Raw genomic sequence first — 230,686 nt, 5'->3', positions numbered from 1 at the left:
TAGATCACCAGTGGTTTTTTACCCAAAAGAGTATTTATCGAAAAAACAGCACCATTAGCGTCTGTCGTTTCAAATTCCGGAATACGGTCGCCCACTTTTATGCGCATCTTATTTTCCGTTATAGGTTACAAAATTTCGTGGTGTTTCATAAAGCACCACTTCTAAATCCTTATTGGTTGCTATTTCTTTTCGGAGCTTATCCCATATCACAACAGCGATATGCTCGGCAGTGGGATTCAGGTTTTCAAATTCCGGCACATCAAGATTCAGGTTTTTATGATCCAATCGTTCTTCCACTTCCCGTTGAATAATAGCAGCCAATTCGCCAAGATCCATAACATAACCGGTTTCCGGATCGATTTCACCGGTAACACTTACAATAAGTTCATAGTTATGCCCGTGGTAATTGGGATTGTTGCATTTTCCAAAAACGGCCTGGTTTTTTTCGAAGGTCCAATCTTTACGATACAATCGGTGGGCGGCATTAAAATGGGCTTTACGGCTAACAGTTACTCTCATGTTTCTATTTTAAACTTTATGTGCTTCCAGGTAATGGTAAAACTTATCGAAGATGATTTTAAACCAAACCGTATAGATTTCCGGATGTAATTCCATATCTTCTTTAACCGCCTCAATGGTCATCCATTTCCAGTTTTCCACTTCGTCCGGGTTAATTTGCGGTACTTCATTATAATACCCAATCATCACGTGATCCAGTTCGTGTTCTGTCAATCCATTATCAAAAGGCGCTTTATAGATAAAGGAAAAAAGCTCTTTTAACTCGGTTGTAAACCCCATTTCTTCCTGTAATCGACGCGATCCGGCCTGGACATTATTTTCCCCTTCCCGTTGATGACTGCAACAGGTATTGGTCCATAATAACGGCGAATGGTATTTATGATGCGCTCTTTGCTGCAACATGATTTCGTTTTTATCGTTCAGCACAAAAACCGAAAAGGCACGATGCAACAACGCTTTTTCATGCGCTTCCATTTTCGGCATCAATCCTATGGGTTCGTCTTTTTCGTTTACTAATATTACTTTCTCTTCTGTCATAGCTTCGGATTACCTGCCAAAAATACAAAAAAGAAACGGTTTATATCGCTTTCAATCACCGTTGCCGGTACTAAAAAAAGAGTTGTATTTTCCGATAATTTAACAGTATTTTTGAGTACCTTCATTATACAACGTCAAATTAAAAACAAATGAATATTCAGATCCGTCGTTATCAGGATAGCGATAAACCACAACTTATAGCCCTTTTAAAGCGAAACATTCCCGATTATTTTGCACCGAGCGAAGAAGCCGATTTTGCAGAATATCTGGACCGGCATCTGGAATACTATTTTGTAGTTGAAGTTGATAGCATTGTATTGGGTTCCGGTGGCGTTAACTTGACCGAAGACCGCAAAACAGCCAAAATATCCTGGGATCTTTTTCATCCCGATAGTCAGGGCAAAGGATTGGGATCGGCTTTAACCCGATTCCGAATTCAGCAAATCCAGGCCATCGACGGAATCGAACTGATATCTGTACGCACCTCACAACTGGTCTATCCATTTTACCAGAAATTTGGTTTTAAAACCAAAGCTGTCGTAAAAGACTATTGGGATATCGGTTTTGATCTGGTTCAAATGGAACGCCCGTTACACCATCCCATCGACAACCCGCAACAATCTGAATAAAGCGTTAAAGCCTGTTATTCCCGATACGAGTTATAGTATCTTTACCGATAATTAAAAATCCTGTCATGCGGTCGTTATTTATTTTAGTACTTATTGCCACATTATTTTCCGGTTGCCGGGAGAAAGAACAAAGCATTTCTCCGGAAGCAAAAAACTATCTGAATGAAGTGATCACGTTACTGGAAAACAAATCCGTCAATCGGAAACACATCGACTGGACAAAATTCAGAACCGATGTACTGGCGCATGCCGGAAAAGCAACAACCGTACAGGAAGCCCATCTATCGGTTATGTATGCCTTGCAATTATTAAAAGATCGTCATAGTTCCTTTAATACACCGCAACCGGAAAATGCCGATAATGAAATAATCCCGAAAATACCATCGGGCACAATCCCAAAAGACATTGGTTATTTATATCTCGGCAATTGCCCGAAAGACGAAGATGAGATTGAAATGTACCGTCAGCAAATAATCCAACAGATTATAGAACAGGACAAACGCCCGACAAAAGGCTGGATTATAGATATAAGAGGAAACAACAGCGGATCAATCAGTCCGATGCTCGCTGCAATTGCACCTATATTAGGCAACGGAACCGTTGGTTATTTTATAAACGACACCAATGAAGAGCCATGGATTAGTGAAAACGGAAAAATATTTTACGGGAATACGCTTGTAGAAGATCTTCACGAATTTTATAAATTAAAGAACAACACGCCTCCAGTAGCTATACTAACCGACGATACTACCCGAAATTCAGGCGAGGCAATTGCCGTTGCATTTAAAGGACGACCAAAAACCAGAAGTTTTGGAACCACAACCTATAGCGCTTCCACCCTTAACGAAACCTATATACTTTCGGATGGCGCTACGATTTCAATCACGACGGGTTATTTTGCCGATCGCAACAAAACGCTATATAAAAACGGCATCACTCCCGATGCGGAAGCTTCATCCGATCAGGTCGTTTCAAAAGCCTTACTATGGCTTAAAAAGCAGTAAAAATTATCGCGCTATACTTTCTGCTACCTTCAAGGCGCATTTTTCACCATCGATGGCTGCAGAAATAATTCCACCGGCATATCCGGCTCCTTCGCCACAAGGATAAAGTCCTTTAATTTGTAAATGTTCTAAACTTTCGTTATCACGCGGAATACGAACCGGTGAAGAAGTACGACTTTCCGGTGCATGTAAAATCGCCTCATTTGTCAGATAGCCTTTCATCGATTTTCCAAAGTCAACAAAACCTTCGCGCATAATCTGCGTTAAAAATCCCGGAAATACCTGACCTAATTCCACAGAAGTCGTTCCCGGAACATAAGATGTTTTTGGAATAGACGTTGATACTTTATGTTGTGTAAAATCGACCATACGTTGTGCCGGCACTTTTTGAGTTTCTCCGGCCAGATGCCATGCTTTTTGTTCGATTGCCTTTTGGAATTCCATTCCCGCCAGAGCACCAAATTTAGCAAACGGCTTAAAATCTTCCAGTTTTAATTCGACTACAATACCGGAATTTGCGGTTTCCTGATCCCTTTTCGAAGGCGACCATCCATTGGTCACCACTTCGCCGGGACTGGTAGCACAAGGCGCGATAACACCACCCGGACACATACAAAAAGAATACATGCCACGGCCATTTACCTGCTTTACGATCGAATATGGCGCCGGCGGCAAAAATTCACCTCTAAAATCACAGGAATACTGAATACTATCAATTAAGGATTGCGGATGCTCTGCACGAACGCCCAACGCAAACGGTTTGGCTTCGATCAGGATTTTTTTCCGATCCAGTAATTCAAAAATATCACGAGCCGAATGTCCGGTAGCCAAGATGATCTTCTGCGCCAACAGTTGTTCTCCGGTATGAATTTCCACACCGTACACTTCATTATTCTTAACCAGGATATCGGTAACACGGGTTTCGAACAAGACTTTCCCACCACATTCAATGATCTTTTCCCGTATGTCCTGAATAATTTTCGGCAATTTATTGGTTCCGATATGCGGATGCGCTTCCACCAATATATCCGGCGAGGCACCGTAGGCCACCAATAATTCCAGAATACGGTTTACATCCCCTCTTTTTTTCGAACGGGTATACAACTTTCCATCGGAATAGGTTCCGGCACCACCTTCTCCAAAACAATAATTGGAATCTTCATCTACAACATGATCCCGGTTGATTGCTTTTAAATCCCTGCGCCTACCGCGAACATCTTTTCCTCTTTCAATAAGAACCGGACACAATCCCAGTTCGATTAATTGCAAAGCCGCAAAAAGTCCGGCAGGACCTGCGCCAATCACAATTACCTCCTGAGTATTGGTTACATTTTTATAATCCGGCAAATCGATTTTGATTTCCGTAAATTTTTCATCCGTAAAATACACCGCTACTTTCAGGTTGATTTTTACCGAACGCTGACGCGCATCGATAGAACGTTTCAGTATCGAAACATGCTGAATATCCGAAACATTGCTCTGTACCAACCTGGCAATATGTTGCTGCAATAATTCCTGATTTGCTGCTACATCCGGAGCAACCTGTATTTGTAATTCTCTTGGCATTTTATGGATTTGATTTTAAATCAGACTGCAAAAATAGTGATTTGGAACCGAAATGATTCCTCCCGATCCATTTTTCAGTTTTACAGCTAAATTATCCTTTGTAATTTTGTTGTTTAAATATAAAAAACAATGTCCAGACAAATAAAACTGATTTGGGATTTTCGCGGACCGGCTGCAGCCAAAACGGCCGAACACCACGAGATTCATTTAAAAGAATATATCGCAATGGAAAAACTACCATTATCCATTACCGGGTTTGAAATACTTAACGAAATGTATGCCATTGCCTATATGGTCGTAACCGACGAAAACATGATTCCGGTTCGCGATGCACTAAAACCACACCGCGGCGAATTGTATTCCGAATAAAGACAAAAACACTTTCCCATAAAAAAACACCTGACAGGTTTTGGAAACCTGTCAGGTGTACTATCTAAAAATATTCTTTTTTAATTGGCTACCTCGCTGATAAACTTAATTCGCATCAGTCGCAACTCTTCAGTATCATAATCGCCGTCGAATTCTTTTAAGGCATCCTTAATATTATCGGATTCGGATTCCATAAAATAATCGTGAATCTCTTCTTGTTGATCATCATCTAAAATATCGTCGATCCAATATTTGATATTCAATTTGGTTCCGGAATATACGATCTGCTCCATTTCCTTTAACAATGCATCCATATCCAGCCCTTTTGATGCGGCAATATCATTTAGCGACAATTTCCTGTCGATATTCTGAATAATATACAGTTTTAAGGCCGAATTGGCTCCCGTTGATTTTACAACAAGATCATCCGGACGAACGATATCATTGTCTTCCACATAACGGGCGATCAGTTCCACGAATTCTTTTCCGTATTTTTTAGCTTTCCCTTCACCAACACCGTGAACATTACTCAGTTCATCCAGGTTGATCGGATATTTTAAAGACATATCTTCCAGCGAAGGATCCTGAAATACCACAAATGGCGGTACTCCTATTTTTTTAGCTACTTTTTTACGCAGGTCTTTCAGCATTCCCATCAGGGTTTCATCTGCCGTTCCCGAAGATTTGGAAGCAGTCACTACGGTTTCATCATCCGACTCGTTGTATTCATGGTCTTCCGACATCAAAAACGAACTTGGATTTTGAATAAAATCCTCCCCTTTTGACGTTAGTTTTAAAACACCGTAGGTTTCAATATCTTTCGACAAAAGACCGTCGACCAAAACCTGACGAATAAGTGCCATCCAGTATTTTTCTTCAAAGTCTTTACCTTTTCCGAAAAACAACTGTGCATCCGTCTTATGCGCTTTAATTATTGCATTAATCTTACCGATCAGCGTAAATATGATTTCTTTGGATTTGTACAACTGTTTGGTATCGCGAACGATTTCCAGTAGTGTCACCACCTGATCCTGTGCTTCGATTTTCTTTTTCGGATTGCGAACATTGTCGTCCATATCGGCACCTTCTCCGTTTACTTCGTCGAATTCTTCTCCGAAATAATGCAACAGGAATTTACGACGCGACATCGACGTTTCGGCGTAGGCCACAACTTCCTGTAACAACGCAAAACCAATTTCCTGTTCGGCTACGGGTTTTCCCGACATGAATTTTTCGAGTTTCTCAATATCTTTATACGAGTAATACGCAACACAATGCCCTTCACCACCGTCACGTCCGGCTCTACCGGTTTCCTGATAGTAACTCTCAAGCGACTTTGGAATATCGTGATGGATCACATAGCGCACATCCGGCTTATCGATTCCCATACCGAAAGCAATGGTTGCCACCACGACTTCCACGTCCTCCATCAGGAACATATCCTGATGTTTGGCTCTGGTTTTGGCATCCAGTCCGGCATGATACGGTACAGCGCTGACACCGTTTACCTGTAATACCTGAGCAATTTCCTCAACCTTTTTACGGCTAAGACAGTAGATAACCCCGGATTTTCCTTTATGTTGTTTGATAAAACGAATGATATCGGATTCGACATTTTTCGTTTTGGTACGCACTTCATAAAACAGATTCGGACGGTTAAAAGATGCTTTAAAAGTATTTGCATCAGTCATGTCCAGGTTTTTTAGAATATCTTCCTGAACTTTAGGAGTTGCCGTAGCGGTTAAACCGATCACCGGCACATCGCCCAGTTGTTTGATAATATTGCGAAGATTGCGGTATTCCGGTCGGAAATCATGTCCCCATTCGGAAATACAGTGGGCTTCATCAATAGCTACAAACGACAAGGGCACTTCCCGTAAAAAGTGGACATATTCTTCTTTGGTCAACGATTCGGGGGCCACATACAGCAGCTTCGTCAATCCGGAAGTAATGTCTTTTTTTACCTGATTAATTTCTGTTTTTGTCAGTGAAGAATTCAAAACGTGGGCAACACCCGCTTCAGAAGACAAGCTTCGAATAGCATCGACCTGATTCTTCATTAAGGCAATCAACGGTGAAACGACGATTGCAGTTCCTTCTAACACCAATGCCGGCAACTGGTAACATAGGGATTTTCCACCACCGGTAGGCATGATAACAAAAGTGTTATTACCTGTAATAATACTTCGAACAACGTCCTCCTGTAAACCTTTGAATTGGTTAAAACCAAAATACTTTTTTAACTCTTTGTGCAAGTCAATTTCGGTTAGTTTCATTATTTATTATACAGTATTTTACATAAATTTGCAGAATATAAAGATACAAAAATCTTTCATACACACAAATTTTATAAAACTTCTGATTTGAGCACTATCGAAAGCATTTTGGCTACAGCCAGAAAAACCATACAATCTGAAAGTGAGAGCATTGCAAATCTGATCAACTACCTGGACGACGATTTTGCAAAAGCCGTAAACCTGATCTACAATAGCAGCGGACGCCTGGTAATAACCGGCATCGGAAAAAGCGCGATTATCGCAACCAAAATAGTGGCAACACTAAACTCCACCGGCACCCCATCGATGTTCCTGCATGCCGCCGAAGCGATACATGGCGATTTAGGAATGGTACAACCCGGCGATGTAGTGATTTGCATTTCCAAAAGCGGAAACAGCCCGGAAATAAAAGTTCTGGTTCCGTTGTTAAAACGCTTCGGAAATCCTTTGATCGGAATGACCGCCAGTACGTCATCTTTTCTGGCAAAAGAATCCGATTATGTTTTAAACGCCTATGTAGAAGCAGAAGCGTGCCCGAATAATCTGGCACCGACCAACAGTACGACCGCACAGTTGGTTTTAGGTGATGCGCTGGCCGTATGCCTGATGGAACTCCGCAATTTTAAAAGCGAGGATTTTGCCAAATACCATCCCGGTGGCGCCTTGGGTAAAAAATTACTGCTTCGCGTAAGCGATATGCTGGATGCTACGCACAAACCGGTAGTTCGTCCGGATGCCGGCATCAAAACCGTGATTATGGAAATTTCCGAAAAACGATTGGGGGTAACTGCTGTAGTCGAAAACGGTAAAATCCTGGGTATTATCACCGATGGTGACATCCGAAGAATGCTAAATAACAGGGATTCTTTTGGCGATCTGACCGCAAAAGACATTATGACTCAAAACCCGAAAATGGTCAAAACTACCGATATGGTTGTTGATGCTTTTAACATCATGGAAAACAATTCCATCACGCAACTGGTTGTTGCAAACGAAGGACACTATATCGGCATCATACATATTCACGACATTTTAAAAGAAGGGATTATCTAATGGGAAAGAAAAAAAGCATGAAAGAAATGTCGTTTCTGGATCATTTGGAAGAACTCCGCTGGCTCCTGATACGAAGTACAATTGCCATTTTAGCGGGTGGATGCGTAGCCTATTATTACAGTGATTTTATTTTCGACTCCGTTATATTTGGCCCGAAAGACGGTAATTTTGTAACCTACCGTTTTTTCTGTGAACTGGCTCAGAAATACGACCTGGATCAAAGTTTTTGTATGACCGAACTTCCGTTTGAACTGCAAAACCGTACGATGGAAGGTCAGTTTGCGATGTTGATCTGGACTTCGATAACCGTTGGATTTATCCTTGCCTTCCCGTTTATCTTATGGGAACTATGGAAATTTATCAGCCCGGCTTTATACGAAAAAGAAAAACGCAACGCCCGATACTTTATTTTTGTATCGTCGCTGCTTTTCTTCCTCGGAGTGATGTTCGGTTATTTTGTGATCACACCACTGTCGATTAACTTCCTGGCCAATCTGACCATTAGTAAATTCGTTGTAAACTCAATCGACATTCAGTCCTATATTGGATTGGTAAAATCCACATCCCTATCGACCGGACTGGTTTTCGAATTACCGATCGTCATTTATTTCCTTTCCCGATTGGGCATTGTCTCTCCGAGCTTTTTAAGAACCTACCGAAAATATGCCTACGTAATAATTTTGATCATTGCTGCCATTGTAACACCTCCGGACGTCATCAGCCAGATGATCGTTACCATTCCGCTGGTAATCCTATACGAACTAAGTATTTTCATTTCTAAGTTTGTAGTGAAGAAACAAGAACTCAAAAACACATAGCCATGGCCAATTTAGTACAGGAATTCAACGATTACCGTTCTAAAATGAACGAAAAGTTATTAAACGACAACAACAAGATCATCAAACGCATCTTCAACCTGGATACCAATGCCTATATGGAAGGTGCTTTGGATGTGAAAACAAAAGAATTATTGGGATTGGTAGCATCGGCCGTACTGCGTTGTGACGACTGTATCAAATACCATCTGGAGACGGCCTATAAAAACGGAATCACCCGTGAAGAAATGATGGAAGCGATGGGAATCGCTACTTTGGTTGGCGGAACGATTGTTATTCCGCATTTGCGACGCGCATACGAATTCTGGGAAGCTTTAGAAAATAATTAATTGTTAATTTATTCCGCATTTACGCCTTTATTTGTTTATTTGCAAGGCGTTTATAAGGCATAACACACGACCTTACGCAATTTTATACGACTATAAGAATGAAATTAAGAGCTGAAAACCTAATCAAAACCTACAAGAAAAGAAGCGTTGTAAAGGGCATTTCCGTAGAAGTGAACCAAGGAGAAATCGTAGGATTATTAGGTCCGAACGGTGCCGGAAAAACCACCTCCTTCTACATGATTGTAGGACTGGTAAAACCGAATAGCGGCAATATTTACCTGGACGACATGGACATTACCGACTTCCCGATGTACAAACGGGCACAAAACGGCATTGGTTATCTGGCGCAGGAAGCTTCCGTTTTCAGAAAGTTAAGTATCGAAGACAACATTATGAGCGTACTGCAACTGACTAAATTATCCAAAAAGGAACAGGAAGCCAAAATGGAATCACTAATCGATGAATTCAGCTTACAACACATTCGTACCAACCGTGGGGATTTACTTTCCGGAGGAGAACGACGTCGTACTGAAATCGCACGGGCGTTGGCCACCGATCCGAAATTTATTCTGTTGGACGAACCTTTTGCTGGTGTCGACCCGGTAGCGGTAGAAGACATTCAGCGTATTGTAGCGCAGCTAAAAAATAAAAACATCGGAATCCTGATTACCGATCACAACGTACAGGAAACCCTTGCCATTACCGACAAAACCTACCTGATGTTTGAAGGTGGGATTCTAAAAGCCGGTGTACCGGAAGAATTAGCCGAAGATGAAATGGTACGAAAAGTATACCTCGGACAAAACTTCGAATTACGTCGTAAGAAATTAGAATTTTAAATAAAAATAAAGGGGTGTCATTTGATACCCCTTATTTTTTTATCGTAATAGCCCGAAGATCTTCGCCGTTTCCATTAAAAACATTGATATCCACCAAACCTTTTACACCGTCGACTTCGGCTTGTTCGGTAAACTGCCACAACAGCCATTCGTCTTTTATATTTTCGACAAAAAAGTTATAATTGGCAATCCAGAATTGATAGCCTTTAAACTCGTCTTTTAAAAAATCTTTATAATAGCTTTCGCCGGAATAGATAATCGGTTTTACTTTATAATGGCGTTCCACCCGTTTTAACCAACGTTTTAAACCTACTTTCAGGCTATCCATCGATTGCCCATCCGGAAGTTTTTCAATATCCAAGACCGGAGGAAAATCGCCTTTTTGCAGTTTTACCGTTTTGATAAACAACTCCGCTTGTTCCAGTGAGTTTTCATTGGGTCGGTAATAGTGGTATGCACCGCGGACAAAATGATGCTTTTTAGCTGCTGCCCAGTTTTCTTCAAACCGACCGTCGACATAGTTATTTCCGGCCGTGGAACGAATAAAGACAAAACTAAGCGGAAACTCTCCTTCCATTTTATCGATCGCGCCCCAATCGATTTTATCCTGATATTCGGACACATCAAAACCGACCAGTTTCGTATCATGCCGACTAAGGATTTCAAAAATACGGACATCGGCTATTTTACGTTCCTCGGCACTTAACTTTCCGGCTACTTTATCGGTTTTAAACCCCAGATAATACAGAAAACCATTGCGATACTGGTAAACCGTCGCAACCAAAGTAATTGCCAGCGCTATCGCCGCAACATATAAAATGATTTTCCCGGTTGAAAAGCGCTTTTTGGATTTTGCTTTTGAACTCCGGGAAGCAGTTGGTCTTTTTCGAGGAGTAGTACGCTTTTTCATGGGGTTTAAGCGGCTTTGACTCCTTGGTTTCGTTTATTGATGATTACCGAAAGTAACACATAAAACAAAATGATCATCGGAATTCCCAAATACTGGAAGAAGATCAGGAACAAGGCCGAAACGATCATAAACAGTATTTGTGTTTTATTATTCTCCCAACTAAAGTATTTCACTTTTAATGAAAACAAAGGAATTTCAGCATTTAAAATATAAGCACTAAACAAGCTGATTCCTACTAAAACATATGGATTACTCAACAAGTTGGAAAGCGCTTCAAACTGATTATCGAATAAAATCATCGGGATACTCATGATCAATAAGGCATTGGCAGGTGTTGGCAATCCGATAAATGAATCGGTCTGACGCGTATCGATATTAAACTTCGCCAATCGGTAGCACGATCCTAACGTGATTAAAAACCCAAGGTAGGGTACAATCCCCATATAGAAGGTTTCCGGTGTCAGGTTATAATCCGGTTGATTTTCCTGAATATCGGCCAGCATTTTATACATCACCACACCCGGAACGACACCACTGGTCACCATATCGGCCAAAGAATCCAATTGCACGCCAAGCGGACTTTGCACTTTTAGCAACCGGGCAAAAAAGCCATCCCAAAAATCAAAAAATATACCCACACAAACACAGGAAAAGGCTTCGTTATAATTTCCGTTAAAAGCATGAATCAAAGCAAAGATTCCGGCAGAAAGATTTAAAAGCGTAATAACATTAGGAATGTGTTTCTTTACAGACATATAGATTTCGTTTTTTAGGAGGTCTTGAAACTCTCGTCACAAGAGACCAAATTACAAATTTTATGACAAAGGTAATACAATAAGTTAATACAAAATAGAGTTTAGTATTTGAGATTTTTATTTCATATTTGTATAAAATAAACGGCTTTGAAAAAAACCTTATTACTATTATTTCTTTTATTTCAGTTTCTTTCTTACAGTCAGTCCATTAGAAAGTATTCCAACGAATTTATGAATATTGGTGTGGATGCTGCTGCTTTGGGTATGGCCAATGCGGTTGTAGCCCATAGTGCCGATGTCAATTCCGGATATTGGAATCCCGCCGGACTACTAAAAGTAGAAGGAAAACAGATTGGTTTGATGCACGCCAGTTATTTTGCCAACATCGCCCAATATGACTATGCCGGTTTTGCGATGAAAATTGACGATCGCAGCGCTTTGGGCGTATCCCTGATTCGTTTTGGGGTTGACGACATCCTGAATACCACCCAATTAATCGACAGTCAGGGGAATATTGATTACAACCGGATCAGCTTGTTTTCGGCGGCCGATTACGGTTTAACTTTTTCCTATGCCCGTGCTTTGCCGTTAGACGGATTTAATTATGGTGTAAATGCTAAGATTATCCGTCGTATTATCGGAGATTTTGCCAGTTCGTGGGGATTTGGTTTTGATCTGGGAATCCAATACGAAAAAAACGATTGGAAAGTGGGTTTGATGGTTCGCGATATTACTACTACATATAACGTATGGACCATCGACGAAGATGCCTACAACAAAATAAAGGATGCCGTACCGGGCGAGAATCAGGAGGCTCCGGAAACCACTGAGATTACCCTTCCGAAAGTACAACTTGGTCTTTCCAAAAAATTTATCATCCGCTACGATTACAGCATTCTGGCAGCCACGCAACTTAACATGCGCTTTGCCCGGACCAACGATATTATTTCGACCAATGCAGTAAGTATCGATCCGGCAGCCGGTTTTGAATTTGGTTATACCGATCTGGTTTTTTTACGCGCCGGTGTGGGTAATTTCCAGAATGTAAAACAAATAGACAATTCCGAAAAGCTGAATTTCCAGCCGAATCTTGGCCTTGGTTTTAAATACAAAGGCATTCAGGTTGATTATGCATTAACCGACATTGGCGATCAGAGTGTGGCTTTGTATTCCAATATTTTTTCCTTAAAAGTTGATTTAGGCATTTTCAGCAGATAACTTAACACCGTCAAAACCATGCGTTCCTTTACTCTTTCGATTCTGACTTTATTTTTACTGTTCACGACTACTAGCTCCGCACAAACCAATTTATTAGTATCCGAACAAACAGAAGTCAGCTTGTTAACCTGTGGTTCCGGAAATCAGTTGCATTCCCTTTTCGGGCATACGGCACTACGGATTCACAACATACAAAATGGAGTGGATGTGGTTTTTAATTATGGCGCCTTCGATTTTAGCACACCTAATTTTTATATGAAGTTTGTAAAAGGCGATATGCAATACTTTGTCGCCACTGGTTCGTATGACGAATTTATTCAGAACTACCAATATGAAAATCGTACGGTTTACGAGCAAAAACTAAATTTAACACCGGAACAGAAACAACAGTTGATCAATGATTTGGTAGCCGTACTTTCATCCGATCAGAAATTTTATACTTATAAATTTATCGACCGTAACTGTACCACTATGGTAGCCGAACGGATCAACAGCCTTCTAAAAACAGCTATCAGCACCGACATTCCGGATACCCAAAAAGACTACCGTACGACATTAAATTCCTATCTGGCGAATAGTTTTTATGAAAAACTGGGAATCAATCTTATTTTTGGTGCTAAAGTCGACAAACAGTCGGATAAACTATTCTTACCTTTGGAATTGATGGAAGGCGTTTCCAAAACCAAATCGGGTGCGATACCTTTGGCTTCTGAAACCGTTACCGTATACCAGCAACAACCAACGGATACTTCCGGTTCACTTTGGAATAACAGCTATACCTTTATAGCGGCTTTGGCGTTATTTGTGGCGTTTGCTCATAAAAAGCCCGTTGCGATTGGCTACTTGGCAATTATGGGGTTAATGGGCTTGTTTTTCGCATTGGTTGGCTCTTATTCCTTCCACGAAGAAGTTTCGGCCAACTACAACACTTTGGTGATCAGCCCAATATTCCTGATCTCTTTATTCTTTTTAATTGCTAAAAACAAAAAGGGATTCCGAATCAGTGCCTATGCTTGTTTTGTTTCGATGCTAGTATTTATCGGTTATGCTTTTAACAAAGACCATTTCCTGTTAATGCTTCCGATTATCCTGGCAAACACTGCGCTATTAGTCCGCTTGCTTCGGAAAGAAAAGCTATAATTATTGTCCTCTGTAAAATAAAACGGTACTCAGCGTTTTAATGATAATATTCACATCGAGAAAAACACTTCGATGTTTAATATAGTATAAGTCGTATTGCAGTTTTACCATACTGTCTTCGATACTTTCCCCATAGGAATAATTCACCTGAGCCCAACCGGTAAGCCCCGGTTTTATAATATGTCGGATCTGATAAAACGGCATTTTTTGAGAAATTGCATCGACAAAAAAAGGACGTTCCGGACGTGGGCCAATCACGGCCATATCACCTTTTAACACATTAATAAACTGTGGAAATTCATCGATACGGGAGCGCCGCAGGAATTTCCCGAAAGGCGTTATCCGAACATCATTCGCTTTTGCAAAAACAGCACCATGCTGTTCGGCGTTGGTTATCATAGAACGGAATTTATAAATCCGAAACGGAATGCCGTTTTTTCCAACCCTTTCCTGTGTATAAAACAATGGCCCTTTATTACTAATTGCATTTCCGATACAAACAACCGGCAGTAACAGACAACCAAATAACAGCCCCAAAACAGAAAACAGAATTTCAAAACCACGCATTACAATCAGATACAAACGATTGTGATTACTACGGCTAAAGGGAAACAACCTGTAAAAATCCTTTTCGGCATATAATATTGGTAACCGTTGCGTAGCGTGTTCGTACACCTGCATATATTCCCGTATCACCACCCCTTTTTCGAGCAGATTCAGTAACTGTTGGTATACATCGGGAGCGATCGGTTTCGTCCCTTTTAGAGCAATAACCACCTCGGCAACCGAATGTTTTTTCACAAAAAACTCCAATTCAGCAAAATCGATTTCCTGGAAACCGTCGGTATTTTCATTTTCAACAACCTGACTTTCAGAAGAAACAAATCCGGCAATTTCATAATGTGGATCGGCTTTCCCCAATTCCAGTGCCAATTGCGCAATGGTATCGCGACTGCACACAAAAACCACTCTTTTCACAAAACGATGGGAGGCCAGAAAATGCAGGTAAAAAAACCGCCAGGCAAACAGGCTCAGCAATATTGCAAAAAAGAAGTAAATGATCTGCAAACGGTTAGATGGTAATATCGGCGTAAAAACAGGAGTCAGCAAATAGCAAAACACCGTCATACAAGCCGTTAATATGGTACTTTTAACAATTTGAAACTGATTACTGGCCACCTGTAGGTTATACATTTCGAAAATGGTTCCGAACAGGTTAATGTAAAGCCCCAGAAAAAGTATGGAACCGAGCGATGATTCTTTAAATGAAAAATAATGAAATTTAAACGTAACCGTCAAAAAATATAAGGCAGCAAAAACAGCGAAAACATCTATTAAACGCAAAAGCACTTTCCTTTCAGAAATTTCAAAATGTATTTTTTTGCTGCTCATGTGGGGGAAATGTATTTCTACAAAAAAACAAGCTTTTATATAATTAAAATAGCTTACAGTTGTTTTTTTTAGAATTAATCTTTATTTAATAGAACAAACATACAATAATATTACTAATACTCAAACAATCGCTTCCATTGCTTTTTGATTTCTTTCCAGTCAAAACTTTCGACTTTACGGTACGCTTTTTCGATTTGTTTTTGAGCTATATCCGGATTTTCGATTAACTTCTGAATAGCGTTAACCATCGCATCAATATCTCCATCGGCGACCAGTTGCGCCTCACCATCTTTATCCAACAAAAACGGAATTCCACCAACGTTTGTAGCCACTATCGGTAATCCCAAAGCCATCGCTTCCATTACGCTAACCGGCATATTGTCGAAATGAGACGTTGCTAAAAAAATGTCATAATCAGCAGCCAGGTTTGTCCATTCGGCTTTTGATAATCTCCCGGTAAACGCAACAGCGACACCTTTAAGATCGGCATAGGCTTTTACCGCATCCAGACTTCCGTCTTTGTCCGGGCCAACCATACATAAAGTCGTTTCCGGGTATCTTTTTTGCAGTTTTTCGGTTACAGCAATGGCCATTTTTGGATTATAAATTTCCGATAATGCCCTAACCCAAAACAAACGAGGTCGTATAATTGTTCTTTTTTTAAAGGTATACTGCTCCAAATCAAGCAGATTTGGAATCTGTAGTAAACCAGGCACATTCTTTTGTCGGAACTGTTCGATCAGATAGGCCGACGGTGCAACGTTTTTATAGGCATGATCAAAAATCATCCGGCATAATCTCGGGTTTTGCTGCAAGCGTTTCGGCAAATCGCCACCATGCAGATAGGGAATGTATTGTAAGCGAACTATTCTGCAAACCTGACTCACGATAAAGGCATACCAGAAATTGAAAGTACTGTAGGTATCTATGATCACAAAATCGGCCGAGCGCGCATTTTTCAGGACCGTTAGTACCATATCGACTATTCGCAGTATTTTATTTTTTTGGGACGAAGCCGTGACCATGTGATACCCCTCTTTGGCAAATAAAACCGAAAGCGTATCAATAGTTGTAGGATTCTGACCATGAACGGCCAGTTTATTCCCAATGTAAAGGATCTTTTTCGTCATCGGGGTATACTTTTAATAAGGTTAAGGCATAAATAAAAGCCGGTGCCGCGAGTCGCATGGCCGCGTGGTTAATCGTGAACAGCCAAAAAGCTAAAAAACAAAACAAAAAGATATGATTCCGGTTTCCCAGACTCAGCAGCAATGGCACAATAAAAAGGATTAACAGGTTGATCACTCCGAGTATTCCGTGTTCTGCCAGCATTCGTGTAATTTCATTATGTGTTGCCAAATCAATTCCGGTTAACTCCTGTCGGTATTCTTTATTTTTTCCAACACCAATTCCCAAAAACGGATGATCGACAAACATTTGGATTTCCGTTTTAATCAATTCTTCCCTACCCGATAATTTACTTTCTTTTTCTCTTCCCAAAGCATCCTGGTTAGCGTACCGTTTATCAATTAATCCGCTTGTTTGATAGGAACTGTAAATCCAGACACTAAGACTCGCCAATATGGTAAAAATAAACACCACTAACATCTTACTTCGCCCTTCTTTGTTCAGTTTAAGATACGCCATGATCACCAATAACAGGATCATGATACATCCGGTTATCATCCCTCCACGGGAAAAGGTAATAATTCCACGATAGGCCGTCATTAATGTCAGCGCAATATTGATCAATTGTAATCTTCGCGTTGGCGAATTCAATAAAAACTGACTAAAAAAGACAAAGGTTCCAAAGCCTAACATGGTTGATACCTGATTGGGACCGAAACCACCGGATGTTTCAAAATTGGATTGTGTTCCGGTTACCACATCCCGTACACTGGGCGTATACAAGAACAGATAGGTCACTACGGTAACTATGGGCATTGCAAAAGTCGTTAACAGGTTCCGCAATTCCCTTATGGTTATTTTTCTGTCAAAACAATATATAGCCGCCATTCCAAGACAAACCGGTCCGGATATATTAAATGCGATAGCTTTACGCATATTGGTTTCATACGACAGGGTGGCTGTAGAAACGATGATACCCGGAACCAAAAAAACGAGGAATATCCAGTAGGGCCATGCATTCCGGGAGAAACCGGTATAAAACATCCCGATAAGCAGGAATATCATCACCGTATACTTTCCGAATTCGTTAAAAATCATACCGTTTGTCATTCGCAGAAACACCTCGATTCCCACGACATAGGCCGACAAATACAGGGCTTCGTTATTTTTATTTCTGGTTTTAAGTAAGATTATCAAACCGGAAACAAACGTCAGCATGGTTAGTAATACCGATAAAAGCGGCACTACATAAATAACACCACCTATCACAATATGCAATAGTAATAAAGCGATATAAGTCGTTTGTTTTTTAGTTCCCATTACTGATAAAATTCAGATAATCCTGTACTACGGATTCTTTTATATAATGCTGTTTGATATCCTTTTGCAGTGCCGTTCCGATTTCTGTACGCTTTACCGGATCTGCAATCAGTTGCAGCAACGCTTCGGTAAAGGATCCGGCTTCGCCTTCCGGTATTAAAATGCCGTTTGCTCCGTTAATTACCGTTGGAATTTCTCCTACAGCTGTTGCGACCACCGGCAAACCAAAATAGCCATATTCCAGTAACGAAACCGGTAGTCCTTCGGAAATGGAGGTTAGTATTCCAATTTCCGCCTGTTGGATTACCACATCCACTTCTGCTACACTCCCGTATAGGAAAACCGTATGTTGCAATTCAGAAGCATGAATCTGCTTCTGCAATTGCTCCGAATAAGCATCTTTAAAATCTTTACCAACCAGATGGAATGTCCAATCGGGATGGCTATTTTTTATATTTTTAGCCACCTCTAAAAGCAGCAAATGATTTTTTTGCGGTCTTAAATTCGCCAGACATAGAATTCGTTTTCCTTCCGTTCCTTTTAGCGCTATTCCGGATTCGTTATGTACTACGGATACAAAATTAGGAAGGTATTTTACCTTTTTACAATGCAATTCCTTTTGTGACCAGTTTTTTAGTTTTTCGTTGACAGCGATGATTCGGTAAAAAAAGAACGATGCCCATTGCAACAACCTTTTATTTTTTCGTTCCGACACAAAATCGCTATACCCATAATGATCGTGCCAAACAATTTTTAAAGAAGGACAGATCATTTTAAGCAACACCGCAAAGAAAAAAGAACTACTATGGGCATGTGCTATTGAAACATCATGCTCTTTAAGAAATGCCCGGGTTCGCCACAAAGCTTTAAAATCTAAAACAGATGTTCGATTGGCAAACAAATAAGGTACACCTGACGCAATTTCCTTTTGTAAAACCCCTTCTTTCCGGGTTGCGATGAGTCCCGAATACGGGATTTCCGCTGATAAAGCATTGGCATAACTTACTGCCATTTTTTCGGCACCTCCTGTTTCGAGGCTGTCAATTAATTGAACAATCCGCATTGTTGGTAAATCCAGTTTTTAAAATCGATATAATTCCATTTTAACGGCCCTGTAATATTCAATTTTCGTTCGTTTGTTTTTAAACGATTACCATCGTAAACATAATAGTATTTTCCATCGATCAGCTGTACATCGATCTGATGCATTCCGGCATTAAATTCTTTGACAGTTTCACTTTTTTTAAGGAAAAACGGATATTCTCTTTGGGTCGTATAGGTTCCGTTGTCAAAATTAAAACGGTATAAGGACAGCCCAAAGCCATAACCTTCGGTTGAATTTTGCACCGGCAGCCACAACCCATTTTTATCGGCAAAAAAACGGCCTCCGGCTCTTGCTTCGGTTCCCATAAGTGCGATTTCCTTTTTGTGTGCTTTCCATTTTCCAAAGAGAGAGTCCGCTTCAAACAAATACATATTCAGATAATCATCTGACGCCACTAACACATTAAGACTATCCGACAGATAAATCGACGGGTCCTTTAGCGCTCTGTTTTTAATCAGCGTATCGCACACTTTCCAGCCGTACGGAAATCGTGTTGCTTTATACAACAATACATGCCCGGCTTTTTTGGTTTCCGGCAACATGTAAAACTCATTTTTATATTTAAAAACCTGAGGATATGACAGATGAAACTTCTCCGTTAGTACCACTCCTTTGTAATTGTAATTTACCCCATCGGTTGATGTTAATAGTGCAATATCAGCGTTGGGTTTTCTTTTTTTATGTTCTACAAAAAGATAAAAGATCCCTTTTTCCTTTACAAAAAAAGGATCGGCCAGGAACATTGTACTGTCTTCTTGTTTTTTTAGCTCTTCAAAAGTGTACAATTCATTTTTTTCGAGCGGAATTTTATGTGGAAATACGGTTGACTCTCCAAATCCAACAGACCACGGACCACCTTCCGGTTGCATAAAAGGTGTTCTGTTATTAATTACCAGCAATAGCAGTACTATGCTTATCATCCCGGATATAACGATTTTTTTGAGCATCACTGTTTTTTTATCATTTTTTCTATTTCCCTTTCAAAATAGTCCAGTGTAAACTGTCGGGACCATTCCATTCCTTGTCTGGCTTTTTCCCGGTAATCGGAATGGTTATTGATACATTGTTCTACGAAAGCCCTGTCTTCTGGGATGGATAACGACAACAAGACACCTCTTTTTCCGTTATCCAACATTGACGGCACACAGGAAACTTTTGTTGCAAGAGGTACACATCCCCAAAACATAGCTTCGGCAACCACCTTAGGCCAGCCTTCACTTTGCGAAGGTAATATTAAAAAATGACTCTTCCGGTAGGCATCTTCAACGATTTCCGCTTCCCGGTTTCCGTGTAATACAATATATTGTTGCAGTCTGTTTTCCCGAATATAATTTTCAAGATTTTCCCGTTCCGTTCCTTCGCCAAACAATTCCAGACGAACATCATAGCCCGACTGCAGCAACGCTTCGGTCAGCTGTACAGCATACAAAGGTCGTTTTCCTTTGGACAAAGTTCCTACAAAAAGTACGTTTATAGTGGTATCGGGTGTTCGCAACAGCACTTCTTTTTTATCACTATCGTGGTAGGTCGCCGTAAAAAAAGGAACAATATTCGAGCTGGCATTTTCCCATTCACCATATACCAATACCTTCATATTTCGGGTCAGCCAGGTATTGCTTAAAATCCACTTTTGCAAGCGATAACTCCAGGGTTGTTTGCTTTTGGCATCCCAATTTCCGGCATACTTTGCCGTTTTATTTTTCTTCGGAAACAAGATTTGCACCCAACAGGCAACCAGTCCCATATTTCCGGGACAACGCAAATGAATATGATCCGCCTCCCGCATAGCCTTGTAAATCTCACGGACAATTCGCGGCAAGTGTATTATTGTTTTACATCTTTCCTTCACAGACAAAAGCGAAAAAGCCGGAACCACCCGAAAGTCGATTTCCGAGTGTTGACAGGGCAAATCGATAGCCGAAATGGCCCCCTCCTGAACCGGAGCGACCAGTAACACCGTATCGACATATTGAAACCACAGGTTCATTTCCTTTACATAAGGGCCATAAGCATAATACCGGTTTTCCCGGATAATATGCGGCACATGTGTAATAAGAGCTATTTTCATCTTTTAAAATTTTCCGGAATTACACCTTTACCTTTGGTTGATTAAACAACAGACTGATCCATCCGGAGAAACGCCCCAACGACTCGGTAAAAGCTGCTTTTTTGTTGGACGTTGTAAAGATATTACTAATTCGGATCAAAAGTAGCAGGCAGATAATTGCATGCCATTTTAAGGTAGCCTTCCAATCCGTATTGGGATAGGCAACTTTCCAGACATACCACCCGTTGCGAACCACCATTCGGCCATAGTGATACTGATTCGGCCGCCCGGAAGCATCGTGATGATGTTCCAGTCGGGCGTTGGTATTGACATATAATTTTTCTATTTTCGAAACCCGAAGACAGAAATCGGCATCTTCATACAAACCATAGCCCTCGAAATAGTCCGAAAAACGGAAGTTTTGAAAAATTTCTTTTTTAAAAGACGAAACACCCCCCATGAGTTGTTCCACAGGATACGTTTTTCCGGAAGGCGGTAAAAAACTAACACTTCGTCCGTGTGAAAACGTCGGCAAAAACCCGGGTGGTCTATCGGCATCCAGTCCCAGCTTTTTTCGCAACACAAAACGACTACCGTCTTTACGTACCCATCCGTCGTATTCGAATTCATTTTTCGAAATCGTATAGCCCGGTGCGATCGGTTTCCATTTTACCTCGTTGGTAATATAACCTCCCACGCCTTTGGCATCGGGATATAACGTATACGTTTTAAGCAATGCTTCAAAATAGTCTTTTTCCAGAATGGTATCATCGTCTAAAAAACAGATGATATCACAATCCGCCGGAACAAGATTGATCCCAACATTGCGTTGTTTGGTAAGCCCTCTGTTTTCCGGCGTAACTTTATGGTATTTTAAATTTTGAAAGGGATTTTCCTGTAAAATGATTTTTGTTTCATTGTCTGGCGAACCATCGACAATAAGAATCGCATCCGGATAACAGGTTTGCACCGCCACCGATTGCAACAATCGCAATACCGATTGCGCTCTTTTATAAGTACAGATGATCAATGCGTTTTTCATGATCGTTCTTTTAAAACATTTGCCCAATAGGTACTTCGGTTCCAGGCTTTACGGAACTTTTTATAATAGCGTATCGGATTTTTGTCCGATTGAATTGTATAAAACTTGATACAAAGTGTGGTCTTGTATCCTAATAGTTGTTGTTTGGTATAATGTAGCAGTCGGAACAGCATCACTGTAGGCGATGGTTTGGGTTGTACCTCATCGTTTTGCCATTCCAAAACGGGACGGGTTCTAAAACCTCCAACAGGTGCTTTCAGATGTAGTATTTCAGGTTGTGGTAAATATAAGATATCATATCCCTTATTGCGGAGTTGCATTCCAAAATCGGTATCTTCTCCAAAACCGTTTTCAAACCGCATGTCAAATTTAAGTCCTTGCAAGGCATCGCGATGTACAATACTACAACCTGAGCCAAAATTTTCCCACTGCAGGCGGTTGGTATATTTCGGGATATCGTCTTTTTGCAGACAACTTAGCGTAAAGGCCTTTCCTCCAGTTTTGTCAATTTCGCGGCTTGCTTGTTCTAAAAAATCCGACTGAAACCGAATATCGTCATCCGCCAGAAATACCCATTCACTTTGTACCAACGACAAAGCTATATTCCGCGCATTACAAGCTCCGGTTTGATGTATAAAACGGTGTATGATTTCAAAAGGCCATGATTCCTTTGTTAGATAATCCAATTCGCTACTACTATCTGCCACCGGATTTTGTTCTATCAGGATTACTCGTTTCGGTTTTAATGTCTGAGCCGACAAGTCCCGTAAGACATCATATAAAAACATTTTTCGACCGATGGTCGGAATGATAACGTCAAACGCAAAAGGTTTTATATCGGTTATTGGTTCAGTGCTATTGTTGAGTGCTACACCGGAGAGTATTCTTCGTTTATACAATAAAGCTGACATCAAAGGAAATAGCGTTACTTTTCGTTCGTACAAGAACAGATTTAACAACAACATCAAAATCCAACGACTGCGATACTGTTGTTTTACAAATTGGAACAATAATTGATTCGATGCTTTCGGTCCGGTTTTAATTTTGGGATCCAATTGCTTTCGAAGTAGTGATGGTTCCGAGCAACATTCTAATCCGGTAACCATTCCACATTTCGCCAGAGAACATAAAAAATAGGCAAAATTCCGGTCGGCTTTTATGCCTTTTAATGCGTTTAAAGTTTCGGCATATATTCCGCCTACCGTGACATGCATTTGCCAGGTTGGGAATGTTACGTTTCGATTGGGATTGGCAAACAAACTCTCGTCTACATAACCAATAGCATCCGGTATAAAATTTCCGATTCCATAGGATAGCATTCTTTTTTTATGCGAAAATAGTTTCGCTATTTTTTCCAAATGAAGCTCCTCACGATAATTCGTATCGCACCAAAGTAACAACCGATCCGGATTGTTCGTTGCCAGGCGTAGCAAACTACGGGCTATATTCCCGGAATCCGGAACCGCGATTGCCGAACCATTTTCGAGGTCCAAAACAGTCGCGACGGTATTTTGATGATGGTACACTACAATCATGTTCCGATTATCTTTTTGTAAAAGGCTATATTCTGTTCAACCGTTTTCGCGATATTAAATTTCTCGTGCGTTCTTGCTTCGGCTTTTTTCTCCATATTTTCCCGTAATTCCGAATCGTTTAACAAACGCACAATACGGTCGGCATAGGCTTTATGATCCGTTGGATGTACCAGAAAACCGCTTTCTCCGTCCACAATCAGTTCGTTAGCCCAACCGATATTACTATTCACAACCGGCTTTCGCATGGCCATCGATTCGATTGTTACCATTCCCAGGGTTTCCGCAAAAGTAGGAAAAACACAAACCTGCGCTTTTTCGATATACGTCCGTACTTTTTCATACGGTATTTTCCCTTTGTATTCTATTTTATCTTTTAGCGAATCATCAAGACCATCTGACAGTAATTCCCAGGTAGACGATGCTCCGGTTGTAATATCGGACGAATCATTCCCGATGAGAATTAAACGCGCTTCCGGATTTTGTTCCATCACGTGTTTCATGATTCCGGGTAATTCCAGTACACCTTTCTTCCGGATAATCGTCCCGATATAAAGCAATAGTCCGTTTTCTTCCTGATGCGTTCCATTATCGCGGAATTGCTCCAGATTTAATCCATAATGAATCGTTACAATTTCTTTATCCCGGATATTAAAAATATCTTTTGTTAGCGCACCGGCAAAGGTTGTCGGAGCAATATAGGCTTTTGCCTTTTGGATACCCCATTTTTCAAAATAGAAATTTTTCCGTTTCTGCGGTCTGTTTTCCAGGTGACAGAAATAGGCATCGCTACCATGAAAACGGATGATCAACGGTACTTTTAATGTCATAAAAGCCGTTATGCCTGTCCAATCCGGCGCTTCGACCAGTGTAATTTTTTCGGAAACAATCAGATCATTCAGATAGGATTCCAGGTATTTCCGATAAAAATACCAGGTTGCCCATTTGTATTTTCGTTTTTTGACCGAATAAATCGTGACACCGTTTTCTTCAAAGACACAATCTTCCGTTTGTCCGTAAACCACTACCGATACCGTCACCCCTTTTTGCACTAATGCTACGGCCAGATTTTTAATACTGGTTCCGATGCCGGCACTGTTCAGTACCTTTTCGTGCGGGTATTCCGGTGTTAAAAAAGCAATGTGCATCATGACAACAGGGTATTAATCGCGTTCCATATATTTTTTGAAGCCATTTCGGGCGGAATCGCATTGATAATCCGGAACCACGCTTCGGCTTTTGTCGTATCGCTGTTTCCGTGAACGACCACTTCCCGAATCGCAGCGTCGATCGTATTTTTATCGTTCAACCAGATCACCGCTGTCGGATCGGGCATCGAACGGAAATGCAAATAGTTGTAAATCTTTTTCACCGACCAGTCGGCTATTTTTTTATTTTCAACATCATAATTGATATAGGCGCACGGTTTGTGATGTGCGGCATAATCAAAAACCATCGACGATCCCAGGTTGATCACCATTTCAGTATGAGCAATTGTATTCATTTGCAAATCCAAATCATCCGGAGTAGGTAGAATCGTATTCCACATCCCTCCTTTTTTTTCCCATTTGGGATTTACCGGTACGATAAGGTGTTTGTATTTTTGTAGTACCGAATCGAAACGATCCGAAAAATCCACCGGACATCTACGGAACAAAATTCCCAATGCTTGCCCTTCCCGATTGAGTGTTTCGATAGCCTCCGCTACATTTTCCAGGTAATCCGGATCATCGGGACAGGTGGTGATATCGTCTCCGGAATAACAGATATATTTTTTATCCGGATCCAATCCATTGGCTTGAAAAAAGGCTTCTCTCGAAAGCAATCGTTCTTTTTCAAAATGCGATTCGAATTGCGGTGTTCCCGTTACAAAAACGGATTCTGCTTTAATATACGGATAAAACTTTAAAAGTTCCGCTTTCATAAAATCGCTCCAGACAAAATAATAGTCGGTTTCGACCACCATTGTAGCTTTGGGCAGGTTATCCCATGAAAAAATAAACGTTACCGTGGGAATTCCCAGTTCCTGCGCGGCCAAAAGTGGCGCAATAGCGGTCATTGGTCGTTGATTGGTACAGAATACCATCGCCGGTTTTTCCGTTTCCAACACTTTTTTACACTCCCGGAAATAGGCCGTTTGTTTTTCGAGTTCGCGGATATTTCGTCGGATTTTAAAGATTCCGCTATCGGATGTATAGCGCCAAGCCAACCATTGGGTCGCCATACTTTTAAGTGCTGTTTTTATATTTCTATACGAATACGGAAACCGATAGGTATCGTAAACCGCATCATTAAATTGTCTTTTATTCCGGTTTAATTCAATTTGTTTCCGGGCATTTTTATAGACTTCGGTACGTTTGTTACTTTTCGCTTCGCGGATTACAATTTCCTGAAACCCTAAATCGGTTAGCTGAAAAGGGGTGTTATTCCAGAAAACCACATCGTAGCCTTGTTCGACTCCCAATTCGTGGAAACGGGAATACGCAAAATTGCGAAGCCCAATTCCGTCCGGAAGCAAAATAAAAATCTTGTTTTTTGACATCTTTTTAAATATCCCTAAATTGTTTTTGGTGGTTCAATTGCCAAAGATTCGCTTCTTTAAGAGAACTGACAAATAATTCGGCACTATTTCCGCTACCATAATCACCGGTTATTTTTTGAACCGTATGTGCACCGATAACCTTTAACGCTTCCTGAATAGCCGCTTTATCGTAGGTAACATTTAAAATATCACCATTTACAGAACGATTTTGCTGACGACTGCCGATGTTAATGATCGGCAAACCATAATACGGTGCCTCTCTGATTCCGGCACTACTGTTCCCGATAATAAAACGGGCATTTTTGAGCAAAGTCAGAAAGTATTCAAACCGCAATGACGGAAAAACCCGAAAGCGATCATTCCCTTTTAATTTTTCGTATGCTTTCAGTATAGCTGAATTCCCCAAATCATTATTCGGATAAATGACCACATACGGGTGATCATCTTCTAATAATGCGCCAACAAAATTATCGGCATAGTGTTGCATGTTCTGAAATTCGGTTGTCACCGGATGGAACATGGCCACCGCATAATGATCAAAATCTATTTCATAGTATTCTTTTACGGTTTGCAGGTCGGGAAGTGTGTTGGAAAACATAATATCCAAATCCGGAGAGCCGATAACCGATACCGACGTTTCCAATTCCCCCATCTGTATCAATCGCTTTTTGGCCGTATCATTCGACACAAAATGAACGTGACTCATCTTACTGGTTGCATGTCGGATCAATTCGTCTATCGTTCCGGAAATTTCACCACCTTCAATATGCGCTACCAGGATATTGTTGAGCGATCCTACAATAGCGCCCGCCAACGCTTCTACCCTGTCGCCGTGAATGATAATCATATCCGGTTGGATCTCTTTACAGTAAGCCGACAACCCTTCGATGGTTTTGGCCAGTGTCAGATCCATTGTTGTTTCGTGGGTATGATTTTCAAACGCATGCAGATTCGTAAATCCACAGCGTTCAATCTCAATCCACGTATACCCGTATTCCTGTTGCAAGTGCATACCGGTCACAAAAAGATACGGAATAAAATCCGGTTGCTTTTCCAAAGCCTGGATCAGCGATTTGATTTTCCCGAAATCGGCACGGGTACCGGTTAGAAATACAATTTTTTTCATCGTGCGATTATACTATATCATCCCAGCTTAGCTGTTCGTCGTTAGCAATATCCCGTCCGGCGGTTTTACCCAATACGGATTCGAAATGTTCGGCCAGTATTTTTCCGGTTCCGGGACGTTTTACCCAGATATTTTCTTTTGTAAAAAGGGCTCCTTTTTTGATATTCTGAATCGTACACAAAGTTGCAAATGCAAAATCGATGGTGACCTGTTCCTCTTTTGCCGGTTGTTTGGTTCCGCCTCGCATTAGTGCAATCTCCGCCGCATTGCGGATCAGATCGGCACAATTTTGTTCGTCCATACTGCAAACAATATCCGGTCCGGTGCGTTCCATATGATCGGTAAAATGACGTTCCAAAATGGACGCTCCCAAGGCTACCGCTCCAAGACAAGCGTTGTTATTTAATGTATGATCACTTAATCCAAAAACCTTATTTGGGAAGGCATTGTGCATTTCGGTCATCGCTCCAAAACGAACCAAATGGATTGGTGTAGGATACAAATTCGTGGTATGCAACAGTGCTACCGGCACCTTGTGTTTATCAAAAATAGCCACGGCTTTACGGATACTTTCAATGGTATTCATCCCGGTACTTAGAATTACCGGTTTTCCAAAAGATGCGATATGCTCCAGTAACGGATAATTGTTGCATTCGCCCGAACCAATCTTATAGGCCGGGATATCGAATTTTCGCAATCGTTCGGCTGCCGCTCTCGAAAACGGTGTCGAAATAAAAATCATGCCTTTGCTTTCCACATAATTTTTCAATTCTAATTCTTCGGCTTCATTTAACGCACATCGTTCCATAATTTCATAGATCGACACATCGGCATTACCGGGTATTACCTTTTTGGCGGCACCACTCATTTCATCGGCTACAATATGGGTCTGATGTTTCACCACTTCCACACCGGCTCGAAAAGCCGCATCGACCATTTCTTTGGCCGTTTGCAGGGAACCTTCGTGATTAATTCCGATTTCGGCAATTACCAATGGCGGATAATCCGGTCCGATTTTTCTTCCGGCTATTTCAATATAAGGATTCATTTATTTGGTGTTTTATGGTTGTGATACAGATAGGATGCATATTCAAAATCGGCTTCCGTATCGATATCCAGTTCGGCAAACGGATGCTCCACAATCCAGGGAATAGCCTGTTCGCTAATAATTTTTTGTTCTTCTAAAATAAGTTTGGATTTACTGATGTATAACAATCCGTTTTCAAAATATAAAGGTTCCATATCCTGACTTCGTTGTCCGATTTCATAATTAAACGGAACGTATCGGGATTGGGTTATTTTTCCTAATTTACGGATTATGGGGGTTACCGAAAACAAACTATCGGCTCCGGTCGCGCTATATTTTTCAAAACTGTCCCGAAGTAATGCTACCGGTCGTAACGGATTTGTCGCCTGTAATAAAACGACATTTTCCGGTTTTTCCGTTAGCGATTCCAACACATGTTTTAAAGCGGTCACCGTTGGTTCCAAATCGCCCGCAAGCGCAGCAGGTCTGTCGATTACAATCGTTCCGTAATCCAGGGCTATTTTTTTGATTTCCGGATCATCGGTACTTACTACTATAGCATCGATTATATCCGCATTAGCTTTGGCATATTCGATGGAATGCACGATAAGCGGTATCCCTCCGAGTGGTTTTATATTTTTCCCGGGAAGTCGTTTCGAGCCTCCTCGAGCCGGTATTACAGCTATCGTTTTCATTGGGCCATTTTCTTTTGAGCAGATGCAATAATCGTATTCATTCCTGTATTCCAGTTTTCGGTGGTATACAAAGACCTATCAAAGACAAATGTTTGTTCGGAATTTTCGGCAAAATCCAACATGGCTTTTTCCCATTCGGAGACAAAATGCGGACTTTCGATTAGTTTTCCAAACTTTCCGTATTGCAATACTTCGGGAACTCCTCCTAAAGCGGATGCGATGCAATAATTGCCACAATGCAAGGCTTCGATAAGGCTTAAGCCAAAACCTTCGTGACACAGCGTTGAAAACAAATAGCAATCGGCTGCCTGCAAGTATTTTGGCAATTCATCATTTGGGATTTTTCCAAAATAACGAACGCCTTCCATCGCTTCTTTGGGTTCAGTTCCGATAATCCACAATACACAATCGTTTCTTTTTTCGATCACGCTTTTCCAGGCATCCAAAACAATATGCAATCCTTTTTTAGGACGATCCTGTGCACACCAGACAAAAACTTTTTTATTGATCACGCCATATTCTTCTTTTAGAAGTTGTCTGGCATCTGTTGCAATCGGGTAAAACTTTTTAGTATCCACGCCATTATGAAGTACCGAAAACCGGGTTGGCAAAATGGTGTAATAGTTTTTATGGGCTTTATACGAATCGTGCGTAAGTACTATCATCTCGTCGATCGCTTCAAAAAACCAACGTCCGGCAAAATTTTCGTAGAAAGGTGGAAAGCCATGGTAGCAGAATTGCAAATAGCAATGCTGACGAAAGCCACTTTCCGAAAGGAATTTTAGCAGAGGTTTTACGATTCCATAGTTATCGACAATCTGAATGATGTATTTCTGATCCTGCTGTAACAATTCTTCCAACGCATTCAAATATCCCATATAGCGGTTTTTCTTCCATTTTCGGATGATTTTTGCCTGTAAGGTATTTTCAACCAACGTATAAATTACGGATTCGAATCTTTTTTCCGGTTGTTCACAGATAATATAATCGATCTGGTGATTACTTTCTAAGTAATTCTTATACAAGGTTGTCCAGCTCCCTATTTTCGGATAAGGCAGTGGCAGTTGCGAAATAAGGATTACCTTGGGGAAATTTGCTACCATTTGGTAAAAATATAAAAAATATAGCTTCTATTTTTTTATTTTAAACTCGATACCGCTAAGGTTTTCGCTTATTTTGTAGGTATATGGCAAATGAGCATATTGTGTAACGATGTGGCGTAACAACAGGTCGTTACACTCTTTTAGCGTATAGTAATCCGGCACCTTTTTGCCCAGCAATTTTTTGAGTTTGTATTTTAAACTGTTATACAACGGCTCTTCTTGGATACAAACACTAAGCGTTTCGCCGTCTTTCAATTGTGGCAGTTGACCGAATACCAAATGATCGATAACACTTTTACGGTTTGTTATTTTTTGAACCGGAAGCTCCTGTAGGAAATTATAGTCTTTTTCGTCCATAACGATACCCCAGTTTTCGGAGTTAACCGTTGTGAATTGTCGTTGCTGATTGAACCGAAAATGTTCCTGATTTAATTCGGCCACACCCGAAAGTTGCAATTCCTGTTTTAACAGAGCGCTTTCCGTTTGCCGGAAGTTAGGATGCCATTGGTGCAACAGGCGTATTTTATCGTCGCAAAATCGAATCGGACAGCCCGATTGTTTTAGGCGATTGTGAATATCGTTGTCTTCCGATCCCCAGAAATGAAAAAATTGGTCGTATCCCTGGATCTGATGTAATTTTGCCGTAGGAAACAACGACATTCCTGCGGCTTCGCTATTACTACTAAACTTTGGTATATATTGATCAAATGATTTTTTTTTACTGCTTTCCGCTTCCGATAGAAATCCTACCGGGAAATACAAGCCTTCGTCCAATCGGGCATGCTGATTGGCAAATGCCATAAAATCCGGAGCAAAAATCATATCGATATCGGCCATAAAACAAAAGTCGGTATCGGCCTTTCGGATCGCATAATTTAAGGCGATACTCCTGCTCCAGGGCTGATTTGTTGTAAAAAGGTACTGGTATTCGACAAAAGCATACTGCTTTGCCAACTCCTGAACGGCCTGCGCTGTTATCCGATCCGATCCATAATCGACCAATACGACTTTAAATCGGCTATCAGTCTGGATCTGTAAGGAATCCAGGGAACGTCGCACGCGTTCCAAATCCCGGTTTCTATAGGGATAGATTACGGTTATCATGGGTATAAACAGTTATTATGTCTTTTTTCGGTTTGTTTTTATTCCCTATTAATTCTTTAAATACGATTGTACCACATTGGCTGGCAAACCTTTACATCTAAAAAACAAGGGTAGTATATTTTTATTAAACAGCAATCGGGAAAAAAGCTTTGTTTTGATCCAATATCCGATTTTTGTCGCACTGTTTGCTACTAAAACGGGTTGTTTTATCGGACTCACAGCGCTTTTTGTTATGGTTTGTAATATCTCCTCCATCCAGGGTTCGGTTACATTTCCAAGATGATAGGCAAAATTATCTTCTGTTGCCAATCGGTAATAACCCGATTTGACCACCGGAATATCCAATATATCCCGTTCACTGGTCCCTCCTAAACGATACTTCGTATGTTTAGGCAATCTATTTTTAAAAATTTCGCTGCGATAGGTTGCCAGATAATGTCCCGCACCTATTACCGCTTTGGTATTTCCCTGCGTAAGTGTCAGGTATTTTTCCAATTGGTACCGGTTGTAAAAATTTTCATTCCCCACACTATGCCCAAACGCTTTTAATCCCTCCGGGTTTTTGACGGCTGTAAAATGCAATTTCCGGGACCAGAAATAGTCCCACAACACATTTGCAGTATAGGTTTTATACGATCGCGAGGATGGTGTTGGACAAACCGCACCGGCTTTAGGAAAATTCTCAAACACTGCATAGGTCGCCATTTGCCAGTCGGGCAAAAACATCACATCGGAATCCGCAATAGTGACCAAAGGAAAGTTATTACCAGACAAACCTTTTAAAACGGCATTCATTTTTCCGATATTTGAGGTATGTAGCAATTCGTGAATTTTCTGAGCTGCCAATAATTCATTCAGATAGTTAACGACGGTTTCACAACTGCCATTATTGACAATCGTGATATAGGTTTTGGCATGAACCGTTCGCCATAAGGACTCAATACAATATTTCAGTATCGCAAAACTGTCTTTAAAATAACCTTCAAAAGACGGAATATAGACCGGCAGGATTACCTGATGAAAGTAATCGTCCGCTTGTTGTATTTGATCTTTATGTGGATTAAATCCTACCCGCATAGTCTTTGAATAAATTGCTTTTTTGTTATGCTTAATGCTTCTTTTTCATTTTCTGGCGTAAAACACCGATTCCTAAAAACGCCAGGAATCCTTTACCCCAAATTCCCAACGTCATTTTTTGTTGGATCACCGATTTGCTCGAATAACTAAACATCTCAAAAATTACTACATTTTTAAGTAATTTCAATGCATTAGTATAGTTATCTGCAATAAAAGCCATATTGATCAATCCTCTATTGGTATTACAAACTGCATCCGACAACCAGACTTTTGCCAGGTTATGGCGTTCTACGAATTCTTTTCGGCATAAATACGAATCTTTAAGCGCAAAAATATATTTGTCAATATTTTTGGGATGACTGGCACTTCCCACTACAATCCGATATACAGTTGTCACTTCCTTTAAAAAGAAAATATCCGACAGATAGGCCGTTTCCAAAAGAATCCGGGTATCGCCGATCACGCCTTTTAGCAATGACGGCTGACTTACTGCAATTGCGTCATCGAGTACCTTTTTCCGAAACATAGTCGTAGGAAACTCGATGAATTTATTTTTTAACATTACCCGGAGAACATCGGCTTTTCCGACTTCCAATCCGGCTGGTTTTTCAATAAACCTTTCTGTTTGTTGATCATAATGTTTCACATCCGTATACACCAATCCAATAGTAGGATTCGCTTCCAAAATATCGGTTTGCTTTTGGAGTTTATCTTTGGTAATCCAATAATCGTCACCTTCGCACATCGCCACATACTCGCCTTTACATTGCGCCATAGCAAATAGAAAATTAGGCATCATACCCTTGTTTTCAGAATGCGAAAAATAGTGTATTTGAGGTGCCTTCGGATGTGTTTTGAGGATATCCTTTATAATTTCGTCGGTAGCATCGGGGGAATAATCGTTGGCAATAACCAATTCATAATCAAAATTGCATTCCTGCATCAGGACGCCTTCTATCGCCTGACGTATGAACTTTTCGTGTCCATAAGTTATCATGCATACACTAACTTTCATTATTCCCTGTTTATTGGTTATGGTAAATTCCCGACAAAGTCCTGTTTTGACCTTCCGTAACGGTTTTATTTAATTTTCGATCGCTTCATTGATGTCTATCTTCGCACTTTTCAAAAAATTATACCCTTTATTTGAAATCGTGATCAGTATAAAACCGATATAGATCCGGATCTTATCCTTTAGCGGATAGGTCGTATTGGCAATATTCTTCAGGATTTGACTGCTGTATCCTTTTATTGTTTTTCCGGAATTTATCTTGATCTGGTAAAACGAACTCAACTGTCGGTATAATAAATACTGTTTGAGCGTATTTTGATTTTTTGTTGCCGTTGTTGCTACAACTTTAAATGCTTTTGTAAAAAATTTAAGTCGGGAAATATGTGACGAAAGTTCATTGGCTTTGTCCTGCGTGATACTTTGATGGCCTCTTCTGATTCCAAACAGCACATCATCTTTGTATACATATTTTAAATGGTTGGCCAGCATTCTGAAATGGAAATCCGTTTCGTGACTATTGGCTAATTCTTCATCAAATAAAGCTTTGTCCTGTAATATTGTACGTCTCCACAACGGTGAACCGGTAAAAAAATAATGATTCTTTGTAAGATAGGCCGTTAAGACATCCTCCTTAGGAGTTCGGTTGGCTCTAAAAACCGTTTTATGAGTTGATCCTTCTGTAAAATCTTCTGCCAGACAGGCACAAAAATCCAGTTCCGGATCTTCTTCCAATACCCGAACCTGTTTTTCCAGGAAATCGGGATACAGAATATCATCACTATCGAACCACTTTATATAAGTACCCTTGCTCTTTTCAAAGCCATAATTCCGACACGCATTGGCGCCTTTCGTTCGATTATCGGGTCTTTTATAATAGTAAAACCGGCTATCCTTATTACTATAGGCCGACAGGATTTCTTCGGTGTTATCTGTCGAACCATCGTCCACTACAATACATTCCCAATCCGGATAGGTTTGGGCTAGCATACTATCCAGCGTCGCTCCAATCAGATCGGCTCGGTTAAAGGTTGGAATAATTACGGATACTAACGCTTTCATTTTTTAAAGGTACTGATAAAAAAACGTCGGATAAGTTTTAAAAAAGATAGCGGGGTAAAATTACGGGCATAGTGTTTTCCCAACTGTAGCCATTCTTTGAAAACTAACTTTCGTTGGTCTTTAATCGCGACTTCATAGGTTAACAGCAATGCGAGTCGTTCTTTTTTTGGAAATAGTGCCAATTTGCTCAGGATAAAATCTCCGAAAAATTGCTCTTTGGCTTTCTTTTTTAAAACGGTATTGTCTTGTCTGCCCGAGATATTCATTTCTGAAAATCGGATAAAGACAAAACTTTCGTTAATCGTATAGATGTCTTTCTGTTCGGAGAAATCGATCCATGCGCGGTCGTCGCTATACCATGCCAGCGGATAATCGTAAAAACCGTAGGTATCATAGGCTTTTTTGGTAAAAATATACTCCGACAGCGAACTTCTCGTAAGTGCTTTTGTTTTTTTAAAAAAAGATTCCGTTGCCTTTTCCCAAACCGGATGTTGAAAAGGATCGGAAATTCGGGCTGTTTCCTGAAAAATTATTTTTGAGGCAAACTTAACCACATTCGTTTTGTCCTTAAACTGTTCGTAATTGTGATACCAGGATGCTATGGTGTTTTCCGACAAGACATCATCGTCACCTAAAATCATCAGCCATTCTTCATCGTTGATCAAATCGGTGCAACGATCCCATTGCCGAACCAGGGAAGTTCCTCCCATATTGGTTTCAAAACGATGATACTGCCACGAAAACTGATCGCTGAACTGCTGTAATAATTCCGTGGGATCATCGGGACTGGCATCGTCTCCGATATATACTGTAAACCGCTTGTCGGTCTGATTGGCGAGTGAACGCAATGTTTCTTCAAAAAACGGAATCTTGTAATATGGAATTACGATCGCCAGCATTATTTAAAGGCTTTTTTTAGGAACTTAAACGGCATTAATATTCTATGTCCTACTTTATAGGAATTGGAATTATAGATTTTTGCCATTTTTTGTTGGTATTCTATTTCCATGATGCTGCTTCCGTCGAAAACCGAAAGTCCCTGTCGGTCAAACGCTTCATCTGAAGCGATGGCAACCAGATACAAAGCGGGTATATCCGTTTGCTGTACAGCTTTATAATCGCCAGTTATAATCACTGGTTGTTCCGTACTTGCGATATCGGTAAGCACAGAATTTCCGTTACAATAGCGTTGCGCCAACAATTGTTGCTTTGCAAAATATCCCGACAATAAGGTTTCGAATTCCTGCTGATAGAGTTCTTTAATATGGAACTCATTTTTAAAATTCCGCTGATCGGAATAATACAATTTATCCGGAGTGGAAATGATCACAATTCCTCCCGGTTTTAAAACGCGTTTGATCTCGCGCATCATTTCATCGTGCTGATCGTGATGCTCGATGGTTTCAAAACTAACGACCACATCCACACTTTGGTTTTCCAACGGGATGCTACTGGTACTTCCCTGTTGGAAACGGATATTATTTTTGTGGTATTTGCGTGTTGCCGCAGCTACGGTCGTTTCGTCGATATCGACACCGTATACAAATGCCGCATTTTCACTTAAAAGATTGGTTCCGTATCCTTCGCCACTGGCAATATCGAGAACCGTTTTTCCGGTTACATACTGTTGTGCTATGGCATAGCGATGCAAATGATCGATCGCATCTCTGTTATATATAAATGTTTCGAGGCGTTCGCCTGTCCATCCTTTTTTCATATTTTTTCCCATTTTAACAACGGACGTACCAATCCCGGGAATCGTCCTGAATAATTGCCACGGGCTGTATTATCGCCCATTTCATCAATGATATTAAATCCAACCACTTCCATTTCGTGGAATTCCACATGAAACGGACTATACCGCATAATCGCGAAACTACAGGTATAGCCACCTTCCGCTAATAGATTACCCGGAATCGTGATGGTTTTGGTATATATTCCTTTGGATACCGGTACCTGAAGGGTCTCCGATTTGGTGTCGTGCGAACTCAGAATATGAATCCCCTGGTTATTAAATAAGTTGAATCCATGTGTGAACTGTTGTTCGTCTTTTAGTACTTCATACGTAAAACGAACCATCACAGGACTGGATATCATATGATTTAAAGATGTTTCCTGACTCTGATTAAGAACTTCCGCTTTATGCAAACGAAAAAATTCCGATCCGGGATGATCATTTTCCCATTCCCGTGTGGCACTTTGCTGGGACTCTCTCAGATATTCGTCAATACAATCGTCGACATTACCTTCAAAAACCACTCGTCCGTGTTCCATTACGATTCCTTTAGTACAAAGACTTTTCACGGCCGCCATATTATGACTTACAAATAGCACCGTTCGTCCTTCGCCTTTGGCGATATCCTGCATTTTCCCGATGGCTTTTTTCTGGAATTCTGCATCCCCAACCGCCAGTACTTCATCGACAACCAGGATTTCCGGTTCGAGGTGTGCCGCAACAGCAAAAGCCAATCGAACGGTCATTCCGCTACTATAGCGTTTTACCGGTGTATCGATATAACGTTCACAACCGCTAAAAGCAATAATCTCGTCTATTTTGGAGGTGATTTCATTTTTGGTCATTCCCAGGATGGAACCGTTTAGGTAGATATTTTCTCTACCGGTCATTTCCGGATGAAAACCTGTTCCAACTTCCAATAACGAGGCAATACGCCCCCGGGTTTTGATACTCCCGGTTGTAGGCGCCGTTACCCGGGATAAAATTTTTAACAGGGTGGATTTCCCCGCTCCGTTTTTCCCGATTATTCCCAGTACTTCTCCCCGCTCAACTTCAAAACTAATATCGTGTAAAGCCCAGACATAATCACTGTTTCCTTTTTTTGAACGGTCGTTTACATCACCGATTTTCAAGTACGGATCTTCTTTACCGCGCACTCTGTGCCACCATCTGTTTAAATCATGGCTTATGGTTCCCGTACCGACCGTTCCCAAACGGTATTGTTTGGAAATATGTTCGGCCTTTAGAATTACATCTTTCACCGGTTAGTATTGATAGTTTTAATGTTAATAGTTTACAAACTTATCTATAATTTTAGACGGAGTCAAATTTAACGAAATAAAGTCCCGAAACAATATTTTCTTTTGTTATAAGATTCCTTTTCTCTCAGCCGGTTACAGTTTATTTTTGCATACTCAAATTGGCTATCTTTGCAGCATGTTATCATTTTTAAAATCCAAACCCCTTTTAAAGGAACTTATACCGCAGGACTATACCGATATTCATTCTCATCTTCTTTTTGGGATTGACGATGGCGCTCAAACACAGAACGATACGGCTTATTTATTAGATTCGTGCCGCGAATTTGGTTTTGCCCGTATGGTAACGACACCGCATACCTGTAGTTCGGTTTGGGAAAATACCCGTGAAGGTATTGAAAATAAGCTTCAAGAAGTACACGGTCTTTTACCGGAACTTTCCGGTGCTTTACACCTAAAAGCGGCTTCGGAATATATGCTGGATGATACTTTTGTAAAATTATTTCAAGAGGAAAAACTACTGACTTTAAAAGACAATTACGTTCTGGTGGAAATGTCTTATATCAATCCGCCGATTCAGTTGTTTGATATTTTATTTGAGTTACAGGTGGCAGGATATCAGCCCGTACTGGCGCATCCGGAACGTTATAATTTTTACCACAACAATTTCGAAGCGTATAAAAAACTCAAAAAAGCCGGATGTCTGTTTCAGGCCAATCTGCTTTCGGCGGTTGGTTATTATGGTGAACATGTTACCAAAGCGGTTGAAAAACTCTTTAAAAACGACATGATCGATTTTACCGGTTCCGATATTCATCATAAAAACCATATTGCTTCTTTTTCAAAAAAAATAAAAATCGATGAGCTATTACTTGTCGCCGCGATGAAACGAAACACACTGTTTAAATAAACTAAAAAAGTCCTTATTAAATAAGGACTTTTTTTATAAACCGGATCGTGTTTTAGCGGTTAAAAAGTTTTTGCCACCACGGTCGTTCGTCTTCCAGATCGGCACCATAACCATAGCCATAACCATAGCCTTTGGTCGTATCTGTATCGTTTAACAACAAACACATATTGGGTAATTTTTTCTCTCTATAAATCGTTTGTGGTACACTTAGCATACGTTTATCTAAATAATTCGCACGAACCACATAGATAAACACATCCGCGAGATGTGCCACCAACATGGTATCGGTTACCAAACTTACCGGAGCCGTATCGACCACGATATAATCATATTCTTTTTTCAATTGTTCAAAAAGCGTATTTACTTTTTTGCTCATCAATAATTCGGCCGGATTCGGAGGAATTACTCCCGAAGGCAACACGTAGAACTCTTCGAAACCACTGTGTTTAATTATATAGCTATTGATATCATCATCTTTAGACGACAGGTAGTTGGTCAGACCTTTAGATGGAATCGGGATATAATCATCCAATCTTGGATTACGGATATCCAAACCGATCAACAACACTTTTTTACCCGACAAAGCGATTGTAGCGGCAATATTGGCTGTGACAAAGGTTTTTCCTTCCTTCGGGAACGTTGATGTCAGAAAAATAGTTTTCGCCTGTCCATCCGGAACATGGTTTAACATAAACTCCAGATTTGTTTTAGCGATACGCAATGCCTCTGCAGCACTACTGCGACTGGTAGTCGTGATCAATTCATTAGCCGAAAGTGATTGCGGTATATCGCCCAGGAATGGTGCTTTGATTTTGGCTTCTATATCCTGGCGTGATTTTACTTTGGTGTCTAACAGATCTCTCAGATAAACTATTCCAAAAGGAATAAGCAGTCCCATAAACAATGCCCCTAAATAAATCAGATTTTTTTTAGGTGAAACCGGAATATCAGACGCTTTAGCGGCATCGATCACTTTGGCATTTGGTGCCGTTACCGCCAGGGAAATAGCTGTTTCTTCGCGTTTCTGTAGCAGGTACAGGTATAATGATTCTTTGATTTGTTGTTGGCGTTGCAACACTCGGAACTCGCGTTCCTGTGTTGGGATTCGGGAAATGCGTCCGCCCAATAAACCTTCCTGACGATCTAAATCGCGTTTTTTAATCGTCAATGCCGATTGCATACGGTTCAGACTTTCGTTAACACCGATTTTCAAAGCTTCAATTTTTTCATCCAAAGCAATGATCACCGGGTTACTGGGCGTAGAGCTTTTCAGGATACGGTTACGCTCCAAAACCATTTTATTAAATTCGTCTATTGATCCAGAAGCACTGGCATCTGAAGAAAGATTACTCGGAAGCAAGTCTCCTTTTTTGCTATTCTTTAAAAACTCCTTCATCGCCACCACCACTTTCATCTGGGTTTCGGTTTCGATGACGTTCTTTTCGTACTGACTGGCATTTTCCAGGAACAATCCCGCTTCGGAAGCAATGTCTGTAATTTTGTTTTCCTTCTTATAGCCTTCCACATTTTTCTCGACACCGTCCAGTTCCTGAGTGATCAGTTCCAAACGTTGCGAAATAAAACGCGAGGTATTTTCGGAGATAAAGTTTTTATCGGCGATCGCATCTTCATTGTACATTCGAACCAGCGTGTTCAAAAAATCTTCCGACTTTTCTTTTACCGGATCAATCAATGCCAATTCAATCACACTGGTATTTTTACTCAGCGCATTCACCGTTAAACGGGTTTTAAGACTTTCGGTAACTTTTGTCAACGGAGCGATCTTTACCTGAATCGAAAAGGATTTTACCGAATTATCCTTATTTTGTTCAAAATAGGTATTATTCTTTTTTACAATAAAATCACCGGCTTCCGATTTTACTGTTGCTCCAAACGCATATTCACCCAGTTTCTTTTCTTCGTTCCAAACCACAAACTTATTTTCGGAATGACTTTCAATTACAAAATTGTACTCCTTTTTATAGAAATCGGCATTTTTAGTCAGGAATTCTACTTCAATCGGTGCCTGTTTATAAAGATATGAGGATTTTACCCGTCCTTCGGCGATATAAAAAATATTCAAATCCAGCCTTTTCACTACGTTTTCGACTAGTGTTCTGGATTTTAAAATTTCCACTTCATTATCGACATTACTTTTAACCCCTGTTAGCATTCCGATATCGGAAAAAGCAGCGAGCTCGGAGGCAATACCTCCTTTTTTATCATCTTTTACCAGGATGGTTGAAACCGATCGGTAATTTGGTGTCGTATAATACCGCAGGTACAAAAAAGCAATCACTAATGCCACTATAGCTCCGGTTGCAAACCAATGCCAATAAATCAGATATTTATCGATTTGTTCCCTGATGGAAAAACTGTTGTCATGCTGTTCGTCAATCGTATTAAATTCCTGGTTCATCTATAAATTATCTTGTCGTTAGGGCAACGATGGTTATTAATAAAGAAATGGCTGAAATGGCTACTGTGATGTTGGGTCCGATCACCGATGAATTAACTTTGGTTTTATTAGGTTCGACGTATACCACATCATTTTGTTTAAGGTAGTAATACTGGGAATTGAAAAACTCCGGTTTGGTCAGATCGATACGAGTGGTTGTTACCTTACCTTCTGTTTCGCGGATTATCAGAATATTGCTTCGTTTTCCGTAAACGGTAAGATCACCGGCCAAACTCAATGCCTCCGGTAATGTAATCCGTTCGGATTGTACCGGGTAGGTTCCCGGTCGGTTAACCTCTCCCTGAACCGTTACTTTATAGTTTAAAATCCGCATGTTAACCGTTGGATTTTTGATATAAGCGCTTAACAACCCTTTTAATTTGGCCATGGCCTCACTACGGGTTAATCCGCCTAATTTGATCGACCCGATCACCGGAAAAGCAATTTCCCCATTGGAATCGATCAGGTAAGTTTGCAAACGCGGCTGACTCGCTGCTGATTCGGTACTACTTTGTATGGTAACCGCATATAGGTTGAACGGTGCGGCAACTTCCGGATTTTCTGCCGAAACAACAATCATTAACAAATCGTCCGGTTGTAATTTTGGTTCGAATGTAACAGAAGATCCCTCTCTTGAAAACTGATCAATGTTTTGATAATAAACAATATCCTTTTTTTGTGCACAGGAAGACAAGATTAAGAAAGCTCCCAGGGCCAAAAAACAGAAAAAGCGAGAAATTACCTCCATAAATAATAAATTTTGCGCAAAGATACGCTTTTGATTTTTAATTAATATCCAAGGTCGAGAACGACGAATTCATACTTCTAAACTCTGGTACAATTGATTTCATCTGCATGACAATATCGGACAACTCCTGTCCTTCTTCCGTAATATTGATCAACAAATCCACTGCCTCAGAAATCATTTCAAACGTATCGGAGACTTCAATTGCAATCATAATTTTTTCGTGATGCGTAGGCAACGTTTTGGAAGAATCGTTTAACAATTCTTCGTATAATTTCTCTCCCGGTCGCAATCCGACAAATTCGATCTTAATATCTTTATCGGGTTGTAATCCCGCCATACGGATCATTTTACGGGCCAGATCGATAATTTTTACCGGTTTCCCCATATCAAAAATATAGATCTCACCGCCACTTCCCATTGCTCCGGCTTCCAATACCAACTGACAAGCTTCCGGAATGGTCATAAAATAGCGGATAATTTTTGGATGTGTAATCGTTATCGGACCACCGTTGGCAATTTGCTGTTTAAACAACGGTACCACCGAACCATTGGACCCCAATACATTTCCGAAACGGGTAGTAATAAACTTGGTGTGTTTTACACCATTATCGTGCAAATGATAGTTTAGCGTTTGCACATATTTTTCGGCGATCCGCTTGCTGGCTCCCATTACATTACTTGGATTTACGGCTTTATCGGTAGAGATCATTACAAATTTTTCCACTTTATAGGCTACGGATAAATCAGCCAGATTGCGGGTTCCCATGACATTGGTAAAAACCGCCTGTATCGGATGATCTTCCATCATCGGTACATGTTTATAGGCCGCTGCGTGGAATACAATATCCGGTTTGTATTTGGAGAAGATCGACTCGATCTCTTTTTTATTTCGTATATCGGCTACAAAAGAATGAATCGTGGCTACCGATTTCTTTTTACTCAGCTCTAACGTTAAATGGTATAAGGGTGTTTCCGCCTGATCAATCAACACCACTCGTTTAGGAGCAAAGGCAATGACCTGATTTACAATTTCTCCTCCGATGGAACCGGCCGCTCCGGTAATCACTACCGTTTTCCCGTTTATTTCTCTTTGAATGGCTGTGTTGTCTAATTTGATTGGCTTCCGCTCCAGTAAGTCTTCAATCTGAATCGACTTTACTTTTTTAGAAATATCCTTAACATCCGACCAATCGGCTACTACCGGTACGGTATATACTTTAAATCCGTATTCCAGACATTCATCGATCAGTTCGATTTTCCGGTCTTCCTGTAAATCGTTTGAGGCCAGAATTAACGTATTGGCACCTAAGGAACGTAGTAAAACCGGCACTTTCTTTCGGCTGGTATAAATGGGCATATCCAAAATCCTTTTTGTGGTATTGGATGCATCATAATCGACAAAGCCTAATAATTTAAATCGCTGTGGTCGTTCGGTACGCAACGCATTAGCCAAAGCCGTCGCGTTAAAACCGGTACCATAGATCAGTGCTCTTTCGAGCTTTATTTTTTTAGATTCGGTAAGGTAATGCTCAAAAATCTGTTTTACCACAATACGATACAGGAATAATCCCATAAAGGAAATAATAATATTGAGCAGCAAACGGGTATTCAGAAACAGTTTATCGCCAATAGCCTGTTCGAAGTAGACATTTATAAAAAACATCACCAAAAAGGTAGATGACTGTGCGAAAAACAAACGAATACCGTCGATAAACGTCGAATGTCGGATAATCCCGGAATAGGTTCGGAATAACCAGAAAAAGAAAACGGTTACCGAAAGATATACACTAACAACATAGATAAATTTGTCTTTATCTAATGCCAGTCGGAACTGAATTCCCAAACCATCGAGCAAGAAATAACTGATCACAGAAGCGATCATCACGACGGAAATGTCTATAAATAACACAATCCATCGGGGCAAATAGCGCAAACTTTGTAAAGAAAAATCTTCTCTAAAAGTTGATGAAGCCTGCTGTAAATTAGAATACAGGCCTTGAAGTACACTATTTTTCAAGTTCAACAGTATTATTGTTCATGAATTATTACTATAATTTAAGGTGAATTAAAACGTTTCCGAAAGTTTTAATTTAAAAAACATATCAAGAACTATTCCAATTCGTTCCATTTCAGCATCGGTCATGTTCGAACCGGAAGGCAGGCATAATCCGTTTTTAAACAGTTTTTCTGCGGTAGTTCCCCCGTAATAAGGTGCCTTTTCGAATACCGGTTGCAAGTGCATTGGTTTCCAAAGTGGTCTGCTTTCAATATTATTGGCATCCAGCATTAGTCGCAATTCCTCGGCCGCCGTTACACCATACACAACCGGATCGATATAAATCGCTGTTAACCAGTGATTCGAAAAATAATCGGTTGTTGGCTCTTGTAATACGGTTATTCCTTCTATATTTTTAAAATAGTTATTATAATATTGGTTTACTTTTCGACGCAAGGCCACATGATCGTCCAACACTTCCATTTGACCTCTTCCGATTCCGGCACAGATGTTACTCATCCGGTAATTATAACCGATAACACTATGCTGGTAATGGGGTGCTTCGTCTCTTGCCTGAGTCGATAAAAATATTATTTTCTTTTTCAGTTCCGAATCTTTAACAACCAAAGCACCACCACCCGATGTTGTGATGATTTTATTTCCGTTAAATGACAAAATTCCGAATTGGCCAAAAGTACCGCAGGATTGCCCTTTATAGGTACTTCCCAATGCTTCGGCACTGTCTTCGATTACCGGAATAGCATAGGCTGCTGCAATTCGGTTAATTTCGTCTACTTTATAAGGCATCCCGTACAAGTGTACCGCGATAATCGCTTTTGGTTTTTTTCCTAAGGCGATACGATCTTTGATGGCATTTTCCAGCGCTACAGGACACATATTCCAGGTATCGGATTCACTGTCGATAAAAACAGGGGTTGCCCCTTGATAGGCAATTGGATTGGCAGACGCCGAGAATGTCATGGATTGACAGATCACCTCATCGCCCGCTTGTACACCCAACATAATTAAGGATAAATGCAGTGCTGCTGTACCCGAGCTTAAAGCCGCTACTTCGACTGCACCTCCCAGGTAGGATTGCAATGCATTTTCAAAACCGGTAACATTCGGTCCTAATGGAGCGATCCAATTACTTTCGAAAGCTTCGTTAATATATTTTTGCTCGGTTCCTCCCATATGGGGTGAAGAAAGCCAAATCTTAGCAGAACTCATTTTTTTCCATATTTATTAAAAAAAAGAACAATCCTTTTTGCAAAAATAATTATTCTTTTTTCATTGTTAACAAAATATCTGTTTATATCAAGCCGGTTAATCTAAATAATATATAAAAAACTACTTAAAAAATGTTTTATTTTCAACAAAAACGAAACGCTGTGTTAAATATAATTTTAAGATCTCCTACAAAACTGCGATTATAATAATAATGCAGGTTCATTTTAACTTTATCGGGAAAGATAACCTCATCGTTATATTTTGCGGGATTTTCCATCGTACTTAAAACATATTCCTCGTCCGAGTATTTGATACTGGCCTCACAGGTTAGCCCTGGTTTAAGTTCCAGTATCTTACGGTCGTCTCCTTCCAATTTATCATAATAACCGGGAATATCTGGTCTTGGTCCAACAAAACTCATTTGTCCGACCAATATATTGAACAACTGTGGCAATTCGTCCAATTTGTATTTGCGAAAAAAAGCAGCTGTCGGGGGGATTACAGTACTATTTTCACCATCGCCGGCAGATACTAAACGCATGGTTTTGAATTTTATTATCGTAAACGGCTTTCCGTATTGTCCAATTCTTTTTTGGAGAAAAAGACCGTTTGATTTTGTAGCTATTGCTGAAAGAATCCATATTACAATTAACGCCCAAAAGAGCGTACCGAAAAGGACTAATGCAAAGCTGAAATCAAATACTCTTTTTAACATACGGTCTAAAATTACTAACTCCTATAAAGTGGAAAAAAGTTACTTCGCACTACTTTTCGATTTCCTACTAATTCATCATATTTTTCCGGATCAACAATAAATTGCCAAACCTTATACATACATCTATAATCTGAAAAACCCGATTTGAATTTAAAAAGTGAATCCTGATCACTACCTCCAACGCCACCACCAAGATGTAAAAACTCCATTTTTAAATCATTGCCCAACAATCGTGCTTCGTCAAGAATCAACTTCATTGGTGTTTCTTTAATAAAAGCTTCATCGGTTCCTGCCAAATGATATTGCATAATTTTATTGGTAATGGTAAATATCGCTCCAGCGGCAATTTCATTATCTTTTTTTGCCAGCAACAACCAGTTTTGAAAACATTTATTATCCAAAAACGCATAAAAATAATCGTGATCAAAAAAATAACTATCCGAAGCATTTACTCTTTTCATCGTTTCGTGATAAATAGCAATAAAGGCGTCTATTTCGCTTTTAGTCGTCGCTTTTACCACTTCAAAACCTTTTCTTTTTAATTGATTTAACTCCGATTTTGTGGATTTCCGATATTGTTTTCGCTGTTCTTCCGGCGTTATATTGAGTTCGATCGCAACAGTTTTATTAATATCTTTAATGATACCAAAATTAGCAAACATTTTTTCTCCGGAGATCAAAGGGTGCAATCTTGAAAAAGCACTAATGATATTATTTGCTTTAAAAAAATGAAGTAATTGTTCCTGAAAATAGTTGATCACAGCATCCGGAATAGTCTCAAAATCCATAGTACTCACCGGTCCGCAGTAACCGTATACCGATGTACAATCAAAAAGATCCGTATTTGGTATTTTTCGTACAATTAACGGAAGCGCAACAAAATTGTCGTCAAAATAAACAACACATAAAACCCGACGATTTTCCTTTTCTAACCGATGATAGGATTGTGTATGATAAAAATCATACTGTTTACTTTTGGCAATAACCTCCGACCAGCTGTTGTCATTTGCTTCAATGATTGAGAAATTATACATCGGTTAAATTTTTTATCACGTTTTTTAAAAGTTCTTTCATTCTATAGGAATTATCCAGCAATACTGTTTGAAAACCATCGGCATTTTGATTGGTAATTACAGTATCAAAATCAGCAAGTGCTATTTGTTTGGCATAATCCATCTTATGGATCACTAAATTTTTATCATTCACAACTGTTGCGATTTTGATCGCATCCGCATAAACACTTTTAAATCCGTTTTCATCGTTTTTTAAATACGTGTCGGAAGTAAATTGTGTTTCCTGTGAATGTAGAATCTGAGTCCATTTTGTTTCTGAGATAATTTTCAGCCCTAATTTTTCATACCATTGTAATGCTTTTACATTTTTAGAAAACACATCAAGTATAAAATTTTTCATTTCCGAATCTTTATAATAATTGAGACTTTCTTTTAAAAAATATTTTCCCAATCCACTTCCCTGCTTCCCGCTATCGATGCAAATATTATTCAGAAACAGCGTATCTTCTATTATTTTAAAATGTATAAATCCCGCTATTTTATCATCGATCTTTAAAACTGTCAGCGCATTGTGTTTGCTATCGAGAATGACATTTTTAAAAAACACTTCAAAATGAGCATCAAAATAAATCAATTTATTATCCAATGCCGTATTCTTAAAGATTAGTTTGTGTAATCTTATAATTTCATCATAATCGGAATCGCTATTTTCATATTTACATACCTGAACCTTTTCTTTCATCATCTAAGTTTTTCATTATTGAAGTAGGATCAACCGTTACACCTTTGGATAATAAAACAGCTTTTACCGATTGCATGATGATGGAAACATCGTTTAAAAAAGTTATGTTTTCCACATAGGCAACATCGAAAGCCAGTCGTTCATCCCAGGCAACGGTATTTCGACCATTAACCTGCGCCAAACCAGTAATACCCGGTCGGACAGTATGTCTGCGTCTTTCTTTTTCGGTATAAAACGGCAAATATTTCGGCAATAACGGCCGCGGTCCGATTAAGCTCATATCACCTTTAATGACATTTAGCAACTGCGGAATTTCATCCAGCGATGTTTTTCGAACAAAACTACCCACTTTAGTCAAGCGTTCCGAATCCGGTAATAAGTTTCCGTTTTCATCGCGTTTATCGTTCATGGTTTTAAACTTGATGATTTTAAAAAGGCGCTCGTTTTTGCCAGGTCTCACCTGAAAGAAAAAAGGCTTTCCATCATTTGCGATAAACAGTGCGATCATCGCAATTATAAATATCGGACTCAGCAGTAACAATCCTGAAAAAGCCAATATAAAATCAAAAAGAGGTTTCAATACAGTTCTATACATACGTTACTTTATCATTAATCAATTGATAGGAATGGGCTACCTGATATTCCTTTTGCAATAAATCCCATCCATTTTCACACATCTTTGTATAACGGTCGGGCGTACACGAATGCAGTTTTTCGACCGCTTCTTTCATTTCGTCGAGATCTCCGGATTGTACCCAATAACCGCATCCAGCATTTTCGATCACCGTGCCGATATCGGTATTCAGATCGGTTGCCGCAATGATGGGCAACTTCATTTCCAGATAAGACAACAATCGGGACGGGAAATTCGGGATCGTAAAATCTTTATGTAAAAAGATCAAACCAACATCGCAGGCGCGTAATAAAACATCGTAATCATTTTTAGGCAATCCGTTAAGCAATTTGGCATTGGCGGGTTGCTTTTCGGCAAACCATTGCGCGATTCGCTCGTATTCGGTACCCGAACCCACCACTAAAAAATAAACGCCTTTCGTTTGCACGGCTTCTATCGTATCCAACAGGAAATCGATTCCCTGCGGTATTCCCAGATTACCACCATAAACAAATATTTTTTTATCGGATGGCAATCCGTATTTTGCTCGTATGGATTCTTTTTCCCGAACATCAATTGACACCTCCAAAGGCTCGATCGAATTTGGATTTACTTCCACTTTCGATGCGGCTATTTTAGGGTTATGTTCGATTACATAGGCTTTATTCGCTTCGGACATACATCCGATAGCATCCGACAACTGGTATAATCGGGCTTCTTTCTTCAGAAAAAAACGATGCAAGAATCCGTCTTTTTGCAACATTTTCATATCCACGGCATTTTGCGGAAAAATATCCTTTAACAACAGATATGAATAGGCATTGTCTCTTTTCTTTACAAAGTGAATCACCTTCGAAAACGTTATCGGTGGGGTAGAATATAAAACCAGATCGAACTTCTCGTGGGCAAAATATTTTTTGATCGCATTCAGATACTGATATTCAATAGCCAGCGTACCCACTCCTTTTTCGATCAGGTTTGTTTTTTGCAGATTAAACGTCCGCACATTTAAAATCGTCGCTCCCGATTCGGTACTACAATGTGTTTTCTTTTTATCGCGACGTTCTGTCGGACTAACAACAAACACACGATGCCCTTCGTCTCTGAACTTCCGGAGCAAGTCTGTGTAAATACCTCTTTCGTCAAGAGTTTTTATTTTCGCTAATGTCAGAAAAAGTATTTTCATCTATTATTTGGTATTCTATAGATCCGGTTTCAGATCCTTTTTATTACTATTCTCCCCAAACCACCCGTTTGATATACGTGGTATAACTCAGGATGATACGCACCATTTTTTCCGATACATTCGGCATCGAATAATCGGCTACCGGACGGAAGTTGCGTTCTTTTCCGATTTTCTGATATTGCAACTGCGTTAATCCCTGCATGATTCGCTCCGGATCCAGTCCCACCATCATTACCGATGCTTCTTCCATTGCTTCCGGACGTTCGTGTGCCTCCCGGATATTCAACGCTCTGAAATTCAGAATGGATGATTCTTCCGAGATCGTCCCACTATCGGATAAAACGGCAAACGACTTCATCTGAAGCGCGTTATAATCGTTAAAGCCCAACGGTTTCAGGAATTGCACTTCCGGACGCATGGTGATATTTTTCTTTTCGATCATGTTTCGCGTACGGGGATGCGTACTTACAATAATCGGATATTGGTATTTTTCGGCGATACGGTTTAGAGATTCCATCAAACCGCTAAAGTTTTTCTCGCTGTTGATATTTTCTTCCCGGTGAGCCGACACCACAAAGAATTTACGTTCTTCCAATTCCAAACGTTCCAACACATCCGATTGCTCGATCGACGGCAAATAATGCGTCAACACTTCATACATAGGCGATCCGGTTTTGATAATCCGATCGGCAGGCAACCCTTCGCGCAACAAATATTCGCGTGCAATATCGCTATACGTCAGATTGATATCCGACACGTGATCTACGATTTTACGATTGGTTTCTTCCGGAACTCTTTGATCAAAACAACGGTTTCCGGCTTCCATATGGAAAATCGGAATATGTCTTTTTTTCGCCGGAATGGCACAAAGACAACTATTCGTATCGCCCAGCACTAAAAAAGCATCCGGTTTTTCACTTTCCAGTAGCGGATCGATTTTGATCAGAATCTGACCAACGGTTTCGGTAGCCGTAGCTCCGGCCGCATTTAAAAAGTGGTCCGGTTTACGAATACCCAAATCATCGAAAAAAATCTGATTCAGTTCATAATCATAATTCTGACCGGTATGAACAATAATATGGTCGATTGCCTCCGAATGGTCCAATGCGGCCATTACTCGGGATAATCGTATGATTTCCGGGCGCGTTCCCACGACCGTCATTACTTTTAACTTTGTCATCTTGTGTTATTTTTCCAAATCAAATTTATACGTTTTCGAAATACGTATCGGCATCTTCCGGATTATACGGTTCGTTAATCCAGAAGTTGGTATACAATACGTCTTCTCCTATATTTTTTATATTGTGCGTATACCAAATTGGCATATCCACATAAGCCGGCTGATCACCATCGAGGTAAAAATCCAACACCTCATCCGTTCCGATTTTACGAAGCTGAATCAGTGCTTTTCCTTTGATCACGGCAAATCGCTCTATTTTACGGGTATGATAATGATTCCCTCTCGTAATTCCGGGCACGGTAGTCGAAAATGACACCTGACCGCCAATACCCAGTCGAATCACTTCCACAAAAGAACCGCGCGGATCGGTATGCTGCGTGAACAATACCGGGAAATGATTTTTGATATCCATATAACAACGGTAGGTATTGAACAGATTTAACTCAAACGTATTCTGTATTTCCGGAATTTCGCCGTTGTCCTGGTATTGCGTTTTATAGTTTTGCAATAGCCCCAATATTTCCGAAACTTTGGCTTCGGCCGTATGCGCTACAGTATAAAGCGGTTCATTTTTGGCCTCCCGGATTTTTTGTACGATCTCCTGAACCAGCTCGCCTACATAAATCAGTTTTAAATCACCATCGACCTGAATCTGCGGTGTTTCACCATTGGCAATCTGGTGTGAAAAGGTAGCCACAACCGAATTGTAAAACGGTTGCCCAAACGGACCGAATACATTAGGAATGACCATACCGGTAAACGTTGCGCCGGATTCCTGCGCCCACTGACTTAATAGTTCGCGGCCTTCTTTTTTGGATTTTCCGTATAAATTATCGCGTTCCTCCTGAGACGATGACGATAGTAATACGTGTGCCTTACTATGGGTGCGCTTTAACGAAGCTACGAGTTTTTGTACCAGATTGACATTGGTCGTATAGATCACCTCCGGATCTTCGTGTCGATTCATCGCCGCCAGATGTACAATCACATCGCATTGCGCTACAAAAGCATCTAGTGTTGCTTCGGTATCAAAAAAATGTTTTTGGAATTCGATACGCTCAAATTCCGTAGAGAATAGTCCTAGTGTATTATAAAGATGTGTTCCCACAAATCCTTTTTGTCCTGTAATTCCGACTTTAAGCATTTTAGTTGTTTTTTGTCGTTTATGATGTAAAATAATCGTCTTCAAATCGGTATTCGTCTTCTATCTCTCCGAAGCGATAATCGGCCAAAACCAATAATCTGGAATGGGGTTCCTTAGCGCAAATCCCGGTGATATAACCCGGCGGTACCTGCAAAAGATCCAAGGCACCGGCTTCGAGTTCGTACGATACCGGAACCAGATTGGGAGACGGTTTTGTCCAGTCGTCCACTTCAATCAGTTGAATTTCGAATTTTCCGGAAACCGCAGCAAACCATCGTCGTTCGATCTGATGTCCGCGCCAGCCACGAAGGTCTTCCGTTTTGGCGTTTTCGATTACATAGATCCGCTTAATAACAGTTGCATCAAATTCGTTATTAAACGAAAGTCCGCCTCTTTCATCCGAAAAAAAACCGCCTTTGATAATTGTTGGCTTCATGTTTTTTATACGATTTCTTCCCCGAAAACTTCTTTCCGGATCAGTGGTAATTTTGACAATAATTGTTTCATTCCTTCCACATCCTGTTGTTCGGTATTGTGGGAATGGTAATCTTCAATTTGCGATACATCCTGTTCGCCTTCGGAGAAATATTTGGCATAATTCAGATCGCGGTTATCGGCCGGAATTCTGTAGAAATCACCCATATCCTCTGCTTTCACCATTTCTTCGCGCGTACACAGGGTTTCGTATAATTTTTCGCCGTGACGGGTTCCGATGATTTTAATCTCGTTATCGGCCTTGCACATTTCTTTTAAAGCCTGCGCCAGATCGCCAATGGTTCCGGCCGGTGCTTTGTTGACAAACAAATCGCCCGGGTTTCCGTTTTCGAAAGCAAACAGCACCAATTCTACCGCTTCTTCCAACGACATCAGAAAACGTGTCATATTCGGATCGGTAATCGTGATCGGCTGACCGTCTTTAATTTGCTTTAGGAACAATGGAATTACCGAACCGCGAGATGCCATCACATTCCCATATCGGGTAAGGCAAACTGTGGTATCTTTTAAATCTCTTGACGCAGCGATGGCTACTTTTTCCATCAGCGCTTTGGAAATTCCCATCGCATTAATTGGATACGCCGCTTTATCGGTACTCAAACAGATTACTTTACTTACTTTATTATTGGCAGCTGCATCGATCACGTTTTGGGTTCCAAACACATTGGTTTTGGTCGCCTCAATTGGGAAAAACTCGCAGGATGGCACTTGTTTTAGTGCTGCCGCATGAAATACATAATCCACACCGCGCATGGCACGCTCCACACTGTTATAATCCCGTACATCGCCGATATAAAAGCGGAGTTTATCATTTTTTAACTGATTTCGCATATCGTCCTGCTTTTTCTCGTCGCGCGAAAAAATGCGGATCTCTTTAAAGTGATCGGTATGCAAAAAGCGATTCAGAACGGCATTTCCAAAAGATCCGGTTCCGCCGGTTATCAAAAGTGTTTTATTTTTTATCTCCATTTTCTATCGTTGCAGTTATAAATTTAAATGTATTTTGAGCGCATACCGTCCAGGAATATTGTTGTGATAATTCATAGGCTTTTTCCATAACGGTTTGGCGCAATATTTTGTCTTCCATGAGTTTTATCAGTGCTTTTTCTATAGTTCCCACATCGAGTGCATTAAAATATACTCCCGCCTCTTGTAGAAATTCGGGCATTGGCATTTTTTCAGAACTTGCTATCGGTAAACCGGCACTCATCGCTTCGATTACAATATTCGGCATATTTTCGCAAGTAGATGCAAAAACAAACATATCCGTAGTATGATATACACGTTCCATTTCTTCGAATGGAATTTTTCGCAAATATTCGATACATTCTTTATTTTCGTTCAGTACCGCTTTAAACTTAGGATAACCTCCAGCTTCCCCTCCAACTACCGTGAGTGTTACCGGGTATCCTTGATGGTAAAGGTTGGCTACAGCCTGTGCGACTTTGTCGTGATGTTTATAGACATCTAATACGGATACATAAACTATTCGGAATGGTTTTTCATTGGAATAGCTGGCAATGTCGACCACTACCCGCGGTAATTGTCGAAATCTATCCGAAACACCGTGCGGGATAACCACTTGATTATTTGGCCTCTTAATTCCGGGTAAACTTCCGATATATTTTTTAGCATATTCCGAAATAAAAATCACGCCGGCTGCATTGTTAATTGATTGGGTTTGCAGCACATTCAGAATACGGAATCGCAGTTGTAATGTAAAAGGGAATCGCTTTGCCTCCTCTTTTTCAAAGACCAACATATTTTGCGAAACCGTGATATATTTATATTTCTTGCTAAAAAAAGAACCTCCCGGATTAAAAACGATATTACAATTTGTTCCGGCAATAATCCGATCCAGATTTTTAAATTTCCAAATCAGTCGTTTTAACAGGGAACCTTCAAGATTTCCCATAGGAATTTTGTGTAAATAATCGCGATCCTGGATTTTATCCAAAACCGGATTAACTGCGATAATATGAATTTCTTTTATTTTAGACACACGAATAATCTCATCCGATACGTTATTGAGCAACTCCGCAAGATGTGTCAGCCCACCACCGGTAATGATATTTGTAGCATCTATGGTAATTATATAGCTCATTCTTAATGGTTACAAAATGTAAAAAACATATTTGAAATATTTTCCAACGATAATCTTTCGTTGATCTTTTTTGCTTCGCTCCCCATTTTCATTCTCAATCCTTCATCGTTCATCAAGAGAGTCAGCTTTTCGGCAAAGCATCGGGTATCTTTAAGCGGAACCAGAAAACCATTTTCCTCATTATTGATAATATCTGCAGGTCCGGAATCACAGTCGAACGACACACAAGCCAAGCCTGCTCCCATAGCTTCAATCAATGCATTTGGAAAGCCTTCCGAAACAGACGAAAAAGCAAAAACGGATGCTTTATTCAACCAATAATCCACATCCTTAGTTTGTCCGTTCAACACTACCTTTCCGGTCAGGTTTAAGGTTTCTATAAGCATTTCCAATTTTTGACGTTCCGGTCCTTCGCCCAACAATACTAATTTCCAATCGTCGTTACAGGTCGTTTGTACAAATGCTTCCAATAAATAGGTCTGCCCTTTTTCCCAAACCAATCTCCCCACATTTAAAATAATTTTCTCTCGAACAATTTCAGGATGCTGATGTATCTTTTTGATCGGATTTTCGATAACGGTGATATTTTTATTGAACACCTGTTTTTTTATAATCCTACTTGCCGTATGTGTTTGTGCAATAATTCCGTCGGCAAAAGAATAGCTTATCATTCTGAGAATATTTTGCAGAAACGGTAATTTAGTATTCGCCGAACTTCTGTCCGACACATATGTCCGCGTTTTTGTAAACCCGGATGCAAAAATGGACAAAATGTTATACTTGGTCATAAAACTTAGCAAAAAGTCCGGTTTTTTTTCGATAATCAATTTTCTTAATTTAAAGAAAATCTTTACCTGATTCAAAACATAATCCATACGATTGGTATAGACAAATTCAAGAGGAATTATATTAACGCGCTCATCAATTTTATAAAAAATATCACGATCACTGTTTAGTAATATCAGGTTTACTTCACAATTCTTATACACCCAGTCGTTCGCTAGTTCTGACATTACTCGTTCTGCACCTCCCTGTCGTAATGTAGGGATTATCAGAAATACTTTTTTCATGGCAATGCTATAATTAATTCTTTTTAATTTCAATTTTTTTCAACAAGAACCGATCAATAACCAAGGCATATACAATCATTTTAAGCGGATCGAGAAAATTGGATCTATTGATATAAATTGCACCGGTTATCAGCAACAGATAAACCAGAGTTATCGTATGCTTTTCACCAAAATTGGCATTAAAAGTAACAAACCCTATAAAATACCCGAAAAACAACATTAGTACAATTGAGCCCCAAAAGCCTAGATTAATATACAAATCGGCTATAATTTCCGATCCTTCTCCATAAGTAAAGAAATTCCCCTGCCCCAAGACGGTAAAAAAATAGGATGATGTACTGTACATTATTGGTAACCCCGTTGCTCCCATATATATACTACTTCCAAAAGGAATCACACCAATCGCATCCGAAATCATAGTCGTACCAAACAAATATGGATGATAATTCGGTACCGCATCTAGTGCCCGGTATAAAATCCTAACACTTGTTGCTAACTCTCCTGTAGGATTAAATGTCTGCTCACTACTAGCTAGAGTTTCGTAACCCGATTGTAATATATTTCCTTTTCGGGAAGCGACATCGTTACTTCTTCCGTAACTTAGAATCGTGAATATGGTTGCCCCCACGAGTGTCATAACAAAAAAGACATGGAAAGGAATTTTTTTCTGATAAATGGAATAGGCTGCCAATATAAGTACGGCCACCCCCATTATTGGACCTCTGTCGCCGGCAAACAAAAATAGCAACAGATATACCCCCAGAATCATCACAAAGATTTTATTTTTAAATAATATGTTTCCAAGATTGTACTTCGTAATTTTTACATTTCTATAACTAATAAAAAAATAAATGATTTTCAGATAAATTGAAATATTTAGCAATATAAAAGCATATCCCGAACCGGAGCCCCAACTGTCCCATCCGATATAACCACCTCCCAAAAAATCTTTCCCCACCAATACAACAAACAGACAAAAAGAGAGGATCAACAATATATCTACTTTACGTGTGTCAATCCGATATTTCGGTTGTTGCTTCACAACTCTTTTTTTTCCTGAATACCATAAAAAGCCTAACATCCAAAGCAATACGGCAATTGTACTAAACCAAGTGGCATAGTTAACCACATTTTTATTGATCCATATAAACGTCGGATCATCCGGTTCGATACCAAAGCTGGCCAATAACGGTATCTGAAAATGCACAATAAGGAATCCCAACAGGAACAAAGTATCGTATCGCACCCAAGACGTAAAAAAACGTTGTGTTGTTCGCCAAAAAACAATGACATTTACCAAGCTGATAATTGAGAGCGTAAAATTCGAACTACTATCGAAAACCTCAATCTTATCGGGCATCAGCAACAAACTGATGATTAATGATACTATTAATACGATGTAATTAAATGCAAGCATATACTGTTTTTATTTCTTGATGAATTTCTCATCTGGTTGTGACAACAAAAAAAGTTTTTTTTCTTGTGGTGACATCTTTTTTGTTTGCATATCGAACGGCAAAATTTTAGTTTCTAATTCGCTAATTTTACCTATTTCTCTGGCTGGATTACCGGCATAAATGCTATTATCGGGAATACTTTTCGTGACAACAGTACCGGCTCCAACTATCACATTACTTCCTATAGTCACGCCAGGCATAATCAATACGCAATTCCCTATATACACATTATTACCAATTTTAATTTTTCCAAACGTGTCCATTAGTGGGTACTTCTCTCGGAAAACCCAACCTCCTCCATGATTAAAGAATCTTACATCGTTAGTAATCTGAACGTGATCTCCAATCTCTATCAGATAGGGTTCCGAGCCAAAATACTTCGTGGCAATACTACAATTCTTTCCAATTTTTACTCCCAAAAAGCGAGCATATTTCTCGGCAGGCCACCGATGTCTTCTCCATATAGCTACCAATCTATCAATCATTATGCTCTGCTTTTTATTAAATTCTTTATTTCATTTACTATATCTAATATTCCAAATGCCTTTAACCCTAACAAATAGATTATTAGTAGGAATGGCAATAGTAAAAATTTCCAATGTCCATCAATCCCAAATGTTGCCGCTATATAACCAGCTATAAATGTTAGGGCTAAAGAAAACACTACTATTTTTAGCTTCCGGTTTGTCACAACCTGCATCTGATCTTCCAAAACTTTTCGGGAATAATGATAATTAATCCAATAGCTGATAATATTGGTAATCACAAAACCTACAATTAAATAGTTTAAATTTAAAAAATAAACACCAACTACAATACTAACCAATTGAACACTCTTTTTACCAATCTCAAGAAATAAAATCTGTTTGGTTTGGTTGAATATCTTAAAAATAATTCTGTTAACTAATTCTAAAAAATAAAAAAAGGAGGCTATCACCAATAGCTTCATATAAAAGATTGCTCCCAACCATTTATCTCCTAGCAATAATGCAATAATATTTTCAGCATATAAATACATTAATACTGTCATAAGTGCCAATACCGCAGCAAAAACAACAACAATTTTACCATATATTCTCAAGAATTCTTCTTTTTGTTCCTGCAATTTGGCCAAGGAAGAAAAAACAACTCCCTGCGTTAACATATTGATGATTCCGCCGGGAACATCCTGTATTTTTTTAGCCTGATAAAATAATCCCACCTGTGCGATCGAAAAATATTTCCCCAGAATTAACTGGTAAATATTATCAAATGCTGTATTCAACAAAGAAGCTAGCGTTGTATTTACTCCAAATACATACAATTCTTTAAAAGATTGCCTGGAGAATCGCAAACTGAAAAACGTTCCTTCAAATCCCCATAAAAGCAATGTTGAAACAATTGAAGTCAACAATTGCATTACAATAAGTGACCAGACACCCGCACCTTGATAGGCCATTATGATTCCTACTATTGAGGATATAATTACCGCTACCAATCGATAAACCGACTTCTGTTTGAATTTCAGATCACACATGAGTTTAATATTCTGTATTAGCTGAAATGCATTAATAATTAGTACTAAACTAGCTACTATTATTAACATTTTTAGCGATGCATCGTTATAAAAATCAGCAATAAACCCCGAAGCCATTATCAAACTCAGACAACAAAATACACTTACTGTCAGATTAAAAACAAAGACCGTAGCAAAATCTTGCTTACTGGGATTTATTTTCCGGATTAACGCTCCTCCTAAACCTCCCTCTGTAAACACATCCGCCAGAACAATAAAAAACATAATAATTCCAACTTGCCCAAATTCTTTAGGCGAAAGCAAACGCGCCATCCAAATATTGGTAATCAATACCACTAATAGAGATGCCAGTTGACCTCCAACTGACCACATTGTCCCCAATATAAGGGTCTTTTTTAATGGATTCATATAGGCTTATTATAACTTCCCATCAACCTTTTCTGTCAGTATTCCTTTTACATCATAAAGGATACTGTTTTCGGCCTGTAACGTTTTATAATCCAAAGTCAAAAATTCCTTATGGCTAACGCCTAATACCACCGCATCAAACTTTTGATTTGGCAATTCGTTTTCCATTTCAATTCCGTATTCGTGTTTTACCTCATCGGCATCCGCCCAACAATCATAAACCGTTACGGTGATCCCATATTCTTCCAGTGACTGAATAACATCTACGATTTTGGTATTGCGAACATCCGGACAGTTTTCTTTAAACGTAATTCCCATCATCAACAACTGGGCACCGTTAACCGAAATTCCTTTTTTAATCATCAGTTTTACCACCTGCGAAGCCACATACTCGCCCATACTGTCGTTTAAACGACGACCGGCCAAAATGATTTCCGGATGGTATCCTTTTTCCTGTGCTTTCTGAGCCAGATAATACGGATCGACACCAATACAGTGACCGCCAACCAATCCCGGTCGGAACGGCAAAAAGTTCCATTTGGTTCCGGCAGCTTCCAAAACCGCCTGGGTATCAATTTCCAGAATATTAAAAATCTTAGCCAACTCATTGACAAAGGCAATATTGATGTCGCGCTGTGAATTTTCGATCACTTTAGCGGCTTCCGCTACTTTTATCGTGGGCGCCAGATGCGTTCCGGCTACAATAACACTTTTATATAATTCGTCTACTTTCTGACCGATTTCGGGAGTGGAACCGGAAGTAATCTTTAAGATCTTTTCGACAGTATGCTGCTTGTCGCCCGGGTTGATTCGCTCGGGAGAATAGCCCGCAAAAAAATCTTCGTTAAACCTTAAACCCGATATTTTTTCCAGTACCGGTACGCATTCCTCTTCGGTTACGCCCGGATATACAGTGGATTCATAAATCACAATATCGTCTTTTTTCAGCACTTTACCAACCGTTTCACTGGCTTTATAAAGCGGCGTCAAATCCGGACGATTGTGTTTGTCTACCGGTGTTGGCACCGTAACAACATAATAATTACACTCCTGGATGTCTTTCAGATCAGCGGAACAATACAATCCCTTTCCGGATATATTTTCCCGATCGACCAACACCGATTTTAAAGTCGCCTCGTCTACTTCGAGCGTTACGTCTTTTCCGGAATTTAATTCATCGATTCGCTGTTGGTTGATATCAAAACCAATAACAGCATATTTTGTAGCGAACAATCTTGCCAATGGCAAGCCTACATATCCTAAACCTATAACGGCAATTTTAGTAGTCATGGAATGCTTTTTACGTTATTTTAAGTTTTCCCAGTACCAGGAAACGGCTTCTTTTAATCCTTCTTTAATTGAAAATTGCGGATCATATCCGAGCAATGTTCGTGCTTTGTCGATACTGGCCAGCGAATGCGGAATGTCGCCGGCACGATTTGGCCCGTGTATAATCGCTACATTGGCTATTTCCGGATCGTACTCCGATAAAAACTCTTTCAGATACTCAACCAACTGCTTTAAAGTCGTTCTGTCACCATAAGCCGTATTGTATACCGTATTAATCGCTTCCGGTGATTTTGTGGTCATTGCCAGCTCATTCATCTGGATCACATTATCGATATAGGTAAAATCTCTGGAATATTGCCCATCGCCATTAATTACCGGGCTTTCATGTTCCATAAACTGCATGACGAATTTCGGGATTACGGCCGCATAGGCACCATTTGGATTTTGTCGTCGTCCGAAAACGTTAAAATAACGCAATCCGATGGTTTCCATTGCGTAGGTTTTACTAAAAACATCAGCGTATAATTCATTTACATATTTTGTAATGGCATAAGGCGATAACGGTTTTCCTATTTTATCTTCGACTTTTGGCAATGCTTCCGAATCGCCATAGGTTGACGAACTCGCCGCATATACAAATCGTTTTACACCGGCATCTCTGGCAGCAACCAGCATATTCAGAAAGCCGGATACATTTACCTCGTTACTGGTAATCGGATCGTTAATAGACCGCGGCACCGATCCTAATGCGGCCTGATGTAAAACATAATCGGCTCCTTCGACTGCTTTTCTACAGGTTTCCAAATCGCGGATATCGCCTTCGATTAAGGTAAAGTCCGGATTATTCAGAAACGGTTCGATATTGTGACGATAACCCGTTGAAAAATTATCCAGGCAAACGATGCTGTGTTTTTTATTCAGAAAGTATTCTATAAGATTCGATCCGATAAATCCAGCACCACCGGTAATCAAAAGTTTACTCATTTTCTATATTTTTTATTAGGATAAATATTTTTTATTACTAAAGAATTCCCAAACGGTTGGTCTTTGATTCGCGAATTAATTGCTACCTCCAAAAAGCAACAGTCCTTTTTTATCAAAATCATCCGTTAGGATAAACTTTACTTTTCGCTTGATTTCTTCTTCAATTTTGTAAGCCAGCTGTTCCACATATTCCGCATTGAGCTCTTTTCCTACCAATACGACTTCTATGGTACCGGTATCCCTCCCTTCGGCATAATCGCCAATGAGGTATACTTTTTTTACTTCACCCATTCGTTCCAATATGGTTGCTACTATCGTATCCAGACCTATTGTTCGTCGAACCACACTTTGCAACAACGAAAAAAGAGGATGATTGGTATTGGCCCGATAGGAAATCGTATTGCGTATGGCTTCTTTTTCAAGATAACCGGCTTCCGAAAGATTGTTTAATTCTTTACGTATCGCATTGGTCGATTCGCTGAATTCTTCGGCTAAACCTCTCAAATGACCATGATTGGCTGCGTTGATAAAAAACTTAACCAATAGCCGTAGTCGGGTTTTAGATGTTATTAAAGATTCTAACATGCCTATAATTATGAGCAACAAAAGTACTCGTTATTTTGTAACAAAAATATTTTTTTACAGAAATTTTAAAAAGTCACAAAATTCATTATTTTTTAAAGAAAAATGCCTTTCTCATTTACATAAGAAAGGCATTTTTGATAGTCTATTTTTGATGCTTATGAACCGATACCCTGGTATACAAATCCTATTTTTTGAAGGGCTTCTTTATCCAACAGATTTCTACCATCGAAAACAAAAGCCGGTTTTAGCATATTGTCATAAATTCGTTGCCAGTCGTAGGTTTTAAATTCGTCCCATTCGGTTAATACTGCAATGGCATGTGCTTTATCTGTGGCTTCATACGGATCGTTGGTCACCGTTAATCCATTTCTGTTTTCTTCTGAAGAACGGGTTTCCAGATAATCCAGATCATAAAAAATCTGGTCTTCCTGTACTTTCGGATCATATACTGCAATTTCCGCACGTTCGCTCAACAAGTCATCAGCTACATAAATAGCCGCTGATTCGCGGGTATCATTGGTATCTTTTTTAAATGCCCATCCCATAAAAGCGATTTTCTTTCCGGAAACCGTGTTGTATAACGTCTGGATAATATTTTTACCAAAACGGCGCTTCTGGTGGTCGTTCATAATGATCACTTGCTCCCAATAATCGGCTACTTCATTTAATCCATAGGATTTAGCAATATAAACCAGATTTAAAATATCTTTTTGGAAACAGGATCCTCCAAAACCAACAGACGATTTTAAGAATTTTGATCCGATACGACTATCCATACCAATTGCTTTGGCCACCTCATTTACATCGGCACCCGTTTTTTCACATAATTCCGACAGGGCATTGATAGATGATACGCGTTGCGCCAGGAAAGCATTTGCCGTTAATTTTGACAATTCCGAAGACCATACATTGGTTGTAAGGATACGTTCTTTCGGAACCCAGTTGGCATAAATGTCCACCAGTTTCTGAATGGCATTTTGCCCTTCTTCGGTTGTATCGCCACCAATCAGTACGCGATCCGGCATTAATAAATCAGCTACAGCAGTTCCTTCTGCCAGGAACTCCGGATTGGATAAAATCTGGAATTGTACTCCGTTACCGGTATTGTCCAGAATATCTTTAATAGCACTGGCAGTACGTACCGGTAGTGTTGATTTTTCAACAACAATCTTATCATTTTTAGCAACACGGGCAATTTGTCTGGCACACAACTCAATATACTTTAAATCGGCCGCCATTCCTTTCCCAACCCCATACGTTTTGGTAGGCGTATTCACCGAGATAAAAATCATATCGGCTTCATCGATCGCTTTATCCACTTCGGTTGAGAAAAAAAGATTACGTCCACGGCAGGAAGCCACGATATCGCTTAGTCCGGGTTCGTAAATCGGGATATTTTCAACATTTTCATCATTCCAGGCAGCAATACGTTTTTCGTTTAAATCGACTACTGTTACCTTTATGTCCGGGGATTTCTGTGCAATAACGGCCATCGTTGGACCTCCAACATATCCAGCACCGATACAGCATATTTTCTTTATATTCATGTAAATGTTCTGATTATTAGTTTTAAAATCGCAACGGATTGCGAGGTTTATTCATGCTTTCTACAGTTTTCAAAACCGGCTACAAATATAAGTGTTATTACCGGAGCTTTATACCTGGACTGTCGATTTTATATGGTATCGATAAAGCTTCTTTCCGTACGATTAAAAATAACCAATCCTAACAGAAAAATAACAATCGTACTTCCAACAGAATACAACAGTCCTAACATTGTAAAGGTTCCTTTGCCCAGAAAAGAATATTTAAAAAACTCAAAAATACTCGTCAACGGGTTAATATAGACAAGCCAGGAATAACCTTCCGGCAATTCTTTAATTACCTGTGACACCGGATAAATAACCGGCGTAACATACATATATAACGAAACTCCAAAAGAAACCACAAACGTGAGATCCCGATATTTAGTTGTCATGGAAGATATGATCATTCCGAGCCCCAATGAAATTAAAGCCATCACGAGCAGTAAAAACGGGGTAAGAATAATAGTCCATTTGGGTTCAATTGGAGAACCCTGCCACATATAATAGCCCATTACTGTGAGGAACAAGAGAAACTGGATTCCGAATTTCACCAGATTCGACACGGTTAAAGCCAGTGGCATAATGATTCTGGGAAAATAGACTTTCCCAAAAATATTCTGATTGGTTCTAAAGGTTTCGGAAGTGGTTTTAAAGCATTCGGAAAAGTAGAACCAAAGTGTGTTTCCGGCCAGAGCAAACAGGAAATACGGTATCCCATCCGATTGTAGTTTGGCAATTTTAAAAAAAACGATAAACTGGATTACAGACGTGATCAGCGGTTGGATTAAAAACCAAAGCGGTCCCAGAATTGTTTGCTTATAATAGGTTACAATATCGCGTTTTACAAACATCAGTAATAAATCGCGATACTTCCATATCTCTCCAAATTCGAATGAAAACAATTTTGCTTTAGGTGTAATTTCATACAACCATTTTTCCTTATCGGCTGCTTCAGTGCTCATTATTTTCGTTTAAAAATTTTCGATTTTATTTTTTCCCAGATCGTTTGATCTTTCATTTCTTCTTCGATATAACCGTTAACATAGGTTCCGTAACCGTAACCGTATCCATAACCGTATCCATAGCCATAACCATACTGCGACTTGTTTTCAAAACCATTCAATACGATACTGATGTTATGAAGTTCTCCTCTTTTGTGTTTTTCATTGACGATTGCCAGCATTCCTTTTTTGGTAACGCCCTGACGAACCACATATAAAGTTGCATCACAATATTGTGCTAACTCCAATGCATCCGAAACCAACCCAACCGGGGACGTATCCAGAATGATGTAATCATATAATTCTTTTAATTCGTCGATCATGGCTGTCATCGCCTGACTAATCAATAATTCTGATGGATTGGGCGGAATCGGCCCCGCTGTAATGACATCCAGAAAAGGTACGTGCGTATGTTGCACAATTTCCTGTATGCTCTTTTGTCCGATCAGGTAGTTCACTACCCCGATATTGTTTTCGATGTTAAAGTCGCCAAAAATTCTCGGTTTTCGTAAATCCAGACCGACAATAACCGTTCGCTTTTCACTTAATGCAAAAACGGTAGCCATGTTGATCGAACAGAATGTTTTTCCTTCGCCACCGACAGATGACGTGAGCATTAAAATTTTAGTACCGTCGAGTTTTTGCTTTTTATATAAAAACTGAAGGGACGATCGTATGGATCGGAACGATTCGGCCAAAGGCGATTTTGGTTTTTCATAAACCGACATATTCGATTCGGTATGTTTTTTTCCTACAATCCCGATAATCGGAATCGCAGTAAGTCGTTCGATATCTTCCGTTCCGTGGATGGAATTGTCCAACAGTGTAATCGTAAACACCACAATCAGCGGAATTAAAATTCCCAACAGTAAGGCCAAAATATAATTCACACCTGTTTTGGGCCCCAACAATCCGCCGCCTACATCTTTGGCGGTATCGATAAATTCAATATCCGACACATTGGATGCTTTAACGATATCGGCTTCACTTCTTTTCTGAAGAAATGTACTGTAAATATTATCGTTCAGATCGTATTTCCGGGTGATCTTCATCAGTTCCTGCTGTTCTTCCGGCAACTGCCGGATGGTACTTTCGGCCTGACCAATTCTTTTATTGATGATACCCAGGTCGATCGTAATGGCATTTTTAGCGGAATTGATATTTTCCAGCAATACTCTTTTAGTGGCATTCATCTGGTTATCGAACTCATCAAAAAGTTTCTGACTTTTAACCGAGTAGGCCATTTCCGAACGTTCTCTTGAAAGCTGGATCAGCTTCGCGACATTGGTCACAATATTTGGATCTTCAATCCCGGCAACCGTAGGCGCTGGTAATTTCGAATAATCGGTACTTTTTTGCAGGTAATTGCTCAGGGAATTATAGTAATTGATTTTACGTGTAATCCCGTCTTTTTCGATATCAAAATTTGATAATTGCTCTGTGATTTTTTCACCACCGCCCTGAAGTTCGAATACATTTTTATCTTTCCGGAAATTTTTCAATTCTTTTTCGGAATCTTTTAAATGTTCTTCCATTGCAATGAGCGTGCTATCGATAAAAGCGATCGTATTTTTAGCAAACTGATTTTTACTGTCCAGTTGTTTTTTTCGCAATACATTAACCGTCGTATTCAGATAATCGACCAAACGTTTTTTATTGGTTCCCTGTAACGAAAGGCGTACAATCGATCCGGCCTTGGTATCGATCTCTACATTCAGTCCTTTATAAGCGGCTACCGTACCGTCAAAATTATTAAAGCGGATGTAGTATTCGTTTCCGCTATAAAAACCCGGATTAGCATTAATCAGTACTTTAAGATTCAGGAAAGGCAATTGTACCGGTTCGCCTACGGCAAACTTTTTTTCGAACGTTCCAGCCGATACATTTACGTTTTCGGTAGTTCCCTGTAAATAATTATAGGTTTTTACCGATGTATTTTCATCAAACGGAATCGATACAACATATTCCTTTTCGTTTATAAAGCGTATCAGCACCGGAGTATCCGCAAGCTGATTTTTATTTTTATCGATCTGAATATAAAAAGGCGTTTCACCGTAAACATCCTGAAAATTGTATTTGCCTTTTTTCAGGTAATCAATATAGAACTCCAGTTTATCCACCACATATTCGTTATGCGTACGCGATTTAAGAGTATTGATTACGGTTTGCACCTTATCGGAAGTTCCGCCCCAGTTAAAAACCAAACTGGTATTGGACGTGAAGAACGGATTGTTTTCGTCTTTTATCACAATAGAGGCATCCATTCCATAAATTTTTTCTTTTCGGATGTTAACCTGATAGGCGATAAAAAAAGTAACAATAAGACAGGCTAAGAACCATTTCCAATAACTGACAATTTTTAAAAGCAAGCCTTTAAAATCGAAATTATTTTGATTTTCAAACAAGGAAAAGTCTTTAGTACTTAGCATACACTATAAGTTTTTAAAGAGTAAAAACGTTGTCGTAACCAATGACATCGCTGTTATGATTGTCGCCACCGTTTGTGTTCCGGTAGTTCCCGTTCCCCACGATTTTTGTTTGAGCGGCTTGACATAAATATAATCGTTGGGTTGTATATAATAATACGGAGACTGCATTGCTTTGGCATCGGTAAGGTTGATGGTGTGCATTTCGGTACCGTGTGGATACTGCCTGATGATCATTACTTCTTTCCGATTTCCGGTCATCGTAATATCGCCGGAATTGGCGATCGCCTGCATAATCGTAACCTTATCCTGATAGAGTACTTTTGTTCCGGGAACCGTTATTTCACCATTAATCGTATAACGGAAACCAGCCAGACGGACATCAACAAAAATATTGGCTTCTTTTTTAAAGTATTCTTCCAACAATTGTTTTTCAATCCGAACCCGTACTTCATCAAGCGTATAGCCCAGTACATTTATTTCGCCCAGAACCGGAATACGGATGTTTCCGTGATCGTTTACCGAAAATCCGTTAAAATACAGACTTTGTTCCGTTTCACCATTGGCACTACTACCTGCGGCAGCGGCAGGGTTAAACATAGCAACCAGTTTCTGGTCCAGTGCTTTTATTTTAATGCTCACTACATCGTTGGTTTGTATACGGTAGGGTTTAAACAGTACGGGATTTACCGCCACAGCCAGCGTATCTTTACTATAGTTCTGCAAATACAATAATTCTTTATTGGACACACACGAAACCGAAAAGATTCCGACCAATAGTAACATTAAAAATGTTTTTATCATTCTGATGACTTTTTGAGCAACAAATATAGTTTATCAAAGGCTATTTTCCGTACGGCACTATAGCTTTACAAAGAAACGTTAATTTTTTAAAGTTTTAAGAATTTTTAATGGCATTTTCAAAAGGAATTCGATGCAAAATACTACGTCCCAGCGTTACCTCATCGGCATATTCGAGCTCGTCGCCAATGGCAATACCGCGCGCAATAGCCGAAACGATTACATCACAGTCTTTGATTTGCCTGTAAATATAGAAATTGGTCGTATCGCCTTCCATGGTCGAACTCAGTGCAAAAATAATTTCCTTTATCGCTCCGGATTTTACTTTTTCCACCAGCGATGGAATATTTAACTGACTTGGCCCTACACCGTCGATTGGCGAAATCTTTCCTCCCAATACATGATACAAACCTTTGTATAATCCTGTATTTTCGAGTGCCATCACGTCACGGATATCTTCGACCACACAAACAACCGATTGTTCCCGTGTAGGATTGGAACAGATATGGCAGATTTCTTCATCGGAAATATTATGGCAACGGGTACAAAACCGGATGCCTTCCCGAAGTTGGGTTAAAGCATTTGCCAATAGCTGTGTTTGCTCTGTCGGTTGCTTTAGCAAATGAAGCACCAGTCGTAACGCCGTGCGCTTTCCGATTCCCGGTAACTGCGCCATTTCATTAACAGCCTTTTCCAATAATTTAGACGAAAATTCCATAGGGACAAAATTACTGTTTTTAATTGAATTTTATCTCACCTCTATCCGCTGAAAAAGTGATCTCAAATTAACATTTTTTTGTATTTTGGCTCCACCTAAAATATCAAAAATGACACCTTTTACCATATTGACCATCATTGTTATTTACTTTGGCCTTTTAATCCTGATATCCAATGTTATCAGTAAAAAAGACCATAGTAATGATGCCTTTTTTAAGGCTAATAAAAACTCCAAATGGTATCTGGTGGCTTTCGGGATGATCGGAACGGCACTTTCGGGTGTTACGTTTATTTCCGTTCCGGGTGAAGTTGGCTCTCCTAACGGGGAACAATTCAAATATTTTCAGTTTGTACTCGGAAACGCAATTGGCTTTATCATTGTTGCCACTGTATTGCTACCGTTGTATTACCGAATGAACCTGACATCGATTTACGAGTATATGGAAAAACGGCTGGGCCACTACAGTTATAAAGCCGCCGCATCTATTTTCCTATTGAGCCGTACCATCGGATCGGCCTTTCGTTTGTATCTGGTTGTGATTGTTTTACAACGCTATGTATTTGATTATTACAACGTGCCTTTTTCCTTTACTGTACTGATATCACTCGGTTTGATTTTTGCTTATACCTATAAAGGCGGTCTCAAAACGATTATTATTACCGATACCTTACAAACCTTATTTCTGGTATCGTCGGTATTTTTTACGATTTATTTTATCTGCGACAGCCTTGACTATAACGCCATACAGGCTTTTGAAGCTATAAAAGAGAGTAATTATTCCAAAATATTCTTCTTTGACGATTTTATCGGAAGCCGTTACCATTTTGTAAAACAGGTATTGGGCGGTATTTTTGTGACCATTGCAATGGTTGGACTGGATCAGGATTTGATGCAAAAAAACCTAAGCTGTAAAAATATTGGAGAAGCCCAAAAGAATATGTTTTCATTTACAGCCATTTTTGTGGTGATCAATTTATTTTTTCTAAGTGTAGGTGCTTTATTGTATTTGTATGCCGGCAAAAACGGAATCGAAGTGCCTTTGGATACCATAACCGGTAAACCGCGTACGGATTTATTATTCCCGGAAATTGCCTTTCACCATTTAACACTCATTCCTTCAATTGTATTCCTGTTAGGACTAACGGCCGCTACTTTTGCGACAACCGATTCGGCATTAACCGCGCTAACCACTTCTTTTTGTGTGGATTTCTTAGGGATGGACAAAGCCGAAAATGCCAACAAACCGAATATTGTAAGAACCCGCCACCTGGTTCATATTTCCTTTTCCTTATTGATGTTTCTGGTGATCATCATTTTTAACGAAATCAACGATGCTTCAGTAGTTAGTATGATCTTTAAAATCGCTTCGTATACCTATGGTCCGTTATTGGGATTATACGCATTCGGATTATTTGTCAAAAGCCGCGATGTTCGCGACAAATTAGTTCCTTTTATCTGCGTATTAGCCCCGGCACTGACCTTCTATTTAAGTCAGCATTCAAAAGTGTTTTTTGGCAATTATGTGTTCGATAGCGAGTTGATCATTATCAACGGATTTATCACATTTTTGCTTTTACTGGCGATTAGTCAAAAAAGAAAAACGGCTTAAAACTGGTTGGTCGTTAACAATACCAACGTACAGGCAATTTCACAATCGATACCGTTTGCTTGCAACAGGCGGTAGAATCCCGGATTTTCCGTTCCGGGATTAAAAATCACGCGTTGTGGTTTCAGATTGATAATATAGTCATAATACTCCTGTTGGCGAACCGGATTCAGGTATAACGTAACCGTATGCACACCGGTAAATGGTATTTTTTCCGTTTCGATGGTAACGCCTTCCACCACTTCTTTTTTAAGTCCAATTGCCACGACTTCGTGTTGGTGTTTTAACAGACTTTTCAATGCCATATTCGCATAACGCTCCGGATTTGACGAAGCTCCGATAACCAATGTCTTCATATTCGTATATTTACGTATAAAATTACGTATTTATCGCTTATTTTCTTACATTTCAAATCAATTATAACATTGTTTTATCATAACTTTGAAATAACACTCCCCTAAAGTCGAAAGGAATATTAACCTTTTATTTTGCAAAAAAAACTATGGAACTATTTATTTACATTTTCGCCGCTCTTTTTTCCGTTTTAAACCCTTTGGGTGTTATCCCGATCTTTGTTGGATTGACACATCACGAAAGCAGCGCGGAACGATCGAGAATCTCGTTATGGACCGCTGTAAACGTTTTTATTATTCTGGTTATTTCGTTTTTTATCGGCGAATATGTATTGAAGTTTTTCGGTATCAGTATCGATGCGTTACGTATTGCCGGAGGATTAGTCATCGTAAATTCGGGATTTGCATTACTATCCGGGAAATTCAACAAAACAAGAGGTGTGAATAAAAAAGTGGCGCACGATGCTCAGAAACGAAGTGATATTGCGTTAACGCCACTAGCAATCCCGATGTTGGCCGGACCGGGTTCCATTTCCTTATTGATTGCGTTTTATCAGGATTTTACCGAGGTGACCGAAAAAGCGATTGTCTGCTCGGCAATTTTAGCGGTAGCGCTTACTATTTTCATCATTCTAAAAAGTGCGCATTACCTTTCCCGTATTCTTGGTGCTTCGGGAATTGTAGCGATTTCGAGAATTATCGGTTTTATCGTTATCGCCATCGGAATACAATATATCAGCAGTGCGGTGGTGAACATCTTAAAAACCGTATCGCCCTAAAAAGAAGAAAGAGATTCCAATACTGAAATCTCTTTCTAAAACAAAAACAAACATTTAAACTAACTACTCAATTGGAAAGCATTACTTTAGGATTACTTTTTTAGTAATCGTACTACTTCCCGACTCAAGATTCAGTATATAGATACCGGTTCCTAAAGCAGATAAATCCAATTCTCTGTTGTAGAATCCCTGAGCAGTTTCGATAGCGGTTTCGAAAACTTTCGCACCGGTCATCGAATAGATACTCACTTTACTATTGGCATCCATATTTTCTTTACTATCGTAGATCAAATTGATTTTTTTATCTAAAGACGGATTCGGGTAAATTCCGAAAGCGATTTTATCTTCAAATGATACGGTACCCAAAGCATTGGTTACATCCTGGTAGTTGAATGTAATCACTCCGGTTGAACTTCCAACAAATGATGTGAATACCACACGGTAAACAGTACCATTAGCTTGTTTTACATAGTATGCTTTCGATCCGTCGATAGTATAAGTCGATCCGTTAAACGTTTTCCAGTCGTATCCGATAGTATTGATAGCCGAAGCAAAAGTAAGGTTAGCCGTATTCATTACACCTCCTGGCTCTACATTTTTAGCCACTTTAACATCCGGGTGGTGTAAAGCACCTGTTACCTGATATTTCGTTGTAGTTCCTCCCATTGGGTAATCGGTTGTAAACTTAGTAAAGATCAAATCCCAATCGGCAGAGGCCGGCTCAGCTGTAACCGCTGCGTCCGTTTCCAAAGAGAAATAATTAAAGATATTGTTCGGGTTCGTCGAATTCGCTACCACTTTTGTCTGATCGGCGCTCCAAGTACTTGTTCCGGCATTCCAGGTTGCATAGGTAAAGGTATATCCTCCGAAGAAGTCATCAATTTTGAATTTTTTATAGGTCCCGTTTGGATATTTCAATACAAAAATGATTGATCCGGTTACGTGGTGGTTTGCCATATTATATTCACCCCAACCGTAGGTAGCCGTACCATAATCGAAAGCTCCTTTAGTCCACTCGATATCACTGTTGTATAGACGTGTCCAGTTTGCCACCTGACTTACATCGATAGAAGCCCAGTTACTTACTGTATTAGAAGCCTGGTATACTTCGATACCTTTTGCATCGTTAATACGGGTTGCAAAAGCCATCGCACTTTTTCTGTAGAAAGCAACATCCCAGGAACTGTGTGGATACGCATTGGTTACTCCCGGAGTTGCGAATTTAAAATACACCTGGTTCGCGTAACTTGGTCCCATAGTTACCGTTCCTTGCTGAACGGTCTGAGCGCCCGCAAATGAACCAACCAGCATTGCTGCTAAAAGTAGTATTTGTTTTTTCATAGTAGTACTAGATTTAATTATATATTTATTGTATCAGTTTATATTCAAATTTTGGATATCCCCGTACGCCACCTTCATTTAAGAATTCCAGCATTCGCACTTTATAGTAGTTCCCATCGGCGTCTTTGATCACATAGAAACGATCAGTATAGGCACTACCGGTAAATACATCACGCCATTCGGCACCAATCACACGCTGATCGTCTATAAAATTGCTTTCCACTACGTTTGTCATCGCGAAATTGCCAAAATTCACAGCCGAAGTTACCGCTACCCGATATCCTTTTACACCTGCTTTCAGGTTATTCAATACGAAATCGGAATAACCATAAGAGCCAGAACCCTGGATTTCGTTGGTGAATACCGTAAAGCAGAGATCCCATAAATTCTTTTGCGGTTCTACATTCACCACATTTTGTGTCGCCAGACTAAAGAACGTAAAGTTGTAATCCGGTTTTTTAGGGATCGAAACCTGTTGGTGTGTCGTACTGTTCAAATCGGCATATTGCAACATATAGTTGTCACCGTCGCGTAAGATTCTTATTTTTTTCCATCCACGGGCATCACCTGCAATGGCTACAGTTCCCGCCGGAGGTGTTGTATTACCGATGGTATATCCCATATTTACCAGATAGACATTGTTTTCGGCGTCGTTTGCCGAAATTTCAGCGATTGCCGTTTGATTGATCAAACCATTTGGTGCATCGATATAATTGGTATTCGAAGGATCGAAAGTACCAACGGCAACCTGCGGGAAAAAGGCATTTACACTGGCTTCGTTTACCGCATCGATATTCGTAGCGTCTAATTTTTTAACTGCCATATATAACGAACCATTGATGGTTACACGGAACTGGTTTCCGGAATAAAACCCAAGATCCCAAATATCTCTACGCGAACTCGTCATGGTTTCTTTACTCAAGTCTACAAAAATCTGATTCCCCTGGTTTGGTCCTCCGATTTCCGGCAATAAGGTCGCTCCCAATGATCGTTGGAATGAAACCAATGAACTGGTATAACCCTGAATGGATGCTTCACCGGCATAGTTAATCGCCACTACTTCCATCAAAATGGATTTTTCGTCGTTATCAAATGGATAAATCAGGTTTTTAAATGTAAAGGTCAATTCACTTTGTCCTTTTGCAAACGGCAGTTCTAAAACACCACCCTGTGCTTCCGGAAGCGTACTAAAGTCGACACCATAGCTGGCATGGGTTCCGGATAATTTGATGCTGATTTTTCCATCGGTTTTTGCCGGTTCCGAAAAAATAAGCTTCATTTCCCTTTGATCCGGAATCGTTGAAAAATCGATCGATTGTCTTTCGAAAGCAATCACAAAAGGATTCTGTTCAACAGTATAATCTTTTTCGCAGGATGCTGTTACGAACAGGATCAGGAATAATGCTAGTTGTAGTATTTTAGATTTCATGTTGATTACATATTTAACTTATACAATAATTTTACGAAGTAGGATCTTCCGTAACCCATCAGGATATTTGTTCCGGCTGCCGAATGCGCTCCGGCTTCTGTAGCCGTGGTATTAATCGTCGTGATGTCCAAAAGGTTTCTCGCTCCGATAGTTGCTTCCAGTTTTTTATCCAGAAATGTTTTCTTGATTGTCGCATCCAACCAGGTAAATGGATTTTGTTTTCCTCTTTCCAATGCGCCGTTTCTTTCTACAAACTGATATTGCGGTCCGTTATATTTTACATAGGCCGAGAAAACAGTCCCCCATTTTGGTATGGTATACGACGTATTCGCATTTAATTGGAAGGCATACAGATAATCGTCATTTGACAATACACCGCTGTCTAACACTTTAGATATTCCGGAGAAGGTAACCCCGAAATTACCGGTAAAGTTTTTGTATTGTGCCGTATTGGTTAGCGACAATCCCCATGTTTTATACACATCAATATTGTTATATTGGTATACTAAAGGCGATTGTTGGATAATGATCATTTCGATTCTGTCTTTCACATCCATAAACCAACCCGAAAGTTTGTTTTGCATGCTAAAAGCCTCGTTGAATTTGGTATCTTTTTTCAGGTGTAGGAAAATTGATTTTCCTTGTTCCGGATTCAAATTCGGATTCCCCTGAATGTTATGGTTTACATCGACCATATAGGTATACAACTCATCGAAGTTTGGTAGTCGTGGTGCCGTACCTATAATCGCACGCAATTCGTATCCGCTGTCGAAAGCATATTTCGCACTAAGTGAAAGCGCCGCCTGTGTATCGAATTTGGATGACAACAACATACGTACACCCGGGCGAATGGAGAAGCGTTTATTAAAATTGATTTCAGAAGAGGTGTATACATCGTACGAGTTTAATTCTCTTTCGATATTTTCACCGTTAAACAATCCGGCTAAGCTGGTAATATATCCTTTCACGCTGTTTACTTCGTATCCCGCCTGAAGATTAAAGGTTTCGTTTTTCAGGAAATTGGAGAAAAAACCTTTGGAATAATATACTTTTCGGGATTCGTATTCTAATTTTTCGGTTCCAAAATGCTCCTGCTGACGGATTCTGTAGTTGTATTTCTCAAGATCACGGGTTTGCTCCTGATAGGAAAACGACACATCGTAATTCATTCCGTTATCTCCAAATTTTCCGGAAGCGTTTAAATGATGATAATAACGTGTAGAACTGTAGATTTCATCTTTTGCTATCGGGTTATCTGTTGCGGTAACCGGATCAAAATTTTGCTGTACATCGGCACTAAAACGATCGGTTGTTTCTTGAAAGAACTCAAACTTATAGAACAAACGGTAGTTTTTTGTAGTGTACGCTAATAATGATTTGGCGTTTAACTGTACTTTCGGCAACCATTCGTAACCTCTAAGTCCGTCGTTGTTTACATAATTTTCACCCATTTTATCGTTCCAGAATCCTTTAAAGTCGTTACGGGTAAACATTGCGTTAGCATAGAACTTATCGGAGAAATTATGTCCGATTTTGATCGACTGAATATGACGCCCTTTGTCGGCAAAATTATATTCTTTTCCAACCGTCTCTTCCTGAATATAAGGTGTCACTTCCCATTTATACTGAGACGATTTTTTGGTGATGATATTGATAATTCCGGAAACGGCATTCGCACCGTAGTCTACTCCCATGGAACCTTCCACGATTTCGATTTGCTGAATATCATCCAGGTTAATTTGTGTCAGGTCGGTATTATTTCCCAGACCTTCGTCGTTTACAACCGGAATATTATCGACTAATATTTTAAAATACTGCGCATCCAATCCAAACAACTGCACACCCGATTTTCCGGTAGAAGCATTTGGTATAATATTAATATTTAAGGTCTGATTTAGGATGTCCGCCAGGTTATTTCCGGCTTGTCTGTCGATATCGGCTCTGGTGATTACTTTTACTTCGAAAACCGATTTTTTAACCGATTGCGGATTGTATTGTCCGGTTACGACTACTTCATCCAATTTGTTAACTTTAGGGACGATGCTGTCATTTTCTTGTGCAAAACCGGAAAAAGCTCCCAGTAGAAATAACCCGCTGCAAATTTTTATTTTGAAACCCATGCGTTTTTTTGTACGTTTTTTTGAGTTTAATAATTGTTGATCAACCAAATAGGAATTTGAAACAACATTTTATTATATTAATTTAGACTTATTATTAATAATTTCCTGCAAATGTAAGTGATAATTTTTATTCATTCTAAATAAATTTAATATTTTTGCACAGGAAATTTTTTAATTAATACATCATAATGAAAAATCTAAAACAAAAACTAACTGTTGCTTTATTGTTCGCAGCCTTTTTAGGTCATGCGCAAGGCAATAAGAAAAAACAAGACATCGACGCGATCAAATCTATGTGTGGATGTTATGAGGTAGAGTTTAATTTCGCAGAGACTTTTAAAACTACAAAAGACGAGAATTACAAACCATCCCCTACAAAATATGACAAAGGATTAGAGTGGGTAGAATTGGTTGAAGACAAACCCAACAAAATCGTAATGCAGCATTTGCTAATTGTAGGAGACACTATGATTGTAAAACACTGGAGACAGGATTGGGAATTTGAAAACACCCGTTTATACGATTTCTTTAAAGACACGTCATGGAAATACAAAACGCTTTCTAAAGCCGATGTAAAAGGGCAATGGACACAACGGGTATTCCAGGTAGACGATAGTCCGCGTTATGAAGGAACCGCGACATGGGTTCACGTTGACGGAACTTCATACTGGAGAAACTATACTGATGCGCCACTTCCACGAAGAGAACACACCATCCGTAACGATTACAACGTTTTAAACAGAAGAAACGAGCATGAAATCACGAAATTCGGATGGATCCACAACCAGGATAACAAAAAAATCAAACGTGACGACGCTGGTAAAGATGTGGTATTAGCACAGGAAAAAGGAATCGACATCTATACAAAAGTAGCCGATTCTAAATGTGTTGCCGCTCAAAAATACTGGAAAGAAAACAAAGCGATGTGGAAAAACGTTCGCGACAAATGGCAAACTATTTTCGACCGAAATAAAGATTTAAACTTAGAAGAAAAAGTAAATCGTAAATCGTTATTCGGCTATTTATTCGACTTAAAAGGAGATACTCCAAAAGCAGAAACGGATAAAATTATCGATAGCTTTGTAAAGAACTAATACTTTATACAAAACAAAAAGAGGCAGTTCAAAAGTGTGAACTGCCCCTTTTTTTTATAGCTGAGTCTTAACTACTCTCCTTCCGGCAAAAATACTTCCGCCATCATACAACGGGCACTTCCACCACCACAGGCTTCAATCGTATCCAGACTGGAGCTTAAAATCTCGCAGTGTTTTTCGATTTTTGCGATCTGATCTTTTGTCAGACTCTGATGCGCCGAAGCACTCATCACCAAATAACGCTTGTCATTAGCACCGCGTACCTGCAGCATATTTCCAGCGAAATTATTTACCTGATCTTCCGTGATCAATATAATTTCTTTTCCATCTGATTTCAGACAATCCAACACCATTTTACGTTCTTTGGTATCATCGATACAATCGGCACAGATTACTGCAAATGTTTCCGCCAAACACATCATCACATTGGTATGATAGATATGCTTGCGCTCTCCGTTTACCGTTTGATACGCTTCAAAGATTACCGGGTTTAACTCAAAATCTTCGCAAAACTCAATCATCAGTTCTTCATCTGCTCGTGGCGACAAAGCGCAATAGGCTTTTCCGTTTTCACGATCCAACAATAAACTTCCGGTTCCTTCCAAAAAGATATTATCTTCTTCTGCGGAGGTATAATCCACAATATTCTCGATTTGAAAACCTTTTTCTTCCAAAATATCCAATATATCCTCACGACGTTCTAAACGACGGTTTTCGGCAAACATTGGATACAAAGCCACATCGCCGTTTTCGTGGAACGAAATCCAGTTGTTCGGAAAAATACTGTCCGGCGTGTCCGGCGTAACGGTATCTTCCACAACGATAACGTTTACACCCACGTTTTTTAGTTTTTCAACAAAAGCATCAAACTCTTCCTGTGCTTTGGCATTTACCGTAGCCGGCAACAGGTTGTCCAATACTTTTTGGTAATAATTATTTACAGCCGTTTGTTCGTTCATCCGGAACGCCACCGGGCGGATCATCAAAATGGTATTTGTTGTTTGTTTCATAACACTATTTTCTTAAAATTATTAATCCCGGATCAACGGTAAAGTGGAACATCGCAACAATCCTTCCTGTTTTGCGATTTCGGCATACGGAATTTCCTCTACAGTAATTCCTTTACTACGCAACCAGTTATTTAGTCTTGTAAAATTGCGTTCCGATACCACCACATCCGGCGCAATTGAAAACACATTCGAATTCATCTGATACATCTCCTCTCTTTCGATATGGAACAGGTTTTCCATTCCAAAAAGATTCACCAGGTACATATAATCGGCTTCTTCGCGGAAACCACTTTTATAGATAATTCCTTTATCAGTTCCCACCGGTTGAAAACAGCAATCCAGGTGTAAGGCATTATCTCTCGGTTCAATTTTCGATTTTACCAGATCAAATTCTTTTACGATTTTATGTGGGAAAAGTTTTTTGATATAGGCCACACCTTCCATATTAGTACGCGCTGTGATATAATCTTTGTAATCACTTCCTTTATACGTTCCGATAAAAATATGATCATTCCACACCATTACATCACCACCTTCAATATGTACTTCTTCAGGCGGACGAACCACCTTTTGCGGGTCCATCTGATCGATTATATATTGGATCGCATCCAATTCTCTTTCGCGATCCGGTAATATATTGGCTTTCACAAATGTATCATCAATCACAAAACCGATATCACGGGAAAAGATTTGGTTATAGCTTTCTATAATTTCCGGACGAAACACTTTAACATCGTATTTTTTGAAAACGGCATTAAAGGCGTCCATTTCTTTGATCATATCTGATTCTACAGGATAAGTTCCCGCTTTAATATGTTCTAATGATTTCGGATCATAGGCCTCTTCAATTGTGGGCGTAGGTCCATTATTTACTGCAGTACCTAAAACGACGGCTCTAAGCCGCGACGTTTCATTTTTCACATTTAGACTTAACATAGCTTTTGGCTTTTGGCAAATATAAACAAAGGGGTTTGATTAATAAAAAAGTCCCGATCAAATATCCGTCAGATTATGAATTATTCTTTCGAATTATAATAACTTAAAAATAAAGCAATTATAAGCTAACAAAAAGTAATTTTTTAATACATTTACTTAAAAAACTACAAAACATGGGATTATCAAGCTTTTTTAGTTCGCTTTTCGGAAAGGCCAAACAGACTACCGAAAATGTTGGCGATGCCTTACATAATACGTCTGAAGCGGCATCAGACAAAATCGAATCTTTTTCCAAAGAGGTAGCTGATACCGTTACTGATATCGGTGATACGGTTTCTAACAAACTGGAAGAAATGGGCGTATCGGAAACGGTAACCCACTTTGCCGACAAGGCCAAAGACACCATAACCGATGCCGGCGAATGGTTAGAAGAAAAAGCCGCCGATGCAAAAGAGTCGGTTTCCGATTGGATTAATAAGGCCGAAGATAAAGTAGATGATGTATCCGACGATACGGAAGCAGAAAAAACTACAGAATAAAAAAAATCCCGAAGTTGTGCTTCGGGATTTTTTATTTATGATAACAACTATTATCTTTCGTTCATTGGTTTAAAAGAACGCAATGCATAACCCGTATACACCTGACGTGGACGTCCGATTGGTTCTTTGTTCACCCGCATTTCTTTCCATTGTGCAATCCATCCCGGAAGACGTCCGATTGCGAACAATACGGTAAACATATCCGTTGGAATTCCTAAAGCGCGGTAAATAATTCCGGAATAGAAATCTACGTTTGGATATAAGTTTCTCGATTTGAAATACTCATCCTGTAAAGCCGATTCTTCTAATTGTTTCGCGATGTTCAAGATTGGATCGTTAACTCCTAAAGTAGCCAATACTTCATCAGCTGCTTTTTTGATGATTTTCGCACGTGGGTCGAAGTTTTTATAAACACGGTGTCCGAATCCCATTAAACGGAAAGGATCGTTTTTATCTTTTGCTTTCGCCAAATATTTCTCTGCATCACCTCCATCTTTCTGGATTTCTTCCAACATTTCCAATACCGCCTGATTTGCACCTCCGTGTAATGGTCCCCATAGAGCAGAAACACCGGCAGAGATTGAAGCAAATAAACCAGCATGAGACGAACCTACCATACGTACTGTTGACGTAGAACAGTTTTGTTCGTGATCAGCATGAAGGATGAATAATTTATCCAATGCATCTACGATAACCGGATTGATTGTATACGGTCCAGTTGGTAATTCGAACATCAAACGAAGGAAGTTTTCCACATATCCTTTCGTATTGTCGTAGTAGTTTAACGGGAAACCAGAAGTTTTACGGAAAGTCCAGGTAGCCAATACCAGGAATTTACCCATTGTTTTACAAACAGCGGTGTACATTTCCTCTTCGTTTTCAACATTGACAACTTTCGGATTAAACGCTGTAAGCGCACTTGTTAGTGAAGACAGAACGCCCATTGGGTGTGCGGTTTTAGGAAAACCATCGATGATGTTTTTCATTTCTTCATTAACCAACGTGTATTTACGGATATCGTTTTCGAATTTTTCTAATTGAGCTACTGTTGGCAACTCGCCAAAAATAACCAGATACGATACTTCTAAAAAGTTTGCTTTTTCGGCCAGGTCTTCAATGGCATATCCTCTGTAACGAAGAATACCTTGTTCCCCGTCAAGGAAAGTGATATCACTTTTACAAGATCCTGAATTTTTATACCCCGGGTCAAGCGTAATCGCGCCAGTTGCAGCACGTAATTTTTCTATATCGATAGCAACTTCGTTCTCGCTTCCTACTATTACCGGGAATTCATATTTGTTGCCATCAATTTCTAATATTGCAGTTTTTGACATGTTTGTATTAGGAATTAAATGTAAAATATTTTTGTTATCTGCGAATTTAAGCAATTCCAACCGAAATGGAAAGAAAATCAAGCAAGGAAATCGTTAATTATTCCGTAAAAATTAAGCGTAAAAATTACATTTTTCACATTTTTTACCGCACAAAAAAACACCCTGTAAAGTCGTGTTTTCACAAGTTAAATTACGTTACTAAAAATTGCCGGGATGTTACATAAAACACACTTTTTTACCGCTATTTTTCATCATGAGACACCGGACAGGTTTTCCAAACCTGTCCGGTGTAATGCAACAAAAAAGGCCATCCTTATCGGACAGCCTTTTCCTATACTTAAAGTATTCTTATTTCACTTTAAATGCTCTTTCCTTCGGAAAGTAGGCCACTTCGCCCAATTCCTCTTCAATTCGGAGCAATTGGTTGTATTTTGCCATACGGTCGGAACGGGAAGCCGATCCGGTTTTAATTTGTCCGCAGTTTAATGCTACAGCCAGGTCGGCAATAGTATTATCTTCCGTTTCACCGGAGCGGTGTGACATCACAGATGTATAACCTGCATTATGCGCCATGTTTACTGCTGCAATCGTTTCGGTTAATGTTCCGATCTGGTTTACCTTGATCAGGATGGAATTGGCGATATTTTCGTTAATTCCTCTTGACAAACGCTGTACATTGGTTACAAATAAATCATCACCTACCAACTGTACTTTATCACCGATTTTTTCGGTTAATAATTTCCATCCGTTCCAATCGTCTTCATACATTCCGTCTTCAATGGAAATGATCGGATATTTTGCAGTCAAGTCGGCTAAATATTGTGCTTGCTCTTCAGACGTTCTTACTTTACCGGTAGCGCCTTCAAATTTGGTATAATCGTATTGACCGTCGATATAAAATTCGGATGCTGCACAATCCAAAGCGATCATAACATCATCACCAAATGTATATCCGGCATTTTCTACTGCCAATTTGATTGAATCCAAGGCATCTTCGGTACCACCGGCCAGATTTGGAGCAAAACCTCCTTCATCTCCAACAGCAGTACTTAAATTTCTATCGTGTAATACTTTTTTCAGGTTATGGAAAATTTCCGTTCCCATTTGCATCGCATGGGTAAAGTTTTGCGCTTTTACCGGCATGATCATAAACTCCTGAAACGCGATAGGCGCATCGGAATGCGATCCACCGTTGATAATATTCATCATTGGGACCGGAAGTGTGTTTGCTGAAACACCACCTACATAACGGTATAATGGCATTCCCAGTTCGTTTGCTGCCGCTTTTGCCACAGCCAGAGAAACTCCAAGAATTGCGTTTGCCCCTAAATTGGATTTATTTGGTGTTCCATCCAATTCGATCATTACTTTATCGATCGCATTTTGTTCGAAAACCGACATACCCACGATTTCGGATGCGATCGTTATATTTACATTTTCCACCGCTTTTAAAACACCTTTCCCCATGTAGGCTTTTCCGCCGTCGCGTAATTCGACCGCTTCGTGCTCTCCGGTTGAAGCTCCCGACGGAACAGCAGCTCTTCCCATGATACCGTTTTCGGTAAATACATCTACTTCTACTGTTGGATTACCTCTGGAGTCTAATATTTGTCTTGCGTGAACTTTAATAATCATGCTCATAATGGATACTTTTTGATTGCCTTTAAAAAAGGCCGGATTAATTTTTAGCTAATTTAATGTTTTCGACGAATTGGTCAAATAAATAACGGGCATCGTGCGGTCCGGGACTTGCTTCCGGATGGTATTGTACCGAAAAACAGCTTTTGTTTTTCATTCGCATACCGGCAACGGTACCGTCATTTAGGTGGACATGGGTAATTTCAAAATCAGGGTGTTTTTCCAATTCTTCACGAACTACGGCAAAACCGTGGTTCTGAGACGTGATCTCCCCTCTGTTTGTGATTACATTCATCACCGGGTGATTGATTCCACGGTGACCGTTAAACATTTTATAGGTCGAAATTCCATTCGCTAAAGCAATAATCTGATGTCCGAGGCAGATTCCGAAAACCGGAACATCGGTAGCCAGGATCTGACGTGCCACTTCCTGTACCTCTTTTAACGGATCCGGATCACCAGGTCCGTTGGATAGGAAATACCCATCCGGGTTAAACGCTTTTAAATCTTCAAAGGAAGTATTGTATGGGAATACTTTGATATAGCAATCTCTTTCGGCCAGGCATCTCAGGATATTCGTTTTGATTCCTAAATCGAGCGCTGCGATACGATAAGTTGCCTTTTCATCACCAAAAAAGTACGGCTCTTTTGTCGACACCGTTGAAGCCAATTCCAAACCTTTCATATCCGGAACGGCGGCCAATTGTTTTTTCAATTCTTCCAACGGTGTTCCATCGGTACAAATTACGGCATTCATAGCGCCATTATCGCGGATATAACTCACCAAAGCACGGGTATCCACATCGGAGATTGCCACCAGGTTTACTTTTTCGAAGTATTCGAATAAGCCTTCGGAAGCATCGGGTCTGGAATAATTAAAGCTAAAGTTTTTACAAACCAGTCCGGCAATTTTGATTCCATCGGAATCTACTTCATCTTCATGAACACCGTAATTTCCGATGTGCGCATTGGTTGCCACCATGATTTGTCCAAAATACGACGGATCGGTAAAAATTTCCTGATATCCGGTCATTCCGGTGTTAAAACAAACCTCTCCAAAAGTGGTTCCTTCAATTCCTATGGATTTTCCATGGAAAACAGTTCCGTCACTTAGTAAAAGGATGGCTTGATTTCGATTTGAATATTTCATTGTGTGTTGTGTTGTAAAATTTTGCAAATTTAATCTAAATTCTTCTTTCTGGAAACTATTCGGACAAAACCGCTGTTCTTTTTTCATTTTGGTGATTGGGAACCGAAAAAAAAGGCAAAAAAAAAGGACAAACTTAAAAAGTTCATCCTTAATTTTTATTGAAGAATCAATTGTTTCATGATTATTCAGTAGCTTCTGTATTTTCAGTAGTTTCAGCAGCCGGAGCTTCGGTAGCAGGAGCAGCTTCAGTCTTTTTAGCTCTACCACGACGAGTAGTTGCTTTTTTAACTTCTTTCTTACCTCCGTTGTACAATTCGTTGAAATCTACAAGTTCGATCATTGCCATATCAGCGTTATCTCCAAGACGGTTACCCAATTTAATAATACGAGTATATCCACCTGGACGATCACCAACTTTAGCAGCTACTTCTCTAAATAATTCCGTTACCGCGTATTTGTTACGTAAGTAAGCGAAAACAACACGACGGTTGTGAGTAGTATCTTCTTTTGATTTTGTTACCAATGGCTCTACAAATTGCTTTAAAGCTTTCGCTTTAGCAACAGTAGTATTGATACGCTTGTGCTCGATAAGTGAGCAAGCCATATTAGCCAACATAGATTTTCTATGTCCAGCCTGTCTGCTTAAATGATTTATTTTTTTTCCGTGTCTCATTGCTATACAATTTAATCGCGCTTTTAGGGCGGACTAGATTATTCTTTATCTAATTTATATTTAGTCAGATCCATTCCGAAAGTAAGCCCTTTAACAGCGACTAATTCGTCAAGTTCTGTTAATGATTTCTTACCGAAGTTACGGAACTTCATCAGATCATTTTTATTAAATGATACTAAATCGCCTAGTGTATCAACTTCAGCCGCTTTTAAACAATTTAGTGCTCTAACAGAAAGATCCATATCGACAAGTTTGGTTTTAAGCAATTGTCTCATATGTAATGATTCTTCGTCGTACGACTCTGTCTGAGCAATTTCATCAGCCTCAAGTGTAATTCTTTCATCAGAGAACAACATAAAGTGATGAATCAACGTTTTAGCTGCTTCTGTTAAGGCATCTTTAGGGTGAATAGAACCATCAGTAATGATCTCAAAAACTAATTTTTCATAGTCAGTTTTTTGCTCCACACGGAAGTTTTCTATTGAATATTTTACATTCTTTACTGGAGTGTAAATAGAATCTGTAAAAATAGTTCCTATAGGTGCATTAGGTTTTTTGTTTTCTTCAGCAGGAACATAACCACGCCCTTTTTCGATAGATAATTCCATGTTAATGGTAATTTTGCTATCAAGGTTGCAGATAATCAAATCCGGGTTAAGCACTTGGAAGCCAGAGATAAATTTTTGAAAATCACCGGCCGTAAGTTGCTCTTTACCAGAAAATGAGATAGAAACAGATTCATTATCGATATCTTCGATTTGACGCTTGAAACGTACTTGTTTCAAGTTCAGGATGATTTCTGTAACATCTTCAACCACACCGGAGATAGTAGAGAATTCGTGATCCACGCCTTCAATACGAACCGAAGTGATTGCATATCCTTCCAAAGAAGAAAGCAAAACACGTCTTAATGCGTTACCAACAGTCAATCCATATCCCGGTTCTAAAGGTCTGAATTCAAATTTACCTTCAAAATCGGTTGAATCGATCATGATAACTTTATCGGGCTTTTGAAAATTAAATATTGCCATATTTATTTCGACTGATGTCTAATTATTATTTGTTGTACAACTCTACGATTAACTGTTCCTTAATGTTTTCTGGAACTTGGATTCTTGCCGGTACAGAAACGAAAGTACCTTCTTTAGTATCATTATTCCAAGTAATCCATTCGTAAACAGTGCTAGAATTAGATAACGAGCGTTCGATAGCCTCAAGAGATTTTGATTTTTCACGAACAGCAACTTTGTCACCTGGTTTAAGGTGATAAGAAGGGATATTTACCACTTCACCATTTACAGTGATGTGACGGTGTGAAACGATTTGACGAGCAGCACGACGAGAAGGAGCGATACCCATTCTGTATACTACGTTATCTAATCTTGCTTCACATAATTGGATTAACACCTCACCCGTTACTCCTCTAGAAGCAGCTGCTTTTTCGAATAAGTTACGGAACTGACGCTCTAAAATTCCATATGTGTACTTTGCTTTTTGTTTCTCCATTAACTGGATAGCGTACTCGGATTTTTTACCTCTTTTTTTCGCTAAACCGTGTTGCCCTGGAGGGTAATTTCTTTTTTCGAAAGATTTGTCATCTCCGAAGATCGCTTCACCAAATTTACGAGCGATTTTAGTTTGTGGACCAGTATATCTTGCCATTGCTAAAAATTAAAAAAGGTAGGGATTATGAATTCAGGTCTTTCCTCCGATAATCTTGTTCCTACCTTAGGTTATACTATAAATAATTAAACTCTTCTTCTTTTTGGAGGGCGACATCCGTTGTGTGGCATTGGAGTTACGTCGATGATTTCGGTAACTTCAATTCCTCCATTGTGAAGAGATCTGATAGCAGATTCTCTACCATTTCCAGGACCTTTAACGTAAACTTTTACTTTTTTAAGTCCTGCTTCTAAAGCAACTTTGCTACAATCTTCTGCTGCCATTTGAGCTGCATAAGGAGTATTCTTTTTAGAACCTCTAAAGCCCATTTTTCCAGCTGAAGACCAAGAAATAACTTCACCTTTCTTGTTAGTTAAAGAAATGATGATGTTGTTAAAAGTTGCACTAATATGAGCCTCGCCTGTTGATTCAACGATAACTTTACGCTTTTTTGTATTTGCCTTAGCCATACTACTACTTATTATTTAGTTGCTTTTTTCTTGTTAGCAACAGTTTTTCTTTTACCTTTTCTTGTTCTAGAGTTGTTTTTAGTTCTTTGACCTCTTAATGGAAGTCCAGCTCTATGACGAATTCCTCTGTAACATCCGATATCCATTAAACGTTTGATGTTTAATGAAATTTCAGAACGTAATTCTCCTTCAATTTTGAAATAAGAAACAGCTTCACGGATTGCTCCGATTTCGTCGTCATTCCAATCTTGAACTTTTTTATCTTCGCTTACGTTAGCTTTAGCTAAAATCTCTTTCGCTCTGCTGTCCCCAATTCCGAAGATATAGGTTAGCGCGATGATTCCTCTTTTATTTTTAGGTATATCTACCCCTGCAATTCTTGCCATAACTATCCTTGTCTTTGTTTAAATCTAGGATTCTTTTTATTAATAACGTATAATCTTCCTTTTCTACGCACAATAATGCACTCGGCACTTCTTTTTTTAACTGATGCTCTTACTTTCATTTTAATAGCCTTTAGTATCTATAAGTAATTCTTGCTTTAGACAAATCGTAAGGGCTCATCTCTAACTTCACTTTATCACCAGGTAATAATTTGATATAATGCATACGCATTTTACCAGAGATATGAGCAATTACAATGTGTCCGTTTTCTAATTCTACACGGAACATAGCATTTGATAATGCTTCAATGATTGATCCGTCTTGTTCTATTGCTGATTGTTTTGCCATAAAAATTAAGCTACTGCCTTTCTATTTTTACCACTTTTCATCAAACCGTCGTAATGCTTATTCAATAAATAAGAATTTATTTGTTGAATAGTATCAATTGCAACACCCACCATAATTAGCAACGATGTTCCGCCATAAAACATAGCCCAGCCCTGTTGTACACCAAGTAAACTAACTGCGATAGCTGGGAACACAGCGATCAAAGCTAAGAATAGTGAACCAGGGAAAGTGATCAACGACATGATTTTATCCAGGTAGTCACCGGTCTCAACACCAGGACGAATTCCCGGGATAAAACCTCCACTACGCTTTAAGTCGTCAGCCATTTTATTTGTAGGTACTGTAATTGCGGTGTAAAAGTAAGTAAAAATAATGATTAATAAAGCAAAAACTAAATTATACTGCCATCCGAAGATATTCTGGAAGCTAGTTGTAATAGTTTGAGCTGTATCAGATGTCGATAAACCAGCAACAGCAGCAGGGATGAACATGATCGCCTGAGCGAAGATAATTGGCATCACCCCGGAAGCGTTAAGCTTAAGTGGGATCCATTGTCTGTTACCACCCATCATATCCTGTTCGAAATCACCAGCGGTCGTACGGCGCGCGTACTGAACCGGGATTTTTCTCACTGCCATGGTTAATAGAATACAAGCAATAATGATTAACAACCAAATGATTACTTCTAAAACGATAAGCATAGGTCCTCCGTTGTTTTCGGTAACACGGGAAGAGAACTCCTGAATGAAAGCCTGCGGCAAACGGGCAAGAATTCCTACCATGATCAGCAACGAAATACCATTTCCAATACCTTTATCAGTAATTTTTTCACCTAACCACATTGCAAAAATCGTACCTGTAACTAGGATGATTACAGATGAGAATAAGAATGAGAATGAACTAAATCCTAATAAAAAGGCATCTGCAGGCAATTGTTTATACAAGTTATAAATATAACCTGGACCTTGCAATAGGGTAATACCAATAGTTAACCATCTAGTGATTTGGTTGATTTTACGTCTTCCGCTTTCACCGTCTTTTTGTAGTTTCTGAAGATAAGGAATCGCAATTCCCATCAACTGAACTACAATCGACGCTGAAATATACGGCATGATACCCAATGCAAATACAGATGCCTGCGAGAACGCACCACCTGTAAATACATTGATTAACCAACCAATACCTTGATCTGTTTGACTAGATAAACTTTGCAATTTAGTAGCATCAATACCTGGAAGGGTCACCTGAGCACCTAAACGGTAAACTAACAATAACCCTAGAGTAATTAAAATTTTATTTTTTAATTCCTCAATTTTCCAAACATTTACTAATGATTCTATAAATTTCTTCATCTGTCTATAAAGATTATAAAGTTACGGCTTCTCCTCCTGCAGCTTCGATAGCCGCTTTTGCAGTAGCAGTAAATTTGTGAGCAGTTACTTTTAGTTTTGCTTTAAGCTCTCCTCTTCCTAAAATCTTTACTAAGCTATTTTTTGTTGCTAAACGATTGTCTACTAAAACAGCGAAATCAACTGTATCGGTTACTACTCCGTTATCAACTAATAACTGAAGTGTATCCAAATTGATACCTTGATATTCTACTCTGTTTATGTTTTTGAAACCAAACTTAGGTACACGTCTCTGTAAAGGCATCTGCCCTCCTTCGAAACCAATTTTCTTAGAATAACCAGAGCGAGACTTAGCTCCTTTGTGTCCACGTGCAGCGGTACCACCTTTACCAGAACCTTCTCCTCTACCTAATCTTTTATTTTGGTTGTGTACTGAACCTTCAGCTGGCTGTAAGTTACTTAAATTCATAACTGTTATTGTTATTAGTTAGCTTCTTCTACAGAAACTAAGTGTTTAACTTTATTTACCATTCCAAGGATAGCAGGATTTGCATCGTGTGCAACAACTTGTCCTAGTCTTCTAAGACCTAAAGCTTCAAGAGTTCTCTTTTGAGAAAGAGGACAATTGATTTGACTTTTAACTTGTTTTACTAATATTTTCGCCATAATTTCCTTGAATTAACCTTTGAATACTTTTTCTAAAGATACACCTCTTTGTTTTGCAACAGTGTGTGCACTTCTCATTTGTAATAAAGCATCAAAAGTAGCTTTAACAACATTGTGTGGGTTTGATGAACCTTGTGATTTTGATAATACATCGTGGATTCCTAAAGATTCCACAACGGCTCTCACAGAACCACCGGCAATTACTCCGGTACCGTGAGAAGCAGGCATTAAAAATACACGTGCTCCACCAAATTTACCTTTTTGCTCGTGAGGGATAGTGTGCCCAACCAATGGAATACGCACTAAGTTCTTTTTAGCATCTTCTACTGCTTTAGCAATAGCTTCAGACACATCCTTAGATTTTCCAAGACCATGACCTACTACACCGTTTTCGTCTCCTACAACTACAATTGCAGAAAAACCGAAAGCTCTACCACCTTTTGTAACTTTAGTAACACGATTAACACTTACCAAACGATCTTTCAATTCAAGACCACTTGGTTTTACTAGTTCTACGTTTTTATAATTATGATACATAATTCTTAGAATTTAAGTCCAGCTTCTCTAGCGCCGTCTGCCAATGATTTAACTCTTCCGTGGTATAAATAACCACCTCTATCAAAAGAAACAATCTCTACTCCTGCATTTTTAGCTTTTTCGGCAATTAATTTACCTACTACAGCAGCGATTTCGATTTTTGTTCCTGTTGCTCCGGCCTCTCTTGAAGATGCAGCAGCTAGTGTCTTACCATTCACGTCGTCTATGATTTGCGCATAGATTTCTTTATTCGATCTAAAAACAGAAAGTCTTGGTTTCGCAGCAGTTCCGCTTACAATCTTTCTGATTCTGAACTTGATTCTTTGTCTTCTTTCAGATTTTGTTAATGACATAGTCTTAATTTTTAAGCTGATTTACCTGCTTTTCTTCTTAATACTTCACCTACAAACTTCACACCTTTTCCTTTGTAAGGCTCAGGCTTACGGAAAGAACGGATTTTAGCCGCTACTTGTCCTAATAGTTGTTTGTCATATGAAGATAACTTAATGATTGGGTTTTTACCTTTCTCAGAAACTGTTTCAACTTTTACTTCAGAAACAATTTCAAGAACGATGTTGTGCGAAAAACCTAAAGCGACATCCAATTTTTGACCTTGGTTAGAAGCTCTGTATCCTACTCCAACTAATTCTAATTCTTTAGTAAAACCTTCAGCTACACCAACAATCATGTTATTGATTAGAGCTCTGTATAAACCGTGTTTAGATCGTTGTTCTTTTGCATCAGAAGATCTTTCCACGATTACTTGTCCTTCCTCAACTTTAACAGACACATCTGAAAACTCTTGAGAAAGTTCTCCTAATTTTCCTTTTACTGTAATTACAGCATCTTTAACTTCTACAGTTACTCCAGCTGGAATTGCAATTGGACTTTTTCCTATTCTTGACATTGCTTAGTCTTTTTATTAGTATACGTAACAAATAACTTCACCACCAACATTCAATTGTTTCGCTTGTTTCCCAGTCATAAGACCTTTAGATGTAGAAACGATAGCGATACCTAAACCATTTAAGATTCTAGGTAGTTTGGCAGCACCTGCGTACTTACGTAAACCTGGTTTACTAATTCTTTGGATATCTTTAATTACAGCCTCTTTAGTCTCTTTGTCGTACTTAAGAGCAATTTTGATAGTACCTTGAACAGTACTGTCTTCAAATTTGTAACTTAAAATATATCCTTGATCGAATAAAATTTTTGTGATTTCTTTTTTCATGTTAGAAGCCGGGATTTCTACCACTTTGTGGTTAGCTCTTACGGCATTTCTGATTCTTGTTAAGAAATCTGCGATAGGATCTGTATACATGTTTATTAATTTGCGATTATGGTTTTCGGTAAATTTTCATTTACCGAACCTTTAATCAATTTATAATTCTTTTATATTACCAGCTAGCTTTTCTAACCCCTGGGATCAATCCATTGTTAGCCATTTCACGGAAAGTTACACGTGAAATACCGAATTGACGCATATACCCTCTTGGTCTTCCTGTTAATTTACAACGGTTGTGTAGACGTACAGGAGAAGCATTTTTTGGTAATTTTTGTAAGCCTTCATAATCTCCAGCTTCTAATAAAGCTTTTCTTTTTTCAGCATACTTGTCTACCAAAGCTTGTCTTTTCACCTCGCGGGCTTTCATTGATTCTTTAGCCATAACTTAATTCTTTTTAAAAGGTAATCCTAATTGTGTTAACAATGACTTCGCTTCTTTGTCTGTCGACGCCGAAGTTACGAAAGTAATATCAAATCCGGCAATTTTGTTTACTTTATCAATATCAATTTCCGGGAAAATGATTTGTTCCAAAACACCTAAGTTGTAATTACCTCTACCATCGAATCCGGTTGCTTTGATACCGCCGAAATCTCTTACACGTGGTAATGCAGAAGTGATCAAACGATCAAGAAATTCATACATTCTTTCTCCACGTAGAGTTACTTTAGCACCAATAGGCATTCCTTTTCTTAATTTGAAAGAAGCAACGTCTTTTTTAGAAATGGTAGAAACTGCTTTCTGACCCGTAATTTTTGTTAGCTCCTCAACAGCATGATCTACTAATTTCTTATCTGATACAGCTGCTCCAACACCACGGCTTACAACGATTTTTTCAAGTTTAGGAACCATCATTACGTTTTTGTAACCGTATTCTTCAGTAAGAGCTGCGATAACGCGACTCTTATATTCTTCTTTTAGTCTAGGTATATAAGCCATCACTACAATACTTGATTAGATTTTTTAGAAATTCTCACTTTCTTATCTCCTTCAACTTTCACCCCAACTTTAGTCGCAGACTTAGTTTTAGGGTCGATTAAAGCGATGTTAGAGATATGAATAGGAGCTTCTTTTTTCACGATACCACCTTGAGGGTTTTTAGCACTTGGTTTCGTATGTTTCGAAACCATGTTGATACCTTCAATAATCGCTTTGTTTTTCTCGCGAAGTACACGTAAAACTTTACCTTCAGCACCTTTATGGTCACCGGCGATTACTTTTACGATATCTCCTGATTTTATTTTTAGCTTCATCATCTTTACAACGAATTAAAGCACTTCTGGTGCTAATGATACAATTTTCATGAATTGTTTTTCACGAAGTTCTCTGGCTACCGGACCAAAAACACGAGTACCTCTCATTTCACCAGCAGCGTTTAACAATACGCAAGCGTTATCGTCAAATCTGATGTATGAACCATCGGCTCTTCGCACTTCTTTTTTGGTACGTACAACAACTGCAGTGGAAACAGCACCTTTTTTAACGTTACCGTTAGGTGTTGCATCTTTAATAGACACTACAATTTTATCTCCAACAGAGGCATAACGACGTTTCGTTCCTCCTAAAACACGGATAGTTAAAACTTCTTTAGCTCCCGTGTTATCTGCTACTTTTAATCTAGATTCCTGTTGTACCATAATTATTTCGCTCTTTCAATGATTTCAACTAATCTCCAACATTTCGATTTACTTAACGGACGTGTTTCCATGATTCGTACAGTATCTCCAATGTTGCAATCGTTTGTTTCGTCGTGTGCAACGTATTTTTTCGTTTTTAACACGAACTTACCATATAATGGGTGTTTTACTTTTCTTGTTTCAGAAACAACAATAGATTTTTCCATTTTGTTACTAGTAACAACACCAATTCTTTCTTTTCTTAAATTTCTTTTTTCCATCTTTCAGCAGAATACAATTATTGTAACTCTCTTTTGCTTAACTCAGTAGCTACTCTAGCAATTGCTCTTCTTACAGTTCTTAACTGTAATGGATTTTCAATTGGAGAAATAGCGTGAGCTGTTTTTAGGTCGGCATATGTCTTCTTTAACTGACTAAGTTGTCCTTGTAACTCAGCTGCAGATAGATTTTTAATTTCTGATTGTTTCATAATAAAAATTGATTATGCTTCGAAATCTCTAGCAACGATAAACTTAGTTTTAACAGGAAGTTTTTGAGCAGCAAGACGTAACGCCTCTTTTGCTACAGATAGAGGCACGCCTCCAACTTCAAACATAATTCTTCCAGGTTTCACAACTGCAGCCCAATATTCAACTGCACCTTTACCTTTACCCATACGTACTTCAAGAGGTTTCTTGGTGATAGGCTTGTCTGGGAAAATTTTAATCCACAACTGACCTTCTCTTTTCATGTAACGCGTTGCAGCAATACGAGCTGCTTCGATTTGACGAGAAGTAATGAAAGTTGAATCTAAAGATTTAATACCAAACATTCCATTAGAAAGTTCATGTCCTCTTTGAGAAATGCCTTTCATTTTACCCTTCTGTACCTTACGGTATTTTGTTCTTTTAGGCTGTAACATTTTTCTTTAGTTTAAAAATTACTTTCTTTTGCGTTGGTTTGGTCTACCATTTCCTTTTGCAGGAGAAGATCCTGAAGGTTTAGACTGTTTTTTGTCCATACCTACTAACGGAGAAAGATCTCTCTTACCGTAAACTTCACCTTTCATGATCCACACTTTGATTCCCATTCTACCGTAAGTAGTATGTGCTTCAGCAAGTGAGTAATCGATGTCAGCTCTGAAAGTTGATAGAGGAATACGTCCTTCTTTGAACATTTCTGAACGTGCCATTTCAGCACCATTCAAACGACCAGAGATCATAACTTTGATACCTTCAGCGTTCATACGCATAGCAGCAGCAATAGCCATTTTGATAGCACGTCTGTACGAAATACGACTTTCGATCTGACGCGCGATACTTGTACCTACTAAGTAAGCATCAAGTTCTGGTCTTTTAATTTCAAAGATATTGATTTGAACCTCTTTGTCAGTAATTTTCTTAAGCTCCTCTTTTAACTTGTCTACCTCTTGTCCACCTTTTCCGATAATGATACCAGGTCTGGCAGTAGTGATAGTAACGGTTACAAGTTTTAAAGTTCTCTCGATGATTACTTTAGATACACTAGCTTTTGATAAACGAGCATGAATGTACTTTCTGATTTTGTGGTCTTCGGCAAGTTTATCACCGTAGTCATTTCCACCATACCAGTTAGAATCCCATCCTCTGATGATACCAAGGCGATTTCCGATTGGATTTGTCTTTTGTCCCATCTTTATTAATTGCTTTGTGTGTTATTAATATCTCCAATCACGATTGTAACGTGGTTAGAACGTTTTCTGATTCTGTGCGCGCGACCTTGTGGAGCTGGACGAAGTCTTTTTAACATCATACCACCATCAACACGGATCTCTTTTACAAATAAGCCAGCTTCTTCCATATTAGCGTCTGCGTTTTTAGCTTGCCAGTTAGCGATAGCCGATAACAACAGTTTCTCTAATTTACGAGAAGCTTCTTTTGAACTAAATCTTAATATATTAAGAGCTTTTTCTACCTTCTGACCTCTAACTAAATCTGCCACTAAGCGCATTTTTCTAGGTGAAGTAGGGCAGTTATTTAGCTTAGCAAATGCGATTTGCTTATTAGCTTCTTTAATCTGCTCGGCTCTTTCTCTTTTACGAACTCCCATAGCTTCTTATTATTTTTTACCTTTATTTTTAGCTCCAGCATGACCTCTAAAAGATCTTGTTGGCGAAAACTCTCCTAATTTATGACCTACCATGTTTTCTGTTACGTAAACAGGTACAAATTGACGACCGTTGTGAACTGCGATAGTTTGTCCAACAAAATCCGGAGTAATCATAGAAGCTCTAGACCAAGTCTTTACTACTCCTTTGTTACCTTTCTCGATGTTTTCCTGAACTTTTTTATCTAATTTATAGTGTACAAAAGGTCCTTTTTTTAATGAACGTGCCATGTCTTACTTATTATTTCTTTCTACGTTCTACGATATACTTATTACTCGGGTTAACTTTAGAACGAGTTCTATAACCTTTAGCAGGTAAACCTTTTCTTGAACGTGGATGTCCTCCAGAAGAACGTCCTTCTCCACCACCCATTGGGTGATCTACTGGGTTCATAGCTACCGGTCTTGTTCTCGGTCTTCTACCTAACCATCTTGATCTACCAGCTTTACCGGAAACGATCAATTGGTGGTCTGAGTTAGATACTGCTCCAATTGTTGCAGAACACGTTAACAAGATTAATCTTGTTTCACCTGAAGGCATTTTGATTGTAGCATATTTACCGTCTCTCGCCATTAACTGAGCAAAAGTACCAGCCGAACGAGCGATAACCGCACCTTGTCCTGGTCTTAACTCAATACAAGAAATAACAGTTCCTAGAGGAATTTTACTTAAAGGTAAAGTATTACCAATTTCTGGAGCCGCTTCCGGACCAGAAACTACAGTTTGTCCTACTTGTAAACCATTTTGAGCGATGATATACGTTTTAGCACCATCTGCATAGTGTAATAACGAAATGAACGCTGAACGATTCGGATCATATTCGATTGTTTTAACTGTTGCAGGAATTCCTACTTTAGTTCTTTTAAAATCGATGATACGATACTTTTGTTTGTGACCACCACCTGTGTAGCGCATGGTCATCTTTCCTTGACTATTTCTACCTCCAGAGTTTTTTTTCGGTGCGATCAAAGAACGCTCCGGCTTATCAGTTGTAATAGTGTCAAAGCTATTCACAACTCTAAAACGCTGACCCGGGGTAATAGGTTTTAATTTTCTAACTGACATTTTCTATTAGATATTATTATAAAAATCTATTGTTTCTCCTTCTTGTACTTGAACTACCGCTTTTTTGTAAGCATTAGTCTTTCCACTGATTAAACCACTCTTAGTGTATTTAACCGTTCTATCAGCTCTGTAATTCATTGTATTCACAGCTACCACATTCACACCATAAGCCGCTTCAACAGCATTTTTGATTTGAATTTTGTTCGCTTTTTTATCAACAACGAAACCAAAGCGGTTGAAAACTTCTCCGTCTTTGGTAATTTTTTCAGTAATGATAGGTTTAATTATGATACTCATAGCCCTATTATTTGCTTAAATTTTCTTCAATTCCTTCTAATGAACCTTCTAAAAGCACTAAACTATTTGCATTTAAAATAGCATAAGTACTTAATTCTGAAGTAGTTACAACAGTAGAAGCCTTTAAATTGCGTGACGACAAATATACATTTTTATTTGATTCACCCAACACAAATAAAGATTTTTTGTTTTCTAACCCTAAAGCTTTCAATACGTTAATGAAATTTTTAGTGTTTGGTGCTTCAAATGTAAAGTCTTCAAGAACCACTAAATTGGACTCACTTGCTTTAATTGAGAAAGCCGATTTACGAGCCAATCTCTTTAAAGTTTTGTTCAATTTAAAAGAGTAGCTTCTTTGTCTAGGACCGAAAACTGTACCTCCACCTTTGAACAAAGGAGACTTAACACTTCCCGCACGAGCAGTACCAGTTCCTTTTTGTTTTTTAACCTTACGGGTACTTCCGGTTACTTCAGCTCTTTCTTTAGCTTTGTGAGTACCTTGTCTTTGATTTGCTAAATATTGTTTAACATCAAGATATACCGCATGGTTATTAGGCTCAATTGCGAATACAGAGTCAGCAAGTTGTACTGTACGACCTGTATCTTTTCCGTTGATATCTAATACTTTTACTTCCATTACTTTTGAATGATTACGTAAGAGTTTTTGTGTCCAGGAATAGCTCCTTTAACTAAAAGTAAGTTCTTTTCAGCCACTACTTTTAAAACTCTAAGGTTTTGAACTGTTACATTTTCTCCTCCTGTTCTTCCAGCCATACGCATCCCTTTGAATACTCTAGATGGATAAGATGATGCTCCAACAGAACCTGGTGCTCTCAAACGGTTGTGCTGACCATGAGTAGCTTGTCCAACACCACCAAAACCGTGACGTTTAACAACCCCCTGGAAACCTTTACCTTTTGAAACGCCTACCACGTCCACAAACTCACCTTCGTTGAACACATCAACAGTGATCACATCACCTAATTTGTGCTCCGTTACAAAATCCTGGAATTCAACGACTTTCTTTTTCGCAACAGTTCCCGCTTTTTTAAAGTGACCTAGCTCAGCTTTAGTAGCGTGTTTTTCTGTTTTGTCATCGAAACCAAGTTGTAACGCTTCATACCCGTCAACCTCATTGGTTCTGACTTGGGTAACAACGCATGGACCAGCTTCGATAACTGTACAAGGAATATTTTTCCCGTTCTCGTCGAAAATGCTAGTCATGCCGATTTTTCTACCAATTAACCCAGACATATAAAACTAATTATTAATTACTTATTGAATATTTTTATTTTTAGAGTGCGCAAAAGTAAGCATTAAGTTTTAAATAAAAAAACTTAATGCTTAAATACTTTAAAATGCGAGTTTTATCACACTTTGATTTCTACCTCAACTCCGCTTGGCAACTCTAACTTCATTAGAGCGTCAATTGTTTTAGAAGATGAAGAATAGATATCTAATAATCTTTTGTATGAACTCACTTCGAATTGCTCTCTTGATTTTTTGTTTACGTGTGGAGAACGTAACACAGTGAAAATCTTTTTGTGCGTAGGCAACGGAATTGGACCAGTTACCACAGCTCCTGTACTTTTTACAGTTTTTACGATTTTCTCAGCAGATTTATCTACTAAGTTGTGATCGTAAGACTTTAATTTTATTCTGATTTTTTGACTCATTTTCCTAAAAATTAAGCGTTACCTTTTGCTTTTTTGATTACCTCTTCAGAGATGTTGCTTGGCGTCTCTGCATAGTGCGAGAATTCCATTGTAGATGTTGCTCTACCAGAAGATAATGTTCTTAATGTAGTAACATATCCGAACATTTCAGAAAGCGGCACACTAGCTTTAACAACTTTAGCACCTGCTCTGTCATCCATGTTGTTGATCTGACCTCTACGACGGTTCAAATCCCCAACGATGTCACCCATGTTCTCTTCCGGAGTCAACACTTCTAATTTCATGATTGGCTCAAGGATTACAGCACCTGCAGCTTTAGCAGACTCTTTATATCCCATTTTAGCAGCCAATTCGAATGAAAGCGCATCGGAATCCACAGGGTGGAAAGATCCATCCAATAAAGTAACTTTTAAACTATCCACTTCATATCCAGCTAAAGGTCCCGACTTCATAGCCTCTCTAAATCCTTTTTCAACAGCAGGGATATATTCTTTAGGAACGTTACCACCTTTAACTTCGTTAACGAATTGTAATCCTACAGGCACTTTTCCATCAACTTCATCAGCAGGCTCGATTCTAAATACGATATCACCGAATTTACCACGTCCACCAGATTGTTTTTTATACGTTTCTCTGTGTTGAGCAGAACGCGTGAAAGCTTCTTTGTACTCAACCTGAGGCTCACCTTGATTCACCTCAACTTTGAATTCACGACGCATACGGTCAACAATGATATCCAAGTGAAGCTCACCCATACCAGAGATAATCGTTTGTCCCGAAGCATGGTCAGTTCTAACTGTAAACGTTGGATCCTCTTCCGCCAATTTCGCTAAAGCCATACCCATTTTATCAACGTCAGCTTTAGTTTTTGGCTCAACAGCGATACCAATTACCGGATCAGGGAACACCATAGACTCCAATACAATCGGATGTTTCTCATCTGATAATGTATCACCAGTCTTGATATCTTTAAATCCTACAGCAGCTCCGATATCTCCAGCCTCAATATATTCGATTGGATTTTGTTTGTTCGCGTGCATTTGGTAGATACGAGAGATACGCTCTTTGTTACCAGAACGGTTATTCAACACGTAAGAACCTGCATCTAAACGTCCAGAGTAAGCTCTAAAGAATGCCAAACGACCTACATAAGGGTCAGTAGCAATTTTAAATGCCAAAGCAGCAAATGGCTCACTTACGGATGGTTTACGAGAGATCGGCTCGTCAGTATCAGGATTTGTACCTTCGATAGCCTCTTTATCCAATGGAGAAGGCAAGAATTTACAAACTGAATCCAACATAAACTGAACTCCTTTATTTTTAAATGAAGAACCACACAACATTGGAATAATAGCCATGTCGATAGTTGCTCTTCTTAATGCATTGTTGATTTCTTCCTCAGTAATAGAGCTTTCATCTTCCATGAATTTCTCTAAAAGGTTTTCATCATATGCCGCCACTTCCTCGATTAACTGAGCTCTGTATTGTTTCGCATCAGCAACCATATCTTCAGGAATTGGAACGATATCAAAAGTAGCACCTTGAGTATCATCATGCCAAACGATTGCCTGGTTTTTGATCAAGTCTACTACCCCTCTAAAGTCTGCTTCATCACCGATTGGCAATACCAATGGCACTGCATTCGATTTCAACATATCTTTTACTTGTTGACAAACTGCTAAGAAGTTTGAACCCTGACGGTCCATCTTGTTAACAAATCCCATACGTGGAACTTTATAGTTATCAGCAAGTCTCCAGTTTGTTTCAGACTGAGGTTCAACTCCGTCAACTGCAGAGAATAAGAATACCAATCCGTCCAATACACGTAGGGAACGGTTTACCTCTACTGTAAAGTCAACGTGACCCGGGGTATCGATAATGTTAAAGTGGTAATCTTTAGTATCAGCAGTAGCTTTACCTTGCTCAGTTGGGAAATTCCAGGTACAAGTTGTAGCTGCAGAAGTAATTGTAATACCTCTTTCCGCCTCTTGCTCCATCCAGTCCATTGTTGCAGCACCTTCGTGTACTTCACCAATTTTGTGTGTTTTCCCGGTATAAAATAAAATACGCTCTGTTGTTGTAGTTTTACCCGCATCAATGTGAGCAGCAATCCCGATATTTCTAGTATATTTTAAATCTCTAGCCATTTCTAATGTTTCTTATGAATTAAAATCTAAAGTGAGAGAATGCTTTGTTTGCTTCCGCCATCTTATGAGTATCCATTCTTTTCTTAACAGCAGCACCTTCTTCTTTTGCAGCAGCTAAGATTTCAGAAGCAAGTTTCCCTGCCATAGATTTCTCATTTCTTTTTCTGGCATAAAGAATCATCCATTTCATCGCCATAGAGATTTTTCTGTCCGGACGAATCTGCATCGGGATTTGGAAAGTAGCTCCTCCTACACGACGAGAACGAACTTCAACGTGAGGCATAACATTAGTTAATGCATCTTTCCAGATTTCCAAAGAGGATTTTTCTGCATCTTGCTTTTTAGTCTCAACGATCTCTAAAGCATCATAGAATACTTTGAAAGCAGTCGATTTTTTACCATCCCACATTAAGTTATTTACAAAACGCGTTACTAACTGGTCGTTAAATTTCGGATCTGGTAAAAGAGGTCTTTTTTTGGCCTGTCTTTTTCTCATGTCTTTTCTTTAAAAGTTTTTAAAAATTACTTTTTGTCTTTAGGGCGTTTAGCACCATATTTAGATCTTCTTTGAGTTCTACCGTTAACTCCGGCAGTATCCAAAGCACCACGAACGATGTGGTATCTAACTCCTGGTAAATCTTTTACCCTTCCACCTCTAACTAATACTATCGAGTGCTCTTGTAGATTGTGTCCTTCTCCTGGGATGTAAGCATTCACTTCATTACCATTTGTCAAACGTACACGCGCAACTTTACGCATTGCAGAGTTTGGTTTCTTTGGTGTAGTAGTGTAAACACGCGTACAAACCCCTCTTCTTTGAGGACAAGAATCTAAAGCAGCCGATTTACTCTTCTTAGTTATCTGGGCTCTCCCTGTTCTTACTAATTGTTGAATTGTTGGCATAATGTTTAATAAAATTTCTAACGTTATTAAATTCCCGCTTTTTACGGGGTTGCAAATGTAGAAATTATTTTCAACAAATCAAATCATAAATCATTAATTTTCAACCACATTAATCAACAAATAACTTCTGCATACTTTTTTGTAAATTTTGCGTTATTTTTACCAAAACGATTTAGTCTTTGAAAAAGCTATTTTTACTTACCCTTTTCCTACTACTTTCACTATCGGGAAAGACCCAGAACCTCTATTTAAAAATCGAAGGCAACTCCGCTACACAAAGCATATTGATCGATAGTATCGGCTACCAATCCAAACATAGCAATACCAAATCAATACTCGACGAAAGCCACAATTTCTCCAACACCCTGGTAAAGATTGGTTACCTCGAAAATAGTTTACTGGATCAAAAAAAAGTAAACGACAGCACATTTCTTTTCCGATACGACCTGGGCAAAAAAACCAATCACATCTATATATACACTAAAAATACAACCGTTGCCGTTCGCGATTTACTCAACTTAAATAAGGACACCCTGATCATTCCACTTTCCGGAGTGGAAGATTTTATGAACACCAATATTCACCTACTCGAAAAAAAAGGATATTCTTTAAGCAGCATCCAACTGATCAACCATAAAAAATATCAAAATACGTTATCTGCCGAATTAAAAATCGACACCGAAAAAAAACGCATTCTGGACGACATCATCATTGCGGGTTATCCTAAATTTCCGGAAGGCATCCGTAAAAACATCGTCCGCCAAAACCAAAAACGCATTTTTAATCAGGACAACCTCAAACAGATTCACAGCAACTTTAACGCCCTGCCTTTTGTCAATCAAATCAAATATCCGGAAATCCTATTCACCACCGACAGCACCAAAGTATACGTATACCTGGAAAAAGCGCGACCAAACCGCTTTGACGGATTTGTAGGTTTTTCAAACGACGATAACGGCTCCGTAAAATTCAACGGTTATCTCGACCTGCTTTTAAACAACATCCTAAATGCCGGGGAAAAACTCAATCTATACTGGAAAAACGACGGAAAAGAACAAACCACCTTCACTATAGGCGCCGAAATTCCTTATCTGTTTAAAAGTCCACTGGGAATAAAAGGAAGCCTGAAAATATTCAAACAGGACAGCACCTTTCAAAACACCTCCTCCGACATCAACCTCGGCTATTACTTTAATTACAACTCTAAAGTATTTTTGGGTTATCAGGAAACCGAGTCGGTCGACATACAAAAAGCCAATTCCAGCAGTCTTAGCAATTACAACAACTCCTTCGTAACCGGAACCTACGAATACGCACACTACAATCCGGAAGACTTTCTATTTCCGGAAAAAACCAGCCTTTTTCTCAGAGCCGGAATCGGTAGCCGAAAAACAAAAGCCGAAAACAACGATCAGTATTACGCCCAACTCAGTGCTTCTCATAACATCTACCTCAATAGGCGTAACATTTTCAACCTGCGGAATCAGACGTATTATTTAAAAAGTGATCATTACATTATTAACGAGTTATATCGTTTCGGTGGCATCAATTCCATACGCGGCTTTAACGAAAACAGCTTACAGGCCAGTTTGTATTCCGGATTACTTTTTGAATACCGATACCTATTAGCTTCCAATATTTATGTTTATTCCATAACCGATTTTGCTTATTTCGAAGACAAAACCACAAATATGCGGGACAATCTGCTCGGATTAGGCTTCGGCTTCGGACTACTAACAAAGACAGGCCTTTTTAATATCATTTATGCCAACGGAAGTTCAAAAAACAACGAAATACAGCTTTCCAATTCAATAATACACATTAGCGTAAAAGCCCGGTTTTAGTTTCCCTCCGCCCTTTAAAGCGATTAGCATTTCATTTATTCCGAACACTACACAACCGTCACCGCAACCGGTTCCCATTTCTAATTACAAAGCCAAACTTTTCACCCAAAAAGAATCCGCCGCAACACAAAAAACCGCATCATTTTGACGCAATTCATTCGGCAACAGCATGTAATAAAACACCGTTTTTCGTTCCAAACTACTTTTTTTTTAAAACACACTACACATTAGCCACAACACCCTATTTACCCCCTAACACTTTTCACTTATTTAAAACATAAATCACATAAATATAAGTTAATTAATACAGAAATGCATTTTTATGTATTTTTATTCAAATTATTAACAAATGTAAATTTTTAACACAATTACACCCGTTAGAGCCCGAAAAATAACGGATAAGCACTTTTTAAACCGATAATTCACATAGTCAAAAAAGAGTCATTTTAGTATTTTTTTTACACTTTTTTTGGTTTGTTATGATTTTTTTAAGAAATTTGATTGTATAACCGTAATCAAAAACCAAAATGAGAGTAAAAATCAAATCTTTTTTAACACTTTTTTTAGTGTTACTGGTGCAAAACTTGATTGCACAGGAAAGAATCGTTTCCGGGAAAGTGACCGATACAAATGGTTTACCTTTACCCGGTGTTAGCGTAGTTGAAAAAGGAACTACCAATGGATCCCAAACCGATTTTGACGGTAATTACAAGGTTAAAGTTAGCCCGAGTGCGATACTGGTATATACTTTTATCGGTATGAAAACTCAGGAATTACGAGCGAATGCAACAGTACTAAATGTAAAACTGGAAGAAGAAGCCCGAGTACTGGAAGGTGTTGTTGTAACTGCCTTAGGTATTACACGAGACAAAAAATCATTGGGATATGCCTCTCAAAAACTCGAAGGAGAAGCGGTAAACTCCTCTCCTACGGTAAACTTTGTCAACAATTTAGCCGGTAAAGTAGCCGGATTGGATGTAAAAATCAACTCAAACTTTGGTGGTTCGACCAATATTATACTTCGTGGTGCCAAATCCATTACGGGAAATAACCAGGCCTTAATCGTAGTCGACGGTATTCCGATTAGCAATGCCAACCTAAACAGTAAGGACGCTGTAAACGGTCGTGACGGTTATGATTTTGGTAATGCTGCGGCAGATATTGATCCGAACAACATTGAATCGATTAACGTACTAAAAGGCGCCGCTGCTACAGCGCTATACGGAAGTTTAGCCCAACAGGGAGCGATTATGATCACCACTAAAAAAGGAAGAAAAAATTCCGAAATCGGAATTTCAACCAGCTCTACCGTATCAGTGGGTTATTATGACAAATCTACATTTCCAAAATACCAAACCGAATACGGACAAGGATATGCCGGAGAAGATAGTATTTACAGTGCCGATGTAAACGGCGACGGTATTCCGGATCTGGTAGCCTCAACAGGAGACGATGCTTCCTATGGAAATGCTTTTAATCCATCGCTAATGGTATACCAATGGGATGCCTTTGTACCGGGAAATCCGAATTTCGGAAAAGCGACACCTTGGGTAGCTGCTGCCAATAAACCGGGAACATTTTTCCAGAACTCCACTTCCTATGTAAACAACGTTTCCCTAAATGGCGGTAACAGCGACAGTGCTTTTAACCTGAGCTATACCAACAATTCCGAAACCGGCATTATGCCCAACAGTAAGCTGGTAAAAAATACGATCAGTGGTAACTATACCCGTGACCTGAACGACAAAATCAAGGTGAATTCGTTTATGACTTTTACCCATCAAAGTGTAACCGGTAGAAACAGCGTTGGATATGGCGACAATATCCTGACCGGTTTCAGACAATGGTGGCCGGTGAACGTCGACATGCAAGCTTTAAGAAGTGAATATTTCAGAACGAGAAGTAATGTAAGCTGGAACCAGATCGACCCTACCAACGGCGATTTACGTCCCAACTTTTGGAACAACCCGTACTTCGACCGTTACGAAAACTATACCAGCGACAACCGTAAACGTTTGCTAACCGGAGCCAGTATTAGTTTTGACATCACGAAAAACTTCAACCTGTTAGGTCGTGTGGGTATCGATTATTCTTACGACAAACAAGAGTTACGCAAAGCAATTGGTAGTCACGCTGAGGAATTCGGAATCACACAATCGAACAATCAGGCAACCGAATCGTCCGGATATGTAATGTACACCCGCGACTTCCTGCAACAAAACTACGACATCATTGGTACCTATGATTTTAGTTTGGGTTCTGATGTTTCCGCCAAGGTTATCGGAGGTTTTAACTTTATCCGCGCCGATGTGTATTCGTTCGAAGGCGCTACAGCTGGAGGATTGTTAGTACCCGGTATTTATAGTCTTTCCAACTCAAAAGTATTTATTCCGCCGGTAGAATCGACCATTCCATACGAAAAAGCAGGTGTTTATGCACAGGCCAATATCGACTATAAAAAAATGGTTTATCTGGAAGGGTCTTTCCGTCATGACGAATCGACGGCTTTACCAAAATCAAGCCGTGGTTACGACTACTACTCTGCCGGAACCAGTATTATTCTTTCTGAAATGTTAAAAGCCGACTGGCTGTCGTTTGCCAAATTGCGTTTAAACTACGCCCGTGTGGGTAACGATCCGGTATACGGTCGATTGGGAGCCAAGCAAAACAACGGATCCATCAACAACAATCCTATTTTTGGAAACAGCGATCAGTTAATCGAATTTGAAAAACTAAAACCGGAAATCACCCATTCGTGGGAACTAGGATTGGAAGCTTCTATATTTAAAAACCGTTTAAGCGTGGATGCTTCCGTTTATAAAACGAATACAAAAGATCAGATATTCTTTGTACCACAATCGCCATCTACGCAATATATCTCCAAACAGATTAATGCCGGGGAACTGGAAAACAAAGGGATTGAAATTGCTTTAAGTGCCACTCCGATCAAAACGGCTGATTTCTCCTGGAATATTAATGTAAACTGGTCGAAAAACGTAAACAAACTACTATCCTTGGATTCCGGAAGAACCAACCTGTTATTAACCACCTTCCAGCGTACGTCATTAAATGCGACCGTTGGAGAACCTTACGGAACCATCCGCGGAACCGATTATGTATATGACGCCAACGGAAACCCAGTTGTAGGCGACGACGGACTTTACCTTACAAATCCGGATCAGGTGTTAGGAAATATCCAACCGGACTGGATTGGCGGTGTATCCAATAAAGTTACGTACAAAAACCTTTCCCTTAGCTTCCTGATCAACGTACGCCAGGGCGGTAGTATTTTCTCACTGGATCAGGCCTACGGACAGGAAACCGGATTATATCCGGAAACAGCAGGACTTAACGACCTGGGTAATCCGGTACGAAGCCCATTAAGCCAGGGTGGTGGTATTATCCTTCCGGGTGTAAAAGAAGATGGGACACCAAATGACATTCGGGTAGATGCCACAGCATCGGCCAATGTATTCGGAGGTGATTCCAATCCGGAAAAAGCCTTTGTATACGACGCTTCTTTTGTGAAATTAAGAGAAGTTGCCTTAAACTATACCATGCCATCGAAATTACTGGAACATTCATTTATAAAAGGAGTATCCTTTAGTCTAATCGGGAACAACTTGTGGATTATCCAAAAACACACCCCTTATGCAGATCCTGAAGCAGGTTCCTCCGGCGGTAACATTCAGGGCTACCAAAGTGGTGTAATGCCATCGATTAGAGTGTATTCTTTCAATGTAAAATTAAATTTCTAAAAGATGAAAAAGTTATTAATCCCTATAATCGCAATCGCATCATTCTTTTTCACAGGATGTGTTAATGATGACGACAATTTTAACGACGACACCAGTAAGACCTACGCTGCTTCGGCCGAGGCTCTATTGGCAAACGCTCAGAAAGAGCTAACTGATCAGTTAACCACGCCCAGCGTCAACCTGAATGTATTCCGTTACTTTACCCAATATTGGGCGGCAACCCTATACAGAGCCGAATCCCGTTACAATTTAACCAGCCGAAGAATTCCGGACAACCACTGGCGGATATTATACACCCGTGTTTTAGGGAACCTGAAAACGGCAAAAGAAGTAGTCGACACCGAAGCCAAACCGGAAAATATTGCTCAGGCAGACTGGGATAAAATACAGCAAAACAAATCGGCTATCATCGAGATCTTGAACATTTATACCTATCAGGTACTCGTTGATTCCTTTGGTGATATTCCGTATTCGGAAGCACTACAACCGGTGGATATAGTTTTACCCAAATACGATGACGACCAGACCATTTATCCGGATCTGCTAAACCGTTTAAACTCCGCTATTGCCGAACTGGACGACAGCTATGCCTCCTTTTCAAATGGCGACCTGCTATACAATGGAAATGTGACTAAATGGAAATTATTTGCCAATTCCTTAAAAATAAAACTAGCCATTAACCTATCAGATGTAAACAGTTCTCTGGCACAATCGTCTATTGAAAGTGCCTTTACTGCCGGCGTTATTACCACCAATACCAATAATGCTTTGGTGCAATTCAATTCCTTTTCACCAAATTACAATCAGATTTTTGGAGAATTGGTAGCCAGCAACCGTAATGACTTTGTACCGACATCTGTTTTTGTAAATGAGTTAAACACACTTAATGATCCGAGAAGACCTATTTATTTTACTCCGATGGCAGACGGTAGTTATGTAGGTGGTGCTTACGGTTACACCAACACCCAGCCTTATGAAACGTCCTATTCGCATGTTGGGGATGAAATAAAAAAACCGGATGCCAAAGGAGTACTTTTTGATGCGGCCGAAGTTAATTTTTACCTGGCCGAAGCTGCCGCAAGAGGCTATAGCGTTGGCGGAACTCCCGACGTTTATTATACCGCAGCCGTGACGGCCTCATTAAACTATTGGAATGTAGCCGCATCGGATATCGCTACCTATCTGGTACAACCATCTGTAGCCTATGCCACAGCCTCGGGAACCTGGAAAGAAAAAATAGGCAAACAATCCTGGATTGCATTCTACAACAGAGGTTTCGAATCCTGGAATTCATTCCGAAGACTTGATGCTCCAGGCTTAACTGCTCCTCCAAGTGCTTTCCCGGTTGCCGAAGGAAAAATTCCGGTTCGCCTTACCTATCCGGTAAATGAACAAACCGTTAACGGAGCCAGCTATCAGGCTGGAAGTGCAGCTATAGGCGGTGATAAACTGACAACCAAAGTATTTTGGGATGTAAATTAAGAAAACGTAGTTCTTTTATTTGAGTTATTTAAAAACCATCACAGCCTTTATGTGGTGGTTTTTTTATTTCCTATTGCCATCCGTATTTTATTTGGTACCATTTTCAATACATTTTGCTTCCTTATTACCTACTTAAATACACGCAAATACTACTCATTTCTTCACAGAATCGTCTTAAATTAGAAATAACAACAGTATCCGGCATCATGTTTTCAACAAAACGAAATAGAATTCAACAACTATATCCGATTATATTACAGTATCAATAGTAAGAACTAAATCAAACTGTATTATTTTAAAAAAAGTCACTCAATGTCATGTTTTTTGCATACCCTCCATTAAGGCTATAACTTATACGGGAATCAAAAAAAGTAGACCTATGAGAATAAAGTTTATGTTTTTGCTAACCACCATATTAGCAACCCAGTATTTCTTTGCCCAGGAGCGAAATGTAAAAGGTAGGATTACCGATACCAATAACCTACCCATACCGGGTGTCAACGTTATTGAGAAAGGCACAACAAACAGCATTCAGACCGACATAAACGGGGAATATACAATAAAAGTAAGTCCAACAGCCATCCTAACGATTTCATTTCTGGGAATGAAAACAAAAGATGTCAAAGCCGATAGTACCCCTTTAAATATCGTCCTGAAACCAGAAGTCACCGAAATGGATACTATTGTTGTAACCGCTTTAGGCATCAAAAGAGAAAAAAAAGCCGTTGGGTATTCCGTTCAGGAGATAAAAGGAGATATTATCAATCATGCGGGTCAAACCAATGCCATGAGCGCATTATCCGGAAATATTGCCGGAATTCAGGTAACCGCCCCATCCACTATGGGTGGCTCTTCAAGAATCCTTATCCGAGGTGTTGGTTCGGTCACACAAAATAATCGCCCACTCATTGTTATCGACGGTATTCCTATGGACAATTCAAATTATAACAGCTACAATACGCAAAGTGGCTCCGGTGGTAGAGATTATGGTGATGCAGCAGCCGATATCAATCCCGATGACATTGAATCGGTTTCCGTATTAAAAGGAGGTCCGGCAGCGGCCTTATACGGCTCACGAGCGGCAAATGGCGTAATCATGTATACGACAAAATCCGGGAAAAACGGAAAAACGGAACTTTTCATAAAAACAGGTTTAACTCTGGAAAACATTTATATCATGCCCAAATTACAAAACCTATATGGCGGTGGTTCGTCCACTACTATGAAGACAGCAACCATCAACGGCCAGCTTTACAATCTTGCCGATTATAGAACCGACGAAAGTTGGGGGCCAAAGTACGATGCAAACCTTCGGTATCTTCCCTGGAGTGCATTCGATCCGGAATTTCCAAACGACTATCTGGTAACGAAACCCTGGGTTAGCCCAAGAAAAGACGTGCCTTCTTTTTTTAACACAGGCTATACAACTACCAATAATGTGGCCGTAAGTCATGCGACCAAAAGTGGTACTATCCGGATTTCATTGTCCAACCAGAATACAACAGGTATTGTACCAAATTCAAAACTGGTAAAAAACACATTCGCAATAAACGGAAGTACCATACTACATGAAAAACTCAAGGCCGACGGGACGCTTTCCTATATAAACACCAATGCCTTTAACAGACCTACTCAAGGATATGGTGGCAATTCCGTTGCGCAGAAATTTTTCCAATGGGGTCAACGACAATTGGATTTTGACAACCTAAAAAATTACAAATTAGCCAATGGAAAGCAACGCTCCTGGAACAGAACATCCTGGAATGATGCTACACCAATATATTCCGACAACCCTTACTGGACGATTTATGAAAACACTTCCGAAGACCAAAGAAACCGTTTTACCGGAAGTATTAAACTAAAATACAATTTGAACAAAAACCTCTATGCTGTTGGAAATATAAATGGCGATCAATATGATTTCACAGTCCAGAATAAAATAGCAGTGTATTCACAGGCCCTGTCCGGATATTCACAGACTATACGGCAGATCACAGAGATGAATTACGAAGCGAGAGTGCATTTTGACAAACGCTGGGACAGATTCAGTCTTAACTCATTTGTTGGCATCAACCGTCGGCACAATGAGCACCAGGCCTTATCTGGCAGTACTTCCGGAGGATTGATTATACCTGATTTATATAATCTTTCCAATTCAAAAAAACTTTCCACTTCCCAAAATTTTTATTCCCAACTGCGGGTTAACAGCTTATATGCAATGGCTTCTTTAGGCTATGCTAACATGTTATACCTGGAAGTAACCAATCGCAAAGACTGGTTTTCAACGGTTGCCAACCACGCTAATTACCCATCTGTCACCGGTAGTTTTATTTTTTCCGACTTACTAAAAGACGTTTCGTGGTTATCGTTTGGAAAGCTTAGAAGCGGCTGGGCACAGATTAGCAATGGAGCCACTCCCTATTCGATTGCTAATTACTATACCATAGGAGCCCCCTTTCAATCGGTTCCTTCTTATTCCAATGCTACAGTCGCAAACAACCCTGACTTAATCCCGGAGACAAAAGTGAGTAAGGAAATAGGATTGGAAATGCGACTATTTAAAAACCGTTTGGGTTTCGATCTGGCATTCTATGAAGACTTGACCCGGGATCTTATTACTCCATTACAAATTACGACAGCAACCGGTTTTTCCAAACAATACATTAATGCCGGCAAAATTCGCAATCAGGGTGTTGAACTTTCCCTATGGGCAACCCCTATCAAATCGGTCAATTTCAGTTGGGACATCAAAGGTAACTTTTCCAAAAACGACAATAAGCTGCTCTCGTTATATAAAGACACCCAATCACAGAAACTGGCATCGGCTCCTTTTCGGGTTACCTTACTGGCCGTTGTAGGCGAAAAATACGGTCAGTTATACGGAAACGATTTCGCCTATCATACAAACGGAAAAAGGATAATCAATCCAAACGGAACCTATAAAAAAGGAAATCGAAAAGCACTGGGTTGCATTATTCCGGATTACAACATCGGTATTCGAAACCATTTCAATTACAAACAATGGAATCTAGGTTGCCTGATCGACATTCAAAAAGGGGGAAGTTATTTTTCCACTACCCACATGTATGGTCATTCTTCCGGTATAATGGAAGAGACAGCAGCCAATGGAATACGGGAAAATGGAATAGTACTGGATGGTGTTTTGGAAGATGGAAGCCCAAATACCAAAGTGGTTTCCGCTTACCGATGGGCAAAAGCCTACACGAATAGCGTTGATGCACAAAACGTTTTTGATGCCAGTTATATTAAACTACGGGAAATGGCCTTAAGCTATAGTCTACCTAAAAAGGCTGTTGGAAAGAAAATAAGTCAAGTAACTTTTTCCGCTTTTGCGCGTAACCTTTTCGCCTGGGGGCTACACTGGAACGGTATGGATCCCGAAAACACCAGCTACGGAAGTGGGAATATACAGGGACTTGAAGGCGGTTCACTTCCTTCTACCAGAACATACGGAATGAATATAACAATTAAAATGTGATGAATTTAAAACCGTAAAACCATGAATACATTAAAACCAATACTTATAGCAATTCTATTGCTCCTATTTTCTTTTACGGGTTGTACCGACCGGTTTGAAGAAATCAACACCAATCCAAACCAACCAACGAAAGTTAGTACTCCGGGGCTATTTAATACAGCTACAAAAAACATTGTCAATAGAGCAACCAGAGGAGCATTTGGATCTGCAAGAATGACACTCCCATGGATGCAATATTCGGCACAACTTAACTATACCGACGAAGATCGCTTTCTCTTTAGAAACGAAACAAACAGCTATTTGTTTAGCATCTACTACATACAGGCTAAAAATTTCAAATCGATACTGGATCTCAATACCGATCCGGCTACAGCATCCGAGATGTCATTTTATGGCAATACGGCCAATCAGATTGCCGCAGCCCGGATCATGCTTGCTTATATTTTTCAGAATCTTGTTGACATCTATGGCGACATCCCCTACTACTCTTATGGCAATAATGACCCTGATTTTCAAGCATTAGACCGCAACAATCCGACACCAAAGTTTGCTTCACAACAGAAAATCTATACCGATTTACTAAAAGAATTGAAAGAAGCCGTCGAATCGATCGATTTAAACGATGTCATATTCTACGAAAATCAAGATCCGTATTTTGGTAATGCCGAAAAATTAAAGCGCTTCGGCAATTCATTACAGCTACGAATTGCCAACCGGGTAAAAAATGTGATTCCAATAGCCAACACCCATATACAGGAAGCCATAGCCTCCGGGGTTATGCAATCTAACGACGACAGTGTGGGTGTAACTTTCGAAAACAATGCGATCAACCCGGCACCTACCTATTATAGTTTTTTTGTAAACAACCGAACCGATTATACCGCATCAAAGACATTTATTGATCTTTTAAAAGGTGAAATTGGTCCTTTTAGCCCCGATCCGAGATTACAGAAAATCATTGCTCCGATAGGTACTACAAAAACCAATTCATTAAATAAAAATTATAACGAAACCGATGATTTAATCCGCTACCAGGGAATGCCGTATGGGATTCCCTCACAATTAACCACCAGTCAAGCTAGTGATGCGTCCTTATTCAGTCATTCTATTTTCAAACCGGATTATACGGAATACCTGATAGAATATGCCGAAGTGGCTTTTCTCTTATCCGAGGTAAACAACTGGAGTCAAGACTACTACGAGAAAGGAGTTCGGGCATCTATGGAGAAATGGGAAATTGCACCGGAAAAAATAACCGCTTATATAAACCAGCTTCCAGTGGCGAATCAGAAAAACGTATTGACCCAAAAATACATTGCTTTGTTTATGCAACCTTATGAAGCCTGGGCAGAATGGAGACGCACCGGATATCCGGATATACTGATTAAACCGGGAGGAACCGGAACACTGATTAATCCTGTTCAAAACACGTTAACCTATACTTTTGCACCATTGGTTAACTTAACCGAAATACCGGCACGGCTAATCTATCCGGCAGACTCTCAGGAACTGAACAGAAAACAGTACCTTCAGGCTTCCCAAAATATAGGAGGCGACAAATTAACTACAAAATTGATCTGGGATACCAATTAATGCTACCCGCAAAATTCATTTCATTTAAAACCATCACGCTGTATATGTGATGGTTTTTTCTATCTTTGCCGTTATGGAAAAAGAACATTTAATATTCGGCATCAGAGCAATTATTGAGGCTGTAAATGCAGGAAAAGAGATAGACAAAGTTTTCATTCAGAAAGAAGCCCAGGGCGACCTGATGCAGGAACTGATGAAAACACTCAAAAAAAACAGTATTAATTTCTCATACGTTCCAATTGAAAAGTTAAACCGATTAACGTCAAACAACCATCAGGGTGCTGTAGCAAGTATTGCTCCGGTTTCCTTTTACAGTCTTGAATCGCTGGTAGAATCGGTTATTGAAAAAAGTGAAAAACCACTTTTTCTAATTTTAGATCAGTTATCCGATGCCCGTAATTTTGGTGCCATTATCCGAACGGCCGAATGTACCGGCGTTGATGGGATTATCATCCAGAAACAAGGATCCGCTCCTGTTAACGGTGATACGGTAAAAACATCAGCCGGTGCCGTATTCAATGTTCCTATTTGTAAAGTAGACCATATCAAAGATGCTATTTTTTACCTTCAGGGATCGGGTGTTAAAACCGTAGCGGCCACCGAAAAAACCGAAAGCCTTCTTTATGATATCGATCTAAGTGGTCCTTTAGCGATTATCATGGGAAGTGAAGACAAAGGTGTTAATCCGTCGGTATTGAAAATGGTAGATGAAAAAGCAAAATTACCGATGTTCGGAACGATCTCATCGTTGAATGTTTCGGTTGCCTGTGGTGCATTTCTATACGAAACCGTTCGTCAGAGGAGTTAAAAATAAAAACACAAAAAGGGATTAAGTAGTACTAGAGTGCCCCCAAATAGTGTCTAACTTTTTGGGGGCATTCTAGACTTAATCCTTTTTTTGTGCCGTATCTCCAGATTCGGTATCCAACTTCGGTTTGTATATAATCCGATAATAGACCGGCATATCCGATTTGAAATATACATTGGAAAGCATATCCGGTTCGATAACTTCCAGCTCCTCTTCTTTTGGCAGGTTTACAAAATTCCCATTTTCGTCGAAGTGTTTCATAAACGGATCCTGCGACGGATCGAAATCGGGATGCTCCCATTCATAGCGTATTGGTTTTTTATATTCGGGTGTTTTCAGAAAAAATGACAATAAATACCCGCTAATAAATCCCGACAAGTGTCCTTCCCATGAAATATTCTCCTCCGGATTGGGAAATACATACCAAATCATTCCGCCATACAACACAATAATGGTTAGCGATAAAGCCACCAGTCGGTAGTACCTGGTTTGAATACCTTTAAAAAAGATAAAGCTCACCAAAACATAAATCAAACCACTGGCACCGATATGGTAACTTTCGCGACCAATGAGCCAGGTTCCGAAACCCGAAAGCAGGATTCCCAATACGATTACTTCCGGGGCCTGTTTCCGATAGAAATATCGCGTAGCAGCAATCAGCATTAATAAAGGTATTGAATTATTATAAAGATGTTTAATATCGCCATGCAGGAACGGACTAAACAGTACTCCTTTTAACCCGGACAATGTTCGCGGGTAAATCCCATAATCGGAAAGGCTAATCTTAAACCTGACCTCCACCCAGAAAACCAGCCAGAGCGTCAAAACGAAGTACAAAGGCCAGGCCAGTACCGAAGGTGAAAATTTAAAGTCTATTTCTTTCATGCCAATTATTTCTTTCGGCTACGCATCAAAAACATCACCAAAAAGATTTTAATGCATTTTTGTCAGTTCTTTCTTTTCAAAATTGCATTCCTACTTCATTCAAAAGTTAGTTTTTTGTAATTTTACCACATGGAAGCACCCTTGGCAGAACGCATACGTCCGCAACATTTATCCGATTATATTAGTCAGCTACACCTGGTTGGCGAACAGGGTTCTCTAACCCATCAAATTGCACGAGGCATCATCCCGTCGTTAATTTTATGGGGACCACCGGGAACCGGAAAAACAACCCTTGCCCAAATCATGGCACAGGAAAGCAAACGCCCGTTTTATGTTTTAAGCGCCATTAATTCCGGGGTAAAAGACGTACGTGAGGTGATCGATAAAGCCAAACAAAGCGGCGGATTATTTACGGCCAAAAATCCGATATTATTTATCGATGAGATCCACCGGTTTAGTAAATCACAACAGGATTCCTTACTGGCGGCGGTCGAAAAAGGCTGGGTAACCCTTATTGGAGCGACGACCGAAAATCCGAGTTTTGAGGTCATTCCCGCTCTATTGTCAAGATGTCAGGTTTATATTCTGAATGCCTTTTCCAAAGAAGATCTTGAAGCCTTATTACACCGGGCACTGGAAAAAGACGTTATTTTAAAATCAAAAAATATTCGTTTGTTGGAAACCGAAGCGTTACTACGACTTTCGGGCGGAGACGGGCGCAAACTACTCAACATATTCGAGTTGGTGATCAATGCATCCGAAGGTGATACGATTGAAATCACCAATGAAAAAGTCATGCAACTGGTTCAGAAAAACACCGTATTGTACGATAAAACCGGAGAACAACATTATGACATTGTTTCGGCCTTTATAAAATCTATCCGCGGTAGCGATCCAAACGGTGCGGTATACTGGCTGGCCAGAATGATTGAAGGTGGTGAAGATGTTAAATTTATTGCACGTCGCATGCTGATTCTGGCTTCGGAAGACATTGGCAATGCCAATCCTACAGCTTTAATTATGGCCAACAACACCTTTCAGGCAGTAACAACAATTGGTTATCCGGAAAGCCGCATTATATTGAGTCAATGTGCTATTTATCTGGCTACATCACCCAAAAGTAATGCAAGTTATCTGGCTATTGGGAAAGCGCAGCAACTGGTCAAACAAACCGGCGACTTACCGGTTCCAATACATTTGCGCAACGCTCCCACCAAACTGATGAAAGAATTGGGCTATGGAGACGAATACAAGTATGCACACGATTATGCGAACAACTTTGTCGATCAGGAGTTTCTTCCGGACGAATTACAGCAAACTATATTTTACGATCCGGGAAATAATTCCCGGGAAAATGCAACCCGGGATTTTCTAAAAAACCGTTGGAAGGATAAATACAACTATTAGAACTTGATATCCAATTTCTCGGATACCAATTTCTCATTTTGATAGTATTCGAATATCCATTCATTATTCTTTTTGATCAGTACACCCTGAACGCTATCGTTTTTAGCGGTATACAGATCCGGGTTACTGGTTTTAAATATTTTTAAGACGATTTTCGGTGTACTATCCACTAACTGATATCCATTTGTTATCGGCTGCGCGAACAATTGTCCGGATATAACCGTGGTAGTTACAGGATCTTTTTTTATGGCTTCCTGAACAACCAGATTCTCTGTTACAGGTGGCGCAGGTTTTACTGGCGGAATTGGTAGCGGTTTGGCATCCTGTAATCCCTCTTCAATCGATTTTCCTACAATACGAAATGCCTGAATATAGGCTTTATCGAATTCTTTTAATCGGCTGGTTCCTTCTTCCGAAATAAAAACGGTTTGATTTTTACAATCTGTTAATTCCACTTTAATTTTGGTACTAAAAACCGTATTATCCTCCACCATATTGGCGAACAACGCGTTACATCTGTTTTGAGCCACCTCATCCGGCATAATATCCGTATCATACAACACCGTATACCCTTTCTTTTCGAAAACCATTTTGGTTAAGGCATTCAGATTGTATTTATTGGCTTGCTTCAAAAAGGAAAACTTAGCCGGAACGATAACATATTTATAATCCGTTAATCGTTGCGAAAATCCTGTTGCCGAAAGCAACAGGATTGTCAGCATTACGCCTGTCTTTTTCATATTGGTTTGGTTTACTATTTAAAGTATTTTTTTAAGTTCTAACAAATGACGCACCTGTGGTACTTTTAAAGCATCTCCATAGTCGGATTCACTAAAAAAGATGGCATCAAGTCCCACATTTAAAGCCCCTTCGATATCGGCTTCCATACTATCGCCAATCATAACGCTTTTATCTTTATCGGTTCGGGCAAGATCCAAGGCAAACTCGAAAATCTTCGGATTGGGCTTTTTAACTCCGGCTTTTTCCGAATTGGTTATCGTAATAAAATAATGATCGATATTGGCATTTTTGAGCTTCCCTTCCTGAACTTCATGGAATCCGTTAGTAATGATATGCAGGTTGTATTTTGGTTTTAAATAATCCAGGATTTCGATAGCACCATCGAAAAGGTGATTGAACTTCGGCAGATACCAGATATATTCCTGTGCTAAAAGATTGATTTTCGCATCGTCGATTGGATATTGTAACAAGTCGAATACTTCTCTAAAACGGGAATACCGCAATTCCTGTTGTGTAATTTTTTCTTCCTGATATAGTTTCCAGTATTTAAAATTAATCGGGATATAGTATTCCAGAAAAGTTTCCATCGAAATGGGCATTGCATGCTTTTCAAAGATTGCCTCGAAAGCTAGCGCAGAATTTTTTTCAAAATCCCAAAGGGTATGATCCAGATCGAAAAAAATATCGGTTTTATTCGTAAATCTCATGCTTGTATTTTATTTGGCTCCTTTAACGATAATGGCATCATCTACATGATATACCCAGTCTTCCACATCAGCATCGTTATAACGGAAATTCCCTTCCAGTGTTACATACTGGTCGGTTTTTAATTTTGGGGTTTCACCTTTAAATTTAATTCCCATAATGGTTTCCGGACCGGATTTACCACAAAAGAAACAAGACGCAAACACATTTTTACTTAACGCATAGGATTTATTATCGATCGGGATAATGAACCCGCTCATCACAATACGCTTTTTATTGGTTAGTTTAAGTTTCGCATTTACCTGCGGAAACATAACTTCTCCATATGTCTTATGTTGCTTTTTCACATATTTAATGTCGCCCAGTAATTTCCAGGTAAGCGTATCCGGATTTACCAGTACTGCAGTGTTACGATTATGGGTAAAACTCCCAAATCCTGCTTTTTCCACTTTTATATCTGCAGTTGCATTATGCTGAGCTTTATCCGGAGTATAGCAGTATTCCAGGACTAAAAGCAGTGCCGTAAGGGCTATGATTACTATTGATTTTTTACGCATTGGCCAAAGTTTTTGAAATATTAAGTTTATAGGCCTTAACAGCCGGGATAACAGCTGCTAAAACACCGACAAATATAGTTAGTAAAAATAAAAATCCTTCTTTTTCCCAAACAAACTCAAAAGGATTAAATGCCATTTTGAATTCTTCTTCGGAGGAACCGGAAATAAACAGTAATGCTACTCTTCCAACTATTGTGCCGGAAAGATAACCTAGTACGCATAAGATCAAACTCTCAATAACGACCAGATACAGCAATTGAAAACGAGTTGCTCCGTTTACCCGTAACAAGGCAAATTCATATTTTCGTTCTTTTAATGTATTATATAAAGCAATAAAAATACTGATTCCGGATATCAGCATGATCCCATACGCCAGATATTGCAAAGCCTGAAGTCCGACACCAAACAAAGTAAACAGTCTATTGATTTCAATAGCCGGTGAAGCCGCCTGCATTTTGGTATTTTGCGGAATCATTCGCGGCCAGGTTACAATACCCATTTTATTTCGGAATTTCAATAAAACAGCGGTAATCTCTTTTCCTTCCTCACTAATCACAACCGCATCGTGATGATGATCGGCTTCCGCGTGATCGTGATCGTGCATTTCGGCTTCGTCATGTTCATGCGAATCGTGCATCGCCCAAACACTCTGGATATTCGAAAGAATCAGATTATCGATTACCTTTCCGGTTTCCGATAATACGCCAACGATATGATACGCATGCTCTTCATGGACCTCGCCTTCTTCGGCATCGCCATGGGAACCAAAAAATTTATCACCGGCTTTCAGGTTTAGTTTTTTAGCCACTTCACTTCCTACAACAACCTCAAAATCCTTTTCAAAGGCTTTACCCGACACTACTTTTGCAGCATACTTTTCCATATAATCGGTAGTGGTTCCAACAATTTTAAAGCCGTGGTAATTATCGCCAAAAGCCAGTGGAATGGCAGTCTTTACAAAAGGGTTCGTCATCCATTTTTTGGCTTCCTGATAATCGATATTACCGGTAGGCGCATCCACCTGATATACGGAAGATAAAATAAGTTGTAACGGACTTCCCTGCGCGCCTAAAACCAAATCGATTCCATCGGCATTGCTCGAAAATTTTTCTTCAAATTGTTTTTGCAACAGAATTAATACAGTGATAATCGCTACACTGGCTGTTAGCAAAATAATGCTGAGCGTTGTACTGAGAGGTTTAAACCACGTATTTCTCCAGGCTAATTTTGTAATCATGACAATGTAATTTGATTGGTAAAGCGTTGTTTTAATCGGGAATCATGTGTCACAATTACTAGTGCCGATCGGTATTCTTTGGCCAGATTATCCAATAAATCGGCAACTTTAAGTGCATTTTCATCGTCCAGACTCGAAGTCGGTTCGTCTGCCAGAAGCACTTTTGGTTCGTTGATTAACGCTCTGGCAATCGAAACCCGTTGCTGCTGACCGATACTGAGTTGGGAAGGCAATTTATGAATATGATTTTCAAGGTCAAGATGTTCTAATAACTGTTTAGCCTTTTCGATTTGTTGCTTACCCGAAGCCAGCCAGGAAGCTAATGCTACATTTTCCAATACAGACAATGACGCTATAAAATAGGATTGTTGCAAAACCAGCCCGATATTCTTCCCTCTGAAATGATCCAGTTTTTTTTCAGATAATATTCCAATATCGGTAGTATTTATAAGGATTTCGCCTGCCTGAGGTCGTAAAAGTCCCCCCAAAAGATGTAACAATGTTGTCTTTCCTTTTCCGGATCCACCGGTAATTAATATGGTATCGCCATCGGAACAACTAATATCGGGAAATACAAAAGAAGTCCCTTTTCCGTATGAGAACGTAATATTTTTAGTAGCAATCATTATCAAATGCTTTTAATAGGTGCAATATGGTCTTTTTTAAAAGAAAAAAATAGCTCTTGAAAGAGCTATTTATACTAAACCAATCAAAAATAACAAAAAATTAGTTCCTGTTCTTTTTATTATGAATATTATAACTAAAAAGCCTGTGTTTCTTATATCAGTTGCACTATCTATTCGTTTTAAAAAAGAGCCTTTCCGAGACCAAAGCATCGTATTTTGATTTTTTGTAATTTTGTTGCAAAGGCTTACAAAACAATAGCACAACCTGTTCATTTTAAAGATGGCTGAAAAAAAAATCAAAAGAGAACGTAGCTCAGGCACCAAAACTGCGATACTAGAGCTATTAAAGGCACAAAATACGGCCTTAGCCCATAAAGATTTCCACAATCATTTTGGAAACACATATGACAGGGTTACAATATACCGGGCATTGGACCGACTCGTTGACGAGGGAAAACTCCACAGAATTACAAACCTTGATGGGGTTATTCAATATGCCTTATGTAAGGAATGTGAATCCAAAGATCAGTCACAACACAATCACGATCATGTTCACTTTAGTTGTGAAAAATGTAAAAAAACAACTTGTATGGATTCTATTGCTATCCGGATTAATTTACCTTCCGGATATACTGTTCGGGAGCAGCAAATTTTAATTAGTGGGGTTTGTCCGGAATGTAATGCCTTAGAGTAATCTTTCATCCCGAAAACTAAAGTATTCGCTTTCGGTTACGATAATATGATCGAGTACCATGATATCGAGATAATCTCCGGCTTCTTTTAGTTTATAGGTAATATTAATATCGGTTTCACTGGCTTTTAGAGATCCCGAAGGGTGATTATGAGTCAGGATCACACCGGTTGCGCTATGTTCGAGTGCTGTTTTAAAGATTAGTCTTGGATCTACGAGAGTAGCGGTCAAACCGCCTTTACTGATTTGGTATTTATGAATTAATTTATTAGAATTGTCTAAAAGGAGAATCCAGAATTCTTCATGGCCCAGTTCTCCGATGATGGGTTGCATGATTGCGAAAACGGATCTGCTGGACATAATAATCGGGAGGTTCCATTTACTTGCTTCTGCTTTTCTTCTTCTCCCTAATTCCAAAGCGGCTATTATGGTTACTGCTTTGGCTTGCCCAATACCTTTAAAGGACATTAATTGCTTTACGGATAGTTTCCCTAGGGTGTTTAAGTTATTACCCGCACTGCTCATAATTTTTTTGGAAAGATCCAGGGCGCTTTCTTTTTCACTACCGGATCGTATCAGGATGGTTAGTAATTCGGTGTTACTTAAATTGGTTCTACCTTTTTCGATTAGTTTTTCTCGGGGCTGATCGGAAGGAGCCCAGTCTTTAATTGGGATGTAATTGATTATTTCCATTTGGCGTATATTTATTTGCTTACAATACTAGTTTGGCTTAAAATCCGTTTCTCTAATAAAATAAAGTTATGATTTTTTTTCTGGTTTTTCTATTCCTAACCTACCCAATAACAGCCACATTTTCCCCTTTAATTCCCTTTTAAAACAGACAAGAGATCGCAATAAACAAACCTTTTCATAGACAATTATTTAAAATAAAAGGACAATTCAAATAAACCTCAAAAAGTTACAACAAACAAATCTACATTTGAGTATTTCTCTTTAAACAAGTTATTAACAATCGTAAGATTATAGTGATTTTCCTCGAATTTAAAAATCTAAGTTAGCGACTTCGTCTTAAAATACGATCAGTACGTACATACCAAAACAACTCTGGTTTTCCCTCCTCTTAAAGACAAATCCCTTCAAAAAAGAATAAGTTATACATTATATCACATTCATTATAAACTTAAAATTTCAGATTTATGTTAACACCGGCAGTTATTACTTGGGATGATTTCGTAAGCCAGATTATAGACTTATCGCAAACACCCGAACTTCGAGAAAGACTTAAAGAATATTGTAATAGTCCGATATTTACATCGCTTAGAGAGCATCTGGGTACTTATCATGCGTTACCCGATCTCCAACGGCAAGGAGAAGAAGGTTTTAAGTTATTATCTACAATTCATAACGATCTCGAAGTTACAGAAAATGTGACCCTTACTTTTATTCAAGAACTCTTTAACTCTCCCCTTACCCTTCTAATGTACAATACTATCTTTCAGGGTGAGAAGTCCATTGTACAGCGGAACATTCTTGCTTTAGGGATTCAGCATCCCGATGTGGAAGATGTATTTCATTTGGTAAACATCTCGCCTACTTTTACGGGATACGATATGGGAAATATAGAAGCCTGGATAATAGCCCAAAGCAGAAAGCCCAATCCTTCTACCATCCGTTTGTGGATAGATCAAAATAATTATCTTGTATATGATTTATATGTTGAAATCTATAAGACCGCCACTCGTCAAGCAATAGAAAAATGGAGAAACTTACATCCGGAAAGAATAGCTGATCTGGAACGGTTCAAAACTATAGAAGAACAAATAGTACAAATACATCAGGCCTATCTTCAGAATCCGACTCTTGCATTATTACTACAGCATGCAACCCTATTAGAGGAACATATGCAATTAGAAATAGAAACCCGTGCTTATATCGAGGCGTTTAAAGCCGACATTGCATCAGAAGGAATTCTTCTTCAAGACAACGCCTATCATTTCATCAAAGATCAGCCTCGTGAACAGTGGGACAGATTGCGCTTACAATTCATGGCAGAACAATTAAATGTTCCTAGAGAATTACTAGAAAATTACGCCCAAAAAACAACTCTCTATCACGAACGACTAGATATGATTCGGAGTGAATTTACCGGAAAATACCCTAATTTTTCCTTAAATGACGTACAGGATGCTTTCGGAGCAGTACCCGAATTAGATCGTTACTACAATCGGGAGCTATTATTACGTATGGATTATCGATGTGCCCATAATCTTCTCAGTTTAATGGTATTAAAATTACAAGGCGGAAACATCATTGAGACCGGCACTTTACCTGAATTTAACCAGAGTATAATGAATATAATTGAATTACATGTGCTGAGAGAAGTTCCCGTTCCGGGACAAGAGGAACCTCGAATTATTAACATCTGTAAAGATCATAGATTAGTACTGGGAGCAATTAAAGAACGTACTGTAGAACTAAAAATACACCAATCTACACAAACTCCCGATCTCTGTTATAATAATTCAAGTGTGGAAGATCAGGTAATAATCGACTCAATATGGTCGGCAATAGAAGGGGTGCCTATTGAAGGTTTTTTTAAAACCATTGAACGAAACTCTATTTTTAAAGATTATGTCAAACTAACAGATGGAGCCTATCTCCCACAACAGTATTATACTTCCCGTCAAGTCGTTAGTTCTCGTTCCGATTCTGCCGGACTACAGGCGATCATAGAACATGTAATTGAGACTAACACAAAAATTGAGTTTATACTACCTGCTTTATCCATCCACAGAACAATTGAAAGTTTAAGAGCTTACAGAGATACCACCTTTTTTACTACTTTTTACCATTATTTGGATGCTGAATCTACTAACTTAAAAAACATGACAATAGAAGCCCAATGTCAATATCGCTTGGGACGATTCATGAATAATAGTGACAACAATAATGATGATTTATGCGGACCAACAGCAATACGATTAACCTTATACGATTTTTTTGCTTCACGATACAATCGCTCTACAGCTTCATTTCTGGAATCAGTCCAAATACAAGAACTTTTTCCTGATTATGCGCTTTATTTAGCAAATCGTTATCCTACGGTCTCGATACAAAATGCTATTGAACTAATAAACTCTTCCGCTTATGACTATCTGTATTCGGAGGCCGAGAATGTACTTTTCAGGCGGATTCAACGCGTACTAAAGTTTCAGGAATATTTTGAAACCAAAGCCCTGCATTTTTATCAATTAGCCAACAACCATGAATCCAAAACGTTACAATTCATACCGCAAGATCTCTTGTTATCATCCTTTGAATATCCGGAAGGTTTATGCTTGGGATTATCCATACTTCAGGGATTAACTGACGACTTAAACGCCAACGATATTTTCGCAGCCGATATAGCAGCAGTATCCGCATTACAGCAAAACAGATTGGACAATACACTATCAGTAGCTGATACACAACTTTACAAACAGTTTTCAGAACAATTAAGAAACCTAAACCGATCTGTAAATGCCGTCTTTTTTGATGAAAAAGAGACACTATTCAAAAATGCCGGAACTGCTTCTGTAGACCAATTAGCCACTGCAATAACAAAGCTCCCTTTTCAAAAAGACAGCCGCTTTTTGCTGGTTACACCCAATCACGGAATGACCTTGAGTCTTAAAGGAGACACATACACTTTTTATGATTCTAATATCGGTTTCGTAAGTTTCGAAAGTCTGGAAAAAACAGGCCTTTTTATTCAACAGCATTTGGATTTAATAACCGGGTTAGGAGATTATTACGAATTAACCCATAATGACGTCTATATTACCAGCTATCAAAATGCCGATTTGACTATTTTTAAAGAATTAAGCTATTTTACCGACATCATTAAACAGGGAGGTGTTTCGCTAACAATAGATATCCTAAAAGATCTAGACCACAAACATGGCTTTGTAAAATTTAAGGACATTAGTTTTAAACGTACAGAATTAGCTGCTATGGGCTGTCAATACAATTTGAATCCTGTAGATGAAAAAACGCCTTTCGAAGATTCGGACTTCTGGGATAAAGTTTCTTTTAATGCTCAGAAATTATACCGTTTCATTTACAATCACGAAATTGATACGGTTACAATTGACAGACTAAAAACTTTAGAGGCCAACGGAAAATTACCCACAGACGGTGGCGTATTACTGGCGGCGTATCTTACCGACGGAAAAGCCACAGGACATACAGAACCTTTACACTATGACATTTTAAGATCGGCAGAACAAATAGCTGATGCTTTTGATCGCTTTTCTATCAAACTAGACAATTTACTGGATAATTTAGGACTAAATCTTGAAAACTATAAATTCAAAAATAGCAACATTAAAAAATTAGACGATCACTTCTATCAAACAACCTTAGTTCATAAAAAAACCGGAAAAGAAGTCTCACTTTCACTCGATTGTACCGAATTTGAAAGAATAGTAAATAATCATGTGAATACCTTAGCAGAAGCAACGGAACCAGCCGTGGTTTTGGGCGGAGTCGGTTTAGGTTTAATGGGTTTAATACGAGGTGCTACAGCTCTTCGAGGCGGACACGGGAGTAGTTACGACATTGTCTCGGTGGCATTGGGTGGTAAACAACTGGCTGACGCTATACTGGGAACTGTAGCAATGACAATTATTGAAGACTCACTCGCAGAATCAGGCACCATTTTTACGTTTTCGATAGAAGGAACTATTGCTAATCTATGCGAACGAACGGCGTTACAAGTAGGTGGAATCGTTGGAAAACTTTTAACTTCAATTAGTATATTCCTAAAACTTCCGTTGATTGGTTTAAATATATGGGGATTATACGAGGATGTTACATATCTGAACTCGTCAGAAGGATCACAACGTGCAGTAGCAATCAGTCAATTGGTTATAGATTCTATAGTAGCAGCACTCACCTTAGCTTCTTTTGCGGTGCCCGAAGTAGCTGTACCGGTACTTATCATTAGTGCTTTGGGATTAGGAATTGACGCGCTTGTACAAAATCTGGCCAATGCTCATGAACGTTACTATCAATTTATAAAATGGCAGGATAATATGCGTGCTTTCGCCAACTTAAAAAGCAACAAGCCTGCTCCTGGAGTAATCGATCTTTCTCGGAATCAGATTCTTGGCAATATTAAATTAACACTTACCGACAATGAGAAAAAACCCTATCAATTAAGCTACACAAAATCCTGTGATAATGCTTTTCATTATGGACATCATCCCGATAAAACGCCGGAACAAGTACGAAAAGAAGTCGATTATGGTTATCCTTCTACCTCTCCTATTCCTCCATTTGCCCGGGAAGAGTTTATCAATCCGGATAATTTACCTTTTAGCATCGGCTCCGGGATTATTCAATTGGTAATATTAGGATTTGGAACGCGTTTTCAATTAATGTCGCAAGTAGAATATATATCCGATTGGCTTTTATATGATGACAGGAACAAAAGACAAAGCAGCGGATACTGGGAAACTTTTTATACCGCTCCGGAATACAATTCTATTCAACAAGATGGCTTGTCCTGTGAAGTAACGGGTAATAATGGCGACAATATCTTTATGATCCCCAATATTATTGACTGGTCCGATCCTGAAAAAGCTTCCGAAACGATCGAACGATTTGCTTCTTATCAATTTACAATTGATACCGGATTAGGAAACAATACTGTAACATTTGGACAAACAGGAACCTACGAGCTAATTGGCGGGACTGGAAATAACATTTTAGATCTTTCTCAATTGCAATTAAATTTCAAAGTCGATCTGGATATTACCAACTATCAGGATATTTATGATGGAGGCCGGTATGCAACAGCTATAAAAGCGTCTATTACTAATTTTAATACCGTAAAATGTCCCGCTTTTAACTTTAATCTGCATAGAGAAGCAACCATTAGAGGCGGCTCCAATAAACCAAACAACTTTATTGTTGGGAAAAACTCACAAGTAACCATTTACGGAAGAGGAGGTGGTAACACCTATATTGTTAGTGAAATTCCATTGCGAAAGCTCGAATATGCTCAGGAAATCAAATTATACCTGCAACCGCCTGTTACCGCTAATGATGACCACTCAAACATAACGGTAGAACGCATTCATTTTGAAGACTACAAACTTTTATATTTCAGCAACGTTACCTTTTTATTAGATACTAAATTAACACCTGTGCTCTCTTTAGAAGGTATTATACTACAATCTATCTATATAGAAGGGTTCACTTTAGTGGATAACGCAATCACTAATGTACTGTTCTCTACTAAAGACGGGTTTTCATTTTACTATGACGACAATCTCAAAAAAGGTGTAGTTACACAGGTCGATTTTGACAAATGGAATCTATACAATGAAGAAATGTTTAAACAGACATTCGATTTTCATTTCTTCAGCACCATCTACAAAGAAAAATTTGTCTTAGCAGATGATGTCGTTTGTATTAATAAGGCAGGAACCTTATTTATGAACCAAAGCAATAAAAAAGGAATATTATTCGCAAATTTAAAAACAGAAATAATTACTATCCCGAAGGAATTCAAAGAATTTTCATGGACGGTAGCTACAAACCACGCAATACACACTATTAGCATCCAGAATTTTATGTGTAATACCGAAAAGCCAATGATCGTTTTTGACGGACATTCTTTAATTAATATTAAAAACACTATCGATTTATCTGACTTTGGAAAAACGTATACACTGGTTGTTAGTAAACAACGAAATGCGTTATTAGTAACACTTATCAATACTGATCCAAATGAACAACTAATAATTTTCTTTAAAGATATTTTTAATCAGAATATCACACAGGCAATAGCCAATTCGGATATCGTATTGCGAAGAGATACTAATAATGTTTTAAAAATAAGTGCCTTATTGGAACTTTGCAAAAACTATATCCATGAGACACTTACGATCCCGTTTGTTGTATAAAACCGCATACAAAACTTTCTGTTTTTGTTTTGTACAGTATCGCTTTTAGTTATCTTAGAACTGCCTTAAATAATAAAAATCAGCAGTTCTAAGATTTCTTTTTACAGTATCAATTTCTTTACATCGTCGAAATCCAGTCCGCCGTAATTTCCGGAACTCATTAATAAAAGTGCCGTATTATCCAGGTTAAGATTAAAAAGATACTGTTTAAAATCTTCCGGGTTGGTGTAAATAATTAGGTCTTCCCTATTGAATGCTTTAGCAATCTGTTCATAGGTTATCGTTTCCAGTCGTTTGATCTGAACCGCTTCCGGCGAATAAAACACCACAGCGGTATCAGCGGCATTCAAGGCGCCTTGATATTCTTTTAAAAATTCGGCATTCAAACTACTGTACGTATGCAACTCCAAACAAGCAATCAGATTCCGATTTGGATATTGTTCTTTTACGGCCTTAGTCGTCGCGGCTACTTTACTTGGTGAATGCGCAAAATCTTTATAAGCCACTTTACCTTTACCTTCCGCGATTTTTTCCAGACGTTTGGAAGCGCCTTTAAAACTTGCAATGGCTTCGTAAAAATCGGCTTCATCAACACCCATATTCTGACAAATCCATTTTGCTCCGGCAAGGTTATTCAGGTTATGCGCTCCGAAAACTTCGATTGGCATCGGTCCTTCCGGTGTTGCCAATAACGTTGTTCCGTCTTCCACGGTGTAATCGGGGGTATGATATGGAATTTTACGGATTGGATTGGTCGCTTCTTCCGCTACTCTTTTTACTTCCGGATCATTTTCATTATAAACCAATATACCGCCATTAGTAATTTTCCGGATAAAAATTGAGAATTGCTCTACATAATTTTCATAGGTCGGAAACACATTGATATGATCCCAGGCAATTCCACTGATCAATGCAATATTCGGTTGGTATAAGTGAAATTTTGGCCGTGGATCCATTGGAGATGACAGATATTCATCGCCCTCCAGAACGATAAAATCATTATCGGTCGTAAGATGCACCATAGTATCAAACCCCTCCAATTGTGCGCCCACCATATAATCCACATCGATATTATGATAATGCATTACATGAAGAATCATTGAAGTAATGGTGGTTTTCCCGTGGGAACCGCCAATTACAACCCGGGTTTTATCTTTTGACTGTTCGTACAAAAATTCAGGATACGAATAAATTTTCAATCCCAATTCCTGTGCTTTTAACAATTCGGGATTATCGGCTTTGGCGTGCATTCCTAAAATAACCGCTTCAATATCGGATGTGATTTTCTCAGGGAACCATCCCATTTCTTCCGGTAGTAATCCTTTGTTTTGTAAACGGGTTTTGGAAGGTTCGAAAATAGCATCATCACTTCCGGTTACCTTATATCCTTTGCTATGTAAAGCCAGTGCCAGATTGTGCATGGCACTTCCTCCGATAGCGATAAAATGTGTACGCATTTCTATGTTTTTTTCTTTTGATACAAATCTAAGGTTTGTTTTGCTTTTTCCGGCATCTTCATTTTATTTTTATACAAATCGGCCAGACGTTGGTAGGTCACTTTTGACTGACCAATGGACACGGCTTTGATAAAATATTTTTCCGCTTCGGGATACCGCTTGAAATATTCGGCAATATGCCCTTTGGAAAGATACCCATCTACCGGTGAAATGACCATTAATTCATCCGAATAGCGCTGTGCTTTTTTTTCGCTTCCGCCCAGTATTCCCGGAAGTTCCAGATAAAAAATCACCAGTGCCCAACGCGATTCGACCTGTTTCGGATCCAAACGCACCGCTGTAAGAAACGCTTTTTCGATCGGATCGATCATCCCAAACGCTTTAAACCTACTAACCGATTTGGCTTTCATCGCCATTGCGCCTCCATATTTATAATAATACCCGGCATTTTTAGGATATTGAACCGTCAGTTTCTGATAACAGGAAATCGCTTCATCCCACTCTTTTTTATGAGCGGCAATATCCCCGGTATATTCCATCGCCCGGGCATTCTCCGGATTTTCTTTTAAAACCGTTGTAAAATAAGGTTTCGCATCATCATATCGAGCCTGATCAAACAATTGAATTCCCTTTTCGAGATTCCCTTGTGCCCAAACTACAAAAGGCAGTAGTAGTATTATATAAACGAATCGCCTCATGTTTCAAAAGTACTATATATCTTGATCATTTTCCAAACCTCTAAAAACTAAAACCAAGCAGCCACTTTTTTAAAAAATTTTTGTTCCTTATTATAAGGTGCTATATTAAAATCGTCCAAATCATAAAATATAATTTCATCCGGTCGATTCGCTACATTATCCTGTAAATCATCGGCCATATTTTCCAAATCGTCTTTTGCAATCGTCTCCATTTTAAGTTGGTCGCCTTCTTTAAAATAATTGCCGCCACGGATCACGCTTTCCACAACAGTAAAATACATGCCATCCGTTCTTTTAAAATGCGGATCGTTTTCAAGAGCCACCACATCAATTTTACTAATCACCTTAATCACCCGATGATTCCGAATATGAATTCCCCAACTGTAGATTGGCAAAGCCACATCGAGTGCTAACGGGAACTTTTTTAGACTTTTGATATAGCTTTGTGCCACTTCCCGATCGTAAATGGAATTTCGATTATCGGGCGCGATACTCCCCATATTGTAGTACATCAACACCCCTTTATCCACATTGGGAATCCCGGTTTTGCCGTAGTATTTTACCTGATGTAACCGAATGGTCGCCGATAATCTTTTGGCACTAACCGCCTTTAAGTATTCGACAAACTTTAAATAACGGTCTTTGCTTTTTAACGTCCAGTCGCAATCCACCTGGATTTCGTCCCATGCAATTCCATATTTGGCATTGACTTTTCCGATATACGCATTGACATTTTCAGCCAACTTCCGCAAGTCGACCGTTGGTTCGAGCATGACTTGATTTTTGATATAAATCACCGGTACCACTTTATAAGCATCCGGTTTTTCGGCAAAGTTTATCGGCGATACCGGTACCGCTTCTTTTCCGGTAAGACCAATATCGAAATAACGGATATAGATTTTACCGACGTTATTTTCTGTCAGCACCTTTTTCTCATTTTCCGTTAATTTAAAAATGGTTTTCCAGTAATAGAATGCGACGTTTGGATCTCCTTTTTCCGACCTATTCGAACAAGCCGAAAACAATCCTACGCATAGGATCATTGCAATGATTTGCTTCACTTTTTACGTAATTCCTTTTTGATTATTCCATTCCGAGGTATTTCCGGAAATAGCCACATTCTTTGATCACTTCTTTATAATACTGCGTATTCGAATACTCCGATTTTAGTTTTTTAAACCCATCCCAAGCCAAAAAGTTAACTTCCTCATCCTCTTTAAAATCTTTACTTCTGGGATGACGACCGGAATAGAACTCGTTTCGTTCGCATTTGGCCATCATATACATGCATTTTGCTTTTTGTTCCGGCGTGGTTGCCGCAGCAAATGCTTTTTTATAATAGGCGTTCGCCAGACCTGTGTTGATTAAAATCGGTTGGTAAAAGTCATCGATATAGTTTCCGAATTGTTCCATGACAACGCCATAGTAGAAAGCACGGGCATTTCCATAATAACTCATATTATAAAAGGCATTACCCAATAACAGGTTATTGCTATAGACATCTTCCCCTTTTGCCAGTTTATCCTGCATCTCTTTCATTTTTTGCAACAAACTAAGCTTGGTATATTTCACCTTCTGATAAGCCGCATGATCACAATCGTTACAATCCTTAATCTTACCATTAAACGGATTACCCCATAACGAATCTTTTCTACTTTCGGACTGCTCCATATAGGTAATTGCCTGATCGATTTTATTGTTATAAGCACTTATCACGCCTTGATAATCGTAAATATCGGACACCGTCACATTATACAATTTTAAGGCCATTTGTTCCCATTCATTTTTAGCAGCCTTGTTAAAAAAAGCTTTCATGGCTTCCTGATTTTCAAACGTATAATAATAGGTTTTGTCGTGTAAAAACAATTCCGACAGCACTCCGTTTTTTTGTTCTTTATAAAGTGCTGCTATATATTGCAAACTCCATTCTTTGGCTTTTTCATAACGAAAAGGATCATCATACTTTTTCTCCTCCGGAAGTTCCTGATACAACCACTTAAGTTCTTTTAGCAGAGCTGCTTCCGATTTTGCATTCATTTTAGTGGTGCTACTAATATTATTGATCAACTTTAGAAGACGTAATTGCATGTTCGAAAGTTCGGTTTTCGGTGCTTTACTTTCGGCCTTTTCAAACAATTTGGCCGCTCGTTTATAATCGCCTTTAAAGATATTCAGGTAACCCGCCGCGCTATTCCACAAATAGGGTTTTGCCGTTTGAGATTCGTCTGCAATTTTATCGACCAAAGCCACCATACCTTTATTTAGGCTATCATTGACCTTCTTCTTATATTCCGCAACCTTTTTAAATCCATTGTCATTGAGTCGGATTTCTTCCTTATTTACAAGACGTGTTAACAGATATTCAAGATGTTCACTTTTTGGATTTAATTTATAGATCTCAGCGATCGCTTTTTGTTCGTCGGCATAATACCCCAAAAGCGCCCACAAGGCTATTTTTTCATCCGTGTTTTGTGCCAACTGCAACGACGCATCAAAATCGGATTGTTCCTGCGGATGGAAATTATAGGTCGTCGTCCGGCGAAGTGTCGGACATTTATCGAAAACCACCGCATAAAGGTAATTGGCTTTTACATAGTTTTTTTGCTTGTAATAGATGCCGGCCACATATGATAATCCGCGGAAATATAGGGTATTTTTAGGCATACTGTTTTGTGTCTTTCCAAAAAAAGTGATGCCTTTGGGTTTGATATCACTATAGAAATAAGCCTTCATAGTTTGAAACCAATACCGGTTTTTTAAAAAGGCATCTTGCGTTTGTTCGAATTTAGTTTCAACCGTTTTGATCCACTTTTCCGGTACCGCTACAACCTTTCGGTTTTCGGCTTCCCAAGGGTCATACGAATCTGTAGTGTACTTATCGATTTGTCGGGCATAATACATAAACTCTAAAAAGTCTTTTACCTTTTTATTTTTCAGGTCGATTTTAAAATCGGGAAAAGCCGACTTCTTTTTGTGAAAAGCCACATGATACAGATCGTCCACTTTAACTCTGGAACTATCATTTAAGATCAGATACGATAGTTTTTCTCTGTTGATCGCACCTCCGAGGTACGTATCCCATTCGGTCACAATAGCGTCATTAAACCGTCCCGTAAAATCCCCATCGTAGCCATCATAAAACATTTCATCCGAATAGAACAATGGAGAATACGATGCATCTACATAAACTTCCGGAGTAAAACTGGACTGGTAATTATATCCCCAATCACCATCAGCGCAAGCATAGATCACCGTATAGGCTACTCCTGCTAAAAGACTACAACCCAGCAACCATTTTTGTAAAGAATTCCGAATCATTGGCATCTGTTTTAAAGGTAAAGTATCGTTTCAAATACGGTATTAAACTTACAAAATTCGTACCGATACTGACCAAACAATTTTTCGGAATATTTAGTATGTTATATCAATAAAAAAACCGCTTCGAATTGAAGCGGTTTTATAGTTAGAAAACGAATCGGAATTATTTCACGATTGTCATTTCGTCAACGATGTGTTTTGCATTGGAGAACTTGTCGATCACCCATAATACATAACGAATATCCACGTTGATAGTTCTTTGTAAGTTTTTGTCAAAGATCACGTCACCCGCCATCGCTTCGATGTTTCCGTCGAATGCCAAACCGATTAATTCCCCTTTACCGTTTAATACCGGAGAACCAGAGTTACCACCTGTAATATCGTTATCGGTTAAGAAGTTCACGTGCATAGAACCGTCTTTATCTGCATAACGACCGTAGTCTTTTACTTTGTTCATGTCCATTAAACGAACCGGTAAGTCGAATTCTTCGTCACCTTTTTTGTATTTTTTAACCATACCGTCCATAGTCGTATAGTTATTTACTTTCGCATCATTACGTTTGTCAGCTGGCAAAGCGCGAACTTTTCCGTACGTTAAACGTAGTGTTGAGTTTGCATCCGGATATTTGATAGGACCTAATTTTGAATCACGTAATCCTTGAACCAATAAACGGAAAGATGCTCCGAAATCGTTTTGTGCTTTAGAGATCACTTCCGATTTTGCGTTGTAGTGGTTTAATAAGTCATTCGACAATACTACTAACGGATCGTTTGTAATCGTAGTCGCGTTAGGGTTTTGTAAAAACGCTTTTACTTTTTCCGGAGAAGCGAACACACTGCTATCAAATGCATTGTTTACATATTTTGTAAAATTGTTGTTGTTCTCTTTTCCTAATTTCTCTACCATTGGCGCCAATGTATATCCTGCTTTTGTAGCATATAGGTTTAACTGACCCGCAAGGATATCTTTTTCAGCCGGAATATACGCTTCTTTGTAGAATTCGTCGATCATTTCAACAAGACCCGGGTACATTTCTTTACGTTTGGCTTCATCTGCTTTTGCGTAATTTTCCAATTGTCTACCCATAGTTCTTGAAATCGTACCGAAAGCACTAGAACGTAACATCGTCATTAAATAGTTATCATGACGTGCTTTTTCATTTGTTAAAGCATAGTATTTATTGATGGTTTCCACCACATGACCATACTTTTCTTTGTTTTCTTTCTGATTCGCCCATTTGTCGAATTTCGCTTCCTGAGCTGCTTTTGTTTTAGCAGTACCGAATTTTGTTAACGCGTCGATCATTCCCTGACGGTTTTTCCAGTAGTTTGCCAATGACGCATATTTAGAGGCATACATTAAACGTACCGCATCGCTTTGATCCATATGGGTTTTCATTTTATCCATTCCCATTTTTGAACCTTCAACCCAAGCCGGGTACGCGAATTTTACGTTTTGCTCGATTCCGCCAGCTGGCATCCAACGGTTTGTTCTACCTGGATATCCTAAGATCATTGCGAAATCATTTTCTTTTACACCACCAAGGTTAACCGGTAAGTGGTGTTTTGGTTGTAATGGCACATTGTTTGGAGAATATTCAGCCGGGTTTCCGTTTGCATCTGCATACACACGGAACATAGAGAAGTCACCTGTGTGACGTGGCCACTCCCAGTTATCGGTATCTCCACCAAATTTTCCAATATTTTCAGGAGGCGTTCCTACTAAACGTACATCTTTATAATCCTGATACACGAAATAGTAATATTCGTTACCCTGGAAAAACGGACGAACCGAAACGGTGTATTTCCCACCTTCGTTGTTTTCTTTTTCAATAAGTGCAATTTCTTTGTTGATTGCTGCTTCACGCTCAGCCTCAGTCATTTTATCGTTTACTTTCGATAAAATTCTTTTTGACACATCGTCCATACGAACGAAGAAACGAACGAATAAGCTTTTCGGTTTTAGTTCTGCTTTTCTGTTGGCAGCCCAGAAACCATTTTTAAGGTAGTTGGCTTCCGGAGAAGACAATTCTGCGATTGCATCATAACCACAGTGGTGGTTTGTTAATACCAATCCGTCTTTAGAAATCATTTCGGCAGTACAACCTCCGTTAAACTGAACGATTGCATCTTTAAGACTGTGGTGGTTAATACTGTAGATTTCCTCAGCGGTTAACTGCAATCCCATTTTTTGCATATCCCTGTGGTTTAAACGCTCGATAAACATCAAAAACCACATCCCTTCGTCTGCTCTAACACTTGCAGGTACAAGCAGTATCGTAGCAATTAAGGATAAAATAATTTTTTTCATAATAAATCTGTTATTTTTAGTGACGCGAATATACCTCTTTTTAAGAATTTTATAAAAAAAAGGGTTTATAAAAATCTATAACAAAATAACTTTAACTTTTTATTTTACTATCTATTGATCAAAACTGACATAAAATAAAAAGAGGCCTCCGAAACGGACCCCTCTTTTTACTATTTTTTATAGCTATCGTGTTACTGATTAAGCATTTGCCATAATTTATCTTTTAACTCGGTTAATCCCTGTTGGGCAACCGACGAGATAAACAAATACGGAATTCCTTTAAATTCCTTATCCAATTGTGCTTTCATTTCGGCTTTTAACTCGTCGTCGAGCATATCCGATTTCGAAATCACAACCAAACGATCCTTATCCAACATTTCCGGATTGTAACGACGTAACTCATCCAACAAAATATCGTATTCTTTTTTGATATCCGGAGCATCCGCCGGAACCAGAAACAACAAGGTTGAGTTTCGTTCGATATGGCGTAGGAAATAATGTCCTAATCCTTTACCTTCGGCCGCACCTTCAATGATTCCCGGAATATCGGCAATCACAAACGATTGAAAATCGCGGTACGCCACAATTCCCAGATTCGGTTTTAAAGTCGTAAACGGATAATCGGCAATTTTTGGTTTCGCCGAAGTCAATACGGATAATAAGGTCGATTTTCCGGCATTCGGAAATCCTACCAGTCCGACATCGGCCAATACTTTTAACTCCAGGATCACATCCATTTCTTCGGCCGGCATACCCGGTTGCGAATAACGCGGTGTCTGGTTGGTTGAACTTCTAAAATGCCAGTTCCCCAAACCACCTTTACCTCCTTTTACAAGGATCTTTTTTTCACCGTCTTCGGTTATTTCAAAAAGTATTTCATTGGTTTCTTTGTCGCGTACCACTGTTCCCAATGGCACTTCGATATATTTATCGTCTCCATCGGCACCGGTACTTCTCGCACTACCACCGTCTCCTCCGTGTCCGGCTTTGATATGGCGTGCAAATTTAAGGTGAAACAATGTCCAAAGACCTTTGTTCCCAACCAGATATACGTGACCACCGCGACCACCATCTCCACCATCGGGACCCCCTTTTTCAATAAATTTCTCCCGATGCAAATGCGTAGACCCTTTCCCTCCTTTACCGGAAGAAACATAAATTTTTACGTAGTCTACAAAATTCCCTTCTGTCATTTAATTTTATTTTGTTTTTCAATAGTAAGCACTAAAAGCAGCTTACTCTTTTAATGAGCGTACTAATACTTTATCGATTTTCACACCGTCCATGTCGATCACTTCCAGTTCCATTTTATTCCAGATCAGCTTTTCGCCAACTTTTGGAATATAGGACAATTCGGTCATGATCAATCCGCTTACAGTTGTAACGTCATAATCGTTAATCAGATCATCCATATCGAAATAGGTCAGGAAGTCGTGCAACGAATAATGTCCGTCTACCAACCAGGTTCCGTCTTCGCGGGCTACCAGCTGAAATTCCTCTTCGTAGAACTCGGCTGCATCACCAACAAGTGCTTCCAGAATATCGTTTAGTGTAATAATCCCTTGTACCACACCATATTCGTCGGTAATCAGAGCATAATGTACTTTCGTTTTCTTAAAAAGCTCCAGTGCTTTATAGGCCGACGTATGTTCAATAAGGTAAACCGGTTCTTTCACAATCGCCTTCAGGTCGAAATCGCCTTTTTCAAAACTCGCAAACAAGTCTTTTAACAACACGACACCAACGACCTCATCCAGATTGTCTTCACACACCGGATATACGGAGTGGATTTCTTCCAGCACCTTTTCTTTTTGTTCGTTTACATCATCTTCCAACGACAGATACACCACTGCTTTACGATGCGTCATCAGGGAATTAACCTTACGGTCACCGATATGGAAAACACGTTCCACGATGTCCTGTTCGATTTCCTGCACTTCCCCGCCTTCGGTACCTTCTTTAATGATGGCTTTAATTTCTTCTTCGGTTACTTTCCCATCGGCCGTTGGCTTAATTTTCAACACGTTTAGCACAAAATCGGTCGATGCGGTCAACAACCAGATAAAAGGTGCCGTTACAATCGAAACCACTTTCATCGGGACCGCTACCGTTTTAGCAATCGCTTCCGGGTAATTTAATCCGATTCGTTTGGGTAGTAACTCCCCTAAAACCAGGGAGAAAAACGTTAAAATCACAACTACAATACCTACAGCCAGTGTTTGCGAATAAGGTCTGAACATTTCAAATCCTTCTAAAAACAGTTTTACGTCGCCGGTAACGTTATCACCACTATAAATACCGGTTAGAATTCCGATTAGTGTAATTCCGATCTGAACGGTCGACAGGAATTTATTGGGTGAATTAGCCAGTTCTAAAGCTGTTTTTGCACTGGTATTTCCTTTTTTCGCGGCGGTTTCCAAACGGTTTTTACGAGCTGAAATAAGTGCTATTTCCGACATGGAGAAAACTCCGTTTAAAAGGATTAGAAAGAAAATTATTATTATTTCCAAAATTTAGGATTGTATATTAGTTATGATATCAGTTTTACCTGATTTTTTATTATTTTTTTATCGTTAGTATTCTATTTATTGTTCACCGGGACGGCTTATAATTTTTCAATTACATTGCTTAGTCTTTCGGTAATTTCGGCAATGGAACCGATTCCATTCACCGCGTGGAATTTTTGCTGTGCACTGTAATATTCCATTAGCGGCGCTGTTTTTTCGTTATATTCCTGGTAACGGTTTCTGATTTTTTCTTCATCCTGATCGTCCGGTCTTCCCGATGTTTTTCCTCTTTCCAACAATCGTTGTACCAGAATTTCATCATCGGCTTCCAACGCAATCGTTGCGGTTACTTCCCAGTTTTTGGAATTCAGGAACGCATCCAGCGCTTCGGCCTGTGCAATTGTTCTCGGAAAACCATCAAAAAGAAAACCGCTCGCTTCCGGGTTTTTCTCTACTTCATCCTGAAGCATTTTAATAGTAAGACTGTCCGGAACCAAATCGCCACGATCGATATAGGTTTTGGCTTCCTTTCCTAATACGGTTTCATTTTTAATGTTATAACGGAAAACGTCACCGGTTGAAATGTGTATTAAGTTGTATTTTTCTTTTAAAAATTCGGCTTGTGTCCCTTTTCCGGCTCCGGGCTTTCCAAATAATACGATATTAATCATTTTAATTAAATTGTTGTTATGATGGTTTTATAGTTATTTTTTCTGTGTTATTTTAATTGATAAACTTCCGGGATATTACGTCCTAATCCGTCGTAATCCAATCCGAATCCGACGATAAACTTATTTGGAATTTCCAATCCGATATAATCGATCGTGATATCCTTATCGTAGGCTTCCGGTTTGAGGAAAAGTGTCGCAAATTTCAATTGCTTCACGCCTTTATCTGCAAACATTTTCTGTAATTCCACTATGGTATTTCCGGTATCTACTATATCTTCAATGATCACTACCGATCTTCCGGTAATATCCTGATTTAAACCGATCAGTTGTTTTACCTCGTGTGTGGTTTGCATTCCGTCGTAAGAAGCCATTTTAACAAAGCTCAATTCACAATCGTGTTTATAGTGCTTCATAAAATCGGACACCACCATAAAGGCCCCGTTAAGTACACCTACAAAAACCGGTATTTCACCATTCATATCTTTTGCAACGGCATCGGCCATTTTCGCAATAGCGGCATCGATTTCTTTTGCCGAAAGAAACGGGACAAATTGTTTGTCGTGAAGTTGTATTTCCATTGTAACCTTTAGAATAATTGGCAAAGATACTAATTGCCGTTGGACAATTGATAATTAACAATTAAGAATTATAAATTTTTAAATTATTTTGTATTTTCGATGAAGATTTCAGGAAAAAAATGAACGAAATTTTATATAACAAAATCACAAACAGTACCGCTCATCGTGCCAGTCGGGAAGAAAACGCAGTTTATATCTTCAACAATCCATCATTATTTAACGATCTGTTTACGGTTGCAATAACAATAACCGACAAAAACCACCACAAAGCCTGCTGGATTATGGAGTTGGTACTCGAACAACAACTCGACCTGATTTTTCCCAAAAAAGACATTTTTTGCGCAACATTACCACAATTTCGCAATGAAAGCGCACTGCGCTCGATATCCAAAATCGCACTGTTTCTTGTCGACTATGACAATCGTAAAACAAAACTCCTTTCCGATAAAAATATTGAAATCATTACCGAAACCTGTTTTGACTGGCTGATCAACGACACCAAAGTCGCCTCAAAAGCCTACGCCATTCAGTCCTTATACTTATTAGGCATAGAAAACCCCTGGATTTACCCGGAATTAAAGCAGTTGCTACAGCAAGGCTTCCCCGATCATTCGCCGGCCTACCAAAGTGTAGCGCGAAAAATTCTTAAAAAGATATAAAAAAAACGACCCTTATAAAAAGAGTCGTTTCTCAGGATTAATTATCAAAAATTACTCTTTGATAATCTTAATTGTTTTTACCACATCTCCGGTAAATACTTTCACAAGGTAGTTCCCAGCAGATAAATTACTCATATCTACCTGAGCCTCGGAAAGGTTTATATTTTGTGACAATACTTTTTGCCCTAACAAATTGTAAATTTCAACAGATGAAATTGTTTGATCATATGCTAAGTTCAACATATTTTTAACCGGGTTCGGATAGGCTCTGAAATTCCCTTTATCAAATGTAGCAGCCGATAAAGCACTGCTCACCGTTACATCATCGAGATTAAGACCTCTTGCCCAGTTTGAAGTTCCTTCGAAAGCGATATAATAAGTAGCTGACGGATTTGGCAGCGATAAAGTCACCTGAGTCCAGGCTGCATGTTCCGTAGTATAGTCTGCTCCGATTTGAGTCCATGCACCGTTTGAACTTGTTTTGTAGTAAACACGCAACTCATCGATATCACCGAACCAGTTCACGTTAGCATAATAGAAACTCAATTGCGGACTGGATACCGCCGTTAAATCCAATGGAGGTGACACTAATTTTGTTTTGTTTCCGGTTGTAGTGGTTCTAAACTCCGCCATACGGGCACCTGTTCTCGGTGTAATGGAGCTATTTCCATTTGCCGTTACATACGCCCAGTTTGCCGTTCCGGAAACCGTTTGATTACTCCAACATGATGGAATGGTAGCGGCATCAAAACTTTCTGTAAAAGGAAACGCTGTTACCGATGCACAACTTGTTGTAAATGCTCTCGGACCTACCCAGGCACTAAAATTGCCACTTCCACAATTGGCACGAACATAATATTCATAAGCCGTATTTGCAGTTAATCCCGACAAAGTTGTAGCTGTAGCTCCTGTAACCGGTGGTGCAGCCGTACCGGAACCTGCAGTAAAACCAGGTGCCCCATATTGTACCTCAAAATTAGTTGTTCCCGCTCCCGGAGTCCAGGATATAGCAGCAGTGGCTTCAGTTACAGCATCAACAATCGGGTTTGTAGGCGCCAAACAACTTGGTAAAGCCGTTACTTCTACATCATCGATATCAAAATAGAACATATCGGTTGTAGTAGAATGAAACCCGATATAGATTGTTTGCCCGACATAAGCAGATAAATCATATTGGTATTGATAGAAAGAAGCCCCGCTTGCTGGCGCCACACTTGCAGCCAAAGTTGCTGTAAAATTAGCCGCAGCAGTACCGGTAGTTGAAATTTTCACGCTGATTGTTTCCGGATATAACGGGTCACGGCTTCTTGCCCAGAAAGTTAAGAAATCCGATACACCTGCCGTAACCGTTACAGCCGGAGTGACCAAATAATCATCGTGAGCAGTTGATCCATAACCGATAGCGGCTGCATTGGTTCCACTATGCGCACTAATACCGGTCGCCCCGGTAAAATTAACAATTACCCAGGTTCCGGTATCACCACCGTTAACAACGGTCCAACCGGTAGGAATAGTAGTTCCTCCGTCGAAGTTTTGCAGGAATTGTCCGTGACTTATAAACGGGACAAAAGCTAACATCATGAGTAGTCTTTTTACCATAATTTTAAGTTTTTTTCAATTAAACAAGTACACAATTTACAATAATATTATTTAATTAACAACCAAAACGCATATTTATCACCGTTTATTTTATTAAAGTTACAAAATGTACAATATGTTATTTTAATTCCATACAACCGAAAAACTCAAAATATGAAGTAATACGATTGTGTTTTCTATTATGATAAGTATCTTTGCACAAACAACAACACAATGAATTATTTTTCTTCTGATTTTAAATTAGGGATACTTGGTGGCGGACAGTTAGGCAAAATGCTACTTACCGAAACCCGTAAGTTCGACATCCAGACCTATATCCTTGATCCAAGTGCCGAAGCACCGTCGCAATATGGAGCCACGCGTTTTTTCCAGGGTGACCTGATGGATTTCGAAACCGTATACCGTTTCGGTAAAAAAGTAAACCTTCTAACCATCGAAATCGAAAATATCAACCTTGACGCTTTAGACCAACTCGAGCAGGAAGGACTGGCCGTTTATCCATCTCCTAAGACCCTGCGGCTAATTCAAAATAAGGGCCGACAAAAAGATTTTTATTCCGAAAACAATATCCCTACAGCACCTTACCGTAGGTTTACCGATAAAGACAATCTGATTCAATCGGTAGCTAACAACGAAACCAACATACCGTTTGTATGGAAAAGTGCCCAGTTTGGTTATGATGGCAATGGTGTAAAAATTATCCGTACTGCCAGCGACCTTACTACTCTACCCGATACCGAATGTATAGCGGAGCAGATGATTCCGTTTAAAAATGAACTTGCGGTAATTGTAAGTCGCACACCATCCGGATCGATCAAGACCTATCCGGTAGTCGAAATGGAATTCCACCCGGAAGCCAATCAGGTCGAATACGTAATCTGTCCGGCCCGTATAGACGAAACGGTTGCACAAAAAGCACGGGCGATCGCATTACAGGTTTCCGAAAAATTCAACCATGTTGGTTTATTGGCGGTAGAAATGTTCCAAACCGAAGACGACACTATTCTGGTAAACGAAGTAGCACCGAGACCTCACAATTCCGGGCATTACTCGATTGAAGCCAGCTATACTTCGCAATTTGAACAACACATCCGCGCTATTCTTGATTTACCCTTAGGCAATACCGATAGTAAAGTTGCCGGTATTATGGTAAACTTAGTCGGTGAAGAAGGTTATTCCGGTCCGGTTATCTACCAGAATATCGAAAAAATATTAGCCATCGATGGTGTAACCCCTCATATATACGGAAAAAGAGAAACCCGTCCTTTCCGTAAAATGGGTCACGTAACCATTGTAAACGAAAATATTAACGAAGCCCGCAAAACCGCAGAAATAGTCAAAAATACGATCAAAGTAATTAGTCACTCCTAATTAAACACCACAACACTATGAGCAAAGTAGCCATCATCATGGGTAGCATTTCGGATATGCCGGTAATGCAGGATGCCATCACTATATTAAAAGAATTCGGAATTACAACAGAAGTCGATATCGTATCAGCACACCGTACACCGGAAAAATTATTTGATTTTAGTACGAATGCCCACAAGCGCGGCATCAATGTTATTATAGCCGGAGCTGGTGGAGCCGCTCATTTACCTGGAATGGTCGCTTCGATGTCGCCCCTTCCCGTAATTGGTGTTCCGGTAAAATCCAGCAATTCGATAGACGGATGGGACAGTGTTCTTTCGATCCTTCAGATGCCAGGTGGCGTACCGGTAGCCACCGTAGCGTTAAACGGTGCCAAAAATGCCGGCATCCTGGCAGCACAGATTATCGGAAGTCACGACAGTGCCGTTCTGGATAAAATCACCGCGTATAAAGAAAGTCTGAAGCAAGCAGTTTTAAAAGCTTCCGAAGACTTAAAATAAATTCCCCGCTTCCATCAACCGGATTTGGATTAGAAAAAGCGAAGTTGTACCTTGTCTAACACAGACATATCATTAATTAAAGCTAATAGCACTATATATGAGTATTTTAACCGAAAGATTTACTACCAAATATAACACTGCGCCGTTTTCGCAAATAAAAATTGAGGACTATGCTCCGGCATTTACAACAACAATCGCTGCGGCACGTGCCGAAATCGATGCTATAACCCACAATCCGGAAGCACCAACTTTTGCCAATACAATTGAAGCACTGGAATATTCCGGTGATGCTTTGGAACGCTTGTCGTCCATTTTCTTCAATTTGAATTCGGCGGAAACCAGTGATGAAATGCAAAAAATTGCCCAGGAAGTATCTCCTGTTTTAACGGCATTCGGAAATGACATCACTTTAAATGTCGATTTATTCCAACGCGTTAAAACCGTATACGACCAAATTGATCAACTTAATCTTACTACCGAACAGCACACACTGTTAACTAAAAAATACAAAAGTTTTTCACGAAACGGTGCTTTATTAGCAGAAGACAAAAAAGCCCGTTTACGCGAAATCGATGCCGAACTGGCCAAACTATCGTTAACCTTCGGTGAAAATGTGTTAGCCGAAACCAACGCTTATCAATTACACTTAACCGACGAAAAAGATCTTGACGGTTTACCAGAAGGTGCGATCGAAGCCGCACATGCCATCGCAAAAAGTCAGGATAAAGACGGTTGGATTTTCACCTTGGATCATCCGAGTTATTTACCATTTGTAACCTACGCCCACAATCGCGAATTGCGTAAAGCGATCAGCATTGCATTTGGTCGTAAAGGATTTCAGAATAACGCTTTCGACAATCAGGAAATCGTAATTAAAATTGCAAACCTACGTCACGAAAGAGCCAATCTTTTAGGATACGCCTCCCATGCCCATTTTGTATTGGAAGAACGTATGGCACAAAGTCCGCAAAAAGTAACCGCATTTTTGGATGACTTACAATCGAAAGCCAAACCGGCTGCCGAACGCGAATTTGCACAATTAACCAACTTTGCCAAAAAACTGGATCCGATTGATCATTTGGAAAAATGGGATGGTGCCTATTATTCCGAAAAATTAAAACAAGAACTTTTCAACCTCGACGACGAAACCTTAAAACCATACTTTAAATTAGAAAACGTACTAAACGGTGCCTTTACCATAGCACAAAAACTATTTGGCATCTCGTTTACCGAGATTTTTGACATCGATAAATACCACGAAGAAGTACAAACGTTTGAAGTAAAAGACAACAACGGAAATCTTGTCGCGATTTTTTACGCTGATTTTTTCCCAAGAAAAGGAAAACGCAATGGTGCCTGGATGACATCCTATAAACACCAATCGATTCAGAACGGAGTTAACGAACGACCGCATGTATCGATTGTTTGTAATTTCACCAAACCAACGGCAACCAAACCATCGTTACTTACCTTTAATGAAGTAACCACTTTATTCCACGAATTTGGCCATGCGCTACACGGCATGCTTGCCAACACCACCTATCCGAGCTTATCCGGAACCAGTGTATATTGGGACTTTGTAGAATTACCAAGTCAGGTAATGGAAAACTGGTGTTACGAACCGGAAGCCTTAGCTTTGTTTGCCAAACACTATCAAACCGGCGAAATCATCCCAATGGAATACGTCGAAAAGATAAAAGAAAGTGCCAGTTTTCTGGAAGGAATGGCCACCTTACGCCAAATCAGTTTTGGATTATTGGATATGGGATGGCACGGACAAGATCCGTCCGGAATCCGCGATGTAAAAGCTTTTGAAAACGAACAATTTGCTTCGACCAAACTCTATCCCGATGTAGCCGAAAATGCGATGAGTACTTCTTTTTCGCATATCTTCCAGGGCGGCTATTCGTCCGGATATTACAGCTACAAATGGGCCGAAGTTCTCGATGCCGACGCTTTTGCTTATTTCCAGGAACAAGGAATCTTTAATCCGGAAGTCGCACAACGCTTCAAAGACAACATCTTATCGCAAGGTGGAACCGACCATCCGATGACGCTTTATAAAAAATTCAGAGGTCAGGAACCAAAACCGGAAGCGCTCTTAAAACGCGCCGGATTACTATAAAAAATATAGCCCGATTGATTTCGGGTTATTTTTCAAAATAAACTTTCAATTATTTTTGAAACTTTAGAAATTATTTATACATTTGAACTATGGAATTCAACGAAGCAAAAAACAAATTTGTACAAACCTGGGGCGCCTTAGGCTCGCAATGGGGCATTAACAAAACCATGGCTCAGATTCATGCCTTGTTAATGGTTTCGGCCGAACCGCTTTCGATGGAAGACATTATGGAAGCCCTTCATATTTCCAGAGGAAATGCCAGTATGAATTTAAGAGGCTTGATGGATTGGGGCATTGTATATAAAGAATACAAAGCCGGCGAACGAAAAGAATTCTTTACTGCCGAAAAAGATCTGGACGAACTGGCGGTTAAAATTTCACAGGAAAGAAGCAAACGGGAAATCAAACCTGCTTTAAAAATTTTAAAAGAAGTATCCTCTATCGAAGGCAACAACTCGGCTGAGGCCAAACATTTTATCGAACAAACCACCAAGCTACACGACTTCGTTTTAAAAGCCGACAATGTTTTGGACAAGATTACCGAATACAAAGACAATTGGTTAACCAAATTGGTGATCAAAATCATGAAATAAAAAAATTTAAACCAAAGTTTCATTTTTTTCTGAAAGTTTCATAACTATAAAATTTTAAAAACAATGAACTACAACAGTATTGCCTACCTCCTTTTCCTCGGACTGATGAGTTGGATCATCGTCAAAATCGGAAGAATCTGTTATGACAACGGAAACATATTTGTAGCCACCCTAATCCCGGATCATAAAGCACTTTGCCAACAGATCAACAAAGCTTTGCTTACCGGATATTATCTGGTTAATATTGGTTATTGCGCTATTACAATTACCAACTGGCACACCATCACATCGTTACCCATGCTAATCGAAGTGATCGCCTTCAAATCGGCAATCATCCTTTTTCTGTTGGCCGCATTGCATTATATCAATCTTTTCCTTCTAAAAAACTATGTTCAAAAATTAATTCAATAACTATAAATCATACTACCATGGAAACGACCAAAACACTTATCGGTTATGTTATTTATTTGCCCATTGCACTTTTTCTGACCTATTATGTCTCTAAAACACTTTTCCGAAACAGTAAAGTCTATATGCTTGACATTTTTAAAGGTCGCGAAGAAATTGCCATCGCGACCAACAAACTATTCGAAACCGGATTTTACCTGCTCAACCTGGGTTTTGCGTTGATGATACTCGACATGAATCTTTACAACAATACCTATCAGGAACTTATTGAAGCCTTAAGCTATAAAATTGGTGGCTTTGCGATCTATTTAGGCGTGATGCTTTTTCTAAACCTCTATTTCTTTTTTAGAGGAAAACGAAAAGCGAGCCAAACCGCAAGAGAAGAAAAAATAGTTTTTAAAGCCTAACACATGAACTTTACAATTCCAAACTGGCTGATTGTCGTAGCGGGAATCGGCCAGATTTTCACCGCACTGATTTATCCCTATATCCGCCATAAGGTATTTGACTGGTACAACGACGTTAAAAAACTAAAACCATTAAATCAGGAAATCGCCAAAACCTACGGAAGATACATACAGGGCCTTAATTTTTCGTTCGGACTAATCGCCATTTTTCTGTATGACGACCTACAGCAAAACACCCGGCTTGCCTTCGCTCTAACCGTACTTATTGCCGCTTACTGGACCGGAAAAGTCGCCACTCAGATTGCCTATTATCCGATGTATACGATTCCGAAAAAATGGCAGTTTAAAATTGGCAGTTATTTTATGAATATCTTATTTATGTTATTTGCGACCGTATTTACCGGTTTGGTAATTCTAAAACTACAATTCTTTTTCACATGACCACATTTACCATTACCACTCCGATTAAAGCACCGTCAAAAATTGTTTTTGATTTGGCCCGAAATATCGACATCCATACACTCTCGGTTTCTCAAACGAAGGAACAGGCGATTGCCGGGAAGACATCCGGATTGATTCATCTGAATGAAACCGTAACCTGGCGCGGAAAACATTTTGGTTTGTACCTCAACCACCAAAGTAAAATTACGACTATGGCGTCGCCCGATCATTTTACAGACGAAATGACAAAAGGCCATTTTACGTTTTTCAGACACGAACATCTTTTTGAAACCCGGGATGACGTCACAATTATGATCGATAAAATAGAATACCGAACACCTTTTGGAATTATTGGAAAATTGTTTGACATCCTGATTCTTAAAAAACACCTGTATCAAATGCTTTTAAATCGGAACAAACTTTTAAAATACCTGGCCGAAAATTAAAGCTTCAAAAAATCACAAACAAAATCAGTTTTTTTGCAATAGATTATGCAAAAAGCAACACCAATCCCCACCAGAAAACCGGAATACTTTCCACCCAAAAAGACGTATAATAATCGGAGCGTTTCGGACTTGAAAAAAGGGTAAAAAGCGCAATAACCACTACCAATACAAGATTAATCCACAACTGTACGATCTGGAAATCGCTTTTAAAAAACTCCAATCCGTAAAAAGGGAACAACAGAAATAAATTGAGTCCTTTGGTTCGCTTCACGCCTAAACGTTGCGGAACGGTTTGTAACGAAACATCGTCGTTCTTCAGATCGATAATTTCAAAAATAAGAATGAGGATGATTACCAAAAGGAAGCGCTGAAAAAACTTTAGAAAAACATCATTCGTAAAATCCAGTCCGGCGTTTAAAATCGGAAGGAACAACGTAATACCGGCCCAGCAAAAAGCCACGATATAGATTTTCACTCCGGCCCAATTCCGGGCATTCCCCAATTTTGGAAAAACCGGTAACGTATACAACAACGTCAGCCCCAAAAAAGCAAGCGACAACAATTGTGTTTGCCGTTGTAAATACCAGAAACCATAAAGTGTTCCGACAAAAGCAAACACACTTAACACAACAATTGCTTTTAACTGCCGACTCATTTTGAGCTTTTTCGCACGGGCTAATGCATCGTATTTCACAAAGTTATAGCCGACGATGGTACCACAAAAGGCAAATAGCGACATCGCCCAATCAAATGAAATATAAAAAAAATGGAAAGTCATCTGCACCAAAGCGAATACCGCGATAGCCACATGAATACTTCCGTTTATATAAAAGTCAAGTAATTTCTTGAGTAGTTGCATACTTACAAAAATAATCAATCTGTTAATAACATTTCATTTTGGTTGAAAATTCAACAAAAATTGGAGTTAAAAAAGAATTTTATTAAGAGATTAATAGTTATTTTTGTTCGCTTAAAACACAACTTAACGACAGTTTGATGTATTCTGTGTTACGGAAATATCAAACGTTTATAAACAGGACATTAAGAACTGATGAAAACAGACGCATTTGCTTTACGACATTTAGGTCCAAGAGAGAGCGACCTTCAACACATGTTCCAAACCATTGGAGTAAAGGACATGGATCAATTATTGTATGAAACATTTCCGGACGGAATCCGTTTAAAAAACGATTTACAACTGGATCCGGCTTTAACAGAATACGAATATTTAACACATATCCAGCAATTGGGTGCCCAAAACAAAGTATTCAAATCGTATATCGGTTTAGGGTATCACCCGGCAATTGTTCCACCGGTAATTCAACGTAACATTTTTGAAAACCCGGGATGGTATACCGCTTACACGCCGTATCAGGCAGAAATTGCTCAGGGGCGTTTGGAAGCTCTTTTAAATTACCAGACTACGGTTATCGAATTAACCGGAATGGAAATTGCCAATGCTTCGTTACTGGACGAAGGTACTGCTGCTGCAGAAGCGATGGCTTTACTTTTTGATGTACGCACCAGAGATCAGAAAAAAAACAACGCGAATAAATTCTTCGTTTCGGAAGAGATTTTACCGCAAACCTTATCGGTACTGGAAACCCGTTCCACTCCAATTGGAATCGAACTGGTAGTAGGGAACCACGAAACATTTGATTTCTCAGAAGATTTCTTCGGAGCGATCTTACAATACCCTGGAAAACACGGTCAGGTTTACGACTATGCCGGTTTTATCCACACTGCTAAATCCAAAGAAATCAAAGTTGCTGTAGCAGCCGACATTCTAAGTCTAGTAAAATTAACCGCTCCGGGCGAATTAGGAGCCGATGTTGTAGTAGGAACTACGCAACGATTCGGTATTCCAATGGGATTTGGAGGACCACACGCGGCTTTCTTCGCAACTAAAGAAGAATACAAACGCAGTATGCCGGGACGTATTATTGGCGTTTCTCAGGATGTTAATGGTAACCGTGCGTTACGTATGGCGTTACAAACCCGTGAGCAACACATCAAACGTGAAAAAGCAACGTCCAATATTTGTACGGCTCAGGTATTACTAGCGGTTATGGCCGGTATGTATGCCGTATACCACGGGCCAAAAGGATTACAGTATATTGCCGACAAAGTACACGCTTCGGCGGTTACTACTGCCAATGCATTGGCAAAACTGGGAATCAACCAAATCAACACGGCTTTCTTCGACACTATCACGGTTAAAGCCGATGCTGCCAAAGTAAAAGCAGTAGCCGAAAACAACGAAGTAAACTTCTATTATAGCGACAACGATACGATTTCGATTTCTTTTAACGAGACAACCTCTTTAAACGACATCAACCAAATCGTAGCCATTTTTGCTGAAGTTCTTGGAAAAGAAACCGTAACGGTAACCGCTTTAGACACCGCTACTCATATTCAGGAGAAAATGGTAAGAACGTCGACTTTCTTACAACACGACGTATTTAACAGCCATCATTCGGAAACGGCTTTAATGCGTTATATCAAAAAATTAGAGCGTAAAGACCTTGCCTTAAATCATTCGATGATCTCTTTAGGATCGTGTACAATGAAATTAAATGCGGCTGCCGAAATGTTACCCTTAAGTATGGCCAACTGGAACAGCATTCACCCGTTTGCTCCGGTAAACCAAACTACGGGTTACTTAACCATGTTGAAAAAACTGGAAGAGCAATTAAACGTGGTAACCGGTTTTGCAGGTACCTCTTTACAGCCAAACTCCGGTGCTCAGGGAGAATATGCCGGATTGATGGCCATTCGTGCGTATCATATTTCCAGAGGCGAAGGTCACCGTAACGTATGTTTGATCCCATCATCGGCACACGGAACCAACCCGGCTTCGGCAGCTATGGCTGGAATGGACATCATAGTAACCAAAACCACTCCGGAAGGAAATATCGATGTTGAAGATTTAAGAGCAAAAGCAATCCAACATAAAGACAACCTGTCTTGTTTAATGGTAACCTATCCGTCTACACATGGTGTATACGAAAGTTCCATTATCGAGATCACCAAACTGATCCACGAAAACGGTGGTCAGGTATATATGGACGGTGCCAACATGAACGCTCAGGTAGGACTTACAAATCCTGCTACTATCGGTGCTGATGTTTGTCACCTGAACCTACACAAAACATTCGCGATTCCTCACGGAGGAGGTGGACCTGGAGTTGGACCTATTTGCGTAGCGCCACACCTGGTACCTTTCTTACCAACAAACCCGGTAATTGCTACCGGTGGTGATCAGGCGATTTCTGCTATCTCGGCTGCACCTTACGGATCGGCTTTGGTATGTTTGATTTCATACGGTTATATCACGATGTTAGGAGCCGAAGGTTTAAAACAAGCGACACAGTTTGCGATTCTAAACGCCAACTATATGAAAGCGCGTTTGGAGCAACACTACCCTATTTTATATACGGGAGAATGCGGACGTGCAGCACACGAAATGATTGTTGATTGTCGTTCATTCAAACAAAACGGAATCGAAGTAACCGATATCGCAAAACGTTTGATGGACTACGGTTTCCACGCACCAACAGTTTCGTTCCCGGTAGCCGGAACGTTAATGATCGAACCGACCGAAAGTGAAAACTTAGGCGAATTGGATCGTTTCTGTGATGCGATGATTTCAATCCGAAAAGAAATTGAAAACGCTACTGCTGACGATACCAACAATGTATTGAAAAATGCACCGCACACCTTAGCCATGTTAACTGCTGATCGATGGGATTTCCCTTACTCGAGAGAGAAAGCGGCTTATCCGTTGGAATATATTGCCGAAAACAAATTCTGGCCTTCCGTACGTCGTGTTGATGATGCTTACGGTGACCGTAATTTAGTTTGTTCTTGTGCGCCTATTGAGGCCTATATGGAACACTAAAATTAAATATAAATACGAAGAGCCGCTTTATGCGGCTCTTTTTTTATACCTTCACAATATGAATGACATTACCAATCGAGCCGATTTACTCCATCTGATGCGACAGTTTTACAACAAACTTTTATCCGACGATCGTATCCGCTATATCTTTACCGACATTGCCCAAATTGATCTGGAAGCCCATCTACCGCATTTGGCCGATTTCTGGGAACAAACGCTTCTTCGCGAGGGAAGTTACCGAAAAAACGTTATGCACATCCATCTGGAACTCAACGAAAAAGAATCGTTACGCCCGGAGCATTTTCAAATATGGCTGGAACATTTCGACAAAACGGTTGACGAACACTTTGAAGGCAGTAATTCCGAGCTGATAAAGACCCGTGCTTTATCAATAGCGACGATTATGCAGCTAAAGATTTCTCAAAAAAATCACAATTAATTTTGGTATCAATAATTTTAAACTCCTTTAAATAACTATTCCATAATAATCATTTTACATAAAATTTTTACCGACACATAAGCGTTTAAAATCAATAACTTAGTATTAGTATAAATTCACCTTATGAACAGTAAAATAATCGGTTCCGGAAGCTATATTCCCACTATCACCGTAACCAATCTCGATTTTGCCCAGCATCAGTTTTTAAATGACGATGGAACGCCTTTTCCATATGCTAATGATGTCGTTGCTCAAAAGTTTAAAGAAATTACGGGTATCGAAGAACGCCGGTATGTCGAGGATCAATTATTAACATCCGATATTGCTTATTTTGCTGCTCAAAGAGCGATTGAAGATGCCGGAATCGATCCGGAGACTTTAGATTATATCATCTTTGCCCATAACTTCGGCAATGTAAAACAAGGGGCGATACAAACGGATATTCTTCCCAGTTTATCCGCACGGGTAAAACACAGCCTTAAAATTAAAAATCCGAAATGTGTGGCCTACGACATCCTTTTTGGTTGTCCGGGTTGGATTGAAGGCATGATTCAGGCAAATGCCTATATCAAAGCCGGTATAGCTAAAAGATGCCTGGTAATTGGAGCCGAAACCCTATCACGGGTTGTCGACATTCACGATCGCGACAGTATGATTTATTCCGATGGTGCCGGTGCTACGATTATAGAAGCAACCAACGACGACCATATTGGAATGCTTGCCCACGAAACAGCATCTTTCACCTATGACGAAGCCTATTTTCTATATTTCGGAAATTCCTTTAATGCCGAACACGATCCCGATGTACGCTATATCAAAATGTATGGCCGCAAGATTTACGAATTTGCCTTAAGTCAGGTTCCGAAAGCCATGAAAGAATGTCTGGACAAAAGTGGTATTACGATCGAAGAAGTCAAAAAAGTACTGATTCATCAGGCCAACGAAAAAATGGATGAAGCCATTATCCAGCGTTTTTTCCGATTGTACAAACAAACACCTCCGGAGGGCGTGATGCCCATGAGTATCCACAAACTCGGAAATTCGAGTGTGGCCACCGTTCCGACGTTATATGATTTATTGATAAAAGGAAAAATTGAAAATCAGGAACTTCATAAAGGAGATGTTATTATCTTTGCATCCGTAGGCGCAGGAATGAACATAAATGCCTTCGTCTACCGATTATAACTATGTACGAAAAAACATTTCCGAACAAGCGATTTAAACATACACTAGCCTTTTTACAAAAACATATTTCCCCCTCGGAAGCTATTCTGGATTTGGGTGTTGAAAACCCGTTTTCTACAATTATGAAAGAAAACGGCTATACTGTAACCAACACCAAAGGAGAAGATCTGGATATCGATCAGACGGCACTTTCGGAAAGCAACCATCCGGTGACAACGGCTTTCGAAATTTTCGAACACCTGTTAAATCCGTTTACGGTTTTACAAAACATCCAATCGGACAAACTGGTTATTTCGATTCCAATGCGTTTATGGTTTTCGCCTGCTTACCGCAGCAAAACCGATATGTGGGATCGGCACTACCATGAATTTGAAGACTGGCAACTGGATTGGTTACTGGAAAAAACAGGCTGGAAAATCCTGGATCGCGAAAAATTCACCAACCCGGTAAAACAGATCGGAATTCGCCCATTATTACGCCGCTTTACACCGCGTTATTATATCGTTTATGCTGAAAAAATAAAATAATGAGGTATTATATCGTTATTCCGGCACACAACGAAGAAGCCTTTATTTCAGGAACGCTGAAATCGTTGGCGGCTCAAACCGTACTTCCGCAACAGGTTGTGGTCGTAAACGACAATTCTACCGACAACACTCATGCCATTGTGAGCGATTTTGCAGTACGTTATCCCTGGATTTCGATCATTGAAAAAAAATCGGATGCGATCCATTTACCCGGAAGCAAAGTTATTCAGGCATTTCAAAAAGGATACGAACAATTGGACGGCAGCTATGATTTTATTGTCAAATTGGATGCCGACCTGATTTTACCACCCAATTATTTCGAAACGATTATCCGTATTTTTCAAAGTGATTCCGAAATCGGTATGGCCGGTGGTTTTGCTTATATCGAAAAAAACGGCGATTGGATTTTGGAAAATCTCACCGATAAAGATCATATCCGCGGTGCTTTTAAAGCCTATCGCAAAGCCTGTTTTGAACAGATTGGCGGATTAAAACCGGCAATGGGTTGGGATACGGTTGACGAGTTGCTTTGTAAGTTTTACAACTGGAAAGTCGTAACCGATGCAAATTTACAGGTAAAACACCTGAAACCTACCGGAGCGAATTACAACAAAACGGCACGCTACAAACAAGGCGCTGCATTTTACAGTCTGCGTTACGGATTTATAATTACTTCTATTGCCTCTTTAAAACTGGCCTTACTCAAAAAGAAACCGCTTCTTTTTATCGATTATATGGTTGGTTTTCTAAAAGCCTGGTTGGGTAAAAAACCGTATTTGGTCACATCGGAACAAGGTCGCTTTATTCGGAAATACCGTTTTCAAAAAATGAAAGCCAAGCTTTTATAAGCCAAAAAACTCCGTTGCGATACCCCATAACTCGTAACTTATTGGTAATTTAGCCAAGATTTATAAAATATTATGCTTAGATATCTGTCGCAAATAGGAAAATACTTCCTGATGTTGAAAGAAGTCTTCAATAAACCGACAAAATGGTCGGCTATGAAGCAGCTAATTTTCAAAGAAATAGACGATTTAATTATCGGATCACTGGGAATTGTGGCGTTTATTTCGTTTTTCGTTGGTGGCGTTGTCGCCATCCAAACGGCGTTAAACTTAACCAACCCGTTAATCCCAAAATACCTGATTGGTTTTGCGACCCGTCAATCGGTAATTCTGGAATTTGCTCCTACTTTTATCTCCATCATCATGGCCGGTAAAATGGGATCTTTTATTACCTCCAGTATCGGAACGATGCGCGTAACCGAACAGATCGACGCTTTAGAAGTAATGGGAATCAATTCCCTGAACTATCTGGTATTCCCAAAAGTAATCGCATTACTATTGTATCCGTTTGTGATTGGTTTGAGTATGTTTTTGGGAATTTTAGGTGGATGGATTGCCGGAGTTTACGGTGGATTTGCATCGAGTGATGAATTTATGACCGGATTACAAGTAGAATTCATTCCGTTTCACGTGATCTATGCGTTTATTAAAACCGTTGTATTTGCTTTACTATTGGCAACGATCCCGTCGTTCCACGGTTATTATATGAAGGGAGGCGCATTGGAAGTAGGAAAAGCCAGTACGACCTCATTCGTATGGACCAGTGTGGCGATCATTCTGGCGAATTATATTTTAACACAATTACTTTTAACCAAATAATCATGATCGAAGTAAAAGATATCGAGAAATCATTTGGTGACACCAAGGTTTTAAAAGGGATTTCCACGGTTTTCGACACCGGGAAGACCAATTTGATCATTGGACAGAGTGGTTCCGGGAAAACTGTATTATTAAAAAGCCTATTGGGTATTCATACACCGGACAAAGGAACCATCTCGTTTGACGGTCGGATTTACTCCGAACTTACTAATGACGAAAAACGCGATTTGCGTACTGAAATCGGAATGGTATTTCAGGGAAGTGCATTATTCGATTCGATGACCGTGGAAGAAAACATCGGATTCCCGTTAAAAATGTTTACCAATAAAAACCCGCGTGAAATTCAGGAGCGTGTTGATTTTGTTATCGACCGTGTAAAGTTGATCAATGCACATAAAAAGAAACCATCTGAAATATCCGGAGGGATGCAAAAGCGTGTAGCCATTGCCCGTGCGATTGTAAACAACCCGAAATATTTATTTTGTGACGAGCCCAACTCCGGTCTGGATCCAAAAACATCGATTGTAATCGACAACCTGATTCATGAAATCACCGAAGAGTACAACATTACGACAGTGATCAATACGCACGATATGAACTCCGTAATGGAAATCGGAGAAAAGATTATTTTCTTAAAAGAAGGTATTTTGGCCTGGGAAGGCACCAAACGTGAAATCTTTAAAACAGACAACGAAGCCATTGTTGACTTTGTATACTCATCGAACCTGTTTAAAAAAGTGCGAAAAGCACAAAACAGAGAGTTATAAAAGAACGACACTTTATCTCATAAAAAATGCCTCATTCAGAGGCATTTTTTGTAGGTTTTATTTTTTATCCAATAAGTTACTTATTTTTTTAATCTCCTGCTCCTTATCTTTAGGAAAGATTAGCAGCGTATCGTTTTTATCTACAACGATGAAATCGCTTAAACCGTTAATCACCACCAGTTTTTTTCCTTCGGTACGGATAATATTATTGGACGCATTTTCCAAAATCATGGTTGCATTCACTACCGCATTAAATTGATCATCCTTTGGTAATTTTTCGTGAAGTGCTCCCCAGGTACCCAAATCATTCCAGTCGAATGTTGCCGGTAAGACAAATACGTTTTTCGCTTTTTCAAGGATGGCGTAATCGATTGAAATGTTTTCGGCATCCGGATAAATCGTATTGATAAATTCCTGTTCCCGTGGTGTATTGTAAAAATCCATTCCCTTTTGAAACAGACGTAACATTTCCGGATGGAAGGTTTCAAAAGCTTCGATGATCGAACGGATACTCCAAATAAATATTCCGGCATTCCAAAGAAAATTACGACTTTGGATAAACGCTTTAGCCGTAGCATAATCTGGTTTTTCCCGGAACTGTACTACCTTTTTAATTGGTTTATTATCCAGTTTGTTATATTCGATATACCCATAGCCCGTATTCGGGAAGGTTGGCAAAATCCCCAATGTCATCAAAACATTGCTTTCAGAACAATTATCGAATGATTTTTGAAGATTGGCTATAAATTGATCTTCATCCTCAATCCAATGATCACTTGGTGCAACAACCACTAATGCCTCCGGATTTTTTTGTTGTATTTTTAACGAGGCCAATACGATACAAGGGGCTGTATTTCGCATTACAGGCTCCAGAATTACCTGTTCCTGTTTTACCTGAGGTAATTGTTCCAACACCAATTGATTATAGCGCTCGTTGGTTAAAATCAATATATTCTCCTTCGGAACAATTCTTGAGAGTCTACTAAATGTTTTCTGGATCAGGGTATCTCCGGTGCCCAGCATATCGTGGAACTGCTTAGGAAAATCTACTGTACTTACCGGCCAGAAGCGGGATCCAACTCCACCGGCCATTAGTATTGCATAATAGTTTTTATTCATCATATTGTGTCAAATGACATGGCTAATTCTTTAGTTTATTATCCGGGTAACAACTCAACTTCGGCATTGGGATTAAACAGGTAAACTCTACCCGAACTCAATTCCATACATTCGAATCGTTTTATTCGTTGTGCTCCTTTTTTAAAAATTCTTCCATTGTGTATCCGGAAGACACTTCCATACGGGATTTCAAATATATAATTTTTATCGTTAGCCGGATCAAATTGTTTTAAGGCAAGGGCTAATGTTGCATCGGTATCACTACTGGCTTTCGGATTTCTGAAATGCCTTGCCAGCAATGGCAATAATTGATTCGGAAAAATTTCCGGTCGCAAAAAAGGCACCATCAACCGTTGGAATGTAAGCTTCCATTCATCGCCATGTGGTTTTATATTCCGACCGTATTTTTCGAAAGCCACCAAATGTGCAATTTCATGGATAAGCGTCATTAAAAACCGATATTTATTCAGACTGGCATTTACAGTAATCTGATGGTAGCCATCCGGGTGTTTCCGATAATCGCCGTGTCGGGTTACCCTTTCATTCACGATTTTCAGATGTACACGATTGAGCTTTATCAGCTCAAAAACGCTATCCAGTGCATGTTCCGGTATATAGGGTGCTAATTTATCTTTCATCTGGATTCCCCTGAACGCATTTAGGGTGTGGTTGAAGAAACCTGTAACACTTTTCCGTTAAAATATTTATTGCCGTTTAGAGCAAAATCAAAAATATAATCGGCCATTTCTTTTGCGTTTAGCGGTGCTTCATATCCCGGAAATGCTTCCTGCAACATTTCTGTCTGAACAGCACCTAATGCCAACACATTAAAGGCGATTCCTTTGTCCTTATATTCTTCAGCCAATAATTCCGACAAGGTAATCACCGCACCTTTACTGGAACTGTACGCGGCTAATCCGGCAAATTTCATACTTCCCTGAATCCCCCCCATACTACTGATCGTTACTACATGGCTTCCTTTTTGCAGGTACGGAATACAGATACGGGTTAAATTGGCCACACCAAAAACATTTACTTTATAAATATTTTCGAATTCCTGAGCCGAAATTTCCCCGAATGGTTTTAGCAATAACGCCCCGGCATTGTGGATCAGAACATCCACCTTTTTCCAGGTTGTCGCGATAAATTGTTGTATTTTTTCCAGATCTTCCTCCAGCGACAAATCAATACTTAAACAGCTGATATTTTCATTTTCGAGTAATGCCTGGGGTTGTTTTCGCGACAAAGCCAGCACATTATGTCCGGCAGCAGCAAATTCCAATGCCAGTTCATATCCGATTCCTCTACTGGTTCCTGTTATAATAATGTTTTTCATTTTACTGTAAAATCCTGATCTCTTTTATAATTTTAATTTAGTTTAATCTCTTTTTCTTTGGAATTGGTCATTCCCGCTACAGCCGGGATGATTTCTTTGGCATAGGCCGCCATATGTGCCGTATCCATCAATTTAAATTCATCCAATGGATGATGGTAATAGGAATAATTTTCAAAGTCGAACGTACAAACCGTTTGTGCCGGTACGTTAAATTCGACGAAAAACGGATAATTATCCGAAGCCATAAACAAGCGGTATTGCAATTCGATTTCCAAAAAACCTACGGTTTTCTTTTGGGTATACTCGTTAATTTTTTCCGACATATTCGATTTTCCAAAACCGGTTATATAGGATGCAAATTCCCGTTTCATTGGCACACCCAGCATTTCAAAATTCAGCATCGTATACAGATTAAAATGCTGCTCCTTTAATTTTTTTGCCAGATGATAGGATCCCAACAATCCTTTTTCTTCCGCCGAAAAGAAGGCAACCAATATGCTTCTTTTATTTGTTTTATTTTTTGCAAAATATTTGGCTACTTCCGACATCACCGTTGTCCCGGAAGCATTATCGTTGGCACCATTGGCAATATCATCCCCGTTAACCGGAGTCGACACGCGTCCGATATGATCGTAATGCGCCCCAATGATCACAAATTCGTTTTTAAGTTTCGGATCATTTCCTTCGATAAACCCTACGATATTAAAAGCCGGTTTATGGAAGTTGGTCAACGTATCCCGATAGGTTTTAAAATACGGTTTAATATTATTTTCACGCAACAGATTCTCCAGATAAATAGCTGCTTTTTCAATTCCTTTACTACCACTATCGCGACCTTCCAGTTCGTCGGATGCCAGGTATTGCAACGTATGAGCGACATCTTGTTGTTTCACTTCATAAGCAGAAGCTGTAGTCGTAGTTCCTTTGTCACTTTTGGTATTCGAGGTAGCACATCCCAGTAATACAAATGGTAAAAGATAAAGTGTTTTTTTCATGTGGGGAGTATTTTTACACTTTCGCTAAAATACTAAAAATCCCGTCCTGAATATCAAGACGGGATTGATTTATTTGGAATATTCCAGATTATGCCAGCATAGTCACCGGGTTTTCCAGATATTGTCTTAAAGTTTGTAAAAACTGTGCTCCGGTTGCACCGTCAACAGTTCTGTGATCGCACGCAAGGGTTACTTTCATTGTATTTCCAACTACGATTTGTCCGTTGCGAACCACCGGTTTTTCAACAATTGCTCCTACCGATAAAATGGCCGAGTTCGGTTGATTGATGATCGATGTAAATTCGGTAATTCCGAACATTCCCAAATTCGAAACAGTAAATGTACTACCTTCCATTTCAGCAGGTTGTAATTTTTTGTTTCGGGCTCTTCCAGCTACATCTTTTACATTAGCACCGATTTGAGATAACGTCATCTGGTCCGCGAAACGCAATACCGGAACTACCAATCCGTCTTCCACCGCTACCGCTACTCCGATGTTTACATGGTGGTTGATTACCGTTACATCTTCTTTCCACTGTGAATTTACCTGTGGGTGTTTTTTCAACGCCATCGCACACGCTTTGATCACCATATCGTTAAACGATACTTTGGTATCCGGCAATCCGTTAATCATTTCACGGGAAGCCATCGCATTGTCCATAGCCACTTCGATCGTCAGGTAGTAATGTGGTGCTGTAAACTTCGATTCTGCCAATCTACGGGCGATCGTTTTACGCATTTGTGAGTTCTTCACTTCTTCCACATAGGTCTCTCCAGCCGGAACAAAAGGTTTTACCGGAGTCGCAGCTGCAGTTGCCGTTGGCGCACTAGCAGTTTGCGGTTGTGCCGAAGCCGCCTGAGGTGTAAAGCTCTCCACGTCTTTTTTAACGATACGTCCGTTTTCACCGGTTCCTTTTACCTGAGTCAAATCCACACCTTTTTCCTGTGCGATTTTTTTAGCCAAAGGCGATGCCAACACACGTCCGTTAGCGGTTGTTGTTTGTGGCGCTGCTGTTGTTGCAGTTGTTTCTTTTACTTCTGTTTTGGTTTCGGCAACGGTTTCTACCGCACCACCGGCTTTGTAATTGGCAGCAAGCGCACTTACATCGGTACCGGCAGGGCCAATAATCGCCAGAATACTGTCAACCGGAGCCGACTGTCCTTCCTGAACACCGATATACAAAAGCGTACCGGAGTTAAACGATTCGAATTCCATTGTTGCCTTATCAGTTTCGATTTCGGCCAGGATATCCCCTTCCGAAATGCTATCTCCGATTTTTTTCAACCAGGTTGCTACGGTACCGTCGGTCATCGTATCACTCAGACGCGGCATTGTAACTATTTTTACACCGGCAGGAATTTCGGCTGCCTGTGATTTTGTTTCTGTTTTTACGTCTTCCGAAGCCGGAGCCGTTTCTTCTTTCGGAGCTGCCGCCGCAGGCTGACCACCACCACTCAATAAAGCGGAAATATCTTCGCCCGGGTTACCGATAATTGCCAATAAAGCATCTACCGGAGCCGATTCTCCTTCTTGTATTCCGATATGCAATAAGGTACCCGAATTAAACGATTCGAATTCCATGGTTGCTTTATCGGTTTCAATTTCTGCAAGAATATCGCCTTCTTTAACAACATCTCCTACTTTCTTTAACCAAGTCGCCACAACACCTTCGGTCATGGTGTCACTTAGACGGGGCATGGTAACAACTACTGCCATAATCGATTATAATTTATGTGGTAAAAATGGGTAATTCTCTTGTTCGTATACTACGTCGTACATTACGTTTAAATCCGGATATGGTGATTCTTCTGCGAATTTCTCACACTCTTCCACAAGATCTTTTACACGCTGATCGATCGCTTCGATTTCAGCTTCTGTAGCATAGTTATTTTCTTTGATTATATCTAATACCTGAGTGATCGGGTCGATTTTTTTGTATTCTTCCACCTCTTCTTTTGTACGGTAGTGTTGTGCATCCGACATTGAGTGACCTCTATAGCGGTATGTTTTGATTTCAAGGAAAGTTGGTCCGTCTCCACGTCTTGCTCTTTCCATTGCTTCATGCATCGCTTCAGCTACTTTAATAGGATTCATTCCATCTACCGGTCCACATGGCATTTCGTATCCTAATCCCAGTTTCCAGATATTGGTATGATTGGCCGTACGTTCTACGGAAGTTCCCATCGCATAACCGTTGTTTTCAACGATAAACACAACCGGAAGTTTCCACAACATTGCCATATTAAACGCTTCGTGTAACGATCCCTGACGTGCAGCTCCATCTCCGAAATAGGTTAAGGTAACACCACCCGTTCCGAAATATTTATCCGCAAAAGCGATACCAGCTCCAACCGGAATTTGCGCCCCCACGATACCGTGACCACCGTAAAAACCGTGTTCTTTAGAGAAAATGTGCATCGAACCCCCTAATCCTTTTGAGGTTCCGGTAGCTTTCCCTAACAACTCCGCCATTACTCTTCTCGGATCCACACCCATACCAATTGGCTGAACATGGTTACGATAAGCCGTGATCATTTTGTCTTTGCTTAGGTCCATTGCGTGAAGTGCACCTGCTAAAACAGCTTCCTGTCCGTTATACAAATGCAAAAAACCTCTAACTTTTTGTTGTATATATAATGCAGCCAGTTTGTCTTCGAACTTTCTCCAGAACTGCATGTCCTCATACCATTTAAGGTAAACTTCTTTTGTGATTTCTTTCATATTGCTTTTACTTTTGCTGTTGCACCGTATTGATTTGACAAAGCATAATACAGCACCTTACACAATTTTGCGAACGGCAAAAATAAGACATACTCGGAAGAAGTAAAAATTTACAGGAATGTATTTTTGTTATTTTTTTATCAAGTTTTAAAAAAGGGGTTCGGATAAACCGTTCTTTTTAAAACAACAAAATCTTCCAGCCTTATTCTTTCACAATTCTACACAAAACCGTTATACCGACAACATGTCGGTTACAGGAATTTTTTATCGAAATGAAACGGTAATATATTTTGCAATGAATCCGATTTATACACTTCCCCAACTTCGCCCATAAAGTACAGTTCAATTGGTTTTTCCTGACGGAACTCGTATTCGGCAATCGACTGACGACAAGCACCACAAGGCGGTATTGGTGATTCGACTGGTTTTTCATCGGAAGTAGCCGAAATCGCAATTTTTAAAATCTGCGCTTCCGGATATAAGGCACCCGCCTGAAAAATCGCCACTCTTTCGGCACAAAGTCCCGATGGATAGGCTGCATTTTCCTGATTGGATCCAACTACCACTTTTCCATTATCCAATAAAATAGCCGCACCTACTCTAAATTTCGAATACGGCGCATAGGCTTTCTTACGGATTGCAACCGCTTGCTCCATTAATGGTTTTACTTCATTTGGCAATTCATTTTCAGAACCGTATACCCAAAATGACGTTGTCACATCTATTTTCTTCATATTAAAAACTTCTTTTAGACAAAAAATCCAAATTCCGGATGGAATTTGGACGCTTTGTTTATTATATTATTATCTACTAATATTCATCATAGGAATCTCCGAAATTGAATGTCAGGGAGAAACGTAAGGTATTTTCAAGCGGGTTTCTCACTTTCGATGTTGAGAACAAATAAGAAACATCCACTTTTACAACACTGTATTTGAATCCGGCACCCATTGTAAAATATTTACGAGCTCCTTTTAATTCACTTTCATTAAAGTATCCGGCACGTAAAGCGAATGAATTCTGATACATGTATTCTGCTCCCAAAGCCCATGTAAACTCTTTTAACTCTTCGCTCATTCCACCCGGTGCATCACCAAACGATTTAAACATTCCGGAAACCCATCCTGTTTTACGGTAATCGGAAATCGCGATATTACGGTCGTTACTATCGATAACACCATCACCATTAAGATCGGTAACCTCTGGTGGCGTTGGCACTAATAATTTATTTACCTCTCCCATTACGGATACTTTATTGTATTCGTCCAGGATAAAATCAAATCCAGCACCTAATTTCAAGTTAGCCGGAAGGAAGTTACTACTTAGATCGTCGTTATCGTAACTAATTTTTGGCCCCATATTCTGGAAGTTAAAACCCGCTCTCCAACGTCCGTCGAAATCAGAATACGCAATTTCTTCCGACTGGTAGAAACCGGCAACGTCAACGGCGAAAGTATTGGCTGCAGAAGCATCATTTGTTCCGTCGTTAATTTTCAGATTCGAACGGATATAACGTCCGGCAACCGCCATTGCGAATTGATCACTCAATTTCAAAGAGTAAGACGCATCCAAAGCGAATTCGTTCGGACTCACAGTATTTAACTGATTCCCCAACGCATCGGTTAACTGGATATCTCCTAATCCGAAATAACGCAAGCTACCGGCAAAGGCACTACGTTCGTTGATTTTATTAAAATAGGTTATCTGACCTAATGATATATCATTAGCAATAGAAGTAAGATAAGGCGTATAACTCACAGAAAACCCTTGTTTTGTCAAGGCGAAAGCATATTTAGCCGGGTTGTATTGTTGCGAATAAGCATCAGAAGAACTCGATACACCGATATCTCCCATACCCGCCGCTCTGGCATCGGCAGCAATCATTAAAAAAGGAACTCCGGTTGTAATAACTCTATCCTGTGCTTGCATCCATTGAGTTGCGCCTGCAAACAAACACAACGATAATATTGCAATTTTTCTCATTAGCTATTATTTGATTTAATTGAACAAATATAATATTTTATTAAAGGATTACAAGTTTTTCGTACTTTTCGGCCCTTTTATTTGAAACGGAAGATTTAACCGTTAGTTTATATACATAGACTCCTTTTCCAATCCGATCGCCAAAATCGTCTCTTCCATCCCACTTGATATCTCGTGACAGAAAGCCCTCAGTCATAATGGATTGATTGATGGTTCGCACCACTTTTCCGGTAATTGTCATGATCTGAACCTGCACATCCAACGGTTCGTACGGACTGTTGTGTGTGAACCAAAATTCAGTATAACTTACAAAAGGATTCGGATAATTTAACACTTTATCCAGCTCCAAACCTTCATCACCCACCACCACAAACTGAATTTCAGCCGTTACCAGATTGTTATACACATCCCACGCTTTAAACGTAAGCGTATGCAATCCTTTTGCCAGATTCCGGAACGGAAACCGCAGTTTTCCTTTGGTATAATCGTCCGGAAACGTTTCGTAATAATCGTTCATCACATACGGCTTGGTTTCATCGCCATCCAGAATCCCGATAATATCGTGTCCGATACCACTGGCGGTATTAATTCCATTTTCATCTTCCAGAAACGCCAGCAAATACGGCGACGCATTCGTAATTCCGCCCGACACAAACGATTCGTCATTCATATACAAACGTACTTTTGGCGGTGTATTATCGACAGCTGCATTTGGATTTACCCCTCCGATTTTAATCAGCGTATCATAGCCGGTCTGATTTTCCAATATCTGCTTTTTCTTCGCGTAAAAACTAACCCTTCCGTTACCCACCGGCACCCGGATATCCTTAGGCATTACAAAACCAAACTCGAAAACACCATTGTTCACCGACGCATTTCCTCTGAAAACGGTTTCTCCCAGGGTTTTAAAATTCATAATAATCAAACCATTACTATTGGAAGCACCGTTATTACCTAACGTACTTCTTGCAATTTTCTTATCAAAAATCTGCACGGCCAGATCGCCATTATACGACGGCAACGGATTCCCGATTTCGTCGGTCACTTCACCAGCCAGTTTCACATACGAAAGCGCCTGTAACGCATCGTTAAATTGCGCCACCGGAACATCATTCACTTTTGTAAGTCGGATTTTTGGTTTCGGGATCGCCAGCTTCATTGCCGGATCACCGATAAAAAACACCACATTCCGGTTCTCGGTCAGGTTTTCATTTTTCGTTTTGCGAAGTGCTTCCGACATCGTATCGTACACATCCGACCCATAGGAATACAGGAATTTACTCAGCGATTTATTCATATTTAACCCGGTAGTAATTCCGATTTCCCGGGTTGTCGCTACCAAAGCCACCGCTCCGCCGGCGGTATTCCAATACATATATTCCCCTCCCGTTGGACGATACGGATTATCAAAACGGGTAAACTCACACGTAATCGTAATAAACAACGGATAACGAAAACGATTCGTCAGATTTTGCGCATCCGCTTTATCAAAAATACGTTCGGCAGCCAAACCATCTTCCCCACCGTGACCGAAGTAATTCACCGCCAAAGCTCCCTGTGCAAAAGCCTCTAATATATCCTGTCTTGCTTTCGGATAACGTTCCCCTCCGGCAGCCACTTCCTGTAAATAGGAATCAGTATGAATTTTCTTTACATTCACAAATGGTTTTTTCTCATACAATTCATCCCCCAGTCTATCCAGGTCAAACTGTAAAGTCGCATCGGTCGTATTATCGGCGTCATCCGAAATCAACACATAATTATTGCGCCATCTGCCATAGGATCGTTCGTCAAAATACTCCAACGCTTTGGTAACCATATCGCTCGCCTGCTGACCTGAACCTACCAACATCCTCCCCACCGCAATATCCAAACCTGCAGTCGTTAACATCGGCCCTTCAGTCGGATCCATCAACACATAAAAATCATCCGACATAAAAGTGGCGTAGGCAGAGAAATTCTGCGAATTATTTACTTTAGGATCATTTGGATTGAGTCCATGGAAAACCGGCACTATATTTGTATTGTTTGGAATCCTGTTTTTATAATCAAAAGAAGCATCGCCAAACATATTTACATATCGCACTCTTTTAGTTGGCGTTGAGGCATTCCAGTATACATATTTTATAAAATTCCGAATTGCAGCAATATCCTGTTTTCCGGACGAAAACTCCTGATAGATATTTTCGAGGTTAACCACTTTTACATTTAACCCGGAGTTATTACGGTGGTAATTTGCCAATCGTTCCGCCTGACCGTTTAAAGAAGCCGGCGTTATAATCAGATAATCTACATCCTGGAATTCACCCTGTTGGTTTTTAAAAATCGTTCCTTTTAAATCCTGATTCGGGATACGACCTGCCCCATCATTCATCGGCGAATACAAATCATTATAATCGACCGCTACATATTTACGGACTTCCCCCAGATTTGCTTTAAACGAAAACGTAGCCTGTCCCTGATTATCGAATTTGGTTACATTATAAATATCCGTCACATCCCAAACCTGTCCGATACCGGAAGCATTCGACAGTATATATTCGGCCACACCTATATTATTGGCCGCATCATTTCTGTAGAACAAAAACTGTTTTCCATAACCAGCCAATTGCCGTTGCGATTCCAATGCAATATAATCGAGATACCCATTAGACGAAGGCACTCCTCCGTTATCATATGTCAGCTTTACCGAAATATCTCCGGAAGTAGCCGAAAAAGTATTTTCAAGTAAGGTCTCATAAGCTGCCACATGCACATCCTGACTCAGCGCATTAAAATTGGCTGTTCCAATACTTTGCTCGTTTGCTTTTACCTGAAAAGAAGAATTTCCATAGGAAGCCGAAGCCATATTCACGCGGATTTTTACCGGTACAGAAGTCACAAGATTTGGAATCTGAAATTTAAACGTCTGTTCGTTTTCAATGGCAAACATTTCTCCAAACCATTTTCGCCCCAATCGGCCGATATTCACCTTATCCACTTCGTGAAACTGATAATCGTCAAACTGATTATAGGTCACCGTTGTAGCCTGCGACGGTTGCACATTGGTATTGATCCGTTTACCCGGACCCCCTTTTGTGGTAATATAATAATGCGAACGATCGGCATACAGATTCACATTCGTAAGACTCTCCTTATTCCAACCTTCCGGGCCTTCGGCATAAAAAATGATATAATCATATTCACCAAAATCGCCATCCCCTTCACCGATCACCTGAATTGCATTTTCTTCCAGATCATCCGGATAAGGCGTACTGTTTAACAGTGGCAACATGCGCCCACCGTTCCCGTAGATTTTAATATTTCTCGGATCCACTCCTGTATTCATACCGAGTTGCTGTAAAAAAGCCCTAGATATTTTATAAACTCCTGATTTTTCGACATAAAAACGATAAAAATCACCCGAGGCCAGTACCGAATTCGCAACCGCTGACACATTCATATTCTGAGAAGCGATTCGGGACGAACCACCATTTGAAAATTCGGCATCCAGCGAAACCACTCTTTTAAACGTTTCGCCTACCTTAATAATAGGAGAAAAAATCAGCACGGCTTTTTGTTCGTCTCTTGCGATAAAATGCTCCAGTTTTTCGTTTAGTTTATCCGGCAAAGATGCTACCGAAAGATCATTAAGATCGCTACGACTAATGGATTCGTAAACCACATTCGAAATTTTCAACGATCGGGTATCGATAGTACCATTAATCGGAATCGCTTTTTTAAAACGGATACTCTTCAGATCGGCATTAAACTCGAAGTTCTCAGCCGCAAATTGCGGCACCTTATAATTAACGGTCTCATACTGTATTCCTGCAGCCGGTTTCCATTCAATTACAATGTGCTCTTTCTGCTGCGCGAACGACAGCAGACTCGTAAACAAAAAGATAAAGAGTATATATTTTTTCATCAAGATCAAAACGTATTAATTACAGAGATATTACAAAGAGAAAAAATATTTTTTGGAAAAACTAATTTCGCACTATATATAAATAAAAAGGTCGCTTACACAATATCTGAATACAACTAGCGTTCTTTATATTAGATTTAACAAAAAATTATAATTAGTTTTAATAAATCACAAAAAAATTGTTGCCGTTTAACGGTTAATGATTATATTGCGGCACTAAAATTATACCTAACTGAAAGTATGAAAATCAACAGAATTATGGCTTTACAATTGATGGCAGCATTATCGCTATCGATTGGTTTTACTAGTTGTAGTAAAAAATCGGGGTCAAAAGGAACTTCTGCAGCTACTGGTTGGAAAATCAACGATAAGAAAGGTGGTTTCCAATACAATGCGAAGTACAAAAAGCAAGAAACCCCTCCTGGAATGGTTGCCGTAGAAGGTGGAACATTCACTATGGGTAAAGTGCAAGATGACCCGATGCACGATTGGAACAACACTCCAAACCAACAACACGTACAGTCGTTTTACATGGATGAAACCGAGGTAACGAACTTTATGTATACGGAGTACCTATTCTGGTTAAAAACCATTTTCCCACCGACAGACGAGAACTACAAAAACATTTATGTTGGTGCGTTACCGGATACTTTGGTATGGAGAAATCGTTTAGGATATAACGAAACAATGACTAACAACTACCTTAGACACCCTGCTTATGCAAACTACCCTGTAGTTGGTGTAAACTGGATTCAGGCAGTTGAGTTCAGCAAATGGAGAACAGACCGTGTGAATGAGGCTATTTTGGAGCGCGAAGGATACTTAAAAAAAGACTCTAAAATTACAGAAGTAAAAGCAGAGAGCACTTTTAGTACAGAATCGTATTTAGCTTCCCCTACATCTACATATGGAGGAAACGAAGAACTTGTTTACAAAGGACAACGAAATAAATTAGCGGCTAAAGAAGATGCTAAAAACGTTTACGCCCAAAGAACGTCAGGTATCATCTTACCGGAATACAGACTACCAACCGAAGCAGAGTGGGAATATGCTGCTGTTGCATTAGGTGGAATCCGTGAGTACAACACCTACAAAGGGAAGAAAAAATACCCTTGGAGTGGACAGTACACCCGTTCTGGAAAAAGACAATACAGAGGTGACCAGTTAGCGAACTTCAAACAAGGAAAAGGAGACTACGGAGGAATTGCCGGATGGTCTGACGATGGTGCTGACATCACTAACGAAGTTAAAAAATACCCGCCAAATGATTTCGGTTTATACGATATGGCTGGTAACGTAGCCGAGTGGGTTGCCGATGTTTACCGACCTATTGTAGATGATGAAGCGAATGACTTCAACTACTATAGAGGTAACATCTATATGAAAAACAAAATTGGTGAAGACGGCAAAGTGGAAATGGTTACTACTGAAAACATCGCGTATGACACGCTAAGTAACGGTAGAATCGTAGCACGTAACTTCCCTGGACAAATTGCTCAGGTAGCTATCGACGATAACGAAACGTATTTAAGACAAAACTTCTCGAAGAGTGATAACCGAAACTATAGAGATGGTGATAAACAATCGACTCGTTTCTACAACTTCGGAAATGAAGAAGAAGGAACTGACGAGAAAAAAGACGACAAAAACAGAATGTACGATTCACCGAAACACTCTGTAACAAAAGACAGTCTTGGAAACCTTGTTCGTAAATACGACCACTCTGATAAGAGAACAACTTTAGTAAACGACGACAGTAGAGTTTACAAAGGTGGATCCTGGAGAGACAGAGCTTACTGGTTAGATCCTGCATCAAGAAGATATTACCCGCAGGATATGGCTACAGACTATATCGGATTCCGATGTGCAATGTCTAAAGTAGGTCCTAAATCAGGTAAGAAAAAAGCCCGAGGATAATTAAATTTTCATACATACTTTAAAAGCCCTAAACTATTTTAGGGCTTTTATTTTTTTAGTACTTTCACCACATGAAAATAGAAGAACTTTACCAGTGTTTTTTACAGTGTTCCAGCATTTGTACTGACACCCGAAAAATAGAACCCAATTCGTTGTTTTTCGCCCTTAAAGGCGACAACTTCGACGCGAATACCTTTGCCGCCGAAGCCCTTACCAAAGGTGCCTTATTTGTTGTAATTGACGATAAAAAATACCTTACCGACGAAAACAAAATGCTTTTGGTTCCTGACAGTCTGAGAGCCCTACAAGGATTGGCTAATTACCACCGTATCCAATTAGGCTTACCGATTATTGCACTTACCGGTAGTAATGGTAAAACCACTACAAAAGAACTGATCAATGCAGTGTTATCACAGCAATATCAAACCAAAGCAACCGTTGGTAACCTCAACAACCATATCGGTGTTCCGCTTACGCTTTTATCGTTTAACGAAGACACCGACATCGGAATCGTTGAAATGGGCGCCAATCATCAGAAAGAAATCGAAATGCTATGCCGTATCGCCCAACCGGATTTTGGTTATATTACCAATTTCGGGAAAGCCCATCTGGAAGGTTTCGGCGGAACGGAAGGCGTAATCAAAGGAAAAAGCGAATTGTATCAGTATTTGGAACAAAACGAAAAAACCGCTTTTGTCAATCTGGATGATCCGATTCAGGAAGAAAAAACAAAAAACATTACCCGTTATACCTTTTCACAAAAAGGAAATAGTGATGTTGTGATCCAATCCGTTTCGGCTAATCCGATGGTGAAAATCGGCGTGAAAAACATTACAATACAATCCCACCTGATCGGGATTTACAATGCCAATAATATCAATGCGGCCATCAGTATTGGAAACTATTTTAATGTTTCGACGGAAGCCATTAAAACGGCCATCGAAAATTATATCCCGAGCAATAACCGCTCGCAGCTAATCGAGAAAAACGGAAACCATATTATTCTGGATGCCTATAATGCCAATCCGAGTAGTATGACCGCAGCATTGGAAAACTTTGCGCAACTCGAAGACGGCTCGAAAATTGCCATTTTGGGGGATATGTTCGAACTGGGAACCGAAAGCCTGAAAGAACATCAGAACGTCGTTTCGTTGGTGAGTCGTACGCCGGAAATCAAAACCTATTTTATCGGTAAGGATTTCTTTGCGTCAAAAGTTGATCAGCCACATTTGCATTTCTTTTCCAGTTTTGACGATTTTACCCATTCATTTCAAAATGAGATCCCAAAAGCCCATACGATCCTGATAAAAGGTTCGCGTGGAATGGCGCTCGAACGAACACTGGAACTCTTATAAAAAGGTCGCTGCAAAAAATGCAGCGATTTTTTTTTATCTCTTTTTGTAACAATCGCATCACAACTGCATCAAAAGAAAACAAATCTTAAAATGCAGTTATGATGAAAAATGCAATTCTCACTTTATTCCTACTTTTCAACCTTTCATTTGGCTTTGCGCAACAACAGGCTTTTGACGTAAAAGTGATTGGTAAAGGACAACCGATACTTCTTATTCCGGGTTATTCCTGCAGTGGCGCAGTTTGGAAAGAAACCGCTGATCATTTAAAAAACAACTATCAATTGCATATCCTGACGCTGGCCGGTTTTGCCGGTGTAAAACCGATTCAGGATCCGGTATTACAAACCGTACACGATCAACTGATACAATATGTCAAAACCAACAAATTAAAAAAACCAATGCTGATCGGTCATAGCCTGGGTGCTTTTATGGCATTATGGGTAAGCAGTTCGCAACCGGATCTTTTTGGTAAAATTGTTTGCGTAGACGGCGTTCCGTTTATTTCGGCACTAACCAAACCCGAAACAACGGTAGCCGCTTTAAAAGACGATCCGCGTTTTAATAAAGAAGCTGTGATCAATAATTTCAAATCCATTCCGAACGACAACTATGTTGCTAACATGACCCAAATGATGCTTTATCAGGTTCGCGATACGGCAAGAGCCAAACAGATCGCCGAATGGAGCTTTGCCAGCGATCGTACAACATTGGGATCGACCATTGTGGAAATGTCGTTAACCGACCTTCGCACGGATATTGCAAAAATCAAAAGTCCGGTATTGATTTTAACCAGTATCTTTAACACTAAAGAAAACAGCGAAAAAATCTATAACGAACAATATGCTGCTTTACAAAACAAAACCATTAAAGTCGCCGACAGTAAGCATTTTATAATGTACGACGCTCCGGAATGGTTTTACAGCGCAATAGACAACTTTCTAAATCAAAAATAAGCGTGTCGACAGAACAACAGCAAGACAGTCAATTCCGGGAATTATATGCGACCTACTCGGCCAAAATACACCGGATCTGTTTGGGATATACCGGAAACCATATGGAAGCCGATGATTTACTTCAGGAAGTATTTATTCGGATCTGGCAAAATCAGAACAAATTCCGGGGCGAATCGCAAATCAGCACCTGGATCTATCGGATTGCAGTAAACACCTGCCTCTATCACATCCGTTCGCAAAAAAACAAACAAACCGACGAACTCCAACCCGAACTGGCAACAATCGATCACGACGACAACAATGAAAAAGAACAGCAAATCCAGTTGCTCTACAAATGCATCAGCGAGCTTAACGAATCCGACCGTTTGATCATTACAATGTTACTGGAAGATGTTCCCTATAGCGAAATTGCCGCGGCAACCGGAATTACGGAAGGTAATTTACGAGTAAAAATACACCGGATAAAACAACAATTAAACACCATTTACAGTAAATATGAAAGCGTTTGACAATCTAAAAGAAATCTGGCAACAACAAAGTACCGGTGCGCTACCTGATGTTACTGTTATCATCAATAAAGCGAAAAAAGAGCAACAATCCATGACACGAAAAATAGGCATTCAGGTTATTATTTTAATGCTTACCGTTATATTTCTGGCCTGGCTGGTAAGTTCGTTCCCTTTTAAAATGGCGACAACCTTTATGGGTATCGGACTAATGTTTGCTTCGATATTCGGATATTCTGCTTTGCGATTACTCATGGTTCGCAAACTTCAAAAGACCGATCTCACAGCATCGCCTCAAATCGCTTTACAACAGATCAGAGAATTCTATAATTTTCAACAAAAAGTAAATACGATGTACACCCTTATCTATTATATTGTCATGAATATTGCCTTTGGGCTTTATGCAATCGAAGTCGCAGATCCCCTATCCATAGCCTCCAAAATCATTTTCCTGACTTTATATGTTGTTTGGATGCTTATCGCCTATTTTATAATTGGCAAAAGACAAATCCGGAAAGAACATGCCAAAACCGAAAGCATTATTACCGCATTAAAGGAAATCGAAGCAAATTACGATAAATAATTATCTCCCTCTTCATATTCCACACCTGACAGGTTTTTAAAACCTGTCAGGTGTATCTAACCAGGTCAGGTGTATATTATTTTGTAACTTCGTAAAAACCTGACATTCGACCTTTTGAAAAAAACAATCCTTCTTTTGGCAACAAGTATGCTGTTTGTGGTTTCCTGTTCCGTACCGAAACAAAATACAACAACCGTTATCCGTAAATCTGCAACTGATTCCCTTACCAATCGGTTACAGCAGCTTTACAACAAAGGTTATTTTAACGGATTTGGTGTTGCCATTGTAGATGATCAAGGGGTGCGTTATAAAAACGGATTCGGCTATGCCGACCAGGCGGCTCACAAAGCCTATACCGTACAGACCATCCAAAGCATTGCCTCCATCTCGAAAACATTGGTTGGTATTGCCCTGCTAAAAGCACAGGAACTCGGAAAACTCCGATTGGACGATCCTGTTAATTCGTATCTTCCATTTGAAGTGATCAACCCAAACTTCCCGGAAACTACCATTACGATCCGGCATTTGGCTACGCATACTTCGACGATACTGGACAACGAAAATTATTTAAACAAGAACTATTATCTAAAACCCAATCAGGATCTAAACGGTTTGCCTTTAGTATTCGATGACACTCAAATATTAAATCCAGCGGATTCGGTTGTAAGCTTGGCTGTTTTCACAAAAGAAATGCTAGCTGCAAATGGAAAATGGCACAACGCGGATACTTTTTTAAACAAAGCGCCGGGCGTGCACTATGAATACTCCAATACCGGAACGACATTGGCCGCTTATATTATCGAACGCGCCACCGGGGAGCCTTTTGATGTTTTTACGCAAAAACACATCCTTAATCCGCTACAATTAAAAGATTCCGGTTGGAAATTCGACGCTATAGATTTGTCCCGTTTGTCCCGCTATTATCAGGATCCGGAAACACTACTTCCCTATTACACTATGAGTTCGTATCCGGATGGTGGTTTTATGACTACAATCAACGATCTGAGCAAGTACCTACAGGAACTGATCCGCGGTTATAACGGTAAAGGTACAATACTATCCAAAGAAAGTTATCGTGAGTTTTTTAAACCACAATTATCCGCCGGACACTTTACCGAACGAAACACTCAGAATCCGTATAGCGAATCGTATAATACCGGGATTTTTATAGGTTTTGGTTATACCGGTTATATTGGTCATACCGGTGGCGATCCCGGTGTTATGGCCATGCTTTTTTTTGATCCGAAAACCAGTACCGGACGTATCATGATGTTTAATACCAACTTTTCAACTCCGGAAGGTAATCAGGTATTTTATCAGATATGGGATGCTTTGGGACGCTAAGCTACTACACCTGACAGGTCTTAAAAACCTGTCAGGTGTAGGAACTAGCAGCAAATCAAAGTAGAAACTGCTGTACTCTTTTAAAAAAATCTGATTTATAAGTATCTCCCAGTGGTAAGCTTTTATTCAAAACCCAAACTTCATTGGTATCGGTTTTTTCTATTTTCCCAAGTGCCACCATATAGGATTTATGTATTTTCACAAACCGGTCTTCCGGCAAATGCTCTTCAAAATGTTTTAAGGTATTATAGGTAATCACCTGCTCCTCACCGGTATGAATTACCACGTAATTCTTAATACTCTCGATATAATAAATCGCATTTATAAGAACCCTTTTATACCGGTTTTTGCCATCCGTTTTGATAAAAAAGTAATCCTCCTGTACTTCGGCAACGGGTTTTGGTTTTGATGAATCTGAAATTTTCCGCACTTTTTCGACAGCGCCAATAAACCGGTTAAATGCCACCGGTTTTAGCAGATAATCGACAGCATCTTGCTCGAAACCTTCCACGGCAAATTGCGGATAAGCGGTTGTAAACACCACCTTAACCTTTCCTTTTATAAGGGCTGAGAGTTGTAAACCCGTAAGATCCGGCATCTGAATATCCAGAAAAACAATATCGGGTAACTGTTGTTCGATTAGATGCAAGGCTTCCACGGCACGGGTTGCGGTTCCGATGCATTCCAATCCGGGTAATTGTTCCACATACTTTTGCAGCAGTCGTATTGCCGGTGGTTCGTCATCTACAATTATACAGGTTATAGGTTTTTGCATCATAACAATGGGATATTTAAAACGACGGTATAGGTATTTTCTGTTTGATCCACGAGTAAACTATGATTATCCGGAAACAAAATTGCAAGTCGTTGTACGATATTTTTCTGTCCGACACCACTAACATCATAATGCTGACTCTTTCGATAGCTATTAGACGCACGGAAAACCAATCGGTCGTTTTGTATTGTAAAATCAAACACCACCGGATGGTTTGGATCGTCCAAAATTCCGTGTTTAAAGGCATTTTCCACAAAATGAATCAGTAGCAATGACGGAATTCGATATTCTTTTAGCTCATGTGGATAGTGATATTCCACTGGAATTGTTCCGTCAAAACGCCGTTGGAAAAGCGCAATATAATGCTGCAAAAACTCCACCTCATCGCGAAGCAATACCCTGTCGTTTTCATTTTCATACGTCACATAGCGCAACATCTCAGACAATTTCATAATATCATCGGCCACTTTAGGCTGCGTATCATACAAATCCGAGTAAAAGCTATTGAGCGTATTAAATAAAAAATGCGGGCTCAACTGATTTTTAAGCACTTGTAACTCGGCCTGCTTTTTTTCCAACTGCAGGCGGTTCATCTTCTCATTGGTTGTCCAAAGGTATTTCAGGAAATAACCAACAATACTAAGTAACAAGGTACGTATCACATAATATGAATTATCATATACATAATAAGCCACCGTAAGTGCTTCCATCACATAATTATGATTTCCGGTAATCCGGTAAATGATCACTTCTTCGATTATAAAACGTAGCGTCGGAAACAGAAAAAACAACCCCAACTGACATAGGGCAAAAAGTTTCCATTTTTTGTACGGAATTGTCTTCGGACACACCCACAGATAATTCAGATAAAACAACACCATTTGCAATAACGTAAATCCGGTTCCCTGAAGTGCCTTCCAGAAAAAAGCGTTATTGCGATCCTTCATGATATCTTCCAGCAAATGATCCAGAAGCATCACCACGACCCAAAAGACAATATGATACTGTATTTCTCTTTTTTTAGACATACCACTAAAGTATGTTTTTTCCGGATAGTCCGAAAACCGTATCCGACAAAACCAGGAAAATCCGATACGAACTCCCCGTTTTACACAACCAAATTTTTTATATGCCATAATCGTCCGTTTATAAGACAATCGTGATGCTTTATCCTTTTTAGAAAAATGACTGTTTAAAGCGGTCTACTCTTGTATTATAAAATCAGCCTATGAAATCATTTCACTATTTAGCAGTCTTTTTACTTATTCCAATTGTACTATCAGCACAAAAACTCACCGGAAATGCCTCCGATTCCAAGGGCGAATCCCTTCCCTATGCTTCTATATTCGTAACGGATACCTTACAAAAAAACATAGTATCGGCACATACCGACGAGCAGGGAAACTTTAGCCTTGCTATCTCCGAAACATTTCACAGCGGCACACTCACCATCCGTTATATGGGTTACGCCGACTATAGTCAAAAAATAGCGGCCCGCGATTTCCCGCTTCGCTTAAAAGCTATCCTGCAACCGGCGGCCAATACAACCTTAAACGAAGTGATCGTTAAGGCAAAACAAAATGCCATTACCATGAAAGGAGACAAAATGATTTTCAACATCGATATGGCTGGCGTCGGACTGGGCAATAACGGTCTCGAAACCTTACGTCAGGTTCCCGGTATTCAACTTGATAAAGACGAAAATCTGCTTTTCCGCGGTAATGGAGACATTCAGATTATGATCAATGGAAAGAAAAGCGCCCTTCAAGGGGAAGCGCTCCGCGAATATATCCGATCGCTAAAAGGTGATGACATTGCTTCGATAGAAATTATTGCGCAACCATCGGCGCGTTATGATGCATCGGGGACCGCAGGTATCATCAACATTATTTTAAAACGGAAAAAAGAAAAGCATCTAAGCGGAAACGCCTACGCCTGGGCCTCTTACGGTGAATATTTTAAACACCAATATGGCAGCCGTATGTATTACAGCGATTCGCTATGGAACATCAATGGAAATATGTCCTATTACAAAGGTAACTCCGTAAACCACCGTCATATCCGACAGGACATCACCGCGCCTGAAGGCAACCGTGTTATTGATCAATATAACAAATGGCGACCTGAAACCGTTTCCAAAAGCCTTAACCTCGCTGTGGAACGTAAACTTAGTGAAAAACAACTAATCAGTACGGATTGGTACTATTTCCGCTCCGATGCTGATGAAAACACCTATGGCACTACCTACGAATTCCTGAATAACGCGCCTGTGACTACCGTAAACCTAAGCAAACACGAACAAAAACCCTCAGAACGCTTAACCGGAAATGCTTTTTACAGTTTTGTGACCGACAGTACGACGACCAAACTGGATATACAGGCGAATTTGGCGCGCTATACCACATCTTCATCCGGTTTTCAACGCAATGATTATGCCGACAATTCCTATATGCAACTCAACGGCACCAATACAACCAAGTATACCATTGTTACCACTCAGACCGATCTTCGTCAGCGTCTGGCGCAAAAACTATATCTGGAAAGCGGACTTAAATATTCGTATATCCATATGGATTACTACAATGGTTACGATGCCTACAACAGCGGTTTATCCATCATACCTGACAGTCTTTTGATCAATAATTTCACCTATAAAGAACACCTTACGTCCGCCTATGCACAAGTGGACCTTAGTCTGGGCAAATGGAATTTTATGGCCGGACTTCGCGCCGAGTATTTTCAATATGAAGCCAACTCACCCATCAATCATCAATCCCATTCGAATCGTTACACCAACCTCTTCCCTTCCTTTTCCATCAATTATAAAAAAGAGAACAACCAATACCAATTGAGCTATAGCCGCCGTATTGGTCGACCGGGCTATTTATCGTTAAATCCATATTATTTATATCTGGATGCCTATACACTTCAAAAAGGAAATCCGGCTTTAAAACCGGAGTATTACCATAGTCTTCAGTTGAGTTATATTTATAAAAGTGCTTTACATCTAAGCCTCTATGGTTATTTATACAACAATGGTTTTACCGATGTGATTGCCTATCAACCGGAAGGAAACTACAACATCAACTATAAAGCCAATGCGTCGACCGGAAAGAAAATCGGATTTTCGGCCACCTATCCCTACCAGATAGCGCCATGGTGGACGATGCAATTCAACTTTGAAGGCACTTACTCTAGCGAATCGTCGGATATTCCCGAATTTTCATATCAGGGTAACGGTTTCCGTCACGAGATCAATTTGTATGAAAACTTCACTTTTAAAGACTGGACACTCAATATAAACGGATTTTATGTCGGACGTTCGACCACACCAAACGGCTATTCGAAAGCCATTGGCGACTTTAGCGTATCGGCAAAAAAGAACCTGTTCAACAAAACGCTACAGTTATCCGGTGGTTGTACTAATATTCTGAAAAAAAGTTTCTACCAACGTGTTACAGAAATTCAAAATGTGACTACCGATTGGACCAACCGATGGGAAACCCGACGCTTTTATGTGCAGGCAACGTATTATTTTGGCGGTGGAAAATCCAAATCGGTCAAAGCTGCTTCGCTTAATGAAGAAACCAACCGAATGTAGTAAATCTCACTATTTCCAAAGTAAACCCCTAAAAACCAGTCAGAAAATCGGCTGTTTTTTTTATGCCTATTGATTTTTTATTTAAAATCATTTGCGCAACCGAATAGTTTCATATATATTTGCAACTGATTGGTTTCATATAAAAAAGAACAGATTATGCGACGCGATATATTTCAAGCCATTGCCGACCCAACCCGAAGAGCCATACTCACATTGATTGCCGTACAGGCAATGACCCCCAATGCGATAGCCGAACATTTTAACACGACGCGGCAGGCTGTTTCCAAACACCTGAAAATACTAACCGAATGTCAGTTGTTAAAACAGGAACAACAAGGACGGGAAATTTATTACCAGCTTGAAATCGACAAGATGAAAGAAATTGATCAATGGCTGGAACAATTCCGCACGATATGGGAAAGCCGTTTCGAACAACTCGACAACCTATTAGACCACCTTAAAAACCAACAAAAATGAAACACAATTTACAGTTTGATTTCCTTGCCGACAAGGAGAAGAACACTTTGACTATTAGACGTGAGTTTATGGCCAACCGTCAATTGGTTTGGGATTGTTATACCAAAAGAGAACTATTGGATCAGTGGTTTGCGCCAAAACCGTTAACCACCAAAACCAAAACGATGGATTTTAGCGAAGGCGGTCATTGGCATTATGCGATGATCGAACCCAACGGTACCGAATATTGGAACTGGATGGCCTACCAGAAAATCAAACCAATCGATTACTACACGGCCTGGGATGCTTTTGCTAATGAAGCCGGCGATTTGAACAAAGACCTTCCCAGTTCCGACTGGCTGGTAAACTTTACCGATAAAGGCGACAATACGTTGGTCGAAACCATTGTAACCTATAAATCCTTATCCGATCTGGAAACCGTAATTCAAATGGGCATGGAACCGGGAATGATTGCCACACTTGAAAAACTGGACGAATTACTATTAATCTTAACCCGATAACATATGTCTAAAATCACAATTAACGCTACTATTTCTGCTGACAAAGACAAAGTCTGGAATTATTACACACAACCGGAACACATTACCCAATGGAACTTTGCTGATCCATCCTGGCATTGTCCGAAAGCGACAAACGACATGCAGGTTGGCGGTACCTATAGCGCCCGAATGGAAGCTCGGGACGGTAGTTTTGGTTTTGAATTTGAAGCCATTTATAACGAAATCAGCGATGGCAAACACTTTAGCTACACCATGCCAGACAGCCGACAAGTAACCGTAACTTTCCATGAAAACGATAACGCAACCGATCTTATTATTACCTTTGATCCGGAAAATCAAAATCCAATTGAAATGCAACAAAACGGATGGCAAGCTATTTTAAACAACTTTAAAAAATATGCCGAAAGTCATTAAATATAAAAGGACATACTCGATAGTATGTCCTTTTATATTTTGAATTTGATACTTAAGCTTTTCGAACAAATTCCGACTTTAAAGCCATTGCTCCAAAACCATCGATTTTACAGTCGATATTATGATCACCATCGGTAAGACGGATATTTTTTACTTTGGTTCCCGCTTTAATCGGCCCTTTAGCACCTTTAACCGGAAGGTCTTTAATTACAATTACCGCATCGCCATCCTGTAAAATATTCCCATTTGAATCTTTTATCACCAGAACTTCTTGCGAACCTACTTCGGCAGGATTCCACTCGTGTGTACATTCCGGACAAGCATACGCTTCATCATTTAAATAATACCCGTAAGGCGATCCGCATTGCGGACATGTTTTCATTTCGTCAGACATAATCGTTTCGTTACTTATTAAAAATCGGTATTGCCATTATTTGCAATAATAGCAATTTCGCTATCTATTTATTGTTTATCTTCTAAAAAACACTTTCCGGTTTAACAACTTTAGTGTGTATTCCGCAAAATTAGCATTTTACCTCAAACTACATCGTAATTTTCCCGATATCTTCCGGAATTGATAAACAAAAACAGATTTTACAAATTTGAATTTAATAAATGACGAAGAAAAACGGGTTAAAAAATGAACCCCGCACGAATGCAGGGTTATAAAACGGTCCTTATAATGGATAAGAACAGCTCTTACTCCAAAACCTTTTTCATCATGATATCGGTTTGTTCCTCATTACCCAATCTGAAAATATGGGTATCAAAAGCCACGAATCCGTTTTTGGTATAAAATCGAATCGCCCGGTGATTTTCTTCCCATACGGCCAACCATACATAAGCTTTTCGATCCTTTTGTGCCGTGTCCAATGCTTTTTCATATAGCAACTGACCCACTTTTTGTCCGTGGTAGCTGCTTTTCACATAAATACGTTCGATCTCAAGAGCCGTATCGTCTTGCAATTCGGTTTGTGCTGTTCCGGAATTTAACTTTAGATAACCGACAGCCATTGTCCCATCCCAAGCCATAAAAAACTGTGAATCCGGATTGTTTAATTCGGCCGTTAACCTCGGAATATTAAAACTATTTTCGAGATACTGCTCCATGTTTTCTGCGGAATTATTTTCCGAAAACGTTTCAAAAAACGTCTCTTTTGCCAAGGCTTGCCATACTTCCATATCCTGAAGCGTAATTTCCCGAATGATTATCTTTTCCATATTATTTGCTTTTTGTGTTTATATCGGTAATGTAAACCGTACTTTTTCTTTCCCGATTCCGCCGATACGTTTGTAAAAACGGATGGCTTTTTCATTAAAATCAGGCGTTTGCCATTGCATGTTGATACAATTTTGGGTTTGTCCGATTTCGATTACTTTTTCCATCAAAGCTTGACCGATTCCAAAATTACGATACGCGGCTTCCAGATACAAACAATCCAGATAAATAAACTTTTGCGCCTCCCAGGTGGAAAAATCAAATGTATAGGTCGCATAACCGATCACTTCACCAGCCACTTCCGCTACAATACCGTATAACTTTTTGTTATCCGAAAAAAGAGCGTCGTTTAGTTTTTCCTTTTTACCACGAGCCTCATACGTCGCCCGTTCGTAATCGGCATGTTTCGCGCATAAGGCAACCAAGGTATCGAGATCGGTTGCTTTGCATTCCCGTATTGTAAATTCCATTGTAATTATTCTTTTGTGCTGTCAAAATTAAATTGATAATAGATTATCTTTATCATCCAATACTATTATTATGAATAGTCCAATACTGCATTCTTTATTCGAAAACATCGTACTTGATCCTTCTATAGCGCGTCCGGTATACTTACAACTGGCTGATATTTTGCTTGATTTTATCAAAAAAGGCACACTCCGATCAGGTCAGCAACTACCTTCTACCAGAGATCTTGCCGGACTATTGCAAATTAACCGGATCACCGTAGGAAAGGCATATGAAGAACTGCAAATGCAAGGATGGTTAGAAAGTTTTGTCGGTCGTGGTACTTTTATCTCCGCCCATCTTGTGGATCATGAACCGGAAACACTAACCGGCAATCGGCATAGACCGGCTATGAAAAAAGCAGGCTTTAGTATTCCCTTTCAAAACTATCCGGATAAGGCAACCGATATCTTTATACCGGAGCTTCATCTGGACGACGGTTATCCCGATCCGAGTCTGGCGCCTTTAAAGGAACTGTACCGCGCCTACCGCAACCAGCTCACGCGCGGCGGACTTTACCACCGGTTTGGCAGTTATAACGATCCGGCCGGCCCGCAATATTACCGGGAAACTTTATCGGAGTACCTCAACGCGACACGCGGCTTAAAAACAACCGCTCAGAATATACTTTCCGTACGCGGAACCCTAATGGGCATCAATCTGGTTTGTACCGCTTTGATTCGCCCCGGCGATGTAGTGGTTTCCGGAATTCCCGGTTGGAAAAGAGCCGATCATAATTTTCTTCATGCCGGCGCACATCTTATTGGTATTCCGGTCGACGAACACGGTATTGTTGTTGATGCGCTAAAAGAAATATGTCGGACGCAAAAAGTGCGAATGGTTTATGTGACCCCACACCATCATTATCCAACAACCGTTTCCCTACGTATTGACCGGCGTTTGGAGTTATTACGACTGGCCAATGAATACGGTTTTATCATTTTTGAAGACGATTACGATTTTGATTTTCATTACAAACACCGTCCGTTATTACCTTTAGCCAGCGCCGATGAAAACGGAATGGTGATGTATTGCGGCTCTTTTAGCAAAAGTTTTTCGCCAGCCTTTCGAATGGGCTATCTGGTCGGTGCGGAAAACGTGATCGAACATCTGGCACAGGTTCGGATTTTATTGGACCGACAGGGCGATCATATGCTCGACAATGCGATGGCCACTATTTTACAGGACGGAACACTACAGCGCTATACACGAAAAGCGATTGCCATTTATGAAGAACGACGGAATTTGTTTTGTGATTTACTCACCAACGAATTATCCGATGCGGTCACTTTTACCGTTCCGGAAGGTGGTATGACGGTTTGGACGACTTTTGCCGATTCCATCAATCTGGAATCATTGGCTCAAAAAGCACTTCGAAAAGGTTTATTACTATCCGATGGAAAAACACATCAATATTCGGATTACAGCACCAATTCGATCCGATTGGGTTTTGCTTCGGCATCGAAAGACGAATTGACCCGAAGTGTTGCTATCCTAAAAAAAATACTGTAAAAACAAAAAACGACACCTATCCGGGTCGTTTTTTATAATCCAATTCTCAGGGTGCTTTCTCAATATAGTCAGCCTCATACAACTGATTCGGCAATAAATAAACTACATTTTCCTGAAAGTCAAAAAAGGTGTTAAATCGCTTTAAAACATCACTTCCTAAAATATGAACATTGGCACCGCGTACCGGTTTGTTGGTTGTTAAAATCTGAGCCGGTACATTTTTCAGCTCGTGCTTCCCTATTTTCAGGCTTTCCAGCTTGGAAGTTACCACCGGAATCTTATTTTTCATTATACCAAGAAGTGTATCTGTACGAATTACTGCCATTTCAGCAACCGGGAATTTCGACTTGTTTAAAAGATCATTGTCCAGGACAGCCGTTTTCTGGTATCCGGTATCAAACATAAACCAGTCTTTTAGGGTCTTCCTGCCTTGTGTTATCCGGCCTTCGATATAAAATACCTGATTAAAATATTTCATTTTAAACTTGTCAACCGCTTTGTTTTGTTTTACGGCTTTTGGCAGTTTTGAATGCACAACCATGATATTTTTATCGTAATTGAGCTCGACAATATAACCGTCGAAATTATCCCAGCCTAAAAGACCGTCGACACCATGGCCTGCTAATTGGATATCGTAAACCTTCGATTGGTACGTTCTGCTTCCAACTTTAATGTCATGTAGCGTATTATACAGATCCAGTTTGCTTTTCACCTTGTTTTTTAAGGCCTCTTCAATCAGCACCACTTCGGTAGCACCCGAATCGAAATTCAGATTTAACGTATCCATTTTGTTTAACACCACTTTAATCGAATTGGTATTGTGCTTATTAATGGCAAATGGGATCGTATCGTGAACTTCCGGTTGTACGCGTCTAAAATTTTTCACCTCAGGACTTTGAATTCGGGTATAACAGGAATCCTTTCCATTGAGCAAAACAATAAAATCTTTTTGTTGCCCGGGTTTTAATTTAAAACTAATGGAATCGATATCCGTTTTAAATTTTACCGTAACCGGTTGTACCAACTTATTGGTTGTAAAGACATCGATTTTAATTTCCGGACTTAAATTCCATTTCTTTAGCGGTTGCCCGACTTCCTGAATTGTTGCTGTTTTGGCATTCGCTTTGATCACCGGTAATCGGTTTTGTGAAAAGCCATAAGCCGAAAGCAACAGAAGAAACGTAAGACAGTAATGTTTCATTTGATTTTAACTGCGTTTAATGATTGAATGATTTCGCACAAATATAGAGTAAGTCACAAATGAGAGAGATATTTTAATCTCTTTTAACACATTCGGTTTTAAAACAAAACAACCCCGGATATACCCAAAATGTGTTGGATAATCCAACACCGAAATGCAGAACTCCACAAACGACTGATCCAACCTAAGAAATAGCGGAATCTTTTCTTCATATAAAATTTTTATGATTTTTTTTGTAAATATTTGGCTATATAAATAATCGGCCTATTTTTGCCAGACTCATCATTTCATCCGGATGGAGTTAAAAACGATCTTATTAACCACTATGACTTAAATTAACTATGAATTATTTTTACATTGGAGGAGGAGCGATTGCACTCCTGATTATTTATTCGTTGTTCACCTCAAAAAAGAATCTGAAAAAAGCACCTGAAAAACTGATCGATGCAAAGAAAAAATTTGACGACGGCGAAATCAATGCGTCCTTAAGAGCTTTGGGAGAAGCATTTGTAATCCCATATGACAACCATGTAAAACCCGAGCAGAAAGTCCACCTTATCGCGGTATTGGATCTGTTGAGAAAGGTATTTGCCGAGATGAATATTTCGGGTAGCAAACTTATCGATCCGCTTTATGACAAACTTAGTAATTCTGTTAATGCCAATGTGGTACTTAACGAGGGCAACTACAAACAGCTGCAAAATTTCTTTGATCAAACCAATACTGATGCGAAACTGGTTAACTACCTAAAGAATTCTGTTTTTAATGGCGAGATAACCATGTCGAATGCTACAACTTCAGACCATTCATCATTTCCGGAAACCAGCAACAGAACTACACCTTTTATCAATACGGCCGGAAAGCTGATCATGAGTCGCAAATATCAGGACGCGATCGATGTATATCGAAACGCACTCAACGAAGAATGGGACGATACTGACAAAGCGTTTCTAAATGATCAGTTGGCTTCCTGCTATCTTATGAATAAAGACCTGGCAAATGCCGAAGCGCATTACAAAGAAAGTATTGCTATTAAATCGTATTTTCTTAACAACTGGAACTACGGTGACTTCCTGATTTACCACAAGCGTAAAACAGATGCCGAAATACAGCTTCCAAAAATTGAAGCACTGATAGCGTCTCCGTCTGACAAAAAAGAATACAACAAATTGCTGAAAAATTTCGAAGCGTTAAAATAATAATCCAATCAAAAAATATGGAACGTATTGATCAGGACGAATTAAAAGCGATAATCAGCAATGATGCTTTTAGCAGATACACTCACGAACAAATATTCAGAGATACAAAATATTATTTCGAATCGATGAAATCAATGCCCTTCTTTGGGGAAGAAACGCTCGGTATATATATTGACATCTACAAAGAGCTAGGCGAAAAAGACTATAGTCCAGCGTTGTACGAACTGGGGCTACTGTATTACAACGGCGAATCCTGGTTGTCTCCGGATTATGCCGTATCGTTCGACTACCATCAAAAATCGGCTGCGTTAGGCAATGCCGATGCCATGTTTGAACTGTACGTCTATTACGCCACCGGCATCGGAACCGAAATCGATGCAGAAACGGCAACAAACTGGAACCTGAAAGCGGCCAATGCGGGCAGTGACAGAGCCTGCTATAATATGGGTACTTTTTATGCCACAGGAAGCAACATGCCGCAGGATATGGAGAAAGCGATAACCTGGTATGACAAAGCTTCGCAGCTTGGAAATGTACGGGCAACAGAAACCCTGGGTCTGATGTATCGCTATGGTGAAGGCGTACCGCAGGACGAGGCAAAAGCTGATGCCTACGAAAAACGGGAAGACGAACAACGCGAGGCATTTTTACGTCAAATGGACGGAATGTAATTTTTCAGAAACAAATATACATTTGTTCCCGACGAATCTTCATTAACAAATTGTAACGCAGGATATTTCTATACCTTAGCGCTACAAATAATTTAAAATGGCAACACTATACACAATTACGGTAAAAAGCATTGAAGCAACCAAAGTAACAGCAGAAGTTCGCGTAGACCATCCCGATGCGGGAAGCGATATCGGTTCTAAAGACTTTGCTTTGCAAATACTACTTGAAACGGGACACATTGAAAGACCTTATTTCAATAAACTTCCGATTCCAATAGAAGAATGGAAAAAACTGGTAACCGAACATCCGCGAAAAGACGAATACGATGTAATGCATCAGTATAACGACGGTATGAAGCTCGACATCACACCGGAGGAAGGACAAAAAAGAAATGATCGTGAATATTCGCAAAAACACAACGAAGAACTGGCGTTGCAATATGGCAAAAAAGTTTCAGCCAGCGGAATGTCGAACGGTCAATATTATGTACAATTCGATAGCGAACCATTAAAAGTAATCGATGTTGCCAACAAGGTAATACTATCGAAACCTGTAAAGCGGAAGCTTGAGAAGGATTTGTACACGCTGGATTTTGAAGTTGCCGATGCGGAATACCTGTATCACCTTAGAGAAAAAATGCGTTATGAGACCGCGGCATGGAACCTTTCCTCCTATTATAAATCGGAAATAAAAGTGGCAGAAGGCGAAGCAGTACTACTTCACTATAAAGATGCCAAAAGCGATAAGTTCTGGCAGATTATACAGAATGGCGCCGCATTAAATATTACCTACGGAAAAACAGGAACCGCCGGTCAAAAAAATGTAAAAGAATTGGATTCCGTGCAAAAAGCCGAAAAGGAGCGCGACAAGCTGATCAACGAAAAGCTGGGTAAAGGATATACAAGAACAAACTAATTCAACGTGTTAATTATGGGGTTATTTCATTTTTTCAAAAAAAACAATCAGGCCGAGCCGAAAAAAGAAAAAAGCACTTCCGAAAATCCTTCCACTTCTATTTCGCGCGAGCAAATGCATGATGCGTTAACATCGGCGATAGACGATCGGGATTTTAATGAAATACAGACACTAATGAGTGCCGTTACTAGAGATAATGCCCCTTCTATTTATCTGGCGCTTAATTTTGAAGATTCCTGGTTTCCTGAAAAAGGTTATGACCGAATAATAGACCGTATGGCTCATAACCAATTCGTAGACCTTAATGAAACCAAAGACGGCAAAACACCGCTTACTATGATTGCCGAAGCCTGTCATAATGCTACAGCTATCTATGCCCGAATCGTTGAATCGCTGCTTAAAGGCGGTGCAGATGCGAATAAAACCGATAATTTGGGATGGAGCGCACTGGCGTATACAATAAACAAACATGGAGTATCCCCTACTATTATCCAAAAGCTCATCGACGCCGGATCAAACCTGAACCTCGTTGTTGAAAGTGACGATTTTATAGGACTCAACGAAAGAAGCATACTGGGAATGGCTTACTACAACAATAAAGATTTCTTTGCCCAACTTAAAGAGAAAGGAGCCGTAATGACCGACGAAGAAATTGAAGAGTTACAGGACAGAGGGTATTCATTGGAACCGTAAAACGACATCATTGTTATCGCCGGGTAATGCTACCTAATAACAGTATTACCCGGCTATAGTTTTAATTGCAAGAGCTGTAAAAACCCGAAGCGCCGGAAATAATGAAAAGCTTTAAAATCAAGTGGCTATATATATTTTACTGCATTCTTTTCGATGCGGTCGGTCTCCTTTATGCCCAGGATTATAAACACATCGACTCACTACAATATGTAGCCGATACCTACAGCAGAGCCGGACAGAACTACAAGGCTGCTATTGCGCAAACGGATGTAGATGTCGCCTTTATGATAGCCGACAGACCACTTCGGGACAGGTCGGCCTATCGCACCGCACAAGCCTATGTCAGATCCCGGCAATATGACGAAGCCTTTTATCAGGTTACCAGAGCATTTGAAGGAATGTGCCAGTCTAACGACTCCATTGGTATTGCCTATTGCTACAGCGTAATGGGTCAAATCTTCGGATTTAAAAAAGATTACACCAAAGCAGCCGGTTATCACCATAAAGCACTAAATATTCTCAAAAGAAACGCGCATCAAAAAGAAAACACGGCTACGGCCAAGGTACTTTATGCCAATTTTTTTATCCATCAGAAGAAATATGCCGAAGCATTACAACCACTATCTGAAGCGCTTGCCGTAACAACCGGCACCGGTTTTTATAATGCTAAAGCCTACATAATGGACCAACTGGGCTTTTGCCATGCCATGCTCGGCAATTGCCAAAAGGCAAAACAGTATTACCGCGCGGCATTGGCCCATGAAAAAACAAATCGATATGTCGATATCCGGATGCGCATTTTAAAGCATTTGGGAGAATGCTATCTTTCCGGTAACGACATTCCAAAAGCGAAGTCTTTTTTGGAGCAATGCATTGCGTTAAAACCCTTAGACGAGGAAAGCGAAGATTATGTTCTGGCCCACCGGCTATTGGCAGAATTATATGAAAAACAAGGCAACTACGAACAGGCGTATCGTTACCGAATAGAAGCGGTACAAGCCAAAACGGGATTGATGAGTGAGGCAATGCTTACCAATACCGAAGCCCGTTCGGTAAAATTCGATACCGAACAACTGGCACTGCAAAACAGCCTTCTTCAGGCTACCACCGAAACACAAAAAATTGAAGCACAACAGGCGAATGCAAAAAAGAACGTATTCCTGTTCGGTTTTATATTTACCATTATCGTGTTGATCACTCTTTTGATATTTTTACATTTTTACTTCAGACAGAAAAGAGCCATCACGGCCAACAGAAACAACGAACTGAAACAGCAATTACTGCTTACACAAATGAATCCGCATTTTATCTTCAACTCAGTCGATACCATACAAAACCTTATTTACGAAGATAAAAATGACGAAGCTGTTGCTTATCTCTCGAAATTTTCACAACTTACCCTTCAGATACTGGAGAACTCTTCGCGACAATACATTAGTCTCAAAGAAGAAATCAACATGACGGTGAACTATCTGGCGATACAACAACTGCTTTATAATAATTTCGATTATAAAATCATCGCAGAAGACGGGATTGATACCGAAACAACCTTCATTCCTCCGATGCTCACGCAGCCATTTATCGAAAATGCTGTAAAACACGGAATCGCCGGAAAAAAAACAGACGGCAGCATACAAATCCGATTCTATAAAAAGCGCAACAAGCTTTATTTTGAAGTAACCGATAACGGAAAAGGCCTTAGCGGAGAAACAAGAGAAGGTCACCGGTCTATGGCTACAAAAATTACATCGGAAAGGCTCAATGCCACACAGGAGACGATTGAAATCGCCAACATCATTGATAACGGTATTGCAAAAGGAACCGTTAGCCGTTTTGCGATTCCGTACAAAATAAAGAACAACCTTGCATGAAGCAATTCTGTATTGTATACTTCGTTTCCTGTTTCCTGTTGTTTTTACCGCAGACAGTGATTGCACAACATAACAACGGGAAAACTTCGCCCGAAATGCAGGTCGACATTCTGAATCGTTTGGGAACGACTTACAATAAAAAAGGAAATTTTGAAAAAGCCGAATCGCTGTTTCAGAAAGCCATAGCCCTTTGCCGAAAGCACAAGTTCGACAAAAAACTAGGTCAGAGTCTGTATAACCTTTCATCACTGTATACCGAAACCGCTAATTACGAAACCGCGATAAAACTTGGCGAAGAATGTGTGGAAGTCCTCCAAAAACAAGACGATAAGGAGACCGTTGCCAAAAGTCTGATGAACCTTGAAACATGTTGGCGAAAGCGTGGAATGTTAATCAACGTGATGATCTATGCCGACAGTGCTGTAAAAGCTTTAAGACCATTAAAAAAAGATACCCTACTGGAACTGGCACTTTGGCGACAAGGAGAAGTATACCGAAAAATAAATACCGCGCGGGCTATACCCATGCTGAAAGAAGCGTTGGTTTTGGCACAAAGAATACCGGAATTGTACAACCTGGATAACATTTACAATTCGTTGGGGCAATGCTATATCGAACCCTATACTACAGTATATGACACCAAAATTGCCGAACACTATTTCCGGATGGCTTTACAGGCTGCGTTACAGTATGACAAAGGAGATGTGAACGATAACCGTATCCAATACGGAAACATATGCACCGTTAACAAAAAGTACAAAGAAGCAGAACATCAATTAAAGCTCGTGTACCGCGATGCCTTAGCCGCCAATAACAACGATCAGCTTTCGGTAGCTGCCTTTTGCCTTGGTGAGCTGTATTTTGCGATGAACCGTTTTCAAACCGCTTCCCGTTATCTGAAGGAACACGAATTGCTTGAAGAACGGTACGATGCCGCGCAGAAAAAAATTACGACCGATAAGATGGCCTTTAACTTTAAAACCGGAAGAGTCGAAACGCTAAACAAGCTCCTTAAACAGCAGCGCGAACTACAACGGGTAAAACAGGAACAAGTAAGCTTCCGCAATAACGTAAAAATAGGCATTTCGGTAGCTGTAACGCTTTTTCTGGTTACCGTTACATTGGTATTGTACCGGTTTAACAAAAGGAAAAATCTACTGCTATCCAAAAAGAGCGCTACCTTACGCCAGCAATTACTACTCACACAAATGAGTCCCCATTTTATAACGTCATCGATCGAGAGCATACAAAACCTCATCCGGGAAGACAAGCCGGATATAGCCGCCTCCTATCTTTCCAAATTCACCCGTCTGACCCGACAGATACTGGAAAGCAGTACGGGCGACTCTATTTCGCTGGATGAAGAGATCGCCATGATAACCAACTATCTCACGGTTCAGCAGTTGCTTTATCCCGGCGGCTTTAATTTTACGGTTGACGACGACGGTATGAATACCGAGGCCATTTACCTTCCACCAATGCTCACGCAGCCGTTGCTTACCAATGCCATAAAAAGAATAACAGCTTCCAACCAACATTCGATTGCCGTACAATTACTGTTAAAAGACAACAAACTGTTGATTTGCGTAAGCGACTCCGGCGGACCGTTACAACCCGGTGAGCAACAACGTATTTTGGAATTGCGGGATATAAGCATAACCGCAGAAAGGCTTGAGGCTCCGGTAACCGTAAAAAATATAACCCTCGAAGATGGCACGGTCGGTGTAATGACACAGTTGGAAATACAGTACGTTACCGATGACTAACAGGACGCTTTTAGTACAATCGCCTACAAACTTTCAATAAACAACTACGAATAATCATTTACAAATACAGGCATCTTATTAAGTCGTAATTTGCACACTATAACGGGATATCCAAACCATAGACGCCACCCTTATAAAAGGGTTTAGAGTCTAAAAGTTTACGATTTCAGGGAATCCGATACAAAAAGTAACAATTGTCGGAACGATTCGAAACCGAAAAATTTATCATACACTATGGATTGATATAATATCCCGCTATATATCACATTTTTAAATTACGAATTCTTTATTAAATTAAGAAATTAGTGACAACTTTTTTATCACGGTATTGTAGCAATAATTTTTATTGTTATTTTAGCTTGTTTACTCCATAAAGGCACAGTACTAATACCATTAAAAATAAAGCAATACGGATTCTTAAATAAAGGTCGGTATAAAGCGTAAACAGACAGCTGATCATTCAAAAAATTTAAAGATTCTGATAACCACAAAGAAATTAAACACTAAAAATAATTATGGGATTTTTTGACAAAATTAAAAGCATGGTGGGTGTCACCGGCGTAAAATTGGAATATACACGGGTAGAGAGCCCATGGCCGTACTTCGATCCGATGATCAAAGCTACTATAAATGTAAAAGCTGGTAAAGATGCCGTGACCATTATCGGTACAAAAGGTACTTTTTATGCCAAACGTACTGTAAACGGTACGGAAGAAAAAATCGTATTGGGAACCGACATCAGCAACCCTGAAAATTGCGCTAGTACACAACGCAACGGTGTGTTTGTCGATGAATTCCCATGTGCTTTAGAAGCCGAAGGGGAAGTTTCTTTCACATTTTTCATCAACGATATGGACGTACCTGCCGCGTTGGCCGAATGGGGTGGCCAAACACCAGCCAGTGCCAAAGCAAATGGCATTACCTTTTTTATTGAAGGAGAAGTCGATGTAAAGGAAACGTTAGATTTATTCGACCCTACCCTGACACAGGAAGTTGAGGTTTATCATAACGAAATCAAACAACAACCGGAATATCAGGAGGAAGACAACTTTAGCGATAGTATTTATAATAACGTCATTGCATTGGAAGAAGACGATGACGATGATGAAATTACCTTTACAGCGGAGCAACGCAAACTGATCCTTTCGGACGATTACGAGATCGAATACGCGTTGGATGGCATGGAAGTGCTTGCACTATACAGTCTGGGTCAGATGCACGGAAAAGTAGTACGTCTGAAAGACATTATTTTTGACAACCCTAGAGTAGGTCTGTTCAAAATTGAACACATTAACGGACATCGAAATCTTGATTTCAGTAATCCGGATCTATGGAGAAGCATTACCGTGGATTCTATTTCCATTACCTTCTCCAAACCGAACGAATGGGGACATGATGCCAGTAAATTTACAAGCCTTTTCCACATCAAGAATATTGCCTTACTAAAGCAATAGTAAAACACAATAAAAACGCCCGTATATAACGGGCGTTTTTTTATCAATTCAGAATTAACAAAGGCTATTCGGTATCAATTAATTTTCCCAGCTGCTCTGCCAGGTCATCAGTACCGTCATTACTATTCGTGATCAGCCATTTATCACCGTCAAATTTAGAAATCATAATACGCCTTCCATCACTCAATTGAAAGGTATAATAAATAAAATTGGTCGTTTTATCGACATTTCCAAAAATTTTCGCCTTATAGATTTCGGCTCCAATGGTGATATCCGTTATAAATAAAGGTTCCTGTTGCATGTTGTATCGTTTTAAATTCAGCAGCGTTATTTCCGCATTCCTACCCAGTTTCGATCCATATCGCTATACGGGTAAATTTTGATCATTTTCAACATTTCAAGAAAACCCTGATGACCAAAATTGGCTACGGTTGTTAGCTCTTCTTCGAATAGTTCCATACAAAGCAACAGATGGTGCTTATGCCCTTCAATTTCAAATTCCCGATACACATCAAATAGGATATATCGCGGCTTACCGTCGCTTCCGGATATCTGACAAATCTCATACGGATTAAAAGCCTTTTCCTGAGCGGCGCCTGCAATTTGGGTAAAGTTTTCGCAAACACGTCTTTCCATCATATTGAATGCCGTTGGCGGATCCTGGTTGATATCATTAAACGGTTGCTTTGTAAAGGCAATCAACTCATAGGTTCCGTTAGTATTCGGCACCGGTCCCGTACCGTCCGTCTGGATAAGCTCCATCGTGGTAAATCCGGTTCCTTCCACATGATTTGGAAAATAATGCATGTCTACAGCGCCCAGTGTCATACCTGCAATTACCCTAAAAGGAATAATAGCATGGCCTATCACATCCGCCGAAGACCCCAGAATTGTTTCAATAGCCTGTTGTTTCAGGTTATAATGTGCAATATATTGTTCGTCGTTATCGCTCATGTTGTATTGTGACTAAAATTATTATAGATACGAAAGCGGTATGGTGTTAAACGAACCGTCTTCTTCAAATGTTTTGATCATGTTCATGCGCGCGGCTGTTTTTACCGCTTCATCCGAATGCAAAAGTTTGTCTTTAGTAAACCATTCTTTTCCGAACGGCTTTACGCTGATCAATGCAACATCTTCAATATTCAAACGGATGTGTTTCGGCAGGTTTTTCGAACCTATCGTCAACAACGTACCAAATGGCTTCTTGCCATCATACTGGGTCTTGTTAAAGAACGTATTTGCCTTGTCATTGGAATCATTATCCCGAATCACCCAGGTTTCCACATCGGCATCGGTGAATTGTAAAGTAAGTGATTCAAATTTTTCAATCAGATCTTTAAACTTACCATGTCCCAAAGCCACTTGCGTGACACTGTTAAGCAAAGCCAACGCATAATGATCTCTTACTTTATAGAACGGTAAAACACTGTCAAATTCAAGATAATATTCCGCTCCCGTCCCATTGTACTGCATTTCCTTATCCTGATGCTCGTCGGCATAAATATCCGAAAGACCGTCGGTGATTACAATCGTTGAATTTTCGGTATAGATAACACGGAATTTAGCCGCGATCGATCCCGACGTATAGCCCGGCCAGTTGTGATCGCGAAAACCACCAATGTTCAGATACAGTATTTCGTCATGCATTGTTCCCAGAGACTTGAAAAACTCGTGACGCAGGCGAATGGCCTCGGCCGTCGCTTCTTTTCTTTTGGCGTAAGCCGGATCCAGATCTACAGAGGCATCCGCAATAGGATGCAGATCGTGTTCCGGAAATGCCGGTTCGGTTTGTACGGTAATCGTATCATCCTCCAGTCGGAACCAGATACGCTGTAGTTGTTCCTCAAGAGCCGTATTCAACAAATCAAGGCCTAGTCCGTAAAAAGAATCCCGTGAAAACGTTTTGTTTTCAAACGCAACGCTATAGTTCCCTACGACATTAATCTCGTCTGCCTGTGCTACAAACTCCCCCATACCCACGGCTTTCTTAAAGGCACCCTGATCGGTAACCCGCATGGTCTTTTCCAAGAGTTCTTCTTTTAAGTCCAAAATAAGTTCGGCCACGCCATACACCTGCATTGCTACCGGCTGATCCTTAACAAAAGTAAACCGCACCTTCGTATTTCCGGGCAGGTCGTAGTATAGCTCATCAAGGTTGACAGTGCCGCGCAATCCATTGATATTATCGCGTAATTCGCGTAATTCTTTATTTAGCGCTTTTTGTTCTTTTTCAGAGAGTTGCGTGTTATGATTGTATTTTATACCGTCTTTGGTATAAAACATACCACTGCTTTGAGAACCGTAGCTACTTTTGATCACATCTTTATGATAGAATTTTCCGGTTTCAAGATAAGGGCTATAGGCTTCGCCTATGGTGCGCATTAATTCTAGTTTTGTAGCATCCATTATAATGGGATATAAATTAAGGTTATACGTATCAATTTAAGCTAAAGATAAAGTTTAATCTTACAATAAAAAGAGTAAATGAAAATTTGTAGTCATTTATAACAATTTAGTCCCGGTACAATGAAAATTCGTTATGCAGCCTTCTTTTTTTTTACAAGAGTTAACAACAAAAAAATGAATCTGTTTTTATTGAAATTAACACCTCAAAACAGTGTTATTCTTTAAAAATTTACGTACAAATACGTAACAGTAAAGCAGTGAATTTGGTGCTTTATTTCCAAAAAAGTTATTTTTTTATTACTTACATTTAACCTCGAATTTATAACCTCGAAAATTCTCTTATGTATAAAACTACTTGGCTGACCACCGTAATTGTATTTTTCTTTATTTCTTCGGTTTGTTATTCTCAGGATAAGACTATTGATTCTATAAAAGTCATTCTTGCCAATCCTAAAATCAGCGATACAGTGCGAATAAACACTATTATTGCCGGAATGGATAACTCGGTCACCTGGGGCAAACAGCACGTTGCATTTTACAACCAATTACCTCCTGTTTTTTCCAAAGGACTTAAATTAAAAAACCTCAATCCGAAGGTAAAGGAAAAATATTTGGATGCTGCCGGAGTGTATTACTACAACGTTGCCAAAAAAGAAATTTTTGATGGCGAGGGTAATCCACCGGAACATTTTGATCTGGCTATAAAATATTGGAAAGAAACGAAAGATTATAAAACCATGGCTATGGCCATGATTGGTAAAGGCACCTACTATCGTAAATTAGCCGATTGGCCCAAAACATTTGAGAACTTTTTTAATGCGCTTAAATACTATGAAAGCATCAAAAGTAAAATGGGAGTGTCACACGTTGACATGGAAATCGGTACAACATGTATAGTGCAAGAAGACTGGGAAAAGGCCATTTTTTACCTAAAAAAATCCCTGACATATTATGATGTCCCTGCCTCAGAATTGAGTATCGGTGACCGACGTGACATTGCTGTTCTCAATAACAATATAGGTGTTGCCTACACGCGACTTAAAAAACTCCCGGAAGCGCATAAAAGCTATCTTAGAGCCTATGAATCTATAAAACAGAACAATGACCCACAGTCGGAATCGCTGGTATTGGTACAGCTCGCGAATTCCAGTAATGATATGGGTGATAGTGCCCAGGCACAAATCTATCTGAATCAGGCATTGGCTTTATGTAAAGACGACCTTTCCAGACAAGGTGTGTATGGAAATGCTGCCAGAATCTATTACAAATCAAAAAGTTATGCAAAAGCAGCTGAATATGGTGAAACATCGTATACTTTGGCTTTAAAATTAAAAAATATTGGCTCCAGAACCGGTATGAGTAACTTGTTATATCGAATCTACAAAGAAAGCGGACAATATGACAAGGCCCTTAAAAAGTACGAAGCCTGGATCGTGCTAAAGGATTCGAGCAATACGGAAGCCTCAAAAAACCAACTGGCACAACAACAGCTGAAATATGATTTCGAGAAAAAGGAACTGCAACAAAAAATCCTGCAGCAACAGAAATTAACCGCTGTTAAATTAGAACAACAAAAGCATTTATCGTTCATCAAGCTGGAAAACGAAAAGAAATCGGCACTGGAAACCTCCCGAAATAAACTGGCGCAACAACAGCTGAAATATGATTTTGAAAAAAAAACACTGAATCAAAAATTAATTCAGGGCAAAAAAGTAGCCGCCATTAAACTCGAAGGCGAAAAGAAAACGGCTGCTAAAAACAACTGGCTCATCGGACTTTCGGGCGCGCTTTTATTGTTCCTTTTAGGAGGTTATTTTTATTACCGAAACACCAAACAAAAACAAGCGATTACGGTTCTCGAAAAAGACCAGATCAAACAGAAGTTGTTGGTAACACAAATGAATCCGCATTTTATTTTTAATTCGATCGATAACATTCAGGGACTAATTCAGGACAAACAAGACAAAGAAGCAGTCGATTACCTGAGTAAGTTTTCCAAACTAACGCGTCAGATTCTGGAAAACTCCAACGAAAACTATATTTCATTGGCGGAAGAAGTCGAAATGACCCAGAATTATTTAGCGATTCAGCAACTTTTATACAACAATAAATTCCGTTATACCATTTCTATCGAAGCGAGTATTGACGCCGACACCATCTTTTTACCGCCAATGCTGACGCAACCTTTTATAGAAAATGCGATCAAACACGGTTTAAGCAATAAATCGGAAGAAGGTATGATTACCATTCATTTTTATCTGAAGGAATCCAAATTATTCTTTGAAGTCACCGATAACGGAAAAGGATTTGAAACCGACAAAAAAACAACCAATCACAAATCATTGGCGATGACCATCACCAAAGAACGTTTGATTGGCTATACCAAAAATCAGGATTTTCTGGTACAAACCGATAATATTATGGATCAGCATACCAATATTGTGGGTGCTAAAGTTTCCTTTGAAATTCCTTACATTTACGAAAATTAATTCCCTATGTTAAAAGCTGTTGTCATCGACGATATTGAAACCATCCGAAAGAAAAATATCGCCACCATAAAATCAAACTGTCCCAATATTGCTATTATTGGCCAGGCCGATTCGGTAACATCAGGAGTAAGCCTTATCAAACAATTGGCGCCGGATATTGTTTTTCTCGACGTGGAAATGCCCGACGGAACCGGTTTTGATTTACTTCAAAAGCTACAACCTATTCATTTTAAAGTAATCTTCATTACAGGTTACGAAGACTTTGCTATCCGGGCTTTTCGTTTTTCGGCCATTGATTACCTGCTAAAGCCTCTGGACGCGACCGATTTGGTGGAAGCCGTTAAAAAAGCGGAAGAATCGATAAACAAAGAAATTTTCGACATAAAGCTCAACAACTTATTTAGCAATCTGGAAAGGCCTAAAAATTTGCAAAAGCTGGTTCTTAAAACGGCCGATCGTATTTATTCGGTCAATATTCAGGATATCGTGCATTGCGAATCAGATAAAAATTACACTACTTTTAATTTTATTAATGCACCAAAGCTCGTTGTTTCGACCAATCTGAAAGAATACGAAACGATGCTGGCACCACATAATTTCTTCAGAACACACCAATCACATCTGATCAATATGGCCTATTTCGACCATTTTATTAAATCGGATGGCGGTAATACGGTTGTCATGAAAAACAAGACTTCCATTCCCCTTTCCGTACGAAAAAAAGAAGAGTTTCTGGTTCTGCTGGAAAACCTTCATGTATAAATGTACTAAAAACGAATTTTCATCCAATTTCCACGAATATCTTCCAAAAACAAACAGATATTCATTCGTCAAAATTCTCATTTTTCTTTGATTTATTATTGCATCGTAATTCCGAATTAAGGTCTTGCATTCAACCAATAATCAGAAAAAAATGAAACAAAAATTAGTAATCATTGGACTATTGCTTGGTTCGATTACCAGCTCCAATGCGCAGCTTTTAGGTAAAATCCGAAATACTGCAAATCAGGCGAATAATGCAGTAGAAACTGCAAAAAAAGCCGAAGAAGTTGTTAATACAGGTGAAAAAGTTGCCAAAAAGGTAAAAAATAAAGGCGGTGCTTCCAGTGGAACATCTTCCTTAAAACTGGACTGGAATATGTACAAACAAACGCCGGCCGTTACTTTTAATTCCTTATTGTACGGAACATCAATAGGAACCGGTGGTCTAACCCGATTTTCCGGGTATACGGCTACTTTTGTCCCAAACAAAACAACTAGTGGTGCTACCGTAAACACTGTTCATGATCAGTCCGAATTTCTAAAAATTAAAGTGTATAAAGGGGACCAATACATCACGTACTTCGAATATGACGGATTCCAACAATTTGACGATGGTAAAAAAATAAAATACAATACTCCTGACAGCCGATATAAACGTGATGGTGAATGGGTTGGCGGAACCGAAATTGATGTACAAAAATGGGGTACGGGCGACTACCGACTTGATTTTATCGCGGGTGATAAAATGTTCTATTCGTTTAATTTCGAAATTCAAAAACTGACCAACTCTGACCCTTACGCTACGATGAATGAAATGTACGTAACCCGAGGTCCTTGGAATGATTATGCCTATATGAATTATGATGAATCCGGTAATCTGGTTTTCGGATATTATCTTAACCATGAAGAATTCAAGCCCGATCCGGCCAATAGCCGAAAAACCAATAAAAGTGTAAAATGGAGCGTAAAAGTTCTAAAAGACAACAAGCCATTTGCACAACAATACGGAACGGGAGCACCAAATGTGGCTCAGGTAGAACAGGCCAAATGGAATGAATACCGATGCGCTTTAAAACTGGTAGACAAACCGGGAGAATTCAAATTTGCCAACCTTACGGACGGTGCTTATAAAGTGGAACTATCCATTGAAGGAGAAGCAAAACCAAGAAAATATAGCTTTGCTGTAAAAGACAAAAGAATCGTACAAAGTCCGGAGCAGGACAGAACTAAAAATACCGATCCAACAAGACTGATCGAAGGTTGGAACGATTATTTCTGGATGAAACTGGAAAAATAAAAACAATACCCTTTACCATTATTTTTTCACCCTTCATTTGAATCCCGTGAAAAAATAATGGTACTCTTTTTACAAACCGATTATCCTTCAACTAAAATTCAATTCCTAAAAAAGCACAATGAAAAAAATAGTACTTTTTAGTGCCATCGCCAGTCTGTTTACGACAATAACCTCTGCTGCCGATTTATATGTTCGGGAAAACGGCGCCAATGGTGCTTACGCAACTGTGAGTGCCGCTATTACAGCCGCAACAAACGGGGACCGAATCATTATCAAACCCAAAACTGCAAATGCTGCTTATGTTGAAAACATAACGATCAATAAGTCGTTGACTTTTGTTTCGGAAACCAATTATCAGAAATACAAATTACAGGGAACTGTTGTCATAACACCACTGGCAGGAAGAGTCGTTACCCTTCACAATGCCATTGCCAATAGTATTACGATTTCCGGCGCCACAACCGGAGGCCGAACCACTTTAAATATTTTCAATTCTACTTTAAGTTTCTTAGATGCCGGTCAGGTCAATGCGACGACCAATATTTCCGGATGTACGGTAGATAGTGAAACAATTATATCGCATGGGAGATGCACTGGTAATACTTTGGGTTCTCTGTTTGTAACCCATACGGACGACACCAGTTTGGCTACAGATGGTGTAGACATTATCGCTAATCTTGTGAGTTATGGCATTACCAATTACCAAAGAAACTATACATTTAAAATTCTAAACAACTTCCTTCCGCAAAGTTCCATCAGTATTTGGGGTGTAAAAAACGGAAGTACCAATGAAATCGCCAATAATGTTGCCGATACACAAACCAACGGCGGAGGTCAATATGGGGAATGTATTACAATCAATCTGTCCACTGGAAATACCGGAAATATTTCGATATACAATAATGTATTGGCACTTGGCGGTGATTTTCTGATCTATAATTACAACACCAATGCAACGGTATCGGCCTATTACAACATGGCGCAAAGATCTTTTGCTTTAAACAATGTTACCAATCAGGGATCAAATACTTCGGGAAACTTCACCATCAATACCAACAATCAAAGTGTTAACGGTGCCAATGTAAACGCAGGTTCTCCCGCAGTAGAATACACCGATTTGGATTTGACCCGAAATGATGCCGGAAACGGAGGCGGTTCCAACAGCTGGAGTAATTACTGGCCTGCCGACGCAGGTAACAGAGCGCAAATAAATTATTTAAACGTACCGAGAAAAATCACAACCGGTACTCCATTAAATGTTTCAGGTTCTGGTTTTTCTAAATAATGTACAGGTAAAAAAATGAAAAAACGACTTTATATAGTAATGGCTTTTTTTGTGGCAAACCTTGCTCAGGGGCAAGTAGCCATATCACAAGCCGAATATTTTTGGGATACCGATCCGGGTTACGGTAATGGTATTGCAATTGCCGCCGCCGATGGGAACTTTAACAGCTCTTTCGAAAAAATTGCCGCTTCGGGCCTCAACCTGCCGGGTGTTGGCTTGCACAAATTCAACATTCGTTTTAAAGACAACCAAAATCTATGGGGATCCACTTTTTCAAGTGTGGTCAATGTAGAAGCCTCGGTAACCGAAGGACTTGTTGAAGTGGTACAGGGAGAATATTTTTGGGGTACCGATCCCGGTTATGGCAACGGAACACCAATTGTAGCCGCTGATGGAAATTTCAACAGTGCCTATGAAAAATTCCTTTCCAATGGTGTACCGGTTCCCAGTACCGTTGGGCTGTATGTTTTTAACATTCGCCTAAAAGATAATCAGGGACTTTGGGGATCGACTTTCAAAAATGTAGTGAGTGTAGAAAACGTTTTAAGTCTTAACGACCCGGCAACAGCTTCCAATTTTAACTTCTACCCTAACCCGGCTACCTCAACGGTATATTTCGATAAAGAAATAAAACAAGTAGACATATTTGACCTAAATGGGCGATTTGTTGGAACCTCCAGCCAAAGCAATTTGCTAAACATTGCTGATCTCGCTGCTGGAACTTACATTTTAAAAATAACGACTCCTGATGGTATTTCCTTTACCAAAAAAATGATTAAGCGATAACAATTCGAAACATTACGTCAAATAAAAGCCTGTAAAGTAGTATTTACAGGCTTTTTCTGTATCACAACTTAGGGTGTATCTTCGTAACGATTCCTATACATTTCCCAAACGCCTTCGCAATACAGCTGATAACGTGCCGGCTGCGTTTCGCCAAACGAAAAAACAAACAACATATGCAACCAAGTCACATAATACAACGACTGTTTGTTCTGAGAACGGTAAAGCGGGCCTTCTTCTTCCGAAAGTTTAAAAAAGGGAGCGATATCTATAAATCCGGCCTCCGAAATAATTTGTTCGTAGGCTTCATTATCGATTTTTCTTTTGAGTCTCTCGAATGGATTTCGCAAGATTTCCGTCACCGTAAAACTTTTTCCAAAAAAGTGGTGACTTTCGTTGTAAAGTGCTTCGCCTTCCATTCCGTCGTAAAGCAATTCGCGGGTTTTAAGTTGTTTCATATCTTAGAATTGATCAAGGCGGATACGTTTGTCCACCGGTTTTGTTTCGGTATTCGAAATTACCGATTCGCAATAATTAAAAGGTTCTTCTCCGTATTCGGAAAGCGAAACAATATATTCCACGGTTGTATCAAAAGTGTCCGTAAGTATTGGAGCGTTCGAAATCCCGCAATCTCTCAGTTTTTCGGCAACCGACGGACGTATAACGGCTTTGGCAATTGCTGTTAACAACAAATCGTTGATAACGGCTTCTATGTCCTCAAAATCATCCGAGCTTGCCTGAATTTCGAAAAACAATTGGAATAATCTTTTCGAAACCACCTTAAATTTTTCCGACCTACAGTTTCTATACTCCAATAAACTATAGTGCTCCCAATCGGCCGGACTATATTTTTCTTCGTCTTTGGTAGTTCGGAAGGAAACCGCCGCGTAGCGTTCGTGTGGCAAAATATCGTATGAAATACCATCCACAGATTCGGCAATTTCTGCAATCTCATCTTTATGTTCTTCAAAAAGTTCGAGCAAGGCTGCTTCAAGATCGTCCGTAACTTTTGTAAGCGCTTCCGATAGGAACTTCGCGTCCTGTTCCATGATAGCGGGTTCGGTAAACGTATCCGTATCCCATTGATAACGCCCGGCAAACGGGTTATCGATCTCAAACGTTTTGGTAAAAGACTTATCCTGCGTGTTTTGAGTTTCCAGATAACAGGTCACATCAATATGAAACTCCCGTTCATATACACGTTCACTTTCGGGCATTTCCCGAATAATGTCGAGCAGGTTTTTCGTACCGGTTTCGTACGATCGAATCGGAACGGAACAGGCAAAACGCATCGATTTGTCTACCTCTAAAGGAAATGCAATTTTGTCGTTCAGATCGAATGCATCGTTGCGTTTCATAAGATAGACCTCAAACTGCACCGCCGGATCGTAAATCGATATCGCGAACGCAACGTTATCGATCGTTCTGGGTTTGTCCAGATCGAGTGCAATTTCAAAAGCAAAGGTTTCGGTTGTGTATCCTTCCGGATTTCTGCGATCGAAATGATTTTTAAGGGTGATGTCGATTTCTTTGCGCGAAGCAAAATCTTCCGTTTGTACGAGATCTTCAAACCGGTCGATCTTGCGCAAATTTGGCGCATAAATTGCCTTTAAATCGTTGTTTCCGTAACACTCGATTTCCACCGCGCTATCAAGTCGTAATTCGGTTAATTGATTGATATAACATTTTACAACGGTGGCTTTCGGCGCATAAAGTTCCGTGATTTTGTTTTCACCACAATGCACACTTTCGGCATTTTCGAGATGCAACGCTGTCAGTTTATTTTTGTTACATCCAACCGAAATCGCATGGGGAGCAATAAGCGTTAGAAGTTCATTGTTCCGACAAAAAACCTGAAGCGCGTTCGTCTCAAGTGATTTTACTTTAAGCGCACTCGATATCTGAAGCATGCCCTCTTCGGTTACGGGAATTTCAAATTCCATTCCGAATGGGGAGACGGCTTTGGCGTAATAATTTTCCATTTTAAATCGGTCTCTTGTATTAGTTTAAGGCCGCTTGAATCTCGGTAATGCGCTGTTGGCATTTCTCCATCATCGGCTTGCTATTCACTTTCGTTAGATATTCGTTCAGTTCGTTGAGTTTGTGCAAACGTCTCGGTGCGCAATCCATTTCCCAAAGATCAAGCAAAGCTTGTTCTTCCCATTTGGCAATTTTCTTGCGTTTTTTAAGATTTCTGTCGACAAGATTCTCAATTGGATTATTGTCCGTAACCGAAATTAGCGAATATCCCAGTTTATGCAATAGTCGCATCTTTTCGATTTGCTCTTTGATCTTGGATTGACTGTTTCGATCCAGCGGTTCGCAAAGACTACTCAAAATGCGGTGCATTTCGTCCATGCCTCCCAATTTTAGAAAAGCATCGAACATTTTCACGGAACCTCTTCTGGCAACGGTTAGAATAGCCGGATAATCACTATGCTGCGTTGGCATATTGATATCAAATCCTAAGTCGACAAGCTTCTGTACGGCTTCTATGGTATCTGCCAATTCAAATGCATTTTCCCTACGATAAAACGTATAAAGCGAATTCTTGTCGGCTCCGTACTGAAGCAACAAATCGATTATAGCAGCCGCGTTTCTGCTGGCATCCAAAGCATAATGCAATGCCGTTCTGGCTTCATCTTCATCTTTATAATTCGGATCCGCTCCGTTTTCGAGCAAGTGTTCCACAAACCAAAGCATCCCTCCGCGACAAGCACACTGTAAGGTCGATTGCGCTCCTCTCTTCGAAATAACCTGTGTATCGGCACCAGCTTCAACGAGACACCGAACCATTTCGTCGGCAATTTCGTCCTTGGCGTGTAAAGCGATTTTATGGATAAGCGGTACGTCATAATTGGCTACGTTGGGATTGGCTCCGGAATCCAATAACAGTTTGAACATTTCGAAATGAATTGGTTCCAGATACAAAGCTCCTCCAACATCTTCAAGTGCAGTGTTTCCATGATTGTCTTTCAAGGTATCCGGATGAATCCCTTTTCCAAGGATTTCCGCCAGTTTTGTAACATCTTTGTTCGCAAAAGCTTCAAATGCCGCTTCGCTATACTCCTGATTTTTATTTTCGTTGTTTTTGACTTCTCGCATCGATTTCTCGATTCCCTCTTCAAGGTTATAGGCCGTGTCAAAATTTTTATAGACGAGCTCAAAGCCTTCCTCAAATTTCTTTGAAACGAACGCTTCCGCCCGGATGTATTCTTCTTTATAATACCCGCCGCTGGCAATGCCACCAATGACTTTACCTTTCGCTTCCGTACCGATTTCGCCTTCTTTTGCTATCCATCGGCCACCATTGCTGATATAGAAAAAGTAATACTGAGACGTCGCCTTATTTTCAAGATACCAAAGCGGTGCCACATTGAACTCCGGTACTTTACACCAACTCCCTACTTCGATCGTCCGGAGCATTTCCGGTTCTTTTACGGTGATCGTCATCGTGGCCTGCTGTAATTGTTCCCGTTCTTCTTCCGACGTCTCCTCTAGCGTTTTATATCCTTTTTCCTTCCAAAGGTCCGGGCGGAACGTCAGATCGAAATCCGAAACGATATGCGATTGGATATAATCACGTGCCAAAGCAGCATGATCATTCTCGAAATAGAATACCGAAACCGCATCTTTCCATACCGATGGTGTGTTGGAATGTTCCAAAAGCGAAAAAATGATCACAAGTGCATCGGTATGTGTTCTCGGAAAATCGATGTCGTGTTGCTGGGTTCTATACATTCGTACCGTAAGCGTATCTTCCGTTTTATCAAGCACTTTTACAATGCGGAACGAACCACGCGGATAATAAAAATGTGTGGCCCATTCCGGTTTTTGAGGTGGCGCAACAAGCTGGAATTCGACCGGACGTTCCACATAACCCGTTTGATGTTTCTTTAAAGCCAGTAAAACCCATTTTCGAAGATTGATTTTCCCGTTGTCAATCAAGTCGTAAAGTGTCTGTCCATCGCGGTTTGGTAGATTCGGATCCGCTCCTTTCGCGATCAGATGTTCGAGGTTTTCAAGCGAAACAAAATAGCGGCTCGCCGCGTGTTGCAACAATGTATATCCCGACTCCGGATGCATCTGATTCAAGTCGATTCCAGCTTTGATCATAAGGTAAAGAAAACCGTCAACGCCTTTTTGTGGAGAAGCAATCTCGAAAATAATCGGTTCACGATTCTCAAACACACTCGAAGGCGTATCGGGATTCGCGCCATATTCCAAAAGCAGTCGGAAATTGGTATATTCTTGTCGGCTATAGGCTAATGAAAGAATCGGAACATTGAAATAGGTATTAAAATGATTCGCATCAGCACCCGCGACCAAAAGCGCTTCGAATAGCTTAATATTTCCAAAAGCGTCGAAAAGATGTTTTCCTTCGGCTTCGAGATTGTGTTTTTTAAGAATGGATTGGGCTTCTTTAAGCGTCATTTTTTCCATAATATTTTGTTTTTGGTTGGTCTCAAATTTGGATAACTATTTCGTTTCGTGTGATTCTCAATCCGAAATCTTTATCAAAAAAGATACTTTATTTTTTGTTTTTGAATGTACGCGCTGCGGTTTCGAAACGCGTTAGAATTTCCATCTGGTCGTCGAATTTTGGTAAAGAATCCGCTTTTTTAAATTGTGAAATAGTGTCTTTGGCGACTTCGGAATCACTGGAAACCAATACGAACATCAATCCCCAAAACACCAGATTGGTATAATTATAATGGCCGTCGGGAGTTCCATTCCAATAATGGTCATGGATAAATTCGAGTGCCAAAACGGTTTTTGAAATCCGGTTTACCACATCTTGATCCGCACCGAATTCCGAAAATAAATGTGGTTTTGCCAGCATTCCGGGTAGGCTCGTATACGAATTGATCTTTTCGAAAACAGCACGGTATCGGACATAATCGTCATAACCGTTATTTTGATCCAGTTCCAATCGATAATCATACCCAAAAACAAACAAGCCTTTAAGTGATTGCCAATGGGTAAAAAACGTATCGTATTTTTTCTTATCGATAAAAATGGACTGCTTTCGGTAGGCCGCTTCCCAAAGGGCATATGTCTTTTCAATTCCTTTTAACGGAAGTACCCCCATTCGCATATAATGGAAATAAAACGATTCCAATTCCTGTGGTTGCAGCAGTTTTACAGCTTTCGGAAATGCTTTGACCAACGCCGAATAATTTTCGCTTCGGAAGTTGTGGCCTTGCTCGCCCGAAAAATGTACCAATTCCCGATTCAGTTCCTTTTCTTCTTCAATTATAAACGTTCGTAATAATTCCTCTGTTTCCATAGTTTTTATTTTGCAAAAGCGATTGCCGTTTTTAATTTCGACTCCAATTCCTTTCTGGCGATTTTTTTAAGTGTCTGTCCAAAAAGCGAATACCATAAATCCCCATCCTGATCCCAAAAGAGCTGGCTCCAACGGTAAGAATTGATGTATTCGTCCGAAAGGTCTTGTTCGGTGAAATTAAATACATAGCCTTTTTCGAAATTCAGGTCGGTAAAAACCAAACGATCCATACCGGCCACAAACCAGATACCGTTTAAAGTATCGTCTTTTATCGCGTTATAGAACAAAACTTCGCCTGTGATTTCCTTTAGCTTTTGGCTGATCATTTTTGGTTTTTCGTCACTTCCCAATTCGAAAACGCCGCTATCGGTTAGTAGTAATTGTCTTTCGGCAGAAAGTGCAAAAAACTTTCTTACCTGGCGGTTATTATAATAATACGGCGCGATTTCTTTTTTAAACAAACGCTCCAAACTCATGTTTGTGACCGTAAATGAAGTGTCGACAATGGAAAGCAGATTTTGGGTTCCGAAGAAAATCACCGAACGGTTCGCATTCACATAAATTGTCAAACTATTCGGGTTATTCGAATAGATCGAAGTCGTTAATTTAAGCTCGCTATATTTAAAACGCTTTTCTTCTCCCGATTCCTTGTTTGTCATCCAAACCCCTTTGTTATCGAGCACTACTTTCCAGAAATCGTCTTCATAAATATTAACGATTTTAGAAGCGGATTCTGAAATCACGTTAAAGTCTGCATCGGTGATCAACAGTTTTTTGTCGGTATAAAAACGATACCCTTCGGCCGAACTTTCGATAAATCCGAGCTCGCTATCTTTAAGGAAATTCTGCGTTTTATGCTCGGTTTTAAAATCCGATAAATCGTAATAACGCATCTCTTCCGATCGGGAATCCGGTATAAAAACCCGATTTCTAAAGGTATCTAAATGAATATCACGGTAAACGAACGGAATTATCGCACCACTTTCGCGCGCGATAAAATTCGGCGCATAACTCCCGATTCGATTTCGCCAATAGGTACACCGATCCTGGTTTTTATCGAACGAACCATTATACCACTCGTTTCCTCTCCAATCCACTGTATAATGAGTGTCGGCATACGATTCGCTGGTCATATTCGCATCTTTCCACCAAATTGCCGGCATGAAAAAAATCGCACTCGACGACTGTTTTTTCTGACTCGTAATCTGAATAATCCAAAGCGGACAATCCGGGAACGGCGCGAATGGTGGCGATCCGGTGTAGTTGTATTCAAATTTATTTTTGTTGAATCCCACATAATTATGAAGCGCGAGTTCGGCTTCTTCGGTAAAAAAAGTACCCGAAACGATGCTTAGATATTCCACGGCATCACTTCCTACTTCACCGCTTTTGTCCACTCGCCCGTAAACATAATCCACAAAAAGTTCCATACAAACCCATTCTTCAAAGTCAAAGCGTGTCAGGAATTCGTGCAGTTCTTTGGTATCTTGTCCGAAATGCCGAACATACGCGACAATTTCCGGTTTGGATAATCTAAACTTTCCCGCGGGCGTATCGTTCCACCCAAGTTCGTAAATTTGTGTAGCCATTATTTTTAGTGCGTTTTATGTTGTTTTGGAGCGTAGGCTACTGCCGTTTTTAATTTCGATTCGAGTTCCTTTCTGGCGATTTTTTTAAGTTCCGGTCCAAAAAGCGAGTACCATAAATTCCCATCCTGATCCAAAAAGAGCTCGCTCCAACGGTAATCATTGAAGTACTTGTCCGTAAGGTCTTGTTCGGTGAAATTAAACACATAGCCTTTTTCGAAATTCACATCGGTAAAAACCAAACGATCGATACCAGCCACAAACCAGATTCCGTTTAAAGCATCGTCTTTTATCGCACTATAAAACAAAACTTCGCCCGTGATTTCCTTTAGCTTTTGGTTGATCAATTTTGGTTTTTCGTCGCTTCCCAATTCAAAAACACCGTTATGGGTCAGTAGTAATTGTCTTTCGGCAGAAAGTGCTACAAGCTGTCTTTTTTGGCCGTTATCGTAATAATACGGTGCAATTTCTTTTTTAAACAAACTATCCAGATTCAGGTTCGTAACCGTAAACGACGTGTCGACAATCGAAAGCTGTTTTTCGAAGAAAATCACCGAACGGTTCGCATTCACATAAATTGTCAAGCTATCCGGGTTGTTCGAAAAAGCCGAAGTCGTCAGTTTCAGTTCGCTATATTTAAAACGTTTTTCGTCTCCCGATTCCTTTTTCGTCATCAAAACACCTTTGTTATCGAGTACAATTTTCCAGAAATCATCTTCGTAACAATTGACCACTTTGGAAGCCGATTCTGAAATCACGTTAAAATCCGCATCGGTGACCAACAGTTTTGTTTCGGTATAAAAACGATAGCCATCAGCCGAACTTTCGATAAATCCGTTTGCGCTATCTTTAAGGAAATTCTGCGTTTTATGTTCGGTTTTAAAATCCGACAAATTGTAATAAGACATGGCTTCCAATTGCGATTCCTGTATCAGCAATCGATTTCTAAAGGTATCGAAATGGATTTTATAGTTATTGAACAAAATCGTCGAGCCACTTTCGCGCGCGATAAAATTCGGTGAATAACTTCCGATTCGGTTTTTCCAATACCTATTCTGATGCTGGTTTTTCCCGAAAGGATCATTATACCATTGGTTCCATTTCGAATTCACGGTAAAATGACTGTCGGCATACGATTCGCTGGTCATATTCGCCTCTTTCCACCAAATTGCCGGCATGAAAAAAATCGCACTCGACGACTGTTTTTCCTGACTCGTAATCTGGATCACCCAAAGCGGACAATCCGGAAACGTCGCAAATGGTGGCGATCCGTCGTAATTGTATTCAAATCTATTGTTGTTGTATCCGATATAATTATGAAGCGCGAGTTCGGCTTCTTCGGAAAAAAAAGTACCCGAAACGATATTTAGATATTGTACGGCATCACTGCCCACTTCACCGCTTTTAGTCGATTTTCCGTAGATGTAGTCGACAAATAGTTCCATGCAAACCCACTCATCAAAGTCGAAACGCGTCAGGAATTCGTGCAGTTCGTTGGTGTCTTGTCCGAAATGCCGAACATACGCGACAATTTCCGGTTTCGATAATCTGAATTTTCCCGCGGGCGTATCGTCCCAATCCAGTTCGTAAATTTGTGTAGCCATGTTTTTTTAGAGCGTTTGAAGTTGTTTTGGAACATATGCGACAGCCGTTTTAAGCTTGTTTTCCAATTCCTTTCGGTTGATTTTATAAAGTGTATTGCGATAGAACGAAGTCCATAGATTTTGTTCATTATCGAAATAAAGTTGCGCATAATAATTGTCGCTTCGAAGCGGATCGGAAACTTGTTCGGTAAAGTTAAACACGTAGCCTTTTTCGAAATTTTCATCCGTAAAAACCAGTCGGTCGTTGGCAGTAACAAACCAGATTCCGCCTAAGGTTTCGTCTTTGATACCGTTATAAAAAATCGCTTCTCCTGTGATTTCAGTAAGCTTCGGATTCAAATATTCGAGAGTTCCGTTGGCATTTATCATCATGACACCTTCGCTCGTAAAGAACAGTCGGCGGTTTTGGGAAAGTTCAAGCGATTTGTTCCGAATAAAACAACTATAAAAATAAGCCGGGATTTCTTTTTTGAATTCCTTACGCGGTGAAACGACACTGACATTAAAATCTTTATCGATCGTAATAAAATTGCGACCTTCGAAAAAACAAACGGTGTTATCGTCTGTCGCCCAAATCGAAAGCTCGGTGCTGTTATTCCCACCAATATTGTTGGTTAAATTAACTTCTTTGTATTTAAACTGTCTTTCTTCGTTTGTCTCTTTATTGGTCATCACGATCCCTTTTGTATCGAGAAAAACATTCCAGAAATCGTTTTCAAACGAATTATAGACGTTGGTTTTGGTCTTGGAAATTTTTTTGAATTGCTTGTCGGTGATCAGCAGACTTCCTTTTTGTCCGAAATGGTATCCTTCCGGTGTGCTCAAAAAATAACCATTATGCGAATCCACCAGATAACCTTTTGCTTCGTGTCGGATTTCCGGATTAGCAAGATCGTGGAAATACATGTTTTCGGACGCTCTGATATCGTAATACACGATACGGTTTTGCCATTTGTCGAAAACGGGAAGTCCTAATCCAAAATCAATTTTGGTTCCTTCGCGTTCGATAAAATTCGGGGCATACGAACCAATTCGTCTGCGCCAATACTGAATTGGGCGCTCGTTTTGGGTAAAGTCACCGTACCATTTGTTATGATCACTAACGGTGTATTTCTCATAACCATAGGAATCGTCGCGCATTTGTGCGTCTTTCCAGAAAACGGCAGGCATAAAAAACAGACAATCGGCATAGTGCTGTTCCTTTTTTACAACCTGGATAATCCAAAGCGGACAATCGTCGAAAACCTGGAACGACGTACGATTGTTTTCGGGATATATAAAGCGCTCCTTACCAACATATTCCTGTAGTTGTGCTTCGCCTTCGCGCGACAGAAAGGTCGTGGCAATAAGCCCGAGATAGGCCACGGCATCACTCCCCACGCCGCCGTTTTTTTCGGAATGTTTACCGTAAACATAATCGAAAGCAATCTGCATGCATTTCCATTCGTCGAAATCGAAACGCGTCAGGAATTCGTGAAGTTCGGGTGTTGCCTGTCCAAAATGGCGGCAATACTCCATTATTTCTTGTTTGGTAACTATTGGTTTTTCTAATACAGCGTCGTTCCACTGTACCTCATACATTTGTGTAGCCATTGTAGTTTGGTTGGTTAAGGGCTCCGAAAAATTCGGAAATGAGTTTTATAGCTTATGCAACGCCAGCCGGTTTTGGACTTTTTCGAAGCCATTCGCCGTCGTCGTTGATTCTGTAATAGGCTTTTCGTCTGAATTTTAGTGTAAGTTCCGGTAACACAAAGTCGGTTTCGCCCCAAGCCGTTCTTGGTAAAGCCGGTAAAAACCAGAAGAATTCCGTAAGGTCGTAGAGATACGATTGGTAGATGTCGAAATACATACTGACACCATTATTAAGACACATATAGAACATAAACGCCTTAAGTGCATCGCTGCTTTCGATTTTGAAATGTGTTTTTTCGAACATGAGTTTTTCGACCTTATGATTCGCCAGCAGGGTGCTTATTTGTCCGAACCAGCTGCCACCATACACATTCGCTTCGGCCAACATTCCCGCTTTGACTTTTTGGGAAGCGGAATAATATACCTCCCGCAGCTCCATTTCGTTTTCAGTCGCTTCCATTTGTGCTTTAAACTCGTGAATATCCAGATGACTCATCACCAAACTTCCGATAAAATCGACAACAGTGCGGCATTCGTCTTCATCCATACGCCCAAGCGAAATCACATTTTCGGCAAAATGCCAGTCGCTAAACAGTTCGATTTCCTTACGCGACAAGGCGGCTTTTTCAAAACTTTCGATACCCGCGTCTTCTCCGACTCTTGTTTTGATCAACTGACCATAGCGTTTTTCGGCTTTTGCTTTGAATTCCGGATTTGCCTGAAGTGCTTCGATCGCTTTTTCGATTTTAGCTTCGCTAAACGACTCCAGGAATTCGTAAATATTTTCGATTTTGGAAGCATCCAACGTCAGGTCTTCGTTGAATTCATATAATTCCGTAACGCCTGGAATTGCAGGTGTTGTTTTGATGATGACCTCGGTTTTGGAAGCCATGGCATACACGAACTTCAGTTTTCCATCGAGCGCGTGGAAAGCTGCTCTTGCAAAATCGGAAACTGGTGTGCCGCTATATTCCTTGACGTCTCCGTTTTCGTAATAGATTTTTTGTCGGCCGACCACGTCCGGTTTTCCGGTTTTTTTATCCGGAGCCACTTCGGCAAAACTTTCCTTGCGTGCACCGTGATCAACATTTTGCATCAGGTCTAATTTGGTATGGAAAAGCAATTCTTCCGGCGTGGCGATTTTATAGGTATATCCGTTTTCTTTTGAAATAGAAAAGAGAACAAAACGTCCCGGCTCCTGCTCAACGGTAATATCGAATTGGGCTTTTCTGACACGTTGATTGATCTCATTATTGCGATGTTCGCGGTCGTGATTCAACGCATCGGGAATTGCTTCGCGATTTACCTTTCCGTCGATAAGGGCAAAATAGGACTTACCCGTTGTTCCGCGACCGGAATAGGAAGGAATGCTATAGCAAGTGAACGTCACGCCAGTGGGAAGCGTGTCTTTTATGATCTCAAAAATGGCATCGAGTTCTTGTTGGAAATCCATATTTTAAGGTATTTGGTTGACTAAACTTGTTGTAAAACTGCTCCGGGATTACGCCCTTCCGATTTAAAGGGTTATTCGGTAATAATTCCTTTACGCTATTTGATCATCGTCTGCGGTTTGTAAGTATTTACCGCTATTTTGAATGTCATAAAAATACTCAAAGTTTTTAAATACGGTATATTTTGTATATTAAAAATGCAATATATTATTATCTTTTATGGACTTTCCTGTTTTAAATCTAACAAAAGCTATTAAAAAATAAAAACCACAACTTTTTGTGTTGTGGTTTTTACAATTTATTACTGGTGTTCAACTATAAGCAATAGGTACAGGTACTATTCCTGGTTTTCTTTTGGAATAGGATCGCCTGTTTTGGGATCGATGGTATACTTTTGATTAAAACTTTCAATAGTTTCCGGTTCGCGTGTTATGGGATTAAAACCATATTTTAAAATATAGCCGGTTACGGTATCCGGTTCCCCCATATTCCCGAAAAAGCGTGGTGTTGGATCGGCATTATAATTATCCCACCATTCCTGTTCTTTTCTCTTTTCCTCGTCCGACATTAAGGCGCGACTTCTGGCTTTTTCTTCTTCCCGTATTTTTGAGTTAAATCGTACAATCTGACCTTTTTGATCTTCCGATAGCAAATCAAATATCGCTCCTCTAACATCTTCATCTTTATCATATACCCACATTTTTTGTAGTAAATCTTCGTCAAAGACTTCGGGTAAATTAGCAAGATCGACATAAGGCAGTTTTGCATTTCGTTCTTCTCTGTATTTTTGAGCTTCTTCAGACGTTTTATAAACACTATATTGTTTTTGCTGTGGTGGTGTAAGTACCGCAAACACTTCGTCAAAAATAGCATTATTTAAATCCTCTATATTTAATAATAATCTTAAATTAAACTCGGGTAATTCGTTTTTAAAAGGAGTAAAATCGTATATGGCAAAAATCATATTTCTTTATTTTAATGGTTTTACTAATTCTTTGTATTCGATCTCATAATGGTCTATACCATTAACGGTCTTGGTATACTTGGGTTCCGTCATTTGAAGAAAATACCCTTCATTCATAAGTACTTCTTCCTGTATCATTGTTGATGGCGGATTCGCATCGGCATGTCTTATTTTTCCGAAGTTTTTCCCCCAATCGGACAAGTCATCAATATAAACTCCTTCTGCAGTTCGTATTTTTCTAATAATGGCTACTTTTTTAACTACTTCTGCTGTTCCTGCCGTTTCTGCTGTTATTCCTGCATTTTTAGCTGAAAGCTCGATAAATCCTTCGGCCACTTTATCATCTAATGAACCGGATACCATCCCTTTAAAAGCAACTTCTGTCCCTTTTCCTTTTTTTAATGTGTTGTTAAAATACTCTAAGGTTTCCGTACGTCCGCTAAATACTATTTTCCCTCCCATATTTCGTTCTTTAACTTTTCTCAGTTTGTCCAGAGCGCTTTTTAAATTTTTATATACCTGAGTATTGTATTCACCCCACCAGGAAGGCATAAAACGAGCTGGTGTATTTATAAATCCTCCATCAACTGTAAAAGCGTGAACCGAAGCCAGTTCAATATCGGTAGCATCCCCGGTTGGCAATAATTTATTTTCGCGTTTTAATTTATCAATATCATCTAGCGAATTTATGATGTCGGGTGTATTTTTCCAAAATTTATGCCATCCAGTATCGCCAAAGAAACTGTCATAACTTTTTAAAGCTTCGGTAAAGGCTTTCGGATTATCTTTATAACCTCTTTTAAGGTTATCAAACTCTTCCGTATTCATTTTATTGATCTCGGCGCGAACATTAGGATCTGCCGACTCTAAGGCTTTTTCAAAGTTTTGCGACTCCGTTTCTGTCGGGTAATTTTTAGTCGGAACGGTTTCTATTTGTGGTTTGGAAGTAGCCTGTTTCTTTTTCGGCGCTTCCGTTTCTGTAATTTTATTTTCCGTCGGTTTTGGAGCTTTTCCTCGTGGTAAATTTTCTGGAGTATCCATAAATTCAGCGTGTTGTTCCGGGTTGAATTTTTGTTTTGTTGTTACTGTTTTCTTTTTTTCAACCGGAAGCTGTTCTATTTCTGCTCCTTTTAAGTTTTTACTACTCAACACCAACAATCCCGTAGTTAAGGTTAATTGCGCTACGATCCTAACCGTGGCATCAATTTTTTCGGATGTCGTTAGTTGATCATTAGCATTGATCGCTTTTATGCTCTCCAGACCGTCGACAGTAATCATAATACCCGCCGTACCATTTAAGGCAAGGTCGGTTATCACAATATAGCGCAATCCCGTTGCCGATATTTTAACAATTGGTACTCCTTTATAAGCGATTCGGGACATGGCACCTCCAATGGCCAAAAAGCTAGAAGCAATCATGATGGTATCTAGGGCTAAGGTTTCGGATGTAAGGGTTCCTTTTTCCATTTTATCCATAATACTAGCCGCTCCGGAAGTAGCTCCAGTTGCTCCGGAAGCCACAAACAAGAACGGTGCAATTGGTGCTGCCGGGGTAAACGAAGCTACTATTCCGGCTACTGCCAATCCTAACGACGCCCAACCGGCTCCCGAAGAAACCGTTTCAAAGAACGAAGCCCCATTTGTAGTGAAATTCCCTTTTAAAGTAGGATAGCCAAAATCGTTTGCCGGAATTTCGTAGGCCAGCATACCATCCGGATAGGTATTTTTGCTATCAAAACTTTCAAATAATTCTTTTATACTTTTTCCTTCGTATGTACGTTTATGTTCGACTCCCGGTGTAAGGTCGGATAAAACATAATTCCCCGGATTGTTTTTGCTTTTTCCTAAAAATAAATTCAGTGCTATCGTTTTAGTCGTTTTGGTTTCTATAGCGATCGCATTTACTTCTACCGCTGTTCCCGGTTTAATTGCATTAAAACTGGTATCAATGTCTTTTTTATATTTTTTAAACTTTTGAAGGGTTTCATAATCCTCACTTGGCAATACCACTTGTCGGTAGGACGCATAGCGCTCGGTTGGTTTGTTGTCTTTATCTAATTCCACACAATGAATCACAAAAACCCCGGTCATCGTTCCTAAAAACGTAGCAGCTGGTTGTGACGAATTCATTTTCCAGCCATCTTTACCGTAGTATTCCCCTCTTTGATAACCATGTACAACGGCATCCCTAGCATAATCCGCTCCTAATAATGCACTCGCACCACTAGCCATTTCTTTTGGTGTTGTAATTTCTGCAAACCAAAAATAATGGTTATCTTTAGTGTTAACTTTTCCTTGTAGAGAATAATATAATTGTGGAACATAACTTCCACTTTCACTTGCCATTCTGGCTGGATTCTCGGTAAAACTTTTCGCTTGTATATAAAAATTCGGATCGGTTTTCTGGTCTTTATCGGCACTTTTCGACAGATTTTGCTCAACAAAGGCTACTTGTTGTCTGAAATCATTATAATTTTGCGTTTCATTCGACGACAACTCCTCTGTAGCCGCATCGGCAAGGGTTTTAACCTCATGTGTAGTCGTATAGGCACTGAATTCTTTTTTCTTTGTATCTTCAATAATGAACATAAACGTATAGACACCCGGATCGTAGGCACCTATCGAAAAGCTATTAATCACCCTTCCATCCTGATAAGCATTATTAGCGGCACGAAAATAGGGCGTCGCAAAAAGATCGTAAACCCTATTATTTTTTTGAACCAGTACTTTGCGGACTACTCGTGGCAATACGAGTTTTTCATCCAACGAGCGAAATGATCCCGTTGGGTAATCGAAGACACAATCAAACTCAATTTTAGAGCCTTCAATGGTATACTTTGTTTTAGCATTAATCCAAGGATGTTTCGAAGTAACATGAACTGTCTCCAGGTTCGTTACCCCAAACTCCAGACCGCCCATTTCATTGGTCGTTGTGCTTTGCTCTTGTTCCTCCTTTGGTTTTTCTTTCTGCGGTTCTTCATAATCGGCATACAATAGATTTATCGCTTTATAAAGATCACTGTTTCCTAGTTCGTCGTATAGTTCTTCCACCAATCCTTTCTTCCTTTTGGAACTGTACTCTTTATCATAATAGGCAATAAGTTCTATTCTATTAACTGAAGAAAGGTTCTCTAAAGCACGAAATATCTTGTCTTCGTCCGTAGCTCCAAAAATGTAAGCCACTTTGTAGGTAAATCCTTCATATAACATTTTTGCCCGTTCCGGAATAGAAAGGCCTTCATCCTCACTTTCATTTTCCTGTGTGGCACTTAGCACCTGATTCATTATGAGTAAAGTGCTCTTATCAAAAATACCCGAAGGCGCAATTCCATGATCCTTCTGAAAAGTGGTCAGCGCATTTTGTGTATTTTCTAAAAAAACGGTTTGTTTTTCGGATGTCGTGTAACCTAACTGATGAAGTACTTTGTTAACTTCCAAAACCGCAAGTCCACTTTCAGAAAACTCCAAAGTGGAAAAGCCTTTTTCAATTTTATTAAAAGCCTGGTTCTTAAACCCGTCGTAGGTCAGTCCGGTAACTTCATTTTCTTTTATTCGTATGGCGGCATCCTGATCCGTGATTTTCACTTTTGTTTTGTTGCCAGCTTGTGAATACGCGCTTGATTGCTCCTCCTTCTTTTTTGTCCTGGGCGCAAATGTTTTTTTTCTGGTCATATCTTGCTAATTGGTGTATAACAGTATCGTTATAAAAGATTTTAGGTAGGTTCTATTCGGTTTTTCGTATAAATGGATGTACCCGGGCCTGATTTTTCCCGAAAGCTTTTTCGCTTTCTATGGCTAAAAACGGGCTGATCAAATCGTGCGTAATAATCGTCTCGCCCGAGCTATGTAACGCTATGGCGACATTTTTCATAATGTTCTTAATATTGGCACCCGTATAGGAATATTCTTTAGACAGGTGTTTTAAAAACGGTTCGCTTTCGAATGTTACATTTTTAGGCAGGTATTGTTTCCAAAGTGCTTCCCGGGTTGCTTCTGTTGGCCGGATTACATTTATAGACAAATCGATACGACGTTTAAAAGCATCATCCATGTTGTTTTCAAAGTTGGAAGCCAAAATCGTAAGTCCATCAAATTTTTCGATACGTTGCAGCAAATACGATACTTCCTGATTCGCATACCGATCGTGGGCATCTTTTACATCGGAACGCTTTCCAAATAACGAATCGGCTTCATCAAAGAAAAGCATGCAGTTTTTACCTTGTAGTCGGTTAAAAAGCATTTCAAGATTTTTTTCCGTCTCTCCAATGTATTTACTCACCACCTGAGAAAGGTCAACGTGGTACATATCGATACCATACGTATTTGCAAGTATTCCGGCCAACATTGTTTTTCCGGTTCCCGGCGGACCATAAAACAAGGCCATAAATCCGGATTTAAAATGGTGGTTGTCACTTTTAAAAAAACCACTTTCCAACGCTTTGATATACTGCCCTATCGGTTTTATTTGTTCGCGTACCATTGGTTCTAAAACAATATCATCTAATGTCAGATCCGACTCGTATAAACTTCCCGGGAAATAATTTCCATGATCCAGTCGTGGTTTTTTACCCGATAAAAAATATCCGGAATAAGCCGTATCCAATTCAATTTGCCCATGAATAAAATCGGTAGTGCTACGATTGTAAATAATATCATTTTGCAATACAACACTTCCGTCAAGGAGTTGTGCATTATAACGGGACCATAACGATAAATCCTTGCCGGCGAGTAAAAAAAGAGCCGTTTGGAAAGTTGGTTTAAATGTCCGACTGGCTCGGTTATATTCGCCTCCCACATCGATTGCCAATGCATTATTCGTTTCTTCTATTTGAATAAACGACTTAAATAACGATGGATAATGTGCCGACGCAACGCCTAGCACCAGTAAAACCCGGTCCATCTCCTGGAGGTTATACGTATTGACGATCGTACCATAGGGTGAGTTATGATCAACCACTGGCAATTCCGGAATTTTCTCAAAGGTTTCATCCGTTGTTTTCCCTTTTAAAAACAGTTCCTTACAACGCATCGCTATGAGCGCTTCCAACCATTCCATTTCTTTATTCAGAGAATGATGGTTTACATGTTCTTTTTTTGTTTTAGTATACTCACTATTTTTGGTAGTGAGTACCTCTTTTTCTACATATTTTTTCTGAATACTTTCAGCTGGAAGGGTCAAATGGCTCATACTTTTTGATTGTAACTTTTAGAGCAACCTGTCATTGGATACCGTTCGACACCTATAAAAGCGATCGATACCACCTACGACTTACACACTTTTGAAAAAGAAAACAGCTCTTTGGTACGGTCTTTTTCAACTTCGTTATATTGCTCTAAAACGAACTTTAAAATTTATATTTTCAAGGTTCAAAATTATCAGAAGTAATGTTATTGAACTATTTATAAGGCTATTGGATTCCGTCTTTGCAGTAGAATGTATTTTGGAATCGGGCCCCGCGATGGGTAACAATGGAAACATAAATAATTATACAAACAATAAACACGGGATAGAAAGATACCTTAGCAATAAAGATATAGCGTATGAGATTTATAAGGCATTGAACAACATAAGTTGGCTATTCGAAGAATATTTTTGTAGTTATTGTAAAACATAAAAGTGCTTCTTCCAATCATCCATGAAACACTTATACTATTGCTTTATAATTTATAGCCAAAAGAGAAATCTAAAAAGTCAGGATTTTAAAAATCAGGACTTTTTTGTAAAATTGTGGACAATAGAGGTTCTCCCCCGACCACTTCCGATAAAATCGGAATGCTCCAAACCAGTTGCGCTAATCTTTATTTTTAATCAACTCCAGAATTTTAATTCTGCTTTTCCATGATTTAATTTGTAATTCTCTATTATGAGCAAGTTCTTTGGTTTCATAATTTTCTGTGTAAACAACTTTCCAATCGTTTACATTTCCGGTAAAACCCTTGCTTTTTTGATTATGTCGAATAAGCCGTTCTTCCAAATTAGACGTAAATCCAATATAGAATCTATTTTTACTTTCGCTAAATAAAATGTATACAACAAAATTCATAACAACAGAAAAACAAAAAACTCCAACAGAAATGTTGGAGTTTTAAAATCTGTGGGCGATGAGAGCCTGTCCCGTTATATCGGGAGGTTCGAACCCTCGACCACTTCCGATAAAATCGGAATGCTCCAACCCAGTTGAACTAATCGCAAAAAGTATAAAACAAAAAACTCCAACATTTCTGTTGGAGTTTTTAAAATCTGTGGGCGATGAGGGGTTCGAACCCCCGACCCCCTCGGTGTAAACGAGGTGCTCTGAACCAGCTGAGCTAATCGCCCTTATGTTTTTTTGTAGTCAGCAATTGTGTTCCTGATTACGAGTGCAAATATAGGACAGTTTTTTAGATCTGCAAACAAAAACCGGAAAAATTTATAAAATTTCCGCTACAACAAAAGTACTCCCACCAACATAGATAAAATCGGCTGAGCCTGCCATACGCAAGGCCTCCCCATAAGCAGCTGACACCGAATCGAATGCCGAACCCATAAGCCCGAATTCGCTTGCTTTTTGTTGTAAAATTGTAGCCTCCAATCCTCTTGGCACATTCGGTTTACAGAAAAAATAAGTTGCATTTTTAGGGAATAACGGCAAAATAGAATCCAAATCTTTATCATTTACCACACCCAAAACGAAATATAAGCGGTCAAATTTTTCTTTTTGTATCTGGTTTAAGACAATTTTTAATCCGTGACTGTTATGTGCTGTATCGCAAATCACTTTCGGATTCGAATGGATTTGCTCCCATCTACCTCGTAACTGCGTATTCTTTACCACATTCAGCAAACCGTTTTCCAGGTTTTGTTCGGTAATCGTAAAAAAGCGCTTTAGAATTTCGACCGTCTGTACTACCGTCTTTTTATTATGGAATTGGTAATCGCCCAATAAAGCGCCAGGATAATCCCGAGTGATCAAATCGGAAGCAAAATAAAGCTCCGAATCACATTCCGTCGCTTTTCCTATAAAAACCGGTTGGGTTTCCTCATTATATTCCCCTATAACCACTGGAATACCGGGTTTAATAATCCCGGCTTTTTCGAACGCAATCTCGCGATAGGTCGTTCCTAAAAACTGTGTATGGTCAAAACCTATATTCGTGATGACCGACACCAAAGGCGTGATCACATTCGTTGAATCCAATCGACCGCCCATACCGACTTCAATAACGGCCACGTCTACTTTTTCCTTTTCAAAATAATCGAAGGCTAAACCTACAGTCATTTCAAAAAAACTCAACTGATTGTTTTCGAAAAAAGCCTTGTGCAGCGCGATAAAATCACACACAAAGTCTTCGGGTATTTCAACACCATTAATCTTAATCCGCTCCCGGAAATCCTTTAAATGGGGCGACGTATACAAACCGACTTTATATCCCGCTTCCTGTAAAACCGAAGCGATCATGGAAGAAGTGGATCCTTTACCATTGGTTCCGGCAATATGTATCGTTTTGATTTTAGTTTCCGGATTTCCCAATTCTTGACACAGTAAAACCGTATTGGTCAAATCTTTTTTATAGGCTGAGGCGCCTTGCTGCTGGAACATTGGCAATTGTGCAAACATCCAGTCTAACGTTTCCTGATAATTCATTGGCTATAAAAGAAAAAAGAGTAAAGAAATCTTTACTCTGTCAACTTGAAGTTATATATAATTTTCCCCACCTGTTTGTCGGGTGCCCCTGGATTCGCATCGAATTTGGTTTGCATAGCGGCTATTCGCGCCTGATCCAACAAACATTTGGCCGCATTGGTCGTTCCACGTACACCGGGTTCGACACCAATTACTTTTCCATTTCGATCTACTTCGATGGCTACCGCTACCTGACCTTCTTCATTGCAAGTATATTTTGGGCTTGGTTTTGAAATCGCTTTACGCCCGGCCAATTGGTAATTTCCAACTCCCGTACCGTTACCATTTCCATAACCGCCACCTTTTCCGTTACCGGAACCCGGACCTTCGCCGTCACCGTTACCCGATCCTTTTCCATTTCCGGAACCGCCACCGCCATAATAGCCGGAAGCATTTTTATCACCGTTAAGTTTTCCTTTATTTCCACTGGCGTTATCATCGCCATCACCACCGGATTTGGAACCGTTCATCAAATTCGCCAACGCATCGGTTGTCGATTTGGATGGTTTTGGTTTTTCCGGAGTCGGTACCGGTTTATCCACCGGTTTTGGGGTTACTTTTGTTTTCTCTACTTTTTTGGTTGTCGCCACTACCGGAGCATCGTCATAATCCTGACCGATAATTTCCTCTTGTGGCGCCGGAGTAACCGGAGTTGCTTTGGTATGATTGGATACATTGAGTACTTCGCTCTGTAAATTTTTACCGGAACCGACCTCACTGTCACCAAAATTTACGGCAATTCCACCGCCACCGCCACCTTCAAGCTGCATAATATCCAACGTGGACGAAAATTTTAAAAGAAACAACAATGCGATAATCACACCACATAATACGGTTGTAATCACAAACGATTTCTTTTCCTGTTCTGTTTCGAGTCCTTTCATTATTTCGCTAAATAAACTGTATCAAAAGGTCTAGCAAATAGTATTCCTTTTTTCTTTATAACGGCAATAAAGGTAAATAATTATTATTAAAAAAAAACGCCCAACAAATTGTTGGGCGTTTTAGCTATTATAAAAGTTGTTTTAATGCTATTTCAAAAGCTGTTGCACTGATATTTTTCTTCTCCGGGTTAAGCGCGTGAACTTTTTCGATGGCTGTACGAATGATATCCGATGTATCGTTAAAAATCGACTCATCTGTCATTTGAACTTTTTTCTCCATAAAATAAGCAAATACACGAGCCATTCCACAGTTGGAAATAAAGTCCGGAATTAAACTTACTTTGCTATCGGTTTCTTCCATAATCGGACCGAAGAAAATCTCTTTATCGGCAAACGGAACATTCGCACCACATGAAATCACTTCCAATCCGGATGCAATCATTTGATCAACTTGTTCTTTTATCACCAATCTTGACGCTGCACACGGAGTAAAGATTTCCGCACCCAGGTTCCAGATTTTAGCATTGATTTCTTCGAAAGGAATCATGTTATCGGCCACCAATTTGTTTCCGTCTTTGTTTAAGAATAAAGTTCTGATCTCTTCGAAAGAGAATCCTTCTTCGTTGATCAACCCTCCGTCTCTATCGATAATTCCAACCACTTTCGCACCCATTTCAGCTAAGTAGAACGCCGCAGCCGAACCTACGTTACCAAAACCTTGTACAATTGCTTTTTTACCTTGTACACTTCCACCATAGATATCATAGAAATGACGTACCGCTTGCGCCACACCATATCCAGTGATCATATCAGCAACGGTATATTTTCTGTTGATATCCGGAGAAAACGTTGTGTTTTCAATCACTTTTACCACACCCTGACGTAATTGTCCGATACGGTTAATTTTATCGGCTTCCGTTGGCTTAAAATGTCCGTTGAAAACCCCTTCTTGCGGATGCCAAACCCCACATTCTTCTGTCATCGGGATCACTTCGTGGATTTCGTCCACATTTAAATCCCCACCGGTTCCGTAATAGCTTTTTAACAAAGGCGAAACCGCTTTATACCAACGTTGTAACACGCCTTTTTTTCTTGGATCGTTTGGATCAAAATTAATTCCAGATTTTGCACCGCCAATCGCAGGTCCCGAAACCGAAAACTTCACTTCCATTGTTTTGGCAAGTGACAATACCTCGTTCATATCCAAACCTTTACGCATACGGGTTCCACCTCCGGCAGCACCACCTCTTAATGAGTTGATCACTGTCCATCCTTCCGCTTCCGTTTCCGCATCTTTCCAATGGAATACTACTTCCGGCTCTTTATTTTCGAATTTCTTTAATAAATCTTTCATTTTATGTAATTATTTATTGTATTGTTGTTTTTTAAGTGGCACAAATATAACCTGAAACTCTTACAATCTCAAAGTTTTTACGCTATATCATAAATTCTTCCGGAACTGTGATTCTGACGCGCTCCGGTCACGCTGGCCAGTACATTTATTTGGTTGCGAAGCTTTAAAACACCCAGCAAACCAAAGATCAGCGCTTCTTTAAATTCGATTGTTTTGGTATCGGGAGCAGTGATTTTCATTTCGGGTAAATTTTCCTTGATCAACTCAATCAGAAAATGATTATAGGCACCACCTCCGGTGATCAGTAAATTTCCTTTTGGTACCGGCAATGCTTGTCCAACCTGAAAGGCGATATGATGGGTAAATGTCGCCAACACATCCAATTCCGGTAATTCATACTGCTCAATCAGAGGAAAAACGGTTTCTTTTACAAATTCAAAACCCAACGATTTGGGATGTTTCGCCTGATAAAACGGTAACGCATTCAGCTCCTGCATCAGTTTTTCCGAGACCTTTCCTTTAGCGGCCAATTTTCCCCGGTCGTCGTAGGCATAACCTAATTTTTCCGCATAACAATTCAACACCGTATTAACGGGCGAAATATCGAAGGCAATCCGATTGTTGTTTTCTTCAAACGAAACATTGGAAAAACCGCCTAGGTTTAGACAGTAGTTATAATCGGCAAACAAAAGTCGGTCGCCAATTGGAACCAAGGGCGCACCTTGTCCGCCGAGCGCTACATCGTCGACCCGGAAATCGCAAACCACTTTATGTCCGATCAGTTCAGCGATTTTCGGCAGGTTTCCGATCTGAAGTGTCAGTCCGTTTTGTGGTTGGTGCAAAATCGTATGTCCGTGGGAACATACCGCGTCCAATTTCTGGATATCATTTTTTTGGATAAAATCGCGGATTACACCGGCGAGTAAAACGGTGTAATTTTCATTTAACATTTCGAGTTGCAACGGTGTATAACCAACGGCTTCGCGCAGCCATCCGATCCATTCTTCCGAATACGGAACCGTTTCACATTGTTGGATTTGAAATTGCCACTGTTGGTTTTCCAGCGTAAAAGTGATAGCTGCCAGATCGATCCCGTCGAGGGAAGTTCCGGACATGACTCCGATAACGTTATAGACACTATTTTGCATGGGTTAAAATTAGGCAATCCAGTTGAAAGTATGACATTTATACGCTATATTTGGGAACTTTTTTAAAGAACATTCAAACAAAATAACTTATAAGAAATGGATTTTAAACTGACTGAAGAGCATTTGATGATACAGCAGGCTGCTCGTGATTTTGCTCAAACCGAATTACTACCGGGCGTAATTGAAAGAGATGAACACCAGAAATTCCCTGAAGAACAGGTTAAAAAGATGGCCGAACTAGGATTTTTGGGAATGATGGTTGACCCTAAATATGGTGGAGCCGGATTGGACAGTGTTTCTTACGTATTGGCTATGGAAGAAATCGCGAAAATTGATGCTTCTGCTGCAGTAGTAATGTCAGTTAACAACTCATTAGTATGTGCCGGTCTTGAAAAATACTGTAACGAAGAACAAAAAGAAAAATATTTAGTGCCACTTGCTAAAGGTGAGGTTATCGGAGCGTTCTGTTTATCAGAGCCGGAAGCCGGATCGGATGCTACATCACAAAAAACGACTGCCATCGATATGGGAGATCATTATTTGTTAAACGGAACTAAAAACTGGATTACCAATGGTAATACTGCTTCTACGTATATTGTAATCGCACAAACGGACGTAGAAAAAGGACACAAAGGAATCAATGCTTTTATCGTTGAAAGAGGATGGGCAGGTTTCGAAATCGGTCCAAAAGAACAAAAAATGGGAATCCGCGGATCCGACACGCATTCGTTAATGTTTACCGATGTTAAAGTACCAAAAGAAAACAGAATTGGTGCCGACGGTTTCGGATTTAACTTTGCAATGGGTGTATTAAACGGTGGTCGTATCGGAATTGCTTCTCAGGCATTGGGAATTGCTTCCGGAGCTTACGAATTGGCGTTAAAATACTCACAGGAACGTAAAGCTTTCGGTAAAGAAATCTTCAAACACCAGGCAATTGCTTTTAAATTGGCCGATATGGCAACACAAATCACTGCAGCGAGAATGTTGTGTTTTAAAGCCGCTTGTGAAAAAGATGCCGGACAGGATATTTCACATTCCGGAGCGATGGCAAAATTATATGCATCACAGGTAGCAATGGATACGACTATCGAGGCTGTTCAGATTCACGGTGGAAACGGATATGTAAGAGAGTACCATGTAGAGCGTATGATGCGTGATGCGAAGATCACTCAGATTTACGAAGGAACTTCTGAAATCCAAAGAATTGTAATTTCAAGAGGTTTGGTTTCTTAATTTCAAACCCGTCACAATAAAGGAGTCCAACATTGCGTTGGACTTTTTTTTTGATTACAAAAGCAGATCGAGTATCTTTATAAAATGGATAAAAGAGCCAAGTCATTACAATTTAAAGTTGTTTTGGGATATATTTTCCTGATTGTTATCGCAGTGATTTCGGTTTGGTATATCTATTCCGAAATTCTAAAACTGGCCACTCCGAAAGAGACAACATCGGAAGAAAACAAAAAAATCCTGAGGATCAGTAATGTCGTAACCAACCTTTATACTTCGGAAGCCATCGGCCGATCGGCGATGCTCACCGAAAACAAAACCACCATCAACGAATATTACCGCTTACTGGACAGTATCAATTCCGAAATTGAAACGATTAAAGAAGGTGCCGATGACAACCAACTAGTAAAATTCGACTCGATACAAATGCTTTTAAAGAAGAAACGAAGAAGTATTGGGGACATTTTAAACTTCCGAAAAAAATACAGTCACGAAAACAACCTGGACAAAGCCATAACTAAAATTTATAACGTTAAGGATTCTTTGGTTTTAAACTTCCAACCGATTAGTCGGGCGCGAAACAATTCGCAGATCCGGAAATTCCTCGATAATGTACTAAATCCACACCAACGGGATTCGTTGAGTGTCCTTCCGGTTTCGAATGATTCGCTGGTTTTGGCTTTCGAAAAAATTATTTCGGATGTGGTCACCAAAGAAAATAACATCAAAAATCAACTCTTTAAAAGGGAACAAAAATTACTGGAAGAAAACCGCGTTATTTCCGATCAGCTGCGGAATGTCCTGATATCCGTTGAAAAAGAAATCCTCCAGAAATCCTATCAAACCATCAACGAATCAAAATTTGCCATTAGCAAAACCACCAAAAATATTGCGTGGATTGGAGCGGTCGCCCTTTTACTCGTGATTCTTTTTGGCTTAATTATTGTGCGTGATTTACAGAAGAACCAAAAATACCGGATGCAATTGGAACGGCTTAATTCAGAAAAAGAAGATCTACTCCGAAGCAAAACCATGCTTTTGGCTACCGTGACGCACGATATCCAGACGCCATTGGGTAGTGTTATCGGCTTTTCCGACCTGCTAAAAAACACGCCCGTTTCTCCAAAACAGCTACAATATCTGGACAATATTAAACACTCGTCCCATTATATCCTCAAACTGGTTAACGATCTGATTGACTTTTCGAAATTAGAAAACAACAAAATCAAAATCGAGAACATCAACTTTAATTTTAAAGACCTGATCGAAAACAGTTGTCAACCTTTGGTTCCGAATGCAACAAATAAAGGCATTCAATTGCAATGGAATATTCAAAAGGAACTGGATAGCCTTTTTATTTCCGATCCGTACCGTATCAAACAAGTACTGACCAACCTGGTGACGAACGCCATCAAATTTACACCCGAAGGACAAGTAGTCGTAACAGCCGGGCTGGATTCGGACTGGATTTCGATTAAAGTCAGCGATACCGGGATTGGGATTGCGAAAAACAAACAAAAGGACGTTTTTAAAGAATTTACGCAGGCGCATTCCGGAATCGAAAAAAAATACGGTGGAACCGGACTTGGACTTACGATTGCCAAACGGATTATCGAACTTTTAGGCGGAACCATTACACTGGAAAGCGAAGAACATCAAGGTTCGACATTTACCGTTCGTATTCCGAATATCCCTGCCGAACAATCGGTTTTACATCCATCTTCCGAAAATGACACCACGGCATACGATTTTTTACAAGACAAAAAGATCCTGATTGTAGACGATGACGTTATGCAATTAAAATTAATGGAAGAAATTCTGGCCTCTTATTCAGTTCAGGTGACTACCACTCCGGATGCTACAAAAGTAGTCGCCATGCTACTAAAAACTCCGTTTGATCTGATCATCTCAGACATTCAGATGCCCAAAATGGATGGTTTTGAACTGGTTGAAGCGATAAAAAGCAATCCAAATCTGACTTCCATACCTGTTATCGCTTTAACCGGTAAACGTGATTTGGTATTTGAAGATTTTATCAAAAAAGGATTTGAGACCTTTCATCCCAAACCGATACAATTAAAAGACTTATTGAATCAGATACAATCCATTTTCGAAGGACGCCTGGTTCATGAAATCAAATACGACCAGAACCAACATCGTAACCACCAACTGTACAATCTTAGTAGTTTGAATCAGTTTACGCAAAACGACCGTAAAGCATTAGAGAGTATCATAACGGCCTTTATCAGCAGTTGTAAAGACAATATTGAAAGCTTACAAACAGCCGTTACAAATGATGATCAGGAAGCAATTGCGCAATTGGCGCATAAACTAATCCCGATGCTTAAACAAATGGAAGTACAATCTATTGTGGCCCTTTTAATCCCTTTGGAAGACAAAACGCTTGACTTCCAAAAGGTCAATCAAAAGGAATATGTACAATCGATCATTGATCAATTGGAAGTATTAATCGAGAAACTAAAATTTGAAATCCGTTAAAGCTCGATATTATAAAGTTTGATTTTATTGTATAAGGTTTTCCGGTCGATTCCTAACAACTGAGCCGCCTTGGTTTTATTAAAACGCGCCCGTTCCAACGCATCGAGAATCGCCTTTTCTTCATCTTTAGATGAATATAGTTGGAATTCACTTTCGGTTTTTTCCTGATACGGAGTGTCGAACATTTCCTGAGGCAGCACTTCTTTCAGCACCATATCCCCTTTAGTCAGCAACACCGAACGTTTGATAATGTTTTTCATTTCCCGAAGATTTCCCGGCCAATCGTAAGTTAAAAACAAATCCGTTACCGGTTGGGAAAAGCCCTGTACCTCTTTTTCAAGATCGTGATTGGCCATTTCCAGAAAATGATTGGCAAAAATCAGGATATCATTTTTTCTTTCGGATAGTCGTGGTGCTTTAATACTGAATTCATTCAGACGATGGTATAAATCTTCCCGGAAATCGCCTTTTTTGACCGCTTCCTGCAAGTCCTCATTTGTCGCCGCAATCACGCGTATATCGACACCTATTTCATTATTACTTCCTACCGGTTTGATCTTACGTTCCTGTAAGGCACGCAATAACTGAATCTGCACTTCATACGACAGGTTTCCGACTTCATCCAGAAATAAAGTTCCGCCATTAGCTGCTTCAAAATGTCCTGTTTTGTCGTTAAAAGCGCCAGTAAACGAACCTTTTAGATGTCCAAAAAACTCACTTGAAGCCAACTCCTTTGGAATCGCTCCACAGTCGACCGCGATAAACGGTTTGTCTTTACGTTTGCTTTGTACGTGTATACTATGGGCAATATATTCTTTACCGGTTCCGCTATCACCAATGATCAATACCGACATATTGGTAGGTGCCACCAATTCGATATAATCGTGTAACTGACTTGAATGATCACTAATTCCTTTTACAAATGGAAATGTGTTATTTTGTGAAGGTGTCTTGGATTTAGCAGGTGTCTTGGAATCCGTTTCAATGGGCTCTTCTACAACCGGACTAGCTTTTTTCTTTAAAGACTGATGAATCGTATGCAGAATTTCATCGGGATTAATCGGCTTTCCAACATAATCGAAAGCGCCCATTTTAATTGCATTAACAGCGGTTTTAATTTCGGTATAACCCGTCATCAAAATAACCTGCGTCTGAAATGACTTTGCTTTTATTAATTGCAACAGCTCAATACCGTCTTTATCCGGCAATCTGATGTCGGTCAATACAACGTCGAATGTTTCGTTTTCCAATATTCCTTCGGCCTCTTTAGCCGAAAAAACATTGTGAACCGCAAATCCTTTTTTTTCCAGGAAAGTCTTTACCAT

General features: G+C 39.7%; 212 protein-coding genes and 1 tRNA gene (2 of these 213 cut by a window edge). 64 read left to right on the top strand and 149 right to left on the bottom strand.

All coding sequences use genetic code 11. The features are described from left to right. The 3 genes in view from ABFU83_RS01530 to idi are tightly spaced (at most 9 nt apart) and all read right to left on the bottom strand, a layout consistent with a single transcriptional unit that may run on beyond the window. Positions 1-107: the 5' end (the start) of a peroxiredoxin gene (locus ABFU83_RS01530; RefSeq protein ID WP_347068368.1), read on the bottom strand. The gene continues 349 nt to the left of window position 1, outside the view; 107 of the gene's 456 nt are visible here — the first part of the coding sequence; it begins with the start codon at positions 105-107; its stop codon lies off the left edge, out of view. A 1-nt stretch (position 108) separates the two neighbouring features. Next, positions 109-519 carry a 6-carboxytetrahydropterin synthase gene (locus tag ABFU83_RS01525; RefSeq protein WP_347068366.1) on the bottom strand — a complete coding sequence of 137 codons (411 nt, stop codon included), beginning with the start codon at positions 517-519 and terminating at the stop codon, positions 109-111. A 9-nt stretch (positions 520-528) separates the two neighbouring features. Next, positions 529-1,056: an isopentenyl-diphosphate Delta-isomerase gene (idi, locus tag ABFU83_RS01520; protein ID WP_347068364.1), complete on the bottom strand. Its 528-nt coding sequence runs from the start codon at positions 1,054-1,056 to the stop codon at positions 529-531. 149 nt (positions 1,057-1,205) lie between these two features. On the opposite strand from idi, the gene ABFU83_RS01515 reads away from it, so the two are divergent. Together ABFU83_RS01515 and ABFU83_RS01510 are read left to right on the top strand one after the other, a co-directional pair. Continuing rightward, the gene (locus tag ABFU83_RS01515) at positions 1,206-1,685 is read left to right on the top strand and encodes an N-acetyltransferase (protein ID WP_347068362.1); all 480 of its coding nucleotides are present in this window, start codon (positions 1,206-1,208) and stop codon (positions 1,683-1,685) included. Positions 1,686-1,750: 65 nt separating this feature from the next. Continuing rightward, the gene (locus tag ABFU83_RS01510; RefSeq protein WP_347068360.1) at positions 1,751-2,689 is read left to right on the top strand and encodes a S41 family peptidase; all 939 of its coding nucleotides are present in this window, start codon (positions 1,751-1,753) and stop codon (positions 2,687-2,689) included. Between the two features lie 3 nt (positions 2,690-2,692). On the opposite strand, the gene ABFU83_RS01505 is transcribed toward ABFU83_RS01510, so the two are convergent. Then, positions 2,693-4,255, bottom strand: coding sequence for an FAD-dependent protein (locus ABFU83_RS01505; RefSeq protein ID WP_347068358.1), 1,563 nt, complete (start codon positions 4,253-4,255; stop codon positions 2,693-2,695). 129 nt (positions 4,256-4,384) lie between these two features. Here ABFU83_RS01505 and ABFU83_RS01500 point away from each other — a divergent pair, with 129 nt between their 5' ends. Continuing rightward, positions 4,385-4,624: a hypothetical protein gene (locus tag ABFU83_RS01500; protein ID WP_300486259.1), complete on the top strand. Its 240-nt coding sequence runs from the start codon at positions 4,385-4,387 to the stop codon at positions 4,622-4,624. Positions 4,625-4,704: 80 nt separating this feature from the next. On the opposite strand, the gene recQ is transcribed toward ABFU83_RS01500, so the two are convergent. Continuing rightward, the gene (recQ, locus tag ABFU83_RS01495) at positions 4,705-6,900 is read right to left on the bottom strand and encodes a DNA helicase RecQ (protein WP_347068356.1); all 2,196 of its coding nucleotides are present in this window, start codon (positions 6,898-6,900) and stop codon (positions 4,705-4,707) included. Between the two features lie 87 nt (positions 6,901-6,987). On the opposite strand from recQ, the gene ABFU83_RS01490 reads away from it, so the two are divergent. The 4 genes from ABFU83_RS01490 (at position 6,988) to lptB (ending at position 9,957) form a co-directional block, all read left to right on the top strand. Beyond that, positions 6,988-7,953: a KpsF/GutQ family sugar-phosphate isomerase gene (locus ABFU83_RS01490; protein WP_347068354.1), complete on the top strand. Its 966-nt coding sequence runs from the start codon at positions 6,988-6,990 to the stop codon at positions 7,951-7,953. Further along, positions 7,953-8,771, top strand: a complete 819-nt coding sequence (gene tatC, locus ABFU83_RS01485) for a twin-arginine translocase subunit TatC (protein ID WP_347068352.1) — start codon at positions 7,953-7,955, stop codon at positions 8,769-8,771. The genes ABFU83_RS01490 and tatC overlap by 1 nt, the downstream gene beginning before the upstream one ends. Before the next feature lie 2 nt (positions 8,772-8,773). After that, entirely contained in the window at positions 8,774-9,118 is a 345-nt protein-coding gene (locus tag ABFU83_RS01480; RefSeq protein ID WP_300486268.1) for a carboxymuconolactone decarboxylase family protein, read from the top strand. A gap of 98 nt (positions 9,119-9,216) precedes the next feature. After that, positions 9,217-9,957 (top strand): LPS export ABC transporter ATP-binding protein, encoded by a 741-nt coding sequence (gene lptB / locus ABFU83_RS01475; RefSeq protein WP_347068350.1) that lies wholly within the window; start codon positions 9,217-9,219, stop codon positions 9,955-9,957. Between the two features lie 31 nt (positions 9,958-9,988). Here the strand turns inward: lptB and ABFU83_RS01470 are convergent, their stop codons facing one another. Together ABFU83_RS01470 and ABFU83_RS01465 are read right to left on the bottom strand one after the other, a co-directional pair. Continuing rightward, positions 9,989-10,867, bottom strand: coding sequence for a glycoside hydrolase family 25 protein (locus ABFU83_RS01470; RefSeq protein ID WP_347068348.1), 879 nt, complete (start codon positions 10,865-10,867; stop codon positions 9,989-9,991). A 5-nt stretch (positions 10,868-10,872) separates the two neighbouring features. Then, positions 10,873-11,622, bottom strand: coding sequence for a CDP-alcohol phosphatidyltransferase family protein (locus ABFU83_RS01465; RefSeq protein WP_347068346.1), 750 nt, complete (start codon positions 11,620-11,622; stop codon positions 10,873-10,875). Positions 11,623-11,853: 231 nt separating this feature from the next. On the opposite strand from ABFU83_RS01465, the gene ABFU83_RS01460 reads away from it, so the two are divergent. Continuing rightward, positions 11,854-12,840 carry a PorV/PorQ family protein gene (locus tag ABFU83_RS01460; protein WP_347070190.1) on the top strand — a complete coding sequence of 329 codons (987 nt, stop codon included), beginning with the start codon at positions 11,854-11,856 and terminating at the stop codon, positions 12,838-12,840. Positions 12,841-12,858: 18 nt separating this feature from the next. After that, complete coding sequence (locus ABFU83_RS01455) at positions 12,859-13,980, top strand: DUF4105 domain-containing protein (protein ID WP_347068344.1); 1,122 nt, start codon at positions 12,859-12,861, stop codon at positions 13,978-13,980. Here ABFU83_RS01455 and ABFU83_RS01450 read toward each other — a convergent pair whose 3' ends face one another. The 21 genes from ABFU83_RS01450 to ABFU83_RS01350 all read right to left on the bottom strand — a co-directional run bounded on the left by ABFU83_RS01450 (position 13,981) and on the right by ABFU83_RS01350 (position 37,288). After that, entirely contained in the window at positions 13,981-15,330 is a 1,350-nt protein-coding gene (locus ABFU83_RS01450) for a sugar transferase (protein WP_347070189.1), read from the bottom strand. It lies immediately after the preceding gene. Between the two features lie 155 nt (positions 15,331-15,485). Then, complete coding sequence (locus ABFU83_RS01445) at positions 15,486-16,502, bottom strand: glycosyltransferase family 4 protein (RefSeq protein WP_347068342.1); 1,017 nt, start codon at positions 16,500-16,502, stop codon at positions 15,486-15,488. Then, on the bottom strand, positions 16,471-17,820 hold the full coding sequence (locus ABFU83_RS01440; RefSeq protein ID WP_347068340.1) for an O-antigen ligase family protein: 1,350 nt from the start codon (positions 17,818-17,820) through the stop codon (positions 16,471-16,473). Before ABFU83_RS01440 ends, ABFU83_RS01445 begins: the two co-directional genes overlap by 32 nt. After that, a complete protein-coding gene (locus ABFU83_RS01435; protein ID WP_347068338.1) occupies positions 17,810-18,883 on the bottom strand; it encodes a glycosyltransferase family 4 protein in 1,074 nt (357 codons plus the stop codon). Before ABFU83_RS01435 ends, ABFU83_RS01440 begins: the two co-directional genes overlap by 11 nt. Then, positions 18,865-19,845, bottom strand: coding sequence for a hypothetical protein (locus tag ABFU83_RS01430; RefSeq protein ID WP_347068336.1), 981 nt, complete (start codon positions 19,843-19,845; stop codon positions 18,865-18,867). The genes ABFU83_RS01435 and ABFU83_RS01430 overlap by 19 nt, the downstream gene beginning before the upstream one ends. 26 nt (positions 19,846-19,871) lie before the next feature. Next, a complete protein-coding gene (locus ABFU83_RS01425; protein WP_347068335.1) occupies positions 19,872-20,993 on the bottom strand; it encodes a glycosyltransferase in 1,122 nt (373 codons plus the stop codon). Positions 20,994-21,012: 19 nt separating this feature from the next. After that, a complete protein-coding gene (locus ABFU83_RS01420; protein ID WP_347068333.1) occupies positions 21,013-22,014 on the bottom strand; it encodes a glycosyltransferase in 1,002 nt (333 codons plus the stop codon). After that, positions 22,011-23,549: a glycosyltransferase gene (locus ABFU83_RS01415; RefSeq protein ID WP_347068331.1), complete on the bottom strand. Its 1,539-nt coding sequence runs from the start codon at positions 23,547-23,549 to the stop codon at positions 22,011-22,013. The genes ABFU83_RS01420 and ABFU83_RS01415 overlap by 4 nt, the downstream gene beginning before the upstream one ends. Continuing rightward, the gene (locus tag ABFU83_RS01410; RefSeq protein WP_347068330.1) at positions 23,546-24,697 is read right to left on the bottom strand and encodes a glycosyltransferase family 4 protein; all 1,152 of its coding nucleotides are present in this window, start codon (positions 24,695-24,697) and stop codon (positions 23,546-23,548) included. Before ABFU83_RS01410 ends, ABFU83_RS01415 begins: the two co-directional genes overlap by 4 nt. Beyond that, positions 24,694-26,088, bottom strand: a complete 1,395-nt coding sequence (locus tag ABFU83_RS01405; RefSeq protein WP_347068329.1) for a UDP-glycosyltransferase — start codon at positions 26,086-26,088, stop codon at positions 24,694-24,696. Before ABFU83_RS01405 ends, ABFU83_RS01410 begins: the two co-directional genes overlap by 4 nt. Positions 26,089-26,092: 4 nt before the next feature. Then, a complete protein-coding gene (gene neuC, locus ABFU83_RS01400) occupies positions 26,093-27,214 on the bottom strand; it encodes a UDP-N-acetylglucosamine 2-epimerase (RefSeq protein WP_347068327.1) in 1,122 nt (373 codons plus the stop codon). 7 nt (positions 27,215-27,221) lie between these two features. After that, positions 27,222-28,262 carry an N-acetylneuraminate synthase gene (neuB, locus tag ABFU83_RS01395; protein ID WP_347068326.1) on the bottom strand — a complete coding sequence of 347 codons (1,041 nt, stop codon included), beginning with the start codon at positions 28,260-28,262 and terminating at the stop codon, positions 27,222-27,224. Further along, positions 28,259-28,936 carry an acylneuraminate cytidylyltransferase family protein gene (locus tag ABFU83_RS01390; RefSeq protein WP_347068324.1) on the bottom strand — a complete coding sequence of 226 codons (678 nt, stop codon included), beginning with the start codon at positions 28,934-28,936 and terminating at the stop codon, positions 28,259-28,261. Before ABFU83_RS01390 ends, neuB begins: the two co-directional genes overlap by 4 nt. After that, positions 28,933-30,039 carry a glycosyltransferase family 4 protein gene (locus tag ABFU83_RS01385; protein WP_347068322.1) on the bottom strand — a complete coding sequence of 369 codons (1,107 nt, stop codon included), beginning with the start codon at positions 30,037-30,039 and terminating at the stop codon, positions 28,933-28,935. The genes ABFU83_RS01390 and ABFU83_RS01385 overlap by 4 nt, the downstream gene beginning before the upstream one ends. A gap of 27 nt (positions 30,040-30,066) precedes the next feature. Continuing rightward, a complete protein-coding gene (locus ABFU83_RS01380) occupies positions 30,067-31,143 on the bottom strand; it encodes a glycosyltransferase family 2 protein (protein WP_347068321.1) in 1,077 nt (358 codons plus the stop codon). Between the two features lie 48 nt (positions 31,144-31,191). Next, positions 31,192-32,220, bottom strand: a complete 1,029-nt coding sequence (locus ABFU83_RS01375) for a glycosyltransferase family A protein (protein WP_347068319.1) — start codon at positions 32,218-32,220, stop codon at positions 31,192-31,194. 31 nt (positions 32,221-32,251) lie between these two features. Next, positions 32,252-33,235 (bottom strand): glycosyltransferase, encoded by a 984-nt coding sequence (locus tag ABFU83_RS01370; protein ID WP_347068317.1) that lies wholly within the window; start codon positions 33,233-33,235, stop codon positions 32,252-32,254. Positions 33,236-33,304: 69 nt separating this feature from the next. Continuing rightward, positions 33,305-34,291 (bottom strand): glycosyltransferase family 2 protein, encoded by a 987-nt coding sequence (locus ABFU83_RS01365; protein WP_347068315.1) that lies wholly within the window; start codon positions 34,289-34,291, stop codon positions 33,305-33,307. Further along, on the bottom strand, positions 34,288-35,190 hold the full coding sequence (locus ABFU83_RS01360; protein WP_347068313.1) for a glycosyltransferase family 2 protein: 903 nt from the start codon (positions 35,188-35,190) through the stop codon (positions 34,288-34,290). The genes ABFU83_RS01365 and ABFU83_RS01360 overlap by 4 nt, the downstream gene beginning before the upstream one ends. Continuing rightward, on the bottom strand, positions 35,190-36,008 hold the full coding sequence (locus ABFU83_RS01355; protein ID WP_347068312.1) for a class I SAM-dependent methyltransferase: 819 nt from the start codon (positions 36,006-36,008) through the stop codon (positions 35,190-35,192). Before ABFU83_RS01355 ends, ABFU83_RS01360 begins: the two co-directional genes overlap by 1 nt. Continuing rightward, positions 36,005-37,288 (bottom strand): ABC transporter ATP-binding protein, encoded by a 1,284-nt coding sequence (locus ABFU83_RS01350; protein ID WP_347068310.1) that lies wholly within the window; start codon positions 37,286-37,288, stop codon positions 36,005-36,007. The genes ABFU83_RS01355 and ABFU83_RS01350 overlap by 4 nt, the downstream gene beginning before the upstream one ends. A 175-nt stretch (positions 37,289-37,463) precedes the next feature. Between ABFU83_RS01350 and ABFU83_RS01345 the strand changes: the two genes are divergently transcribed. After that, on the top strand, positions 37,464-38,195 hold the full coding sequence (locus tag ABFU83_RS01345; protein WP_347068308.1) for a CpsB/CapC family capsule biosynthesis tyrosine phosphatase: 732 nt from the start codon (positions 37,464-37,466) through the stop codon (positions 38,193-38,195). Positions 38,196-38,247: 52 nt separating this feature from the next. Here ABFU83_RS01345 and ABFU83_RS01340 read toward each other — a convergent pair whose 3' ends face one another. From ABFU83_RS01340 to recR, 26 genes are all read right to left on the bottom strand, one after another. Then, entirely contained in the window at positions 38,248-40,614 is a 2,367-nt protein-coding gene (locus ABFU83_RS01340) for a polysaccharide biosynthesis tyrosine autokinase (protein WP_347068307.1), read from the bottom strand. A gap of 7 nt (positions 40,615-40,621) precedes the next feature. Beyond that, complete coding sequence (locus ABFU83_RS01335; protein WP_347068305.1) at positions 40,622-41,401, bottom strand: polysaccharide biosynthesis/export family protein; 780 nt, start codon at positions 41,399-41,401, stop codon at positions 40,622-40,624. 37 nt (positions 41,402-41,438) lie between these two features. Next, the gene (locus ABFU83_RS01330) at positions 41,439-43,418 is read right to left on the bottom strand and encodes a nucleoside-diphosphate sugar epimerase/dehydratase (protein ID WP_347068303.1); all 1,980 of its coding nucleotides are present in this window, start codon (positions 43,416-43,418) and stop codon (positions 41,439-41,441) included. A gap of 48 nt (positions 43,419-43,466) precedes the next feature. Beyond that, positions 43,467-44,627 carry an aminotransferase class I/II-fold pyridoxal phosphate-dependent enzyme gene (locus ABFU83_RS01325; RefSeq protein WP_347068301.1) on the bottom strand — a complete coding sequence of 387 codons (1,161 nt, stop codon included), beginning with the start codon at positions 44,625-44,627 and terminating at the stop codon, positions 43,467-43,469. A 142-nt stretch (positions 44,628-44,769) separates the two neighbouring features. Next, positions 44,770-45,342 (bottom strand): sugar transferase, encoded by a 573-nt coding sequence (locus tag ABFU83_RS01320; RefSeq protein WP_347068299.1) that lies wholly within the window; start codon positions 45,340-45,342, stop codon positions 44,770-44,772. 14 nt (positions 45,343-45,356) lie between these two features. After that, entirely contained in the window at positions 45,357-46,376 is a 1,020-nt protein-coding gene (locus ABFU83_RS01315; protein WP_347068298.1) for a GNAT family N-acetyltransferase, read from the bottom strand. Next, on the bottom strand, positions 46,369-47,100 hold the full coding sequence (locus ABFU83_RS01310; protein WP_347068296.1) for a GNAT family N-acetyltransferase: 732 nt from the start codon (positions 47,098-47,100) through the stop codon (positions 46,369-46,371). Before ABFU83_RS01310 ends, ABFU83_RS01315 begins: the two co-directional genes overlap by 8 nt. Beyond that, a complete protein-coding gene (locus ABFU83_RS01305) occupies positions 47,072-47,692 on the bottom strand; it encodes a sugar transferase (protein WP_347068295.1) in 621 nt (206 codons plus the stop codon). The genes ABFU83_RS01310 and ABFU83_RS01305 overlap by 29 nt, the downstream gene beginning before the upstream one ends. Beyond that, positions 47,685-48,896 carry a glycosyltransferase family 4 protein gene (locus ABFU83_RS01300; RefSeq protein WP_347068293.1) on the bottom strand — a complete coding sequence of 404 codons (1,212 nt, stop codon included), beginning with the start codon at positions 48,894-48,896 and terminating at the stop codon, positions 47,685-47,687. Before ABFU83_RS01300 ends, ABFU83_RS01305 begins: the two co-directional genes overlap by 8 nt. 46 nt (positions 48,897-48,942) lie before the next feature. Then, on the bottom strand, positions 48,943-50,076 hold the full coding sequence (gene wecB / locus ABFU83_RS01295) for a non-hydrolyzing UDP-N-acetylglucosamine 2-epimerase (RefSeq protein ID WP_347068291.1): 1,134 nt from the start codon (positions 50,074-50,076) through the stop codon (positions 48,943-48,945). Between the two features lie 25 nt (positions 50,077-50,101). Next, the gene (locus ABFU83_RS01290; RefSeq protein WP_347068289.1) at positions 50,102-51,220 is read right to left on the bottom strand and encodes an NAD-dependent epimerase/dehydratase family protein; all 1,119 of its coding nucleotides are present in this window, start codon (positions 51,218-51,220) and stop codon (positions 50,102-50,104) included. Between the two features lie 19 nt (positions 51,221-51,239). Continuing rightward, positions 51,240-51,656, bottom strand: a complete 417-nt coding sequence (locus ABFU83_RS01285) for a WxcM-like domain-containing protein (RefSeq protein ID WP_347068287.1) — start codon at positions 51,654-51,656, stop codon at positions 51,240-51,242. Between the two features lie 5 nt (positions 51,657-51,661). Then, on the bottom strand, positions 51,662-52,684 hold the full coding sequence (locus ABFU83_RS01280) for a polysaccharide biosynthesis protein (RefSeq protein WP_347068286.1): 1,023 nt from the start codon (positions 52,682-52,684) through the stop codon (positions 51,662-51,664). Next, entirely contained in the window at positions 52,668-53,819 is a 1,152-nt protein-coding gene (locus ABFU83_RS01275; protein ID WP_347068285.1) for a glycosyltransferase, read from the bottom strand. Before ABFU83_RS01275 ends, ABFU83_RS01280 begins: the two co-directional genes overlap by 17 nt. A gap of 2 nt (positions 53,820-53,821) precedes the next feature. After that, positions 53,822-54,889, bottom strand: coding sequence for a glycosyltransferase family 4 protein (locus ABFU83_RS01270; protein ID WP_347068283.1), 1,068 nt, complete (start codon positions 54,887-54,889; stop codon positions 53,822-53,824). Positions 54,890-54,902: 13 nt separating this feature from the next. Next, positions 54,903-56,306, bottom strand: a complete 1,404-nt coding sequence (gene wzy, locus ABFU83_RS01265) for an O-antigen polysaccharide polymerase Wzy (RefSeq protein ID WP_347068281.1) — start codon at positions 56,304-56,306, stop codon at positions 54,903-54,905. A 9-nt stretch (positions 56,307-56,315) separates the two neighbouring features. Continuing rightward, positions 56,316-56,831, bottom strand: coding sequence for an acyltransferase (locus ABFU83_RS01260; RefSeq protein ID WP_347068279.1), 516 nt, complete (start codon positions 56,829-56,831; stop codon positions 56,316-56,318). Further along, positions 56,831-58,270: a lipopolysaccharide biosynthesis protein gene (locus tag ABFU83_RS01255; RefSeq protein ID WP_347068277.1), complete on the bottom strand. Its 1,440-nt coding sequence runs from the start codon at positions 58,268-58,270 to the stop codon at positions 56,831-56,833. Before ABFU83_RS01255 ends, ABFU83_RS01260 begins: the two co-directional genes overlap by 1 nt. A 9-nt stretch (positions 58,271-58,279) precedes the next feature. Beyond that, positions 58,280-59,560: a nucleotide sugar dehydrogenase gene (locus ABFU83_RS01250; RefSeq protein WP_347068275.1), complete on the bottom strand. Its 1,281-nt coding sequence runs from the start codon at positions 59,558-59,560 to the stop codon at positions 58,280-58,282. Positions 59,561-59,575: 15 nt separating this feature from the next. Continuing rightward, positions 59,576-60,544: an SDR family oxidoreductase gene (locus tag ABFU83_RS01245; protein WP_347068273.1), complete on the bottom strand. Its 969-nt coding sequence runs from the start codon at positions 60,542-60,544 to the stop codon at positions 59,576-59,578. 75 nt (positions 60,545-60,619) lie between these two features. After that, entirely contained in the window at positions 60,620-61,129 is a 510-nt protein-coding gene (locus tag ABFU83_RS01240) for an ArsR family transcriptional regulator (RefSeq protein WP_347068271.1), read from the bottom strand. Between the two features lie 155 nt (positions 61,130-61,284). After that, a complete protein-coding gene (locus ABFU83_RS01235) occupies positions 61,285-62,676 on the bottom strand; it encodes a UDP-glucose 6-dehydrogenase (RefSeq protein WP_347068269.1) in 1,392 nt (463 codons plus the stop codon). A 128-nt stretch (positions 62,677-62,804) separates the two neighbouring features. Then, on the bottom strand, positions 62,805-63,677 hold the full coding sequence (locus tag ABFU83_RS01230) for an ABC transporter permease (protein ID WP_136403085.1): 873 nt from the start codon (positions 63,675-63,677) through the stop codon (positions 62,805-62,807). After that, the gene (locus tag ABFU83_RS01225; protein ID WP_347068267.1) at positions 63,677-66,145 is read right to left on the bottom strand and encodes a polysaccharide biosynthesis tyrosine autokinase; all 2,469 of its coding nucleotides are present in this window, start codon (positions 66,143-66,145) and stop codon (positions 63,677-63,679) included. Before ABFU83_RS01225 ends, ABFU83_RS01230 begins: the two co-directional genes overlap by 1 nt. Positions 66,146-66,148: 3 nt before the next feature. Continuing rightward, complete coding sequence (locus ABFU83_RS01220; protein WP_347068265.1) at positions 66,149-66,946, bottom strand: polysaccharide biosynthesis/export family protein; 798 nt, start codon at positions 66,944-66,946, stop codon at positions 66,149-66,151. Between the two features lie 94 nt (positions 66,947-67,040). After that, entirely contained in the window at positions 67,041-67,661 is a 621-nt protein-coding gene (gene recR / locus ABFU83_RS01215; RefSeq protein WP_347068263.1) for a recombination mediator RecR, read from the bottom strand. A gap of 109 nt (positions 67,662-67,770) precedes the next feature. On the opposite strand from recR, the gene ABFU83_RS01210 reads away from it, so the two are divergent. Further along, positions 67,771-69,270: a sodium:solute symporter gene (locus tag ABFU83_RS01210; RefSeq protein WP_347068262.1), complete on the top strand. Its 1,500-nt coding sequence runs from the start codon at positions 67,771-67,773 to the stop codon at positions 69,268-69,270. Here ABFU83_RS01210 and ABFU83_RS01205 read toward each other — a convergent pair. Next, complete coding sequence (locus tag ABFU83_RS01205; RefSeq protein WP_347068260.1) at positions 69,267-69,623, bottom strand: CoA-binding protein; 357 nt, start codon at positions 69,621-69,623, stop codon at positions 69,267-69,269. The genes ABFU83_RS01210 and ABFU83_RS01205 overlap by 4 nt on opposite strands. A gap of 146 nt (positions 69,624-69,769) precedes the next feature. On the opposite strand from ABFU83_RS01205, the gene ABFU83_RS01200 reads away from it, so the two are divergent. Then, on the top strand, positions 69,770-70,399 hold the full coding sequence (locus ABFU83_RS01200) for a MarC family NAAT transporter (RefSeq protein ID WP_136403079.1): 630 nt from the start codon (positions 69,770-69,772) through the stop codon (positions 70,397-70,399). An 81-nt stretch (positions 70,400-70,480) separates the two neighbouring features. On the opposite strand, the gene ABFU83_RS01195 is transcribed toward ABFU83_RS01200, so the two are convergent. The 3 genes from ABFU83_RS01195 to ABFU83_RS01185 are packed head-to-tail and all read right to left on the bottom strand — an operon-like array spanning position 70,481 to position 75,289. Next, positions 70,481-71,740, bottom strand: a complete 1,260-nt coding sequence (locus tag ABFU83_RS01195) for a T9SS type A sorting domain-containing protein (protein ID WP_347068257.1) — start codon at positions 71,738-71,740, stop codon at positions 70,481-70,483. A 25-nt stretch (positions 71,741-71,765) separates the two neighbouring features. Further along, entirely contained in the window at positions 71,766-73,169 is a 1,404-nt protein-coding gene (locus ABFU83_RS01190; protein WP_347068255.1) for an HmuY family protein, read from the bottom strand. 5 nt (positions 73,170-73,174) lie between these two features. After that, positions 73,175-75,289, bottom strand: coding sequence for a TonB-dependent receptor plug domain-containing protein (locus ABFU83_RS01185; protein ID WP_347068253.1), 2,115 nt, complete (start codon positions 75,287-75,289; stop codon positions 73,175-73,177). A 188-nt stretch (positions 75,290-75,477) separates the two neighbouring features. Here ABFU83_RS01185 and ABFU83_RS01180 point away from each other — a divergent pair, with 188 nt between their 5' ends. Next, positions 75,478-76,383, top strand: coding sequence for a DUF6607 family protein (locus tag ABFU83_RS01180; protein ID WP_347068251.1), 906 nt, complete (start codon positions 75,478-75,480; stop codon positions 76,381-76,383). Between the two features lie 71 nt (positions 76,384-76,454). On the opposite strand, the gene ctlX is transcribed toward ABFU83_RS01180, so the two are convergent. Both ctlX and ABFU83_RS01170 read right to left on the bottom strand, forming a co-directional pair. Then, the gene (ctlX, locus tag ABFU83_RS01175) at positions 76,455-77,393 is read right to left on the bottom strand and encodes a citrulline utilization hydrolase CtlX (protein ID WP_347068249.1); all 939 of its coding nucleotides are present in this window, start codon (positions 77,391-77,393) and stop codon (positions 76,455-76,457) included. Between the two features lie 21 nt (positions 77,394-77,414). Next, a complete protein-coding gene (locus tag ABFU83_RS01170; protein ID WP_347068248.1) occupies positions 77,415-78,329 on the bottom strand; it encodes an arginine deiminase family protein in 915 nt (304 codons plus the stop codon). 173 nt (positions 78,330-78,502) lie between these two features. On the opposite strand from ABFU83_RS01170, the gene ABFU83_RS01165 reads away from it, so the two are divergent. Beyond that, on the top strand, positions 78,503-78,868 hold the full coding sequence (locus ABFU83_RS01165) for a hypothetical protein (RefSeq protein WP_347068246.1): 366 nt from the start codon (positions 78,503-78,505) through the stop codon (positions 78,866-78,868). A 50-nt stretch (positions 78,869-78,918) separates the two neighbouring features. On the opposite strand, the gene ABFU83_RS01160 is transcribed toward ABFU83_RS01165, so the two are convergent. From ABFU83_RS01160 to rpsL, 35 genes are all read right to left on the bottom strand, one after another. Then, positions 78,919-80,202 carry a citrate synthase gene (locus tag ABFU83_RS01160; RefSeq protein ID WP_347068244.1) on the bottom strand — a complete coding sequence of 428 codons (1,284 nt, stop codon included), beginning with the start codon at positions 80,200-80,202 and terminating at the stop codon, positions 78,919-78,921. Positions 80,203-80,550: 348 nt separating this feature from the next. Beyond that, entirely contained in the window at positions 80,551-81,843 is a 1,293-nt protein-coding gene (eno, locus tag ABFU83_RS01155; RefSeq protein WP_347068242.1) for a phosphopyruvate hydratase, read from the bottom strand. Positions 81,844-81,880: 37 nt separating this feature from the next. Beyond that, on the bottom strand, positions 81,881-82,990 hold the full coding sequence (carA, locus tag ABFU83_RS01150; protein WP_347068241.1) for a glutamine-hydrolyzing carbamoyl-phosphate synthase small subunit: 1,110 nt from the start codon (positions 82,988-82,990) through the stop codon (positions 81,881-81,883). A gap of 181 nt (positions 82,991-83,171) precedes the next feature. Beyond that, entirely contained in the window at positions 83,172-83,663 is a 492-nt protein-coding gene (gene rplQ, locus ABFU83_RS01145; protein ID WP_300489944.1) for a 50S ribosomal protein L17, read from the bottom strand. A 38-nt stretch (positions 83,664-83,701) separates the two neighbouring features. Beyond that, positions 83,702-84,694, bottom strand: coding sequence for a DNA-directed RNA polymerase subunit alpha (locus tag ABFU83_RS01140; protein ID WP_136403067.1), 993 nt, complete (start codon positions 84,692-84,694; stop codon positions 83,702-83,704). A gap of 25 nt (positions 84,695-84,719) precedes the next feature. Further along, on the bottom strand, positions 84,720-85,325 hold the full coding sequence (gene rpsD, locus ABFU83_RS01135) for a 30S ribosomal protein S4 (RefSeq protein WP_136403066.1): 606 nt from the start codon (positions 85,323-85,325) through the stop codon (positions 84,720-84,722). 86 nt (positions 85,326-85,411) lie between these two features. After that, positions 85,412-85,795 carry a 30S ribosomal protein S11 gene (gene rpsK, locus ABFU83_RS01130; protein ID WP_347068238.1) on the bottom strand — a complete coding sequence of 128 codons (384 nt, stop codon included), beginning with the start codon at positions 85,793-85,795 and terminating at the stop codon, positions 85,412-85,414. Between the two features lie 11 nt (positions 85,796-85,806). Next, positions 85,807-86,181, bottom strand: coding sequence for a 30S ribosomal protein S13 (gene rpsM, locus ABFU83_RS01125; RefSeq protein ID WP_136403064.1), 375 nt, complete (start codon positions 86,179-86,181; stop codon positions 85,807-85,809). A gap of 2 nt (positions 86,182-86,183) precedes the next feature. Then, positions 86,184-86,300, bottom strand: coding sequence for a type B 50S ribosomal protein L36 (gene ykgO / locus ABFU83_RS01120; RefSeq protein ID WP_002987490.1), 117 nt, complete (start codon positions 86,298-86,300; stop codon positions 86,184-86,186). Positions 86,301-86,311: 11 nt separating this feature from the next. Continuing rightward, positions 86,312-86,527 carry a translation initiation factor IF-1 gene (gene infA / locus ABFU83_RS01115; RefSeq protein WP_007136545.1) on the bottom strand — a complete coding sequence of 72 codons (216 nt, stop codon included), beginning with the start codon at positions 86,525-86,527 and terminating at the stop codon, positions 86,312-86,314. Between the two features lie 5 nt (positions 86,528-86,532). Next, the gene (gene secY, locus ABFU83_RS01110; RefSeq protein ID WP_136403063.1) at positions 86,533-87,879 is read right to left on the bottom strand and encodes a preprotein translocase subunit SecY; all 1,347 of its coding nucleotides are present in this window, start codon (positions 87,877-87,879) and stop codon (positions 86,533-86,535) included. A gap of 13 nt (positions 87,880-87,892) precedes the next feature. After that, positions 87,893-88,345 (bottom strand): 50S ribosomal protein L15, encoded by a 453-nt coding sequence (gene rplO, locus ABFU83_RS01105; protein WP_136403062.1) that lies wholly within the window; start codon positions 88,343-88,345, stop codon positions 87,893-87,895. 14 nt (positions 88,346-88,359) lie between these two features. Continuing rightward, positions 88,360-88,542, bottom strand: coding sequence for a 50S ribosomal protein L30 (rpmD, locus tag ABFU83_RS01100; protein ID WP_136403061.1), 183 nt, complete (start codon positions 88,540-88,542; stop codon positions 88,360-88,362). A 12-nt stretch (positions 88,543-88,554) separates the two neighbouring features. Continuing rightward, on the bottom strand, positions 88,555-89,079 hold the full coding sequence (gene rpsE, locus ABFU83_RS01095; protein ID WP_136403060.1) for a 30S ribosomal protein S5: 525 nt from the start codon (positions 89,077-89,079) through the stop codon (positions 88,555-88,557). Between the two features lie 5 nt (positions 89,080-89,084). After that, complete coding sequence (gene rplR, locus ABFU83_RS01090; protein ID WP_347068236.1) at positions 89,085-89,432, bottom strand: 50S ribosomal protein L18; 348 nt, start codon at positions 89,430-89,432, stop codon at positions 89,085-89,087. Between the two features lie 11 nt (positions 89,433-89,443). Continuing rightward, the gene (gene rplF, locus ABFU83_RS01085) at positions 89,444-89,986 is read right to left on the bottom strand and encodes a 50S ribosomal protein L6 (protein WP_347068235.1); all 543 of its coding nucleotides are present in this window, start codon (positions 89,984-89,986) and stop codon (positions 89,444-89,446) included. 15 nt (positions 89,987-90,001) lie between these two features. Continuing rightward, positions 90,002-90,400, bottom strand: coding sequence for a 30S ribosomal protein S8 (gene rpsH, locus ABFU83_RS01080; protein ID WP_136403057.1), 399 nt, complete (start codon positions 90,398-90,400; stop codon positions 90,002-90,004). A 76-nt stretch (positions 90,401-90,476) separates the two neighbouring features. Next, the gene (gene rpsN / locus ABFU83_RS01075) at positions 90,477-90,746 is read right to left on the bottom strand and encodes a 30S ribosomal protein S14 (RefSeq protein ID WP_177732466.1); all 270 of its coding nucleotides are present in this window, start codon (positions 90,744-90,746) and stop codon (positions 90,477-90,479) included. 3 nt (positions 90,747-90,749) lie between these two features. Further along, positions 90,750-91,301, bottom strand: a complete 552-nt coding sequence (rplE, locus tag ABFU83_RS01070) for a 50S ribosomal protein L5 (RefSeq protein ID WP_300492176.1) — start codon at positions 91,299-91,301, stop codon at positions 90,750-90,752. Between the two features lie 2 nt (positions 91,302-91,303). Continuing rightward, complete coding sequence (rplX, locus tag ABFU83_RS01065) at positions 91,304-91,618, bottom strand: 50S ribosomal protein L24 (RefSeq protein ID WP_347068231.1); 315 nt, start codon at positions 91,616-91,618, stop codon at positions 91,304-91,306. Positions 91,619-91,630: 12 nt separating this feature from the next. Further along, positions 91,631-91,999 carry a 50S ribosomal protein L14 gene (rplN, locus tag ABFU83_RS01060; protein ID WP_007803649.1) on the bottom strand — a complete coding sequence of 123 codons (369 nt, stop codon included), beginning with the start codon at positions 91,997-91,999 and terminating at the stop codon, positions 91,631-91,633. A 2-nt stretch (positions 92,000-92,001) separates the two neighbouring features. Then, on the bottom strand, positions 92,002-92,259 hold the full coding sequence (gene rpsQ / locus ABFU83_RS01055; RefSeq protein ID WP_136403053.1) for a 30S ribosomal protein S17: 258 nt from the start codon (positions 92,257-92,259) through the stop codon (positions 92,002-92,004). A 17-nt stretch (positions 92,260-92,276) separates the two neighbouring features. Further along, positions 92,277-92,468 (bottom strand): 50S ribosomal protein L29, encoded by a 192-nt coding sequence (gene rpmC, locus ABFU83_RS01050; RefSeq protein WP_347068229.1) that lies wholly within the window; start codon positions 92,466-92,468, stop codon positions 92,277-92,279. A gap of 12 nt (positions 92,469-92,480) precedes the next feature. Beyond that, the gene (gene rplP / locus ABFU83_RS01045; RefSeq protein ID WP_136403051.1) at positions 92,481-92,900 is read right to left on the bottom strand and encodes a 50S ribosomal protein L16; all 420 of its coding nucleotides are present in this window, start codon (positions 92,898-92,900) and stop codon (positions 92,481-92,483) included. Between the two features lie 18 nt (positions 92,901-92,918). Continuing rightward, positions 92,919-93,650 (bottom strand): 30S ribosomal protein S3, encoded by a 732-nt coding sequence (gene rpsC / locus ABFU83_RS01040; protein ID WP_136403050.1) that lies wholly within the window; start codon positions 93,648-93,650, stop codon positions 92,919-92,921. 5 nt (positions 93,651-93,655) lie between these two features. Beyond that, the gene (gene rplV / locus ABFU83_RS01035; protein ID WP_136403049.1) at positions 93,656-94,066 is read right to left on the bottom strand and encodes a 50S ribosomal protein L22; all 411 of its coding nucleotides are present in this window, start codon (positions 94,064-94,066) and stop codon (positions 93,656-93,658) included. Positions 94,067-94,075: 9 nt separating this feature from the next. Beyond that, on the bottom strand, positions 94,076-94,354 hold the full coding sequence (gene rpsS, locus ABFU83_RS01030; RefSeq protein ID WP_014085019.1) for a 30S ribosomal protein S19: 279 nt from the start codon (positions 94,352-94,354) through the stop codon (positions 94,076-94,078). Positions 94,355-94,364: 10 nt separating this feature from the next. Further along, complete coding sequence (gene rplB / locus ABFU83_RS01025; protein WP_347068225.1) at positions 94,365-95,189, bottom strand: 50S ribosomal protein L2; 825 nt, start codon at positions 95,187-95,189, stop codon at positions 94,365-94,367. Positions 95,190-95,195: 6 nt separating this feature from the next. Further along, complete coding sequence (rplW, locus tag ABFU83_RS01020) at positions 95,196-95,486, bottom strand: 50S ribosomal protein L23 (protein WP_136403047.1); 291 nt, start codon at positions 95,484-95,486, stop codon at positions 95,196-95,198. Positions 95,487-95,493: 7 nt separating this feature from the next. Then, the gene (gene rplD / locus ABFU83_RS01015; protein WP_347068223.1) at positions 95,494-96,123 is read right to left on the bottom strand and encodes a 50S ribosomal protein L4; all 630 of its coding nucleotides are present in this window, start codon (positions 96,121-96,123) and stop codon (positions 95,494-95,496) included. After that, the gene (gene rplC / locus ABFU83_RS01010) at positions 96,123-96,740 is read right to left on the bottom strand and encodes a 50S ribosomal protein L3 (RefSeq protein WP_347068221.1); all 618 of its coding nucleotides are present in this window, start codon (positions 96,738-96,740) and stop codon (positions 96,123-96,125) included. Before rplC ends, rplD begins: the two co-directional genes overlap by 1 nt. A 116-nt stretch (positions 96,741-96,856) precedes the next feature. After that, positions 96,857-97,162 carry a 30S ribosomal protein S10 gene (gene rpsJ, locus ABFU83_RS01005; protein ID WP_136403044.1) on the bottom strand — a complete coding sequence of 102 codons (306 nt, stop codon included), beginning with the start codon at positions 97,160-97,162 and terminating at the stop codon, positions 96,857-96,859. An 11-nt stretch (positions 97,163-97,173) separates the two neighbouring features. After that, positions 97,174-99,309, bottom strand: a complete 2,136-nt coding sequence (gene fusA / locus ABFU83_RS01000) for an elongation factor G (RefSeq protein ID WP_347068219.1) — start codon at positions 99,307-99,309, stop codon at positions 97,174-97,176. Positions 99,310-99,328: 19 nt separating this feature from the next. Further along, on the bottom strand, positions 99,329-99,805 hold the full coding sequence (gene rpsG / locus ABFU83_RS00995; protein WP_136403042.1) for a 30S ribosomal protein S7: 477 nt from the start codon (positions 99,803-99,805) through the stop codon (positions 99,329-99,331). A 26-nt stretch (positions 99,806-99,831) separates the two neighbouring features. Next, complete coding sequence (gene rpsL / locus ABFU83_RS00990; protein ID WP_114757561.1) at positions 99,832-100,212, bottom strand: 30S ribosomal protein S12; 381 nt, start codon at positions 100,210-100,212, stop codon at positions 99,832-99,834. Between the two features lie 179 nt (positions 100,213-100,391). Here rpsL and ABFU83_RS00985 point away from each other — a divergent pair, with 179 nt between their 5' ends. From ABFU83_RS00985 to rlmB, 6 genes are all read left to right on the top strand, one after another. Beyond that, positions 100,392-102,056: a hypothetical protein gene (locus tag ABFU83_RS00985; protein ID WP_347068217.1), complete on the top strand. Its 1,665-nt coding sequence runs from the start codon at positions 100,392-100,394 to the stop codon at positions 102,054-102,056. A 527-nt stretch (positions 102,057-102,583) separates the two neighbouring features. Then, positions 102,584-105,814 carry a SusC/RagA family TonB-linked outer membrane protein gene (locus tag ABFU83_RS00980; RefSeq protein WP_347068215.1) on the top strand — a complete coding sequence of 1,077 codons (3,231 nt, stop codon included), beginning with the start codon at positions 102,584-102,586 and terminating at the stop codon, positions 105,812-105,814. A 3-nt stretch (positions 105,815-105,817) separates the two neighbouring features. Further along, entirely contained in the window at positions 105,818-107,296 is a 1,479-nt protein-coding gene (locus tag ABFU83_RS00975) for a SusD/RagB family nutrient-binding outer membrane lipoprotein (RefSeq protein WP_347068213.1), read from the top strand. A gap of 379 nt (positions 107,297-107,675) precedes the next feature. Further along, positions 107,676-110,795: a SusC/RagA family TonB-linked outer membrane protein gene (locus tag ABFU83_RS00970; protein WP_347068211.1), complete on the top strand. Its 3,120-nt coding sequence runs from the start codon at positions 107,676-107,678 to the stop codon at positions 110,793-110,795. 21 nt (positions 110,796-110,816) lie between these two features. Beyond that, positions 110,817-112,388, top strand: a complete 1,572-nt coding sequence (locus tag ABFU83_RS00965; protein ID WP_347068209.1) for a SusD/RagB family nutrient-binding outer membrane lipoprotein — start codon at positions 110,817-110,819, stop codon at positions 112,386-112,388. A gap of 73 nt (positions 112,389-112,461) precedes the next feature. Further along, a complete protein-coding gene (gene rlmB, locus ABFU83_RS00960) occupies positions 112,462-113,196 on the top strand; it encodes a 23S rRNA (guanosine(2251)-2'-O)-methyltransferase RlmB (protein ID WP_347068207.1) in 735 nt (244 codons plus the stop codon). Between the two features lie 78 nt (positions 113,197-113,274). Here rlmB and ABFU83_RS00955 read toward each other — a convergent pair whose 3' ends face one another. Beyond that, on the bottom strand, positions 113,275-114,081 hold the full coding sequence (locus tag ABFU83_RS00955) for a rhomboid family intramembrane serine protease (protein ID WP_347068205.1): 807 nt from the start codon (positions 114,079-114,081) through the stop codon (positions 113,275-113,277). A 129-nt stretch (positions 114,082-114,210) separates the two neighbouring features. Here ABFU83_RS00955 and ABFU83_RS00950 point away from each other — a divergent pair, with 129 nt between their 5' ends. Beyond that, on the top strand, positions 114,211-115,488 hold the full coding sequence (locus ABFU83_RS00950) for a replication-associated recombination protein A (protein ID WP_347068204.1): 1,278 nt from the start codon (positions 114,211-114,213) through the stop codon (positions 115,486-115,488). On the opposite strand, the gene ABFU83_RS00945 is transcribed toward ABFU83_RS00950, so the two are convergent. From ABFU83_RS00945 to ABFU83_RS00925, 5 genes are read right to left on the bottom strand one after another with little or no spacing between them, the layout of a single operon-like run. Continuing rightward, entirely contained in the window at positions 115,485-116,228 is a 744-nt protein-coding gene (locus ABFU83_RS00945; protein ID WP_347068202.1) for a hypothetical protein, read from the bottom strand. The genes ABFU83_RS00950 and ABFU83_RS00945 overlap by 4 nt on opposite strands. Before the next feature lie 18 nt (positions 116,229-116,246). Continuing rightward, entirely contained in the window at positions 116,247-116,936 is a 690-nt protein-coding gene (locus ABFU83_RS00940; protein WP_136403032.1) for a YjjG family noncanonical pyrimidine nucleotidase, read from the bottom strand. A gap of 9 nt (positions 116,937-116,945) precedes the next feature. Next, on the bottom strand, positions 116,946-117,491 hold the full coding sequence (locus ABFU83_RS00935) for a hypothetical protein (protein ID WP_347068199.1): 546 nt from the start codon (positions 117,489-117,491) through the stop codon (positions 116,946-116,948). Next, on the bottom strand, positions 117,484-118,728 hold the full coding sequence (locus ABFU83_RS00930) for an FtsX-like permease family protein (protein ID WP_347068197.1): 1,245 nt from the start codon (positions 118,726-118,728) through the stop codon (positions 117,484-117,486). The genes ABFU83_RS00935 and ABFU83_RS00930 overlap by 8 nt, the downstream gene beginning before the upstream one ends. Then, positions 118,725-119,354: an ATP-binding cassette domain-containing protein gene (locus ABFU83_RS00925; protein ID WP_347068195.1), complete on the bottom strand. Its 630-nt coding sequence runs from the start codon at positions 119,352-119,354 to the stop codon at positions 118,725-118,727. The genes ABFU83_RS00930 and ABFU83_RS00925 overlap by 4 nt, the downstream gene beginning before the upstream one ends. 280 nt (positions 119,355-119,634) lie before the next feature. Between ABFU83_RS00925 and ABFU83_RS00920 the strand changes: the two genes are divergently transcribed. Next, entirely contained in the window at positions 119,635-120,048 is a 414-nt protein-coding gene (locus ABFU83_RS00920; RefSeq protein ID WP_136403029.1) for a Fur family transcriptional regulator, read from the top strand. Here the strand turns inward: ABFU83_RS00920 and radC are convergent. After that, the gene (gene radC / locus ABFU83_RS00915) at positions 120,040-120,738 is read right to left on the bottom strand and encodes a DNA repair protein RadC (protein ID WP_347068193.1); all 699 of its coding nucleotides are present in this window, start codon (positions 120,736-120,738) and stop codon (positions 120,040-120,042) included. The two genes, ABFU83_RS00920 and radC, sit on opposite strands and share 9 nt — an antisense overlap. 464 nt (positions 120,739-121,202) lie before the next feature. Between radC and ABFU83_RS00910 the strand changes: the two genes are divergently transcribed. Further along, a complete protein-coding gene (locus ABFU83_RS00910; protein ID WP_347068191.1) occupies positions 121,203-126,959 on the top strand; it encodes a TcdA/TcdB catalytic glycosyltransferase domain-containing protein in 5,757 nt (1,918 codons plus the stop codon). Positions 126,960-127,060: 101 nt separating this feature from the next. On the opposite strand, the gene murC is transcribed toward ABFU83_RS00910, so the two are convergent. From murC to ABFU83_RS00865, 9 genes are all read right to left on the bottom strand, one after another. Further along, positions 127,061-128,416 carry a Mur ligase family protein gene (gene murC / locus ABFU83_RS00905; RefSeq protein ID WP_347068189.1) on the bottom strand — a complete coding sequence of 452 codons (1,356 nt, stop codon included), beginning with the start codon at positions 128,414-128,416 and terminating at the stop codon, positions 127,061-127,063. Positions 128,417-128,418: 2 nt separating this feature from the next. Further along, a complete protein-coding gene (locus ABFU83_RS00900; RefSeq protein WP_347068187.1) occupies positions 128,419-129,114 on the bottom strand; it encodes a tetratricopeptide repeat protein in 696 nt (231 codons plus the stop codon). 47 nt (positions 129,115-129,161) lie between these two features. Beyond that, complete coding sequence (locus ABFU83_RS00895; RefSeq protein WP_347068185.1) at positions 129,162-130,175, bottom strand: hypothetical protein; 1,014 nt, start codon at positions 130,173-130,175, stop codon at positions 129,162-129,164. 22 nt (positions 130,176-130,197) lie between these two features. Next, positions 130,198-132,432 (bottom strand): hypothetical protein, encoded by a 2,235-nt coding sequence (locus tag ABFU83_RS00890; protein ID WP_347068183.1) that lies wholly within the window; start codon positions 132,430-132,432, stop codon positions 130,198-130,200. 163 nt (positions 132,433-132,595) lie between these two features. Next, entirely contained in the window at positions 132,596-134,743 is a 2,148-nt protein-coding gene (locus ABFU83_RS00885) for a S46 family peptidase (RefSeq protein ID WP_347068182.1), read from the bottom strand. A gap of 191 nt (positions 134,744-134,934) precedes the next feature. Next, the gene (gene obgE, locus ABFU83_RS00880; RefSeq protein WP_347068180.1) at positions 134,935-135,936 is read right to left on the bottom strand and encodes a GTPase ObgE; all 1,002 of its coding nucleotides are present in this window, start codon (positions 135,934-135,936) and stop codon (positions 134,935-134,937) included. Between the two features lie 42 nt (positions 135,937-135,978). After that, the gene (locus ABFU83_RS00875; RefSeq protein ID WP_347070188.1) at positions 135,979-137,202 is read right to left on the bottom strand and encodes a hemolysin family protein; all 1,224 of its coding nucleotides are present in this window, start codon (positions 137,200-137,202) and stop codon (positions 135,979-135,981) included. 146 nt (positions 137,203-137,348) lie between these two features. Next, the gene (locus ABFU83_RS00870) at positions 137,349-137,921 is read right to left on the bottom strand and encodes an adenylate kinase (RefSeq protein WP_347068178.1); all 573 of its coding nucleotides are present in this window, start codon (positions 137,919-137,921) and stop codon (positions 137,349-137,351) included. A gap of 47 nt (positions 137,922-137,968) precedes the next feature. After that, positions 137,969-138,499 carry a phosphoribosyltransferase family protein gene (locus ABFU83_RS00865; protein ID WP_347068176.1) on the bottom strand — a complete coding sequence of 177 codons (531 nt, stop codon included), beginning with the start codon at positions 138,497-138,499 and terminating at the stop codon, positions 137,969-137,971. Between the two features lie 119 nt (positions 138,500-138,618). Between ABFU83_RS00865 and ABFU83_RS00860 the strand changes: the two genes are divergently transcribed. After that, positions 138,619-139,158 (top strand): hypothetical protein, encoded by a 540-nt coding sequence (locus ABFU83_RS00860; RefSeq protein ID WP_347068174.1) that lies wholly within the window; start codon positions 138,619-138,621, stop codon positions 139,156-139,158. 51 nt (positions 139,159-139,209) lie between these two features. Here ABFU83_RS00860 and ABFU83_RS00855 read toward each other — a convergent pair whose 3' ends face one another. Then, positions 139,210-140,757, bottom strand: coding sequence for a choice-of-anchor J domain-containing protein (locus tag ABFU83_RS00855; RefSeq protein WP_347068172.1), 1,548 nt, complete (start codon positions 140,755-140,757; stop codon positions 139,210-139,212). Between the two features lie 213 nt (positions 140,758-140,970). Here ABFU83_RS00855 and ABFU83_RS00850 point away from each other — a divergent pair, with 213 nt between their 5' ends. The 8 genes from ABFU83_RS00850 to ABFU83_RS00815 all read left to right on the top strand — a co-directional run bounded on the left by ABFU83_RS00850 (position 140,971) and on the right by ABFU83_RS00815 (position 147,048). Beyond that, the gene (locus ABFU83_RS00850; protein WP_347068171.1) at positions 140,971-142,128 is read left to right on the top strand and encodes a 5-(carboxyamino)imidazole ribonucleotide synthase; all 1,158 of its coding nucleotides are present in this window, start codon (positions 140,971-140,973) and stop codon (positions 142,126-142,128) included. A 17-nt stretch (positions 142,129-142,145) separates the two neighbouring features. After that, positions 142,146-142,628 carry a 5-(carboxyamino)imidazole ribonucleotide mutase gene (gene purE, locus ABFU83_RS00845; protein WP_347068169.1) on the top strand — a complete coding sequence of 161 codons (483 nt, stop codon included), beginning with the start codon at positions 142,146-142,148 and terminating at the stop codon, positions 142,626-142,628. A 97-nt stretch (positions 142,629-142,725) separates the two neighbouring features. After that, positions 142,726-144,753 (top strand): M3 family metallopeptidase, encoded by a 2,028-nt coding sequence (locus ABFU83_RS00840; protein ID WP_347068168.1) that lies wholly within the window; start codon positions 142,726-142,728, stop codon positions 144,751-144,753. Positions 144,754-144,842: 89 nt separating this feature from the next. After that, positions 144,843-145,346: a GbsR/MarR family transcriptional regulator gene (locus ABFU83_RS00835; RefSeq protein ID WP_136403013.1), complete on the top strand. Its 504-nt coding sequence runs from the start codon at positions 144,843-144,845 to the stop codon at positions 145,344-145,346. A 63-nt stretch (positions 145,347-145,409) separates the two neighbouring features. Then, the gene (locus ABFU83_RS00830) at positions 145,410-145,757 is read left to right on the top strand and encodes a hypothetical protein (RefSeq protein ID WP_347068166.1); all 348 of its coding nucleotides are present in this window, start codon (positions 145,410-145,412) and stop codon (positions 145,755-145,757) included. Positions 145,758-145,774: 17 nt separating this feature from the next. Further along, positions 145,775-146,161: a hypothetical protein gene (locus ABFU83_RS00825; protein WP_347068164.1), complete on the top strand. Its 387-nt coding sequence runs from the start codon at positions 145,775-145,777 to the stop codon at positions 146,159-146,161. Positions 146,162-146,164: 3 nt separating this feature from the next. Then, positions 146,165-146,602: a hypothetical protein gene (locus ABFU83_RS00820; protein ID WP_347068162.1), complete on the top strand. Its 438-nt coding sequence runs from the start codon at positions 146,165-146,167 to the stop codon at positions 146,600-146,602. Further along, positions 146,599-147,048, top strand: a complete 450-nt coding sequence (locus ABFU83_RS00815; protein WP_347068160.1) for an SRPBCC family protein — start codon at positions 146,599-146,601, stop codon at positions 147,046-147,048. Before ABFU83_RS00820 ends, ABFU83_RS00815 begins: the two co-directional genes overlap by 4 nt. 43 nt (positions 147,049-147,091) lie before the next feature. Here ABFU83_RS00815 and ABFU83_RS00810 read toward each other — a convergent pair whose 3' ends face one another. Continuing rightward, the gene (locus ABFU83_RS00810) at positions 147,092-147,907 is read right to left on the bottom strand and encodes a hypothetical protein (protein WP_347068158.1); all 816 of its coding nucleotides are present in this window, start codon (positions 147,905-147,907) and stop codon (positions 147,092-147,094) included. A 192-nt stretch (positions 147,908-148,099) separates the two neighbouring features. Here ABFU83_RS00810 and gcvP point away from each other — a divergent pair, with 192 nt between their 5' ends. The 7 genes from gcvP to ABFU83_RS00775 all read left to right on the top strand — a co-directional run bounded on the left by gcvP (position 148,100) and on the right by ABFU83_RS00775 (position 155,531). Next, entirely contained in the window at positions 148,100-150,949 is a 2,850-nt protein-coding gene (gene gcvP, locus ABFU83_RS00805; RefSeq protein ID WP_347068156.1) for an aminomethyl-transferring glycine dehydrogenase, read from the top strand. 58 nt (positions 150,950-151,007) lie between these two features. Then, on the top strand, positions 151,008-151,388 hold the full coding sequence (locus ABFU83_RS00800) for a group III truncated hemoglobin (RefSeq protein ID WP_347068154.1): 381 nt from the start codon (positions 151,008-151,010) through the stop codon (positions 151,386-151,388). Positions 151,389-151,511: 123 nt separating this feature from the next. Continuing rightward, positions 151,512-152,573 (top strand): ketoacyl-ACP synthase III, encoded by a 1,062-nt coding sequence (locus ABFU83_RS00795; protein ID WP_347068153.1) that lies wholly within the window; start codon positions 151,512-151,514, stop codon positions 152,571-152,573. Between the two features lie 2 nt (positions 152,574-152,575). Beyond that, on the top strand, positions 152,576-153,100 hold the full coding sequence (locus ABFU83_RS00790; RefSeq protein ID WP_347068151.1) for a methyltransferase: 525 nt from the start codon (positions 152,576-152,578) through the stop codon (positions 153,098-153,100). Beyond that, entirely contained in the window at positions 153,100-153,948 is an 849-nt protein-coding gene (locus tag ABFU83_RS00785; RefSeq protein ID WP_347068150.1) for a glycosyltransferase family 2 protein, read from the top strand. The genes ABFU83_RS00790 and ABFU83_RS00785 overlap by 1 nt, the downstream gene beginning before the upstream one ends. A 72-nt stretch (positions 153,949-154,020) precedes the next feature. Further along, the gene (locus ABFU83_RS00780) at positions 154,021-154,764 is read left to right on the top strand and encodes an ABC transporter permease (RefSeq protein ID WP_136403002.1); all 744 of its coding nucleotides are present in this window, start codon (positions 154,021-154,023) and stop codon (positions 154,762-154,764) included. 2 nt (positions 154,765-154,766) lie between these two features. Next, positions 154,767-155,531, top strand: a complete 765-nt coding sequence (locus tag ABFU83_RS00775) for an ATP-binding cassette domain-containing protein (RefSeq protein WP_347068148.1) — start codon at positions 154,767-154,769, stop codon at positions 155,529-155,531. 57 nt (positions 155,532-155,588) lie between these two features. Here the strand turns inward: ABFU83_RS00775 and ABFU83_RS00770 are convergent, their stop codons facing one another. From ABFU83_RS00770 to porU, 9 genes are all read right to left on the bottom strand, one after another. After that, complete coding sequence (locus ABFU83_RS00770; protein ID WP_347070187.1) at positions 155,589-156,650, bottom strand: mannose-1-phosphate guanylyltransferase; 1,062 nt, start codon at positions 156,648-156,650, stop codon at positions 155,589-155,591. Between the two features lie 38 nt (positions 156,651-156,688). Continuing rightward, positions 156,689-157,288: a SprT-like domain-containing protein gene (locus tag ABFU83_RS00765; protein ID WP_347068146.1), complete on the bottom strand. Its 600-nt coding sequence runs from the start codon at positions 157,286-157,288 to the stop codon at positions 156,689-156,691. Between the two features lie 20 nt (positions 157,289-157,308). Continuing rightward, the gene (locus ABFU83_RS00760; protein ID WP_347068144.1) at positions 157,309-157,986 is read right to left on the bottom strand and encodes an SDR family oxidoreductase; all 678 of its coding nucleotides are present in this window, start codon (positions 157,984-157,986) and stop codon (positions 157,309-157,311) included. A 32-nt stretch (positions 157,987-158,018) separates the two neighbouring features. Next, a complete protein-coding gene (locus ABFU83_RS00755; RefSeq protein ID WP_347068142.1) occupies positions 158,019-158,981 on the bottom strand; it encodes a M28 family peptidase in 963 nt (320 codons plus the stop codon). 88 nt (positions 158,982-159,069) lie between these two features. Further along, positions 159,070-160,698 (bottom strand): pyruvate dehydrogenase complex dihydrolipoamide acetyltransferase, encoded by a 1,629-nt coding sequence (locus ABFU83_RS00750; RefSeq protein ID WP_347068141.1) that lies wholly within the window; start codon positions 160,696-160,698, stop codon positions 159,070-159,072. A 6-nt stretch (positions 160,699-160,704) separates the two neighbouring features. Then, entirely contained in the window at positions 160,705-161,703 is a 999-nt protein-coding gene (gene pdhA / locus ABFU83_RS00745) for a pyruvate dehydrogenase (acetyl-transferring) E1 component subunit alpha (protein WP_347068140.1), read from the bottom strand. A 251-nt stretch (positions 161,704-161,954) separates the two neighbouring features. Next, positions 161,955-162,437, bottom strand: a complete 483-nt coding sequence (cdd, locus tag ABFU83_RS00740; protein WP_347068138.1) for a cytidine deaminase — start codon at positions 162,435-162,437, stop codon at positions 161,955-161,957. A gap of 76 nt (positions 162,438-162,513) precedes the next feature. Then, positions 162,514-163,686: a type IX secretion system outer membrane channel protein PorV gene (gene porV / locus ABFU83_RS00735; protein ID WP_300489775.1), complete on the bottom strand. Its 1,173-nt coding sequence runs from the start codon at positions 163,684-163,686 to the stop codon at positions 162,514-162,516. Between the two features lie 40 nt (positions 163,687-163,726). Beyond that, positions 163,727-167,593 (bottom strand): type IX secretion system sortase PorU, encoded by a 3,867-nt coding sequence (gene porU, locus ABFU83_RS00730; RefSeq protein ID WP_347068136.1) that lies wholly within the window; start codon positions 167,591-167,593, stop codon positions 163,727-163,729. Positions 167,594-167,833: 240 nt separating this feature from the next. On the opposite strand from porU, the gene gldJ reads away from it, so the two are divergent. The 6 genes from gldJ (at position 167,834) to ABFU83_RS00700 (ending at position 174,251) form a co-directional block, all read left to right on the top strand. Then, positions 167,834-169,510, top strand: a complete 1,677-nt coding sequence (gldJ, locus tag ABFU83_RS00725) for a gliding motility lipoprotein GldJ (protein WP_347068130.1) — start codon at positions 167,834-167,836, stop codon at positions 169,508-169,510. A 71-nt stretch (positions 169,511-169,581) separates the two neighbouring features. Further along, complete coding sequence (gene murF / locus ABFU83_RS00720; RefSeq protein ID WP_347068128.1) at positions 169,582-170,865, top strand: UDP-N-acetylmuramoyl-tripeptide--D-alanyl-D-alanine ligase; 1,284 nt, start codon at positions 169,582-169,584, stop codon at positions 170,863-170,865. Between the two features lie 98 nt (positions 170,866-170,963). After that, positions 170,964-171,818 (top strand): alpha/beta hydrolase, encoded by an 855-nt coding sequence (locus ABFU83_RS00715; protein WP_347068127.1) that lies wholly within the window; start codon positions 170,964-170,966, stop codon positions 171,816-171,818. Between the two features lie 2 nt (positions 171,819-171,820). Then, positions 171,821-172,327, top strand: coding sequence for an RNA polymerase sigma factor (locus tag ABFU83_RS00710; RefSeq protein ID WP_230978990.1), 507 nt, complete (start codon positions 171,821-171,823; stop codon positions 172,325-172,327). Then, positions 172,314-172,907, top strand: a complete 594-nt coding sequence (locus ABFU83_RS00705) for a hypothetical protein (RefSeq protein WP_347068125.1) — start codon at positions 172,314-172,316, stop codon at positions 172,905-172,907. The genes ABFU83_RS00710 and ABFU83_RS00705 overlap by 14 nt, the downstream gene beginning before the upstream one ends. Positions 172,908-173,021: 114 nt before the next feature. Next, the gene (locus tag ABFU83_RS00700) at positions 173,022-174,251 is read left to right on the top strand and encodes a serine hydrolase domain-containing protein (RefSeq protein WP_347068123.1); all 1,230 of its coding nucleotides are present in this window, start codon (positions 173,022-173,024) and stop codon (positions 174,249-174,251) included. 55 nt (positions 174,252-174,306) lie between these two features. On the opposite strand, the gene ABFU83_RS00695 is transcribed toward ABFU83_RS00700, so the two are convergent. Then, positions 174,307-175,029: a LytTR family DNA-binding domain-containing protein gene (locus ABFU83_RS00695; protein WP_347068121.1), complete on the bottom strand. Its 723-nt coding sequence runs from the start codon at positions 175,027-175,029 to the stop codon at positions 174,307-174,309. Then, positions 175,026-176,162: a sensor histidine kinase gene (locus ABFU83_RS00690; protein ID WP_347068119.1), complete on the bottom strand. Its 1,137-nt coding sequence runs from the start codon at positions 176,160-176,162 to the stop codon at positions 175,026-175,028. Before ABFU83_RS00690 ends, ABFU83_RS00695 begins: the two co-directional genes overlap by 4 nt. Before the next feature lie 92 nt (positions 176,163-176,254). On the opposite strand from ABFU83_RS00690, the gene ABFU83_RS00685 reads away from it, so the two are divergent. The 4 genes from ABFU83_RS00685 (at position 176,255) to ABFU83_RS00670 (ending at position 180,018) form a co-directional block, all read left to right on the top strand. Beyond that, entirely contained in the window at positions 176,255-178,627 is a 2,373-nt protein-coding gene (locus tag ABFU83_RS00685) for an outer membrane beta-barrel family protein (RefSeq protein WP_347068117.1), read from the top strand. A 156-nt stretch (positions 178,628-178,783) separates the two neighbouring features. Continuing rightward, on the top strand, positions 178,784-179,104 hold the full coding sequence (locus ABFU83_RS00680; protein ID WP_300489800.1) for a helix-turn-helix transcriptional regulator: 321 nt from the start codon (positions 178,784-178,786) through the stop codon (positions 179,102-179,104). Beyond that, complete coding sequence (locus ABFU83_RS00675; protein ID WP_347068115.1) at positions 179,101-179,604, top strand: SRPBCC domain-containing protein; 504 nt, start codon at positions 179,101-179,103, stop codon at positions 179,602-179,604. The genes ABFU83_RS00680 and ABFU83_RS00675 overlap by 4 nt, the downstream gene beginning before the upstream one ends. 3 nt (positions 179,605-179,607) lie before the next feature. Then, on the top strand, positions 179,608-180,018 hold the full coding sequence (locus ABFU83_RS00670) for an SRPBCC family protein (RefSeq protein ID WP_347068114.1): 411 nt from the start codon (positions 179,608-179,610) through the stop codon (positions 180,016-180,018). A 52-nt stretch (positions 180,019-180,070) separates the two neighbouring features. Here ABFU83_RS00670 and ABFU83_RS00665 read toward each other — a convergent pair whose 3' ends face one another. From ABFU83_RS00665 to ABFU83_RS00655, 3 genes are all read right to left on the bottom strand, one after another. Then, complete coding sequence (locus ABFU83_RS00665) at positions 180,071-180,412, bottom strand: zinc ribbon domain-containing protein YjdM (protein ID WP_347068112.1); 342 nt, start codon at positions 180,410-180,412, stop codon at positions 180,071-180,073. Between the two features lie 305 nt (positions 180,413-180,717). Then, positions 180,718-181,239: a GNAT family N-acetyltransferase gene (locus tag ABFU83_RS00660; protein WP_347068110.1), complete on the bottom strand. Its 522-nt coding sequence runs from the start codon at positions 181,237-181,239 to the stop codon at positions 180,718-180,720. Between the two features lie 18 nt (positions 181,240-181,257). Beyond that, on the bottom strand, positions 181,258-181,707 hold the full coding sequence (locus ABFU83_RS00655; protein WP_347068108.1) for a GNAT family N-acetyltransferase: 450 nt from the start codon (positions 181,705-181,707) through the stop codon (positions 181,258-181,260). Between the two features lie 70 nt (positions 181,708-181,777). On the opposite strand from ABFU83_RS00655, the gene ABFU83_RS00650 reads away from it, so the two are divergent. After that, entirely contained in the window at positions 181,778-183,256 is a 1,479-nt protein-coding gene (locus ABFU83_RS00650) for a PLP-dependent aminotransferase family protein (protein WP_347068106.1), read from the top strand. 46 nt (positions 183,257-183,302) lie between these two features. On the opposite strand, the gene ABFU83_RS00645 is transcribed toward ABFU83_RS00650, so the two are convergent. After that, positions 183,303-184,457, bottom strand: a complete 1,155-nt coding sequence (locus ABFU83_RS00645; protein WP_347068105.1) for an aspartyl protease family protein — start codon at positions 184,455-184,457, stop codon at positions 183,303-183,305. Positions 184,458-184,798: 341 nt separating this feature from the next. On the opposite strand from ABFU83_RS00645, the gene ABFU83_RS00640 reads away from it, so the two are divergent. The 7 genes from ABFU83_RS00640 (at position 184,799) to ABFU83_RS00610 (ending at position 193,027) form a co-directional block, all read left to right on the top strand. Further along, positions 184,799-185,656: a tetratricopeptide repeat protein gene (locus tag ABFU83_RS00640; RefSeq protein ID WP_347068103.1), complete on the top strand. Its 858-nt coding sequence runs from the start codon at positions 184,799-184,801 to the stop codon at positions 185,654-185,656. 17 nt (positions 185,657-185,673) lie between these two features. Then, positions 185,674-186,327 carry a tetratricopeptide repeat protein gene (locus tag ABFU83_RS00635; RefSeq protein ID WP_347068101.1) on the top strand — a complete coding sequence of 218 codons (654 nt, stop codon included), beginning with the start codon at positions 185,674-185,676 and terminating at the stop codon, positions 186,325-186,327. Positions 186,328-186,424: 97 nt separating this feature from the next. Continuing rightward, positions 186,425-187,243 carry a WGR domain-containing protein gene (locus tag ABFU83_RS00630; protein ID WP_347068099.1) on the top strand — a complete coding sequence of 273 codons (819 nt, stop codon included), beginning with the start codon at positions 186,425-186,427 and terminating at the stop codon, positions 187,241-187,243. Between the two features lie 15 nt (positions 187,244-187,258). Further along, positions 187,259-187,936 (top strand): hypothetical protein, encoded by a 678-nt coding sequence (locus ABFU83_RS00625; protein ID WP_347068097.1) that lies wholly within the window; start codon positions 187,259-187,261, stop codon positions 187,934-187,936. 101 nt (positions 187,937-188,037) lie between these two features. Next, positions 188,038-189,807, top strand: a complete 1,770-nt coding sequence (locus ABFU83_RS00620) for a tetratricopeptide repeat protein (RefSeq protein WP_347068095.1) — start codon at positions 188,038-188,040, stop codon at positions 189,805-189,807. Next, on the top strand, positions 189,804-191,573 hold the full coding sequence (locus ABFU83_RS00615) for a tetratricopeptide repeat protein (protein WP_347068094.1): 1,770 nt from the start codon (positions 189,804-189,806) through the stop codon (positions 191,571-191,573). Before ABFU83_RS00620 ends, ABFU83_RS00615 begins: the two co-directional genes overlap by 4 nt. A gap of 515 nt (positions 191,574-192,088) precedes the next feature. Further along, on the top strand, positions 192,089-193,027 hold the full coding sequence (locus ABFU83_RS00610) for a hypothetical protein (RefSeq protein WP_347068092.1): 939 nt from the start codon (positions 192,089-192,091) through the stop codon (positions 193,025-193,027). A 64-nt stretch (positions 193,028-193,091) separates the two neighbouring features. On the opposite strand, the gene ABFU83_RS00605 is transcribed toward ABFU83_RS00610, so the two are convergent. The 3 genes from ABFU83_RS00605 to ABFU83_RS00595 are packed head-to-tail and all read right to left on the bottom strand — an operon-like array spanning position 193,092 to position 195,412. Continuing rightward, the gene (locus tag ABFU83_RS00605; RefSeq protein WP_347068090.1) at positions 193,092-193,328 is read right to left on the bottom strand and encodes a hypothetical protein; all 237 of its coding nucleotides are present in this window, start codon (positions 193,326-193,328) and stop codon (positions 193,092-193,094) included. A gap of 26 nt (positions 193,329-193,354) precedes the next feature. Then, positions 193,355-193,981, bottom strand: a complete 627-nt coding sequence (locus tag ABFU83_RS00600; RefSeq protein ID WP_347068088.1) for a hypothetical protein — start codon at positions 193,979-193,981, stop codon at positions 193,355-193,357. Between the two features lie 21 nt (positions 193,982-194,002). Beyond that, positions 194,003-195,412: a hypothetical protein gene (locus ABFU83_RS00595; protein ID WP_347068086.1), complete on the bottom strand. Its 1,410-nt coding sequence runs from the start codon at positions 195,410-195,412 to the stop codon at positions 194,003-194,005. A 365-nt stretch (positions 195,413-195,777) separates the two neighbouring features. On the opposite strand from ABFU83_RS00595, the gene ABFU83_RS00590 reads away from it, so the two are divergent. From ABFU83_RS00590 to ABFU83_RS00570, 5 genes are all read left to right on the top strand, one after another. Then, entirely contained in the window at positions 195,778-197,925 is a 2,148-nt protein-coding gene (locus tag ABFU83_RS00590) for a histidine kinase (RefSeq protein WP_347068084.1), read from the top strand. Positions 197,926-197,931: 6 nt separating this feature from the next. After that, entirely contained in the window at positions 197,932-198,687 is a 756-nt protein-coding gene (locus ABFU83_RS00585; protein ID WP_347068082.1) for a LytTR family DNA-binding domain-containing protein, read from the top strand. A 151-nt stretch (positions 198,688-198,838) separates the two neighbouring features. Next, positions 198,839-199,984: a hypothetical protein gene (locus tag ABFU83_RS00580; RefSeq protein ID WP_347068080.1), complete on the top strand. Its 1,146-nt coding sequence runs from the start codon at positions 198,839-198,841 to the stop codon at positions 199,982-199,984. Positions 199,985-200,102: 118 nt separating this feature from the next. After that, complete coding sequence (locus tag ABFU83_RS00575) at positions 200,103-201,269, top strand: hypothetical protein (protein ID WP_347068078.1); 1,167 nt, start codon at positions 200,103-200,105, stop codon at positions 201,267-201,269. Between the two features lie 15 nt (positions 201,270-201,284). After that, positions 201,285-202,055, top strand: coding sequence for a T9SS type A sorting domain-containing protein (locus ABFU83_RS00570; RefSeq protein WP_347068076.1), 771 nt, complete (start codon positions 201,285-201,287; stop codon positions 202,053-202,055). A 68-nt stretch (positions 202,056-202,123) separates the two neighbouring features. Here the strand turns inward: ABFU83_RS00570 and ABFU83_RS00565 are convergent, their stop codons facing one another. From ABFU83_RS00565 to ABFU83_RS00485, 17 genes are all read right to left on the bottom strand, one after another. Further along, the gene (locus tag ABFU83_RS00565) at positions 202,124-202,510 is read right to left on the bottom strand and encodes a hypothetical protein (RefSeq protein WP_347068075.1); all 387 of its coding nucleotides are present in this window, start codon (positions 202,508-202,510) and stop codon (positions 202,124-202,126) included. Between the two features lie 3 nt (positions 202,511-202,513). Next, positions 202,514-204,034, bottom strand: a complete 1,521-nt coding sequence (locus ABFU83_RS00560; RefSeq protein ID WP_347068073.1) for a hypothetical protein — start codon at positions 204,032-204,034, stop codon at positions 202,514-202,516. A 19-nt stretch (positions 204,035-204,053) separates the two neighbouring features. Continuing rightward, positions 204,054-206,495, bottom strand: a complete 2,442-nt coding sequence (locus tag ABFU83_RS00555) for an ankyrin repeat domain-containing protein (protein ID WP_347068071.1) — start codon at positions 206,493-206,495, stop codon at positions 204,054-204,056. An 88-nt stretch (positions 206,496-206,583) separates the two neighbouring features. Then, on the bottom strand, positions 206,584-207,342 hold the full coding sequence (locus ABFU83_RS00550) for a hypothetical protein (RefSeq protein ID WP_347068069.1): 759 nt from the start codon (positions 207,340-207,342) through the stop codon (positions 206,584-206,586). Between the two features lie 5 nt (positions 207,343-207,347). Then, positions 207,348-208,931, bottom strand: coding sequence for a hypothetical protein (locus ABFU83_RS00545; RefSeq protein ID WP_347068068.1), 1,584 nt, complete (start codon positions 208,929-208,931; stop codon positions 207,348-207,350). 5 nt (positions 208,932-208,936) lie between these two features. Further along, positions 208,937-210,532 carry a hypothetical protein gene (locus ABFU83_RS00540; protein ID WP_347068066.1) on the bottom strand — a complete coding sequence of 532 codons (1,596 nt, stop codon included), beginning with the start codon at positions 210,530-210,532 and terminating at the stop codon, positions 208,937-208,939. A gap of 6 nt (positions 210,533-210,538) precedes the next feature. Next, the gene (locus tag ABFU83_RS00535) at positions 210,539-212,125 is read right to left on the bottom strand and encodes a hypothetical protein (RefSeq protein ID WP_347068064.1); all 1,587 of its coding nucleotides are present in this window, start codon (positions 212,123-212,125) and stop codon (positions 210,539-210,541) included. Between the two features lie 52 nt (positions 212,126-212,177). Beyond that, positions 212,178-213,617, bottom strand: coding sequence for a hypothetical protein (locus ABFU83_RS00530; RefSeq protein WP_347068062.1), 1,440 nt, complete (start codon positions 213,615-213,617; stop codon positions 212,178-212,180). A gap of 335 nt (positions 213,618-213,952) precedes the next feature. Continuing rightward, on the bottom strand, positions 213,953-214,579 hold the full coding sequence (locus tag ABFU83_RS00525) for a hypothetical protein (protein ID WP_347068060.1): 627 nt from the start codon (positions 214,577-214,579) through the stop codon (positions 213,953-213,955). A 6-nt stretch (positions 214,580-214,585) separates the two neighbouring features. After that, positions 214,586-218,164, bottom strand: a complete 3,579-nt coding sequence (locus ABFU83_RS00520; protein WP_347068058.1) for a peptidoglycan-binding domain-containing protein — start codon at positions 218,162-218,164, stop codon at positions 214,586-214,588. Between the two features lie 139 nt (positions 218,165-218,303). Beyond that, positions 218,304-219,767: an AAA family ATPase gene (locus ABFU83_RS00515; protein ID WP_347068057.1), complete on the bottom strand. Its 1,464-nt coding sequence runs from the start codon at positions 219,765-219,767 to the stop codon at positions 218,304-218,306. A 604-nt stretch (positions 219,768-220,371) separates the two neighbouring features. Then, a complete protein-coding gene (locus ABFU83_RS00510) occupies positions 220,372-220,623 on the bottom strand; it encodes a GIY-YIG nuclease family protein (RefSeq protein ID WP_347068055.1) in 252 nt (83 codons plus the stop codon). Between the two features lie 200 nt (positions 220,624-220,823). Then, positions 220,824-220,898: transfer RNA gene (locus ABFU83_RS00505), tRNA-Val, on the bottom strand. 91 nt (positions 220,899-220,989) lie between these two features. Beyond that, on the bottom strand, positions 220,990-222,204 hold the full coding sequence (locus ABFU83_RS00500; protein WP_347068053.1) for a folylpolyglutamate synthase/dihydrofolate synthase family protein: 1,215 nt from the start codon (positions 222,202-222,204) through the stop codon (positions 220,990-220,992). 32 nt (positions 222,205-222,236) lie between these two features. After that, positions 222,237-223,127, bottom strand: coding sequence for an energy transducer TonB (locus ABFU83_RS00495; protein WP_347068052.1), 891 nt, complete (start codon positions 223,125-223,127; stop codon positions 222,237-222,239). A gap of 127 nt (positions 223,128-223,254) precedes the next feature. Next, on the bottom strand, positions 223,255-224,481 hold the full coding sequence (locus ABFU83_RS00490) for a Glu/Leu/Phe/Val dehydrogenase dimerization domain-containing protein (protein WP_347068050.1): 1,227 nt from the start codon (positions 224,479-224,481) through the stop codon (positions 223,255-223,257). A gap of 77 nt (positions 224,482-224,558) precedes the next feature. Beyond that, on the bottom strand, positions 224,559-225,629 hold the full coding sequence (locus ABFU83_RS00485; RefSeq protein WP_347068049.1) for an anhydro-N-acetylmuramic acid kinase: 1,071 nt from the start codon (positions 225,627-225,629) through the stop codon (positions 224,559-224,561). Between the two features lie 96 nt (positions 225,630-225,725). Here ABFU83_RS00485 and ABFU83_RS00480 point away from each other — a divergent pair, with 96 nt between their 5' ends. Further along, the gene (locus tag ABFU83_RS00480) at positions 225,726-226,865 is read left to right on the top strand and encodes an acyl-CoA dehydrogenase (RefSeq protein WP_347068047.1); all 1,140 of its coding nucleotides are present in this window, start codon (positions 225,726-225,728) and stop codon (positions 226,863-226,865) included. A gap of 84 nt (positions 226,866-226,949) precedes the next feature. Beyond that, the gene (locus ABFU83_RS00475) at positions 226,950-229,361 is read left to right on the top strand and encodes an ATP-binding protein (protein ID WP_347068045.1); all 2,412 of its coding nucleotides are present in this window, start codon (positions 226,950-226,952) and stop codon (positions 229,359-229,361) included. Here the strand turns inward: ABFU83_RS00475 and ABFU83_RS00470 are convergent. Continuing rightward, a protein-coding gene (locus ABFU83_RS00470) for a sigma-54 dependent transcriptional regulator (protein WP_347068044.1) crosses the window boundary here: on the bottom strand, positions 229,358-230,686 show its 3' portion. Its footprint extends 48 nt past the window's final position; the window shows 1,329 of its 1,377 coding nt (coding positions 49-1,377); its start codon lies off the right edge, out of view; it ends in the stop codon at positions 229,358-229,360. The two genes, ABFU83_RS00475 and ABFU83_RS00470, sit on opposite strands and share 4 nt — an antisense overlap.

This window comes from Flavobacterium sp. WV_118_3 (genome assembly GCF_039778605.1).
In the GTDB taxonomy this organism is placed as follows: domain Bacteria; phylum Bacteroidota; class Bacteroidia; order Flavobacteriales; family Flavobacteriaceae; genus Flavobacterium.
The sequence above is the reverse complement of the archived record's forward strand: the minus strand, read 5'-3'. Positions and strand labels throughout refer to the sequence as shown.

What these genes read in the sequence shown, in the direction of transcription:
- ABFU83_RS01525 (WP_347068366.1), bottom strand. Translation starts at nt 519, where the DNA reads ATGAGAGTAACTGTTAGCCGTAAAGCCCATTTTAATGCCGCCCACCGA.
- idi (WP_347068364.1), bottom strand. Translation starts at nt 1,056, where the DNA reads ATGACAGAAGAGAAAGTAATATTAGTAAACGAAAAAGACGAACCCATA.
- ABFU83_RS01515 (WP_347068362.1), top strand. Translation starts at nt 1,206, where the DNA reads ATGAATATTCAGATCCGTCGTTATCAGGATAGCGATAAACCACAACTT.
- ABFU83_RS01510 (WP_347068360.1), top strand. Translation starts at nt 1,751, where the DNA reads ATGCGGTCGTTATTTATTTTAGTACTTATTGCCACATTATTTTCCGGT.
- ABFU83_RS01505 (WP_347068358.1), bottom strand. Translation starts at nt 4,255, where the DNA reads ATGCCAAGAGAATTACAAATACAGGTTGCTCCGGATGTAGCAGCAAAT.
- ABFU83_RS01500 (WP_300486259.1), top strand. Translation starts at nt 4,385, where the DNA reads ATGTCCAGACAAATAAAACTGATTTGGGATTTTCGCGGACCGGCTGCA.
- recQ (WP_347068356.1), bottom strand. Translation starts at nt 6,900, where the DNA reads ATGAAACTAACCGAAATTGACTTGCACAAAGAGTTAAAAAAGTATTTT.
- tatC (WP_347068352.1), top strand. Translation starts at nt 7,953, where the DNA reads ATGGGAAAGAAAAAAAGCATGAAAGAAATGTCGTTTCTGGATCATTTG.
- ABFU83_RS01480 (WP_300486268.1), top strand. Translation starts at nt 8,774, where the DNA reads ATGGCCAATTTAGTACAGGAATTCAACGATTACCGTTCTAAAATGAAC.
- lptB (WP_347068350.1), top strand. Translation starts at nt 9,217, where the DNA reads ATGAAATTAAGAGCTGAAAACCTAATCAAAACCTACAAGAAAAGAAGC.
- ABFU83_RS01470 (WP_347068348.1), bottom strand. Translation starts at nt 10,867, where the DNA reads ATGAAAAAGCGTACTACTCCTCGAAAAAGACCAACTGCTTCCCGGAGT.
- ABFU83_RS01465 (WP_347068346.1), bottom strand. Translation starts at nt 11,622, where the DNA reads ATGTCTGTAAAGAAACACATTCCTAATGTTATTACGCTTTTAAATCTT.
- ABFU83_RS01460 (WP_347070190.1), top strand. Translation starts at nt 11,854, where the DNA reads ATGAATATTGGTGTGGATGCTGCTGCTTTGGGTATGGCCAATGCGGTT.
- ABFU83_RS01455 (WP_347068344.1), top strand. Translation starts at nt 12,859, where the DNA reads ATGCGTTCCTTTACTCTTTCGATTCTGACTTTATTTTTACTGTTCACG.
- ABFU83_RS01445 (WP_347068342.1), bottom strand. Translation starts at nt 16,502, where the DNA reads ATGACGAAAAAGATCCTTTACATTGGGAATAAACTGGCCGTTCATGGT.
- ABFU83_RS01440 (WP_347068340.1), bottom strand. Translation starts at nt 17,820, where the DNA reads ATGGGAACTAAAAAACAAACGACTTATATCGCTTTATTACTATTGCAT.
- ABFU83_RS01435 (WP_347068338.1), bottom strand. Translation starts at nt 18,883, where the DNA reads ATGCGGATTGTTCAATTAATTGACAGCCTCGAAACAGGAGGTGCCGAA.
- ABFU83_RS01430 (WP_347068336.1), bottom strand. Translation starts at nt 19,845, where the DNA reads ATGATAAGCATAGTACTGCTATTGCTGGTAATTAATAACAGAACACCT.
- ABFU83_RS01425 (WP_347068335.1), bottom strand. Translation starts at nt 20,993, where the DNA reads ATGAAAATAGCTCTTATTACACATGTGCCGCATATTATCCGGGAAAAC.
- ABFU83_RS01420 (WP_347068333.1), bottom strand. Translation starts at nt 22,014, where the DNA reads ATGAAAAACGCATTGATCATCTGTACTTATAAAAGAGCGCAATCGGTA.
- ABFU83_RS01415 (WP_347068331.1), bottom strand. Translation starts at nt 23,549, where the DNA reads ATGATTGTAGTGTACCATCATCAAAATACCGTCGCGACTGTTTTGGAC.
- ABFU83_RS01410 (WP_347068330.1), bottom strand. Translation starts at nt 24,697, where the DNA reads ATGATGCACATTGCTTTTTTAACACCGGAATACCCGCACGAAAAGGTA.
- ABFU83_RS01405 (WP_347068329.1), bottom strand. Translation starts at nt 26,088, where the DNA reads ATGTCAAAAAACAAGATTTTTATTTTGCTTCCGGACGGAATTGGGCTT.
- neuC (WP_347068327.1), bottom strand. Translation starts at nt 27,214, where the DNA reads ATGAAAAAAATTGTATTTCTAACCGGTACCCGTGCCGATTTCGGGAAA.
- neuB (WP_347068326.1), bottom strand. Translation starts at nt 28,262, where the DNA reads ATGAATCCTTATATTGAAATAGCCGGAAGAAAAATCGGACCGGATTAT.
- ABFU83_RS01390 (WP_347068324.1), bottom strand. Translation starts at nt 28,936, where the DNA reads ATGAAAACGATAGCTGTAATACCGGCTCGAGGAGGCTCGAAACGACTT.
- ABFU83_RS01385 (WP_347068322.1), bottom strand. Translation starts at nt 30,039, where the DNA reads ATGGTAGCAAATTTCCCCAAGGTAATCCTTATTTCGCAACTGCCACTG.
- ABFU83_RS01380 (WP_347068321.1), bottom strand. Translation starts at nt 31,143, where the DNA reads ATGATAACCGTAATCTATCCCTATAGAAACCGGGATTTGGAACGCGTG.
- ABFU83_RS01375 (WP_347068319.1), bottom strand. Translation starts at nt 32,220, where the DNA reads ATGCGGGTAGGATTTAATCCACATAAAGATCAAATACAACAAGCGGAC.
- ABFU83_RS01370 (WP_347068317.1), bottom strand. Translation starts at nt 33,235, where the DNA reads ATGAAAGTTAGTGTATGCATGATAACTTATGGACACGAAAAGTTCATA.
- ABFU83_RS01365 (WP_347068315.1), bottom strand. Translation starts at nt 34,291, where the DNA reads ATGAAAGCGTTAGTATCCGTAATTATTCCAACCTTTAACCGAGCCGAT.
- ABFU83_RS01360 (WP_347068313.1), bottom strand. Translation starts at nt 35,190, where the DNA reads ATGCTGGCGATCGTAATTCCATATTACAAGATTCCGTTTTTTGAAGAA.
- ABFU83_RS01355 (WP_347068312.1), bottom strand. Translation starts at nt 36,008, where the DNA reads ATGAAAAAAGGATGGACAGGCGAACGCCTCGAAACATTTATATATAAC.
- ABFU83_RS01345 (WP_347068308.1), top strand. Translation starts at nt 37,464, where the DNA reads ATGTTATCATTTTTAAAATCCAAACCCCTTTTAAAGGAACTTATACCG.
- ABFU83_RS01340 (WP_347068307.1), bottom strand. Translation starts at nt 40,614, where the DNA reads ATGAACCAGGAATTTAATACGATTGACGAACAGCATGACAACAGTTTT.
- ABFU83_RS01335 (WP_347068305.1), bottom strand. Translation starts at nt 41,401, where the DNA reads ATGGAGGTAATTTCTCGCTTTTTCTGTTTTTTGGCCCTGGGAGCTTTC.
- ABFU83_RS01325 (WP_347068301.1), bottom strand. Translation starts at nt 44,627, where the DNA reads ATGAGTTCTGCTAAGATTTGGCTTTCTTCACCCCATATGGGAGGAACC.
- ABFU83_RS01320 (WP_347068299.1), bottom strand. Translation starts at nt 45,342, where the DNA reads ATGTTAAAAAGAGTATTTGATTTCAGCTTTGCATTAGTCCTTTTCGGT.
- ABFU83_RS01315 (WP_347068298.1), bottom strand. Translation starts at nt 46,376, where the DNA reads ATGTATAATTTCTCAATCATTGAAGCAAATGACAACAGCTGGTCGGAG.
- ABFU83_RS01310 (WP_347068296.1), bottom strand. Translation starts at nt 47,100, where the DNA reads ATGATGAAAGAAAAGGTTCAGGTATGTAAATATGAAAATAGCGATTCC.
- ABFU83_RS01305 (WP_347068295.1), bottom strand. Translation starts at nt 47,692, where the DNA reads ATGTATAGAACTGTATTGAAACCTCTTTTTGATTTTATATTGGCTTTT.
- ABFU83_RS01300 (WP_347068293.1), bottom strand. Translation starts at nt 48,896, where the DNA reads ATGAAAATACTTTTTCTGACATTAGCGAAAATAAAAACTCTTGACGAA.
- wecB (WP_347068291.1), bottom strand. Translation starts at nt 50,076, where the DNA reads ATGACAAAGTTAAAAGTAATGACGGTCGTGGGAACGCGCCCGGAAATC.
- ABFU83_RS01290 (WP_347068289.1), bottom strand. Translation starts at nt 51,220, where the DNA reads ATGCTTAAAGTCGGAATTACAGGACAAAAAGGATTTGTGGGAACACAT.
- ABFU83_RS01285 (WP_347068287.1), bottom strand. Translation starts at nt 51,656, where the DNA reads ATGAAGCCAACAATTATCAAAGGCGGTTTTTTTTCGGATGAAAGAGGC.
- ABFU83_RS01280 (WP_347068286.1), bottom strand. Translation starts at nt 52,684, where the DNA reads ATGGAGATAAAAAATAAAACACTTTTGATAACCGGCGGAACCGGATCT.
- ABFU83_RS01275 (WP_347068285.1), bottom strand. Translation starts at nt 53,819, where the DNA reads ATGAGCTATATAATTACCATAGATGCTACAAATATCATTACCGGTGGT.
- ABFU83_RS01270 (WP_347068283.1), bottom strand. Translation starts at nt 54,889, where the DNA reads ATGAAAAAAGTATTTCTGATAATCCCTACATTACGACAGGGAGGTGCA.
- wzy (WP_347068281.1), bottom strand. Translation starts at nt 56,306, where the DNA reads ATGCTTGCATTTAATTACATCGTATTAATAGTATCATTAATCATCAGT.
- ABFU83_RS01260 (WP_347068279.1), bottom strand. Translation starts at nt 56,831, where the DNA reads ATGATTGATAGATTGGTAGCTATATGGAGAAGACATCGGTGGCCTGCC.
- ABFU83_RS01255 (WP_347068277.1), bottom strand. Translation starts at nt 58,270, where the DNA reads ATGAATCCATTAAAAAAGACCCTTATATTGGGGACAATGTGGTCAGTT.
- ABFU83_RS01250 (WP_347068275.1), bottom strand. Translation starts at nt 59,560, where the DNA reads ATGACTACTAAAATTGCCGTTATAGGTTTAGGATATGTAGGCTTGCCA.
- ABFU83_RS01245 (WP_347068273.1), bottom strand. Translation starts at nt 60,544, where the DNA reads ATGAGTAAACTTTTGATTACCGGTGGTGCTGGATTTATCGGATCGAAT.
- ABFU83_RS01240 (WP_347068271.1), bottom strand. Translation starts at nt 61,129, where the DNA reads ATGTTAGAATCTTTAATAACATCTAAAACCCGACTACGGCTATTGGTT.
- ABFU83_RS01235 (WP_347068269.1), bottom strand. Translation starts at nt 62,676, where the DNA reads ATGAATATAAAGAAAATATGCTGTATCGGTGCTGGATATGTTGGAGGT.
- ABFU83_RS01230 (WP_136403085.1), bottom strand. Translation starts at nt 63,677, where the DNA reads ATGAGCACTGAAGCAGCCGATAAGGAAAAATGGTTGTATGAAATTACA.
- ABFU83_RS01225 (WP_347068267.1), bottom strand. Translation starts at nt 66,145, where the DNA reads ATGCTAAGTACTAAAGACTTTTCCTTGTTTGAAAATCAAAATAATTTC.
- ABFU83_RS01220 (WP_347068265.1), bottom strand. Translation starts at nt 66,946, where the DNA reads ATGATAAAAACATTTTTAATGTTACTATTGGTCGGAATCTTTTCGGTT.
- recR (WP_347068263.1), bottom strand. Translation starts at nt 67,661, where the DNA reads ATGGAATTTTCGTCTAAATTATTGGAAAAGGCTGTTAATGAAATGGCG.
- ABFU83_RS01210 (WP_347068262.1), top strand. Translation starts at nt 67,771, where the DNA reads ATGACACCTTTTACCATATTGACCATCATTGTTATTTACTTTGGCCTT.
- ABFU83_RS01205 (WP_347068260.1), bottom strand. Translation starts at nt 69,623, where the DNA reads ATGAAGACATTGGTTATCGGAGCTTCGTCAAATCCGGAGCGTTATGCG.
- ABFU83_RS01200 (WP_136403079.1), top strand. Translation starts at nt 69,770, where the DNA reads ATGGAACTATTTATTTACATTTTCGCCGCTCTTTTTTCCGTTTTAAAC.
- ABFU83_RS01195 (WP_347068257.1), bottom strand. Translation starts at nt 71,740, where the DNA reads ATGAAAAAACAAATACTACTTTTAGCAGCAATGCTGGTTGGTTCATTT.
- ABFU83_RS01190 (WP_347068255.1), bottom strand. Translation starts at nt 73,169, where the DNA reads ATGAAATCTAAAATACTACAACTAGCATTATTCCTGATCCTGTTCGTA.
- ABFU83_RS01185 (WP_347068253.1), bottom strand. Translation starts at nt 75,289, where the DNA reads ATGGGTTTCAAAATAAAAATTTGCAGCGGGTTATTTCTACTGGGAGCT.
- ABFU83_RS01180 (WP_347068251.1), top strand. Translation starts at nt 75,478, where the DNA reads ATGAAAAATCTAAAACAAAAACTAACTGTTGCTTTATTGTTCGCAGCC.
- ctlX (WP_347068249.1), bottom strand. Translation starts at nt 77,393, where the DNA reads ATGAAACAAACAACAAATACCATTTTGATGATCCGCCCGGTGGCGTTC.
- ABFU83_RS01170 (WP_347068248.1), bottom strand. Translation starts at nt 78,329, where the DNA reads ATGTTAAGTCTAAATGTGAAAAATGAAACGTCGCGGCTTAGAGCCGTC.
- ABFU83_RS01165 (WP_347068246.1), top strand. Translation starts at nt 78,503, where the DNA reads ATGGGATTATCAAGCTTTTTTAGTTCGCTTTTCGGAAAGGCCAAACAG.
- ABFU83_RS01160 (WP_347068244.1), bottom strand. Translation starts at nt 80,202, where the DNA reads ATGTCAAAAACTGCAATATTAGAAATTGATGGCAACAAATATGAATTC.
- eno (WP_347068242.1), bottom strand. Translation starts at nt 81,843, where the DNA reads ATGAGCATGATTATTAAAGTTCACGCAAGACAAATATTAGACTCCAGA.
- carA (WP_347068241.1), bottom strand. Translation starts at nt 82,990, where the DNA reads ATGAAATATTCAAATCGAAATCAAGCCATCCTTTTACTAAGTGACGGA.
- rplQ (WP_300489944.1), bottom strand. Translation starts at nt 83,663, where the DNA reads ATGAGACACGGAAAAAAAATAAATCATTTAAGCAGACAGGCTGGACAT.
- ABFU83_RS01140 (WP_136403067.1), bottom strand. Translation starts at nt 84,694, where the DNA reads ATGGCAATATTTAATTTTCAAAAGCCCGATAAAGTTATCATGATCGAT.
- rpsD (WP_136403066.1), bottom strand. Translation starts at nt 85,325, where the DNA reads ATGGCAAGATATACTGGTCCACAAACTAAAATCGCTCGTAAATTTGGT.
- rpsK (WP_347068238.1), bottom strand. Translation starts at nt 85,795, where the DNA reads ATGGCTAAGGCAAATACAAAAAAGCGTAAAGTTATCGTTGAATCAACA.
- rpsM (WP_136403064.1), bottom strand. Translation starts at nt 86,181, where the DNA reads ATGGCAAGAATTGCAGGGGTAGATATACCTAAAAATAAAAGAGGAATC.
- ykgO (WP_002987490.1), bottom strand. Translation starts at nt 86,300, where the DNA reads ATGAAAGTAAGAGCATCAGTTAAAAAAAGAAGTGCCGAGTGCATTATT.
- infA (WP_007136545.1), bottom strand. Translation starts at nt 86,527, where the DNA reads ATGGCAAAACAATCAGCAATAGAACAAGACGGATCAATCATTGAAGCA.
- secY (WP_136403063.1), bottom strand. Translation starts at nt 87,879, where the DNA reads ATGAAGAAATTTATAGAATCATTAGTAAATGTTTGGAAAATTGAGGAA.
- rplO (WP_136403062.1), bottom strand. Translation starts at nt 88,345, where the DNA reads ATGAATTTAAGTAACTTACAGCCAGCTGAAGGTTCAGTACACAACCAA.
- rpmD (WP_136403061.1), bottom strand. Translation starts at nt 88,542, where the DNA reads ATGGCGAAAATATTAGTAAAACAAGTTAAAAGTCAAATCAATTGTCCT.
- rpsE (WP_136403060.1), bottom strand. Translation starts at nt 89,079, where the DNA reads ATGTATCATAATTATAAAAACGTAGAACTAGTAAAACCAAGTGGTCTT.
- rplR (WP_347068236.1), bottom strand. Translation starts at nt 89,432, where the DNA reads ATGTCATTAACAAAATCTGAAAGAAGACAAAGAATCAAGTTCAGAATC.
- rplF (WP_347068235.1), bottom strand. Translation starts at nt 89,986, where the DNA reads ATGTCAAGAATAGGAAAAAGTCCAATTGCAATTCCAGCTGGAGTAACT.
- rpsH (WP_136403057.1), bottom strand. Translation starts at nt 90,400, where the DNA reads ATGTATACAGATCCTATCGCAGATTTCTTAACAAGAATCAGAAATGCC.
- rpsN (WP_177732466.1), bottom strand. Translation starts at nt 90,746, where the DNA reads ATGGCTAAAGAATCAATGAAAGCCCGCGAGGTGAAAAGACAAGCTTTG.
- rplE (WP_300492176.1), bottom strand. Translation starts at nt 91,301, where the DNA reads ATGGCTTATATACCTAGACTAAAAGAAGAATATAAGAGTCGCGTTATC.
- rplX (WP_347068231.1), bottom strand. Translation starts at nt 91,618, where the DNA reads ATGATGAAGCTAAAAATAAAATCAGGAGATATCGTAAAAGTAATCGCC.
- rplN (WP_007803649.1), bottom strand. Translation starts at nt 91,999, where the DNA reads ATGGTACAACAGGAATCTAGATTAAAAGTAGCAGATAACACGGGAGCT.
- rpsQ (WP_136403053.1), bottom strand. Translation starts at nt 92,259, where the DNA reads ATGGAAAAAAGAAATTTAAGAAAAGAAAGAATTGGTGTTGTTACTAGT.
- rpmC (WP_347068229.1), bottom strand. Translation starts at nt 92,468, where the DNA reads ATGAAACAATCAGAAATTAAAAATCTATCTGCAGCTGAGTTACAAGGA.
- rplP (WP_136403051.1), bottom strand. Translation starts at nt 92,900, where the DNA reads ATGTTACAGCCTAAAAGAACAAAATACCGTAAGGTACAGAAGGGTAAA.
- rpsC (WP_136403050.1), bottom strand. Translation starts at nt 93,650, where the DNA reads ATGGGACAAAAGACAAATCCAATCGGAAATCGCCTTGGTATCATCAGA.
- rplV (WP_136403049.1), bottom strand. Translation starts at nt 94,066, where the DNA reads ATGGGAGTTCGTAAAAGAGAAAGAGCCGAGCAGATTAAAGAAGCTAAT.
- rpsS (WP_014085019.1), bottom strand. Translation starts at nt 94,354, where the DNA reads ATGGCACGTTCATTAAAAAAAGGACCTTTTGTACACTATAAATTAGAT.
- rplB (WP_347068225.1), bottom strand. Translation starts at nt 95,189, where the DNA reads ATGTCAGTTAGAAAATTAAAACCTATTACCCCGGGTCAGCGTTTTAGA.
- rplW (WP_136403047.1), bottom strand. Translation starts at nt 95,486, where the DNA reads ATGAGTATCATAATTAAACCTATCATTACTGAAAAAATTACCAAAGAC.
- rplD (WP_347068223.1), bottom strand. Translation starts at nt 96,123, where the DNA reads ATGGAAGTAAAAGTATTAGATATCAACGGAAAAGATACAGGTCGTACA.
- rplC (WP_347068221.1), bottom strand. Translation starts at nt 96,740, where the DNA reads ATGTCTGGGTTAATTGGTAGAAAAATCGGCATGACTAGCATTTTCGAC.
- rpsJ (WP_136403044.1), bottom strand. Translation starts at nt 97,162, where the DNA reads ATGAGTCAAAAAATCAGAATAAAATTAAAGTCTTACGATCACAACTTA.
- fusA (WP_347068219.1), bottom strand. Translation starts at nt 99,309, where the DNA reads ATGGCTAGAGATTTAAAATATACTAGAAATATCGGGATTGCTGCTCAC.
- rpsG (WP_136403042.1), bottom strand. Translation starts at nt 99,805, where the DNA reads ATGAGAAAAAGACAGGCCAAAAAAAGACCTCTTTTACCAGATCCGAAA.
- rpsL (WP_114757561.1), bottom strand. Translation starts at nt 100,212, where the DNA reads ATGCCAACAATTCAACAATTAGTAAGAACAGGGAGAGCCCAGATAACT.
- ABFU83_RS00980 (WP_347068215.1), top strand. Translation starts at nt 102,584, where the DNA reads ATGAGAGTAAAAATCAAATCTTTTTTAACACTTTTTTTAGTGTTACTG.
- ABFU83_RS00975 (WP_347068213.1), top strand. Translation starts at nt 105,818, where the DNA reads ATGAAAAAGTTATTAATCCCTATAATCGCAATCGCATCATTCTTTTTC.
- ABFU83_RS00970 (WP_347068211.1), top strand. Translation starts at nt 107,676, where the DNA reads ATGAGAATAAAGTTTATGTTTTTGCTAACCACCATATTAGCAACCCAG.
- ABFU83_RS00965 (WP_347068209.1), top strand. Translation starts at nt 110,817, where the DNA reads ATGAATACATTAAAACCAATACTTATAGCAATTCTATTGCTCCTATTT.
- rlmB (WP_347068207.1), top strand. Translation starts at nt 112,462, where the DNA reads ATGGAAAAAGAACATTTAATATTCGGCATCAGAGCAATTATTGAGGCT.
- ABFU83_RS00955 (WP_347068205.1), bottom strand. Translation starts at nt 114,081, where the DNA reads ATGAAAGAAATAGACTTTAAATTTTCACCTTCGGTACTGGCCTGGCCT.
- ABFU83_RS00950 (WP_347068204.1), top strand. Translation starts at nt 114,211, where the DNA reads ATGGAAGCACCCTTGGCAGAACGCATACGTCCGCAACATTTATCCGAT.
- ABFU83_RS00945 (WP_347068202.1), bottom strand. Translation starts at nt 116,228, where the DNA reads ATGAAAAAGACAGGCGTAATGCTGACAATCCTGTTGCTTTCGGCAACA.
- ABFU83_RS00940 (WP_136403032.1), bottom strand. Translation starts at nt 116,936, where the DNA reads ATGAGATTTACGAATAAAACCGATATTTTTTTCGATCTGGATCATACC.
- ABFU83_RS00935 (WP_347068199.1), bottom strand. Translation starts at nt 117,491, where the DNA reads ATGCGTAAAAAATCAATAGTAATCATAGCCCTTACGGCACTGCTTTTA.
- ABFU83_RS00930 (WP_347068197.1), bottom strand. Translation starts at nt 118,728, where the DNA reads ATGATTACAAAATTAGCCTGGAGAAATACGTGGTTTAAACCTCTCAGT.
- ABFU83_RS00925 (WP_347068195.1), bottom strand. Translation starts at nt 119,354, where the DNA reads ATGATTGCTACTAAAAATATTACGTTCTCATACGGAAAAGGGACTTCT.
- ABFU83_RS00920 (WP_136403029.1), top strand. Translation starts at nt 119,635, where the DNA reads ATGGCTGAAAAAAAAATCAAAAGAGAACGTAGCTCAGGCACCAAAACT.
- radC (WP_347068193.1), bottom strand. Translation starts at nt 120,738, where the DNA reads ATGGAAATAATCAATTACATCCCAATTAAAGACTGGGCTCCTTCCGAT.
- ABFU83_RS00910 (WP_347068191.1), top strand. Translation starts at nt 121,203, where the DNA reads ATGTTAACACCGGCAGTTATTACTTGGGATGATTTCGTAAGCCAGATT.
- murC (WP_347068189.1), bottom strand. Translation starts at nt 128,416, where the DNA reads ATGCGTACACATTTTATCGCTATCGGAGGAAGTGCCATGCACAATCTG.
- ABFU83_RS00900 (WP_347068187.1), bottom strand. Translation starts at nt 129,114, where the DNA reads ATGAGGCGATTCGTTTATATAATACTACTACTGCCTTTTGTAGTTTGG.
- ABFU83_RS00890 (WP_347068183.1), bottom strand. Translation starts at nt 132,432, where the DNA reads ATGATTCGGAATTCTTTACAAAAATGGTTGCTGGGTTGTAGTCTTTTA.
- ABFU83_RS00885 (WP_347068182.1), bottom strand. Translation starts at nt 134,743, where the DNA reads ATGAAAAAAATTATTTTATCCTTAATTGCTACGATACTGCTTGTACCT.
- obgE (WP_347068180.1), bottom strand. Translation starts at nt 135,936, where the DNA reads ATGACAGAAGGGAATTTTGTAGACTACGTAAAAATTTATGTTTCTTCC.
- ABFU83_RS00875 (WP_347070188.1), bottom strand. Translation starts at nt 137,202, where the DNA reads ATGTCGGAAATAGCACTTATTTCAGCTCGTAAAAACCGTTTGGAAACC.
- ABFU83_RS00870 (WP_347068178.1), bottom strand. Translation starts at nt 137,921, where the DNA reads ATGATTAATATCGTATTATTTGGAAAGCCCGGAGCCGGAAAAGGGACA.
- ABFU83_RS00865 (WP_347068176.1), bottom strand. Translation starts at nt 138,499, where the DNA reads ATGGAAATACAACTTCACGACAAACAATTTGTCCCGTTTCTTTCGGCA.
- ABFU83_RS00860 (WP_347068174.1), top strand. Translation starts at nt 138,619, where the DNA reads ATGAACGAAATTTTATATAACAAAATCACAAACAGTACCGCTCATCGT.
- ABFU83_RS00855 (WP_347068172.1), bottom strand. Translation starts at nt 140,757, where the DNA reads ATGGTAAAAAGACTACTCATGATGTTAGCTTTTGTCCCGTTTATAAGT.
- ABFU83_RS00850 (WP_347068171.1), top strand. Translation starts at nt 140,971, where the DNA reads ATGAATTATTTTTCTTCTGATTTTAAATTAGGGATACTTGGTGGCGGA.
- purE (WP_347068169.1), top strand. Translation starts at nt 142,146, where the DNA reads ATGAGCAAAGTAGCCATCATCATGGGTAGCATTTCGGATATGCCGGTA.
- ABFU83_RS00840 (WP_347068168.1), top strand. Translation starts at nt 142,726, where the DNA reads ATGAGTATTTTAACCGAAAGATTTACTACCAAATATAACACTGCGCCG.
- ABFU83_RS00835 (WP_136403013.1), top strand. Translation starts at nt 144,843, where the DNA reads ATGGAATTCAACGAAGCAAAAAACAAATTTGTACAAACCTGGGGCGCC.
- ABFU83_RS00830 (WP_347068166.1), top strand. Translation starts at nt 145,410, where the DNA reads ATGAACTACAACAGTATTGCCTACCTCCTTTTCCTCGGACTGATGAGT.
- ABFU83_RS00825 (WP_347068164.1), top strand. Translation starts at nt 145,775, where the DNA reads ATGGAAACGACCAAAACACTTATCGGTTATGTTATTTATTTGCCCATT.
- ABFU83_RS00820 (WP_347068162.1), top strand. Translation starts at nt 146,165, where the DNA reads ATGAACTTTACAATTCCAAACTGGCTGATTGTCGTAGCGGGAATCGGC.
- ABFU83_RS00815 (WP_347068160.1), top strand. Translation starts at nt 146,599, where the DNA reads ATGACCACATTTACCATTACCACTCCGATTAAAGCACCGTCAAAAATT.
- ABFU83_RS00810 (WP_347068158.1), bottom strand. Translation starts at nt 147,907, where the DNA reads ATGCAACTACTCAAGAAATTACTTGACTTTTATATAAACGGAAGTATT.
- gcvP (WP_347068156.1), top strand. Translation starts at nt 148,100, where the DNA reads ATGAAAACAGACGCATTTGCTTTACGACATTTAGGTCCAAGAGAGAGC.
- ABFU83_RS00800 (WP_347068154.1), top strand. Translation starts at nt 151,008, where the DNA reads ATGAATGACATTACCAATCGAGCCGATTTACTCCATCTGATGCGACAG.
- ABFU83_RS00795 (WP_347068153.1), top strand. Translation starts at nt 151,512, where the DNA reads ATGAACAGTAAAATAATCGGTTCCGGAAGCTATATTCCCACTATCACC.
- ABFU83_RS00790 (WP_347068151.1), top strand. Translation starts at nt 152,576, where the DNA reads ATGTACGAAAAAACATTTCCGAACAAGCGATTTAAACATACACTAGCC.
- ABFU83_RS00785 (WP_347068150.1), top strand. Translation starts at nt 153,100, where the DNA reads ATGAGGTATTATATCGTTATTCCGGCACACAACGAAGAAGCCTTTATT.
- ABFU83_RS00780 (WP_136403002.1), top strand. Translation starts at nt 154,021, where the DNA reads ATGCTTAGATATCTGTCGCAAATAGGAAAATACTTCCTGATGTTGAAA.
- ABFU83_RS00775 (WP_347068148.1), top strand. Translation starts at nt 154,767, where the DNA reads ATGATCGAAGTAAAAGATATCGAGAAATCATTTGGTGACACCAAGGTT.
- ABFU83_RS00770 (WP_347070187.1), bottom strand. Translation starts at nt 156,650, where the DNA reads ATGAATAAAAACTATTATGCAATACTAATGGCCGGTGGAGTTGGATCC.
- ABFU83_RS00765 (WP_347068146.1), bottom strand. Translation starts at nt 157,288, where the DNA reads ATGAAAGATAAATTAGCACCCTATATACCGGAACATGCACTGGATAGC.
- ABFU83_RS00760 (WP_347068144.1), bottom strand. Translation starts at nt 157,986, where the DNA reads ATGAAAAACATTATTATAACAGGAACCAGTAGAGGAATCGGATATGAA.
- ABFU83_RS00755 (WP_347068142.1), bottom strand. Translation starts at nt 158,981, where the DNA reads ATGAAAAAAACACTTTATCTTTTACCATTTGTATTACTGGGATGTGCT.
- ABFU83_RS00750 (WP_347068141.1), bottom strand. Translation starts at nt 160,698, where the DNA reads ATGGCAGTAGTTGTTACCATGCCCCGTCTAAGTGACACCATGACCGAA.
- pdhA (WP_347068140.1), bottom strand. Translation starts at nt 161,703, where the DNA reads ATGAAAGAAATCACAAAAGAAGTTTACCTTAAATGGTATGAGGACATG.
- cdd (WP_347068138.1), bottom strand. Translation starts at nt 162,437, where the DNA reads ATGAAGAAAATAGATGTGACAACGTCATTTTGGGTATACGGTTCTGAA.
- porV (WP_300489775.1), bottom strand. Translation starts at nt 163,686, where the DNA reads ATGAGAAAAATTGCAATATTATCGTTGTGTTTGTTTGCAGGCGCAACT.
- porU (WP_347068136.1), bottom strand. Translation starts at nt 167,593, where the DNA reads ATGAAAAAATATATACTCTTTATCTTTTTGTTTACGAGTCTGCTGTCG.
- gldJ (WP_347068130.1), top strand. Translation starts at nt 167,834, where the DNA reads ATGAAAATCAACAGAATTATGGCTTTACAATTGATGGCAGCATTATCG.
- murF (WP_347068128.1), top strand. Translation starts at nt 169,582, where the DNA reads ATGAAAATAGAAGAACTTTACCAGTGTTTTTTACAGTGTTCCAGCATT.
- ABFU83_RS00715 (WP_347068127.1), top strand. Translation starts at nt 170,964, where the DNA reads ATGATGAAAAATGCAATTCTCACTTTATTCCTACTTTTCAACCTTTCA.
- ABFU83_RS00705 (WP_347068125.1), top strand. Translation starts at nt 172,314, where the DNA reads ATGAAAGCGTTTGACAATCTAAAAGAAATCTGGCAACAACAAAGTACC.
- ABFU83_RS00695 (WP_347068121.1), bottom strand. Translation starts at nt 175,029, where the DNA reads ATGATGCAAAAACCTATAACCTGTATAATTGTAGATGACGAACCACCG.
- ABFU83_RS00690 (WP_347068119.1), bottom strand. Translation starts at nt 176,162, where the DNA reads ATGGCATATAAAAAATTTGGTTGTGTAAAACGGGGAGTTCGTATCGGA.
- ABFU83_RS00685 (WP_347068117.1), top strand. Translation starts at nt 176,255, where the DNA reads ATGAAATCATTTCACTATTTAGCAGTCTTTTTACTTATTCCAATTGTA.
- ABFU83_RS00680 (WP_300489800.1), top strand. Translation starts at nt 178,784, where the DNA reads ATGCGACGCGATATATTTCAAGCCATTGCCGACCCAACCCGAAGAGCC.
- ABFU83_RS00675 (WP_347068115.1), top strand. Translation starts at nt 179,101, where the DNA reads ATGAAACACAATTTACAGTTTGATTTCCTTGCCGACAAGGAGAAGAAC.
- ABFU83_RS00670 (WP_347068114.1), top strand. Translation starts at nt 179,608, where the DNA reads ATGTCTAAAATCACAATTAACGCTACTATTTCTGCTGACAAAGACAAA.
- ABFU83_RS00665 (WP_347068112.1), bottom strand. Translation starts at nt 180,412, where the DNA reads ATGTCTGACGAAATGAAAACATGTCCGCAATGCGGATCGCCTTACGGG.
- ABFU83_RS00660 (WP_347068110.1), bottom strand. Translation starts at nt 181,239, where the DNA reads ATGGAAAAGATAATCATTCGGGAAATTACGCTTCAGGATATGGAAGTA.
- ABFU83_RS00655 (WP_347068108.1), bottom strand. Translation starts at nt 181,707, where the DNA reads ATGGAATTTACAATACGGGAATGCAAAGCAACCGATCTCGATACCTTG.
- ABFU83_RS00650 (WP_347068106.1), top strand. Translation starts at nt 181,778, where the DNA reads ATGAATAGTCCAATACTGCATTCTTTATTCGAAAACATCGTACTTGAT.
- ABFU83_RS00645 (WP_347068105.1), bottom strand. Translation starts at nt 184,457, where the DNA reads ATGAAACATTACTGTCTTACGTTTCTTCTGTTGCTTTCGGCTTATGGC.
- ABFU83_RS00640 (WP_347068103.1), top strand. Translation starts at nt 184,799, where the DNA reads ATGAATTATTTTTACATTGGAGGAGGAGCGATTGCACTCCTGATTATT.
- ABFU83_RS00635 (WP_347068101.1), top strand. Translation starts at nt 185,674, where the DNA reads ATGGAACGTATTGATCAGGACGAATTAAAAGCGATAATCAGCAATGAT.
- ABFU83_RS00630 (WP_347068099.1), top strand. Translation starts at nt 186,425, where the DNA reads ATGGCAACACTATACACAATTACGGTAAAAAGCATTGAAGCAACCAAA.
- ABFU83_RS00625 (WP_347068097.1), top strand. Translation starts at nt 187,259, where the DNA reads ATGGGGTTATTTCATTTTTTCAAAAAAAACAATCAGGCCGAGCCGAAA.
- ABFU83_RS00620 (WP_347068095.1), top strand. Translation starts at nt 188,038, where the DNA reads ATGAAAAGCTTTAAAATCAAGTGGCTATATATATTTTACTGCATTCTT.
- ABFU83_RS00615 (WP_347068094.1), top strand. Translation starts at nt 189,804, where the DNA reads ATGAAGCAATTCTGTATTGTATACTTCGTTTCCTGTTTCCTGTTGTTT.
- ABFU83_RS00610 (WP_347068092.1), top strand. Translation starts at nt 192,089, where the DNA reads ATGGGATTTTTTGACAAAATTAAAAGCATGGTGGGTGTCACCGGCGTA.
- ABFU83_RS00605 (WP_347068090.1), bottom strand. Translation starts at nt 193,328, where the DNA reads ATGCAACAGGAACCTTTATTTATAACGGATATCACCATTGGAGCCGAA.
- ABFU83_RS00600 (WP_347068088.1), bottom strand. Translation starts at nt 193,981, where the DNA reads ATGAGCGATAACGACGAACAATATATTGCACATTATAACCTGAAACAA.
- ABFU83_RS00595 (WP_347068086.1), bottom strand. Translation starts at nt 195,412, where the DNA reads ATGCGCACCATAGGCGAAGCCTATAGCCCTTATCTTGAAACCGGAAAA.
- ABFU83_RS00590 (WP_347068084.1), top strand. Translation starts at nt 195,778, where the DNA reads ATGTATAAAACTACTTGGCTGACCACCGTAATTGTATTTTTCTTTATT.
- ABFU83_RS00585 (WP_347068082.1), top strand. Translation starts at nt 197,932, where the DNA reads ATGTTAAAAGCTGTTGTCATCGACGATATTGAAACCATCCGAAAGAAA.
- ABFU83_RS00580 (WP_347068080.1), top strand. Translation starts at nt 198,839, where the DNA reads ATGAAACAAAAATTAGTAATCATTGGACTATTGCTTGGTTCGATTACC.
- ABFU83_RS00575 (WP_347068078.1), top strand. Translation starts at nt 200,103, where the DNA reads ATGAAAAAAATAGTACTTTTTAGTGCCATCGCCAGTCTGTTTACGACA.
- ABFU83_RS00570 (WP_347068076.1), top strand. Translation starts at nt 201,285, where the DNA reads ATGAAAAAACGACTTTATATAGTAATGGCTTTTTTTGTGGCAAACCTT.
- ABFU83_RS00565 (WP_347068075.1), bottom strand. Translation starts at nt 202,510, where the DNA reads ATGAAACAACTTAAAACCCGCGAATTGCTTTACGACGGAATGGAAGGC.
- ABFU83_RS00560 (WP_347068073.1), bottom strand. Translation starts at nt 204,034, where the DNA reads ATGGAAAATTATTACGCCAAAGCCGTCTCCCCATTCGGAATGGAATTT.
- ABFU83_RS00555 (WP_347068071.1), bottom strand. Translation starts at nt 206,495, where the DNA reads ATGGAAAAAATGACGCTTAAAGAAGCCCAATCCATTCTTAAAAAACAC.
- ABFU83_RS00550 (WP_347068069.1), bottom strand. Translation starts at nt 207,342, where the DNA reads ATGGAAACAGAGGAATTATTACGAACGTTTATAATTGAAGAAGAAAAG.
- ABFU83_RS00545 (WP_347068068.1), bottom strand. Translation starts at nt 208,931, where the DNA reads ATGGCTACACAAATTTACGAACTTGGGTGGAACGATACGCCCGCGGGA.
- ABFU83_RS00540 (WP_347068066.1), bottom strand. Translation starts at nt 210,532, where the DNA reads ATGGCTACACAAATTTACGAACTGGATTGGGACGATACGCCCGCGGGA.
- ABFU83_RS00535 (WP_347068064.1), bottom strand. Translation starts at nt 212,125, where the DNA reads ATGGCTACACAAATGTATGAGGTACAGTGGAACGACGCTGTATTAGAA.
- ABFU83_RS00530 (WP_347068062.1), bottom strand. Translation starts at nt 213,617, where the DNA reads ATGGATTTCCAACAAGAACTCGATGCCATTTTTGAGATCATAAAAGAC.
- ABFU83_RS00525 (WP_347068060.1), bottom strand. Translation starts at nt 214,579, where the DNA reads ATGATTTTTGCCATATACGATTTTACTCCTTTTAAAAACGAATTACCC.
- ABFU83_RS00515 (WP_347068057.1), bottom strand. Translation starts at nt 219,767, where the DNA reads ATGAGCCATTTGACCCTTCCAGCTGAAAGTATTCAGAAAAAATATGTA.
- ABFU83_RS00510 (WP_347068055.1), bottom strand. Translation starts at nt 220,623, where the DNA reads ATGAATTTTGTTGTATACATTTTATTTAGCGAAAGTAAAAATAGATTC.
- ABFU83_RS00500 (WP_347068053.1), bottom strand. Translation starts at nt 222,204, where the DNA reads ATGAATTATCAGGAAACGTTAGACTGGATGTTTGCACAATTGCCAATG.
- ABFU83_RS00495 (WP_347068052.1), bottom strand. Translation starts at nt 223,127, where the DNA reads ATGAAAGGACTCGAAACAGAACAGGAAAAGAAATCGTTTGTGATTACA.
- ABFU83_RS00490 (WP_347068050.1), bottom strand. Translation starts at nt 224,481, where the DNA reads ATGAAAGATTTATTAAAGAAATTCGAAAATAAAGAGCCGGAAGTAGTA.
- ABFU83_RS00485 (WP_347068049.1), bottom strand. Translation starts at nt 225,629, where the DNA reads ATGCAAAATAGTGTCTATAACGTTATCGGAGTCATGTCCGGAACTTCC.
- ABFU83_RS00480 (WP_347068047.1), top strand. Translation starts at nt 225,726, where the DNA reads ATGGATTTTAAACTGACTGAAGAGCATTTGATGATACAGCAGGCTGCT.
- ABFU83_RS00475 (WP_347068045.1), top strand. Translation starts at nt 226,950, where the DNA reads ATGGATAAAAGAGCCAAGTCATTACAATTTAAAGTTGTTTTGGGATAT.